This window comes from Candidatus Lokiarchaeum ossiferum, assembly GCA_025839675.1.
Taxonomy (GTDB): domain Archaea; phylum Asgardarchaeota; class Lokiarchaeia; order Sigyniarchaeales; family Promethearchaeaceae; genus Lokiarchaeum; species Lokiarchaeum ossiferum.
The window spans coordinates 2249190-2479875 of the sequence record CP104013.1; the positions used below are offsets into that span (position 1 = coordinate 2249190).

Below are 230686 nucleotides of genomic sequence, written 5' to 3' on the forward strand. Positions count from 1 at the left end.
TCGTAGTACTACATACACCAGTAACTTCTGCCCCAAAGTATTTCGCAAGCTGAACCGCAAAAGTACCTACAGATCCTGAAGCACCATAGATTAGCATTTTTTGTCCTTTTTGGATGTTAACTTTTCTTAGATAAAATAATGCAGTCAACCCACCAATTGGAAGTGCGGCTGCTTCTTCATACGATAGATTATCGGGTTTGAGTACCATTATATTAGGCCCTAGAAGAAAATGGGAAGTTGGTTCTTCTGTTAAGCAGATATATTCACCATAGGCACCAAAACTAGGAGAGGCAATAACTTTATCGCCTATTTTGAATCTGGTAACATTTTTACCTATTGCCTCAATTTCCCCCGCCAACTCGCGCCCTTGAATAGTTTTCCTTGGCTTGCGGATACCAAATATTAATCGAGCGATGAATCGTACCATTGGGGGGAATTTCGACATTCCACTTCGAAGTACAACATCGGCTTGGGTGACTGTTGTAGCATGAATTCTAATCATGACTTCTTTGTTCTTTGGGAGTTGTTGCTTAACATCTTCTACCTTCAAAACTTCAGGATGACCATATTGTTTACAAACTGCTGCCTTCATTTCAATCCTCTTTATTTTAATCCTCGTAAAAAAATCTCCAATCCTGTTCGAACATCTTTTAGCACATTCTCATATTCTTTGGAAGAAATAGATTTGTTTTTATCCATGCCCATATAATTTTCTTTTATTCCATCGGCTAAAACAAACATGAAATCGCTCATTTTCTCCACATCACATTCTTGTATCTGATTTTTTTGAATGCAACCTTTTAATAGGTTGGCTACGAATAATCTCTCATCCTGTTCAATTTTGTAAAATGTTGCTAATCCCGAGCTCATTAAGTGCTGCAATTTCTCAGGTTCAATTTCGGTAATTTGGGGAAGAAGAATTGCCTTTTTCATCCAAAAATTGAGTTTTTCTTCAAAATACACAAGGATTTTCTTTTCACAAACCATATCCTCTTCTATTTTCTCATGTAATTTAGTAATAAATTCTTGAAATTCATTGAGTACCAATGTTGTGAAAATTTCTTCTTTACTTTTGAAGTAATGATAAATGGAGGTCTTGTCAAACCCCACTATTTTACCAATATCGCCAAGTGTTGTTTTCTTGTATCCGAATTTTGCGAAACATTCACCTGCAGCGATCAAAATTTGTTCTTTTTTATTTTGAGGCATAACTATCATTTTCCAAATATTCAAACGATATAATGGAACATTGGATTGATAGGTTATTAAATTTTTCATTTTTTTGGATTATAAAATTCTGAGATATTATTTACCCTGAATAAAATTTGTAGCTCAGAAACATCTTGAGAAGCTGTATAATAGTAAAGGATTACTTCAATCCTCATTTCAATAGATAATAGTAAAATCGAGTATTTTAAAAATTGATTCAGATGCAATATAAAAAAAAAGGAATATTCGCTACTACAAAAGTTTTTTGGGAAAACAAAACCAGATATCACAATCGATACAAACACTTGAAATTATTAGATACTTGTTTAACAACAGAATCTAACTTCTTTCCTGTTTTTTCACAATATAAGTGATAATTTGAAATAACATCCTCTGGAGAGCTCTTTCCTTTTTCATTTTGAACAGAATAAGCATAAGGAGAATCAGTCTCAAATAACAAGCGGTCAAAGGGAATACTATCAATCCAAAATACCATTTCGGGTTCATCAAAATGATGATAATAGGAAAGTGAGAAATAACACCCTAAATCAATAAAATCTTGCATGAAAGTCTGAGTTATTTGGGTGCCATGGATATGGACACGCATTTCTTCAGCATGATGCTTCCTTAAAATAGCGAGTAAATCAGCATCAGAATATAATGAATGAATTACAAGCGGTAAATCAAATTCTTTGGCCAGAAGAATTTCTTGTTCAAGGATGTACTGTTGTGCTTTGGGTGCATAATTGGGAGTTATTTCTGCATAATAATCAAGACCCACCTCCCCAATAGCTTCTGGGTTATTTTTTTCCACATTGGTTCGCAATAATTTTAGATATTCTTGGTGCTTAGATCTATCCTTGGCAAGGTTGCGATTAATAGCGATTGCACTCAAAATTTTAGGATATTTTTTTTCATGTTCAATTAAATGAAAATAGTCCGGTGTGCTTGTATTACTCACAATATAATCCAAATTATTTTCTTGCATCAATTTGTTAATTGCAGCAAGATGTTCTGGAATATTTTGGGAAGATTCCTTGTATATTAAATGACAATGGGCGTCAATAAACATCTTAATCTAATTATATAATGAGTGAGACGAATATATATTTTTAACAAAGTTATCACGTCAGTTTGATTAAATCTTTTCAATAAGCCATTGCTTGCTTTTAGGAAAGATTCATTCAATCAATAATTTGAACATTATCAACACTTTCTATTCTCTTAAATGATAGGCGGAGTTTTATTAAGGGATTTTAAATTTGATTAGATATGCCTCCCTTAACCAACAACAAATTAAAAAAAATTCTTAAAAGAATTAATGCCAATACTAATCTTTCGAAAAAATACAAATCACAATGGAAAACCCTCGTGAACTTCTTGGGAAACACTTTTGGGATCAAAATCGAGGCTGTAATTAAGGTAGGCACAATATCTAAAGAATCCAATAATGAAATGTGTGATTATGAAATCATTTTTACTCCTGATCCATATAAGGAATGTCAGGAACTCTACCCCTTGATTATAACCCGATTTCAAGAAATGAATCCGGATGATAATATCTCCTCGATTGAAAATAAGTTAAAATTGCGGTATAAAAATGGAACTAAGATTGATTTACTTTCTGTTCCAAAAGATGAGTTTGAAACAGAATATTCCCAATATCTCAACACTCGAGATATCTCACAAATTAATTTAAATGCTGTGAAATTGGTTAAAAATGCAGTTGAATCAGCAGGATTTGGAAGCAAAATACGTGGATCCCATGTAGAAGCTATTGCAGTAAATGTGGCTTCCCAGGAATTATCTATTTGTGTTGAAACGATTCTCAATCAACTCCGAAAGAAAAAATTAGCCACCCTCAAAACATTCAAACACATACGAGGACTTTTGGAGTAAATTTGTAAATCTATTTCTTATTAAATTATCATTATGGTGCAGATTTCATGACAAAAAAAAAAATTTATCAAAAATCATTCAGTGACAACCCATATGGGTTCCAATTCGAAATTAATTCCCGAAAACAACTGATAATTTTGCACGAAATTTGGAAAAATTATCTTATAATTAAAAAAAAAGTTCCTAAAGAAGAACAGCAGCAGAAATTTGAAGAATTAAATAAATTAACCTTTTTAATTTTAGATCCTCGATCATCGGTGATATTACCCTACCTTAACCCACGGAACTCTGTTCAATCACCTATGGAGGGAATTGAACTCTCGGTGATGAAATTTCCGAAGATGGGAAATTTTCGATTAAAGAATTATTTCAAAGAATTTGAAGCGCTGATCATACAAACATCTGCAAAGAATAAAGAAAAAACCTCGCAATTAACCCAAATCTTTATTCAAAAACTATGGGATTCAGTACTTTTTTCCTCAAAAAACGATCCATATTTCATCATAAATTCTTTTGGACATTATTTTAAAACTCATGATTTTGAACACAAAATGAAGGCCTTGGATACACAAGAAAAATTTGACTGCTTTATCACTTCACAAGAAGAGTCGATAAACGAAATTCAAGAGTTTATCATCGCTCAAATTCATTCATTTTCTCCAAACTCTGAAAAACCCCGTAAATCTTTTCGAATGATTCATAAAGAAGTTAAACTGTTATTTGAGTTATATGGATATTTGATTGGGTTTATTCGGGGATTATTCGATATTATTGGAGAAAATTTTGATTCTAAGCTTGAAAACTATATGGATCGCAAATATAACATTGTTTATGGAATGCCCAATAAGAATTCACGCAAATCGGAACAACGAGCGACCGCTTTTACCAGAGAGTTACGAAAAAGTGTGTCAAATCCTACAATCCGATATCTTATTGATAAAATGGTATTTGGGAAATTACGTCCTTTGCAGAATTCAGTATCTCCACCACCACCTCGGGAAGAAATGAGCTCAGAACATATTTATACTGTGGAAAACAAAAAACAGGAATATGTACAAAATTTTACTTTGAGTGAGTTTTGGGTGTTAAAAAGTAACCTCGCCATTTTTCTTCACCTTTGTTTTAATTATTTCTTCTATTACTGTCCCGATAACCAGACAGGAAAATTGATTAAGACCCATTTAGTATCTCATGATGCTCTAGAGTAGTAATAACTCAATCAGAAAATTCAGTCGTTTTTTTAACAACCTTTTTTATATAGCAAACATTTCGTTGTTTGTGAATACATCAGCGAGTAATGCGTTTATCAATGGGGATTTAATCGATTTACTTCCAATTAACTTAAATCACGTGGACCTATATGATAAATGGGGAAATGATCAAGAAGTTCGCCATTTGCGCCATTACGAGTTTCCACGCTCAATGGATGAGATCAAAGAGAGATACTTGAACTCAATCAAGGCAACAGACAAGTATTCATTTGAAGTAGTGCTTAAGGAAGATGATGTACCGATTGGGACATGTAACTTGCATGAAATCAATTGGGTGAGCCGCACAGCAGAAATTGGTTTTTTTATCGGGGAAAAAAAATACTGGGGGAAGGGATTGGGAACTGAAATTGCATCATTGATTACTAAGTATGCTTTCCAAGAATTAAATCTCCGTAAACTGAAAGCTGTCATTTATAGTCCGAATCTTGGGTCACAAAAAGTTTTTACTAAACTCGATTTCCATCTTGAAGCCACTTTAAAAGGAGAAGAGTATATTGATGGTAAATATATTGACATCTTATTCTATGTAAAATATCGAAATGAGAACGAGAAATGAGATGAAAATTAATTCATTCTTTCTGGTTGAAGATGAGTTTTTTCTTTCTTCCATCTTGGACAAAATAAATGATCTCTTTTGCAATAAGCTTATCAACATGATATTTCACAGTATTTCTCCCCAATTTTAGCATTTTAGCAATTTGGCTTGCAGTTATTTCAGAATTATCTTGAATAAGATGTAAAATGTTGATGGTAGTTCTGGATTTTAAGAGATGTAGGTCTGAATCTGAAACAAAATTCTCCATGATGGTGGGGAAATATGCAACAAATTGCCCAATCTTCCGGAAATGGATTACTCCATAAGATTCTAACATGTTAATATGCCAGGCTAATTGTCCCCCCTGTAACCCACATTTACGTTTAAGATCATTAAAATGAATACCTGGTTCCATGAGAATAAAATCGATTATTTTTTTGCGATTTTCATTCTCAAATAAATCCTCCATGTTTAATCTATGCATTCCATAGTTAGGATTTAAGTTCCGGAGTACTAAATGACGATATTCGGAAGAACTCATCGCAAAAATTCCGGCCCCAACGACGATTATAACCCCTAAAACTAGAAGAATTGACATTAAGTTGAAAATTGAAAAACCACTATCATTAGAATCGATTGAAGATACAGGATGTTTGTTCAAAATAGTAAAATATTGGCAATTTGAGTCTTCTTGATTGGCAAGAGAAGCACTTTCACCAGATAAAGGGATGGCAATTTGATTGTTAATAATTCCGAAGTCCAATTGAGTCCATTTTAAATCAATTGGATCCCATACTATGAGAATAAAGTCTGAAGGAATCAAAGATCGATCTAATTTGAAGAGACTCTCAAAAGGAATAAATAACATCGAATGATCATCACTTACAGCGTGTAAATCGGGAATTTCTACTTGAATAATCGTTTGAAATAACCACTGAACTGGATAATCGATCTCTGTGGGGGAATTAATTTGAGAAAAATCAATAGTATTGTCTTCAAAAGCCAAATCTATGGAAATGTTCGTAATTTCATCTAATTCAATTGATAAATTTGAGTTGATCACCCCATAATTGAAATGATATTTTATATCCGCCTCTAATGTGGAGTTGATTTTAAGTGAATTATTTTGAGGAAAATAGAATTGGTTTACAGAATGTTCTTCAACAGATGTTAAAAAACCATTAGAAGAAATGTAGTCCCCATTTTCATAAATTTCAGGAATTGGTTGAGACGCATGGAAATTGGGAAGAAATTGAGAAGATGTAGGACCAGAAAAATAATCCTTCTCAGTTATCGTGTTCTGAAAAAATAAATCCGGATTATTCACCGGAATCTGAATATCACTAAAAAAAAGGGCAACTTGCCCACAAATCATGAAAAAGACACATAGCAATATGATTTTTTTTCGTATTTTCCAGTTACGAATCATTTAATCACTTCTTTAGTTGGAAAAAAAGGATTTCGATGTTTTTCCCGCAAATAAAGCACAATTCCAATTGAAACCATTACGAATAAAAGATTAAATCCTGGAATTGCATCACCTCCTGAAAAATTGTCCACTTCCCAATATGGAGTATCATCTATTTCCCCATACTGAATATTTAATTGAAAATCAATAGAATTAATTCGTTCATCAATCAAAGCGATCAGTATATAATAGACCCCAGATTCTTTCGGAGTCACAGAAATTTTATCAAAGACATGAGATTTGAGGATTTCACTTTGATTAAAAACCATGAGTTGGAGAAACTCGAATTCATTATCTGAAGTCAATTCGACAAAGAATCCCGGATCAACTGATAAATCTACGTCAACTTGAAATATCACAACAGGACTTGTCTTTTGTATAGACACCGGAGTAATATTGGCTTTGTCTTTACCTATTGTTGCATTTTGGGAAGAACATAAAGCAATTTTAATCGTTACCTCGCTAAATTCGTCTAGATTTGTCAAGCTCAGAAAAATGGTATTGTCTGATGGATGAAAAAGAAACGAAGCAAAGGGATTCTGTCGATCTAAACTAATATTCGCAGATAAGCTTATATTGTTGCTAATAATTTCTCCAATAACTTCCGAATCACTGACAACAAGAAGATGAGTATCTGCTTCAAGCAGCGAAAGATCAAGTTCATATTGTATTCCCTCATGGGAATTCAAAACTATCTCTACATAAGCTGGTGACTCCAATTCTGAGAGTTCATATTTCGCTTCAAATTCAACAATATCTGTTTCAACAAAATTCCCCAATATATCACTCGCAGAAAAATAATATTTTACTATGGAGTTTTCAGGAATCGCAGGCAAAAGATAAGAAAAGATCCCCCATGATGAATTCTCCATGGAGACTGCGATGTAGGAGGAAGAATTAAATTTGTAGTGGAGAATCACTTCATTTACGCCTGAAGCATCAAATACTTTACAGATAACTTTGAATCTATGTTGAGGGGGGGACTGTAAAGTGTCAAAAATGGTAATTATGCTACCTTTAAGCCCTGGTGGTTGATTATCTACAATTATCCATTTTTCTTGTTCATTAAAAATGTATTCCCCATCAAGTTTGGCTCCAAAAGAAACTATAAGTTTTTGTCCAGATTCACTTAACGCTTGATAACACATGGAAAGAGCAGTATCCATTAGAGAACAGGAAGATGAATTTAACTTCACGTAAATCCCACTAGTTACTTCTGCGATTTTGTCTAATTGGTTTTGAAGATCTTCCCCTCCCCCGTAACACTGCATTGTGCTAACGATGATATTAATTTCACTTAATTCTTCTGCAAGAGCATATAGCTCAGGTCCATCATAATATTCCATAGAAGATTCGCTATCACCGATATAAATTCCACTATTGCACGGTTCATCTGTAATTAATATGGCTAAACGTGCTGAAGACTGCCAATCGAGTTGCTTTAAGTATCGCAAAGCATCACCCCACGGTTCCCAACCCCCTCCGGCGGCCCAAGGATCTATAAAACTTTGGATCGAGTCAACATCAGATGTTAAATCAAGCACATTGCGATCATCATTATAGGGATTTTCATCATATCGAGTATTCCCAAAGAAAATAATCCCAATACGAACACTGGATACATTGAAATAAAGAGTATTAACCATATCTTTTACTTTGGATTTAACTTCATTGATTTCATCCGTCATTGATCCACTCCCATCAATTAGGAAGACAACATCCAAAGATTCAGCATTAGCAGGAAGCTGACAGATGATATCTTGTGAAAATGTTTCATTAACACCCAAAATTCCTAACTCATGATTCATCGATCCAGTAGTCAAACTCAGATCTGAGAGCGAAGAGATATTCATGGATAAAGATTGAAGGGAAGAAGAGAAACCGTTGTGAATTTTTAACGTGATTCGGGCATATGAATCTGGTAGATATGCAGATTGATTCAAATCAATTGATGTATTTAAGAGGGGACTTTGAGCACTCCTTGGAAGCTCGGGAGAAGAAATAATTGAAGGAAGTGAATTTGTAGAAACATATATCCCTACTTCATTAAACTTGGGAATTGTCTCAGCTTTAAATAACGATGGAATTAAAAATAATAACCCTACCACTAGAATCCAAAGGGGAGACACTTTGTTGACCGTTTTTTTTTTTATTTTTTGGGTGGTTTTTGTCATTCAAATCATCCTGGTGCTTTAGTATCTAATCGTAAATTTGCTATTTAAGGCATAAGGGATGGATTTCGAACATAATAAGTTACCTTTTTATTTTTGGGGGTAAATAAAAATCATATCGCTTCCGAAGGATCTTAGTTTTCAAAAACCGATCAAATTTTCGGAGCTGTTGAAACAGAACCCAAATGAATTTATCATGTTTATAATATTTTTTAACTTCATCCAGAGAGAGAGGAGCGATGTTATGGGAAGCAGCATCATTAGCAAAAAAATGATTCACTTCTGTAAGAATCGCGGGAATTCGATCAGCTAATTGTTCTTTATAGAAATTCGCCACCATATCAATAACCACATCCCGCCAATTGTAATATCTATCCAAAACCTCTTGTAAAAGAGGTTTTAAAACCCACCGTAAGAAAGAAGGGGCACTTTTTAGAAATAATTTGCCTTCCATGGCATCTTCTCCATTAATCCGATACATGGGAGTGCTTGTGTCAATGTATAGCAATTGAGTCTCAAGCGTTATGGTAGGATTGGTGGAATCATAACCTATGACAGACCAATTAGAAATTTGCCCATCCAACCCTATTTGTAATTTCTCCATCGGAGAAGATTGATTATAGTCCCAAACTTTCTTCATTTGAGTTAGCACAATCCGAATGAATTGGATTAAATCTGTTTCAGGCAAATTATGAATGACTTTACTTCCAATTGAAGAAGGATCTACCTTATCTTGAATGCAATAAAGAGAAATTTTAGTTTTCTTCTCATCAGAAAAAACCCATGTGGTATCGCTTGAAGGGACTTGAATACCGAGAGATTCTTGCAAGATACGATTATATTCATTATATGCATTAATGTGTTGAGTTATTTGGTCTTTCGATTCAAAAATGGGTAATCGTTTAAAAGCCAAATTACTTAGATTACCATGAAGCACTTCAAAAACTAAACTGATTTCTCCAAATCCCAAAATTTTAATTGGAACTTCTCCTTGTTCGGGATGCGAAACATCCAAAGTTTTTTCCAGCAATTGTAATATTTCAAATTCTCCACTTTCATTTTGAATTTTGCTTAAATATATTCCCAGTTTTCCTTTCAATTCACCCATTTTTTTCTTCTCCTTTCGTAGTAAATCATGTATTTTTTGGTAAGGGCAAACCCAATAGTGCTTCATTTAATCGTCGAATGATTTCCTTCATCTCCTCTGTATTTGTGATCAAAGGAGGCATTAATTTGATAGTTTGTTCATTATTCCCACAATAATCCGCAAAAATGCCATTTTTTATCATCTGTAGAGTATATCCCACACCATATCGTTCATTTATGAACTCCATACCCCACATTAGGCCGCGTCCTCGTACTTCAGTTATTAAAGAAGGATATTGTGTCTTGAATACTTGCAAACTTTCCCCGAGTTGAGTACCCATTTTTTGCACATTTTGAAGAAAAGTAGGTTTGGAGATTATTTCCAACATTTTCCGGGTCACATAGCATCCCAATTCAGATCCTCCCGTTGTGCTGATGTGTATAAAGGGATCTTGTTCAAACACCTCTCCAATAAAAGGTTTATAACTACATGTTGCCAGTGGGTAATATCCAGCACTCATTCCTTTAGCCAAGACCATTATATCCGGAACTATTTTTTCTTCGGGATAGATCCCCCCATAGATCCCCCACATTTCACCTGTACGACCAAGTCCACTTTGTACTTCGTCAGCAATTAAAAGAACACCATGCTTATCGCAGAGCTCCCGAACTTGTGTAAAATAGCTCGGGGGAGCAATCAATATCCCTCCAGTGGCGGGGATTGTTTCTAGAATCAGACAGGCAAAAGTATCATTTATAATGGATATTAATGATTCAATATTACCAAATTCCACTTGAACAAAATCCGGTGAATTGGCTAAGAAAGGTGCGCTAAATTTTGAATCCCCTGCAGCAACGGCCAATCCCGTTACCCCATGATAACCCAATTTTGCTGACAACACCTTTTTACGTTTTGTGGTACTTCGAGCCAACTTAATCGCTAAATCGATAGCTTCCCCTCCTCCAACACAGAATTGAGTTTGTGATATGTCACCTGGAAGAAGATCAGCCAATTCTTTTGCTAAAAGCGCCCGTTGTTCGCTAATTAAATGGTGATCTCCAATATCAAGTCCTGCATTGATGCCATCCACCATTGCTTTGATTATAGCAGGATGTCGATGGCCGAGATTAAATACTCCCCCGCTGGTTCGACAATCTAATAATTGGATGGGAGGTTTATTTGGCTTTTTTCCTTCCAACATTGAAATGGTTAATCTCTCCCGTTTTCCTTGAATTACTCCAAGCCCTATACTTTTAAAGAAATCTGCTTTGGGCTTTGAGACGTATTTGGAATAAAGCTTATATAGCTCTTTTTGAGGAAGCCTCCCCATTACTTTGTCTTTGGATGGTATATTATCAGATTCTTTCAATGTAGAATTATTTTCTTTTGCAGTCATTTTTTCACCAGAAACAATCAGAATTGATATTAAATCTGTTAATGATTCTTATAAAAATTATAAAATTCTTTGACATTTGATTTTATTACATCGATTGAAAATACTCAAATTGGCTCACAAAAATTAAAGAATGCTGCAAAAAATAAGAAAATGAGTCGAATAAAAAAAAACACCATTTACTTCTTAAGATTGTGAATCCCTTACATTTTGACATAGAATGATATTTCATCATTAGAATAGTGGATATTACACATCTGGTACCAATATATCAATATTGGGAGATATAATCACTCGTAATTGGTTGGAAAGTGACAAATAATTTTTAAATGACAAAATAAAAGTCATTATATGCAAACAACTAGGATAAATAAAGCAAGGTCAGTGCTTTTAATCGGTTTGTGCTTATTTCTTGCATCATCGATAATTGATTCAATAAAATTTGTATCCGATCTCACAGATACAACTATTGATGGGTCAAACCCACCGGTTTCTGCAACACCTGTTTCTCTTCTTTCTTTTGAGATTTATGACTTGAATTCTTTTGACCCTTCGCCCCACTATCAGGCCCCTTTTATTAGTAATATGAATGAATCTATGTGGGAAAATGATTTTCATTCATTATACTATAATTATTATGGGGATGATGACAATGTAACAATTGATTGTGATTCCCCTTTCTATTTGCGATGGGTTTTCTTGACTAATAATTATCTATCACACGGTACTTATACTGTTTACATCGCGTATGACTATCTTGTAGGTGGATCAGATGATTGTCATTTTGTGCCTGTTGAAACAAAACCGTGGAATGCGGATGATTCAACCGTGTATTATTATAATCATTTGAATTTGAATCAGGGGTATTATCGCATCAAGGTGGTCACGTCTAGTCATGATTTTCTCTATGATATGACTTTTGAATTCGGACTTTGGGCGATAAATCCTGATGCAATTGACTTTTCCATCATAGATGAATCCATTGGTGATGGGGAAAAAAAAACCGTCCCCAATGGATCAGATCAATCATGTGAATCCCTAACTCCGGTCCATCCAAATCGAACTTCGGGTGATTATGTTTACCAATGTCCTCAAATAGGTTTTTATTCAGAGGGAACGTGGACAAATAATACAGCCTTGATGCTAGATATCATACCACAAAATGGAGGCACGTATTATTATGAGGTAATATTTAGTGATAGTTTTGGAAATGAAGTAAATCATGAATTTTCGTATCAGTTTGAAGATTATTCACCAACCATAGATGTATGCTACTATACAACCGTAACAATCAATCCCGGTGATATTCTCACAGTGCGACCGGGTGAAACGATTGATATTATGTTTGCAATTTTTGGAGAAGAATCATCTTTAAACTCATATCAAACCCGTATAGATGGGGAATTTGAGACTCAATCATCATGGATAAATAATTATTACTATGATTGGACCCAATCCTTTTCTGAACCGGGGCTTCATGAGATGGAGGTACAAGCAGCATGGTATAATGTAACATTGGATGGTGTTTTTGCCTTTTATAGTGATCCTTACACGTTTTATGTTGAAGTTGATAGTTCTCCCGTCTTAGATTCCGCTGATTGGAATAAAGACGAAGGAGGCACCCAAGATCTTCTTTCGGATGATACAATTACCCGAAATCTCTTTCGTAAAGAAAAAATTGATTTCGTTGTGAAGGATCCATTATACATGACAGGAAGCTATCGCTTATTTGAAAACGGTCTTTCTATAAAAGAAAAATCCGGAAAATGGGATAATGACACGCAATTTTCCATTTATTTAGGATCTAACGAGGAATGTGTTACGGAATATATTCTAGAGGTGTCCAACCAAGATGGGAAATCACAATTATCGTGGGAAGTAACATATACGCATAGTGGACCGAATATTGTAGATTGTAATGTTCCCCATAATCAGACTTTTTATGTTCATACAGCAACAGATTTAGTCGTTACGTACAGTGCTTATGGATTGAGAGGGATTCCTACCCCTACAGGATATCAATTTTATATGCAACTTCCCGTCTCAGGCCCACCAACTGTAGAAGCCATTACTTCGGGATCTAATAGTTTTACCATAGAATATCCCGGAGAAGGTTCTTATGAATATTTATTTGGAATTAAAGATAGTGATGATTCCCATGAAAGCATGCCATATTACTTAAATATCACTTGGGATTTGGATTGGCATCCGGTTTTTCAATCACCAAGTGAAGAAAATGATACCACAATTTATTTAGAGAAAGATAGTGAAAACTATCAAGGCAGCATGATAATATATGATCATGATGGGACAACATTGAATGTTACTGAATACATTGATGGAGTTCTAATTAAAAAAACTAATAGAACACGTGGATGGACTCTTTCTTGGGGTTTTTCTCCCGATACGTATGGAATTTTCACTCGAGCATTTGTACTTACCGATGAGGATGGCATCAATTCAACTACTCATTTCGTCACCTTTTATGTCACCGAATTTGGTCCTCAATGGGGTCAATCAGGAGCTTTCCTTATCCCTAATGGCGAAGTTCATAACAATACCGATATTGATGTCATGCCCTATGAACCATTCGACATCTATTGTGAATTGGACCACCCTTTTGTCACCAATCCTAATGGACAGATTGGTTGGATTGAATGGTGGATCGAGGGAGACCGAAGGGGAAATACAATATTATTAGATAGTGGTCCCGCTCCAAAATTACTTGCGCCAGCTTTAGAACCCGGAAATTACAATGTACTCCTTCACCCGTATGATATGGAATCGGGTTATTATGGAGATTGGTGGAATTTTACCATTCACGTTTATGATATTCCTGAAATTCGCTGTGCGATCGGCAATGAAACGGTCCGAAATGGTGAATTGGGTAAAAGTGTATCCTTTTCTTTGGGCATCATGGATGACGATGAAACACAAGATCACAAAGCTATGATTGTATTGAATCACTCCCAACCTGGAGAAGAAGTGTTATTTTACGATTCAATTACAAATAATCAATGGTTTTATCAGACTTATTACCCAACGGCACCAGGAACATATAATTTTTCCATCTTCGCATGGGATAATAAGCATAATGCATCCCTTCACACTTTTAACTATGTAATTACTGAAAACATAGCTCCAGAAATATCGATTAATGGTTCCATAATAGAAGGATCAATAGTTAATGTCTCTGTTGGAGAAAATTTTCAAATCGATGCGAGTTTCACAGATGCAGATGATGCTTCCTTGGAAATGTGGATTAGGCAAGGAGAACTAAACTTGAAGTATGCAAAAGAAATGCTTCCTCAAACACTTTCAGCATCTCTAAATACCAGTGTACCAGGAAGTTATGTTATTTTTGTGGGAGGTTCAGATCATACCGATATGGAAGTATTAACCTTCACCCTTCAAGTAAAAGCACCCCTTGTAGCATCATTTACAACAAATGCCACTACCATCAAGGTAGGGGAATCTCTTAATTTAACAGATACCTCGATAGGGGGTTGGGGTGTCCGGACCTATGATTGGAATTTTGGGGATGGAACCGCTCATGGAAATGATCCGCAAGAAATTCATTCCTATGCAACTTCGGGCAATTATGTGGTTAATTTATCGATAACTGATGGGGATGGGGCAACCAGTCACCATTCCATTAATATTCAAGTCGAACAAGATTCAACATCGAATACTACAACCGACACATCCACAAGCAGTTCCACAGAAACGAATTCAAGCAGTACAAATACAAATTCAGACGATGAAGACGATACAAGTAAGGGTATTGGAATTAATTCGATACCCATTATAATTATGAGTTCAATTTTTGGAATTGGGTTCATATTATTCTCGAAAAAACATCGCATAAAATTTTGGTGATGGACCTTTTTTTTTAGTAAACTTTACAAAATTTGATTTTTTTTCCATTCCTTTTACTTTTACTCCAACTTTTATCCTCCATCCCAACTTAAGTAAAAATAGCGAAACAGCGCATGGTGTCTTAGATGAACCATTAAAAATGCATACGATCTAAAGGATTTGATACTCAAATTGAATTTCTTAAATTCAGAAATACTGAAAAAAAACGAATATTTATCGAATAAAAAAAAAATGAGTTAGGCTCTGATCTTACTGTTCTTCTTTAATAACAAAATCGTCATAAATAAAGCACCCACCATTATGGAAATTAAAGGAAAACTTGACACAGATGAACTTCCAATTTTTTCTATCGCTCCTCCTATTAAAGCATCAATTGAGAAAATGCACACAAATCCATCAATTTCCTGGCCTTCTTCCAAACTGGATACTTCATTCAATCTTGGAAAATCAAGTGAATTTGATGACCCTGGAAGGATTATTTCATTTGATTCTGAACAGATACACAAATTCCAAAAGTTATCTTGATTTATTCCCCCAAAAAATGTTGAAAATTCAATCATCCCATTTAAATTGACAATAGCAATAAACCCATCGTTTTCTCCATTAAGAGTTGATTGAATTGCCGATTCAGTAGTAGGAAAATCTTCGGAAGCTGTAGATCCATATATAATTACTAAGTTATCTTTGGTAATCTTCAAACCAGATATTTGATCTTCCCCGTTCCCTCCATAATAGGATGAATATTTTAACCCATAGAGATTTGCGGAGAAAATGCTTAAAAATACGTCGAATTCTCCATTATTTGTTGAATCCTGAGCATTCATTGTTGGAAAATTACTTGAATAGGTATTTCCACTAACTACCAACTCATTATCCTTAGAAAATGCAATCCCATAGCCAAAATCTCCCCCATTCCCTCCGAAATAAGTACAAAATTCAACCTTTCTTGCTGAGACATTTAGAACACTTATCAGCACATCATTTCCTCCCCCCAGGTGTGTTTGATAAGCGTTTGATGTTAAATTCACATCGGTTGATCGAGTATACCCAATGATTCCAATCAACCCATCCGCATTTACAGCAATTGCAGGTTCAGCTTCCGTGTCAGAGCCACCAAAGTAAGTTATATATTCAAATGAATGGCTTAATCGAGAATAGTTGCAGATAAATAAATCATTTTCCCCCTTCAATTCTTGTTGAATTGAATCCTTGGATGTTGGAAGATCTTTTGAATCTGTATCCCCAATTAAAATGATATTCCCATTACTATCCATTGTAGATCTATGCACATTGTCAAAGCCACTTCCTCCAAAAAATGAAATGTTACTGATTTGCATTGTTTCAAAATCCATCACTAACACAAAATTATTTTCATTGGCTGTTTTCTCAGGAAAACTGGAATCTAGGTAAGGTATGTCGGAAGATGTTGAACTACCCACAATCAACAATTCATTATAAGAATTGAAATAAACATCCCCCAAATTGTCTAATCTATTTCCCCCAAAATAGGAAGAATACAATAGCTGGTTCTGAGAAGATATTTTCATAACAAAACCATCCCAATCACCACCACCATAATTCACCTGGGATGCATTAGCAGTTACAGTAAAATTAACAGAAGTTGTTAACCCACAGATATAAGTGTTATTGAAGATATCTTTTGTGGCTCCATATGCTCGATCTGTTCCATCACCTCCAAATTTAATAATCATGGAATTCAGATCCGTGGCAGATTTTGGAACATTTTTTATGGGCACGAGTGAAGAAAACTCATCATTTTGTCCCATATCTGCAGAAATTGGAATTATCTCGAGAATATTTAAAGGAAAAACGAGAAAAATAAATGCACACATCGCTGCATTGGTTTTCTTTTTTAATAGAAGTGTTAGAAATCTCATCAATTATCAAAATCCATTCCAATTTAAAAGAAAATAATTTTATCGGGACAAAAATTCATATTTTTTAGCTCCAAAGGCATAAAGGGTAAAAAAGAGCAATATATAATGTTTGAAAAAAAAGATGTTTAACATAGTTCAAAACTAAATTTGAGCACAATTGACAACAGTATGATTTCTTTTCATTATCTTCATTATATTCCATCTTGAAATAGCGGAAAAAACCCCCACAACAGCAACAAAAGTAATTATAGGCACGATTAATGAGGGAAGAATTCCCGCTTCGAGTAAGAAGAACATTATAATTACTAACATCGCGATAAAACTTAATAATAGCCCAACTAAGAGCAAGAATAATTGTTCAATCATAATGATATTCTGAAGTAATGAACGTTTGCCTCCTAGCGTTTTTATGATGATTAAATCTTTTTGCTCTTCTAAAATTCGACCCCGTTGATATTGATAGAGCAAATAAAGGATAACAACACTGATAACAAGACTGATGACTAGAAAAATATTTTGAAATATTCCTACAATTTGCAAATTTTGTTTGAAGGTGGGAGTTAAATCCAGCAATCGAAAGTTCTCCCCCAATTCATTCGAGATCAAATTTTCCACATCCTTCAAAAATAGGGAAATATTATTTGAAGTCTGAAGAAGGGAATTGAAGTCAATAAGGAGGAGATTAACAAAATTAGGCCGATCAAATATGTTCTGCAAAATTTTTAAAGATAAATACGCCGAATTTCCATTATTTAAAGAATCTGCGACAATCGAATTTATCGGATAGTTCATATCAATCCCCAATTTAGATGAGTTTAAACGAATTTTTTGAGATAAAGGATAATCAAAAATCGCATTAGCCAAGGTATCTCCAATGGCAACCCCTGATCCGTTGAATTGATCCCCAGCAATCGATTTCCAATTTTGAGATGTACAGGTTGAATCTATCCCTTGCAGAGGAATTAGTTTTTCATATTTCTTGGAAGAACAATCTTTAAAACTATTTTCTAGAAAAGGATTAGTTGCAATTAAACTACTTTTAATTGCACTATCCATAATTGGATTTACCGTTAATTGGGAATACAATCGATGATCAATATTATCAATAGAATAATTACTCAGTAAATTCAACAGTTGTGGTTCAAAATCGGTTAAATTATATAATAGATTTTCACATTCAATATCAACGGTAATATCTGTGGTGGGATCATTGAATTTGTTGTAATAAGCTTCCATAGAAGAAATAATTGGATCTGCAGCAATTATCAGGATATTCTTACTTTGAGCATCCCGTATATTTTGCTTATTATTCAATCCAATAGTCAGCGCTCCAATGATGCTAACGAATAAAACGAGCCCAGCAATGGAAATAATAATTAAAAATTGCTGCACGTGGTATTTCTTGCGTTTTAAATTTTTAATGGCAATAATCATACTAACAGGTTTATTTGCCAACCACTTTTTCCAAAATTTGCCCAATTTTGCTCGCATTTGATCTTGAATATGACCCGTTTTCGTCTGATTATAGGTTTTATTTCCAATTTTTCGAATTTCTGCCCCATTTAAGAAGAAAGTAACTAAAATCAAGATTACTAATAATAAAGCCCCATATTTCAAGTCTAAGACCCACTTGAAACTTGGAATTCCAGAAGATATGATATAATAACTTATGATGTAGAAGAAAACGCTTCCCAACGCACCTACGGCAAAATTTATGATAACGAGAAATAATAATTCAAAGAGATAATAACTATATAGGAGGTTTGGCAGACAACCCGTGGATTTCATTGATGCTATATCTTTTTTTCGAGATAAAATTATCGCATGATTATTGCCAATCACGAGAACCACGGTTAAAATGTAAATTAATTTAATTAAAAGGGATGAATATTGATAAAAAAAGGATATAACAGAAAAAGAGGCAATGGTCATTTTAATTACATCTGCATCTGCACCAAACCCCGCATTTAAACATTGAAAATAAATCAACATCCCAATTAGGGTAGAGTTTGTCCAAAAAGTCGATTTAGTTTGATGAGAATGAAAATATAAATCTTTCACTGCAAAATTCACTGACATAATCAATTTATCCCTTAAGGTCAATTTGTTTTATTTCTTTTTAAATTAAATTGGATCGTATCTATAAGTACGATTTAGAATTCCTCCTGCTATAATATTTAGCCAACAACTTTTAGTAGGATGACAAATTATCAAGGATAACCCTCAAAATGGTGTGCCTGTCCTTCTCAACTGTTCGTGTTTGTGATAGACGTTGAAATAAGGGCAAGTCAGAAATTTCCCGGTGGCTAAATATCCACAGGTAGGTTAGATTATTATGAATTATTTTATTATTATATTCTGGATCTTGTCGCTCGTGATTTCGACAAGCTTTATCGCCTTTTACGTTCGGAAATATCAAAAATCGGAAGTAATTATTGCTATTTATGTATTATATATTGCCCTTTCTCAAATCCTCGCTGCAAAACTCGCAGATTTCTGGGGTTTTACGGCACCTGCAGCAGTCATCATCTTCCCATTCACATTCCAATTGACTGATACCATGAATGAACACTTCGGTCAAAAAGAAACGCATAGAATGATTTTCATCGCTTTCATTACTCAAATATTGTTTATCATTTTCATTTGGTTTGGTAATTCTTTGGAACCCGCAGGAATTTGGGGGATAGATAATGCTCAATGGTTAATGATTTTTCAACAATCGATTGGAATTACGGTTGCCAGCTGGATTTCCTACCTTCTAACCGAAAACATGGATGCTTGGTTATATCAAAAAATTATGAAGTGGACGAAGGGAAAAATGCTGTGGGTACGCAGTTGTTTAAGTGATATACCCATGTTGGCATTAGATTCCGTGATCTTCGTGACTTTAGCCTTTGGAGTCTTTGGCGGAAATTGGGCCATTGTTCCCGCAACGATGTTAGGGCAAATGGTTACTAAATGGATCTTTGGAGTGATTGATACACCGTTTATGTACTTGGATCGTTTCATAGTCAATTATAAAAAGAATTCTCCACTCGCTGAAACCGTAGAATAAGCAATATCATGAATTGCACTTAATGGAATGGTTTTAGTAATTTTTTCTCTTTTTAGATCATATTTTTGGTTCTGATCTCTTAATGGATTTCATTTAATTATCACTCGAGAATAGCATTCCCCTTTTTCCCATTTGCTCGAGAAAAAAGTAACATTTCATTTTTATATCCCTAAATCCCTATTAAGGCAAACGTTAGGATTTGTATCTAAATACAAAGTGAGCGCTTTCCCTTCAAGAAAAATTGCTAATTAAATCTTCAAAAACCCTTGGTGCATTTTCAAGCTTTTCAGAATTTTGCAAATCAAACTTTGAAGTGATTATTTCTTAAACGTGAAACTTAATATCCTGAGCCGAGTAATTCCAACAACTTCTCATGTTCCAACATTTCTTTTTCATAGCGCGGTAAAAACACAGTAATAATTTTATCTACGATTGTATAAATAGGATAATAGCCATCTTGTAAGAGATATTCATTTGAAAAAGCATTCATCTCATTCTTGATTTCTCGAAACTCCGGAAGATATCGTAACATTTCCTTATATACCGATAAATGGTGAGAGAATAGAGTCAATGAAATGGAGTGCATCGAATAAAATTTTTCACTGGTACTACGGTCTTTACTTTTCACTAAATCAATCTTTTTCGTATCCAAAAACCGTTTTAAGCTTTGTGAAATGGTTCCAGCTGAAAAATCAGTAAGATCTTGTAACTTTTTTTGAGTAAGCTTCCCTCGTGAAATAAAAAAGGCAAGAATATGTTCTAAAGAAGGTTTTTCTTTCTTAAAAACACCCCTTTCCAGAAATTTATGGAAATTTTCTTCAATTTCCCGTACTTGGGGTGAAAATTCTAAAATCACTGATCCTACGGATACATCATTGGTCAAATAAGCTTCCATTTTTTGACGAAATTCAACCGTAAAAATACTCGGATCTTCCTCGAACGCCGGAACTTGAAAATCTTCAATACCACTCTCATCTTTATTTTCTTCGATAATGGCCGAACAAACTTGGGCATACTTGGAGAAATCATTAATTCTCCATAAAAGTAAATCCCTACCTGGATGCTCATCAGCATTCAATTCACGAAGATCTTCAATGAGAGAATTAAAAAAGGAGATCATAGTCTGAAAACCGCTGAGAATAATACTGGCAGGAATTTCATTTAGATCATTGGGATGATCAATCAAAAAGTATTCGTTAGTATGGGTTCCAGGGATGGTTTTCTTTGTGAAAATTTTATTTTTAACCAAGAGGGAAGTTATTTTGGATATTTTACTTTTCGGAAACCCTGTGAGTTCAGAGAGCTGTTGTTGAGTCAATTTACGATGCAACAAAATATAAGTATACACTTGCGTAGTATTGGGGTTTCCACCATTTATCACAGTATCTTCCACCATAAAATCCACGATTTTTAATTCAAAGTCGCGCATTTTGCCCTCAAAGAAAAAGTCCCTCGTTTCCATTGTCGCTAAGTATAAGTAGTACTTTCAACCATAAAAAATTTAGTAAAAATTTAAAAATATGAAACTGCTGAAAACTCAAAAAGGGAGGAAAAAAATTCAAAAAGGGAAAAAATGAATCCTCAAAAATTCTGGGACGGGCAATTATAAGAGAAGGGTAGGATCTTCCCGTGAATCACCATCACTATGTGAATGAGGGGATGTTGTGATAAATCCAAGAATTTCTTCGTCTTTTTATCATTCTCTCCTAAGGAATTGCATTTTCGGATATGAAGAGTGACACCTCCACCTATTATAATGGAGCGAGGTATACAACAATGGATTTACACGCGGACTATTATTTGTCCACATTTAATACAAATTGGTATGTTCAAGGTAATATATGGTGTAAATTGTAGAGTTTCTTTTTCACATTTAGATGATTTGATTCGGATGTTTCCTAATCTCGGTGAAAAATGTTGTTGTTTGGATTTGAAGAGGAAAAATGGAAGAATTTGAATTTCTCTTTAAGATGCTTTTCTCCATGTTATTCCAATAGATGTGAATTCCCAAAAAATAAATATCAAGTTCATGTATAAACTTATCAGAGGGGACAAACTGTGGAACTTTCTTTAAGAAAAACTACTAATTTTAGAAAAATAAGACTCTTTTATTATGGCTTAATCTTGATTCTAATGCCGAATTTCGCCTTTAGTAATACAGAACCAATAGATTTTGAGAAACGCCCATTAATTTATGCAACTTGTTCTTCCGCTCCTTATATAGATCCGCATTTAGCCCTTGATCAAAATTCTATTAATTTAATCAGCCAAATTTGCGAAGGATTGATTTCCTATGATCTTAATAGACAAGATATGAAAATGCAACCTCAATTAGCTGCAGATTTTGGTCAGTGGAATGAAAATTTAACAGAATATACAATTAAATTGAAAGAGGATATATTATTCCACGATGGGACATTTTTATCATCTAAGCAAGTCATTTTCTCATTCGATCGTTTGTATTCCTTATCCTATGATAATAATTTGCACAAAAATTTGGTCCAATCGGATCATATATTAGGTTATCAGAATCAGATCCACCTACAATCAATTTATAATCCTCTAGCAAATTTGTATCCTGAAGTTGACTGGTTAATAAATCAGACAATTGCAATTGATGATACCACTGTTAAATTTTGTCTAAATTATCCCTATTCTCCATTTGAATCTTTGCTGTGTTTTACTGGATCATTTATTCTGTCCAATAATCCAAAATACACGCCTTCCCACGAATTTTTAAACATTTCTCGAGATTCTCTAATTGGAACGGGCCCCTATACCTTGGATTCATATACGAATGACATAAATGGTGTAGATTCGGGTTCTGAGATTCATTTAAAGTATTTCACCGATTACTACGAAGTTTCTATTCCAGATATTCAAGAAATTCTGTGGAAAACAAGATATGGCTCAACTGAATTAAACGACGATTTTTTACAAGGGAAAATCGATTTCCTTACCTCCATTAACCCTGATTTTATTGAAGAATATGAAGATTCTGAATATTTTGAAATAAAAGCTCCACTTCCTGATGTATCTATGTCATATTTAGGAATGAACTGCCAAACACTCAAAGAAAACACCAGAAAAGCAATTATTAATGCCTTTAACTATTCCATCATTTCTTCCAATGAAGATACAAGCAGAAATATTCATCAATTAACTTCAATAATTCCCTTTGGTGTGAAGTATCATACTACTAACCTGACAATACCTAAAATGGATTTAATCATGGCACGTAAATATATTTTTGATGCGATCGATCACGGAGAATTTGGGAATATCTCTTCTTTTGCACTTAATGAACTATCATCGGACGAAGAATGGCTTTTTTTGACCGAAACATCTCCATTGCAAAACTTGGTATATCCATGGGTTGGAGGTATTTATCATGACTTTTTTTTTGAAGATCTCCAGACCAATCTGGCATTAATCGGATTGAATCTCAGTATTAAGTATGGGACCATGGTAGGAGCTTATGAAATAGCAATGTACGAAGAAACGGACATTTTTTATATTCGCCAACGGGCTGAATATAATCATCCATCAAGCATTTTAGCATCTTTTTTTAGTAAGAGCTGTATTCAATCTTTCCTGAACATAAATGATTCCAATTTTACGGAAATGACAAAAAACGCCTTACAAGATACATCCAATGCAATTCCTATCCATTTGTTTTTTGAACTCCAACGGTATTTCGTTGAAGATTTGGCCGTCGTGTTGTTATTAACTACAGAAACTTTTGAAGTTGTGCAGTATTCCGGAATATCTGAGTGCATGATGAATTCCTTTCGATTATTGAGGTTTTACAATTATTCTTTCGACTATAGTAGCCATACAAAAACCATCAGTGGAGGAAATATAATGGTTACTTTAGGAATAGCAATAATTTCAATAATCATTAGGAAAAAAAAACTAGATAAAGACAATATCGAATGGAATAATAAATAATTGGCATAAATATCTTTTTATCATCTGAATTTTACTGTTTTTTGCTGATTTAAAATAACTTTAGGGGCTATTGGGGCCCTTTTGCCCTATTTTAGGCAAAGTTCATGTTAAATCTTCTGGTAGCACATTAATTAGTAGAAATGTACCCCTTTAAGCCCATTAACATACAATATAATCTTTAAGCCCATTAACATACAATATAATCTTCTGGGACGGGCAATTATAAGAGAAGGGTAGGATCTTCCCGCGAATCACTATCACTATGTGAATGAGGGGATGTTGTGATAAATCCAAGAGTTTTTTCGACAGCCTTTATCATTATCACCGAAGTAATCGCATTTTGGGATGATAAATTTGACACAACAGCCTGTTATAGTAGAGTGATGCATGCAACAATGGATTTATAGCAAAGCAATGGGGTGAAGTTCAAGAAAAATATTTAAAGAGAATCTTTTTAATAACACGTAATCTGCACAAAATAATCTCTCCAATCTAATTTGGAATCAAAAAATTTGATAGGCAAGGAGTAACATTTGTCTCGAGGGACAATTGAACGTGTGTATAATGATGAAATTAGAAACGCAAATCTAAGTTCAATCATCTATTGGCAGGACAGGAATAAATATGCGAATTCAAGCGATATGGAAACTACTCAAGGGAAAACATGAGTTATGGGCAATTGTAATACTCATCACATTTAGTTTAACCCTCCTCAACACGGTTTCTTACATGACCAGACTCACCCAAGCAACAGCAATCAATGAAGGGATTGCCGACATTGGGACAGACATTCATGTATTTTTAAAATCTGGCTAAGATCCAACCGACAGTTTTCATCAACATCTTGATAAATATCCAACCAAACTTAAATTTGAAGCAAAATATTATTCATCAATTATTGAAATCGAAAATGTTATAGCAAATTTGCAATATGCTAATGAATCAGTGGATATTAGTAAGGAATGGAGATATCCCAATACTAACACAGACTTTTTAATAATTGGAATAGATGAGGCAACTTACAACATCTTTCAAAATCAAAGTTATGGAAAAATTCTCAACTTAACAGCTTCTTATGAAGAGTTGGCCCAGAATTTTGTCATAACTAATTTTGGGGGAGATCTAAAATCAATTTTGTCGGAACTTCGTTTAGAAATCTATACGGACGCCGAAAGCAGTACAGATCAAAGTGCATCGGTTTATTTGGACTTTTTTAATTCTGAAACAAACCGAACTTCACCTTCTCCTAATACTTGGATTGCCAAGGAAGACGCTAATTTGACCATATTCTCTCAATTTAATATTCTTAATATTCCTTTATTTTATTCTATGATAGGCATGAACAATCCCCGAGATAGTTCACCGATCTTATTATGTGGCACATCATTGTTGGAAAGATTTGAAGCGGTGCCTGATGAAGAGATTTATCCCTATAAAAAGCGAATCAGCTTGAATCTTCGCATTGATCGGACATTGCTTCTATCACAGACTCCTTCGAAAACGATGTCCCAGCTCCAGGACACCTTTAAACCCCAAGCGTTGTTATATCGAAATGATTTAGATATAAATTTTACTCGATTCGAAATGACAAGCTTGGAAATAATTTTAACTACTCTTGAAAATGATATTTTTAATGCAAGATTTTATAATTTTTTAATCTTCATCCCAATTTTTATCTTTGGGGGGCTTTTTGTTAACTTAACTTTTTCTCTTTTCATAGAACGTCGACGGGAAGAATTTCGTTTATATCTAATCAATGGACTGGACCAGCAGACGTTAAAAAAGATCCTCTGGGGGACAAGCACAGGATTGGGGATCATTGGTGGGATACTTAGCTCACAGTGCGGCTTATTACTGAGCAAGATCCTTGGGACATATTTCTTCCCAGAAGTGACCTTTATTTTACTGACTTTAAAAACGAGTTTTTGGAGTTTTTTTGTCCAAAATATTTTCTTTTACGCTCTGCTCGGAGGATGCTTTGGGTTCGTGGCTATAGGAAATTCGATTAAACATCTAAAATTAGAGAATTTAACAAGTTTTCTTGGTAATTCAGCATCTCAAAACACAAAATGGGTCCAAAGGTGGAATAAGGGAAAAATAATCATACTCTGGACAATATTCAGTCTGATTCTCTTCGCTTGGGTACTCCAAATTACAGGATTCCCAATTAATGTGGATCTCATTCAAGAAACAAACTTCCAATTTGTTTCGTATATACTCCTTTGGCTTGGACCCGTACTGGGAATAGCACCCTTTTGTTTCCCGTTATTACTTACGAACTCTGTATTAGATAAAATGTCTCAATGGATTATAAAGCAAAAAACCAAAATTTCATCCCAAAACCATTCAGATATTGCAAAAACCCAAGAAGAAGGTCCCAAAAAACACCTCAAATCTCCAACCAACTTCCATCCTAAAAGGATCCAAACTAAGAAAAATCCGATGAAAAAGCTCTTGATTTGGAATATGGACCACAATTGGTCAAAAAACACAAAGATAATTAAGATCTACACATTTGCACTAGTTTTAATCACCCTTTCATCCAACTTAGTAACTTCCTACCAATATTCGAAGAATATTCACTTCAGTTTATATACTGCTCAAAGTGAAGTGATAGAAATGGAACTTTTTGAAGATGTATCCCTCTCGACCCTCCCAAACATCTCTCAAGCATTAACTTATGAAACTAATTTTGGAAGTGTTGATCATATCAACATGGTTTACCATTCACAAATAAATGATGAGCGATATTCAACAGAAAATTACGAGGGATGGGAAGTTAAGATCCACAGCTTGGATACATCTGATTTAGAACCCTATCGGTTTTCATTTTTAAATTATGCTCAACTGATGCATGATACCACGATTTTAGACGAATGGTTTATTGGAGGGACTTTCGCAGAAATATGTTCTCAGATGGAACAACCAGATTCAGTTCTTGTACCCACCTACATGTTTGATCAAGGATTAAATATAAATGATATATTTAGCTTTTCAATTAAACTAGAAAATGGAACCATGATAAGGAAAAATGGAAGAATTATTGGAGCTTATGATAAATTTCCAGCATCATTTTTAGATCGAGATTTCATGGGCGTGAAGAATGTGGAGATCTTTATGAGTTATGATCTTCTAAAAGATGGATGTGTTAAATCAGTTCAGATGTTTCTATATGGTGAAAAACCATTAGAAAATCAAGAAAAACAAAATTTTATTGAATTCTTAGCCAATGTTGTTAAAATAGATTGTAATATTGAAGAAAAAGAACCACCCTACGATATTTTTGAATTCCAGACCTTTCGGTTATTTCAATTAGAAAGTTACTTTTTTATCGGATTCGCACTCATTGGATTTTTATTATTCTACAAGGTTGAGAAAATTCAAACAGGAAAGAATATGGCCATTCTTCGATCAAAGGGTATTCTGGAACGAGAAATGTGGAAAATTCACCTTCAGGAGTCAGGATTAGTATTTTGTACAATCATCTTCCTCTCATTAATTGGATTAGCCAGTTCACCGACATTATTAGTTTTCTTAAATTATTATCGAAGCGAAACTGCGAGTTATCGACATTTTGAATTACTCTTTCAAACAAATTGGGCACTCTATCCCTTAATTTTATTTTTAGGAGGATTCTTCTTCTTTCTGTTGAATTCAGGATTTTTTTATAAGCAAATAAAATCCACCCGGCAAAATTCTCGCCTTGATCAATATCTTCGCGCATCGTGAGATACAATACATCCCCCCTTTTTTCATTGTGGTTATTTTTTCCTCTTTTCATCCAATTCAGTAATCAATTTTCGTTTGATGAACATATATCATCATAAAAGTTATGCAAAAAAGATGATCGTAAAGATAATTCCACTGAGAATAATTACCCCAAGTAACCCAATTAAAATACCAATGGCCATTTTTTCGAATTTCTGCAAGGGAGGGCGCTTTTTCTTAGTCTTAGAAGCATTATATTTGCGTTCAACCGCCTTAGCTTTTTTAATATAAACTACGGAGAAAATACCCACGGATCCGAAGGTCCCGACTAATAGAATAGATAACCCCACAAAGGTTCCCACAGTGCTCATTAAAACGGAACCCAAAATCGCGAAAAACACAATGGGAAAAATGATTAAAATCGGTTTTAAATTACCGCGCACAACACGCCAATATCGTTGTTTTTGGGCGCGTTGTTCCGCAGAAGGTTGAGATTCCCAACAAGGTGCACAGGTACCACATTTGCCACTACAACAAGAACTATAAGATAGATGACAATAATAGCAAATACGACCGGACCGTATCGACTGTACATACTCACGATTGCATTTGGTACAGGTAAAATCCGTTCTGATGATAGCCCCCAATTTCAATTGTTGGACATCGTTATTGGTTCGCACTGCCAGTCATGATAATAATTTTCAAAGTCCAAACTATTATTTCATGCAGTGCGTTTTTAACTGTTGCACTTCTTATCCCAATCAAAATAAGTTTCATTATTTACTTCTTTGAAAATATTTCAGTCGAACAGACAGTTAAAAAAAGAAAACTTCTCGATTATAGATCCCGTCCACATTTGGGGCAAAATAAGGCACCGAAATCGGCTCGAGCATTACACTTAGAGCAAACAGGTTGGGATGTTTCGTTTATAGAATTAACAGGGGAGAAAAGGGAGATTTGATTTGCTGTTGAAGAAACCTTATGTTGGTTGCTGTCAAGTGTAGGAGATTTTAAAAGATCGACTTTTTGTTTGATTGAGTTAGAAGTATGAATAATTTTTGGGTTTCCGAATTGATACTGTGCAGCTTGTATACTAACTTGAAGATAATTCAAATCTTGATGTTTCACACCAAAAATGCTTCGCTGCTTGGAATTATCTAAAGGAAGATGGCAGGTCATAATCGCACCATAACCGATAAAAATCATGCTAAGCGCGAAAATGAAAGGAGTAAAACGTTTTAGAAAGAAAAAAAGTTCTATTTCGCTATAATATCGACCTGCAAAGATGTAATATAGGGGTTTCCCTTCAAAACGAAAATTAAGAAATTGAAATCCAATGTTTGCTAACGCATATAATAATAAGCCAAAGCTGAGAGATCTGGAATAAATTCGTATTTTTGGACTTAATTTCCGACAGCGACGCAATTTGAACAAGATAATGATGATGGTTATTGAAGAGAGTATCCCTAGATTTGGAATTAAAGAAATTTTACCAAAGGAGTAAATTGCCAGAGCAATCCAGATCCATAGAGCAAGTTTTCCGCTTGTTTGACTATAAAGAAGAGTATTTTCCAATTTGGTAAAGAAAAATGAGGAGGCAAACATGCTAAAAAGACTCAAAATGAGATTTATTTCTTCAAAAGATTCATGTAATGAAAAATCAATGGATTCATAACTTTGATCAATAATATATGTGGAGATAACGAACCAATTTATGACTTTGGCTAAATACCAAATGAATTCCATGACAAAAAAAATTAAGTAGTATTTCAAAAAGGTTTTTTCACAATTCCATCCAAGTTTGAAGATCTGATAACCCTTAAGCAGATAAATTAAAAATAATAATAATCCAATGAGAACGAAAATATCAATTAAGATGGTTGGATACATAATTTCACCTTTTTGCAATTTTTTGACAACAGCTCTGTCTCTATAACCTTATTCCAATTCATATATAAAAAGATTCTGATCAACATGCTTCAATAAATAGTCTAAAAAATGTGAACACCCTTCCCCTTCATTAAAATGGACTGTGATAGTAAGCATGACCATTATGGGAAGAACATTACCCTCTTTTCGCCCCGCCTTAGATATGGAAATCCAGTCATGGATCAATTTCAAACGAGAACTCAGCTCAGAAGATCGTCCCCTATTTGATCAAATTATGCGCTATGCTAAAATGCATGGAGATGCAGGATCATTAGCGGCGCGATTTTTGATTTCAGAAAACGTTTGGCTATCAGCCTTAATTGAACAACAGAAACTTATTGACAAATTAAGTGAAAAAATTGAACAGCTTAGAGCTCCAACAAAAGTAGGGTTTCTGGTTTAACAAGTTGTTTTAACATTGAGAATCAATAGCAGAAAATCAAAATTATTTATTTCTAAATAAAACAGCAAATAGCAAAGCAGAAAACAAGAAAAATTTGTTTGTATTTTTTGGCATAAGAATTATCTATGAAGTAACTAATTTTTGAATTTGTGGTGTTGAAATAACAATAACAACAAAAATTTTTTGCCTCTCATGGAATCAAATCATTTTTAGGAAATAAGTACCACCATTATATTGAACTTAGATATACCAATAAAACAAATTCATATATAACGAGAAAAAAAAAGATGGATTAACCATGGATGAATTGGATGAACTCTGGATACTAAATGAATCAGGTGCCTGTATGTTTAATTATGCAGTAGATAGTAAAATGGATCCATTGTTATTTGGGAGTTTTTTTACTGCGATCAATCAATTTGGAAAACAATGTTCCGATACAGCCATTGATGATATCACCATGGGTAAGAATTTTTTAATGAGCATGTTTTTGCCGGACTATCATACCACCATTGTTGCTCGGAGTACCCACACGAAAAAGCGCAAGAATATGAAAAAAATGTTAAAGGAAATCTCAATCCAATTTATTCAACATTTTCAGCCATATCAAATAATCGACTGGGATGGAAATCTGGACCTTTTTGAAGATTTTGAACAATTCATTGTATCCTATTTCAACCGCTCAGAAAAGATAATCCAAAATATGAAAATGATATTCTAATTGAAGAGAAAATTTTCACCTCTTTCAAAGAAAAATCATCATTTTACCTGATTTCTACAAAATATCTGGTATATTGAAGAATACCGATTTTATAAAATCGACTGAAAATCAATGTACCGGAAATTCTCACTAATCATAACTTCCTTTTCAAAATCACAATTGGTGCAATATTCAATTACTACAATGTGATCTTGGACTTCTTTATCGATGCGATAAATATTTCCTGTAGAACATGTGGGACAAGATTGAAACGAATAATAACAAACAGGACAGTGTTTCAGATAACCCAATAATTGAGTTTGCGGGTGAGTAATCTCCAATTCAGCCTTTTTACAAACAGGACACTTTTCCGAAGGAAAAGGATAATCAACAGGATACTTCATCGCTTTACGGTATGGATTATTTAAGTTAATGGCTTCTAAAGTGAAGGCTGATAGGGCATCTGGTAAGGACCTATACTCCCCTTGATCAACCAAAGATTGCATATATTCAATTGTTTGATCTGGTAAAGAAAATTTAAGTTCAGTCCCATCTTTAGGAAAGGAAATGTTAACTATTTTTGGCAAATTATTGATCCCCAGAATTCATCGATATCTTTCATCGAGATGATATTATGGGTAATACCCAACAGACTAAAAATGGTCATTTTAAGAAATATTCTAAAACTATTGAATAAAAAAAAACTGTATTTGACTTATTATTTTTTTGAAATGCGCACGGAATCAGCTTTCAATTGAAGATTTGTAAATTCAACATCATAAGTGCTTCCATCTGAAGAAGTTAAAGTAATCGTTGCATTTTTGAAATGGAGAGGGGTTTTTTTTTGTAGGAGAAGATCTTGGATCATTTGTATATCCAATGTATCAATATTTTCAACATTATTTTTTTCAGAACCCGTGTAATTTGAATCTAATTCAACCAATGGTTTTAAACCAGGAAGTTCATTAATGGACTTGGTCTGAATTTCGGTTAAAATAGGAGATAAATCTACTTGTTCTAATTCAGCTTTGAGAACATCCAAAAGTGTAGAGTTCATCCAAACAATCTTCGATAGAAGCAAATCAGGAGATTGGCTGAGACGAGTCTGTAATTCTACTTGTGATAAGACTTGAAATTGTGGATATTGATGACCTTCGGCATATTGTTCTTTCAATTTAGGATAAGAGAGCTTTTGGAAAATTTTGTTAATATAAGACGAATTGAGAACCCCCAACCCATGATGTTCTGGAATAGGGAAGATTATTACATCCGAATTAATACTCCCCGGTAATGGATATTCAAGACCAAACAATTCTACTCGCAGTATGGATTGAAAAGATAATTGGGCAAAATAAGAATTAATCCCTCTAAATTCACCAGTAACCGAATTAAGCAATTCTCCTAATGGATGAAATATGATTCCGTACTTGGTAAGCAAATCTTTAGGAAAATGTGTGGGTGAAAAATCAGAATAAAAGAGATAGCCGGCAGGATCACAAGTCCAAGGAGTAAGAATTATGGCTGCATAGGGTGCAATAGATTGATCAAATGTGAATGCAAGAAAGTGAGAGCCTTTATCAGTACTTGGAGAATAGGGTATAACTTTTTGGGTAGCACTCTTTCGTTTTTCCACTATAACGGATTCTGCCTCTTGTCTCGTTTTTTGTACAGAAAATGACCCAACTTTTAATACAATATCAATGTGATCTATCTCTGAGAATTTGGATTTCATTGAAATTATTAAATGTTGAAAAAGGTGAGTTAATTTGGACGAGAGAGAGTCCATAGATAATTGACTATGAAGACGAAGAGTGGGAAGATAATTGTAAGATTGAAATTCCACTCCTTCAATTTGATTTAAAATTGAAATTACATGCCGATATAGCCACCCTTCTTGAAAAGAGCTGAATCGGGTGGAACTAATCTTGCATTGGAATCCAAATTCAATACTTTTTTTTTTGGATTGTAGGATAGAAATTTGTTCTTGATCCGTTAGGGATGGATCAAGAGTGATACTAATATTATCTTCTGGGATTGAATCTTTAGGAGTAATTTCAAGGAAAGAATAGCTAAGGTGGGTACTAATGTATGCATCTGGTGATTCATCTTTGGATTTTGGCCCATTTAGCAGAAATGAATCTATTTTGTAAATATCACTTCTTACACCCCCCAGTTCAACCCAAAGGTCTTTGGATTCTATTTTTTGAGCAGAATATTGATGGCCACTTCTGACTGAAGTATGATTTAGCATCGTTCTTATATTGGAAAATGTATAATCATTATTTATGTTTCGGAAAAATACAACGAAAGGCTTTGGAGTTGGCCATCGACTAGATATTATCCATTCAATATATAGGACGATCGGAGATCTTAAAATGTTACGCCACATTGGATTGAGAGATATGATAACATCAATGGTTCTCCCCTTAAATCCATCTAGTGCGAAATCTTATCGAGATTTTTTTGAATGGAATATTCAAGATGTGAAACGATGTGCTAAATTCAATATTAATTTACACGTTGTCATTGGAATTCCAGCTGTTGCGAAAATTAATCCAAAAGTCTTAGATGAGGCTTTGATGTTTATGGAAGACTATATTCGAGAGAAGAAGGTAGTTGGAATTGGTGAAATTGGAATGGGAAAAGGAACAAAGGATGAATATACAACGATGAAACGTCAGTTGGCACTTGCGAGCAAATATAACTTACCAGTGATTATTGCAGCGCCAAAACGAGATAAGGTCGCGAATACATCCATAATTTTAAAAGAACTGAAAAAAGCGAATATTTCAAGGGCTATAATTGATCATTGTGATGAGGAAACTTTGCAACTCGTTTTACGGTCGCATGATGATGATATTAAAGCAGGAATTACAGTAGGACAACAAGCTGTAGCACCTGAAAAAGCACTACGAATATATAAGAACTATTCATACGCTGATCGAATCATCTTCGACAGCGGGTTGGGATTACAAGAAAGTTCCTTATTCGGATTAAGTAATACTTTTGAATTATTCGAAGAAGAAATGAACGAAGATGTCCTCCGAAAAATGTTTTATAGTAATTTTGTTGATGTATTTCCAACGATCTCATCAGAAATTAAATTAACATTATAATTTACAACTGCAGCTTCAAAAGAGAAAGAACCGCTGCAAAAACGGAGAGATTGGCTTTTTGAGGGGTATTTCCACCTCCAATGAGTACCAAATCATTTTTTTTTATGCCTTTAATATTTAGTCCTTGAATATTGGGAGAAAAATGATCTTTTCCAGGAAATATAAGTTTTTTACCGTCAAAAGTTAAACATGTGGCACCAGTGCCACCAATCTTAATAGCTTCATCTCTTTGTTGAATTCCTATAGAATAGTCTTCTTTTAAATAGGCACATTTAATAATTGTATAACTTGCACACTTCCCAACAACATAATTATTATCACGATTTTCAAGTGGTTCGGGAAAATGAAACATTGAATTTAGTCGATTAGAAAGAATGCGACCAGAATCAGTCAAAACATGCCCTTTTTGGCGTTGAACTTCAACCTTAATGACCGTTTCATCCCTTAATCGATTAAGCAGAGTTTTCATTGCCCCTTCACCCAACCCTACTTCATCTTTTATACGATAACGCCCAATACCCTTTTCTTGATTTCCCAGAAACATGATTGTATATATTATATGTGAGGTTTTGTATGATGGAGCAATCGTTTTACTTTCATACAGTTTTTTTATCACTTTGGTTAAATTAATTTCATTTTCCTCTGCCATTATAGCAATATAAATCATTTATCAATAAAACATTGTTTATTTAAGGGAATTGATGATATATATAGATTAGAGAAAATAATTACGTTTTTGTCGAGCTTAAGAGAGGGAAAATATGGACAATTTTGGAGATTTATCCATTGCAGCGTATATCGCAAAATATATGTTGAGTCACAAACGATTGAGTTTGGAAATTTTGAAGGACGAATTTAAACTTGATGATCAACAAGTTAGACAAGCAATAATCCGGTTATATTATCAAGGAAAAATCTTCGGGTTTCTAAAAGCGAGTGAAACCGGCTCAATTTTTCTGAACTTTAGTAGTTCTGATAATGAAATAAATCTTCAAGATTGTTCAATTCAAGAAATTATGGATTGGGATGTTTCCAAATTTAACTTAGACGAATTACGGAAAAGTGCTGAATCCGCTCTGGAAAATGATAATGATTTTCAAGATACTGATAGTAATCCCGCCTATTCACGAGTTAAAGAAACAAATCAAAAAGATTTGATTTCAGTGGAAATGTATTTTGATATTGCTTGTGAAAAAGTAGCACTTCACGTCCATATTAACAATATTTCCCCTGAATTAATAGAAGCAGTTATATTACGTATCAATTTCGAGAATTATTTTCATATCTCCGGAATTCAACCAGATATTCCATTAAAAATTGAAGAAAATTATTGTGAAGTGGAATTAGGGACAATTAAAAAAGCACTTCAAAAAAAAATCATTATCTTTTTTGATTTTGGTAAGAGGATGAATGAATTGAGTGTTAATGGTTATATGCGTTATAAGAATTTTGAAGGATATGCTCGATTTATTCGCCTGGAGAACATCAATGTAGATCAAACATTACCAGTTTTCACTCCCGAGAAATGTGATCCAAAAATGGTAAAGACATTTATGAAATCCAAACATGTGAATCGACGAATTCAATCGTTTGGAATCACCAATTTTGCTGATACTAATCTTGCTTTCCAAAATATGATCGAGGTGTCTAAAGAAATGGGATTCGAGCTCATTTCAAAAGTGGAGAAGGACCAGTCTCAAATGGTATTTTTCTTTGCTAAATTTCACAATCCATCCCAAGAAGCATATAGAATTTTGTTAGTTCCGCAGTGTAAAAATAATGTCTTGGCATTCTATTGTTGTGCCATATATGAAACCATTGTTGCCAATTTAATTCGAAAATTATGTTTTAATTTGGTCGGCAAATTGCGCTCTAAACGTTTAATCACGGATCAGGACCAACTCATCGACATGAATTGTATACGCTGTAAAAAAATGATGAATATTTTTCCTCCAAAGGGAGATGTTATTGCTTGTAGTTCATGTCAATTATTACAAACTCCTTGGAAATGATGAAAATGATCATATTTCAAAAAACGGTTGGAAGGATTTTTATTACAGATCCAACTAACTAATGTATATTATTTTTACTATTGATACAAGGTAAAGGATAAGTTTCAAATGACTCCACCCGTAGCAGCACATGATCCAATTTCCACTTTGGGAAAATCGCTTGGAAAAACAATTTTAATTAAGTGTAAACGCCAAAAGGTATTCAAAGGACAATTAAAATCCTATGATTCCCATCTCAACGTTCTTCTTGAAAAAGTTCACTATACATATAACGTTAGATTAGATGATGAAGAAAAAACTTTAGAGGAAAAAAGTGAAGATTTAGACCGGATTATCCTTCGGGGAGACTCCATTGTTTTTATCGGCTTATCTGCTTAAAACACTAAACTTAAGCCTTTTTTTGATGTATTTTTACACCTTATGAAGAAAAGGAAAAAACAACTGTTATTTTACTTTTCGTATGAATTTTTGCATTTCACGCAACCGGTTGCGTAAAGTAACTTCAGTTATTCCCACTGTGCGCGAAATCTTTGTTTGGCTGACTTTAATTTTATTGTGTTGAGCAGCGACGTATAATGCGGCTGCCACTAACCCCTTTGGATCTTTCCCACTTAATGAATAGACTTTTTCATATTTGATCAAAATTTTTTGGGCAAGTACTTCCACTTGATGATTCAATTCTAATTCAGCGATGTATTTGCTAACCAATAAACCCGGTTTAATTGTTGGACTCTGTAAATTAAGTTCTTTGATTAAAGATTGATAACACTTTGTAATTTGATGGAAAGTCGAATCACTGCAATTCACAATATTTTGCAAAGTGCGAGGGACTTGTTCAGCTCCACAAGCGTAATAAATCGATGCAGCAACCATGGCACGAATACTTCGCCCTTTTAGCAATCCAAGTTGAAAAGCTTTCCGATAAAGTTGAATAGCATATACCTTCACATGATTTGGTAAATTTAATAACTCTCCAATTCGTTTGATTTCACTGGTTGCTTGTATCATATTTCTTTGTTTCCAAGAATAACGACTATCCCACTTAACCGCTTTTCGGAGTACTTCCGGCATCGGAGCTTTTTTGTCAATCATTGTCGCCATTTGTAGATCAGGAATCAAAGGATTCACGGGCGAACCATGTGTTTGACGTTTATCTTGTTCAGATTTGGAAAACGCACGAGAACCACTATAGGCCATGGAAATAATTCTCTCTTGAACAATTAGTCCACACTTCGAACATAAGCGTTCACTTCGTTCTTGATCAAAAATTATTTCGTGGAGAGTTCCATCAACACAATAATCTTCAGCATTATTAACCAAAGTACCAGCTTCATTTAATATGATATCATCTGGTCGAGTTGTTATAGGTACGGTAATTCGAATGATAGTAGATTTTATATAATTTTGTTCTTCAAAAGGAAAGGGATGTTCAATATTATTTCGCAAAACGTAGAATGATATTCCTGAATGCTCCACCCAAAAATATTGGGAACCATCAGCAGTCAACCAATTTTCTCGCCCATAGATTTTAAAAACATCATCCATGGTGCTTCTATTTAATATTATTCCATCTTCTGTTTTTCCTTGAAAAGGATGAACAAAACCAAGAGTTATTATTGGAGGATCATCAACTTCGGCATTTTCTTGATAGTAGAAACATTTCCCTAAAGAAGTATACTTCATTTGAGTGGAGTAATTTTTGTGAAGGATTAATTCATCGGGTTCTCCATATCTTTGTATTACTATGTTTTTGGTGAGTTTACTTTCACGAAATTCACCTAAGCCGTATGCTGGAAAGATTGTTTTCATATTTGATTATTCCTAGTTTGAAGTTTTACAAGTTCAAGAAATGCTTTATCCTTTATCTATTTAAAAGAAATTGAAATCATAAGAACTGATTTAGCTTTCGATAAACAAATTAGGCAATATTATTGTTTTTAAGGTTTTTTCTTATAAGGTTATTGTTTTGGAAAAAATAGATTCGATTAAGTTTCTTGATTCTTTTTATCTGATCCATTTTCTTGGGGATCTGCCCAAGTACCTTTTAAATAATCTCCAGCACGGTTTTGAGCGATTTTAAAGAATTCTGTATCACTAATTCCCGCCCGTATTTTTTCAACCAATACTTTTGTTTGGTGAAATAGCTCCCGTTTTTCTTCCTTGGAAGAATCTTCTTGCAGATTTTTGACATCTCTTAGGATTGCACTAATAATTTCCTTAGGAAGGTGGATATCACTCATTTTAAGCTTTGTTTCAAGCGCATTCACAATAGAACTGGAACCAGAAAATTTCCCAAGATAAATACGTCGTTGTTGACCAACCCATTTTGGATTAATTGGTTCGTAAGAAGCAGGATGGGCTAACATAGCATTGATATGTAACCCACTTTCATGACTAAAAGCATTGCTTCCTACTATGGCCTTATGAGCACTTAAAGGCAACACAAACTTTTCTTCGACTAATTTTGATAATTCAGTGAGTTTTTCAATTTTTATACCAGTATCTATCCCCATTCCCTCGAGATTCATAACAACTTCTTCGAAAGCAGCATTTCCAGCCCGTTCACCATATCCATTCACACAAACATGAGGTAATGTGGCTCCATGATAAACAGCAGTTAAAGTGTTGGAAACGGCTTGTCCAAAATCATTGTGAGTGTGAATACCAAGTTCAGTTGTATCAAAGGGCCACCCTAAATCTTTTTTCAACCATTCAATTAAATATCTTGTAGTGTCGGGTTGTAAAATACCTACTGTATCTCCAATAATTATGGATTCTGCATTATTTAATAATGCTAACTGTCCTATTTTAAGTAAGTGATGAGGTTGGGCCCGTGTCCCATCTTCTGAAACCCAATTGAATTTCAACCCATGATCTCTAGCATAATCGAAAGCCTCTTGGATAAGATAAATTTGCTCCTTCTGGGTCAACTTGAAAATTTTTAGATGTAAATCACTGATGGGCATGAAAATAACAATTTCTTCTAAATCACACCGCATACATGCATCAATATCAGAATTTTTTGGACGGGCAATTCCTAAAACGGTTGAAGTTGAAAACCCTTGAGCATTTATATTCTTTACAATATTTTCTTCGGATTTTGAAACTGCAGGAAAACCCACAGCCATTTTGGCCGTCCCAATCTCATCTAATGCTTGCGCAATAGCTATTTTTTCATCCAGGGTTAGAAATACCCCTGGAGTTTGTTCCCCATCCCGTAAAGTCTCATCCCAAATGGAAACTTTTTTTGGACAACTATCAGGAAGAGCTCCCGGTTGTTTATTATAATCGAAAAGAAGCTCATCGAGTTCTTCTTTTGAAAATTGATATTTATTGCTTTTTAAAGTCATGATCGGGATCGCTCAACATTCTAGTGGTGTTCAAATATATCTTTTCATCTCATTTCATTTATACCTTTTTTTCGATTTCACTCGAAAAGATGGAAAAGACATATTGAGATATCTATTATGGAAAAGAAATGTTAAATATTTGTGAGGAAAGAAAAATTCAAAATTTATCACTTGAAAATTTTAAAAATCGTGATATGGGTGAAATTCAAGAAGCAAGAGTGAATTTGGATATGGTTCTTTAAATTTCAATCATATAAAGGGTCTCCTACAAATTGCTAAATTTCTTTTAAATTATCGAGGCTTCAAAACTTGAAGAATTAAAACAAAAAATTATTTGGAAATGTATCACATGATTATGTATGCTGATACAATATATCATTGGTCCAGCAGGATCTGGTAAAACCACCCTTACTAAAGGTTTAATTGACTATTTGCAGAATTACAATAAAGAAATCTCTGTTATTTCCATGAATCTTGATCCAGCGGTTCAAAAGTTACCCTACACCCCAGATATTGACATTCAAGACTATATCACCGTCGATGAAGTGGTTCAAGAAACAGGTTTAGGTCCAAATGGAGCCATGATTGAAGCAACAGATCGAATGACCAAATATATCGCGGACTTAAAATATGAAATCAACCAGTACAATGACCCTGAAATCATTCTGATTGATACTCCAGGACAAATGGAATTATTCTCATTTCGAAATACTGGCCCTATGATCGCAAATGCTTTGGGTTTTGGAGAAGCAAAGCGTAATATATTATTTTGTTATGATAGTAACCTCTGTCAACGACCAAATGGGTTTATTTCAACCGTTTTACTAGCTGCTTCAGTCCAATATCGGTTTTCCAATTTAAGTCAAATTAATTTACTCACTAAAAAAGATCTCCTCAGCCAAGAACGCTTAGATATGATTTTAGATTGGACTCAAGACGATTACTCCTTAGCAATGGCAACAGAACAAATGGAGAAAGGGATGCTTCGTGAATTTTCGTTGGCCATCAACCGAGTATTTCAAGAATTTGAAGTGATTTCCAACATGATCCCAGTCTCCGCTAAATATAATGAGGGAGTCGATGATGTTTGGGGAGCCATTCAAAAAGCATCCAATGATGATACTTCTCCCTATTATTAATTGGATATTTCAAAGGACAAATTGAAATCCTTAGAAAAGATATTTAAGATTTTTTTTCTAAGATCTCCGAGCCATTTTTCATCAATCAAATTAATATCACCGACATTTTCTATCTCTTCTTGAAAAATGGATTCAAGTTTCTGACGATCTTGGAAAAATGGTTTTAATTTCTCCGAAAAAATTAATGTAAAGAGAAAATATGCTTTTTTATGCTGTCTTTCTTGTTTTTGGGAAGAATCATTTAATGTTATCGCAAAAATTAAGGATCGAAGGTTTCGTTGACCAAAGGGCAAAATCCCAAATAATCCTTGATGGTACGTTTGTCCTTGACCCAATGCAGATGTATAAAGACTCCCACATAAGATTAAATCTTTAAACCAAAGGGGATCTTCTGGATCAAGATTATTTGCTTTCAATACCATCGGTCCCATCACTTCATCAACCTTAAACAAAACCATAAAGGTATCTTGTAAATCTTTGAGCGTTATGCTAGATGAATAATGGGAATCAGTAGTTTTCTTGATCTCATCAACAGCTAATGCTAAAAAAAGTTGATCAGATTCATCTTTCAGACTATTTTCTTGAGTATATTGTCCTGAAGTTAATGCTAAAAATTCTTCACTAATTCGTTTTAAATTTTCAAGTGAACTCTCCGAAGAGATTTTTATTGCTTCAGTGAAATTTTGAATCGCTTGTTCCGTTTGCATATTTATATTGTAGAGTGCACCTTGAATAATTAATAATGTAACATATTTTGGAACTAATCCTTTTGATTTCGAGAAAAATAACGATTCCTCAATATTTTTAGATGCTTTTTGGAGCAATAATTTTTCCTTTGTCTTCTTATATTGGATTAAATAATTCTGAGCCAGTAATATTTTGGCATTTAATTGGAGACCGTTATGGTGAGTTTTCTCAGATATCCAAAAGGCTCTATTTAGAGCTAATTCAGCCTCATAATATTGATGCTTTTCAATATTTATTTTTCCTTTCTCTATCAACACCTGAGCAGCACCAACTTCGGAATTACGCCCCCACGCATATTTATCTGCTTCAATCAAATATTCAAATGATTTCTTAGAATCCATTAGACCCTGATATACTTGAGCCAAAGAAATTAGAATATTTATACGCTGCTCCGTCAATTCTGATTTATCAATAGTATCTAAAGCGAGCTTAAGTTGTTTTTTAGCTTCCTCAAAATTTCCACGTAAGATCCAGAAATTTGCAAATTGAGAATATAGATCAATTTTTTGTATTTGATATTTAGTCATAGAAAATGTTTTTTCTAACTTCTCAAAAATTTCATGAGCTTCTGCAAATTTACCTTGCTCCGTCAAATATCCAGCATAGGTTATTTCAATTGAAACATCATGAATATCATTATCATGAGCAACTTGGATACCTTCTAAGAAATAATCTTTAGCTTGATTATGTTTTCCGAGTAAAATAAGTGATTCGGCAAGATTATTGGAAACAACAACAATTCCCTTATTGAATTTTAATTTTTTGCAAATATCATAGGCAATTTTAAAATATTTTGCAGCTTCTTCTATTTTCCCAAGTGAAACGTAGGACATCGAGATATTATTTGAAATCCGTGCTTTTTCATAATCATATTTATCATAACCTTCGAGAATTTTTTGATTATCTAAATAATAAGTTAACGATTTTTCAATAGAACCTTTGTTATAGAAAGCATGCGCCAAAGAATTGTTTGCACGAACTTTTAATAAAATTTCGTCTTTATTTGTTAATTTTTCGAGAGCGTCATTGCATAAGTTGATACCCGCATCGTTTTCTCCTTGAAAAATCAATATTATTGCTTTCCCAATTAAGGCTTCAACTAATTCAAGACGATAATTATGATCTTGACAAATCTGAATACTTTTCTCATATTTTTCAGAAGCGAGTTCACTCAAACCTTTATCCCAATCAATTTTTGCTAATCCATTCAAACATCTTGATTTGACCAATTGTGATCCAGTTTTACTTAAAATTTCTTCAAATATTAGTTTAGAATTGTCTGGATCTTCCAAAATTTTACTTTGAGCGAGTTCGATCTTTGTTTGAGTTTCGAAATCTGTCACATCAGAAACATGTAGTTTTATTCCTAAATAGTTTATCCTTATAAAGAAATTAGTATTTGGATAGACATATAATTAAATATAACTTATTCTTTGATCAGATTAGAAAGATCCGAATTTATCTGGAATTTTTCTTCTGAATGCATGTATTGGTGTTTGATGCTACAAGTGATGGGTTTTTACATAACAACGGTGAAAAGATGAATGGGTGAAGAACATAGAGATACTCGACAACACGATCGAGATAGAATAGCGCACAGACGGGAGGATAATGATTGTAGTGTGTATATAGGAAAGCGTCCGACCATGAACTACGTTATGGCGGCGATGGTAATCTTAAACAAGAACGAAGATTGTACAATTAAAGCACGCGGCAGAGCAATTTCCCATGCAGTCGATGTGGCAGAAATTCTCATCAATAAATTTTATCCGAGTGCTTTTTATAAAGACATAAAGATTTCAACGGAACACTTACAGAATGATGACCATAAAGTTTCTAATGTCAGTTCAATGGAAATTGTTTTAGGACCACGCAAACCACAAGAACCAGAACAAAATTAGACAATCCTTTTTGAATACCAAAAAAAACTCTTTTTTAAATTCTCTTCTTAAATAACTTTAAAATCCTTCAGTTTAAAAAAAACCTCCTTCTTTTCTTATGATCACTTTTATTACCACCTTTGAAAATAAAAGATACATGGGCGATTTAGATGAAAAACTCGATCAATATTCCCAATATGAAAATTATGCAATCATTTCCTCAAAGAATAATCGCTTAATTACTGATCAAAATAAGGTTTTTATCCCATTCCGAGCAGTCTATGAAATTGAAATGTTAGTTTCACTCTATTTAATCAATTATTCCTATGATTCAATTGAAAAAGGAGCGTTTTCAATGATGGATGTCAACGAATTAAGCAATCTTTTAGGAATCGCTGAAAAAAGCCTTTATCGAAATATTGTTGAAAGATTTTTTGTATCCTTTGAAAAAATTAAGCCCATAAGATTAAATGCACGAGATAACAGCGATCGAAAACGAATGGGAAATGTAAATGCCTATTCTGAATCTCGAATACCTGCTTTTTTTGCTGTAGATCGGCTGAAGGTCAAATTCCTGATCTTAAAGAAAATTCTCACAAAACTGAAAGAAAATGATTTTATTCTTCAAAAAATGACTTTATTGCAAATAGAACCAGATACAACCTTGGAAACTGTGGTATTCGAAGAATATTATAAATACCTAACGGAATATTTTAATATTATAACCCCAAAAAAGGAGTTTTCTCATTCCAAACATAACGTTCTATATAGTATTGGCACTGAAAAGCTAGAAGAAATCCGCGGATATCTGAGTCTTGCCAAAAATTCACCATTAAATTATATTATGAGAAGTTTAAAATCTTCTCTTTTTGTGTGTAATTTAATCTTTACTCAAATGGATGTTCCAGATCCATTTTACCACACTGATGAAACAATCATCGATATTCGCGAAACCATTGCGGATCCCCAATTAATTCCGAGTTTGGTTCAGGAATTAGATGTCGCCTTAAGAAATAAAAATATCACAATGGCAGAAGAATTGCATGATAAGTTCGAATTATTAGTTAAACGTATTTTGAAAGCCCTTAGCAATGCAATCACAACTGCATCCAACGGACAGATTCATTTACGAGTAGAAGAGACTCTATATTCCACAGGAAGTATCTTTGAAAATGAAAAAAAGAGGGAAAAATTGGACAAGAAGTAATTATTGCAACTTTTTTCGGTAATTCTTGATAAACCTTTCAGATTCATCAGTTTTTACATTTAATATAAAATATTCTTTCCCCCCTGGAGGATGATATTCAACTTGACTAAGATCCAATTGATAGAGCACAAAATTAGGATCAGTTGATACCGACCAATAATCTTGGAAAAAAGGAATCTCAATCGAGAGATCTTCTCTTATTGCGGGGTCGTGAATTTCAAGTGCTTTACCAATAGCACGAATATTGTGAAAACCATCTTCATTTTCGGCAACCAAACTAAATTCTACTTTGTTATTTTTCCGGAGTTGTTCACATTTTGGCCGACCATTGACACTACAAAACCACAACTGTTCTTGATAAGAAATTAATGAAACCATACGTACATGGGGTTGATCGCCCTCACAATTTGCAAGATAAATCAAGGGGAAAGATGTAAAAAAGGGTCTAATATTTGAATAGTTCATAGTCGAATTATAGTGATATTAACTTAAGAAAATTTATATAAAAAAGGGACATTTTCAAAATACATATACTTAAAACCAAAATTTCACACTCAATTTAGAGTGTCAGTAGCAAGATCATGCAAAGACTTATGAAAAGATTTAACATTCAAAAGAAACTCGTCAACACTCCCTTCAAGATTAATTTTTTCTAAAAAGATTTGCTTAAATAAAAGAATTCCTTGCGACAAGAAGTTTTCTCTCTTAGCTTGAGTCAAGTCATAAAATTCTTGATAATTTTTATAACCCAACTCTTTAAAATATCCCGGATCCCCATTCATTGTTCTAGCCCATTCAAATTGATAGCGTCTTCCATCTTTCCAACAAATTGAAAGTAGAGGAGTAGATTCCAAGGAACTATCTTGATATAAATTTAAGTGATCAAAAATACGTTGAAGAATTTTTAGGTGATAAAGAACCTCATATTGGGTTGAATAGATAGATTGCCATAAATTGAAAGTTTCTTCGATGGTAGGAAAGGTTGAAATATTTCTCGCATGTAGTAAAGTTTCCAAGGTCATTAAAATTTCACTTCAAATCTATGTAAGAATTCCTATCTATATAAGAAAATTGTCATATTATATGCCCCAAAGGCATTTTTTGGAATTAATAGGAATAATTGCCCACAGATTATATTCATAATAGGAATAATTTTTTAAAGCTTTTTTCTTTTAGTAAATTATGGAAGTTCCGAAGTTAAGCAATGTAAGAATCATACGAGAAAAGCTTAAATGGACCCAAAAGCAACTTGCCGATGCAGTTGGGATTGGACAATCCTATATCGCCAAAATTGAATCAAATAAACAGATACCCTCCTATGAAATCGCCTCCTTAATCTTTCATGTTTTAAATGAAGAATTGTTGAAACAAGACAAAAATCCACCTATTATTCGAAATATTGCCACTAAAAAAAGTAAGTTACGTTCCTTGCATCCTTTAGATACATTGAGCACAGCGTTTAGACAAATAGGAGATGTAGATCAGCTTCCTGTCATTGAAGACGACCGTTGTGTAGGAGTAATCACTTCACAAATATTGCTCCGGATGGAAAATACTAAAAAATCAAAAGACACAATGGTAAAAGAAATCATGGAAGGGCCATTACCTGCCTTTTCTGAAACCACCCCCATAAGTCAGATGCGAGATCTCATGCGTCATTTTTCTGCCGCAATGGTTTTAGATATGAATGGAAAAGTTTCAGGTATTATTACACGGTCAGATTTCTTCTAAACAACCCTTTTTTTCTCATTACAAAAAGACCGATAGAAAGACAAGCAAATCCTCCAAGAATAATATAGAGAATTGGAGATTTCCTTTCAGGTTCTGGATTATCATAATTCGCTAAGAAAAATAATCCCCGATAAATCAATGCAGAATTATCAATAACCTTATCAGCTGCAGGATTAAAGAAATCCCAAATACCTGTATCGCTATAAATTCCAGTGCTTTCATTGAAGGAAGAACGGTATGCTGATTCATTTCCATAAGTTTCTAAACAATATGCTAAACGATTTTCGGAATGTTTCCAATACATCCACGGAGCAAATAAACCTGCAGGATTTCTCATAGCTCCAGAATGAAAACCTAGTTTAATCTCCAAAGATCGAGTTACATTAAAGTAATTGGATAGATCAAATTTTTCTTTTCCCTTTTGATTTTTAATGTATGGGTAGTATATCGCTTGAATGCCAGAATGCAGTGAAACAGCAGTTTTGAAAGAGTGTTTAGAAATGAAATTCTTTAAATTTTTTGTGCAATCTTCGGAAAAGGCATATTCGCCAGAATAGATAAATGAATTTTGATCTTTTGAGGAAAAAGAAAGATCTCCAAAACCGTAATTATAATTTCGATTTGGATCCGTTCCTTTCATCACAATATCACCGACAATGGAGTCATTATTCATATCTATACCTTCATAACCAGTAATTGATCCTTCAATTTGATCAGTCTTTGTATAATAGGCTTCAATATACCCATTATTGTTCAAATCTGTTAATTCAAGGTTGGAAAATTCGTACACATCTTTTGGTAAATTCATCCCACTGGTTGTTTTCCGTTGCCAAGGATTGATACTTATGAGCATCGCTCCATCAATATTTAATGACGGGATTATATAAATCTCTCGGGAACTTAAGGTGTGCAACGCATCAAAATCTTGTTGTTGTGCATCAAAAATCAATCTATCCATGAAATACAGGGCGTTTTCAACAGTGATTTGTTCCCGAGCATGATGTTGAGCCACGATAAGAATTTCTTCTTTGGAATTTACAGACATCTTATCTGTGAGTTTAATCCCATAGATTTCATGATTTAGATGAGTTTTACCTATAGTAAATACCTCACAATAGTTTGGAAATGAAGATTCAAGATCCGTTAATTTTTCAATAATTTCTGTATAATTGTGAAATTTCCCGAAGGAAGGTCCAAATTGGAGAATATCATCCCCAGCAATATCACCCGGAGCATCACTAAATTCATCCCAAATATATTCATAGTCCGCAGCTTGATGAAGATGAGCCGTTAGAGGAATAGTTGAAAAAGTAGAACTAGATAAGTTTAAAGAAAGAAAACTGGGAGATGATAATGAAATTATCAAAAATGTCATGAAGAAGTGATATTTAATGATATGTTGATTCACACTAAATAAATAATCTGGTAATATTAAAGGAACACACCTATATTTGGAAAATTGTTCATGAAAAAATGTATAGACATTGGATATATAGCTTCGATTCGAATTGCACATTGTAATTTTTTCATTATTTTGATATAAATATTCCAAACCAATTGCATTAATGATCCCCAATATTTTTAGAAATAAGAACATCCTTTCAGAGATAGCAAATTAAAAATTCATGCGATTTTTTTTTTATTTATCATTAAATGAATTAGAACCTATCAATCCGTTGAAATTATATAGATTATACCATTTAATTTATCTAAGCAATTCAATGTATAATTGATGTGACAGTTATGGGTTTTAAAGATAAGTTAAAAAATTCCTTTGAATCGGTTTCCGATAAACTTCAAACTATGAGTTCAAGTTTGACAAAAGTTATAAAAAGTGCTAAAGATTCAAGTAAATCTCACGAAAAATTAAGTGAAGATAAAAAAGAAGAAGCAACAGCACTGAAAATCCTGATGGAAGAATCCTCAGAGAAATTTAAGGAAATTTCCAAACCATTTAATGAGATTTTTGCGAACATAGAGGCAAAACGGTTAGAAATGACTCAAGAATTGAATGCTCAATTCATTCAACCATTAGAAGGATTAGTACAAGATTGGTTAGCTTTACAAGATGTTATTAAAGAGGAAGAAAAGGCTCAAAAAAACCATCTGAAGGCAAAAAACTCTCTCGAGAAAAAACATCAAAAATTTGAAAAAACACCTGAGAAAATGAAACCAGGTGAGATTGATAATGCAGCAACAGAAGTAGCAAATTGTTTTGATCAATTAAAAATAAAACAAGAAGAAAAAGAAAAAGTGGCTGCAGAATACGAAAAGAAGAAAAGTACGATTTTATCGCAAGCTCTATCAGATTCCATAAAAATTCAAGGCAAATTCCATCAAAATGTTGTAGATAACCTTGTTGATGCAAATGAAATTTTGGAAACCTTAAATTCTTAGAAAATAATTTTTAAAATCTTTTTTTGTCGTTATTTTTTCCCCGCTTTTTCAAGTAATCTAAAAAATAACAAAAGTCCTTGGTGTTTTTAGTGATTTCTCGTTGTTTATATCTATAGATTACAAAATATGGTTTATCATAAAAGTGAAAAAAATGTTCCTAAAACACGCACCCTATTATTCCATGCAATTTCCTCGCCGAAATACAACCATCATCCCTCAAAATGAAGAAGAAATGCAAAAAATTGTCCAAATTCTTTCAAGATCAAACATTTCATACGATTCATCGACCAAAGGTCGGATTATTATCAAAATGAAACCAATTGATACTTTATTAAAAATTGATCATTATTTAAAAGAAAATAAAGCAAATGAACTTTTTAATAGTAAATTAGCTAATATTATCAAAAATGATTTCAAAACCATCTCGTTACTAAAAGCTTTGTAATATTTTTTAGTTATAAGCCACCTCCGCCTTTTTTATCTTTTTTTTTTAACAAATAAAATTCATAAGGATCATCGTTCTAGTTAATTTGCAGTTTATGAAATTCCCTACCAAAAAAATGTTTCATAATTTTTCCTACAAAACGAATCTAATAGTCGCATTTATTTTAGTTCTTATGCCCGTTTTTGTAGCTACTTCAATTTTTGTATATTCCAATAGCAAAAATAGGGCGGAGGCAGATTTTGAACAGTCGAAAATAAGATGTGAGTATGAAATCACTAGTACAATAAAATTGGTAGATGAAGGTTGGAAAATTTTTGAAAAATCTTTAGAACAAAACATGATTGATGCATTTGAAGTGTTTGAAGCTGCATATAATGCATCGGGTTCAAATCCAGCCGAAATGAATTTAACAGCACTCCGGTCGGAAATTGGATTTAAATACGATTTATATATTATTAATGCTTCGGGAGTTATTATAGCTACAACCTATAAAACAGATCTATATTTGGATTTCTCCAATTTAACCACATTTTTTGCGATATTAACAGAAATTCGACAAGGTGATCAGTTTGTGTCTGATCGAATCACCACAGAAACACTAACTGGGATATTACGAAAATTTGCTTATATGCCTACACCGGATCATCAGTATTTATTGGAATTAGGGTTAGTTTCGGATGAATTCTCTTCTACAATTGATGAATTGAATTATTTAAACATTGCAGATAAATTAATTCCCTTAGATCCCTACTTAGAAAATATCCGGATCTTCGACCGTTTGGCGTATCAAGAAGGACTTTCGGATTTTCAACCATCTCCAGAATTATTTGATATCGTAAGATCTGTCTATGAAACTGGAAACAAATATGAATTTAAAAATGAGACCACAGGTCAATTGATCAAATATATTTTTGTTGACTTGAGTGATCCGAATTATCCGAGTAATATATCAAAAATCGTAGAAATTACATATAATAACAATTTGATTGAAGAAGAATTATTAGAATTACGGATTCAATTTATTTTCGCCAATTTGCTTATAGTAAGTGTGATTTTAATCATAGTAATAGTCATCACAAAAATTTTCACAGCTCCCATTAATGAAATTGTTCAAGGTGTGAATGAAATAGCCAAGGGAGATCTAAATTATGTTATTGCCACCAAAACTCAAACAGATCTTCAGTCCATAGTAGAAAGTATCAATCTTATGGTTCGAGAACGGAAACGGATTGATGACGAGTTATTGCAGGAAGGAATAAATTTAAAAAAATCGTTAGAAGACAAGGAAATACTCCTAAAAGAAATTCATCATCGTGTTAAAAATAATTTACAAATAATTTCAAGCTTAGCAAGATTGCAAAAAAATAGCGATATATCGACAGATATTATTCAGGCAAACAAAGATTTCCAAAATAGAATTCAAATAATGGCAATGATCCACGAAATATTATATGGTTCAAACGATATGGAATTTATTAATCTGGATCAGTATGTTACTCAATTAGTTGATTTTCTCTTTCGATCTTTCCAAATTTCTAAATCAGAAATTCTTGTTGAAATTGAAATTGATGAAATACGATTAAATTTAGATCAAGGGGTATTATGTGGAATAATTATCAATGAAATTATCACAAATGCCTTGAAGTATGCTTTTCCCAAGAAGTCTCTCTCCAATACTATTCATATCAATATCGAAGAACAAAATAACGGAACGATCACAATGGTTTTTAGCGATAATGGTGTGGGATTACCTTTAGACTTTGATCATGTCACAAGTAAGACTTTGGGAATGCAACTTATATATGGCTTGTCAAAACAGTTAGGAGGATCAATATCAGTATACCGAGATAGTGGTCTAAGATATGAAATTAGCTTCAAAAAAATATAATTTATCGTGATTGATCGAATAGATTATATACGATATTCGCCCATCATTTGTTATGCATAATATTCCTTCCCCGAAACTACCACCATCCCCTCCAACGACAAAAGCGATAAAGAAAGAAAATTTTTGTATGATTCATAAAGGACCTATCCAAGGGGAAACTTATACATGTAAATGCGGTGCACAAATGTGTAGAAATTGTGCAACAGAACGGAAGAATAATTCTCAAAACCGATTATGCCCTGTCTGTTCCTCAGTCATTTTTCTGAAGTCTTGAATGAAAAGCTTAAATTCCTAATTTCTTCTTAAGAGCGTTTGCTTTGGTGATCATTTCTAGGATTTGAGATTTATTGAGTGTTTCAGTCTCCATGAGGACCTCATGGCAATTAAACTGATCGTAATCTGTATTGATCACGGTAATGCCATATTTTTCAGGATGTAATACTAGATCAGACCCTGGATAAGGTGTAGTTACGAAGAAATTGACATGATCAATCCCTTTTTCAAATGGTAGCTTCTCGGCAAATTCTAATGTTTGTTGAAATCGTTCTGGAGTATCCCCGGGCAACCCTATCACAAAATAAGCTTGAATTGCAATTCCAGCGTTTTTCATGATATGAATACCCTCGGCGACTTTATCGGGGTTTTGAAACTTAAAATTGGTTCGAAGCACTTCAGGAGAAGCAGATTCAATACCCGTAGCAATCAATTTACCATTAGATTGTCTCACTTTATGAGCCTCTTCAGTAGTAATCACATCCGCTCGGAGTTCAGCCCCCCATGGAAGCATTTTTTCTCGAGTAATTAGCTCATCCAAAAAATAATTAAAGTATTTGTGGTTAATATTGATGTTGTCGTAAAAATTAATGAAACGATAGGTGGATCCCGAGAGAATATAATCTACTTCTTGCATAACTTGTTCTACTGATCGAATTCGCATTTTAGGAAAAAGTTTGGTGCGGGAACAGAAAGAACACTGGTTTGGACATCCACGATTAACGATAATATCGGCAACGGAATATACTCGTGAGATTAGATGTCGAGCGGGAAGAGGCAATTGATCTAAATTTGTCGGTTCAGGAAACCCAGAATAGATCACTTGCCTTACTCCGTCATCTGTTGGGGATTGATCTAAGAAAGTAATCCCTTTTGGTTTGGATGGAGTTTGGTTAATCCTTTGAAAAAGCAGTTCTTTTGAATTTAATGATTGTGAGAGCAAATGTGTTTCATTATCATAAACAAAATCAATATAAGGTTTAATTAAAAGCTGATCTACAACCCAAGGTAAAGAATTTTCAGCTTCTCCCACAAAAATCATATCTACAAATGGATACTTAATAAGAATTCGCTGATATTCAAAAGATACATGTGGTCCCCCTAAGGTCAAAAATAAATTAGGGTTAGTATTTTTCATTATAGAGGCTAATTCCATAACTGCAGAGAAAGTATTTGTAAGAGCAGTCAACCCTACAAATCGATATTTCAGTGCTTGATACTTTAAATAGCCAATTGGATCTTCCAAAATAGTACAATCAATTATTTCGACCGAATATCCTTTTTTTTCGAGTATTTGAGCTAAGAGCATTAATCCAGTAGGGGGTTCTCGAAGAAATTGATCTACATATTCTAAAATTCCACCCCTATATCGAGCGGACTGTTCAAAATTTCTTTGAGCTGAATCTTCTGAAAATTCTGTTTTCCAATTAATCAAAGCAATATCGATCATAGAACTTAAGTAAAAAAAACAAACCAAAAAATAAGGATTTTACTTAAGTTAAAAAACAAATCAAAAATAAGAATTTCGCGATATTTTTTTTGCAAAATTTTTGATTTCTATTAAAAGAGACATTTTTGGAAAATTTCTATTTTGGTTCATCTCAAATCGGATAACCTAAAAGCAAAATTAGAACACACATTTCTGACACTCGAATCCCATTTATGAAATGATCTTGGAAGAATTCCAATAGAGGACCATATATTGCGATTTATGTTTATTTGATACGATACTTAAAGTGAACAATTATGAAATTAAAAATCAATATTAATAGCTTTCGAGTTAAAATGCTGCTGATAGCAATAGTAATGCCCGCAATTTTTATGTTAGGTATGAATATTATCAGCGGTTTAACCGTAAGGAATAATATTACAGCTTTTGTTGAGAATGAAATTCAATTAAACTCAGAACAGGTGGCTTTATTAGTCGAAGAAGGAGATAAAAATCTGGAGAGAGCGTATTTTAATGCAAACGAAAGTTTCGATACTCAAATTCGAGATCAAGTCTATTCACTCTACTCAGACATTGAATTCTATTACAATGAGGTCCAAGAAGGAAGACTGAACACATCAGAAGCACAAATATTGGCTAAAAATTTAACTAATAATAAGCGATATGGGGAAGATCTGTCTCAATATTTTTGGATTTATAACAGCACTCACCATTCAATTGCCCATGGAACACATCCAGAACGATATGGATTATCCTATTCGACAAGCCAAACTGCTATCGATTTTGTGGACATGGCTTTAAATTCTAATGATAATGAGGGATATGTATTTTATGCCCAAGTAGGAACCGATATCTTGAAAAAAGCATTTGTGAAAGGTTTTGAACCTTGGGGATGGGCAGTTTGTACAGGTACAACATTAGCGAATATTGAAAATGAATTTGCTGCTTTAAAAAATGAAACTGTTTCAGATCTTAAAACAAATCTAGCTTCCATGGAAGTACTGGACGGAGGATATATTGCAATTTTAGATAGTAATGAATCCGTAATATATCATCCAGATAAATCGGTTGAGGGAACAACATTTACCGCTTTGGATGAAATCTCAGGGGATCGACTTTCCAGTAAAATGTTTACAACCGACACCGGTTTTTTGGAATACGGATATCAAGGAGATGTGAAATTGATGTATGTCGCCCACGTAGAAGGAGACTATTTAGATTACTATGTATTTTCTGCTGTAACTAAAGATGCAATTACTTCCTCCGTTCGAGCGACCACAAATATTCAATATATTGTTATGGGTGCAGGAATTGCAATTATGATTGTCATCGGATTGTTTTTTGCCCAGAGTATGAGTAATCCAATCATTGATTTAACTTCAAAATCAAAAATGATAGCCAACCAAGAATATGTCGAAAATGTCCAAAACGATCGGAAAGATGAAATAGGCGAACTTTCTGTAGCTTTAGGAGAAATGGTAAAGAATATACAAAATCAAATAGAATATAACCGAGCAATCATCGATACATCTCCTAATCCACAAATATTATTGGATGAAGCTTATAATATTGTTGATGTAAATGTAGAAACAACAAAAATTTTAGGTATTTCAAAAGATCAGATCATTGGAGAACCAATTAGAATTGTATTTGGAAATTCAGCGGAATATGAAGAAGCAATTGATAAAATTCGAAAAGAAAATAAGCTAAAAGATTATCAAATGACTCCAAAATCAAAACAAGGCACGCAATATCGCATGCTATCAGATCTTGATATCATGAATGATAAAAAGGGAAATTTTCTAGGTTATTTAATGACTTTTTCAGACATAACAAGCATAATCACCTTGATTGATAATGTGAAAGGAGTTGCAAATGAAGTTTCTGCCATGGCTCAACAATTAAGTGAATCCTCCAATCAAATAAATATTTCAATTCAAGAGATCACATCTGGGTCCCAAGATGTAGCCCGAGGGGCCCAACATCAAACACAGTCAGTGAATCAAATTTCTAACGCAGTCTCCGATGTGCAAAATGAAAGTCAAGTTTTAGTTTCCCGAACATTGAAAATTGCAACAGAATCTAAAGAAGGACAGGAAATGGCCCAAGAAGGAAAAACTTTGACAAATTCATTAGCAAATCAAATTGAAGAAATTAACAAAGGTGCGGGTTATGTGGCAGAAGTAATGGGATCTTTATCAAAGAAGAGCAGTGCAATAAATAAAATCGTTGATGTCATTTCAGGTATTGCAACCGAAACGAATTTGTTAGCTTTGAACGCAGCCATTGAAGCTGCACGAGCAGGAGATGCGGGGAAAGGATTTGCCGTAGTTGCAGAACAAGTCCGAAAACTGGCTGAAGATTCCAAGCAAGCAGCAGATCAGATCAACGAATTGATAAGTGCCATCCAAACTGAAGTCTCACTTGCGGTTAGTGCAACTGATGAAACAGTTTTACAGGTCAAAAATGGAAAAAATGCCTTAGAGGGAACTTCCACAAAATTGGATGCCCTTTTTGAAATAATAAATAAAACCGATTTAGGTATTCAAGATGCGATTCAGTCTATTAAAGCAAGTGATGAAAACATTAATGAAATTGCATCCAATGTCCAAAATATTAACGCTGTAATTGAGCAATCATCAGGCACAGCCCAAGAACTGTCATCCTCAACAGAAGAAATGGCATCAACGCTCGAAGAAATGAGTGCTGCAGCAGAAGAATTAAATGCCGCCGCTGAACGACTATTTATTGAAGTTGATAAAATTTAACCTACCTTTTTTTTTTTAATCAATTTTGCACTGTTGACACTTCATCTTCAACAACCGTTACAGAAACGTATGATTGGTAATAATGCTTTTATAGGTTATTATTTATAGTAATGTTATGAATTTCTTTGTCGTTATTACAGGAAAAATTTTGTTAATCAAGACAACTTATCCTTTCTGGACAAAGATTTGCCCCTTTTTTACCCATTACTAATTCAAATTGAAGTTATTATTGACATTTTCACCCAAGTAACCATAAGCGAAGGAACAATTGAATGAAAGTTACATTATATTACTTTTCAGGCACAGGAAATACGCAATTAATCTGTAATTCTATGAAGGAAGAATTTAAAAAAGCAAATTACTCCGTCAACTTGATCCCGATTGAGAATGCTAAACCCAATCTATTACCTCAAGCAGATATATACGGAATAGCCTTCCCGATCGCAATTCATACAACTTATCCCTTTGTACGGAGATTTATTGAAGCGCTTCCATTGAATGAAGCACACAGCATTTTTGCACTATCAACAATGGCAGGTACTCGTACAGGGTTATTTAATTATTTTCTAAATCTCCAGAAAAAGAGAAATTTTCAGATTTTAGGGTTGAAAAATATTAGGATGCCAAACAATTATTTTCCAAAACAGATAATTGTTGAAGAAAATGAGAAAAGAATTGAGCGAGGAATAGAATCGGCTGAAAAATTTGCTCAAGATATCATTACCAGAGAAATTTTTAAATACAAAAAAGATTTTCTTTCAAGACTTTTTAATCCCGTTGGAAATTCGAAATGGTTATGGACATTAATTAAAAAAATGTATAACTTCAAAATTATTGAAGATAAGTGTCAAATCTGTCAAATCTGTATAAAGGAATGCCCCACCAAGAATTTCGAGTTAATCGAAAACCAGGTTTTGCGAAAAAACAATTGCGAATTGTGTCTCCGGTGTCTCGCCTTGTGTCCAAATAATGCAATCCAAGTTAATAAAAAATCATATGTAATCTACAAACGAAATCGTGAACAATTGATGGCAAATTTTAAAGAGAAGGTAATCCTTACATCTTCTGTTATAGATTATGAACATAGATGAAGCAGTCTTTCAAAAGATAGGTACCCTTTTTTCTTCCTACCAATCTCTACAAGTTCCCGGATTTGCAATAGGAATATTGAATGACGTTGGAGAATTAATTCATCATGCAGGTTTTGGTCAAGCAAATTTGGAACTTTTATCCCCAATCACAAAAAACACAGTATTTGATATCGGCTCCATGGCCAAGCAATTTGTAGGATTTCTTATCGCCATACTAATTGATGAAGGAAAGTTGTCCCCGACTCAGAAACTCTCATCCGTTTTTCCTTCTTGGCCAAAATTTTATGACAATATTGAAATCCAACATTTACTTTACCATACCAGCGGATTATGGAATTACACTACTTTATGTTATTATATAATAGGTTATCATGAAACAGATGCTCCAACCAAAGAGGAAATAATTCAAATTCTACAACGCCAGCCTAAATATAAGTTTCATCCAGGTTCTCAATTTGAATATAACGATTCAAACTATTTCTTATTAGCCCTATTGCTGGAAAGAATTCTCCACAAACCTATTGATTTAATTGCCAAGGAACGGATTTTTGACCCCCTTCAAATGCACCAAACTCTATTTCGGACAACCCATGCTCAAGTAATTCCTAATCGAGCGGCAAGTTATGTATCTTATCCGATAAAATTCACAAGCCCATATACATACGATCGTACTCTAGTTAAGGAAAAAAAATTCTTTACAAAAATCTCTAATTATGAACATGTAGGTGCAGAAGGAGTCTTTAGTTCAGTCAATGATCTAGCAATTTGGCAAAGAAATCTTCTTAATAACATATTAGGTAAAAATCCAAGCCATGTTTTAGAATTATTTATCTCTCCGGGAGAACTCAATTCTAGGGAATTAATATCCTATGGATATGGAATAGAAATACACGAATCCCAAGGAAAATCATTTATTGGACATTGTGGAGCGTTTCAAGGCTATACTTCATGCCTTTTAAATTATTCAACCGAATTTTTTTCAATAATTGTCTTAGGTAATCATCTCATTGAAAATGCATGGAATGTTCGAGATAAAATCGCTTCAATTCTACGTAGTAATGAGAATTCAACACAAAAAGAACCTAAATTAAATAATCACGAAAAAATTATCCCAAATTCTCTATCAAGAGGATTTATTGGACGATATCAAAATCCAGACACTTCCTCAATTATTTCAATTGAAGAAATTTGCAATAAATTGTGTATGAAAATAAATAGTGAAGTAAGTAAACCATTCCAATATCAAAAAGATGGAAATTTATATTTCAATTCAGAAAACTGGGTACAATTTTCTAAATTCGTCAAGAAAATCCCAAAAATTTTGAAATATCATTTGGGATCGAAAATATTATGTTTTGAAAGATTTGTGAATGAATCATTGTTGCCAGAAAAATTAACAGAATATTTAGGGGAATACCATTGTGAAATTCTGAATACTAGTTTCCAAGTTAGAAATTATGAAGGAAAATTACTTCTGAAAAACAAAAATCCACATTTTTGTTCTCTTGATTTGCTTTATACCCCTACGATACCAGATTCTTTTGAAAGCTATGATCCCCATCCTTATGCTATGTTCATAACTTTTCAAAGAGAAAAATCTATTGAAAAATCCGATAGAAGAAAAATCATAAGTTTTACATATCGAGATTATGATGGAGATAAAAGAGAAGAATTTGAATTCAAAAAATTATAGTTGTTTGGTTTTTATTCCACCAGAATTATTAACATTGCTTTGTTCTTTCCATTTGATAGCCAGTTTTTTTATTTCTCCAAAGACATCAATACAATCCTTTTCATGTTTTGCTGAAATAGTCATGTGTCCTATAATATTAGCAGATTTGGGTAAAGTTTCTTTTAGAACTTCCCATTCACTGATATTGGTTCGAAGCATGTCATCATTAACCAAATCTTTTTTAGAACCCACAATTAAAATAGGAATGGATGGATATTCTGTTTGTAATAGAGAAATCCAACTGGGTATATGATATAAAGTACTAATACGGGTCAAATCATACAAAATTATTGCAGCTTTAGCGCCCAATATGAATGCCTTATGGATAAATTGAAAACGTTCTTGTCCTCCCAAATCATAAACAAGAATAGAAACATCTTTAGGCTCTGATACGATGTTATAACAATCAAAATCAATACCAATGGTTAACTTTTCTTCGGGAGTAAATTTGCCCGCCAATTTGGATTTCAGTAACGACGTTTTTCCAACACCACCATCACCAGCCAAAATTGTCTTATAAATGGGTTTTAAGGATTTGATCATCATCTTCACTCTACTATTATTAGTAAATCTATAAGAAAAAAGCTTTTTATTTCCTTGTTATGGAATGTTTCCAATGAACTCTATAATATCTTTGGATATTTCTCATTTATAAAAGAAATAGGAAAACGGTATCTTTTTTTTGAAATTTGCTTTCATTGTGAAATATGGAATCATCTATTAGTAAATTACGGTTGGATTATCTGAATACCTTCAATTTTCTGGTCAAATACAAGAGTTTTTCAGAAACGGCTCGAATTTTGAATAAAACCCAAGGCACTATCTCAATGCACATAAAAGAATTGGAACATGCCTTTGGAGGGACAAACCACAAACAATTACTGATAGATAGAAATTCCAAAAACTTCCAATTAACACCTGAAGGATTTCTGCTGTACTCTGCAACACAAAAAGTTGAAGAAATAATTAATAATGTGTCCAAAAAAATTGATGAATCCATTGGTAAAAAGCAAAAAATAATCGAAATACAATCTTCTTCAATCCCGGGGGAATATATCCTTCCCGCCTACATTTTGAAATATAACAGTAAACATACTAACGTTATGATTGAAGCGCTTATTTCAAACTCACAAGAAGCATTGAGAAGAATGCGAGAATCTAAATCGACTTTTTGCGCGATTGGAGGATGGTTTGGAGAATTCGAGGCAGATTATGACGTAAAAGTGATTGGGAAGGATACAATTGTCATAATTGGGAGAGAAAAACACCCGATTTTTGATAAGTTGAAAAAAAGGGGAATAAATTACTCACGAGATGATATGATTAATGATTTGAAAGAATATAATTGGATATTCAGAGAATCGGGTTCAGCAACTCTTGATTGGTTTATGAAACATTTTCCAAGATCCCAAGAAATTCAAATCGGATTGAAATTTCATAATAATTCTTCAATTTTGCACGCATTGGAAAATAGCGACGCTCTAACAGCTCTAAGTTCGTTTGTTGTTCCATCTACTGTGAAAAATTGGGCTTTGAAAGTCATTAAACATAAAACACTACCCATAATAGAGCGAAACTTGTATTTAATTAAAAGAAAAGGAATTAAACTTCAAGATTTCGAACAGAAATTCTGGGATCTTTTTAACCATTAACTATTAGAATTTCAAATAATTAACTTAATAATTATAGATGCTATTGGAAAAGGCGATAACTTCAACTAATTCTTCATAATTTTTATAAAGATTGAGAAAGTTATCAAATTATGGTGTCAGAGGATTCTACATCTAAGTTAAAAAAAATTATCCGAAACCCCATCTTTTTGGGATGTATAATTGGATTTTTAGCTGCGGTGACTCAAGCATTGCTAATTGGTGCAGGAGGGCCCGAAGCTTATGGATTTTGTGTTGCGTGTCACACACGAGATTTGGTGAATGACATAATAAACCTAATTGTTGGAGAACCTGTATTAGGAGTAGCCCCTATTTCACAAAATGCAATTTTTGCAGTATTAACCATTATTGGAGTGATGATCGGAGCGTTTATTTCTGCCAAGGTGAATAAAGAATTTAAAATCAAAAAATCTTCCCTAGGATCTTATCTGATCTATCTACTTGGAGGAATATTAGTATTGATTTTTGCTTTACTTTTAGGAGCATGTCCATATCGAGCAGCACTTCGTTTTGGTTATGGAGATATGGTTGCATTAATAGGAATATTGGCAATGGCATTGGGTGTTTTTGTAGGAGTAAAAATAATTTTGAAACGAATGGAAAACCAAATGGAGGAAGAGGCATAAAATGGCAGGATGGTTATCAGCTGAAGCAGCATATATCGCGGTACCAATTGTAACTTTATTCTTAGGAATACTCATTGGATATTTAGCACAACAATCTGGATTTTGTTCTATTGGAGGAATACGAGATCTATTCTTATTTAAACATACACGACTTTTCTTTGGATATCTTGCACTTATTGTATCTTCTTTTGTGAGTTATTTGATATTTTCTTTAATATGGTCCGGAGAATTTCCAAATTTCTTCTGGGCAATTAAGAATGGAATTACAACACCTATTCCAGGAGCACCGGGCGGTTTAGCAAATTGGGCATATATAATCCTTGCAATAATTGGAGGATTGGGACTGGGAATACTAGGAGTTTTCTTAGGAGGATGTCCGTTACGTCAAACAGTCATGGGTTTTGAAGGAAATATCAAATCAATATTCTTCATAGTTGGGATGTTGATAGGAGCAGTCGTTTTTCACTTGTGGATAGCAAGTTGGGTAGTAAGCTTATTTGGGGGTTAATTCTTTTTTTATTTGAAAGGTGAGACTAATGACAGAACACAAGATTGATATCACTGGGAAAATTTGTCCGTTTTGCTTATTGTTAATTAAGAAAAAATTGGCTAAAATAGATGAAGGAGATAATTTGATTGTTACATGTGACCACCCTCCTGCTGCAATCGATACTATCCCTTATGCAATGAAAAAAATTGGGTATCCCGTCGAATCAAAGAAGATTGAATCGGGAGTATGGGAACTGAAAATCACTAAATCATAGAGATTATTATGTCGAATTCTCTCTTTTTTTTATTTTCGGAAAAAATATCTCCAGAACGATTGGAGTGGATCTCTTTAATTCAAAATTTCTCCAAAAATACACTGACTATTGGAATTACGGGGGATGCCCTATATTCTTTTACAGATCAAAGCTTATTTCCAGAATGGGAATCTATAATACGTAACCAAAGATGCAATATTCATCTGGATCAATGGGAGGCAGAAATCCGGGGAATCACGATAAAATCGCTAACAAAAAACTACAAAATTTCTTCCCTTACAAATATTAAATTATCAAAGAATATCAAAATAGGATTTTGGGATGCCATTCTCCAACTTGAAGAATTTAGAAATTTTAAAGATAATTATATGGGATTTCTCCAAATGAAAGGTCCCTATATGAGCCGTAATTCAGTTTATGCAGTTAATTTCTTAGAATCCTCATTAAAGAATAAAAAAAAAGCTCAATTGTTGTGCTATTTAGATGGAGTTCACACAGGACATATAAATCAAGCACCTTCAGAATTTGAGAATATTGGTAGACTAATTTCCATGTATACAGATCCTCAAACGCATAACAATCAGATAATGGAAACTCTGGCATGTTCTCGTTGTTGTATCGCTCGAGGTTATGGAGAAATAAACCAGAATAATGAGGAATACAAAGCAAAATCAGTAATTGATGGGTTTCGAATTTGCAATTTAAATGAAATTGTGGATCAATTCGAGCGAAGTTCTCCCATTTTTGCACCGAATGTGGGGATGTGGATCAATTCCACTGAAAAAAAATTTATTTCTTCCCCCGAAATCTTGTTGATGATGACCCACACCCCATATCAAGAAGAATTTACCTTTGGAGGGTTGTCATTTGCGATGGCTTGTGCAAATCATGGCATTCATGTCTCTATTTTATTTGTTGAAGATGGAATTTATAATCTTGTTGGAGAACACAAAATCCATTCTCAAGATCACGTATTCAACATTCAAGAAATCGTAGATGTCACATGGGAAATGGACAAAATCGACTATTACATATACACACCTTCAATATTGAGGAGAAATGTATCAATTAATGGATATTTGAATTTTGTAAACCCACTCTCAACTGAGGAATTACAGTTGTTGATTTCGAAACATACAAACCAAGAAAATTCAAATATGGGGAGAATAATATTTTTTTAAAGGCATTTTCATAAAGGGAAAGAAAAATGGATAAACCTAAAGAAGTTCAAGATTTCACACACTTCACTTGCACAAATCTAATGCTGAAACTGAAAATCTTATTAAAAAAATTAAGATCAGGGGAGAATCTACATTTCTTTTCAACTCGAGAACAATATGCTAACATTGAAAAACCGTTCTCCAAAGCTCCTTATTCCTTTGATGCACAAAAAGTGGAAGATAATACATATCTGATCAAAATTTTTAAGGATTGAAAGAAAAATTACAATTAACAATACTGATAAAATAAAAATCCACAAGATTCACTCGGTTTTTTTCCATCACAATCAAGAATACATCTTGTTTTCTTTGAAAAACTCCATTAAAGACTTTTTATACTTTCAAAATATGGACAAAACTATTCAAGCGCTCTTTTTTGGAGACAATTTCCAGGAAAAAATTCCCCAAATCATGAAAACACCCGATGAAAATTGCATTGAATGTAATCTCGGACGCAATATAATTGGAGGAATCTCAAAGGATGGTAATGATCAAGTCGATTTTGGTCTACAACCAGAAGATGCAAATCAAATTCTTCATCTTTTAAAGAAGCATCCTGCCTTAATTAATTTCAAACCAGACAATTTTGATTTAATATCTGAGGATCAATAAAGATTAAAAAAACCTCCTGCTGATAGACAAATGTGAACAATCAAGAAGATTCAACTCAATTTCTTCAAGGTTTTTTAAAAGTTAGTGGTATTCTCGAGATATTCTTTGGGATTGTTATCATTTTTATTGGTCGAATTATGCACCAGCTCAATCTTCCTTTCCTTCCTTTCTGGCACTTGTCTTTTGGGTTATCACTGGCAACCATGGGAATCTTACTATACATTTCGGGAAGAGATTTACAAAGATATCAGATTATTCCTTACATCTCTTGTGGATACCGATTAATTCTTGCAGGTTTCCAAACTTATACCGCAATCACAGTTGTTGAGATTAGAATTTTCATGATTTTGGGGGCCATTTTTGACATTGTGTCACCGTTATTTATTTTATATCTACTGGGCAAAAACAATTTCTTGCAAAATGAACAGGAAAAAAGAAAGAAAAAGTAAAAAGAAAAATGTATTTACACGTACTTTTGACCACATGTGGAACAAAAGGTCGCATTTTTATCAATTTTGGGGGCACCACAGAAAGAACAATGGTCTTCTGACCCACCTAACCCAGAAATTCGGGAAGGATCTACGGCATTTGTTGAAGGTCTAAGCGTCGGAGAATTATTCATACCAGGTTGTTCTTGCCCATATCTTTGGTGAGAAGGAGAAGAAGTCGTAGCATAGGATGAGAATTGGGGTTGTCCATAAGCCATCGAAGGTTGAGAAAATACTGTTTCTAAAGGATATGAGGCTTTTATCAACTTGCCTAATTTCCAAAAACCAAATATGAAAAGAACCTCTCCGAGATTTAATAAAATTAGTCCCCAAATACCAGAAATAGTAAAAATATAACTCATAATTTCGAGAACCAATGAATAAATTAAACCAATTTTCATTATCAAGAATACTGATTTAGTCGCATCCCCAAGAAAAGGTTTTTCCGCTTGATTAGGTAAAATCCGAACCCATTTTTCAAGAAATATTATAGAAATAATGGCTAGAGAATTTAAAACCATTGAAAGAATAATTAATACGACATAATTGGTCACAAATAGAAAAACAATAATATTCAAGAAGATTGTAGAAAGTTCCAACCGGAAGACATTTCGGAGATTAATATCACCAGTTACTTTGGACACATCGTTCAATTTGACCAAATATCTAACATAAAACACAAACGATATCAAAAGCCCAATAAATGACAGAAAGCCATACAGGAGAATTTTACCCGCTATAGGTCCTAAGGCTTCCGCAACTGCTTCTTGATCGTTAATATTAGTGGGAATTTCTTCCATTAAAGGAAGCAATTCATTAATGACAATTATACCAAGAACAAGCATAATGATACGTGCAATCGCCAACCTTGTTATTGCTATTGCATATTTCGCAATGTTTCTTGGAACTACATCGAGTTGATTTGAAAATGACATTTTATTTTTCCTTACGAGATTAGAAGAAGAGGACTTATAATATTTTTTGGATTGATTTTTTTTTGAATCGAAAGCGGTTGGTTATTATTAAGGAAAAGCATTTTTAGAACGAAGAACAGCATTTCATATCAAAAAATAGTAAAAATGTAAGAAATATAGGGTATCCAAGAAAAAAGAGATTAAATTTCTTCAATTTTCTTCCCATTGTTCCAAAAATAATCCCACAACTGGCAAATAAACAGAAAAGCAGGATTTTGAGAAGAAGACACATAAAAGCAAGACTCAAAATCAGGATTAGTTTCATTTTTTGGCAAAAATAATAATGCTTCACCATTATCAGTGATACAGATAGAATATCGAACAAAATCATAGAGACGGGCATCAATAGTTAAACTACTTTTTTCAATCTTATCCCGCATCGCTACCAAGCTAGGAGGAACAATAAATTCAACAGATATCCCAGCTTTTCCAAAAGGAAAAGGCTGATCAACCATCATCTTTAGCGATTTTTGGGCTCTTTCAGTAATTTCTTGCATTTTGAACATAACTGGTCCAGTGCCCTTGATGAATACTGCATTTTTTAAAAGAGGGAGATCTGCAAGAAGAAATTCTGGTAAATCAAGTATGTCATGGAGGGTAAAAATATGCTTAAACTCACAGAAGAAATGTAAAGGTTGAAGGGAATGATGAATAAGTGCCCCATATTTGGTTAAAGAAATTTGTCGCGATTTAGCATCCTTTTCCAACACGCCTTGATCAAATAACCGGTTAAGATGGCGAGATACTTCAGAATTTGACAGAGCAACTTGAGTTGCAATATTTGAAAAGTTCGAAGGAGATTTTTGGACGATTGACAATATTTGTAATCGGGTAGGATGACAAATATCTGCCAATACTTGCTTCCATGTGTCTTGCATCATTTTCTCATGTATGGAAGGATTTACCAAAATTAATGGTTTTTGATCTTTCTTACTTAGTAGGAATATTCATACTTTGTTGGGAATTGCCATGAGTGAAAGGTTTTTTCTTCAATTGTATTTATATTTGAAGTTTAAACTTAATTAAATTAGAATTACTATGAATCAAACTCAAATTCCTCGCTCCACCCAATCTTCGGAATCCGTTCTGGATCGTCTGTTCATTGGACTTTTAGCCATTCTCTGTGGGATCATTTTAGCATATCTCTCCATCATGGGACCACTTGGATTCTCCATAATGGAACATCATACATCTCCTTCCGCAATTTATCAAACCATTGGCCAAGATCTTGCCAATTTAATCGTTTTAGTTCCACTTCTCATTATAGGTGGAATAACTCATATCATGCACAAACCATGTTCCAAGTATTTGCTAATATTGACGCCAATTTACTTGCTCTATATGGCAATTTCTTATACTATTGGGCAAGAATGGAATCGAGTAGAGTATACTGGAAACATCGAACAATATTTCTATCAATTCCTAATTTTGATCATCGGAGGATTAATACTCTTAATATATACCTTGTCAAATTTTGATTTCAATGAATCACCCGATTTCAATCCCAAATCATTGCGAATTTATGTTCTCATATTTTGCTTAGCGCTAACATTTTTTGCTATAATGTGGATTGGAGAAGTTAATGAAGTATTACTTACAGGCGATACGGTTTCAAATTCTTATAGTTCAGCACCCACAGTATTTTGGGTAATCAGAATTTTTGATCTGGGAATCTCAATTCCATTAGGGTTCATTAGTGTATTTTTGCTGTTAAGAAATGTAAAGAAATTTTATCCATTGATTTTACTATCCTACGGATTTTTTATTACTATGATCACCGCAGTCAACTGTATGGGTTTTGTGATGTTAGCGAACAATGATCCCGAATTACAACCTGGAGGTTTAGTTATCTTCCTTGTTATGGCAATTTTAGCCTACTCCGGATTTTTCTATTTGATCAAAGATAAAATATATAAAAAAAAACGGATTAGTCAATTGCTGATAGCAATTGACGGCTAATAGGCATTCAATAACTACAATGATGATCGAAAAAGCTAGTGATACTATTGGGTAACGAATTATTTTTTTTTTTTGGGCGATAACATTGATACTATGCTATTAGTAAATTTTCGGAGTTATTGATATCTATTCAGTATAGAATGTCGGCTAGACTGATTGACATCCACATGTGCCACACACCCATTGAATTAACAGAAGTTTAAACTTAAACTCAGAAAAATGAGTCATATAATGAAAGATGGACAGAAAAGATCTATATTGGCAATTGTACTGAGAAACGGAATAATTGTTAAAATTTTTTAAATTTCAACAATGCTTTGCTCATCTGATTATCCATATTTCGATAAAGCGGAAGAAATAGTCGAAAGTCGAATCTACATGATTAAAAAGAAAAGAAGTGCCAATTCATCAAGTAATTTTACTTATAGGGGTAATTAGGACGTTTGCCAGACCATAGGGATAACTTAAACTGATAATAGAGAATACTTATTAGTTAATAAAGTAAAAAATGATATGATACTATCATGCAAAAACAATTTTTAGAAGATATGATTCAAGCGATGAGCGGGGTATGCACTCATATTTCACCAGATGATGCTCTCGTTAATCTTTCCCCTCAAGAATCTAAGATAAAACCAGAAAATAAGCTCCATTCTTGCTGGGATCTATTACACCATCTCATTGCTTGGCAAAATATCATAATTCAAAATTTAGAAGGAAAATTTAGAGATTGGTCGAATATCCCCGTAGAGGAGAATTGGCCCACTGAAGAAGATCTCAGCGATGAACAAAATTTCATCAAATTAAAAAACAAATTAAAAACTAATGTTGAAAAAATTAAGCAATTATTAGATACAATGGATTTAATGGAATTTGTGAAAATAATAAGTGGAGAGAAAAAAAAACCAGTCACAAAATTCAGGTTAATATTAGTTTTTCTTCAACATACATCTTATCATATTGGCCAAATTATAACTACACGCAAACTATTAGGAATTTGGGATGAAGACTGACTTGATTGACGCATTGATTTCTCTTTCATCATAAAGAAAAATTGGGTTAAGGAAATAAATTAAAACTGTTTGTGGAATTGCAATAAAAAAAAGAATTTAAAATTTTTTCTGAAGGAGAAACGTACTATTCATTTTTAAGAGAATATCTTCAATTTTTTCACAAAGATGCGTTCTATCATCTAATAAATGGTTTTTATAAAAAGATGTTGAATAAAATCCTTCATTGTTAATTCCAAATTTAACCAATAGATGAAAACTATGGAAAAATATTCGACTGTTGAGAAATCCATTCCGGGATGCAATTTTTCCACTATAACTAATCCATCTGTTCGGATATACGTCCCTCACACTTTGAATCCAAGAACTCATTTCATCCATGGCGAGAATCTTTCGCATAAAAATGATATAAACAGTCACAGCGATCCGAAAATCTTCATTACAAGTATAGATCTCCTCAATAGGTTCGGTAATTTTGAATTTTATCAACTCTAAGATCTGATTTAATTCTTGTTTGTCCATGAACCGATGGCGAGCGAAACCTCCAAATAGATCAGCACCATGAGCAATAGAATGAGCCCATCCCTTATCTACAACGGATCCACGAGTGTCTTTTTCATCGTGATAATATTGAATGCTGGTTTTTAAATAAGCTAGCAATTGATCTTTTGATAAAAAGGGGATTCGACCTTCAATTTCTTTTAATGCGCATTTACTATCAAAATCAATAATAGATTCTAAGATTAATGCTGAAAATGCGCGTAAAAATACAGTATCAGTATTTTGTTCTCCAATTCCGACCAATAAATTTTTGGCTAAGCGATCCCCCATAATTAGTAATTCTTCATTAGAATAATTCCCTTTCATAATCCATTCATACAGAATCTCTAATGCACCTTCTCGAAGGTCAGAAACGGGAGAACCCAAGTAATCCATTAAAATTTCAGTTTGCTCTGTAAGCGTTGAATTAGGAAAAACTGCAAATGAGTTTTCCATAATCCATTTTATATCTTCAAGTTTCATTGGACAATCTTGTATGTTAATTCTCAAAAATATTTAAGTTTTTTAAATTTAGAAGAAAAATATTGTAGATGACAATCGAAGGGTCATTTTTTCATGAACTTTTGTTAATAAGGAAAAAGAAATGATAACTATTGAGATGGAATGACATAATAGAAAAAAATTTGATCAATTCTCTGATCATTTCCTCCTTCTATAATTTCAGGGATTAACCCAAATTGACGAAATCTGATTTTACTGAAAAATCTTTGGGCTCTCAAATTATCCGCAGATGTATCAACCGTAATCAATTTTTTTCCTTGCTGAGAAACCCACTTGCAAACATATTGAAAAAGCTACTGACTTATTCCAGATCCCCGATTTTGAGGTGCAGTGACTACCGCATACATATGGTAACCTTTTTTATTCCAATATTCAGTATTTAGAGTCAATGAAGCAATCAACTCTTGTTTGAACTCAGCTACAAAACGAACTTCTAAATTCCCTCGGGATTTAAAACGAGCATCAGAACTCTGGAGAGCTTTTATTCCTTCTTCATTGTTCATTTTGTCAAAGATGTATTTAACTATCTTTTCAGGATCCGAATTGCAATCATACGGTCTTAAAATAACTTTATCATCTTGAAATGGTTGCATATCGGATTTTTGGAATTTCATTCTAAGTTGTGGAAATACATAACTGTTTATAAAGTGAGCAGTTCAGTTTGGATTTTAATTAGAAAGAAATTAAAAAATTTGTTTTCAGTAATTTCTTGGAACTTCATTATAAGATTCTTCTTGTTCACGAATGATGTTTTTTTCCGGTAAGATTTCTCTTTTGGATCTATTTGCCAATTGAAGCAAAATTAAATATGAAAAAGCGCCGATTAATGCAATTACACCGCCAAAATACCACACCAACTTAGAATCCATATTATCCATTATCAAGCCTGCTAATAGAACACCAAATATTGTAGGAAAAATATGAGCATAGCCAAAAATGGCCATATATCGCCCCCTTTTATCTTCAGGTGCAAAACTCGCTGCCAAAGTTTGAGAGAATGCAGCAATAATAATTTCACCCGAAGTAATTACAAACATCGCAATAAAGAACATAGGAACGGTAGAAACAAATCCATACATTGCAAAACCAATTGCATAGAGCACAGTCCCTAACGCGATCATTTTTAGGGGTTCAAATTTAGAAATCAAACGAGTAACAGGAAATTGTAAAATTACTACCATTAATGCATTCATACTGATTAATAACCCAAAACTGCTTATCGGAAATGCGTATTCTTGTAAAAGAAAGACGGACAACGAACTATTCATTTGCATGTAAACAAAACTTACCAAAGTGGTTATTGCAACATAAAACATGAATATCCAATCTTTAAACACTTCCTTATACCCTCCAACAGTTTCCATTACAGTTTTAACGGGCTCATCTTCAGATAATTGTGGTTTTGTTTCGGGTATTACCAAAAATACTATAATAGCAGTAATCGAACTTGCCACAGCATCAGCTATAAATAATAACAAATACGATCTTGATGCAAGCAACCCTCCTATGGCGGGACCGATAGTCACAGCTAAATTGGCCATAACTCTCAGAATCCCAAAACCTTCCGGTTGATTCTTCGGAGGTAAGAGATCGGCCACCATTGCTTGTTGAGCAGGTCCACCAGCATTTCCAACCAAACCCATAAATCCAGCCACAATATAAAACCAATTTATATCATTAATTACCCCCATTAAGATACTACTTAATCCGCTTACAACCAAACCAAAAAGGAGCATTTTTTTTCTTCCAAACTTGTCAGTTAATGCTCCCCCAATAAAATTGCCAAAAAATGAACCAATACCAAAAAGCGAGAATAAAAATCCTACTTCAGTCATCCCAACCTTGAATTTATCAGTTATATAAATGGCAAAGAAAGGAAATAAAAGGGCACCTCCCACTTGATCAATAAAAGTGGCGAATATTAGCACCCAAAATGTTTTGGGAAATTTCTGATAGGTATTTTCTAAATTTTTGAACATGTTACTTATTACTTCCAAATTTTGATTGTTTATTAAGTGCTCTTAAGATTTACTCTTGAAATTTTTCTGGTTTTTCATAAAATTATTCTAAGAGAAAAAAAAACTTAGTTACCAGCTTTGACTGGAACTGGATGGAGATTTGTGTCAGAATCGTCCGCTGGTATAGATAAGTCACACGATGCGCGTGATGTTTTCCATCGATATAATGCTGTATACCCGAACACAGCAACCATTGATGTAATTCCACAAATATACCAAACCCAATTTGAATTATATTTTTCCATGATCGTCCCAGTAATCACTACCCCCATGAGGTTTGGAATAAACCACGAAAATCCAAAAACGGCCATATACCTGCCACGTTTATCTTCTGGAGCCAATCGAGCAACAATTGCTTCACTCACAGGAGCATTAATCATTTCTCCGACCGTAATTATCACCATTGCAACGAAGAACATGAAAGTTGAACTCACAAACCCATACATCCCAAATCCAATCGCATAGAGCAAGGTGCCCTCAGCAATAACTTTCAGAGGAGGATATTTAGAGACTTTGCGAGTTAGCCAGAATTGTGTACAAACCACAATTAGGGCATTCATACTAATTAAATATCCATACATTTGATAGGAGAATCCATGCTCATTTAGGAGAAATATTGACAAAGTGCTACTCATTTGCATGTATACGAAACCCACGAGACAGGATATAAGCAAAAATATCATATATGGACTATCTTTAAAAACATATTTATAGCCTTTCAAAGTCTCTATTAAGGATTCAGTTTGTTTTTCTTCCTTTACAGGAGGTTTTGTTTCAGGAATGACCATCAACACCAATATAGCAGTTAGAATACTCGAAATTGCATCCCCTCCGAATAAATACATGTAAGATGAGGAAGCTAATAGGCCACCTAAAGCAGGTCCAATTGTTGCAGAAATGTTCATGGAAATCCTAAGAATTCCAAAACCTTCCATCTGTTGCTTTTCTGGCAGAAGATCAGCAACCATCGCTTGTTGTGCAGGCATTCCAATATCTCCAAGAGCACCGAGAAGTAATGAAATGATATAAAATATGGTAAGATCGTTGATGAAACCCATCAATAAACTTCCTAAACCACTTATTACTAAGCCAAACAACATAATTGAACGTCGACCATATTTATCTGTTAGCATCCCTCCAAGAAATCCTCCAAAGAGAGCTCCGATAGCGTACATTGAAAACAGTAGCCCTACTTCAATCATAGTAACTTCAAAATGCTCCATAACGTAGATAGAATAAAAGGGGAAGAGCATAAATCCCCCTAATTGATCGATGAATGTCCCTAAAACCAATACCCAGAATGGTTTCGGAAATTCTCGATAGGTTTGCTTCACTTTATTAAACATAGTAATCACTTTATTTTTTTTATGAACTTACATCAATTGATGGACATTTTTGTGAGAAAAATAAGGATTAATATCTCCATTACTCAGAAAATTACCCACTCAAGATCTATAGATTCACGAATTGAGTGGTGTAGAAGAAGTCAGAAAATTAAATGGAAATTTCACATTTATTCGAATTCTAATAACATTCACAATTCAGATCTAGCTTGAAATGCAAATTCGATTCATACTGTTTCTAACGAACGTTTTTTTTTAAATGTTTTGTTTTTTTGATGTCCCCATTTCCTCAATTGCCAATCTTTGGTCTCTATAAAATTCATTTATTTTTTCACGTAGGTTTAATTCAATGTTAGATATTGGTATTGAAACAGTGAATCTTACGAAGACGTATGGGGAACGTTGTGTTGTCGATGAGATCAACTTGAATATAAATAAAGGGCAATTATTTGGTTTTTTAGGACCTAATGGGGCAGGAAAGAGCACAACCATCAAAATGCTATCGACAATTCTACCTTCTACCAATGGCACTGCAAAGATTTTAGGCTATGATCTAAACAAAGAACGGAAGAAAATTCGTCAAGTGATTGGGGTATGCCCTCAAGAATTGGTTCTTTATGAATTACTTTCAGCCCGAGAAAATATTGAATTAATCGCTAAAATGTATGGCATTCCTCGTAGTGTGTATAAAGAGCGAATAGACGATTATCTGGGAAAAATGAATCTTCTCGATAGAGCAGATGATTTGGTCCGCAAATTTTCAGGAGGAATGAAGCGTCGTGTCAATGTCCTTATGGCCGTAGTCCATGATCCCGAAGTTGTTTTTTTTGATGAACCAAGTGCTGGTTTAGACCCTCAAAGTCGCCGAGTTGTTTGGGATTTCATTAAGGATTTTGAAAAGCAAAATAAAACGATTATATTAACAACTCATAATATGGAAGAGGCCGATGACCTTTCTGAAGAATTAGCTATAATTGATCATGGAAAAATAATTGCTTCAGGTACCCCTCAAAATTTGAAGGGTAAAGCAGGAAATGGGGATATTATTGAATTTCGGTTGAATAGTGATGATTTTCATATTAAAGATGAGATAGTTTCAACATTAAATGAGATGGAGGATGTGCTTTGGGCAAAATCCTTGGGAAAAGAACGCATCGCATTTTGCTCTTTAGATGGATTAAAGAAGATTTCGACTTATTATGGATCTCTTCAACTCAAATATAATATAAAAATGAATGACTTAGTTATTCGCCAAAATTCCCTTGAGGATGTATTCTTAGATTTAACAGGGAGAGATTTACGAAATTAGAAAGGAGAATGCAAAAGATGATAAATACAATTAAATTAAAAACAAAATTAATCCAATTTGGAACTTTAATAGCAAAAAACTTGAAAATCACCCTACGAGATAAACAATCACTTATTTGGCTATTTGGCTATCCCCTTTTATGTATGGCAATTTACTCCGTTGCTTTTGGAGCATCCGGAAGTCGGGCAAGTTATAATATCATTATTATCAACTATGATGTGAGTGATTCAGCCAATCCAAGTACCGATTTTGGAGCGAACGTTTCACTTATAATTACGGATGAATTTCGGGATAACGCAAATCTTTCCCAATCGTTCACTCTTCACGAATCTTGGAAAAATGGCTCTTTGATCACTGAAGAACAAGCCCGAATTATGGTGTTAGAAGAATCTATGGATGGTGTTATAATTATTCCCGCGAATTTTTCAGAAGTGATTATAGGAAGTACTTCTTGGTATTCAATGGCCCAACAAGGTTATTTGGGTGATGGATATGAAAGTTTAGTCAACACCACATTTCCATCAGGCTCTCCAAAATTGGAAATTATCACAACTGCAGATCCCATTACCTCTCAAATCATCCCCAGTTTATTTGATGGGATGGTAAATAATATTCTGTTGGGGATGAATAATATTTCAGCATTGGAAACGACTCTGGAAATAGGCCCAAAAGGGCAATCAGTCTCCTTTTTCGATTATTCAGCCCCAGGTTTTGCAATTCTTGGAGTATTGGTGTCTATTTCAAGTTTAACTGCAATAATTTGTACGGAAAAATTTGAAGGTATGTTGGATCGTTTGGATACAACACCAGTTAGTCGTTCTATTCTTTTAGGAAGCGCTGGTGCAGCCCAATTCCTATTCTCAGCAATCCAGATTGTTGTATTATTTGGAAGTATGTTCATCTTTGGGGTGAATATGTCACCCAAGGTAAATTGGTTACTAGCATTCTTGCTGGCTTTACTCTTTGCTTTTGTTTGTATAGGTTTGGGATTGATCATTTCAAGTTTCGCCAAAAATGCTCAAGCAGCAGGAAATTTGGCCTGGTTTGTTATCCTACCCATGCAATTTTTAGGCGGAACGTTCTTTGTGGTAGATGCTGAATTCACTAAAATTATTCCTTCCAAATATGTAAACCAAGCTCTTCGCCAAGTAATTACCTATGGAGCATCTTGGGTGACGGTTTGGCAAGATCTAGTTATATTACTCGGATTTGGAGTAGTTTTCAACTTACTTGGAATCGTCATCTTCATGAAAAAGAAGAAAATTTAATTTTTTTTTTTTTTTAAAGGTTTCTCAAGAATTCTTGTGGGTTTTGATACCATGACGGGATATGATTTTGGAAACCATCATAGAATTTTACGATGTCTTTAATATTCTTCAACATGACTTTTACTTCTTGTTCACCAAAGGGTAAAGCCCACGAGAGAGAGCCAATCGCATTGGTGGCAATGTACACAGCCATTAACTGAAAAAATAACTCCGGAACACAGTTGTTGAAATACCCGTGAATTTGACCTATAGCAAAGGGAACACTGATTCGCCAAGAAAAAATAATGCGATTAAACTCTTCCCACGGATCCCCATAATCCATCCGATTAAAATCAATCAATCCCAATTGGTTTGCTTGAGAAATAACCATATTACCTGCATGAAAATCTCCGTGTTGAAGGACTTGGGCACGATTAGATAATAAAGAAATATTTTTTTGCAAAAAAGTGATGATTTCGGTATCATGTTCAATTTTTATCCCACATTGTTGATATTCATCAATTTTTAGTTGAATTTTCTGAGAATAATATTGCTCCCAACTTGGATGAGATTCGGGAGCTGTGTGAGAATGGATTTTACGAAGGATTTTCCCCGCTTCAATCCCAAATTCATATTGTTGCGATTTGCTAAGAAGGGGAAGAATTTTTTCAGCATCTTCACCTTCAATCCAAGAAAATAAAGAGTAAACATGAGTATTATCATTGGATTTCCCAAAATCCAATGGATTAGGAAATGGTAAGTTTAGTTTACTGAGAATGTTCATATTTTCGTATTCCTCACGCTTAGATTGATACTGACACGCGTCAGCGATACGTAATAGCATCGGTGATCCAGTCTCATTTTCGATGTAAAATTTCTTATCCAGCGACCATCCTTTTGAAATGGGTTGGATGTTCATCCATTTAATTTTTCGAGGGATAGTTTCAAGTAAATCTGAATGAAGCATAATATGAACCTTAAAATAATAATAACATGCGCTAAATTGAACTTTTTGCTTTAATCACAAAATTTATATCACCAGGAGAATACCCATTATGATTTTTTTTATGATTGTTGATATGACAAAAGAACTATTGCAGTTTTACATCTCCAATTTACTACCACTAAAAATCATTTTTACTACATTATTCACATTTTTTAGCACATCATCCAGCTAAACTCAAATTAACTTATTAACTTTCAAAAAGATTTTACACCCAATGAAGATAACTTTGAATAAATGCCAATCCATGAATTCATCCATGAATTTAGGTTCGAAATTTCAATTTATCTTGCATGAAATCTGAGTGAAAATTTATGGAATTAAAACATAAAAAAATTCTAATTGGGATATTAATTGGTGCCCTGATTGGCAGTGCGAGCATTTTAACAATATCATTATTGAATTCACAAGGAAAAATAGGGTCTTTCACTGAAATTGGGCAAATTGATACCAATGGAGAAACAATGAACGTCCAAATTCGAGATAATATCGCTTATGTGATTGATACACAAGATGATAATCCAGGAGGACTAATGCTGATTGATATTAGTGATCCAGAATCACCAGAATTACTTGGCTCATATATTGACGGAGGAATGATTTGGGATTTTGAGCTTCAAGGTGACCTCGCATACTTAGCAAATCGTTATGATGGTCTTGAAATTGTGAACATCAGCAATCCGAGTTCAATTCATCGCATCGGTCATTACCGTCCAGGACATGAAATTTATGATGTTGCAGTTCAAGGAGATTTAGCATACGTTGCAGCATGGGAATTAGGTTTTGAGATATTAAATATAAGTAATCCTACAACACCTACAAGAATAAGTAGGCAATCCCTAACCGGAACGTGCATCAATGTTTTCCTGGAAGGGGATGTACTCTATGTGACAGATCATTTGAATACTTATACCAATATAGAGGCATATAACGTAAGTATTTCCACCACTCCAGCTAAATTAGGAGAATTTATGTTAGAAGCGCATGATTTCTTCTTCCCAATTGTCCATGGAGATTATTTATATGTGGCCGATCATGGTTCAACAGGAGATTTGGTAATCCTAAATATTAGCGATCCGACAAGTATTGCTGAAATTGGGAGGTTTAAAGCAAGATCAGAGAGCTATCCCAACCGAATGTGTTTCAAAGACAACATTTTATATATGAGCGAGTATGAAAAGGGCTTAGTGCTAATCGATGTAACTGATCCGACAGAGCCTACGATATTGAACACATACTTCAATGGTGGAGCCGGATATGGTGTAGCTGTGGCAGGTGATTATATTTATTTTGCAGCTCGACATGGAGGATTACAAATTTTGCAATACACACCATAATTATAATCACCTTTTTGCTTTTTTTCTTTGGTTTCAAGGTTTCCCTCTTATTGCTCAATTATCTAGGCATTTTATACAGCTATAATTCATTTTTATCGCAAAGTTTTAGAGAAATAAATATAGAAATTTAAGAAATCTACGAAAAATGAGGTTAAGAAGTTTATGAAAATATTACCAAACCCCTTGAAAGATAAAAACCAGATTGTATTTTTGAATGATCAGTTTTATTGAACAATTCTGTTATTTTGAACACATTCTTAGAAAATTCTCATAAAAAATCAATAAATATCTTTGTCACTCACACAAATTTAGGGGAGAATCCCAGAAAAAATGTCTGTACAAGTAAATATTCAATGCCCAAGTTGTGGTTTTCAAAAAAAAATTCCTGTCTCTGAAGATTATGTTAAAAATAAGGATTCAGGAACCGCAATTATAAAAATACCTATGAATGTGGTCTGTCAACATAAATTCTTTGCCTACATTGATAAAAATTTTGTTGTTCGAGATTATTTGCTCCCACAATTTGAATTTAATAATTATATGGTCCGGGTAAAAGAAATCCATGACAATAATCTACTGGATATTACCAAAACAAACCTCGATTTTGAATATTTACTTAGTATTATATCTGGAACAGATCTCCGATCATTAATATATGCATGCTTTATTGAATCACCCATTATTTTGATTGAAAATGACTTCAATCATCAACGGTTTAAACTCCTCGCTTCTATATTAACTTGGGTTTTTCCAAAAATTATTGAAACTTGTTTATTCTTAACTCCTGAGGAATTTCTAACTTACTCTCAGGAACATCCAGAGAAACTTACCCATTGTACCACCTACAATCTTCCATATAAACTCAGTGTACAAAAACCGTTCTTAGATCATCAATCGGAAATGTTGCAAGATCGTCTCGAAGAAATCTGTGTGATAAAATCAAAATCACATTTAATTAAATGCAAGAATAAATTCGACTATCTTTCCAAATATGCAGAATTTGTTGTTGATTATCCTGAATTTAATGTGGCAAAGCTTGTAAAAATGATGAAGAAAAAATTTCCCGAGCAAAAAGATCTGTTTATTCCAGAAAATATTCAGCTAATGAGAGATAAAATAAATTTCACTCACATTGTGTCCTTTCCAGATCTTGATCCTTCTGCAAGTATTGGACCGATCTTTATTTGGAATGATGATATTGGGATTGATCAAATAGAAAATGTCTCCAATATTATTGAAAAATTATGTTTAACTGCGATTTATGAAGCTCACAAAATTTCCTTACATAACTTATTGGAAGGATTACAAAAATTCGCCGTAGTGAAGATTGCAAAATTAACCTCAAACTCCTTAATAAAAATTATGGAAAAGTATATAAAAAAGGAGAAGTGGCTTTTAAAACAGTAATAGAGTTGTTATAAAAATTCTATGGAGAAAATATCAAAATGGATCCAATTCCTCTCTTATCTCTAGTTTGTTCATCAATTGGAGCAGTTTTATTTGCTATAGCGGTCGTATTTGAATTCAAAATTATTAAGAAATTGAAACAAATTAAAAAGCCTATTTCATGGGCCTTCCTAACCTTCTTTACTCTCTTCTTTATTTTAGGATATATAGTCAATATTATCAGCATTATTTGGGAACTTGAGATATTGCAACAAGTATTTGGCGCACTCGTCTTCATCTTTGGCGCCATCTTCCTTTTAATAGTAATTATTGTTAGTTTTCATACATATGGGATGATTTTTGAAGCTGCAGAATCTACTTAACTTCTGAGAGTGTATTGTTTTTTTAAAATGGGCTGAAAGTTGTTTCAATAGCATAAATGGGTGGAAATCAAAAATAAAAAAAAAAAGACCTTCTAAGATTATTTCTTAATTGGTGCTGTACAAGGATCAATATCTAAGACCACACCGATAGATACAGTTCGGACCACATCATGAACTGTGACAGCTAAATTAGTAGAATTTATTTTAGAAGCTTATGATTTCATTTTCCCAATTGTCCATGGAGATTATTTATTAGTGGTCGATCATGGTTCAACAGGAGATTTAACAATCCCAGATATTAGTGATTTGACCAATATTGTTGAAATTGGAAGATTTAAAGTAAGATTAGATAGCCATCCCAACCGAATGTGCATCAAAGACATCACCTTAAATATGGGCTAGTATGAAAAGGGCTTAGTGCTAATCGAGAAAACCAATCCGACAGATCCAACGTTATTGAACTTGTACTTCAATGGTTGAACCGGATATAGTGTAGCTGTGGGAGGAGATTATTTTAATTCTGCATCTCGAAACAGAGGATTACAGATTTTAAATGCACTCCAAATAAAATTCCATTTTGCGTTTTTTTCTTTGGTTTCAAGGATTTCAAACTTATTTCCGATAAAGTCTATTTTTTCTTTTCCTTATCTTTTTAGGATATTTTTGACTTACTGAACTAATGGAATCTTCGACTTTCTTTGAAATTAAAGCAATTTCAGATAAAGAAGATCCTATACTTTTAAAACAAGTTGAAGAAAACCATCCACGTTTTTCATCCCTCTCTGAACCTTTAAAACAATTTATTATTATAAAACAACTTCATATCGATAGCAGATATAAAGAAGCCATTAAACATCTTGAAGGGTATTTTTCTTCAACAATTCCAGTTGATTTTGAAGAGTACGCATTATTTTTATGTTGGATAGATGAACTAATAAGTGCAAATCAAATAAACGTGCTTAAAATTAAATTAAAAGAATTTGAACAATATTTCCATGATTTTAAAGGTTCAGAAAAAGAACAAGATTATTTACGCTGTACATTACTTATTTTCAAAGCATATCTTCAAGTTTTCCAAGGTAATCTTATCGATGCTAAGAATATCTTGCTATCCATTAAAAAAGACCTTAAAAAACAAAATTTTTTAGTTGAACAAGCCCAAATTTATAATATATTAGCCAGAATAAACTTTTCCCAAGACAAGGTGCCTGAAGCAATTTCGATGTTAGAGAAAACTCGAAAAATATATTCAGAATTATCAATTGATAAAGGAATAGCACGCACATTGAATAATATGGCAGTTATTCAACAGAAAAATGAAGAATATGATCTTGCAATAACAAGTTTGGAAGAATCTACTCGAATTGCAAGAAAAAGCGCCAATTACAGTTTGATTGCGAGCAATAAAATAAATTTGGGCAATATTTATTCGAATATCGGCCGGTATCACATAGCGAAGAAAAATTATGAAGACGCATTGAAATTTTTTGATAAGAAAGATGATTTACTCCGCATTGCAGCAATTTGCACAAATTTAGGCCAGTTATTTATGCGCACAAAGAAGTTTAAAGAAGCAAAACTCTATCTACAAAAGGCGATTTTACTTTTCAATCAATTAGAGGTTGATTTCCTACAGATAGAACCTTTATACATTTCTTTTTTAATTTCATTAGACTGTAGTAATGAACCGAAAGCGATGGAAATATATTCAAAAATGATGGATTTGTGGAATAAATATCCACAAAAAGTTGATCAAACCTATTTAAAGTTAGGTAATTTACTTATGGTGGTACAATTCCAAGAAAAAGCATCAGTCACAGAATTATTAGAACTTGTTCTTGAAATGTTTGTAAAAAACAGAATGAAAATCGAATTTCAAATAAATATTTCATCCAGTTTAATCAAAATTATCCGAATGAGGATAAATAATAATTTAAATTCACCTCGGATTCTAGAATTAAAACCCTATGTTTCACGCTTAACTCATTTAGCTAATAAAACACCGTCATGTTTCATATCTATCAATAAATGCCTCTTAGATTGTTATGTCACATATTTTGAGAGAGATCATAAAGGATTAGAAGAAAAAATTCACGAATTGAAAAAATTAAATGCTAAACTCCATCTCGATTTTGTGACAAGTGAAATTGAGATACTTGAAAAATCTCTCAATCTTATTTGACGCTATGAATATACTTGAAGCAAATCTTTAATAAATTACTCATCTCAATAAGTTTCAAAAGGTTGAGTACCACCAAAATACTCGTTTTATCCCTATTAATGAAATTGAAATTCATTTTGGTATAAAGTACGTTTTCTTATTTATAATGCCATGTTAGAAGAGTTTTCTTCCTTTTCTTATCTACTTTCAAAATCTCTCTTTGACTTTTTTAAAATGGTCCAAAAAGCATTCGGCTACATTAAATTATTGGAAATAATAAAGAAAAATAAAAAAAAGAAGGGCAGTTTATGCCTTTTTCTTAGTTGGAGCACTACCAGGATCGATATCTAAGACCACACCGACAGATACGGTTCGGCCCATATCACGGACTGCAACACGACCTAATTCTGGATATTCTTTGAATTTTTCTAATGGAAATTTCTTAATAGGTTGTAATCGAACCATAGCAACATCTCCTTTCTTCAAGAATTGAGGATTGTCTTCTATGACTTGACCAGTTCGTGGGTCGATTTTCTTAATAAGTTCAACGAACTTGCATGCAATTTGTGCGGTGTGAGAGTGCACAACTGGACAGTATCCAATAGCTAATGCGGTTGGGTGCCAAATAACAATGACTTGAGCCATAATGGATCCATTTGGTCGAACGGTACAACATGGTCGAGCGGCATCTGCAACAACAGCACCTCGGAAAATGTCTCGCATGGTCACACCACGGATGTTAAATCCAACATTATCACCAGGACCTGCTTCTTGCATGGCTTCGTGGTGCATTTCAATGGATCGTAATTCTCCTACGAATTCACTTGGGGCAACTTGGACTTTCATTCCAACTTTCATCATACCAGTTTCGATACGGCCGACTGGGACAACTCCTGCACCCTTGATTTTGTAAACATCTTGGATTGGGATTCGAAGACCTTTGTCGGTTGGTTTAGATGGGATAGGCAAGTCGTCTAAAATACCTAAGAGAGTCTTTCCTTTCCACCATTTCATGTTTGGGGATGGTTCAACTAAGTTATCTCCAACGTATGCAGAGACAGGAACGAAGTGGACATCTGCTTCAGTGTTGTAACCAACAATTTTAAGGAGTCGGGTAACTTCATCCTTAACTTCATTGAAACGTTCTTCAGAATAGTTGACGGAAGCGTCATCCATTTTGTTAATAGCCAAAATGATTTTCTTAACACCTAAGGTTTTAGCAAGGAAAGCGTGTTCTCGACCTTGTCCGTTGTCAGCAATAGCTGCACCAAATTCGGATGTTTTGGCAGAGAATACGAGGATAGCTGCATCAGCTTGACTAGCACCGGTAATCATGTTTTTGACGAAATCGGCGTGGCCAGGAGCGTCAATGATGGTGAAGTATTTGCTTTTAGTTTCGAATTTTCGGAATGCCAAATCGATGGTAATACCACGTTTTCGTTCTTCTGCGAGTCGATCCATGAAATAAGCGAATTTCCAGGATTCTCGATCTAAATCTTGAGCCATTTTTTCCATTTCACGGGCTTCTCGATCAGAGACAGCACCAGATGCAATGAGAACGTGGCCCATAAGGGTAGATTTACCGTTATCAATGTGTCCGATAACGACTAAGTTCATATGTTCTTTATCTTTTGCCATAATATAACACCTATAGCGTATCTTATTAGTGAACCCAACAATACCAAAACCGCTAAATTCAGAATAAGAATTAAAGTCAAAAGTTTTTTATGAAATATATATTCTTGTATTACTTGTGATACACGATTGGATGGCCTAATTAATTTCTAAAAGTGATAAACAGCCTTAATTACATCTTAAATTCAATTTAACATCCCAATTATGGTTGTTCCGAAAATTTAAAACCAATATTCTAAAGAAGCCTTGGAGATAGTAAGTAATCTTTATTTACATATAAAAAAATTTATAAAGGAAAATGACGATTCTATCTCATGGTAAGCCCAAAAAAAACCACTGTGGTAGGTATCAAGTTAATGGAACAGGAATTTTTTCTTTGGGATTTACTTCGTAATGAATATCAAAAATCATTTTCAGAAATAATTACTTCTACGGTTGCCCGATATTTAGAATTAAAAATGGCTACACCAATCACAGATTCAGGACTAATTTTTAAATTAAAGCAGCTTTTTGAAAAAGTAAAATTTAAGAAAGAAAGCCGAACATTGACTTTTCGAATTAAATCTACCGTCCTAAAAGAATGGGATCGCTTTTGTGAACAAAGATTCATCAGTCGAACAGCATTAGTAAAACAAGCTATGAACGGGCGGATTGATCCTGTAATCGGAAGATTTTTAAAATATTCAGACCCCTACATTATTCGTCTTCAGAAAATTCTGAATAACATGATTTCGCGGATAGGATTGATGGAATATGAAGACATTGCAGCCATTTTTGAGGGTATAGATAGGACCGTACTAAACCACATGTTAAATACACTGGAAGAAAAAGGAATCATAGGGAGAAAGGGATGGAACACTTATGTTCCAGCCAACTCTACAGCAGGTATGACGGATGCATTACTTATAGCGGGGAATTTAGGTCGATTTGTGGAAAGTATGAATGAAGTTTCAGATGATTTCGAGATGTCTGATCATGATAGTTTACTAAATGTAGTGTTTCAATATTTTGAGGCCATTTTTGCGCGAAAAGGAACAACCCAATTTAATTTTGATGTGCAAAATTTAAGAGAGACTAAAGAACGAATGATTGAATTACTAAAATAAGTCATTTTTCTGGAGTATATTTTAAAGGACAAACTGACTATTGAAAGCATATGTCGGATGTATCACCCATTACCGAAAAAATAAGAAACATTTTGAAAATCAAGAAAACTAATCCAAATCAAGCACTTAGTCAATTTGAGCAATTATTATCTTCGTCAGTGAATGAAATGGACGAGATTACTATCAAAGTTGAAATGGGACATATTTATTTTGAAAATGAGCAAGAAAATACAGCCAAAAAACAATTTTTAGAAATATATAATTCACCAAATATAAATAATTATGGAAGAATCCGAGCGGATGTCGCCACTACCTTGGGGAAAATCTTTTTCAATCAAGGCAAAATTATTCAAGCAGAAAATTTTCATAAAGAAGCTTTAGCAATTTGTGAATCAATACAAGATGAAATTAAAAAAAATGAAATTTTATCGAATTATGCGACAATGCAGATGTTTAGTGGAAAAATGGTTGAGGCGTTTGAAAAAAGTAAACAAATTTTAAATGATTATAGCATTAATTCACAAATTGATCCGATTGAAGCGTTCAATATCTCAGGAATATATTATAAATATCATGATGATATCCAAAAATCACTCACTTGCTTTAAACGAGCTGCAAAGTATGCTTTAGGAGTCAATAAAGTAAGTAAATATTGTTTGATGCAAAATAATTATGCTTATACTTTGATGCATTTAGGAAAATTGCAAGAATCGAAAAAAATTTTAGAGGAATCCATAAAAATTGCAGTTGACAATAAGGTGATTACCCGTTATCTACTAATGATTTCCTATTGTGAAGTTTTAATACATTTAGGTGAATTATCATCTGCAAACAAAATATTTGAAGAAATTTTGGAGAAAATCAATATAATTCCAATATCAACTCGCATTGATTTTTTCTTAACCTATGCAAAATTACTTGCAATGAAAGGAAATTATGTCGCAGCTATCAAAGAATTGAAAAAAGGGCTGGATTTCATAAATACTAATAAAGTTGAGTTGGATAAATCAGATCTTGAAATATTATTAGCAGAAATGTATTTTTATTTGGATGATATGGAAAATGCATACGAATATTTAAAAATGGCGGATTCATATGCTTGGAAAAAGAATTACCACGCAAATCAAGCCAAAATTGCACTTCTTCGAGCACGAATAACTCAATCTCAGCTTAATTTCAACGAAGGAGAAATGCATCTAATCCATGCTAAAAGATTAGCAGAGAAATCTAAGGAATTAGAACCCCAATTTACAGCCTTATTACTTTTAGCTCAAAACAATTTACTAAAATCACTAAATTCAAATAAGGAAAAAACAGAAAAATATCATTCAACGGCCATTGAACTTATCAATATCGCATCAAATTTAGCCAAAAATAACCAAATGATGCCCAACTATATTAAAACACTCATGGTAAAAGGAATTATTATTTCAAATACTAACCCTGAAGCAGCAAAAGAAGCATTACAAAAATCTATTGAACTTGCGAAAGAATGTGGGATTCTTCGGCAAGCTCGATACGCTCAAGATAAACTAACATACCTTACTTCTCAATATAAGCAATTTAGTTCTGAGGAAAAAACGAAAAACAAAGAAGTGTCATTAAATTTAGTTTTAGAGGAGATTGATCGGGTAGTTTCATTAAAAGCAGGAAAATCAATCTCCGAAGATGACATAAACAATAGTTTTATGTTAGTTTATAAAATTGATGAAATTATGGGACCTACTCTTCATAAGTCGTTCAATATAGATCAAGATGACCCCCAATACATGAAAGAAATTTATATGAGTGGGATGCTGTATTCTTCGACCTTAGGACAAGGTCAGCATTACCATGAGGGATTATTTGGTCCATTTCCTTTTGGTGAAGGAAATTTACGTTCAATTGTATTTAGTAAAACTATATTTGATCCAAGTCAAAAGCAGAAACGAAATGCAGAATCAACATATGTACTACTTTGTTTGGTATTTCGTCAAAATATGAGCCCAATTTTTTATGATCGGGATAAAGTAGAAGGAATATTTCAGAAAAACATTAAGAATGTAGCATATATTGATGATATCAATGCAAAATTTTTAACATCTCTCTCCAATGATATTATGCACGATCTAACAACAGATTGGATTAAAAATCAAGAATTTTTCTAAGTTTTTTATTTGTAAATCACATAATTTCTACAATCAACCCTAATAGCGTTAATCGTAGTTTAATTCTAAACGATAAGGAATTATTTGTTTCAAAATCATAACCTCAAAGTTAAGGAAAGGTGATAATTTAGACATAATTTTCCAGAAATAGAACGGAATAGATTTTAATTTTCTCCCCATTAGTTCAACTAACAATCTTTATCTGTCGTGATTATTCTCTTTGCTTTTATCTTTTCATAAATAATACAAAGCAATCCGATACCAACAAGAGAATACTCTATAACCACCACAACCCACTTCATTTTTTCTGTTATATTGAGTAAGGGAATAAGAAAAGTAGAGTATGTCCCAGGATTACTGTATATCAATATTGCCCATAGATCTTCAAGAGAATCTAATAAACGAGAAATAATAGTCGCCAGAAATCCTATCAACGGAACATATCGAATTTTGGGGATTTCATGAAGAGATATGAGAATGAGGCAATTAATTGAAATGAATAAAATAAAACCTGATACGATAAAAAGATAATCAAGAAAAGACAAGCGAATCACAGCACTCATAACGGGTTCCCATGCGGTAAGGATTTTATCCACATCAACCCGAGTTTTGGCAGCTTGTAAGTCAGAGGTAGAATAGAAACTCGTTTCAATAATCTTGGTGGTAGGAACAAATCCAAAAATAATGATGCCCGAATAAACAAAAAAACTTAAAAAGATAAGAATAACAAATATTTTCTTAGGTTTTGATTTAAGAAAGAGTATGAGTTGATTGCTGAGATTTTTCACATCTAATATAAGATCAAGTGAGAATATAGTCTTTTGTGGAATTCAATATTTCATCAATGCATTTCTCTTAATTTTTTTTAATAAGGACCATGTATTCTAAATGGGAACATAAAGGAGAAGGGATTTTATGTCCACCTACAAATTACATGAGAATTTTCTTTTTGTCGAAATTATTGCTCATAAGAAATCAGAATGGAGATTATTAAGGACCTAATATTGTGGGAAAAACTTCAAGAAGAAAATTTATCGAAATTAATTTAAGGATTCTGGAAATCCTTTTTGTTAACCTAAGATTTTTTTTTTGACAAGCTTTTTTCAGATTTTGTGGGAACAAAATTTGTTGATCAGCCTCATACCATGCATATTTTTGTCGCTTTCGATGTAAAGATTTAAATATGGAGGAGGTGATTAGGAAAATAAGGGTAACTTAACAAAGATTGAGATCGAGTTTTGTTATCTTTGCGGAGAACTACCAATTTAGAAAGTAAGTGATTATTATGGCTAAAAAGAAAGCACCAGCAAAAAAAAAAAAAGCAGCTCCTAAAAAAGCTGCAAGTGGAGCCCGAAGCACATATATTGCTAAAGCCCCCATAAGACGATTAATGAAAGAAGAAGGCGCCGGATTAGTTGCGGAAGAGGCAGTCGTTCTATTAATTGAAGAATTGACAAAAGTTGCCAAAAATTTAACAAAAAAAGCAGTGAAAGTTGTCAAGGACGACAAACGCAAACGTGTTACTGCTGCTGATGTAATTGCAGCAGAATAAACCTGAAACGCACTTTTTCGGAATTATTCCTTTTTTCATTTCTTGTATTTTTTTCTTTGATCAATTTCAGTTTTTATTCAAGAAAATGGTTTTCTTATTATTGAATCCTTAGAAAATAGTGTAAATCTTGCAATATATAGAATGGACTAAGTGAATTATCAAGAACTTTAAAAAAATACCAGGATACCCATGGAGGGTGAGATGGGGGTTCACCATCCCACCCAGGGGGAAAAGGGATTATAGGTAGAACGGGTCGTGATATTATGGCTGGAATAATCTGAATTGCGAAAAATTTCTATTTTTCTAAATGATCTAGCTCTTCCACAAAAGTCTCGAGAAATAGATCAAAGATTTCTTGGTTAGTTTCTAAATTTTCTATGAAATTATGCGATTTTAAGAGTTCGAAGTATGCCAAATAAACGGATGGAGCCGGTAAGTAGTTCTTGTAATCAATGTCAATAGTTACCATAGGAAAATCGTCTTCGATTGTATTGTTGATTATTATAAATGGGAGTAATTTTTATTATATAATATATAATATCTCAATTCATCCTTATAAATGTTTATTAAAATTTGCCTTTTTTTTTAATAAAACCGCTTTTTTTGAGGAAAATTCAGATTCAATGAAAAGCAAGGGGGGGTTGGTGGGATCTTTTTTCCGCCAATCCCACCGAGGGGCTAAGGGGCGGCACCTTAGATATGAAGGGTTTTGTTCGGGTTTTAATGATAAGGATTAAATGAGAATTTCTGATTCATCAGCTATCACATCTAAAAACAAGTCCAACACTTCCTGAGATACTTCCGGATCATCAACAAATTGGTGAGATTTGAGTACTTCAAAGTAGCTAAGGTATGTGGAGGGTGTCGGTAAATAGATATTGTAGTCAATAGTTATCTCAGGCATAGTTGATCATGTTTTTAGAGTGAATTGGGTGTGTGTGTGATTAAAATTTCTTTTAACTAAGTATTATATAGTTTTCAACTATATAAATACTTTCATTTTTTTATTATTTTCTTCAATGCATATTAGTACTAGTTTTTTAGTACTAAATATGTTTAACGACCATCTAACGTGTTTTAATCAGTTTTAATCACTAAAAAAAGAAATTTGCAAATTTATGAATTTATGAAAATCATTTGTATTACTTTTATTATTTACAATTCAAAAAGCTGAAAATTCAAAAATGAACTATTACTTGTGAGAATGTAAAATAATTATTTATCAATAGAATGCAACAATAGGAGATTGATGACCCAATTTTTCTCTCCCTTTGCTTCTAATGTTATTTTTCCTAAAGATGACTAACTTCCACATGCCAAACCAGAATGATTCCACATAAAAACCTACCAAAGAATTCAATCATATTATGCCTCCTTAGTTTCACAGTAACATGTTATGAAGCTTCCCCCGTAGCCCAAAAAAAATTGAAACAGGTATGGATGCAGTCACCCTTCTTTTCCCATCTCATGGAATCAGATCATTACCCAAAGCCAAGAAAATGATGACTCGTATGAATATCCATGAACTACTGCGAGCAATCCGTTCAAAAATACAAAAGCCCGTACAATATACAAACACGTTTATATTTATGAACAATCAATGAAAGGTGTAGTTCCCATTCGGATGGCCGAAGAAGAGTTGGTTGATGGATGTACAACGACTGTTCCTACGATAAAATTCCCTTTTAAAGAGATTTTTGCAGCTAAATTTTTAGGATGGTGGGATATCAATCAAAAAAGAATGAGAAACTCTCTTTCTTTAATTAATCTTATTCCTTTGTTATACAAAATCAGTTCGTCAACTCTACCGCTTGGCAAAATTAGTTGCAAGAGATCTCGATAAAATTCAATTTCCGATCTTAGAATCTCATTCTCAAAAGGACCATGATATCGATCCCATAATTACACAATGGATTTCAGATGCAACAAGAGGAACAGTTGAAATTTGGTGGTTCAATGAATCAGGTCACACCATGCCTTTAGATGTACAAGGTGCCGAAATTTGTGAAGCAATTGCTCCATTTCTGAAGAAATTTGCAATGGGTTAAATCTTCGTTTTTAAAACAGAATATAGTGGATACGAATTAGAAAACTTCCATCTCTTCTATTGCTATAATTATTAACAAAATCTTTTTTAATTTACAAGATCTATGATTTATAATGCTCTTTCAATTGGAATTTAATCCCTTATTCTACGTAATTCTTGAATTAGGGATTTTTCTATTAAGTTTTGGGTTCGCTATTGTTGGGGCATTGAAAGTCAAAAAACAAAAGCAAATTTTTAAACTAATTGCGCTGTTATTTTTACTAACTTATAGTGCTTCGATATTTGTTAGCACCATGATGCGCTACATCCGATACTCAATTGCGATTAATCCATCTTCTATCTATGCCACTAATACTAATTATATTTATTTATTGTTAAAAGAAGCCCGATTAAAATATATACTTATTCTATCAGCCAATTTACTCTATTTCATATTTTTCCATTACTATTTATCCCGCCCTCAATCGTTTGTCTTTCATTTTGGAATAAATATTAGTTCCATTACAATAGTCCTCCATTTTATTCCTTTATTCAGCGAATATTACAAACTATTCCTCAGAATACTTATGTTCATACAAACTGCTTCCTTAATTCTTCCCATTCTAATAACATCGGTGAAGCTGAAATCAAAAATGCATAACAAACCAAAAAAAGTAGTTCAATCGATTTTTCTAATTTCTTTATCTTTAATTTCACTTTTAGGGGTAGGTTTACTTGATGCCATCGTGAGTATCATTTTTTCTTGGGAATTTTCCGTATTTTATTATATTGCTTGGTTACTCGTGTTATTTGCGGAGTTTTTCTTTTTATTCCAGTTTATATTAACCGATTGGAACGAAACTTACACAAACATCTCAAAACAAAATTTATATTTGAATTTTTCGACCAATAAAAATGATCAAATCTTGATGGATTCAAGTTCTCCAATTTCAAAGTATATTTGGATAACGTGTCCAAAATGCAAGGAAATGACATTATACCCAATATCAATGTCAACTCGAAAGATAATTAAAACAAATCCATCCGGAATTTCTTCGCTAATGATTCCTCGAGAATATACTTGCGAGCACGAATATTTAATTTATATCGATCGGGAGTTCCAAGTCCGATCATATCACGTTCCAAATATCACATTTGACAAAAAGAAGGAGTGAAAAAAATTTAGGGGACTATTTTTTCAACCCCATATTGGGATAGCCAAGATCTTAACTCCTGTAATTTCAATCTTTTAATATACCGATCCACAGGATCTACAACGGCGCTAAATTTTTGGAGTAAAGTATCAAATTCACGATTTTTTTCATCAATTTGTGATGTAAATTTGGTTTTTTTTTCATTTTCCATATTTAAAATACCCTCCGAAATGTATCTTAGTTGATAAAAATGGAGTGTAATTATGATAGAAAACTCTAGCTATATAAATTCGAATGGAAGTCTTAGTCAGAAAAAACCAAATGAAGTCGTAAAAATCATGGCAAGGAAAAGAGGATGCTTAATTGAAAAAACAATTAAAAGGTATAAATTGAAATTAAATTATGGAAGAATCTACCTCAATTAATATAAAACGCATTAAATATTTGATTTACGCTATCAACATCACGTTTTCACTAACCATTATTTTAGCTTGGATCTTTTATCCGGATACTTATCGCTTTTTTTTTCACTACATTAGTGAACTTGGGTCCACTACCACAAAATTGGGGACTCCGAATCGCACATCGCAAATCATTTTCACTATAGGAACGATTGTGTCTGGTACAATGGCAATATTGATGGCAGAAGAATACTTGAAACTAAAAAATCGAAATCCTTTAAACATTCTTAAGGGTATTTCGCTAATTATTGTCTATTTGGGTGCATTAACAACCATTTTTTCCTATGATGTCCCCGCTTTCGAATATGTTCACCGCTTTGGGGCAGGCTTTTTTGTCCTAATGTTATTTATTTATAATGCCCTTTGTCAATTTCTGAGGTATCAAAATGGAACAAATAAAATTAGTGTAGATACTCAAGAGAGTCGAAATATGACAGGGGATAAAATCTTTCTATTATTTATTCTCTTGTGTTTCGTGGCCTATTTCCTTGTGGCAATCATCGGATTGGAAGATTACCAACCAATGATTCAAAAAATTGTTTTGATCGTGATTCTCATCAGTAATTTCATTCTCGATGATGAGGATTATTAAAACAAATACATCATTTTTTATTTTTAAATATTATCTGGTTCTTAAAATGGAAAAAAAATTTAGATGTAGAGACTTTTTGATGGAGTATCCAATTCTTTGATTAGTTCCTCTAAGTATTGTGCTTCTTCTTCGGTTAAAGCGAGGTCGTCTGTTTCATTTCTAAATTCTTTTTCTTCATTTAAGTTCAATTCGCCATGCATGAGATCGATGTAAGTTTCGATAGTATGCATTGAAGGAACAAATTTATCGAAATCAACAACAATTGTGGGTTTAGGATTAACCATTGGTTTTCAAAATAATAGAGTAAATGCAACTATGTAAAAAAAATCGAGCCCATTATTTGTCATTAATTTCTCCGCAGATGATCATTTATATAGACCACCTTTAAATTTGAAGTTCCAAATACCGAACAAATAAGATGAAAAGGCTAAAAACAGAAAATCCTAAGAGGAAATAAAATGGTTTACCTTTTTCTTTTTCGGGAATAACTTCTCTGACAATTGTATATAAAATAACCCCTGAGATAAAGGAAAAAAGGATGTATAGAAATTCTAAATTTAGTGAAAAAGCCAGATCAATGACAATACCTGAGACTACACCCGTTATTGCTGAGGAAGCTAAAATATATTTACGTTTTCCACTTTGTCCCACAATAATTTCGATATCCAAATCTGAAAAAATGACTTGTTTTCCCTCCCGTTTAGAAACTACGGCCATAAAAAAGGCAAACAGGAAAAATAGTATTCCAGATAGAAGATCTACCAACAATAATCCGATTATAATGAGCCCTATTAAGAAATGATAAAAATATCCTGTAAAAAACTGCAACTCATCCCAATCTTTGTTAATATGATCATGAATTTTTATTTTAGTTGTTTGAATTTCTGAGCGGATTTGATTTTCTTGAATTTTCAAAGCTTTAGTTGTTTTAGCTAACTCACGCAAAGCATCTGTATGTAGTTCTTCTTCATTTAGTTCATTATTAATGATGTCATGAATATTATCTTCAACTAATTCCAAAGATTTTTCCTTTTGTACTAATTCCCGAACACGATGTTGGGACTTATATTCAACCCGTTGAAGAATTAACTTTTCAGAGATATGAATGAAGGTGAACCCAAGTAACACGAAGAAGTATTCAAACGCGGTTAAATGCAATGGATATACTGGAAGACCTGCCGAAATTTCTGGAAGAACGACTTGGAAGAAATATGCAATGGAAATACCTGCAATAAGAGATTTATGAATCCGAACATGATGATGATAAAAATCAACTAAATAAAACAACACTCCAAATACTACCGCTAATATCGTAGGAACAATCCATTCTGTAGCCATGTTTCTCAAAGCTAATAGACCTTTTTAGGCTAAAAAATCAATGGTTACTCGAAGGTGTTTTCCTTGGAATTCAACATTGAAACGTTTTTGAATGATTCACATAATTCGTCTTTTATTTTCTATCCACAAAAAATCAAAAAACCAACGGAATTAGACCCAGATTGTTCCATTTTAGAGATAACAATGAAGGATGGAATTTCTATTGGTGGATTATTTTATTTAGGAGAGTCTTCACAACCCACACTCTTGATGTTCCATGGAAATGGAGAAATTGCAATGGAATATGAGGATATTATAGATCGGTATTTAAAATGTGGAGTTAACTGCGCCATCATGGATTTTCGAGGTTATGGATTTAGCGATGGAAGGCCAACTTATCTGAAATTAATCCAAGATTCATTACCAATTTATAAAAATATTTCTCAATGGCTTCAGAACCATAAATATTCTCAAAGAATAATCCTCTTTGGAAGATCCTTGGGAAGCGTGTGTGCTGTAGAAATAGCCTCACATAATCCCCCACACTTAGAAGGAATTGTATTAGAAAGTGGGTTTTGTGATACATATACCCTTATGCGAAATTTATTTATGTTTAATGTACCAGAATTAACCCCAGAAGTAATAAAACCATGGTCAAATAAGATTCGAATTCAAAAAATTCAAGTTCCAGCACTCATCCTTCATGGTGCTCAAGATTGGATCATTCCTGTCACCCAAGCCAATGATATTAAAGTAAATTTAGTGAAATCTTCGAAAATCAGCATCAAATTAATTGAACATGCGGGGCATAATGATATTCAAGGATTTCGAGATCAATATTTCTCAACACTTAAACAGTTTATTATCTCGGTATCGAAATAGCCAGATAAAGTTAAAATTGATTGAATCTGAGAACAAATTTCAGAGATCGAGTAAACTCTGGAAAAAATATTCTTCTTTAGGACCCTTGTTTTTTATGAATTGACGAAGGGCAGGAACGAAATCACTAATTAAAAGATTGATGACTTGATCACAAACGCCGGAACATTGTTCATAGATGGTATCACATCCATGTATATTGCAGAAATCCATCAATGAAAAGGAGATTTTAGATTTAACCAGGGGATGAAATTCATCAAAAATTTCTTTCACACCAAACAGGTGTTTAGGAGGAATATCCCTCAATTCAGATATGAATGAAATATTGAATTTTTGAGATATTTTATCTTCTGATTCTAAAAATAGTGCTTCTTCCCGAGCTAAATCAATATATCTGTCTGTTGTTTCTTTAAGTTCCATTTTATCTGCAGTTTCAATAAAAAATTCTTTCTGCATGCGGCATTGATGCTTAGTTTTATCAAATTGAATAGGAAATACACAACATTGAGCGGGACGAAGATTGGAATGAAAAATTTTACATCCATTTAGATTGGGATCAAAAAAAATGCATCGTTTTGTCTCTGGAGATAAACGAATTCGGAATGCCAATGTATCACTACGAATAAAATCGGATTTCTGAGCAAGATTTGCTTCAATTAGTGCTTTAGCACCAGCAAAGGAGATCTCTTGGCTGGAATAACAACAGGCACCTTGACATACCTCGGAATCTAAACAATTCGTCCCCGAAATAGAACTAGTACATTTTTTATTGATGTTCAAAATAAGGGAGAGTAGAGGTTCCGAAAAACGTTCCATATATGAAATAATCAAGATTTCCTTAAATTACTTGCTTAGAAATACATTTGAAAAACTGATGTGAATTCTTTTGGTTATTCATATTTGTAAACACTTTTATATCAATCGAGATTTTTATAAATAACCATGAACAAGAAATTAAAAATCGTTTCCATTTTTTCAATTATCACGCTGATTTTTTGCAATTTTTGCATGAGCACCCAAGAATCTGTTTCTATAAGTGAAAAAGATGCAAATTATCAAATAGATTATTTAATTGTTACCCCTCAAGATTTTATAGAATCAGTGATTCCATTGGCTTTATGGAAAACTCAAAGAGGTATTACATCAGCCATCATTTCAACAGAATCACTATTAAAAAATTTTAAGGGATCAGATGATGCTGAAAAAATTCGAAATGGCATTGCTTATTACCAAGAGTTACACAATATTTCTTGGATCTTATTGGCGGGAAACAATGAATTTATCCCAGTAAACATAATAAAAATTTCATCTTATCAAGATCCGGTTTTTAATTTCATCGCATCGGATCAGTACTATTCTAATTTGGATCAAGCAATTTGGAAAACAATAGAAAATGAATTAGGAGAAGATTATTTCACGCGTCAAAGTATATACAATAGTTACAAAGGATGGGAATCAGAAGTATTTTTAGGTCGTTTTCCCGCCGAAAACAGAAGTGAAGTAGCAAATTGGGTTCAACAACAGATCAAATACGAGCAAGCACCTCCGATTGGACCATGGATGAATCATGCAATATTAGCGGGAGGATTTATTACCTTCGAGGAAGATCGAAATAATGATGGCCTGTGCTTATACTCAAATCGTGAACGTCCGGAATGTGATAGTAATGCATATCATAATTGGCTAAATTCAACAGTGATTCCAGAAAATTGGACGCGATTATTATTAGCAGAGGCCAGTGGTGTCCATCCAACACAAAATAATTATGACGTCGCTCTAAATTCAATCAACTTGGTTAAAGAATTGAATAAAGGCGCCACACTTATAAATATTGGAGCCCATGGATGGGAAGCTAAAACCCTCCATCGAACCATATTTCAAAAGGATATTGATCAAGATTCGATGCAAGATATTGGAGTTGATGCAGTTACCACTCGAGAAACGTTATCAGCAACATCAGATTTAAATAGTGAGGAACGAGAGGGTTTCTATTTTATAGAAAGTTGTACGATTGGAGAATTCTATCATAAAGGTGATCTCTTGATTGATAAACTATTAAATCAAAATGCCATTGGAATTATTGCCTCCGCTGGAGTTAGTAATGCAGATTTAGATTGGGATAACAATAGTAGAACTAGACCTGGAGGCTGGAATCAAGGGCTTTCTTCCAGATTCTGGGAACAAATTTTAATTCATGGAATTAATCAACCGGGAAAGGCATTAGAAGTTGCCAAACGAGATTACATGGCATCATTTCAAGGAACGCTTTCTAAAATTACTAGTGCTGATTACCGCACTATCCATCAATTCAACTTATTCGGAGATCCGGAGGTCCCCTTATGGATGGGGATCCCAAATCGGATGAATGTTACTTTTTCAAATAATTCTGGAAAACTCCAATGCCAAGTTCTTAGTAATTCTTTTCCGCTCGATTCGGCCACAATCACGTTGATAAATTCTACTTTTTATTGGAAAGGGCAAATAGATAATAATGGAATGGCAACTCTCCCAATTTCAAGTGAAAATCTTCAAGATGTCACAATCACAATTTCAAAAAACAAGTACATACCGTATCAAAAAACAATGCAAGAAACGATAACAACGTATCCTTGTATGTTGCTTGATTCAAGAGACGACGTAAATATCAATTCAATAGCTACACCAATTTTAACAATATTAATATTTGGCTTTTTTGGAGTGGTGTTTGTACTGAATAAAGGCTTTAAAAACAAATCGACCATTACTACAAAATAAAATATTTCATCATTACGAATTAATTCATTTTTTTTTAAATTTGACAAATTGGTGCATTAATTTTATAAAGATGAATAAACCGTGATTTGACGCCCTAATTCTTCTTAACAGTGTTTAAACCATTCTTAATAAAAAAATCCAAAATTCTTACTAACTTTTAAATACGTGCATTTTCTAATAATAGTTAGGTTTAGCTCCACAATCAAGATTGATTGTCGGCGTAAACCTCTCTCCAAAAAGCGCATTATGAACAACTTAACGAGAGAACTTGAAAAAAGACAAGGACGATGAAAATGGAAGCCCTAAAAGAAATTATGAAAAATGCAAATCTAATCATGGATGAAATTTATTGGAAGAACATTGATTCAGAGGCAATGCTCCATCTAAAAAATGCTGCAGGGGAATCTCTAACATCTATTAACCTTCATCTTCTCACATTATTAAAAGTGGTTCAAAATGTTGTTGGAAAGGTCCCGAGTGAAGATGATATTTTAGATGACTTGGATCTTATCTTAGATCACAATCTTCATTTACGCAAGAAAAAAAAAGGACGGTTGTGGAAGTCCAAAACTTAACATCAAGATGATTCCATATTTTCCCTTGTTAAAATTGAAAGAAATACCAGAATTGTGTGATTAATCTTGTGGGTAGGGAGGGTGGGTAGAGAACAATAGATTTTCGTAAATATTGATCGAATTACACAAGAGATTATCCCTTTCTTTTTTTAAAAAAGATTCTTTTTTTACTTTTCTATCATATTCGGCAATATTTCAAGTACAACCACCCATTTAGTCTCAGAATATTTTTCTAAACACACGATGCCCGCATTTTGGAAATCAATAGAGGTTTTTTCACCTTCTTGCCCCAATAAAAGCTGTGCAAATCGATTTAAGTGGGGTAGATGCCCAACAATCATAATATTGTCGTCCACACCAATTAGTTTTTGAAACCAAATTTGGGGATCATCGGACGGGTTTAATCCAGTTGTACTCCGAACCTCAGTTGCAGGATGCAAGATCTTTGCAATAATCTCTGCTGTTTGTTGAGCCCGTTTTTTTCCACTATGGAATATACAAGATATCTGAGGGTTTAATTGTTTTTTAGTAAAATGAACGATTTTTTCCAACGATTCTATCCCTATTGGGGTGAGAGAACGTTCGGGATCATCTTGTTTACTATAAGCTAAAGCATGTTGTACAAGAAATAGTTTCATAGATAATGTTTTAATAAGTCAGCAATAAAAAACTATGGTTTCTAATTCTCGAAGCAAAGACGCATTTCTACAAACGGATAAACACCTGCATTGGTTTTTTGGCTAAAATTTCGATATTTCTTAAACCCTAATTTTTCATAGGTTTTAATAGCTCGATGATTTTCTGTCCAAACGCTCAATGTAAATTGAGAGATACCAAATTTTTGTCGAGCAAAGGTTAATCCCGCTTTGATAAATGGAAAACCTAAACCAAGTCCGGTTAATGAAGGTTTTAAGCCTAATCCGATTGAAATCCAGCCTTCTTTTTTCTCGAAATAGAAATATCCTATGCCTTGTTCTTCGGTACTATGTACAATAAAAAAGTGATTAGGCCAGCTGAGAGGATCTAAAATTTCCTTCAAATCTTCTGGATCAGCACGGAAATCATAAAAGGCATATTTTCCTGAATAATGCCACTTCGCTATTTCATGCGCATATTGTATTTTCATCGGTTCAATGAGAAATTCCATGGGTGTATAGTCAATCAAGAAAAACTTGCACTTGAAGTTTTCCCTCAAATAAATTAGATTACTTAAAGAAGTATCAAAAACTTTTATGATCAATAAAAATTATTCGAGAGATTACCTATGTTTGACGATGAAAAAGCCGAATGGGACAAATTCTTCGATTTCTTCAAAGAAAAATTCAATGAAGAAGTTGGATTGATGCCGGGAGTGTTTGAAAACGATGATTATGAGATTGATTTAATAGTCGGGGAAGAAACGGGAGATATCCTAGGAGTAAGAGTCATGCAATCGATAGCCTATGAAGATGATGAAGAAGACGAAGAAGGCGACGCAGAAATTGATGAAATTGCAACTGACGAAGAAGATGAAGAAGAAGATGAATCTGACATGGTGGAAATGATCCAATATGATTTCGTAAAAATGCCCATTGCAGAAACTGAAATTGAAGGAAAACCATATTTCCAACTCCAATTTGGAAGTCCAGAAGAAGAAAGCGAGGAAGAAGAAAAACAAGATAAAGAAACTTCAACTGAAGACAAAGAAGAAAAGGAAGACAATGAATGGTTCAAATTAGTAATTTATTCAAAGAAGAACGAAAATGAAGAAGAAGAAATAACGGGAGCGGTCATGGTTAATGAGAAAAATCCCGAAGAAATTACCGTCTTTGTTGAACATCCAGAATTGGAAGTTTTATAAAGAAAAAAATTTTCAACCATTTTTTTAACTTTTACCCACAGTTCCGTCTTTCATAAATGAAAAGAATCAAAAATGGCTTCATCCCGATCGCGCGGGAAGATTTTTACTTCTATTTCATCAGTAATTTTAAAGAGAGTCGTATTCATGGTCATGTGAACGACATTATGAGGCTCTAACTTACCCTTAATAAAAACGTGATCGTCCCATAAGAGTTTCAACATATCTGAATGAGTAGGTGATACTTGAGAAAGCAACTCACATCCTCGTTCATACCGGATGCGAGTGGTTGAAATTTCATCCGAAGGAATGGCAATAAATGAGAGTTTTTCAGAGATATAATGATTAGTTCGATAATAAACATCGTGAATTTCCGTGAGAGCATGATCGTTACCAGTTATTTCCAAATTAACTGCCCGATGTTCTTTCAGTGATATTATATTGTAACTAACACCACCTGATCTGGGAGAAAACTTAACCGCCCGATCGATAGCATCTTGGATAGATGTAGATTCTAACATCCATCTTCCTAAAATAGTCCGAGGAATCCCAATCGCTTTCACAGGATCAGGAACATAGTTACATGTGATTACAATTCCATGGGAGTTAAATCCGTGAGAAAATCCAGGAACACATCCAGGATACGCATGAGTAAAAATCTGGCATCCATCTTGTAAATTTATAGTCACATAATAAGAATTATCCACTAAAATTTTGTGTAAGTCTTCATTGTGGCCAATTAAAATGCGATCTGGGGTTTTTATCACCAAGGTAGAACAATTTTCATCGTCATAAAGATGCATCAAATTCATTAAAAGAATGGAACGAAAATTTTGGGAAGCACCATCGGCGATCCCCTTGATTTCTTGCAGATATTGGGGGAAATGTTCTTCAATTAATCTTAACGCTTGATCAGCGATAGCAGGATTTTTTTGATCCTGAGACCAAAGGTGTTGAAATCGTGCACTTTGAAGTAAGGTTTGGGTAATGTTATTCAAAAAATGTTCTCCGATTGCAAATCCAATGTCATAATTCGATCCTTCTGCTATGAAATGAGGAAAATGGGTAAAAGTCATTATTTCTTGTTAAGCAATAATGATATTTCAAAGATCACTCACCATGGAGAAAAAATGAAAAATTTTCTAAAGAAAAATGCAAACATTAACCATAAAAAAACTCTCCATTTTAAATTATTAAGAAGCTAAAAACATATTTTTGGATAGTGATTTTCAGCACATGGCCAAATTCAAGAAAAAAACAATTAATTTAAATGGAAACATCTATGTCGCTGAGAAAATAATTGGAAAAGGCCAATTTGGAGTAATATACTTAGCCCGTTCTAAACAAAAAGAAATTCGAGGAAAAAAAATTGGTAAATATGTGGCGATCAAGGAATATTTTGTATCCCGTTTCTATGATCCAGCCTTAAAGGCCAACAAATGTGATCATTATTGGAAACGGGAAATAAATAATACAAAAATTCAGGGAAAATATGGCCCGACTTTGCTGAAATATTTAGATTCTGGTGTGATCCCATATGAAAATCGAGCAGAATACTATATAGTTCTATCCTACATTGAAGGGATGCCACTATCGAAATGGTTTTCTCAATTCCAAGCACACCATCCACTATTTAGAAAAGAAGAAATATCTTACCTTACTTACTCAATTTTAATTCCTTTAGCAAAACATCTAGAATTTTGTCATAGGAGACAATTAATTCACCGAGATCTGTCCGTGGAAAATATCTTCATTGATACTTCACAAAAAGATCTTGTTCGACCTGTAATTATGGATTGGGGAGCATCGAAATTATTAAAAAATGCAGCTAAAGATCCCCAATCAAAAAAATATACAGCCTTCATGAATAAAGGAACACCTCCTGAAATAGTAGTAGGGGCTAGACCAATAGCCGGGTCAGATGTCTACATGTTTGGTCATCTAATGTACTTTTTATTAACAGGGGGTAAAACCGCTCGAACCCCAGCTACCAAAGAAGATTATGTGTTAAAACCTTATATTGATAATCCCCAAATTCCAAAAGAATATGATTTCTTAGTGCAAAAATGTACCCAATATGATCTAAAAGATCGCTTCCAAGATATCAGCATGGTAATTCATGCGTTGGAACAATTAGATAAAGATATTTCTGTTTCAAAAATAACTCATTTTGGAAAATCAAGTCCTAATCAAAAAATTCAATCCCCTCAACAGATGAAAAAAGTTACGGCTACATCTACATCCAGTAATCCATTTATTGCCTCATCCCCTATATTAAAACAAACAGATTCTCCAATTAAATCCTTAAAAGAAACTCTCCCCATTCCAGCCGTCGAAGGTATTCGACCCAAGCCGATATCAACAAATAATGTAAAAATTCAACCAGATTTACAATATTTGAAAAATTTTGAATTGCAAATTAGTCAAAAAGGATTTCAATTTGCCCAAGCATTCATGACATATTTTAAAAATCCTAGTTGGATGTATTTACGCCAAGATACTTTTCAGATTTATCAAGAATTTCTCATGGAGATAAGTGCAGCTCTTTCGAATAAAGAAAATCTAATCCGATACGAAAAAATTGACAAAATTGCATATTTTGTTGGACAAATCACAGGGTCACTACATGATCTGCAAGAAATTATTAAATATTTTGAATTGGTCTTTCAAAAGGCCCCATCCACAAAAGTAATATTCTTAGGGAACTACATTAATAATAATTCTCACGATATTGAATCATTTACCCTTCTTCTTAGTTTTTACTGTCTCTATCCTAACAATGTCATTCTTCTACGAGGAAAAAATGAAGTATTACATGCAATGGAAACCAAGGGATTTGGAAAACATCTCAAATTGAAATTTGGGGCCTTTAGTTCACAAATAAAACACTTATTTCTACAGATTGTACAATCCTTAGATTTGCTTTGCATTACAGACTTCAACCCGAACATGAAATGTTTAGCAAGTTCAGGAGGTATTCCCTTTGATCCCAGTTTACCAGAGGAAATCTGCATTTTGAAGGCTCATTTAAAAGAATTGAATTTAATAACGCCATCTCGAAAAGAAATGTATGTTTATATGCAATCAATTTTGTGGGGAGAACCGAATGAATTTGAAGATATAGTTCGTTCTACTGAGAAAGGAGTCTTTCAATTTAGTTGGAGTTATCTATCAAATTTTTTTAGGCAAAATCATATTCATTATATGTTCCGAAGTGCAACTGAACCATTAGGAAATCGGGTGATCTGGAATTTAGTGAATTCACTAAATTCTTGCGCATATTCGCGAAATAAACAAAAAAGGATCTCTAAAATCATCCGAGTGACGGAAAAGGGCCTTTCTACCCTAGTGATCAAAGATCTCCAAACGTACTATGCGCGAGATTACGCATGAAGGTATTTTTAATTATAAAAAAAAAATTTTGAATTAAACTTAGGATAATACCCATCAATTTAAAACCATAAGAAATAGGACACTTTTCACTGCAGAATCCAAATAATACAGCAATTTTTAGAAAAAATAAGAATTTTTTTCCACTTTAATAGAAATCCAACTTCATGTAGATAGATTAATAAATAAACAAAACAGTCTATAATATACAAATAAGGTGAGGAACAACTAATGTTAGTAAAAAAAAGAATGGTTAGGTTAAGTATCTTCTTTTTAATGGTTTCATCTTTTTATATTGGTACGGACTTATTGCTCGGGGGAAAAACAAGTTCAACTGCCCCTTTAAGTTCAAATGATGATAGCTTTGAAGAGAATGATAGTTATGATCAAGCGTATCCAATAGAAAAAGCCCAAGATTTAGAAGGAGAAGATGGGTGGTATGAAGCAATTTTGCAAGATGAAGATTGGTATATATTTGATCTTGTGGAAGGGGAAAACGTAAGTATATTAATCCTTTTTTATGAAGAAGAAATCCAAGATTATTCAGAAAATGTTGAAGCTGCATGCTATTCTGCCGATCATGTAACTCAAGTTGGAAACATAGACATTGGTCCAGGAATCATTCAGATAAGTATGGAAAGCGCTCCTTCAACAGGAGAATATTTTATTTACTTGAATCCAAATGAATTACAATCTGTTGAATATCAAATAATAATCTGGCCTTATATGGAAGATGAGTATGAGGAAAATGATGAAATATCTTCAGCAAGTGAAATTTATGAAAATTATCGAGGATATGAACTTTATCTTTATGCATTGGATGATGATTGGTATAAAGTCTATCTTGAACCTGGATGGGAATTGTCGGGATATATGTGGTATTTATCATGTGCTGATATTAGCATTGAATTTTATGCTCCCGATGAAACGACTCTATTAAATGCAGGAATTGAAAATGAAGAATATCTCTTCCAAGTGGAAGTTCAATTTGATATTCCGGTGGAATTAATTGATTCAGCAGGATTTTATTACATCCATATTGATTTACTTCAAGGTGTCTCCCTCTATGATCTTGAAATTGATATTGTAGGAAATCCATTACAAGCCCCACAACTCTACCCCATCACACCTAATCCAAGTGATAGCGGATATGTGCAATTGCATTGGAGTTATGATAATGAAGCTAGTTTTTATACAATATATCGGGAGAGTTTTGAAATTGTCGATGTTACTTCCTTGACACCTATTGCGGATTTTATTCAAAACAACTACTATAATGATTTGATAACGGAAAATGGGACGTACTTTTATGCAATAACATCGAATGCTGGAGGAGAATCAACCACCCCTTCCAATAGTGAAAGTGTAGATATTACAATCTTACCATTTACTGAGAGACGTCCCATTTTAAGGAATATATATAACGACGGTTATGGGAGGGTAGAAATATATTGGGATGCAATATACGGTGCAGACTACTATTTAGTGTATCAAGATACCATTGAAATTATTGACTATTCTCATTTGACATCCATCGCTTTGGTTCAACCACATGATGAAGACCAAACAAATTTTTACTGGTCTGGTACAATTGAAGAAAATGGGACCTATTATTATGCCATTGTTGGAGTACAAGGTGAAGATTTCAGCATTGTTTCTAATTCTGAGAGTGTTGACATAGCCATACCCCCATTTAGCGAGCGATCTACAAGATATTTCAATGTATATACATCCTATACGGAGGATGGATTTGTAGAGATGGCATGGGGCAATGTTGAGGGTGCTCAAAGTTACTATCTTTATCGAGATACTACCACAAATTTTGATATTTCTGGATTAGTTCCTATTTCTATACTATCGGGAACTTGGTTTGATGAAGAACTAACCGAAAATGGAACATATTATTACTGCGTGGTACCATTCAATGGAGTGGACTTCGGAATACAATCCGCATGGGAGAGCGTCGAAGTCAATTTGGTTCCTTTCACAGAACGAATTCCGCAGTTGAATCCCATTTCCTGGCATGAATCCTATTATGAAGAAGTCCATTTAAATTGGAACTCATTCCGAGATGCAAATCAATATCTCATCTATCGAGATACGAGTGAAATCACATCTATTGCAGGGATGGAACCAGTGGGACTTTCAGAGTATTCGAGCTTTTCCGACTATGTGTCCACCAATGGAACATATTATTATACCATTTTAGCAACAAATGGATTTGAAACCAGCAAAATATCGAACTGTGAATCGGTAACCGTTAATATCACCCCATTTTCCGAACGGATTATTCCTTATATCTATGTTTATCCAAGAATTTCCGATACTGGGCAGATTGAAATAGAGTGGGAGTCTCTTCATGGAGCAACATCTTATGCGATTTATCGGGAGTCTAGCGAAATCGTTGACATTTCATCTTTAACTCCAGTTTATACAACGTACGAGGAAACCAATTGGCGCGATCAAATTTCCGTGAACGGTACTTATTGGTACACTGTAATAGCAAACAATGGTACGGTTAATTGTACTCTTTCAGCAGCAAAAAGTGTGGAAGTGGCGATTATTCCCTTTTCAGAACGAGAAATGGCTTACATCCACGGATATACCGAACAAAATCGTGAATGGGTATATTTAAACTGGAATGAAGTCTATAGTGCAACTATTTATGAAATCTATCGAAGTAATTCTACAATTACTGATATTTCTGGGTTAAATATTTACGATACTACGACCAGTACTGATTGGCAAGACAATATCCCATATAATGGTACTTTCTACTATGTTGTAAGAGCTTATAATGGGAGTATTTATACACCGATATCTGCATGTATAATGATAGAGCAAATTTTCTTGCCCTTTTATGAATTAGAAACTTACTTCTACGACGTGCAAAGTTACGACGACGGAAGGGTTCATCTTCGTTGGAATGAGATGGTAGACACAGACATCTATGAAATCTATCGAGATACATCAGAAATTACCGATATCTCGGAAATGTTACCTGTCCACATATCTTATGATCGTTGGGATACATCATATGATGATTATGTGGAAGAAAATGGTTTATATTACTATGCTGTGGTAGGTAATAATGGAACATCATATAGCAAGTTATCACCAATTAGATCAGTATATGTAAACATTATTCCCTTCAATGAAAGAATGCCTTCTCTTCAGTGCGATTATGAAACCTCTACTGGTGAAGTTGAACTGGGATGGGATGTATTTAAGGAAGCAGATGTCTATTATATTTATCGGCTTGATTTCCAACCAGACGGAATAGATGGGTTATCACCCATCGCTATGACACCTAATAATTATTATGAAGAAACCTTGACGGTTAATGATACATATTATTATGTAGTAGTTGGTTATGATGGGAATCAATTAAGCCATGTTTCAAATTGTCAGAGAGTTTCCTTACAGATTCTTCCTTTCTCGCAGAGAAAGCCATATTTGAACTCTATTTATTTTGAACCTTCAGATGGAAGGGTGGAAATGTATTGGAAGCAAATGTCGGGTGCAGTAGGTTACTATATTTATCGGGAACAAAACCCTATTACTTCTATTGAAGGATTGGAACCCGTTGGATTTCAAATTGGTAACGGGCTGGATACGCACATATGGTATAGTGATTATCCAGAAGTAAGCAATCATTACTATTATGCTGTAGTAGCGTATGATGGTACCCAAATGAGTTTACCTTCCAATTCTCGGGAAGTATATATGTTTGAATATGAATTTGGTGATAGAAAACCTTATTTCTATTTTGAAAATGTCTGGAACAGCCAAGGGAAAGTATCCTTGGAAATTGAAGATGTAGATGGTGCAATATCCTTCTTCATATTCAGAGACACTTCTTCGATAAGTAGTACTGATGGCTTGGAACCCATTGCAAGGATAGATGCAAACCCAAATAATTGGATAACATATCTTGATATTGTTCCGAACAACGGTGAATATTACTATGCGATAATTGCAAACAATGGAACGACCAATTCATCCCTATCCAATTATCGAGATACTTTTATAGATGGGATTCAAGATGTTGAGACACCTGAAATCAATAATTATAATAAATATGATTCAGGAGAAGTATATATTGAATGGGATTATCAAACTTCTGCAGCAGAATACCTTATTTACCGAGAGATGAGTAATATTACAGACCTAGATGGATTGACCCCATTTGCAAGATGCCATAGTTCTTCATTTCATGATTATTCCATTGCCACAAATGATTCCTACTACTACGTTGTAGTGGCAAGAAATGGCATATATACAAGTGAAATGTCGAATTGTGTCAATATAACAGTCAATATGTATGTAGTTGAAGAAGCACCATTTTTATCGGCAGTATATAGATCCAGTGATTACCAGATATATTTAGATTGGGATTATGTTTCCAACGCTAATGTCTATTATATATATCGAGATTTAACTGAAATCACCGATATTTCTGGTAAGGTCCCCATATCTATTAGAACGGACTCAACTTATTACTATGATAACAAGATTTTCGAGGAAGGCATCTATCATTACGTTGTAGTGGCAGGAAATGGGGCAGGTAATTCTTCTTGGTCAAATTGTTTAAATGCTACGATTGAATTTCTTCCCCCAACCACGCCAATTTTAGCGAGTATAAACCCTTCAATTGATCTTGATGGAGAAATTTACCTCGATTGGGACAATATACCATATGCAGACGGATACTATATCTATCGATGTGATACGGAGGTTTATAATGCAGCGAACTTGATTTTAATTGGAAATACTGGAAGTAGCTCGTATTCTGATTGGGTTTCAGAGAATCAGATCTATCATTATGCCATTGTTGCGAGTAACGAACTTGGAGTTAGTGAATTGTCTAACATAGAATCAGTCGAAAATCAACGTCCAGCGATCCCGAATCATGCATATGTTCCTTCAGGTTATGAATGGATTGATACGACAAGTAATGTTATAATGGATCAATACGAAAGCGAATCTTACTTAGAAATTGATCTACCCTTCAGTTTTGATTTCTACGGGATTTCCTATTCGACTGTATATGTATGTAAAAATGGATATTTGACCTTTGCTGATTCCGCATACAAATATTGTGGAGGAATTTATAACGATTTTCCAAACTCTGTTGATAATTTGAAATATGTTATTTCACCATTCATGGAATATCTGTACCTAGGTACCATGAGTACCATAAGTGTAACCAATGGATCAGGATATTGTGCCATTTCATGGGAGAATATGGAGTATAATGAAGGATACTCGACAAGCTTCCAAGTTATCTTGTATGACGACGGTTCAATCAAATTTCAATATGATTATGTCGAAGATGTTGATTCATATACTACGGTAGGGCTGAATTTGGGTGATGGTATCCACGGTGAGTTTTATCTTGGATTAACTACCCAAACCGATGATTTTGCCTTTATGTATGTCCCCTATTTAGAAAATACTAATCCATCGATGACCCTTCCCAATGATCTAAGTTATTATAGTAACGATGTAAAAACATATTCATTGAGTTGGACCATCACGGATCCAGATGTTTATCAACCAATTTATCGAATAATGGTTGATGGGGAAATGATTGTAGATGATACCGTATGGACATCTGGGACTATGATTAACTTCGATGTGACAGGATGGGAGGTAGGCCAACATTTAGTCATGATTTTCATTGAAGATGGGTTTGGAGGAATCGTTGTGGATTATGTTTGGATTTTCGTAGAAGAAATACCCATAATTTTGACTGCAGGAGATCTCTTCTACGAAGAAGGGGAAAGCCAACCTCAAATTCTAACATGGACGATTATCGACAATACCTACAAAGCACCAACTTATAATATAACGATGGATGGAGTAGTGATGGTTGAAAATGAACCATGGCCGGGAAATAAATCCATTAGTTATGATGTGTCAGCACTTGCTGCAGGAAATTATGTCATTGAATTGATAGTGAGTGATGGGATGGGAAACACAGCTCGTGATGCTGTAATTGTTTCCGTTTACGCTCTATCAGATAACTCCCCCCACATAACATCTCCTGAAGATCTAACCTACTATGCAGGGTCGACCGAATCCTACATTCTCAGTTGGACGATTACAGATGCAACAGTAAACAATCCCACATACTCCATTGAAGTCGATGGAACAATGGTTATTGAGAATGAATCTTGGGTAAGTGGGGATACAATTGAATTTGATGTGTCAAATTGGGAAGAAGGAATCTACACCGTCAAAATCACCGTGAAGGATGGATACAATGGCGAAGCTATCGATGTAGTTGTAGTCACAGTTACCGGAACACCTGATGGAAGTCCATTTAATTTGGAATCAATTCCAGGCTTCAACATAATATACCTATTAGGTATTTCAGCGATCGCAATTAATATACTCAAGAAACGGAAAAAGTATCACTTATAAGCGGATCTAGAACTTTTTTTTCATTTTCATTTTTTTCTCTTTCTCTTCCCTTTCTATGCAAGATTTTGTTTTTCCCTTCACTTCACTTTTTGGTAATTCTAAGGGAGAATAGTACCCACATATTCTACTAATGATAAGCTTGTATTATTCCATTTCATATTGACAAATTGGTTCTTCTTCCTCAAGTGTAAGCTCTAGCAAAAGAGAGAGTGAAAATTATGAGTGCATTCAAAACGTGTTTAATAGGAGAATCAGGTGTAGGAAAATCTACCCTTTCGAAAATGTTGCGGCAACAATCCGTAACAGATCCACGAAAACCGACAATTGGAGTAAATATTGAAAAAATACCTACAAAGGAAGGCAATATGTGCCTATGGGATCTGGCGGGACAAAGACGTTTCCGTTTAATGTGGAATGAATTTATGCGAGGATCGGAATTGACCATCGTCGTGACTGATTCCTCCACCAAAAATGTGATGTTAACCAAAGATTTAATCGAACGCCATTTGAATAACTCCGCGGCCAAGATCATTGCAATTGCAAACAAGCAAGATCTCGAAAATCGGATGAATCCAGGTGAAATAGAAGCAGCCTTAGGTATACCCACTTTTGGGATGGTTGGAATTCAGAGTGAAAACAGTGAAAAATTACAACAAATAATTGAACGTAATATTCGAAAATAACATTTTTTAACTTACTAGCAATATCTGACGCCCCCTTTTTTAAACAAGAAAGAAAAATGAGAAAAATGAGCACAAGAACAGAAGTTAAAGCAATATTTTATACTTGTTCCCGATGCCATAAAAAGCATTTTGGACACCAACGTAAGTTTGACCGCCATATTGAACATGCGGATTTGTCACGAGTATTAATCCACTTCGACATCCAAAAATTTGAGCCCTAAATCATTTTTTCCTCCTTTATTTTGAATCTGAAACACCTTCATAATAGGTTGACTTCATTCACCAAACTCAATTCTCGATTCAGAAGCGATAATATGAGCCAAACGTAAAGGTTCAGGAATAGCTGAAAACTCTGAAAGATGATGGAATAAGGGAATAAGTTGATGTTTCTCAATACCTATCGCATGAAAATATATAATGCGCGAGATCCCGGGATTATGGTTTATTTCGACTTTTAAACTCTCTAAGCCAGGAAGCTGTTCTAAATATGCAATTTGGTCAGCTTTGCTTGGAAAAACTTCTTGAAAAACCTCACCAATTTTGCTTTTAGGACGCCTATCGGGCAACAATATGACAGGTATATGAGTTTGCTCATAAATAGTAAATGCATTGGGCAGATTAAACCCTCCCATTGTAGGAGAATCAATGAAGATTAATTGAATCTCGTTTAAATAGGGGTTTTGCTGGATCACTTCAAGAATTTTCTCCGTGGCATCTGTCCCATCCACAGTGATTTGGGATCGAGTAGTATGCAATAATTGTAAACCGCGACACGTCACCCCAACTAACGGAACTTTCGTTGGATTGACTGTTAAATTAGGATTCAGAATGCGATTATGTGCCAAATCCATTTTAGAATGCGGAGCATCATCAAAAGCTATCGTGACGATGTTTTTTTTCATAAATGACCTTAAGCAAATTTGGGTAATAAATGGTCTTTAATTTTGAGTAATAAATGTAAAAAGGCTTGAGTTGCTCCTTGTGATTCAGTTTTAAAATCATTGAGATCATAGAGTGACAATTTTTCCATCAAGATTAGCGAAATTTGTTCAATACTCCATCCTTCAGAACAGTAAATATAGCCAATAAAGGCTTCTGTTGTATCAGCTAAAGCATGAGCATCCGATCGGACTTTTGCAAAGGGTTTCATCCCTGCTTCCTTTAAAGCATGGGATAATATTGTACGGTTAACTTTTCGAGCATCTAATCTCCCAATAACTAAAGATTTCGCTAACGAATATGAGGTATTTGTAATACTATCCCCAAATTTAGCTAACCCTTTATTGATTCCAATTTCTTTCATGGAATGGATTCGAGGTAGAATTTTTTGTAATTCTGGATGAAGATCTTTCATTGAAATCAGCCCACAACGCTCTATGTAAGTAAGGAAAAAAGATAGTTAAGAAAATTGTTATTAAATGGTTTATGTGAATATTCTAAATTTTCATGGCTGCAACTGCATTACCCATCCCTTTCCATTCAGTACGCATGAGTTTCACAGCTTCTTTCAAAATTAATCTTATATCTCGGGTTCCATCGGTACGAATGTAGATATTGGCTGGAGATAAACTAGTATTTTTGTATGCGGCAAATGAAACCCCGTTACATTTCAAGACTTTGGAGACGAGATAATTCATAAATCCATGGGATTGATGATTGACATGTAAATAATAATTATTAGTATTTTCTTGTTCTAGACTTAATTTGAGATATTTCCAATCTTTAACCATTTCTTCATCTTCAAGTTGATCAGCCAATGTGTCTGCCAAATCAAGCTCAGAAGAAGGTTCTTCTGATTTTTTTTTAATATCTTCGGACTTATCAGCCATCAGCTCATCGTCCAACTCATCTTCAAGATTATTTTTAGCCATTAATTATCGCCACTATGTGTTTATATATACCATTAAAAAAAAAATTTGTGATTTACCAATTTATTCTTCATCTTCACTCGGGATTTTTTCAATAAATTCTCGAATTTGATGTTCAAAAAGATTAAGTTTATCTTTTGGTCCAGCGATGTTTAACTTTAACCCGGTATCATGCGCATAATCCACACTCATACGAATCCCACTAGAATTTGCTTTATGCTCCGCAAAGTTGATTGTGTCTTCCAAATCATATGCATTAGTGATATTGAGTAGGATTGTTTTTCTTCCTGATTTTGCCATAAAAATCTCCTGATTTTTGCAATAATTGCAGCCGTTTTCATTAATTAAGAAAAAAGTTAAATTATTTGTGATTTATTAAAAAAAAGTGTTAAAACTTTAACACTTCGACAGGATCTCCAAAATCATTAGCCATGATTTTCCGATCATAATGATTGCAAAATGGACAAATTGATTGACCCTTCCCTTTTCTTTGCATTTCTTTTCCACAGTATTTACAAGTTGAGGTGATTACGCCCAAATTTGGAGCATTAGTAGCGATGCTATATTCTTTTCCTCTTTGAGCGATAATTTTTGCTCGTATCATATCGGTTTTCTGAAAAACATTGTCCAGCTTATCAACATAACTTCGCGATACATTGGCCACATGAATATTTCCAATTAGACCTAGATCCATAACGAGTTTTTGATTCAAAGTTTGAATTCGCACCCCCACGGAACTTTTCCGGATCATATACACTTCCCCAGTAATAATATCTCCATGTTTTGGGACAATTTCATTTGTACTCGTAGTGTTTTCAATAGTAATTGTTCGTTCACTTTCATTCACTTTTAATATACCAGAGATCGCGGCACAAACCTTTCCGTCTTCTACATAGGTGGAGTCATTTTTCCCTAAATATTGTTCCTCCATTCTGAGAGGATCACCAATATTTACAAAGGTTCCCGATTGAATTTCGTTCATCATTATCGTTCTCACGTTTTTTTTCCGTTGCATATTTAATAAAGTACCATCACTTTAAAAATATTGGAGCAGATCGAAAATTGGGAATGAAGAAATCAGAGTTGATCAATATTATTCAAGGTTTGAAAGTGTTCTCAAATCCGAAGTTGAAATATGAACAATACATCACCGACGCCATATCCACGGCGGATCTTATGTTCCATTTAACCTTTACTAAAGGTGATTTACAGAATAATATCATTGTAGATCTTGGATGTGGATCGGGAAATTTAACGGTTGCTGCAGCAATATTGGGAGCAAAAAAAATTATTTCAGTGGATATTGATTCCGACGCAATTAAAATATTGAAGGAAAATCTTACAACATACGATTTACAATCAAAAGTAGAAATTATCCAAGCAGATTTGCAAAAAGAATCTATTCTCCCCCAAATTCAAAATATCACAAAGAAAGATTTTTTGGAAAACTCCAAAGCTAAAATAGTGGTTATTTCAAATCCACCTTTTGGAGTAAGAAATAAAGGCGTGGATGTCGCCTTTCTCAAGCAAGCTCTTCAATTTGCTGATGTTATTTATAGTATTCATCTTGCTAATACGAAAACCCAAGTGTACCTTGAAGAAAAAATCCCCAAGCTTGGAGGTTTTATACTAGAACGGTCGACGTTATATTTAACATTGAAACATACCTACAAACATCATAATAAAGCGCAAAAATCGGTTCAAACAGATATCTATCGTATTATACCCAGAAAATAAGATCTTTGAAAAAAAAATAAAAAAGTAGATTACTGATAAAGTTTGTAATCTTCATATTTATCTGGGAAGAATGCTTTTTCACCTAATTCTTCTTCAATACGCAAAATTTGATTGTATTTAGCATTCCGATCTGATCGACAAGGAGCACCAGATTTAATTTGCCCCGTGCATAAACCAACTACAATATCTGCAATGGTATTATCAGAGGTTTCACCAGAGCGATGGGACACCATCACAGTAAAATCATTAGCATACGCTAATTTACAAGCAGCAATGGATTCACTGATGGAGCCAATTTGATTAATTTTTAATAATAAAGAGTTGCCTGCACCAGTATCAATAGCTTTTTGCAATCTTTTCACATTTGTTACTGTAAGATCATCGGTAACTACTTGACATTTACCTTTAACGCGAGTGGTTAAATCGGCAAATTCTTTCCAACCTTCTTCGTCAAATGGATCTTCCATAGAAGTAATTGGATATTCGTCAATTAATGTGGCCCAATAATCAACCAACTCACTGGGAGTCAAATGCTTACCATCAATGAAATATGTATTCTTTTCCTTATCGAAAAATTCAGAAGCAGCAGGATCCATAGCTAAAACAAAATCTTCACCAGGTTTGTACCCACGATTCTTGATCGCTTCCATGATAATATTCAAAGCATCGCGAGTCATTTCCAAGGCAGGAGCAAATCCACCTTCATCTCCCACATTACAGCTACTCGCACCATATTTCTTCTTAATCACCTTTTTCATTTCATGATAGACTTCAGTGGTCATTCGAAGTCCTTCCGAAAATGATTTGGCTCCAATTGCTTGAATCATAAATTCTTGAGGTGATAAACTCCCTCCTGCATGTTTTCCACCATTTAACACATTTGAAGAGGGAATTGGTAATAAATATTTATCAGTTTTCTTTCCATGGGCCAATTCATAAACATGCTCATATAATGGAATCCCCTTGATAATAGCAGCAGCCTTTAAGGCACACATTGAAACAGATAAAATCGCATTGGCACCAAACTTACCTTTATTGGGAGTACCATCCGCAACAATCATAGCTTGGTCAATTTTTTCTATATCATCGCAATTCATTCCAATAACAATTTTACTAATTTCTTCATTGACATTTCGCACGGCTTTTGAAACACCCTTTCCTCCAAACGCATCTCCACCATCACGTAGTTCAACAGCTTCTGCTTCCCCGGTGGATGCACCGGATGGAACAGCAGAACGTACAAAGGTATTATCCCCCACCCACATATCACATTCGACTGTAGGGTTACCGCGAGAATCCAAGATCCATCGGGCTTTAATCTTCTTGATTTCAAAATTCATTTTATTTTCACCAAAAAATAGGTTCAAATTAAAGAAAACGTTCTCCCCTAAGAATTTTGGGAAAAAAATATGAAGGATGAATAGAGAATAAAGGATTCACGTTTTATAGTTAGAACTTCGCCAAATAAATCAGAACAAATAATCACTTTTACTCTTTTTCCACAATTTTGAATATAAATTTCATGAAACTGCTAGAAAACATAATGAAATTTTAGTTTCTTGAAGATGAAAGATCAAAATCTAAAATAGATAGTTACTCATCAAATCTAAAATTATTGAAAGTTCTTTTATTATTGTTGTAAACTCCGCAAAAAATCGATAGGGATTTCATAAATTAAAAATTAAGACGATGTCAAACAATAAATCTTGCTATCTTCTTATTGCATTAAAGATACGGAAGATAATAGCTATTTAACATTTAATAAATCAAATATGATTTGTAAGCATTCGATTTCGATTTGAAATATTGGATATATTCCAACGAAGATTCTTAGAACTTGTTCAGCGATGATTTTTTGAGAGAATGAATAAGAATTCATATAATCAATTCAAATATATAATCACGAATATGAATAGTTGCACATCAATATTGAATGGATAAATTGGATATTTTCCAAAGAATCTTGCTAAAATCCGTTCATCGATATAAAAACATATTATTGTACGAAGATAGCAAAGAAAAATGAGTTTTATTTTCAAAATTAAATATAAAATAGTCTTCTCTACTCCAAAAAAATAGAACTACAAATTATTAAGGGGAGTTTTATTATGAAAAAAAATCGAATAAAAAACAATGCTACACGAAAATTTGGACTAAAACAAAAACTAATTGTTTACATGCTCATTATGGGAATTGTTCCAGTTCTCGTTGCAAGTATTACAGGATATATCCAAACATCCAGGGGAGATAATGAAGTTTGGGAGGATAACCTTAAATCCATTGGAAAGACTAAAGCAGAAGAAATTACCACTTGGTTTGAAGCTCGGGAATCAGATTCCCGTTTTTTGGCAAAAACTCCCACTGTGCATACATATACAGGAGCATTAACTGATGGAGTTGTTGCAGCAGAAGATAGCACAGCTTTGACCGAAATTATGGAGGTTTTTGAATACGTTCTTGAGGAATATAAAGTTTATAACGAAATTTTCCTATTAGATTTAGACGGAGAAATACAAGCTCAAAAATCAAATGCAGGGTGGGAAGATGGACATTCCATTGGGGATGATCAAGCAGGAAAAGAATATTTAACAACTTGCATAACGAATAAGGATGTTGAAAATTATTGTTATCTTTCTGACTTTCGACTTTCAGGAAATGGAGAATATATCCAAATCACTACATCCGCCCCAATCCATGATCCGGATGGCAATTTCGTTGGCGTACTTGTTTTTTTTATTGACACACATTTTCTTACAGATTTAATGGCAGAAACTACCGGATTAAAGACAACAGGAGAAACCTACTTAGTAAATTATGAAGGATATTGGGTCACGGCGAGCAAATTTGACAGTACGGTGGAAGGAGAAGGATGGTATTGCACATCCGATGGAGGAAGTTATTCCGATATTCATGATATTGTTCTGGTGGAACAAATTACCACAGTAGGATTTCAAGCCGCGATAGATGGGGAAACAGATATTTTCGAGAAATCAAACTTGGATTATCGGGGAATTCCTGTAATGGGTAGCTATACATATTTGGATCTTAACGGAGCGAATCAACCATGGGTCTTAGTGACCGAAATAGATGCTTCTGAAGCTTTAGAGGTTAGTAGGTCCATGTTGGTTATTACAATCATTGTGATATCTGTTTCAGTCGCACTTATCGGCGTGTTAGCATGGTTTATCGGAGGACGAACAGCCGAGCCAATCAAGCAATTAGCTGCCACCAGTCAGATTATAGCGAAGGGAAACTATGATGCAGAGGTTGATGTCAAAGCAAATGATGAAGTTAAGGAATTAGTTGAAAATTTTACCGTAATGGTGGATAATATCAAGGCTTCTATGCAATATACAGAAAATATCTTAGAAGGACTCCCCGTAGGGGTCATGGCAGTGGATAATGATTTTAATGTGGAGAAAGTCAATGATGCTTTACTTAATATCACGGGATTTAAGCGTGACATTGTGGGCAAAAAATGCTATGATTACTTCAAAACTGAAGTCTGTAATACGAAAAATTGCCCTATTGCAATGGCCAAAAGCAAAAAAGGAACAACTGAAATGATTGATATTCCTTCGGGGAATAAAATTATGGAAGTGGGAGGTGCGCCGATCTTTAGAGAGGGCAATGAAGTCATTGGAGGAATAGAAGTTATCACCGATGTAACAGCTATACGAGGTTTGGTAAAAAGTGTTCAACAAATTGCTGGGGAAGTATCCTCGATGTCCTCACAGATCGCAGAATCAAGTAATCAAATTAACTTATCGGTTCAAGAAGTAACTGGGGGAACTCAAGAAGTTGCCAAAGGAGCGCAGCATCAAACTCAATCGGTGAATCAAATTTCAAATGCAGTGTTGAAGGTTCAAGATGTAAGTAGTAAGATTGTGGAAAATTCCGCCGAACTGGCCCAACAAGGCGCGGAAGGACAAAATATGGCTCAAAAAGGCAAAGATTTAACCGATGATTTAGTGATTCAGATCAATGAGATTACCACCGGAGCCGACAAAGTCGCTACAACTATGGGTTCTTTGGAAGTCAAGAGTAAAGAAATCAATAAAATTGTGGAAGTAATTGCAGGAATTGCCACAGAAACAAATCTTCTAGCATTAAATGCAGCCATTGAAGCAGCACGAGCGGGTGATGCGGGCAAAGGGTTTGCGGTGGTGGCTGAACAAGTCCGCAAATTAGCCGAAGATTCGAAACAAGCGGCCGATCAAATCAATGATTTAATCAAAGCCATTCAAATAGAAGTAAGTGATGCGGTGTCTGCCACGAATGATACGGTGAAATCCATTGAAAAAGGGGACACCGCGTTGAACGGTACGAAAGTCCAGCTTGATAAGCTCTTTCAAGTTATTAATCAGACCAACGTGGGTATCAAAAAGACGATCGATCAAGTTTCGGGACAAGATCAAGATATCGCAGATATTGTAAATAATGTTGAAAAGATCAATGTAGTGATAGAACAAAGTTCGGGAACCGCTCAAGAATTATCTTCATCTACAGAAGAAATGGCTTCAACTTTAGAAGAGATGAGTGCGGCAGCCGAAGAACTCAATGCCGCAGCAGATAAATTGTTTGATGAAATTAAACGAATATAATTTTTTTTTTCTGTTATGAAAATTATTTATTCTTATTTACAACATCATAAATTTCAATTGGATTAAAGAAAAAATGCACAGATTCAGGAAAAAGAAGCTTAAAAGACAAATTGATCGCTAGTAGAGAGAAAAGAACATATATGAATAATTTACGTTTGTCAATTTTATTTTTGCACCAGTTAGAACGGCAAATCTTACAGAAATATTGTTATTTACCATATACCAGCATTCTACAGTAGATATGCCGCGAGAATCAAAGTAGTAATACACCTTAATTTTTTTTTAAAATTTTTGTGAACTGAAGCACATTTTGAAGTAGAATAATAGACTAAGTAATCAACGCGCAAATCGAAAAAAAAGAATAAAATATATATTTCTCGATTCAAACCTTAAATGTTTATTGAATTACTATAATATCTATTGAAAAATTTCCAATTCTATTTATAGATGCATTTCTGTAGCTTTCATCACAATTAGTCTCAAAATCGATCATAAGTATCCAATATGAATTCATAAACTTAAGTTCATTTTGAAAAGAATGAATATCAATAAAAAAGTAAAATAATTAAGGGAATAACATGGGAAAAAAACTTAATATTAATTTTGGCTTCAAACAGAAGTTAATTCTTTATATGATCATATTGGGTGTTCTTCCAATCATTGTGGGAAGTATGATCAATTATACCCAATTTTCACAGGAAGTTGAAAGTAATTGGGAAAATAATTTAGAAGCAATTGGACAGCAGAAAGCAAGTGTATTCAAGGATTGGACTATGGCTCGGAAAAGTGATGCAGAATTTTTAGCTTCAACATACGTGTTTGAAAAATTTGCACCCATATTAACTGGAGATGAGGCAGGTAACATTACTCTAGCAAAAGCAGAGTTGATGCATGCCATGAATAATATGATAGAAACTTCTGGATTCTATGAATCAATTTATATTTGTGATACAGATGGAATTGTTGATGCAATATCACTGGCAGAAGGAAATGTTGCTATCTCAGAAGAAGGTTCAGATGAATCAGCAGAAACTGAAGTATCGTATGTTATTGATAATGCAGCAGTTCCAGGATATGTATTTTTATCCGATTTCCATTCTCAAGATGGGGACATTCAACTTGCCGTATCTGCACCGTTACATTGTGAAATGGGGGAATTTGTAGGAATTGTAGTATTTCAAGTGGATTTAACGAGTTTCTCTGACTTAATGGCCGATTCTCACGGATTGGGTCTTTCAGGAGAGACCTATCTGGTAAATCAACAATTAGAATGGGTATCCCAATCTAAATTTAGTACTGTTGCCTTATTGGAAGATAAAATTACTCAACCAGGCGCAACCCAAGCTTTAGCTGATAATACAGATGTTATTATTGAAAACGAAGATTATCGTGGAGTTCAAGTCTTCGGAGCCTATATATACATTGATGCCGTTGCCGATGCCGGATGCTCAATCGCAGGAACGGAGTGGATATTAGTTGCAGAAATTGATAGTACAGGAGAAGCATTAGTACCTGTCAAGCAACAATTACTATATACAGTCATTATTATTGCTGTTTCAATTGTTGCCATCGCAGTGATCGCTTGGTTTGTGGGATCGAGTACTGCAAACCCAATTAAAAATTTAGCAGTAGTGAGCCAAAAAATCGCAAAGGGAGAATATAGTACGGAAATCGATATTAAAGCGAATGATGAAGTCGGTGAATTGGTGGAAAATTTCTCGGTCATGGTCCAAAATGTGATGTATCAAATGGAATACAATCGGAACATTATTGATTCAACCACCAATCCCTTGCTATTGATAAATGAAGACCGAGTGGTCCAAGATGTGAATCAAGCCTATTGTGACTTAACGGGATTTTCGATAGAAGATGTAAAAGGAAAATCGGTTCGAAATATATATGCCCGGGAAGAGGATTTTATCGGAGTCGGAAACGAACTGAAAAATACGGGGAAAGTAAGTAAATATGAAATGCACCTGCAAAATAAGAAAGCCGAAGAACAAATCATGCTGTTAGATGATTCAGAGATGAAAGATAAAACGGGAACTTTCATGGGGTATTTGGTTACCTTAAATGATATCACCAATATCAAGATTTTAATACAAGCAGTCTCTCAAATAGCGGAAGAGGTCTCTTCGATGTCATCACAAATTGCCGAATCGAGTAGTCAAATCAACATGTCGGTGCAAGAAGTCACAGGAGGAACGCAAGAAGTCGCCCGAGGTGCTCAACATCAGACTCAAAGCGTAAACATAATTTCCGATGCAGTAATGCGCGTACAAGAAGTGAGTAAAAACATAGTGGCGAATTCCGATGAACTTGCTCAAGATGGTGCCGCGGGTCAAGATATGGCTCAGAAAGGAAAGGATTTGACCGATGACTTAGTCATCCGGATCAACGAAATTACCCAGGGTGCGAATAAAGTATCCATTGTAATGGGATCTTTAGAAGATAAAAGCAAGGCAATTAATAAAATTGTAGAAGTGATTTCTGGAATAGCTACGGAAACTAACTTACTTGCCTTAAATGCAGCCATAGAAGCCGCACGAGCCGGTGATGCAGGAAAAGGGTTTGCAGTGGTTGCAGAACAAGTTCGCAAATTGGCCGAAGATTCCAAACAAGCAGCGGATCAAATCAATGATCTGATTAAAGCCATTCAAGTGGAAGTCGTGGATGCTGTTAAAGCCACCGATACCACGGTTGTGGCAATCAATGAAGGACAAACGGCATTGGATGGCACAAAAGTCCAGCTAGATGCGCTATTCGGAGTAATCAACAAAACAAACGTCGGAATCAAGGAAACCATAGACAAAGTCACTACCCAAGATGGCCATATTGCCGATATCGTGGATAATGTCGAGAAAATTAACGTTGTGATTGAGCAAAGTTCTGGTACAGCCCAAGAACTGTCATCTTCCACCGAAGAAATGGCTTCCACATTAGAAGAAATGAGCGCTGCTGCGGAAGAACTCAATGCCGCAGCCACGAAACTCTTTGATGAAATTAAACGATTATAAATTACTGATTAAAAACCTTTTTTTCTTATTCATTTTTTCTTTCCTTATTAAATCCAACATCGGTTATTAAGCGCCAATAAATATCCACACACCACAGTTTCAACAGACTATACTGCCCTAATTGGCAGTTGAAGTAATAGAAAAGTCGATGAGAGAATGATTTTCTAAGATTTTTATTAATCCAAATTAGAATTTTGATTGCTAAAACCAAAAATAATATTCCAAAAATAATATTCCAAAAAAAAGGAACAGAAATACTACACACGTCACAAATTTGTCAAAAAGATCATTGAATTAAGAATAGGCGATACAAAAGTAAAAGGGAATAATTAGACGATTCATTGAAATTTTTCCATTTGTATTTATAGTTCCATTTTAAAATAATTTCATACTAAAATTCTCGAAATATGAATAGAAATGGTAGTTTTGTAACCACTAATTTGAATCTATTTTGAAATTATTTAACATATAATTCAAAATGGTGTTAATTGAATAGAAGTGATGAAAGCATGATTAAAAAACTCAAAGTTGGCAAAAATTTTGGTTTTAAACAGAAATTGATTCTCTATATGATTGTACTAGGGATTCTTCCAATCATCATAGGAAGTGTAATCAATTATACCCAGTTTTCGCAAGAAGTTGAATCTTCTTGGCTGAATAATTTGGAAGCCATAGGAAAACAAAAATCTGGAGTGTTCACAACGTGGGCAACAGAAAGAAAAGGGGATGTGGAATTTATTTCCCATACTAATGCATTCCAAACCAATACACCTATAATCACTGGAGTTGCAAGCAGCGGAGATCAAGTAGCAGCCAAAGCAGAACTCATAAGAATAATGGATGAAATGATAGAAATCTACGGATGTTACAAATCTATGTACATCTTAGATACAGAGGGACTTATTGTAGCCTTGACTACTGCTGATGGCGTCGAATCGGTGTCGGAAGAAGGGGATGATGAATCTTCTGAGTTTGAAGTATCTTATATCATTGACAATAAAGATGTTACAGGATACGTATTTATGTCCGATTTTCATTTACAAGAGGGAGATGTTCAACTCGCAGTTTCTTCTCCAATTTATGATGTATCCGGTACTTTTAGTGGAATAATTGTTTTTCAAGTAGATTTGGTGTCATTCAATGCATTAATGCAAGATACAGAAGGATTGGGTGAATCGGGCGAAACCTATGTAGTAAATAAAGATTTAGAATGGATATCACAATCTAAATTTTCCACCATGAAACTCCTTGAAGACAGTATCACTCAACCAGGAGCCATTTCTGCATTGGAAGATAATCTGGATGTCATCATTGAAAATGATGATTATCGTGGTATTCCTGTTTTTGGAGCTTATATCTATATTAATGCTGTTGAAGATGCAGGATGTTCGATTGCAGGAACCGAATGGATTTTGGTAGCGGAAATTGATAGTAAGGGGGAGGCATTGGTCCCGGTTCAAACTCAACTAATTTCGACATTGATCATAATTGGAGTATCCATTATTGCAATTGGAATAATTGCTTGGTTTATTGGATCGAGTACAGCAAACCCAATAAAGGAATTAGCCGGTGTGAGTCAAATCATCGCAAAGGGAAATTATAATACCGAAATCGAGGTAAAAGCCAATGATGAAGTTGGTGAATTGGTGGAAAATTTCTCCGTTATGGTTGGAAATATTCGCCAAAATCAAGAATTTGTTCGATTATTGGTTGATTCTTCAGCATCACCTTTAGTCCATTTGGATAAAGATTTAGTAATTCAAGATGTTGGCGAATCTTTCACCGATCTCACGGGATTTCCACGAACACATTATATCGGAAAACCGGTTTCCGTTTATTTTGAGGATGCAAATGAACTCGATCAAGCCGTTGCACTGTTCAATAAAAATGGAGGATTAACCCAATTTGAATTCAAACTAGCAAATAATAAAAACAAATCCATAATTGCCCAAATAACAGCGAAGAAACTAATATCTAAAGCGGGGGAAAATTTAGGAAATCTTACTACATTAGTTGATGTTACAATTATCAAAGAGTTAATCAAAAATGTGTCACAAATTGCTGAGGAAGTTTCTTCCATGTCATCTCAAATTGCCGAATCGAGCAGTCAAATCAATATGTCTGTGCAAGAAGTCACAGGAGGAACTCAAGAAGTTGCCCGAGGTGCACAACATCAAACTCAAAGCGTGAATATTATTTCCGATGCTGTAATGCGCGTACAAGAAGTAAGTAAAAACATAGTGTCGAATTCAGATGAACTTGCCCAAGATGGTGCCGCAGGTCAAGATATGGCCCAGAAGGGAAAGGATTTAACCGATGACTTAGTCATCCGGATCAACGAAATTACAACCGGAGCAAATAAAGTATCCATTGTAATGGGATCTCTAGAAGATAAAAGCAAAGCAATTAATAAAATTGTGGATGTAATTTCTGGAATTGCCACGGAAACCAATTTACTCGCGTTGAATGCAGCCATTGAGGCCGCTCGAGCAGGAGATGCAGGTAAAGGGTTTGCAGTTGTAGCAGAACAGGTCCGGAAATTAGCTGAAGATTCCAAACAAGCGGCGGATCAAATCAATGATTTGATTAAAGCCATTCAAGTGGAAGTGGTAGATGCAGTTAAAGCCACTGATACAACTGTAGTCGCGATCAATGAAGGTCAAACGGCTTTAGATGGCACGAAAGTCCAGTTAGATGCGCTGTTTGGAGTAATCAACAAAACAAATATCGGAATCAAGGAAACTATCGATAAAGTCACCACACAAGATGGCCATATTGCTAATATTGTGGATAATGTCGAGAAAATTAATGTAGTCATTGAGCAAAGTTCAGGGACCGCTCAAGAACTTTCCTCATCCACAGAAGAAATGGCTTCGACCTTGGAAGAAATGAGTGCCGCTGCAGAAGAACTCAATGCAGCAGCAACCAAGTTATTCGATGAGATCAAACAATTATAATTTATTTCTCACTTTTTTTTCTTCCTTTTAGTTAAGGGTGACATAATTTTATATAATATAATCTGATATTTTTCCATCAAATAAAAAGGTCGAATTTCATATACATTGAGTTGCTTCAACTATATATATAAAGAAAGGAGATGAATGGAAATGGAAATTAAGGAAAATGCCCAGAAATATATTTCTTCGTTGGGATCTAAGTTGAAAACACCTTCCGTCATGATCTATGAAAAAACATATAAAAGTTGATGTGGAACATCCAGTTATCTTAAAATCCGTGTTATGAACAGTGAAGAAATCTTCGATCCAGAATCATATGTTATTCATAAATTGGATAAGGTTCCATTTCCAATCTATGTTGAAGCAAAACTTCAGGATCTATGGAATTCTTTGGTTATTTACGTGGATGGAAAATATAGCTACAAACAATTAATGATCATGAAAGATTGAAAATCCGTTGGAATGAAATAAGTCGACAAACTTCGCGATCTATGGACCCCGTGCCCTCGGATGATGGATAGTTATGGAATTAAAAAAAAAGAGACTGATTTTTTGCAATTTACTTCTTTTTGTTTTTCACGGCACTTGGAACCATTTTTGGGCCCAATTTACCCGCTTTTAGCATATCAGTAAGAGTATCACGTAATTTATACTTTTGAATCTTTCCTCTACCACTCAAGGGTAATTCAACATCAAAATTTACAAATCTTGGCACACTAGGGCTGTTAATTTTCCCATAGCAATAATCGACTACATCTTGCTCAGTTAATTTCGATTCTGGAGGACGATGAACAACAGCAGCAACTAATTCACCATATTCTTTATCGGGAACGCCCACAACAGCCACCTCCATAATATCTGGATGTTGGATCAGGAAATTTTCAACCACTTTTGGATAGACATTGAATCCGCCATAGATGACCATATCTTTCTTTCTTCCGACGATTTTGAAATAGCCATTCTCATCCACTGTAGCTAAATCCCCAGTGTGAAGATAACCTTTATCATCGATTGGTTGAAATTCAGATTTTAAATATCCTTTCATAACGTTGTATCCTTTAACTACGAGTTCTCCTTTTTCACCAATCGCAACTTCTTCATTATCATCATCAAAAATGCGCACATCAATATCAGGTATGGCTTGTCCCACAGATTCAACTCTGTTTTCAAAAGAATCATCAGGTTTGGTCAAAGTAATGATAGGACTTGCTTCAGTTAATCCATAACCAATAATGATATCTTGCATTTGCATTTCATTAATAATCCCTTTCAATGTATCAGGAGGACAAGGGGCACCTGCGATAATCCCAGTTCGAAGATGAGAAACATCGATTTCAGGATGATCTTTTAAATATCTTAAGTATCGCATGAAATGAGTTGGAGTTCCATGAGCCACAGTCACACCTTCATCCATAACCTTTTTCATTGCAATTGAAGGTGTTTGATCCAACAGTGGGATCATGGTTGATCCGGTCAAACAAGCCGTTGTAATTCCCAAAGTATTCCCAAAACAATGAGAAAAGGGCACAGGAATTAAATATTTATCAGAGGGGCCACATTCCATTACATTGGCAGTATCAACCGTATTCCGAATAATGTTATAATGAGTTAATTGTGCACCTTTTGGTGTTCCAGTGGTCCCTGAGGTATATAGAATGAAGGTGACATCATCTTTATTGATGGAATCTTGCACTTCATGTAAGGCTTTTAAATTTGCTTCATCCAATGGAACATTCATCACGTCTTTCATGTTCACGATGCCTTCCATCTCAGATTCAACTTTCTCAGGATTATCCATCAACACAATGTTGCGAAGATCAGGCACCTCAGAGCGAAATGATTCCACCATTGGAATGTAGTCAGAGGTACAAATGATGGCAACAGACTCAGAATGGTGCATAATGAATTTTGCTTCGTGAGGTTTATACCACGAATCCATTGGAATTAAGGTAACTCCAATTTTAGGTAAAGCAAACCAAGCAACAATCCACTCATAAATATTGAGGGCCCACACTCCGGCTCGCTCTCCTTTTTTCAAACCTAATTTTTGTAATCCAATTGCAAGTTTTTCGATATCTTCATGGAGTTCTTTCCAAGTTTTTCGTAAATTGTCAAAGACTGCCGCTTCAATAGTAGGATAAAGACCAGCTACAATATCGATCAATCCACCAATTGTGAGGTTTTTTTCCATTTCAGTAAGAATTTTATTATCAATAGCCATGTTTACTAACCCATTTTATTCCCATTTTCATAAATAGGATAAATTGTGATTAATTTATTCTCATTCAAATTTAAAAGCTGTTCTACCCTCACTGAAATGAATTCCAAAATTGTTACAATATTTGAATTATTGGGAAATTTCATATGGTATTTTTTACATTATGCAAATTTTCATCAGTTTGATGAATGAAAATCGAAGGGACTAGATTAGATCACGTATGAAATCATGCTTTTTCATTGTACATGTTAAGTTTATTTTTCAAAATAGCATACTATTTTTTATAGATAAACCATGCAAAATAATACTGAAAAAAATGATAGTAAGTACCATCAATTCTTTGAAACAATTGAAGATCCGATTGTAGTTTTCCAGATTGATAATGATGGTTTACCATCCTTTTTTTCCGAGGTAAATGAAGCCGCTTGTAACTTGCTGGAATATTCTCGAGACGAATTACTCTGCAAAAAACCCCAAGAATTAGATGAAAAATTCAAAATCAATACTGAATGGTTTGTGAAAGAATTACTTGAGACCAAATATTTACGGTATGAAGGGAATCTAATACCAAAGGGGAATAAAAGCATTCCTGTAGAAATTCATGCCAAATTAATTAATAATTATGACCCTCCATTGATACTTTCTGTTATTCGAGATATTTCGGATAAAATTCAATTTGAAACAGCCCAAATGGAATTATTTGGAGCTTTTTCATCAAAATTGAAGGGAATCTTTCAAGCCTTTCCAGATCTATATTTAAAAGTGGATTATGAGGGCAAAATTTGCGATTCTTATGCAGAAGATTATTCAAAATATCAATTAGAAAATGCAGACAATTTAAACAAACGAATTTCAGAGATTTTACCCAAAGAATCAATTTTCCAGATATTACAGGGTTTGAAAGAAGTTAAAAGAACAAACCACCTAGTAACAGTCGAATTTCAGTTAAATAAAACAAAGGAAGACCAATTTTTTGAAGCACGAATGGTTCCTTATGATCAACATCATGCAATAGTATTATTACGTGATATCTCAAAAAGAATTCAAGCTGTGCGTGCACTTGAGTTGGAACATGAAAAAAAAAGAAGGCTGGAATCCCAACTTCTCCAGCGTCAGAAGATGGAAGCCATTGGACAACTCACGGGAGGCATTGCCCATGATTTTAATAATATTCTGATGTCTATAGAAATGAACGCAGATCTCGCGACATCCATCTTAGAACAACAAAATCAAAAAATAGATGCGATTAATGACCTAAATGAGGCAGTAAAGCGAGGGAAAGATTTAACTAATCGGTTACTTACTTTTAGTCGAAAAAAGCCTATTAAAGCAGAATTAATGAACTTGAATAGAGGTATAGAAGATATACAAAAAATGCTAAAGTGGCTCATTCCTAATGAAATAAAACTTGTTTTGGATTTAGATCCAAGAATAGGACTTATCAGGACGGATCGGATCCAATTCGATCAGATAATTATGAATCTTGCTGTCAATGCACGAGATGCAATAGTGGAGGCAAATTCACATCGAGAAAAGCGACAAATCCTTATATCTACTACCATAATTACTCTCGATCACGCAATTGAAACCAAAATATCTTTCATCCCTCCAGGAAAATATTATGTAATGAATGTCCAAGATACAGGCATAGGTATGACTACAGCTACCCTTGACCGAATTTTCGAACCCTTTTTCACGACTAAAGAGGAGGGAAAAGGAACCGGAATTGGATTAGCAACAGTATATGGAATTGTAAAGCAAAATAATGCTTTTATTCATGTAGAAAGCAAATTCGGCCAAGGAACAAATTTTCAAATATATTGGCAAGTTGAACAAGACCCGAAAACAAGAAAAAATGGAAAGGATAATGAATCTGTTGTTTTTTAATTGTTATAATTTAAAATCAGAAAAAATTTGCCGCATTGTTTTCATCAGTTGATTGAGACTAACATCATTAAAGAAATAACCCCAATATTTCGAAATTTGCAATAGAAGATGGATATATTGATCAGCATATTGTGGTTGCTGGAAATCAGCTAATAAAAGATATCCAATACATTCATAATTCAATTTGATCTGTAGGATTACCATTGTTTGTGTTGTATCCCAAAGAAAAAGTTGTTTGGAAGAAGGTAAATTGCGAGGAAGAACTGATTTAGAATGTGAAAACTCGAAATCTTCAAACATATAGCAGGTGATTTGACTTTTATCTATTATATCGTAGTATTTGATTTTTTTAGGAGAAGTTAGGGTAAAAAAGAATTCTAAACTTTTTTGAATCATAATATTCCGATTAGTTAGAGTTGATATCTGCCTCATGAAATCTAAAATGATTTCCTTATCAGCATTTTTTTTTAGATTCTGAACCTCATTACTGATTATATTATTTTCCTTCTCAGAGGTTTGAATAGTCATTTGTTTTATTTCTCCTAGATAAATTAGGAATTGTAAACTAAATAAAACTTTCAATGATCAAAATAAGCATTTCTACTAACTGAACATTTATGATTAAATTCAAAAATGCTATTTTTTTATTTGTTTAAACCATAGTTTATTTCATGGGTGTTCAAGAAACAAGTAATTTATTGCTTATTGATGATAAGGTGTCCATTAAAACAAAGATTGCCTTTGGTCTATCTGGAGCTTCATCTTCGGTCATGGAAGGAATGGTTTTCGGCTCTATTACATATTTCTACAATGTTAAATTGCTCCTTGATGGCGGTCTTATTGGAATTGCATGGATCATTTTTGGATTTTGGAATGCTTTAAATGATCCTATACTAGGGATCATGCAAGAAAAAACACAAAGCAAGTTGGGAAGAAGAATTCCCTATATTCGATACGGATCATTGTTTTTTGGAGCATTATTTATTCTTAGCTGGATCCCTCTCTTTGGAAGAAGTGAGACAGCATTGTTTATTAATTTTATTTTAGTTCTATTTTTATTTGACACGATATTCACGTTAGTTGGACTTGTTAATTATTCGTTGCCTGCCGAAATGGCGATGACTGCCAAGTCACGTGCGAGTATAAGCGCATATACCACAATTTTAGGCGCCATAGGCGTTTTAATCTCAATGGTAGTCCCAATGATACTATTCACAGAAGGGCGAGACTTACCACCATCATTCTATCCAACTATTATCATTATTGGACTAGCAAGTACCTTAATAATGTTTGTTTCCAGTTTCTTTTTGAAAGAAAATCAATATGCCCAACAAGAAGAAACTCTCGGGTTCTTTGAATCTATAAAATGGTGTTTGAAAAACAAGCCTTTTTTAATTAATGAAGTGAATTTTTTCTTTTTCCAGATAGCTTACACAATCTTAACGAGCGCAATTTTTTACTATGTGGATTTCGTTTTAGAATTGGGAGGAGATCAATCATTTTATCCGGTAATCGCGGTTTTTATCACCATTTTTATAGCTGCGGGATTCATTAGCACGAAAGTTGAAAAATGGGGGTTAAAAAAAATATATATCGGTTGTCTCCTATTTTCTGGAGTGATGTTTTTCATTGCATATTTTGTAGGATCCTATTTCATACCCGGAGTAATTATGATGGCACTGATTGGGTTTGGGATCGGTGGACGAATGGTGACTGAAGGAGTTATCATGGCCGATATTATTGATTTTGATGAAACTCAAACCGGCAAAAGAAGAGAGACCACCTATGCGGGAGTAAATGCATTATTTATTAAACCAGCCATATCGATTGGGAACTGGTTATATTTAAAAATATTCGGAATCTATGGATTTAATCCTGAATCCGCAGTGCAAGGTCCAGATGTAAAAGACGGAATTTTACTCGGATTTTTCTTGATTCCAGGGATAATTATGCTCATTAGTGCGTTAGCAATGAAATTTTATCCATTAGATGGACCAGAATGGAAGAAAAAGAAAATTGAAATGCAATTGATCCATCAACAAAAAGAAAAAGATTTTTTGAGCATTTTAAAAAAAAAGTAAATTCTACCTATAGATTTATAGGTGTTTTTTTCACTCTTTATATAGATTAATCCATACGAGGAAATTATTCTAAATCAGTAGATATAAATAGAAGAAATGATATGTAGAATAATATATAGATTTGTTAAATCTACCTACCCTACAAAAATGGTGACTCATATGAAAATTTTACTTACAGGTGCGTTTGGAAATGTTGGTTTAAGTACTTTGGACGAACTCCTTTCTCGGGGATATTATGTGTCTGTATTTGAATTGGATACACCCAAAAATCGAAAATTGGCTCATCACTATGGAGATCAAATTGATATGATATGGGGAGATCTAAGAGAATTTACCCAAGTTGAAAAAGCGGTGCGTGATGTAGATATAATTCTTCATGTAGGTGCAATAATTCCTCCATTAGCCGATAAATTTCCCGAATTAGCCGAAGCAGTAAATGTAGGGGGAACTAAAAACATTTTACAAGCGATGGCTCAACAACCAATCCCCCCCAAAATAGTTTACACTTCTTCAATTTCAGTGTATGGCGATAGAAGACAAAATCCCTTAATAAAAACCGAAGATCCACTAAAACCAAGCAAACATGATCTCTATGGACAGCAAAAATTGAAAGCCGAACGGCTTGTACGCCATTCAGGCTTAAGCTGGTGCATCTTTCGATTAACTTATATTACTTCTATGGATAAATTGGACTTAGATCCCTTGATGTTCGAAATGCCTCTTGAAACGTGTATTGAGATAGCCGATACCAAAGATGTAGGGCTTGCTTTAGCCAATGCTGTTGAATCGGAAGATATTTGGGGTGAGATATTAAATATTGCAGGAGGACAAGCATGTCGTACAACATTTGGAGAATATTTAATAAAAATGCTGGATCTGTTTGGTTTAGGATATGATCGATTCCCTGCAAATGCCTTCTCCAATGAAGAATTTCATTGTGGATTTATGGATACTCAGAAATCACAAGAATTATTACATTTTCAACGTCAAACTCTTAATGACTATTACAAGGAAGTGGCTAAAAAAGCTAAACCCACCAGATGGTTAGCTAAATTATTCCAACCCATTGTCAGAGCAGTTATCGTAGGTAGGAGCCCATATTACAAAATAAAACGAAGAAAATCTCCAGCTCGAATGACCATTGGCCAGTATTTGAAACAAATCAAACGCACCTATTTGATTATGAAGCGTTCAATTGAAATTGAAGATACAATTACAGTTTAGATTCCTTTTTTTTCGGTTTTTTCCATATTTCAAACGTGAATCTTCAAAATATGTTTAAACGCGGGATGCGTAAGACACAAATCCTTATCAATTATTTTTTGCTTCAATTCATGAAATTGCTCTGTTAAATCTGCCGCAATAAGATCCAATTCACAATGATCACATACATTAAATTGTTCTCCTAAGAGATTTGTATATATTGTTGTTCCATTTCGGTTACAAAATTCACACGTCATTTTTATATTTCCCCAAAGTAGTACTATGAACAATTTTTCCATCAAACTAATCAAAGATAGACAGTCTTATGATTTATTGAATTTGTAAAACAGATCTCGAGCACTCAAAAAATACATGATCATTTAAAATCCAATGATAATCCAGCGATTACATCATTAAAAGCAATAGGATAAGTTGCTTGGAATTAAATACGGATCATAGATATCAAAACTCACAAAAAATTTCCAGATTCTATACAAGTTATCTTAGTTTAAATGACATTTCTTTATACAAAAATCAAGATCTTTTGACAATAGTAATTTTTAATAATCAAATCATTTAAAATTGTAATTTCAGATATATTTATAACAGCAAGCAAAGGTCATTTCTAATGAATTTGGGATTAATTTATTATAAATTTGGATTTAGAGGGCAAAAATTTATAAAAATGAGTGTTTTGATAATAATCTGCAGTCTTTTTCTATCGAAATACACAAATTTACCTTTGATTTCGCAGCATGACGACTCAGACGATTCACCGCAAATACATATAGTCAATGAATTACCCAACCAAGATACAATCGAACCCTCTGCATCGTTATTGTCATACACATCCAATAATGTTTCCCTTTTTAACGTCAGCGAGTCAATTTTTAGTATAGCGCCGCAAACGTCCTTAGATATTGATTCCGAAAATCTCACCCTCGAAATTCCTTCTGGCTGGGACTTTGAAAATGCGAGAATGAATATTTCGGATCTATACAAATCATGGGAAGTAATACAAAATCAGAATATTACCGGTTCGGGAGAATTTTGGGATTTTGATACTAATATACCCTTCGTAGATCCTAATACTTTATATTTTATTGGAGACTCCACAACGGGAAATCTTAAACTTAATGGAAGAAGTAATAAATACTCTTCATATTTTGATGGAGATTATGCTTCTTGGTCCCAGACAGTTACCAATCCAGAAAATGATCTTCAAATCTATGAAAGTGAGTTGATTAGAGAGAATTCTAATCAGACACTGCTTCAAAATGATTTTTCAGTCAATCCTTTCTGGCAACCCTTACTTAATTTTCCTTATGGGGGAACTAATGGAACATCTATTTATGAAGCAGAATATGACCCATCGTCAGAATATTTATCTACTTATATTAAGGCAGGAAGTAATGAACTTTCCCTAGGAAATCCATCCGTAGGGTGGCAAACTAATTTTACTAATCCTAATTCACTGTCTTTTAAAGCAAATCGTTTTGAATTAACTGTTTCTTGGAACTTAGAAAGTATAGACCTTGAAGCCGAGGATAACTTATCAATAATCATTCGTATTGATGATCAATATGTGGATGGTAGGATTGATGTGGACGGGAATACCTATTTAGATAATGCAACTGAAATCACCATTGAAAATTCCGTAGTAAGTGGTGTACTTGATCATGATACTATCACCCGGACTTTTGATATTACAGAGATGATTGATTCATCAAAAGAGTTTCACACTATTGATTTTGGAATTTGGTTAGAAAATATTGATGAAACTAATGATGAAGTTCGAGTCAATTTTGCTGCGCTTGAGATCAAGGCAATTGAAGAAGACCAATATAAAACAGGGGAATTATCTTTTACTTGTGAAATTGATATGGATAAATATATTAATTTTGTAGATGACTGGCAATTATTCTACTCTTTTTCTAATTCAACATCTGTTGATTTTCATCGAATAGGTTATGTATCAGACTATTTTTCTTCATTAATAGGGACTCAGCGGATAAATGTGAATTTGTCATCCCATTCACGATCTTTTCTAAATCAGCAAGAGTATCGCTTTTCACTTGGTTTAGTAGGGGCAAATAATAATACAACTCTAGAAAAAGATACCCTTTTTGTATATTTTGATGATATTTCACTATGTCCTATTTATAGATCCACCAATTTTTCAAAAGCTCAACTTCAAATATTCAACGGTACAGGATATGAACAAGTTGTAGAATCTTCCTTTGATTTTTTAGAATCTGTCCATAACAATTACATAAATGCAAGCTTTCTTATTAACAATCCCGACTATGCAAATTCACAATTAAATTTTATTAGTTCCTTGTCAGTGAATAATTTTCAAGAAAATTTAGCACAGGCAGATTTTTTTATTGATGTTAATGATTTAACCAATGGAAATGAAATCAAATGGAATGTATCTTATAATAATTCAGATACCTTCACGCATTTTTCCTTGAATAATTATGAAAATTTTAAGATATCTTATTACAACTTCACGATTATTGATCTCCCAGCCTTAGATTCCTTAGGAAAAGATTCTATTGATTGGGACTTTCGAGACTATTATGACCCTTCCAATACAACCCCAAATTATGCAACGGCAGTTCATACGAATGGTACCCTAAGTAGTGGTACACATCAGAATGTAACAATTGTTAATGCAACGAAATTGGAGGATTTTTATATTAATGGAACATGGATATTGAAATTTCTATCGCAGAATTATATTGAGGATTTAAAATTGAAATCTTCAACGGGTTCAATTATACTGCCAAAAGTGTATTTCGGAAATGAAACCAAAATTAAAATCAATCAAATTTTTCCATCAGATTTGACGGGAAATTATAGAACTGAAATCAGGAATGCAAGCGATATAATAATCTCTTCTTTTCCAAAATTTAATTCAAGCATTGTAGGCAATCTTTCGTTGGATTGGAGTGTTCCGAATTTGTTACCAGGCGAATATAAAATAGTTGCATACTGGAATGATTCAACGACGGAAAATCAACAATTTTCAAGAGTGGGATTTCTTACCTATGATTTTGAAATATGGGGTCAAACCAAGGCAAATTTACTTAGAAGCCCAGATGTTCTGAGCCCATCAGACAAGGGAACGTTCTACTTTAATTTTACTAATTATTTTGGGAATACCTTATCCGGTATCGAGCCGTATGTTACTCTTTATTGTTTGAATACGAGTAATAATTGGGGATTGGAATGGTCACCTTACCAATACTTGGTGACTGGGGTTATAGAGAATCAAACAGATGGATCTTACGGAAATTATTCACTCGAGTTTCAAACTCGCTATGTGCCAGATGGAGCCTACAATGTATCAATTATTATCGAAAAACCATTTTATGATAGCCAATCTCTTCTTTCATTAATCAATATTACAGGATCCGAGATGTTAATTGATGTTATTTCAGGAGGTTTTAATTTAAACGCCACCCATGCTCTATTGGATTCCAATAATATTCCATATTTGAATGATACAAGTCATACTTCAATAGTCCTATATTTATATGACACTTGGAATTATCCTTTGGAAAATGGGTTAATTTCAGGAACATATAATGGATCTGACAGGTCATTTTATGCAATCGATTTGTATAAAAATTCTCAAAATGATCAAGATCTTGGAAAATATGAATTAACTTTTGATACAACGGGATTAAACGCAACAAATCCTGCCATCGGAAATTATAATTATTCCTTAACCCTATCTATCTCAGCTGAAGGATATAGTTCAATAAATCTTGAGATTTCCAGCAATATACTACCAATTCCAACAGAATTAGCATTATCAACAATTAATTCGGTATATGAAGGAGAGTTACTGGAATTGTTTGCAACTTATTCTAACATACTCAACCCGAGTTCCCCAATTTTATTGAACAATGCAATTTTAACATGGATTTTACAAAATTCGACTCATTCAAATTTAATGAGTGGATTTTTTGAGAATGTTTTCTCGGGAATGTATGAAATAGAACAGAATCTCTCCCCAACTTTACAACCTGGAACATATGAACTAATTATTAATGGTAGTCAAGAAAATTGTGCTTTTGCTTCAAAGACAATTTCTAATTTCAAAATTTTATCTAAAAACAAGACCTATCTTAATATTGGTGGATATGAAGGGTTGCAAATTGGGACTACGATGACTATCACTGCAGTATTAGGAATAATAAATGGAACAGTTTTACCAAGTCAAGAAGTGACTTTTAATTTAAAAAATGGTGAAGATTATTTAATTAATATCATCGAATATACGAATGAATTTGGGATTGCGTCAGTATCACAACCACTTTACCCCTATTACGCAGATTTAAATTTGACATTAGAAGCCGTTTATGAAGGAGGTCCTACTATGAGAGGTATTTCAGATTCAATAGAGAATATTCATATTAAAGGAAAAAATGAAGTAAATCTGACAATTTCTTCAATATCCCCAATACGAGTGGGATATTCCCCCATTATATCACTATCACTGTCAATTGAGAATGTAGAAGATTACTCTGAATATTTTATTACTCTTTCAGGATGGTATGAAAATAATTCTCAAACTTATATTGTCAATCAACAATTACTCGTGAATTCTCACGGGTTAACGTCTTATGAAATCCCTCAAATAGACGCAGGTTATGATAATTTGACTTTCTTTGTCTATTTTACAGAAACTGAGATTATCTCGTATGCATCCAAATTTGAAACATTCGGAATTATTGCAAAATGGGAAACAAATCTGACGATATCACATTATCCCGAGCAAATTCGACCCGGATATTATTTTGAATACGATATCGAAGCAAAATTTTTAGATCAATCATGTCCTGAATCATTTTTCCAACTCCCTGTTGAAATAAACTATTATTATTCACAAACACATATCACCCAAATACTATATTTTGATGAAAATGGGAATATTTCAGTTCAAATTTTAGTTCTTGATGAATTTCAAGGTGGTTTCAATATTTCACTTTCGTTTTCGGGTTCAGAAAAAATTGATCTCGCAGAATTTCAATTCAACTATTCAAGGGTTCTTCCAAAGTGGCAATTAGAGTTTGAATTTGAAATAGTTTCTGATTATTTTCAAATAGGGTATGAAGCTGAAATTCTCATTTCTGCAGCCTTTGAAAATGCATCTTGTACAGAAAATATCTATGGAAAATCCATTTTCGTTCAAATATCCTACCACAATCACTCAGATCTCCAAGAAATTTATTTTAACCTTCAAAATCAAACATATCTTAACTTTCTAATACCCCAAGTTGAAAAAAACACGCTCAACTTATCGGTAAGCTTCTTGGGTACAAGTAAAATTAATCCAAGCCAAAAAAATGAATCATTTGAAATTAATGAAAAGTGGAAACCATTACTGAGAATTTCTCCAGAAAAACCAAATTTGCGTATGGGAGAAACAATAAATATCTTGATTTCTGCCTCAATATTTGATTCTCAGTTTTCTGGAGATTTTGAATTAAATTTCCCAATAATATTTTCCATGGTGTACGATCAAAATACGATCACTTCTGAAATAACCCTTGATTCAGACGGGCAATATTCGGTAGATATTCAAGTTCCAATAATGAACAGTCCAATATTAAATATCACAGCAATTTTTTTGGGATCAGCTAAACTGCAACAAGCAATCATTTTTACATCATTTGATATTCTTCCTCAGTTATTAACAAAATTAACATTACTATCTCCTCCAACGATTTCTGAGCTCCAAGGAAGATTTTTGAACTTTAAAATTCAACTATTTTCATTGCCCAATAATGAAACACTGGAAGATCAGCAAGTTGTTTTTATCTTAAAACAAAATTCAATTATTTTAGACAATTTTACACGAGTTACTGATGAGGAGGGAATTGTGGAATTGAGTTTAACAATTGAAGAAGCGGGAAGTTATACTTTAGAGTATTCCTATTTAGGTCATTCCATTTTTATCCCATTAATGGATCAAATTCCAATTGAGATCAAAATTGAAGACCCCTTTGAGTATTATATTTTAGATAATCTAATCCCCATTTTAATTAGCCTTTCCTTGACATCAATAATCATTGTAAGTTCATATAAATTTGTTTATATCCCAAGAAAACGTAAAAGAGTTAAAGATCTAGTTGATATTAGAACAAAATTTAATGATTTAGAGAATTTGCAACATCTTTTTATTATTAGCAAGGAAAATGGATTAACTTTATTTTCCCATTCCTTTTCTGATAAACGCATTGAAGAAAATTTAATAAGTGGATTTATTTCCGCAATATCTTCCTTTGGCGTTGAGTTAGGAGGGCGAGTTAAACAAAATGCAACTGAATCAGATGAAGTATCAAAGTTGAAAGAACTTTCTTACAACCAATTTAAAATAATAATTGTAGAGGGGAGTCTTATGCGGATTGCATTATTATTATTAAAATCTCCAAGTCCCTCGTTGCAAACTAACGTTAAGACTTTTCTTACATCCTTTGAAACTACGCATACAGAATTTCTTTCAAAATGGCATGGAGCAATACCGGATAAAGAACCAATTCAGAGAGCTTTGGAAAAGTATCTCTTTGTCCATTTCATTTATAATTACAAATTGATACTTACTCGCTTGCCAGACTACGAGAGAAAATTAAAAAGTAACTCAAATACTATAAAAATTCTCTCAGTTTGCAGAACATATTTTGGAAACTTATTCACAATGAAAGACGTTATTGAACATATGTTGACCTACGAGATAGGAGAAGTTGAAACGTTTAACATTCTATTGAAATTGATGAAAGATAATCTATTTATACCTCTAAATACCCAAAACCAAGAGCTGGTTTTAGAATATTTACCATCCATAGAGGATTTGACTTTAGAGGAGCAAATAGTATTAAAATATATCTATGATGGACACACAGACATTTTAAAACTTTCGGATTTAACCCACATCCCCGTGATTATTGAACCGATACATCAACTTCAAAAAAAAGGGTTGGTAACAGAGTTAAATGAATTAACTGAACTCGGAAAGAAAATTGCGATTGTTCTAAATTTAGTCAACAAGTGAATTATTTGAAGTATTATTGGAACTATATTCAAACTTCACTTTCTTCACGAATAGTACCGCGATAATAAACATCAAACTCGCGAGAGGAAGGAACACTACTATAATTTGAGGATTTTCTGTATTTCCTTCAAAAATCAGCCCCGTGAAGAAATCACCGACAGCATACGCAATACTTAAGGCAAAAAGAAAACTTCCAAAATATGCCCCCGATTGATTTTCATTTTCATTTTGTTTCAAATATAATTGTTGCTTATCAACAAAATTACTAATGATTGGATTTGGTAAAATAAAACCGGGTACGATGCTAGCAATTATTCCACCAAGAACGAAAACAGCAATGGCAGAACGAATAATTTTAACCATAGGTATCAAAAATAACAAGCCAAGTATTAAAAATATAGCTGCGGCAGTAGAGGAAATTAAATAAGTCTTTTTTAATCCTTGCTTCTTAATGGTTTTTGACCAAAGGATAAAACCGATTCCAGCAAAAGGGGTTAAATATAAAGCAGCAAGAAAGAAATCTTCAGATTCTAACTCCAAAACATAGGTGAAAATGAAAAACATGATCTTTAAGATAATTTGTAACGAAACATTCCAAAAGAAAGAACTTAACAAATATCTTCGGTAGCCTAAATCTTTAAAAGGTGAAAGAAGTTGTAAGACAGTTTCTTGAATAGTCAAATATTCTGTTGAAGCAATTTGCGTATTACTTTCAAGTTCAAAGTGAAATTTTTCATCGACGGAATAAAATGTAACAATCGTTAATACTCCAGATAGGAAGGCAAAGCCTATGGCCATCCAAGGAACGATTTTTAAAATGCGTTGACCATCAGGAGTAGTATGAAATATCGCAGTAGGATCTTCTAAAGTTCCTAAAAGAACAATAGGAAGGAGAAAAGCAACGACCGAAGCAATAATGCTAAAAATTCCCTGAATTTTTGAGATTTGTACACGATTATGCACGGTTTGACTTTGTTCTGGAAGCATGCTCAAATAGGTGCTCCGAATAAGAGCATAAGAAAAATAAAAGATCAATAAAAACATCCACATTTGAATAGCAATATTGAAATCTTTAGATCCAGGAGCGTCAGCTTTGGGAGAATACCAAAGAAGAATGAAGGAAAAAACATATGCAGGTAGCCCTAACAGAAGTAATGAACGACGTTTGCCCAGACGATCAACCTTTTTTCGGTCAGCAATTAATCCAGTAAGAGGGCAAGCGATCGCATTGATAATGAAACCTGAAGATGTTCCGATAGACACTAATATAGGGCTTAACCCAATTGTATATACAAAATAAATCATAATCAAAGCCCCACAAAACGAAAAAGGCAAAATTTGACCTAAAATTCCTGCAGAATAGCCATATAATCGCGCTCCGTGCAATTCTCGCAAAGGTTTTTCTTTCGTATTTTTTGAAACTTCAACTTGATCTAACACAAAATAGGTAAAGTCAAAACTCATTTAATCTCTAGGATTGCCAATTTTTAGCGTCGCTAGAACAAATAATCTCACAGTAAAAATTAGGCATCATTTCAGAATTACTATGCGGAACAATAGTTTTTTGCCTAAGAAATCGCTTGATTATTTGATTAATTAGTAAAAAGTTAGAATATTGCAGCCTTTTGACTTTTTTGAGATTGGGAACAAATGAAAATCTATCGATTATTCTTAATAGGAATATTCTATGACAGTGAATTTATATCCAAGGGAATAATGATCTTACTATTGAGGAAAACTATGTTGAGTAATTCATCCACCACCGTAAATTTAGATATTCAAGCAAAAAAGATCGCAGTTATGAAATTTGGAGGCTCGTGTTTCAAAAATGCAGAAGCATTCCAACAAATAGTTAAAATCACAAATCTTTATGATCAAGAAAAAAAAATATATGTTGCTTCAGCCCTTCATGGAGTTACAGATCAACTCATTCAAGTTACTGAATATGCAAGCAGTAAAAATACAAGAAAATTGGAAGAAATACTTGAGTCAATAAAACAAAGGCATCTTTCAACAATCCAAATGATTTTTAAATCTAACTTAGAACACCAGTTAGAAGCTTATAACGGTATAAAGAATTATTTGGCAGAATTAAGTAAAGTTTTAAATGAAGTAAATGAATTTGGAATAATCCCCTATTTTATCGATTATATTGTTGCATTTGGGGAAAAAATGAGTACTTTTCTACTGCATTTATATCTGAAAATGAATGGCTTTCCTACCTCGCTGTTTATGGGAGAAGATCTTATAATTACTAATGATGAATTCAATAATGCATTCCCAGATTTACGATTTACCATTCACAGAGTGAATCAAAACTTACTTCCAATCTTAAACGATGCAAATACAAATCGGATTGCATGTATCACAGGATTTATTGGACGAAATAAAATTGGATATACGACCACTTTAGGAAGAGGAGGAAGTGATTTTACAGCAACTATTATTGCAAGGGCTATTTATGCATGCAACCAGGAACACAAAATCAAGGTAATTTTGTGGAAAGATGTGGATGGCATGTTGTCAGCCAACCCAGAATTTGTTGATAATCCTACACTGGTCAAAAAATTAAATTATGCAGAAGCTAAGGAATTAGCATTTTTTGGGGCTAAAGTACTGCACCCAAAGTGCTTAGCTGTTATAGAAAATCAAAATATTCCTGTAGAAATCCGCCGATTTTCTTCTCCATCAAAAAAAGAAGATTTCTCGACAATATCAGAACTTTCGGATAATACAGATATGAAAGGTATTGGTTCTATTAAGATTGCTTCCATGATTACACTCTCCTCCGCGGTAATGGTTAAAGAATCAGGATTTGTTGGGAAAATATTCTCAATTTTAGGGAAAAATAACATTAACATCAATTTTATAGCTCAAAGTAGTAGTGAAATAGCAATAACCTTTGTTGTTGATAAAAATGATGGAGAAAGAGCGCTAAATCTCTTAACCACGAGTAAAGATCTTCCAATTAAATGGATGGATGTAAAAAAAGACGACATCGGAATTATTGCGGTAGTTGGGGAACATATTCACAAATCTTCCAATAAATGTCGTATTTTCCGTGCTTTAAGTGAAATTGATTTAGATGCAATTTCAATCTCCCAATGTAGCAATGGATTGAATATTTCTATCATAGTGCCAATAAAAAGAGTTCAAGAAGCGGCTAATGCAATTAATAATGAATTTTCTACCCCAAATTAGGTTTTTTTCTCTAACAGGTGATTCATATGACTAACAAAAAAACAGATAAAAAGTATAATTTTGAAACTACGGCGATTCATGGAGGTTATTTTGAAGTAGAACCAACTTCCCGATCTCGGACGGTTCCTTTATATCAAACTTCTTCCTTCACATTTCGTGACGACGAACATGCTGCAAACCTCTTTGCCTTAAATGAACCTGGAAATATTTATACACGTATTGGTAACCCCACAAACGAAGTTTTGGAACAACGAATTGCGCAATTGGAAGGAGGAATTGGAGCACTCGTTACAAGTTCTGGACAAGCAGCAGAGACTCTCGCACTACTAACTTTATTGAAACAGGGAGATGAAATTGTTTCCAGTTCAGAAATTTATGGAGGTACATATACACTTCTTAACTACACATTGGCTAATTTTGGAATAAAAACAATTTTTGTGGATCCGAATTCACCAGAAAATTTCTTGAAGGCTATTACAAGCAAAACCAAAGCAGTTTATTTAGAATCCTTAAGCAATCCCAAACTAAATGTCCCTGATTTGGAACAAATTGCAAATATTGCACATAATCATGAAATACCTTTAATTGTTGATAATACAATTCCATCACCTTATTTGTGTAATCCAATAAAATGGGGAGCGGATATTGTTTTGCATTCAACTACTAAATATATTTCAGGCCACGGCTATGCCATTGGGGGTGTTATTGTCGACTCGGGTAATTTTGATTGGAGTCAATCTAATCACTATTCCTATTTTAATGACCCCGATCCATCATACCATGGATTAAATTTCCATAAACATTTTGGTAATTCAGCATTCATCGCAAAGTGTCGTGTGCAATCACTTCGAGATCTGGGCAGTGCACCAAGCCCATTTAATTCGTGGTTAACCTTGGTTGGATTAGAAACCCTTGCACTACGAATGGAGCGAACTTGTGAAAATGCAGAGAAAATAGCAAAATTTCTATTATCCCATCCAAAAGTCTCATGGGTTAATTATCCTTCGCTATATTCAGCGGAAAAACTCACTCACTTTAATAAATATCTTCCCAGAGGATATAGTGGATTGATGGGATTCGGTGTTAAGGGAGGATATGAAAGTGGCAAGAAATTAATCAATAACGTCTCATTAATCTCCCATTTAGCAAATATTGGAGATGCTAAAACACTAATCATACATCCAGCGAGTACTACCCATCAACAATTGACACCTGAAGAACAATTGAATGCAGGAGTTAGTCCAGATTTTTTACGTTTATCCGTTGGAATTGAAAATATTGATGATCTCATCCAAGATCTCAACGAAGCATTAAATTCGATATAATAATTTTTACCAACTTAAGGAAGAGGAAAACTAATGCTCGGAACGAGATCAAAACATATCCAATATGCAACTATTGCTACTCCAATGAATCCTTTAAAACTGGATTGCGGAAAGGAGCTAACAGAAGTAAGGTTAGCCTATGAAACCTTTGGAACATTGAATCCAGTAAAAGATAATTGCATTCTTATAACACATGCACTTACTGGGGATTCTCATGTAGGAACACATGCAGATGAGGAAGAATTGAAAGGCTGGTGGCATGATTTTTTAGGGCCGGATTTAATATTTGACACAAATAAATATTTTATTATTTGTTCCAATATTCTTGGAGGATGCATGGGTAGTACAGGTCCAACATCCATCAATAAAGAAACAAATAGGCGATATGGAACAGAATTTCCTTTGGTTTCAATTCGAGATATGGTAAATGCTCAAAAAAGATTAGTCGATTCACTTAACATTTCTTGTTTGCATGCAGTATGTGGGGGATCATTAGGAGGAATGCAGGTAATGCAATGGGCAATAAGTTACCCAGATATGGTTAGAGCAGCAATTCCAATTGCAACCACACCTCGATTATCACCTCAAGGAATTGCTTTTAATGAGGTAGGAAGAAGAGCCATAATTAATGATCCTGCTTGGAATCGTGGAAATTATTCAACAGATTCATTTCCGAGTCAGGGATTAGCCTTAGCCCGCATGATAGCTCACATTACCTATCTTTCTGATGAATCCATGAGAAATAAATTTGGACGAATGCTTCGTAATACTGATGAATACCAATACTCCTTTGCACCAGAGTTTGAGGTTGAATCCTATTTGAACTATCAAGGAAATAAATTTATCAAGCGTTTTGATGCGAATAGTTATCTTTACATAACAAAAGCCGTGGATTATTTTGACTTAGAAAAAACCTATGGAAGTCTTACTAAAGCATTCAGTGAAACCAACGCAAAATTTTTAGTGATGGGATTTTCAACGGACTGGTTATACCCAATTTATCAAAGTAAAACCATTGTTTCAGCATTACAAAAAGCAGGAAAGGATGTTTCCTACTGTGAAATTGACACAAAATTTGGACATGATGCATTTCTCTTAGAATATGAGAAAATGGCCCCCTTTCTGATTAATTTTTTGCAGAATATTTGATTTCACTAAAAGGAAGAAAAGCAACATGAATAGCGAATACAGAAGTATTGCAGATATTATACCAGAGAGCTCAAAAGTGTTAGATTTAGGATGTGGGGATGGAACCTTATTAGAGTGTCTCCGTAGAGAAAAGAAAATTGTAGGCACTGGAATTGAGATATCTCCAAAAGGTGTTCAAAACTCCATTTCTAAAGGATTATCAGTTATCCAGGGCGATCTTGAAGAAATCATCCCAAATTATTCAAATAATTTGTTTGATTTTTGCATTTTGGCTCAAACATTGCAAGAACTCAGAAATTCAGATCGTGTTATCCAGGAAATGTTGCGTATCAGTAAATTTACGATTATTGCTTTTAATAATATTGTTCACTTTCGTAACCGATTAAAAATTCTATTTCAAGGAAAGCTCCCTCAAACGAAAGAGTTACAGTATGATTGGATGAATACTAATATCATGTTTCTTAGTGTAAAAGATTTTGAAGAGTATTGTTTTAAAAAAAAAATAATAATAGCATCTAAGAAATTCTTTTCAAAGGATAAAATTATCAAAAAATGGCCTAATTTGCGAGCTAAATCATGTATTTTTGTCATTAACAATATCGTAGATTAAAATTTCTTAAAGTTCAAAAAACCTATTAAACCAGCCATAAATAGTTTTTTAATTCCTCTCAAGTAATTTTACTTGTGTCTTTAGATCAGCAACCTTGGGTGGAAAAATATCGCCCACGTCATTTATCAGATGTTGTGGGACAAACGGAAATAGTAAAACGCTTGAAAGCCTTTGTTAATGATAAAGCCATGCCTCATCTAATGTTTGCAGGTCCAGCGGGAACTGGAAAAACCACGTGCGCATTGGCTTTAATCCGTGATATGTTCCAAAAAAATATGAAACGAAATCAATCTTATTTGGAACTTAATGCCAGTGATGCTCGAGGAATAGATGTGATTCGAACAGATGTCAAAGATTTTGCCAAAACTCAGCCTCCCACAGGAGTTCCTTTCAAAATTTTAGTTCTTGATGAAGCAGATAGTACAACAGCGGCAGCACAACAAGCCTTAAGGCGAACCATGGAAAAATTTACCCATAATTGTCGATTCATATTAATCTGTAACTATTCAAATAAAATTATCCTTCCCATTCAAAGTCGAACGAGCATGTTCCGTTTTTCTCCTTTAAGCAAAGAAGAATTAATTGATCGGATTAATCATGTGGCCAAGAATGAAAAATTAAAAATTCGACCAGATGGAGTAGACGCATTAATTTATGTGTGTGGAGGAGATATGCGTCGAGCGGTAAATTATTTACAAGCATGTTCCACTATTGGCGATGAAATTACAGAAGATGTTGTATATCGCATTACGGGTAAAATTAACCCTCTCGAAATTCAGAGTTTACTTAAAGCGGCCATAGCCCGAGAATTCATGGTAGCAAAGCGAAAATTAGATGAGCTTTTCAATTCATATGGTCTTTCTGGCCGGAACATTGTCAAACAATGCCATTCCGAAGTCTTTAATCTTGATGTTTCGGAGAAAGTCAAAATGGATATTATTAAAATGTTGGCTGAAATTGAGTTTCGATTGTCCCAAGGTGCCACCGAAGAAATTCAGTTAAATGCAATGTTAGCAAAAATAGCAATAATGGACCTTTAGCTTCATTGCCACCCCAGTTGTAATAAACTGAATGCTTTTTGCTGTAATTTTTGTATATTTTTTTCACAATATTCTTTCTGTCGCTTATTACCTTTCAAATTTGTGTGAAATTGCAGTTCCTTTGAAAAATTCAAGGAAATTAGGGTTAAACCTTCCGGATTGCATGCCTTCTCTCTTTTTTCCATAGGATCTTGGATCCTTACAGGATCAAATTTATGAAGAAGATCTTCTTTTGATAAATCGTCCCGACCTATCTTGATCAGGAAAGCGACAGTTCGTCGTATTTGTTCCCATAAAAAAGCGCGGCAGCGAAATTCAAACACAAAATATTCCGGATATTCTATGACTTGAGATTTTTCCATAGTAAGAATTGTATTTTGCTCGGGTTTCGAAGCATCTGTTTTTGAAAATAATCGAAAATCATGAGTTCCTTCCAAGAGATGAATCGCTTCTTCCATCAAGGAAAAATTTAGAGGAGTATGAGGATTTTTAGGATAAATATACCGATATTCTTTGCTAGATGCTTCAAAACGAGGATGAAAATCCAAAGGAACCTCAGCCCATTGAGTAATACCCATATCGCGGGGCAAATAGGTTTCAAGACGATTAACATAAAAAATTTCAGCAGTATTAAAACAGAATGCTGCATCTTGAGCATGCACACCCGCGTCAGTTCTTGCTGCGGTTCGAAAAATCGCATCTTGTCGATTAGTGATATATTTGGATTTGATCAAACCTCGAAGTAGTTCTCCTTCTACTGTTCGTTTTTCTCTTTGTTCCTGAGATCCAGAAAAAAAAGTTCCATAATACCATACTTTGAGTAAAATTCGTTTCATAAATTGCGAACGCCTAGTTTTTCACTTGATATTCTATCTTGACTGGGCTATGAGGAAAAGACTCCAGCAATCCATTTAAACTCGATATGAATCCAAGAAGGGTTTTCATAATTAAATCTTGAACAAATGGTTTTATCTCGACAAGGAATTCTCCACATTTCATAATAACTTGTTTACCTTGGGGTTCTTTGGAAAATATTTCAAGTAAAATAACACGATCTTCAGTCACTTCATTTAATTCTGTAAAAAATCCATGACAGACATTTCCAAGGGTATTTAAAATAAAAGGTTTGGTAGCAATGCGCTTTCCATCGATATAGAGCTTTAATCCATATTTAAGGGCTTTTTTTTCCATATTTAGAATAAATATAGAAAACTTATTAATTATTTGGGCAACAAACCTAAAGCGAAGTATAAAGATCCTTCAACTTCAAATTCTGGGGCAACTCGGGAACAATCAATGATGATTTTTTCATATTTATTATATTGAGATAAATATAAAGCACCATAAGAACGACCGTTTCCCAAATGTACGAGGGTCCGATAAATTAAATTTCCAGCAATCCCTTCTGGAGCAATAAGTAAATTTACTTGCTCCATCATTGCTTGTTCAATCAATACTTGGTAATGTTTTATGGAGTAAAGAGGATACATCTGTTGAAGTTGAGAGCATAATTTCTCAGCATCTGCTATTGTCTGATCAATCCATGAATCTCTGCCAATGTCACCTAATCTTCCTCCACTTAATATACCAATTTTTGGTTTAATTCCTAGAGACTTAAACAAAAGAATTGCTTGTTGAATCATATGAAACTTGTCCAAATAGGAATTCACTTCATCAATACCAACTCCACCATAAAAAAATTGGTGTCCCTTGGATGTTTCAAGTAGAGCAAGGCGATAGGTTCTTCCATTTGTTATTTGGGTAGATGAAGATTCACCTTCGAAAGTGGATCTTTCTTCATCCAGCAAACAAGCTCGCAATTTTGTAAGAAAAGGTGTAGAACTTAATCCTCCCCGAACAATTGCATTAAATTGGACAAAATCTGGATCAGATGAAGGTAAAGTTTGATCAATGAATAAGTGATCAATTAAAAAAGAACACGGATCATGTATCGCAACACATTTAACACGATTATTTTCAATAAATCCATTATTACGATAACTTTGAATGGTGTTTGAAGTTCCCACCACCACAACTTTGCTTGAAGTTTTTTTAACAATTTTTTCTATAGCAGAATGAATATTTTGCTGAGCAAATCGATCATCATTTATTCCAATACCAATAGTCTTATTTGTATGTAGCGAATTTGCAATAAATTTTTGTAGGATATTCATAGAAGTCCAATCCAATTATTGAAAAAAATTTAGAGAAAAATGAAATAGATAATTATTGTTTGTATACAATTGTAGATAATATGGGCTGAACCTGCTGCAATGAGATCTTTCCGCCAATTTCGCACCAGACCCAAAAAAATCGAAATCCCAAGATAAACTATTAAAAAGAAGAGAAATATCGGAGGCATTACAATATATACATAAATATGAAATAATCCAAAAAATACTGCCGTAAGTAATAACGAGGCGGGTTTATTCATTTTACTTTCAAAGCTCCGTTGCACAAATCCTCGAAACATAACTTCTTCGGAGTAACCGACAAAAAGAGCCATTTGAAGAACAAAAAGCAGTAATTCCCAGAATTGACCCGGACTTGTTAGATCAAAATCATCGAACTCAATCCCTTCCATAAAAGTGATCACGTCTACCCCATAGAACGCTTTAACAATAATAGAACCGATAATTTGGAATCCTAATGCAAGAAATACCATTATGAGCCCCAGAAAGATACCAAGTAATATTTCTCGAACTAATTCAGGCTTGGTATATTTATCAAAAGGTAATCCTAACACATCTAGACGTTGCCGGAGAGTTAATTTTCCTGGATAATAGCGATTAACCCACCAAATTGGAACGATCAAGAAAAATAATGAAAAACTCCCAACAATAAACACGAAAACTGAGTTCATTCCATTGCCAGAAAATACTGTTAAAGCAGCGGGAATAATGGTAAGGATGATAATACCAATATAAGTGATCAAAGGAACCAGAAATCCTGCGAGTACATTCCACTTTCGTTGTTTGTGAATCGGAGAATATCCCATTTGGGGATACATTTGAGGATAACTAGCAGGATATCTTAGTGTGGGTGAAATGGAAGATTGAGACTGCCCAATCGCATTATTATTTAAGGGAGCAATAGAAGTGGAAGACATTGGGGGTGTATCAGAAGTGAAGACAGCATAATTTTGATGATCAATTAAAATTTCTTTATTACGACCCACTGGAAAAGCGTATCCACAGACGTGACAAAACAACGGATTATTTGATAGTAGACTCGTCGAATGGCAACGAGGACAATAAAATTCATCAGGATTTGGAGAAAGATCGGCGGGTTTGGGATCAGAATTTCGAGTATCTTTATTGGGATTTTCTTCCATTAACTTACCTCTTCTATGTAATATGAAAAGAAACAATTAAATAAATTTTCCACTCTTGAAATAAAATCAATTCAACAAAAATGCTACTAAAGAGCAAGTGAAAAAGAAAAAAGAAATTCAAAAATGAAAAATGTGCCTATTGTAATCGGCGTTTTTCATGGACGTCAGTGTCTTCAATTAAAAAGCTTAAAATTCCACCAATTAAGAACAATCCTGCGACAACATACATCAAGAAGTCAACTGGAACAATTAGTAGTAATAATCCGCCAATCTGACCTAATACCATCAATAATCCATTCGAAGTTTCTTCTGGTGCAGGATAAGTAATTTCTGCAGCATAAGTTAAACCAACAGGTAAACAAGAAACTAAAAGGAACCCAAAGATAAATCCTATGGCACAAACAATCCAAAATGTATTAATTATTGCCAACAAAATACATAAAGGAACCGCAGACATCATCGCAATATTTATGAAAATTTTTCTTTTGTGTTTTGCATCTGAAATGCCAGATAAAATAATGGCACCAAATATTCCTCCAATTATCATAAACCCACCAATCAATCCTGAATCCCACGTTGGATCAAAAATAAGATCAATCTTTGTGGTAATTGCATTAAATGCACCTAACCCGAAGAATAACATCAATAAAAGCAGATTAAAATCCTTAATTTTGAATAAATCTTTTGTGCCCTTAGTGGCTAATGCTTTTGTTTTATCGGCGTATGGATTTGGGGCGAATTCTGGTTTTTCTTTTGCAAAAATTAAAAATAAACCCATGCTTACAAACGAAATAATCCCGTACCACAGTAATAACTTTCCAATGTCAAACCCTTCACCGAGCATCCCAGGCACCAACATCGCAACAATAGCACCGATTAAGGTAGCAATCGTTCCTAATCCCGATGCTGTGGCCTTCTCTTTTTCAGGAAACCATGTGGATGCAAGTTTTGTGAAAGAATTCAACAAAAATGGCTGACCAATAGCACACATAATTTGTGAAATAACAACAATTACAAAATTTGCTGCAAAAATTCCACGGATTAGTCCAAATAAGCCGGTTAAAATAACACCAACTCCAACACCCCATTTCAACCCATATTTATCAATCATCCAACATGCTGGAAAATTTACAGGAATATAGGCAACCATATAACTTGCAGCCAGAAAAACAATCCAAAACTCTGAAACACCATAAAATGCTTTAGATTCTACAACAATTGGTGAAAATGATACCCAAATAACTTGATTCATCAAACCAATGAACATAAATAAAATTAATTCCACAAACCGAAACTTCGTTGTTTTGTATTCAGTAGGTGAACTGGAAACGATTTTTTCTCCCATAGCAATAGTTCAACTTCAAGCTAAATATAGTTATAGAAGTAATTTCTGCACAATTTTGGTCAAATTTCTACTGACTATTTTTTCTACGTATCATTGAAAACTTTGAGATTTCCATTTTTTGTAATAAGAAAATTTTTTTCAATTGTTGCATTTGAATGTTTATAAAGGTTCGGAGATCTCATAGATGAATGAAGTAGAAAAAATAATCTGGCTCGAAGGGTTAAAAAATGCCGTCAAATTTAAAGGAAAGGCTAACGCAAAAGCAGTCATGGGTAAATTGATGCGAGATATGCCTGAATTACGTACACAGGGAAAAGAAGTTAAGATAAAAATTTTTACAATTATTAAAGAAATAAATCAATTGGATCAGGAAACCCAAGCGAAAAAAGCGTTGGAAATGGATCCTCATGCATTGGATGAGAAAGAAAAGGCAGGTCCTGAAGAAAAAGTATTACCCGAATTACCTGGGGCAGAAAATGGAAAAGTGATAATGCGTTTAGCACCTTACCCATCTGGAGCATTACATGTCGGAAATGCCCGAATGTGTGTATTAAATGATGAATATGTGAAGCGGTATAATGGTAAATTATTATTAGTTTTTGATGATACCATTGGCACCACGCTGGAAAAAATTAATGAACCTAATGCAAAATATGTAATCCCTGAAGCCTATGATCTTATTCCTGAGGGGTTAGATTGGTTAGGGGTTAAATATCACGAGACTCATTACAAAAGCGATCGCGTTGAACATCACCAAAAAGAAGCAGGAAATTTGATTGATAGGGGAGAAGCGTATGTGTGTACCTGTGAAGCCCAAGTTTTTCGAGATGAATTTAAACGTCCTGGCAAAAATTGTCCATGTCGCTCCAAAGATCTTGAACATCATCAAGAATTATATGATCAAATGAAAAGTGGAAAAATTGGGGAAGGCGATGCGGTTGTTCGTTTAAAAACAGGCATGGATCAAAAAGATCCGGCCATGCGTGATCACATTATTATGCGAATTTCCGATGCGCCCCATCCACGAATTGGAACGAAAGTCCGTTTGTGGCCTGTCTTAGAATGGTCATGGGGTTTAGATGATCATTTCTTAGGAATCACTCACATCATTCGCGGAATTGACTTGAAAAAAGAAGGTGAGGTAGAGAAGTATATTTGGGACTTATATGGGTGGAAACATAGTCATATTTCTCTCTATGGTCGTTTAAAATTTGGCGATGAATTTAAATTTAGTAAAACTCAAGCTCGCCAAAATGTTAGAGCAGGAATATATGATGGCTTTGGCGATCCGCGTACTTGGAGCCTTCAATCGTTAGAAGCTCGAGGTATCCATCCTGATTCAGTTCGACAATCCTTAATTGATTTAGGAATGTCGAATCGAGGGATAGAATTTGATAAAAACTGGATTTATTCTTACAATACGAAAATAATTGATGCTAACTCCAATCGTTATTGGTTTGTTGAAAATCCAAAAGCCGTGAAAATTTTGGATATTCCTATGGATAAATATGTTGCAAATCCTCTATTAAACCCTCAATTCCCCGAGAAAGGTACGCGCAACGTTCCAATGGGAATTAACAATCACCAATGTGATGTATTCATGGCTAGTGCAGATTTAGATGCAGTTATAAACCACAAAGGGAAGGTGTTATATCCAGCCATCACAGAAGGACAAGATATTCGATTTAAAGATATGTTTAATGTTAAAATTGAGTCCATCGATGAAAATATTACTGCACGGTATCTTTCTTCCGATAAAATCCAAGGAATTCGAAAAATCCAAGTCGTTCCAGAGTTGAATAACATCCCGATCAAAATTTTACAACCGGATGGGATTGTGACTGAAGGCTTTGGGGAGTCAAATCTCCGCACATTAAAACCAGGAACCAGTGTTCAATTCGAACGGTATGGGTACGTAAAGTTACGGGACATCTCACCAAATAGTATTTATGGATATTTCACAAACTAATATTTTTTTTTCTTATGAATATTTTATTTTTTGTGTTATGCATCATATCAGCATTTAAATGGATTTTTTTACTCATTTACTTGGTATTAAAGATGGCAACAGCTCAAGAAATTAGCTATGATGATTTAGAATTATCTGGATATAATGAATTACTTCCCGTCATTCCTCCCGAAATTGAGCACAATTGTATTGCTTGTTCTCCCACCAATCCTTATGGAATAAAAATGCGATTTTTTGGAAATAAAGCCAAAGGAGAAATTATTTCGCGCCTCATATTAAAGAAGAATTATTGTGGATTTCCCAACTTTACCCATGGGGGGATTATCACATTGATTCTTGACGAATTGATGGCTCATTTACTATATTTATTATATGGTCGTTATGGAGTTACAAAATCAATAAAAGTTGAATTTTTACGACCTGTATTGATAGGAAAACCCTTTTATGTACGGGCAGTCCTTGCAAAACCTATGGAAACGGAATTAACTCCCGATGGTCTTTCTGAAGTGGAAGTAAAATCATCCATTCATGCAGGTTTAAATGAAATGGGTAAAATTTGTGCATCAGCCCAAGCATCCATGGTGATTCTTCCCGATGAACGGTTTGAATTGCTTTGGAAATCACAACAATAACACTTAAAGAACTCGAATGAAGAATCGAACATCATATTGCGCAGCAATTTTTTCATTATTGCTCTGGGGAACAACATTTGCTCTTGCAAAAATGGTCACTCCTGATCCTTTAAACCCCTTTACCTTCATTGCTCTTCGCTCGTTCTTTGGGTTAATAGTATTGTTTTCCTTCCTAATTCTTGCGAAACAAGTAGGTGAATGGTTTCGGGTATTTAAACGACATATCAAATCATTTCTCTTAATCGGCACATTGTTTTTTGCTGTAGCCTATCTATTACAATTTTGGGCGTTGTCTATGACAACTGCATCCAATCAATCAATAATTTCAAATACTCAAGCCTTTTGGGTTGTTATATTCAATATCCTTTTCTTCAAACAAAAGCCTTCGAAACGATTTATAATGGGACTGATGTTGGCGATGAGTGGCGTATTACTTATAATCATGAATACGGATATAAATATCTCTGGAAATACGATCATTGGAGATTTACTCTCACTTCTTTCTTTCATATTCTGGGGTGGATATACGGCTTTCATAAAACCTATCACCACAGAAGAAAAACCGATTTATGTAACCACCTCGATAATTTTTGTCGGAGCACTCATTATCATTCCCGCGTCATTATTTTATGGCGCTCCCGCAGAAATGGCACAATTATCCTTGTCTCAATGGGGAATTGTGAGCTTTTTAGGGATATTTTGTGTGGGAGTCACTTATCTTTTATGGAATTATGCATTATCCAACAAAGAAATACGTTCTGAAAATATAGCCATCCTAACAGCTTTAAATCCCGTAATTGGAATCATAACCAGTGTTTTATGGTTGGGAGAAGTATTTTCCCTTCGGATGTTTATCGGATTCGTGTTAATCGTGATTGCACTCTTTGTATCAGAATATAATCCAAAAAAAGAAATCAAAAAAGGAAATGAAATTTAACTCACACCCAGTACATGTGTTATTTTTTTGCTTTATTCTTTCGTTTAATGTCGGATCTATTCGATTTAATTAACCAATGTAACTTTATATCCGCTTGCTCATCAAACATTACTTGATCTCCCAATACAGTATAACGTAGTGACACATTATCAATTTCTTGGGCTTTAGCAGGATATTTTTTCCGATAATTTGAAAAGTAATCATTTGTCAAAATCAACCCCTTTGTTCGCAAAGCAAAATCGATGATAAACCAATCATCATCAGTGCGTTTTGGAGCTTGTTGGAAATTTTTTCGTCTTAAAACCTGTTCATATTTTTCAGGAGAGCAATCTATTAAATTATGACGTAAACTCGCACTAAAAATCACGAAAATTTTATTTTCTGGAACTCCACTTTGAACTAAGGCATCAAATACGTTTAATACATCAGAAATTTTTGCTTTCTTTGATTGAGTGGTGGTACGCGCAATATTGCTTCCATCTAATACGATCGACTCATATTTCGCATATTTCATTGATTTGAAATCACTGGTAGATTTAATTGCATTCAATTTTCGTTTTGTTTTACGCTTCTTTTTTCCATCAATCGGAGATGGAAAATCACCCTTCTGATGATGATGTTTATGATTATTTGAAGATACTTGATTTTGAGAAGAGTTAAGACCAACTTTATCACTTTCTGAGATAAATTTTGGTTGAGATAATTCTTCCAATCTCTCCAGTTCCGATGAATCCAATAGCAATATATTGTCGGAGAAGATCGAGAAAACCAAATTCTGAACCACCATTGAGTTTTGAATTAAAATTGGAATGCTAATGATATCTCCAGATTTTATACGTTTTCCTTGAGCTGAAACTTCATGATTGTTCACAAAAGTAAGACAATGTTCATTTCGATCATAAATATAATATTTAACACTCTCATCGAGCAAAACTTTTCGCTCTATGATGAAATGCTCACGTAAACTGTGATTCTCATCTTGCATCTCAACTTCAGTTATGCAGCTGTAGTAGGATTCATTGGTTGTACCGTAGGCGTCTTCGCACAAATGTTTGATCTGTTCTCGACCTATGAAAATATAATGGTTTTGCGGTAAAGGGATAAAAGAAAGTCGTTCATATTTTTCATTAACTAAAAAGAGAAACACATTCATCCGATCACTCACCTATACCCCCAGTGAGAATAATTTTATTTTTACTCCATATAGAACTTTTTGTTTTTTTTTACCTTAGCAAGGGTACAATACTTGATCTTTTTTTTGTAAATCAAAAGGTTTGCTTGAGTTATTCAATTTCACGGGAAAAAATTTAAGGGAAAGTTTATTTCCAAATAATAAGTGATATTGAACATGAATGCTAATCCCCAAATGCCACAGATGAATCAACTGACAGATACGCAAAAAATTGAGATGCTGAAGACTGGAACAACCACTATCGGAATTGTTTGTGATGGTGCTGTGATCCTCGCCACTGAAAGTCAAGCCACCGCCGGGTTTTTTGTTGCTACTAAGGAAGCTCAAAAATTATATCCAATAAACGAGTATGTAGGAGCAACTATGGCCGGAGGAGTTGCAGATTGTCAATATGTTATCGGTCAAGTCCAAGCGATCAGCCGTTTGGAACATATTCAGACCGGAAAGATCCCCAAAGTAAAGAAAATTGCGAATATAATGCGAAACATCCTCTTCAATGGTAGAAGTTTCTTTTATGCATGGCACATTGTTGGGGGAGTAGAGGAAGAAGAAGGAAAATGGGTTGGTAAAATCTATCCGATCGATTTTATTGGTTATATGTCGGAAGGTGAACAATTTGCAAGCTTAGGATCAGGAAGTTCTTTTGCTTTAGGTGTGTTAGAAAATGGATATGAAGAAGGAATGTCAGAAGAAGAAGCCATTGCATTAGCGCGTAAAGCTTTAGATGCGTCACGTGCCCGTGATGCTGGATCGGGATATGCAGTTCAAATTGTGGTCATTAACAAAGATGGATTAAAAGCCATTGCTGGACCTTTAGCTGAGAAATAACTCGTTTTTCCATGTTTTTTCCACTTTTTCTGTAATTTTTACTTTTTATCATATTCTCGGAAACAAATTCTAAAGCCCAACTTTGCATATTTACGGGATATTGATTCTTCAAAGGAATTCAAAGGAATCATATTATGAATTCAATGAAGATGGAGACTATCTGGATCCTGTAGCAATCATTAGATGTATTTGTGATGAGGGAACGACACCCTACAATTCTGTAATTACAAATTCCAAGGGAATTTCCTATTGGTCTGGAGAAACGGCTCATTTAGGGGGAAGTAATTTAGTGGGAATTATTTCAAAATTTGCTAATGTATTCATTGCGCTTGATGAAGTAGAACCTTCTGAAACGGATGAAGCATCCGCAGGAGATCTTTTTCAAAGGCTATTGAACCAAATTTGGACTGTTTCTGGCATTATGGCATTAATTGGATTTCTTCTCGGAAGTCTGGTAGTGCTTATTGCAAAATCCAAAAAAAAGTAAAATCTCTTGACACCAGATTCATTTTTTGATTTTGGTTAGTTTTTTCCATTTTCTTTTTTCCAAGTTATAAACACTCTTTCGTTAATGGAAATTGTACAAAAAGATTAGAGAAAAAAGAACTTTTTACTCCTTGATTGAAGTATCGTGATAAATTTTCCTAACAGTTACTTTCTTTTGTCGGAAATCTTTTGCAAAATCACTAAGAGCTTGCCACCAAATTTCACCGTAACGATCAACTATAACGTATTTCATCGATTCAATGATTTGAGGCATACCTAGTTCTTTTTTATGCTTTTCATCCGAACTAATGCAATCAACGTCAGCAAAAGTAAAAGTATCAAATTCATCCATGAAAGCCAGGGTTTTATCTTGAGGACGAATATCGATGGGAAAAGTAGTGCAAATGTTGAATTTCTTTTTGACCCAATCCATCCCATGTTCTACATAATACTTGTGGGTAGCACATAAACCATCTTTTGTAAGGAAAATGCAATGATTACTCGGAGGAAATTCAATTTCATTTTCTTCTTCGTAATCCTCACCATTTTCTTCTTCGTCATCCTCATCCTCACCATCCTCGTCATCCTCCTCCTCACCATCCTCGTCATCATCATCCCCACCATTTTCTTCCTCGTCATCTTCATCATCATAAATCCATTCTTCGGGGGAACATCGAGTTTTATACAAATCTTCTTCCTTGTCATAATCATCAGGAACAAAAATTTGATCTTTGGTCTTTTTCAAGAGATTAATGGCATCTTTTTGTAAAAATGATTTTATTTCAGGTAAGATTTTTTGCACTTCTTTGATTTCCTTGGGAGTAACATAACAGCCGGTATAGCAGCAAAATTGAGAACAATAGGCTTCTTTACCATCTTGGGAAATTATTTTTGGGATACAATCATAATGATAATCCATTAAACGTAGTTCAACATCAATTGTTTGTCCATCGGACGATTCAATGATGACCCAATCTTGACTATCTGAGGGTTTCGCAGTATACTTATCAGTACTTATTATTGCCATTACTTAGATGTAAAAAATTTTTCATCGTTATTAAGATGGATCTTTGTTGGAACTTTGGTATCATTTTTTTGTTATCCGTTCCTTTTCTAAACAGCATTATGAATTTTAAGATGAAAGCGGGATTCTTTGTATTAATTCATTTCATTGGGTTTTCTATCTTACTTCTTTTGTTTAACCTCTACTATCCAAATGTTGTATTTTTAAATGCAGATCTAACTTCATTGGATAAAGTTATTATCCGAACACTCGCAAGCTATTGCAATAATGAACTCAGAAAAGGGTTTTGGATTCAAATCATTAGTTGTTCCCTCTTTTTAGCTTGTCTCCTTTTGATTATTATTCTAAAATATCCAAACCAGCTTAAAAAATGTCTTTTTCAATGGGTTGGTGTTTATAGTATTCTTTTCTATTTATTCTGGGTTTTTTCTGTAAATCGCAGAGGAGAAACACATATCACCAATTTTCAAATCTCAAATCAATATCTCTTGCATGCATTAATATTTTTTGGGATTAATCTCGGAATATTTCTCCTATTTTTTGGGTTGCATATCATTCGAAGAAAATCGAAACAATTACCTGTCGAGAATACACATCTTCCCTCCACAGTCTTTAAATGTCCCTATTGCCATACGGAATATCTCTCAAATATCCAATTCTGTTCTGTATGTAATAAACTAATCCAACAGGAAAAGTAACTTAAAATTTCACTTGGATTTACAAATTGAAACCCAAAAGTTTTTAAGTCGTCAATCCGAAATATCATTGCTAAAGCGAAGTAAGTAAACAACTCAATTGAAATTTGAGAAGTTTCTCGGCTCAATTTCCGAGAATATTACGCAGATATATATAAAATATATGTTTGAACTGAACCTTTACAAAAGGTATTGAATTGGGACAATTTCAGTCCCAATTTTTTTCTTTATTTTTTACTAAATTTCCGCTCTATCTGCTTTATAATGGACATTATTTTTAACTTAATTAATGCAAAATTCCAGTAAATCCTATTCTAGCCACAAAAAACTGCTGGATTCTACAAGAAAATCTCTAAAATTGAATAAAATATCAAAAACTTCTTCATCACTGAACAGACCAGAAATAAACCAAGAAAAAAACAAGCCAGATTTTCAGATTCCGCAATTTTTTTCTAAAGAATCTCTTCTTACCTTGAATATGGCGGTCCATGTCGAATCCATTTTTCAATATGCCCAAAATCAGGAAGAATTCCTCGAAATTTTATCCTCCGAATTTTGCCGAAATTCAAAATTGGATCTTTCAACTTTCTCGAGTGCTGGATCTCAGCCATTTTTAGAAAACAGGTGTATTCTCCCAATCACACCTTATACCCTTCCAAGTCTTAATGGAATTCGAATAGCTGCAGTTGATGGAGGCTTAGGGTTCCGTCAATTCATGGGATTACAAATCACTTTAATCAAAGTAGCTGTAGTAATGTATGAATTCAAATCTTCCCAAAAAACAACAATTTATAACTTTCCCCCCCTTCACCGTGAAGAAAACTATTGTTTTTATTCTGATCAAGGAGCTTTTGAAGAAAATTCGGGTAAAATATTAGCCGGTTTAAGACGAACTATTTCAGAAAACTCGATGCTTTTGTCTTTTCTTAAAACCAACCCAGAAAAACCAGATATTGTTATTTTAGATGGAAGTTTAAATTTTCCTCCCTTACCTATCTCGGCTCATAATAAAAAAACTATTTCCGAACACTATCAAACATGTGTCGAAAGTTTTATCCGATTATATCAATATTGCAATCAAAAGCGCATTAATCTTATCGGATCTATTAAAGATACTCATTCCATAGCATTTCGTGATCTAATAAAGCGTTCCTTACCATTTTTTCTTTCAAAAATGAATTCAGCCCAACAATTAAAAAAAATTAGCTATCGAAAATATCTTGACCAATTTTTCGATTCAACCCTCTTCTTCAAAATTCTCCAGCCTTTTGAACGGACAAGCATAATTGCAGCAGAGAGTACAACAATTCCAAAAAGTATTTCTAAAGCAACACCACTGAAATTTCCCTTGATGGCTTCCTATGTCCAATTATCATCTTTTGATATCCCATTACGCTTAGAATTTTTAGGATCTGAAGATCCTGCATCTTCCATTCAGAAATTTTCTAACCTTATACGAATTCTATATCCCCTCTCAAATATTAATCCTCAATGTACCTTACCCATTCCTCAATTAGAAGCCCATTTGCGAGCTCATTTACGCGAAGAAGAAATGGAAGTCATAGTACGACAGCTTAAAACACAATATCAGGTCAAAAAAAGCCAGTCGCTTTCAAAACAGTGGATCAATGAGAAATTTAGTCAAAAAAAGGCACATTTTTCAACCTTTTTAGATTCTCGTCATGATAGAATGGACAATTTGTTTTAATTAGAGATTAAAATAATAAGTTTTCCTAAAAAAATGCAGAAACAAAGAATTTTATAGGCAATTTTGTTTTTTTGTACTTGCCAAGAGGTTGTTATAGTTTTGTTTGAAGCGTATGGTTTTCATGGGATTCTCCCTAGCAATGACAAACAAGCTCTCTCTCTTGGTTCATAAACATTTAAGAATCAATGAACTTCATATTTTTTCATGTATAAACGTATGTCTAGCTATAGAAATTTTTTAAAGGTTTAATAGCTAACTAAGATCAAATACAAAGATGTAATTACTTTGTGTTCATAAAAAAATAGACGTATAAAACCATGAGTTCTGCTCCAGATTTTACCTATAAACTGCTAATGCTTGGTGATGCTTCCGTCGGCAAAACTTCGTTAACTCATCGCTACATTACAGGTGTTTTTGTCGATTCCCCCCGTTTGACAATAGGAGTGGATTTCTTTTCTAAAAAAATCAAATTAGCCAATGATAAAAAAGTGAAGTTGCAAATTTGGGATTTTGGGGGAGAAGAACGTTTCAGATTCTTATTACCAACCTATAGCAAAGGGAGCAATGCAGCCTTGTTTTTATATGATATAACATCGCAAAAAACATTAGAAAGCCTGCCTCTTTGGATAGATATTGTTAGGAAAAATGCAGGAAATATTCCAATATTTCTTATCGGGAGTAAAAGCGATTTAGAGGATCACCGCGTAGTTACCAAGGAAGCGGCTTTAGAATATTCCAACAAACATTTATGCACCAAGCACTTAGAATTGTCAGCTAAAACAGGTGCAAATGTAGAAGAATCGTTCGAGTATATCACAGAATTACTTATGGACGAATCAAAAAAATTGGCAGACACCCAATAATCTTCTTCTTTTTCATTGTTTTTTCCAAAAATTGTTTCAATTCCTCAAACTACGGATTATGAATATTTTAATTCAATTATTAGAATTCAAGAGAGTGAGTTTAATATTTCATAAAATGGAAGAAAATAATTATAAAAGAAGAAATAAGGGAGTTTCTCAGTTTGAGGTTTCGCAATATTCGAGATATCACTACTATCCACAACGCATCCGGCCTTAACTTCAGTGTTCGGAATGGGTACTGGTGTTATTCCGGACCTATGACCGAGAAACAATTATAATAGTTGTGAGTCCTTAATAAAGATATTGATTTCCTCTTCCCGATATTTAAATTTTACGCCCCATTTAGAATTCCTCGCAAATTGGTAATATTTAGTTAGGAATTCTTTACGCAAAATTTTTTTTTATATAAAGCAAAACTCTTTACATAAAGTTATTTAAGTTACTTATAAAATATAAGAATTGAAGAAGTATTGTAAGATCGTGCTTGGTGAAGACTCTTTATGAAAATAACAAAACTTGATGAAATAGACAAACAATTAATACAAATGTTGCAAGCTGATTCAAATATAACCCATAGCGAAATAGCGAAGAAATTGGACAGAAGTCAGCCAGCAATTGGTGCACGAATCAAAAAATTAACAGAACAAGGCATTCTCGCAACTCAAATAGGCGTAGATTTCTCAAAAACGGAAATCAGTTCAATGTTAAATTTAGTAAAAGTTGAAATGACCACTTCCAAACCAGAAGTCGTTTTTGACATAGCTCAACACTGTCCTTATATTATAAATGCATTGAAAATGAGTGGTGAATATAATGTATTGCTTTTCATGGCTTGCAGTCGTTTAAAGCGGTTAGATATAATTTTAGATCGCCATTTTCGCAATCAACCCTATGTAAAAAAAATTCGGATGGACATTATTACCAGTTATGCAAAAGAATTTGTTTTACCGGTAGATTTTGAGTCAGAAAATTTTGATTCTCCTGATGATCAATGTCATGTCTCTAACTGTCCGTACTGTACCAATTTGGAAGATGAAAAGCAATAAAAACATCCCATTTGTTTTTGTCTCAGAAAATTTTCCATTTATATCCAATTAAGTCCAACTTTTTCTTACTTTTTGAAATTGATTTGTTGAAAAACCCTTTCTTTTATGAAAAATAAAGCTTATGCTCAAAAATATTCCCCAAAATAAGAAATAGAGTTAAATGAAAAAAAATTATAAATTAGTTAAGGGCGATTAAAAATGAAATACAATGAAATGCTTGATATTGATGAAACGGATAAAAAAATAATTTCAATATTACAGGAAGATCCCGAAACTACCCATTCTGCAATAGCTGAAAAAGTTCATAAATCACAACCCGCAGTTGGTGCTCGAATAATTAAATTACGACGCAAACACTTAATTACAGAAGCCGTCGGGGCCGAATTCAACCAACTAGACTTAAAATTTGCTCGAATCGAATTATCTACTAAAAATGTTTCTAAAATTTGGGAACGCTTTAGAAGTTGTCCGCATGTGGTGAACTGTTTTAAAATGACAGGCGAGTTTAATTTAATGTTGGAAATTATTGCCCCCAACGTGAAAACAATTGAGCATTTTGTAGATTCATGTTTACGAAAAGATCCCCTTATACTTGATATTAGAACAAACTTTGTAATTGATAGTTTACGGAAATATGTAGTACCCTTGTATTTTGAAATAGAAAAATATGAAGAATCCGGATGTTCTTATGAATGTGGGGGACCCATCACAAAAGCAGATTTGAAAGTACTCATGGATTCTTAACCAAAAACGATTAAATGTCGATTTCTTCTTCTTTTTTATATAATTCTACAGCCAATTGTTTAAAAGCTTCATTCACTCCACGTCCTGTTTTTGCGGAACACTCCACATAAAGAAAACCATTTTGCTTAGCATATCTACGAGCTTCCTCTAGAGGAACCTTTCGCTCGAGGTCCGTTTTATTACCTATCAATAGCGTGGGAACTCTTAACCCTAGATGTTCTTCTAATTCATCAACCCACACTTGCAAATTTTTAAAAGAAATTGGATTGTTCACATCGTAACAAAGCAGAGCACCTTTAGCATCCCGATAATAAATCCCTCGAATTTTTTCATAGTGAGCTTGTCCAGCAGCATCCCAGACATTGAGAGTCGCTTTAAAAGTCCGTGAACCATTAATGAATACATCGTCATCACTTAAATACTCACACGTAATTTCTTTAGATCCGAAATCAACCCCTAAAGTGGTTTTTAAGTCCTTTTTAAAATAATTATCGGTGAATCTTACTTTAATGGCCGTTTTTCCAACAGCAGAATCACCAATTTCCACTATTTTAAAAGAATAATGGTTATGAAGTAAGGATTGCACTTCTTTTTTAGCCCACGGCCCGATGGTATCCCCAGAAATTAAATCTTCACGAATTTCAGTTATTTCTTCAAATTCAAGGAGAAAGCCTTTAGTATAAGTATCAACTTCCATGTATTCCAAGGCTTTTGTATTAATTGTTTTAATTTTTCCAGAACAAGGCGAATTTAGAGTAGTAATTCCTTTTTCAGTGACGATACTGGCAAACGGTTCATTTATTTTGATTTCATTTTCTACCAAAATTGTCACAATTTGTGGAGACGCTAAAAATGCAAACCCAATTTGGTCCAAACCGATAAGTTTCTTATTTAAATCTAAATATACATGATGATTTTTAGAATAACTCAGATTTTCGGGAATATAATATCGACCATTAGCTAGATAGACCATATACAAAATCAATATACACAACATAGTTTAATAAAACATCTTATTGATGAAAAAATTCCATAAATATAAGAATTGGCGAGTATTTCTTTATTGAGAACAGTGAAACCCTTAGCGTTAAAAAAATGTCTTGATATTCTCCAGAATTATTTAGAATATCCCGCTTATTCCTTGGAATCCAGACTTCATCATCGGGATGAAAAACAATTCATTGATCAGAATACATACTCGGAGATTCTAAACGACCTACGAGAGATTATGCGATGGTTAAATAAAATTCATTTCATCACTCAAAAAACCTTACGTGCTTTGAATTTGGATGCAATTACTTATCTACAGAGAGCAGAACTATACTATTCAGTATACTGCGTACATTGGAAGCAAATCAAGGGTTTCACTCTGCAAAAAGAATTTGATGAATTTCATAAAACTATCCCAGACTATACGCATCCTAAATGGATTCCCCTTTTAACTCAGTTTTTAGAGAAAATTAGTCATTTTTCTTGGGAAATTGCCTTGAAAAATAAACCCTTGCCAGAAAAAATCAGCATATTGCAAGCAGTTCCTTCCTTTTTTGTAGAGCATTTGTTGCCAGTAATGTCAGAAAAGAAAATTCAAGCCAATGCCAAAGCGATGAATCCTTTTAAAGATCAAAACTATATCGCACTTAGAATAGTACTTGATAAGGGAAAGGATGAAACAGCGCTGAATGTGATCAGGGATGAATGTCTTCAATTTTTGCATCGAAGTAGGATTAAGACCAAACTTGATCCCGATATACCTTTTCTAATCCATATTCCACTGATTCAACGAAAACTTGTGTCAAAATCAAAATTCTATGAATCAAAAAAAGTAATTTTTCAAGATAAATCCGCGATAATCGCATGCATACTTGTTGATCCGCAACCCTTGGAATTAATATTAGATGTTTCGGCATCTCCAGGGATGAAAACAAGATTAATCCAAGAATTGACCCAGTTTCAAAGTGTAATCATTGGCGGAGATATCCGTCGAGATCGGCTTAAAGCAACGGAAAAATTGTTAAATCAGATGGAAACACCAAATACCCATCTCATCCAATGGGATGGAGCAAATTTACCTTTACGCATAGGTGACAATTTTCAACAACCAATATTTGATAAAATCTTGTTTGATGCACCATGCTCGGGTTCAGGTACATTTTTAAACGACCCTGAAATGAAGTGGCATCAAAATAAACATATTTTATTAAAAAATGTCATTATTCAAGAAAAAATTTTGAAACAACTGAAAAAATATATACAATCGGGAACGACTTTGATCTATACAACTTGCAGTTTATATCCCGAAGAAGGAGAATATCAAATAAATAAATTAATAAATAAGCCATGGTTCAAAGAAATGAAACCTCAACCCTTAATGAAAGGCATTTCTCCTTCGTATTCGATTAATGATTCGCTAACAGCCATTTTATCATCTCCAGAAAAACAAATTATTGGATTAGGTCGAATTTTTCCAGCTAAACAACGTTCCCAAGGGTTTTTTTATGCTAAATTTAAGAAATAAGATTAAAAAAGAAAAAAGATCAAATGGAACCTCAAATTTTATTTCACACATTCGAAAAAGAGTTCCCAACCTTCATCATCATCTAAAATTTCAGTACCCAAAAATTTATGTTTAGTTTTGGCCAAATCTCGGGGAACGGATTGACTAGCAGGTTTGTAATCGGTGATTACTTTTAAAATTTGTCCCGGTTGCATACTTCGCAATCGTTTTTTCGTCTTTAAAGCGGGGACTGGGCAAACCAATCCACATGTGTCTAATTCTGCATCGAATTTCATAGGTTATCACTTATTTATTTGTTTTTGAGAAATAAAAAAAAACCGATTATTCATCGGCTAAGGAAAAGATAGGCTCATCATCTTCAACAGCCATGACCAACTGACCTTTTTGTACTAAACGCAATGCGTTAAAGCGGACATCTTTCACTTTCATATCCAATTTCTCTCCTAAAGTACTTATTGATCCCGAGCCGTTGAGTTTTAGCCAATTATAGATTTTTTCACGGGGAGTATGAGAATGTTCAAGGATTCGACGTTTCATTTTCTTATCAATCGCCAGATCAACGGCTTCTTTGGATACAACGCCAGTCACTAATAGATCTGCTTTGAGCATTTCTTGAACAATTCTTTGAGCTCGCTTGGTCCAAATCACAACGGTTGTGAAATCTTTCTCAGAACCAATCTCACCAGCTGTAATATCAGCATGAATAGCAGCAAAATCTTGACAATGAGAACAAAATCGGTTACAATTAAAACAGCGGTTTGCTTCTTTAATTGCCATCGATTCATCAAAGATTCCATCAATTTCTTCAAAATTTCGCCAGATTGTTTGGATTTCTTCAGTAGGAGGTTTTTTCGATTTGTCCTTTGGTGGTAAAATTGGGTGGAAGAACATTTTCGATCGATTAATTCTCCCTTCTTTAAGATCTTGACCTCTCAAATATCGATCAATCGATGTTGCAGCTTCTCTTCCATGAGCAATTGCTGCAACCGCCACATTTTTCCCACGCACAATAATATCTCCTCCGGCAAAGATTCCGGGAAGATTCGTTTCAAAGGTTATCTCATCCACTTTGATTTTACTTCGATCTTTCTCTAATTTTGACCCGCTTGCTTGGTCAATTAAATCTAGATCTCCAGTTTGTCCAATCGCGATGACAATTGCATCGACATCAAAACTATATTCTGAACCTTCAATTTTTTCAAAATTAGTGCGCCCATTTTCCCCAGGTTGTTGGGAAACTTTATGACAATTAAATACTAAGCGACCATCGTCGGTTTGTGAGAATTTTTTAGTTGATGTATCATACTTATATTCAATAAATGGCATTTCTGCAGCAGGAATCTCTTCACGAGCCATTTTTAATTGCTCTTCACTTCGGATTTCGACCATGATGGCCTTTTTAGCACCTAAACGAATTGCAGTTTGAGCAACATCAATGGCAACAGGACCCCCACCCAGAATTCCAACGGTTTTATCCTTGAATTCTTCGAGATTTTCCCAATAGCGATATTTTCTATCCACCAAAAATTCAACAGCAGTATGAACATTGGGAAGATCTTCACCTTCCAATTTTAAGGTTAGAGGTTGATATTGACCTACAGCCAAGAAAATTGCTTCATAACCTTGATTTTTTAAATCTTCGAAGGTCAGGTCAGGTCCAATCGGACTGTTGAGTTTTACATCAACACCTGCTTGTTTTACGAACTCTACATCATAATCTAAGACCTCATCTGGCAAACGGAATTTAGGAACCCCAAAGCGAAGCATTCCTCCAGTTTTATCAGATTTTTCAAAAATTGTAGGTTTATATCCCAATTGTGCTAAATAATAACTGGCTGTGAGTCCTGCTGGGCCTGAACCAATGATGGCCACTTTTTTATTGCCAGATTTTCCAGACTCAATAGGTATTTTACGCCCATGTTCCATTTCCCAATCAGTAATATACTTCTTTAATTCCCGAATGGCAATCGGATGATTAGTTCCAATTAAAGTACAATTGTATTCACATTCATGAGTGCATACCCGTCCGCAAATTGATGGTAGAGGATTCATTTCACGAATCAAGTCAACAGCTTCTTGGAAATTGCCTTGGCGAATTTCGTTAATATATCCAGAAGCATCCACTCCAGCGGGGCAACTTCGTCGGCACGGTGAATAAATTTCGCCTTCTTCCGATTCACCTCCCCGAATATTTGCATTGCAAAATAGTCCAATTTTGAAAATTTCGGTGTTCATTTCGTCTTCAATACCTTTTGCACCTCGAATTTCGCATGGAACTCCAACAATACCAACGGGTCCATGATCAGCATCGCCCAATACTTCGACCATTTTTTCTAAAACACCGGAGCGTCCATAGGAGACTCCAGAATATTTTCGAACATCATTTGGATCAGAGGTTATTACTGAAACAGGGCGACCATTCATACTTTGAACTTCCACCAATTTCTTCACTTTTCCTGATTCCAAAAGATATTTATTTAAAGTAGTGACAAATCCACCACTTACGGCATTTCTATGAATATCTTCATCCGTAGATTTAAGCGCTAAAATATCTAGAGGTGTTTCCTTAGAGACTTTAGTCAAGCGTATTTGAGGACATTTACTATAGCATTTACCGCAAGCTTCCCCATCTCGTTCCATAATACAGAAATCATCAAGAGTTGGTTTGAGATCTTCCATGATCAAATGTTTACATGATCCAGTGCACAATCCACAACCTTGACAAAGTCCTGGATTGATAATTTCTTGTTTTAATAATCGAAAACTCATTTTTTTAAGCCTCCATTTTAAATTCTGTAATAATTCCTTTCTGATCTAAAGAATATTGGATCTTTCCATGCTGAAAAGTTCCCGCTTGGGGTTCAAACACTTGATATTTATATGAATCAAAGTCATCTTCTCCCTTTATTGGAGTTTTAAATCCTCCAAAGAAGATATTTGAAAGATTCATATTTCCAGCAATTGATCGAATGGAATCACAAACACTTGAATAAGCGCTTCCATCTTGAGATTCAATAGCTTTGATCAAATCTTGTTCCAAAGATCGAAGTTTAATTCTGACTTCAGTAGTTTTGGGTTGGATTTCCATTTCAATTCCCTTTTCTAATGCTTCAATTGAATCAAGTGTAAGTGAAATTGCAGATTTTCCTCCACAACATCCCATAATTAAAGGTAATTCTTCAATTGGTCTTCCAAGATATATGTCCGTATTTAAATTACCCGAAGACTTTAAACGTCCAATCGGCATTTGAGAATCGGCCAGTGTGAAACGGAAGTAATTTCCGGTGACATCAGGATTTGCTTCGGTGATATCATCATCAGCATCGGCTAACTTATCAGTTCCGCCTTTACCTGTTGCTTCGGTTGCAACTTCAATATTGCCCATCAGAGTTGCAAATAATGCCATCTGTCGCCAACCAGATCTTTCAACGGATGGCTTACAGGCACGACAAGGGGCACCAAAATCAATACATCGTTCTTTACATTCCTTTGCAACATATCCAGCACACATAAATCCTAAATCATTGAAACATTGTTCTTCACCGTCTCCGAATTCTATTTGGCGATGGACTTCTTCTAAATAATCACAAGTTGATTTACGATTACAGGTTTCACAGAGATTTTTTACTCGAGTGGATAACTTATTTTCTATTGTTTCTTCCAATGTATCGATCTCGCCCAAACATCCTGCGACCTCAGTTATTGAAGAATGAAGTAGTTTGAGAGGCATTACTTTAACCCCGCGCTGATAATTCAATCCAAAAATACCTCCTGTGGTTGTGCACGATCCAAAAGCAATTACCCTATCTGAATTTGCACTAATCTTTTCAATTATGTTTTTATCATCTTCGAGAAGATACCCTGTTATAATTGCAACATTGAATTTTTCTTCTTTCCAAGTAGCGGGTTCTGGTATGCGAACGATTTCATATTTGTTGAGAAGTAAAGTCTCATCGAAGCATTTTGAACATCCTCGAAATTGAAAGATACCGAGTTTAAGGCTCATTAGAAAGTTCCTCCAATTTCTTCTGCTTTTCCTAAGCGTTCCATTATATCTTCAAAATCTCCAGTAGCCGTGTCTCCTTCTGCGGCTCGAGCGGTGTAATGATTAATCATTTGATCACTATATCCCATTTCTTTGAAGAATTTTTTCATCAGCTTGATACGATGCATGGAGAGAAAATTGCCATTAAAAAAATGACAAGCGCCAAAACAACAACCAATCACCCCAACAGCATCTGCCCCATTGTTTAAGGCATCCATGATTTGAATAGGCCCCACTTGTCCGCTACATTTCACTCGAACAATTCGAATTGCGGGATCATAGGCAAGACGAGCCACACCAGCAGTATTCGCAGCACCTTGGCCACATTCATCACACATGAAACATACAACATTTTTATTCTTAGTATCCATTTTAATTTCCTCCAGTTAAAGCGATGATTTCATCATATAATTCATCTTCACGAGAATTTTTTACTTGAATAGCTCCCGTTGGGCACACTGGCTGACACATTCCGCAACCTTTACAAGCCACATCTTTGATAACAACCTTTCCATCTTCGCGAGCAATTGCAACAGGACTACACACAGTAATACAAAGTCCGCAATTGACACATTTTGAATAATCAATGGTTGGAATAATCATTTCTTTCTCAACATAACCGCGCACGAGTGGTTGAGCTGCCAATGCAGCAGCACTTCCTGCTTGAGCTACAGTGGTAGTAATATCTTTTGGTCCTTGGATAGCTCCAGCCACAAAAATACCATCCTTCGATGACATGGTTGGATTCATTTTAATGTGCTTTTCTTTGAAGAAACCTTCCTTCGTTCGTAGTACATGCAATTTTGAACTCAATATTCCAACACCTTTTGGAGGCACCATAGCTGCAGATAACACAACCATATCAGTAGGTATCTGCATAGGAGTTCGAGAGAGAGTATCTTCCACGAAAACTGATAACTTACCCGTTTTTGGATCTTTTGCAATTTCAGAAGGTCTTCCACGGATAAATTTCACGCCCATTTTTTGAGAATCTTTATAAAATTCTTCATAATTTAATCCAGGAGTTCGCATGTCAATGTAACAGATAATCACATCCGTATCGGGGAGCATATCTTTAATGATTTGTGCATTTTTATTGGCAAACATACAACATACCCCAGTACAATATTCAAAACCGACTTGCTCATTTCGACTGCCAACACATTGAATCATAACTACACGTTTTGGAACCTTACCATCTGAAGGACGGAGGATTTCACTTCCAGTTAAAGATACGGGATTCATCATCCGTTCCAATTGGAGTTGAGTGATAACATCATCATACCCTTCTTGCTTGTAATGATATGGTGCGATTTCGGAAGGATCATACTCATCATAACCAGTTGCTACAACGATTGAACCAACTTTCACCTTTGTGATCTTTTTCTTCATGGAGAAATCGACAGCACCAACTGGACATATATTCACACAAGTTTGGCATTGAATACAATTTTTTTCATCACGCACGTAAGTGGAAGGAATTGCTTGTGGATAGAGTTTATATATTGCATTTCTTACAGCCATACCAGCATCCCATTCTGCAGGAACTTCAACAGGACAATTAGCAGCACATTCCCCACAAGAAGTACAATTATCATGCACATATCGTGGATTCGTTTTAATTTTGGCAGTAAAATTTCCTAAGGATCCTTCAACTTCACCAACTAAAACACTATTTGTGTAAAGAGTTACAAGGGGATGATTCGCAACACCATTAGTAAGGGGTGAAATACTACATTGAGGACATTCATTTGTTGGAAAAGTTTTATTCAATTGAGTCATATGACCCCCAATACTAGATTGCCGTTCTACTAAATGAACAGGAACACCCAACTCAGCCAAATCACTAGCTGCACGCAATCCTGCAATTCCCGCACCAAGTACTAAAGCAGCTTTTGTCGTAGGAATTTGTTTGGTTTCAATACCCTCCAATTTTCGTGATCGGTTGATACCAGCTTTCATTATCTTGATAGCTTTATCGGTTGCTTTCTTCTTTTCCTTTTTATGAACCCAGCTGCAAAATTCACGAACATTGACTTGAAAATGAACATGTTTATTCAATCCTTCTTCTTCAATAGCTTTTGCAAAAGTTCGCCCATGTTGCATTTTTGAACAAGATGCTACTACCGTCCTATCGCATCCCATCTCATTCACAGCGTCCTTCACCATTTGAACTCCAGCTTTGGAGCACATAAACATATAATCTTGAGCGACTACCACATTGGGTAAATCTTTAACTTCTTCAATTACTTTTTTCACATCTACTGTGCCAGCAATATTGTGGCCGCAATGGCAAATGAAGACTCCGATCTTTGGATCTTTTTTAGTATCCATGGTTTGGGCAATATTTGAAATAGTTGTATCATCACTCACTGGATTCGACCTCCACTGAATTTAATTTGTACTCTTTCCCCATTTGTTGATATTGTAATCCAACAAATTTTTCATCCATACCCATACAATAGGCGGTGATTTGGGAGAGATGTAATACAGGATAATCATAGTTTGTCTCATGATTTTTATTTAAATAATCTTGTCCAGTTTCAAATTGAAGATGACAGAAGGGACAAATATCTAAGATAAAATCAGGTTTGACTTCATCAATATTCTCCATTTTGGCACCAAAGACAGTCATACTAGTTTCAGCATAGGCGGCTTTAATACCTCCACCAGCACCACAACAGGTAAGTTTATCCCTAAAATCTAAAGATTTTAAGCCGAGAGCTTCGATGAAATCTTCCAAAATAACAGGATTTTCAGGATCATCGATTTCTCGCACCTCTGGAGGTTTAAGAAAATGACACCCATAATGAATGGCAACATTTCCATGAATTTTCCGAACTAAATAATCCTCAATTTCATAAGGTCCAATTTCCACAGCTAAAAATTCAGCGATATGGCGTACATTAATCGTGCCTTGGAATTCATAATCCCCGAGTAGCTTTAATTTTTCATTCACTTCTGCCCGTGCGGCTTCATCCTTTTTTAAATGTTTATTAATATCAATTAAAGTGCCAAAACATCCATTACAGACAGTAATTAGGTCTACTCCTTGTTTTTCTGCAATACAGATGTTGCGAGCTCCTGCCACCATCCAATCAAATTTATTGAAAGAACGTAAAACGCCTGGTGCAGGACAACAAGCAGCACGTTCCATTTCAGCAATACGATATCCCATTTTTTCGAGTAAGAATCTCGTAGCCTTTTCAATTTGAGGATAACGATGGGGTGCTAAACATCCTAAATATAGCGCAAATGCTTTTTGTTCTGCCATTCTATTTTACCTCTGTTAATTTCTTTGCTTTTTTTTCATCTACGGGAACTAAATTAAATAAATTATCCGCATATTTCTTGAGTTCACTGTCTTCTTCGTTTTTATATTTAAATAGGGTAGGAGGAAGTTCATCTAATCCTAACTCAATCCGTTGAGCACGTATTTGATCATTAATTGGGACTGCATGTCCGGTTCCTTTTAAATAACCTACCACGGCCCGATGAACGGGATGCAAGTTTCCAGCTTTCGCTGCATAATTTCGTAATTCCATAATCACATCGGTGGGACGCACATCTCGAGGACATCGTATATAACACTGATAACATGTGGTACATAACCAGATATCTGGATCTTCGAGGACTGTAAGATCACCAAAGGCGGCTTTTCTAACGATTTCTCGAGTTTTCATTGCGGTCCATCGTCCACTTTCGCAGCTAGACGAACAAGTCCCACATTGAATACATGAAAAGATATTTGCTTTTCGAGCAATATCCTCAAATCGTTTGGGATCAAATTCGTCATAGTTGACCAATTTTGTTTTCTTTGCGAGTTCTTTACTGAATACCATTAAAACACCATTATTTTTCAATTTATTAAAGGAATGTATTATTATTTTGTTTGATTTGTTGTTGATTTGTTGAAAGCAAAAAACTAGTGAGGTGTCGGGATCGAAACCCGCATGTCTTCTTTAACTTTCTGGAGTACAACTTGGGTGGTTATCTCTTCAATCCCCTCAATTTTCTTCACTTTTTCGAGCAGATCGATTTGATTTTCTTTCTCGACACACTTGGCCATGCAAAAAATCGGTTGGTTACCCGACACTTGATAAATCGCATTGATTGCATCGATTGTTTGCAATTGACAGAGTGTATCTTTAATGCTCACGGAAGAGTTCACTTTGATAAAAAGTAAGAGCATTTCCCGATATCCAATTTTGCAACAATCCAATACAGCAATATAATCTTTGATAACGCCTTGATTCGTTAGGCGTTCAATATGATTTTTTATAGCGGAAATACTCGATTTAATCCCATATTTTTGTTCCAAGTGTTTCTCGATTTTCCGAAGAGAAGCTTTTCCATCTTCTTGTAAATAGGATAAAATCTTTCGATCTAATTCATCTAAATCAATTTTTTCATGGGAAATTGCTTTTCCCGATTGAGCCGAAGTCTTTGACATCATAGCACCTTTTTATGCGGTTATTAAAAAAAGAAGTGAAAATAGATCGCACGAGCCTATTTCACTGATAACAAGATTTATTCTTACAAGCTGATGATACCATCTGCACCGTCGCACATTTCCATAAAGGCTGCGGCACCGACTGCAGGTTCAACAAAATCGAAAAGTTGTTCTTTCTTGATTGGGGGTATCATAAGATCCATAGTCATTGAACATGGGTAGAGTTTAATTTTTCCATCTTCAACCCCGTCTTTGACCATGTCCCACATATCATCATATCCAAAAGATTTCAATTTCTTTTTGAACATAGCTGCCGCCATTGATTTCATTGGAAAGGGCATTCCAGCTACTTTTGGATTGAAACTTTTCTTTAACAAATGAAGACCCCAAAAGGTAAAGAAAAAGTTCATTTCTGTTTCCATTGCTGCTCCTGTTGTACCGAGGATAACCATCATTCCGAATTTTTCAAAAGAATTTTCGGAGACAATAAAATTTAATTTTTTAGGCATTTTTTTTACTCAACCACGTTTTTTTTTTTTTGGATTGGAATCGAGTCCTTTATCCGGTAATGCATTTTATTATATTTAAAAAAAATATTGATTATAACCAAGAGATAACTCGTTCGGCTGCATCGATTTTATCGATCAATTCGGAATAAGTAATACTTTGAATACTAGCAATAACATTTTCAGAAATACCACCACGAGCTTCAACATCTTCCAACAAGTAAAATATCGGAATGTTTTGTTGAATTAAACTATGATAAGGAGCATTTTCTTTGGTCATTTCGGCCCCCGTTGGTTTCATTAATCCATTTACACCATCTTCCATCAGAATTACTGCACACTCTTCTAAACCAATAACAAATTCAGCAAGATTTAGAGTAGGGCCTGATTCGAAACCACTTTGTCCATATAATATTAGATTTTTAACCATTTTCGACACATCCTATATATGAAAAACCGAGGCAAATTCCATCATAATTTTTGAAATTTCGCTCCGGCTGATTACTTGAATTGGAATTTCTTCAAATTCAAATAACTCTTCTTTATTCATTCCTCGACGATTCATGTCTTCTTGGGTTACAATGATAGGTAATTCACTCAAATCAGCCATTTCCAACCCTTCTTCCATCGAATCCATACCAATTTTTTCAACCATAAGATTATTTTTGACAGTTAACACAGCATCTCCATAAAGAAGAACCTTGCAATCAATATCTTCTCCTAATCCTAGATATCCTGCACCTAATCGAATTGCTTCATAAGCAGAATTGCTTCCAAAAGGACTTTTATTACATAATATCAAAACTGAATCCATTCCATTGCACCTCTATGCATGAGCTCCGAATGTAATGAGCTTATCTGCTTCTTTAGTCATATTTGACAGTTCCCCCAATCCAGCAATTTCTGCACCATCGATGATATTATCTGGATATACAGCATAATTATCCGCCCATGTTTGACAAGCCCACATCGGAACATCTTTTAAGGCTTCCAATGCTAAAGGAATGTTGCGTGTCGTTTTTCCAAGGATAATATTTTTTTGAATGTTCAAAACACCAGTGCCGAAAAAGAAAATTCCAACTACAGTATGACCTTTTGCTTTAGCAGTCTCGATTAGCTTCAGCAAAGTATAGATTTGTTCATACTTTAGGAATTCAGTCATCACGGTAAATCCGATTTTCATTTTTTTTTCCCTTCGAGTAGAATAGTAAAAAAAATTAGTCTTTCTTTATCAGAAAAGTAAATACACCGTTATCTTCTTTGATATCCCCAACTAAACTACAACCCGTCTTGTTCAATAATGGTGGGACATCAGCCTTGGCTCCGCCATCATCGGCGATTAACTCAAACGTTTGTCCGGGTTCCATTTTCTTGATTACTTTTTTCGCTTTCAAGATTGGCATTGGACATTTTAACCCTTTTGCATCTAATGTAAAATCTGCCATATTTTTCACTTTTTTTTTTTTACCGAAAGTTTGATTTGCCCATGCGAAAAAAGACAAAACCATTTTTCGATCAGATAATATGAAACACTTTTGATCTTATATATTTAAAGATCAAAACATTTGATCTTACTTATACAATTTAACTATATAAAATTTTGTTTCGAAATGCATAAGTAAAAAGAAAATTTGTTTGGAAAAATGCCATTAAACTGAACTTTTGTGAGTAAAATCGTCAAAAAATGAGACACAAAAAAGTGTACATTTGTATGGAATCATGATCACTTTCACAAAAAAAACTGACCGAGATTTCCGAATATGATCAATCGGATAAAAAAAGTGATCAACAACTATCACTATTGAAAGTGAAATTAGATTTAATAACTGAAAATATTTGATTATCAAGAAAAGAGAAGAATCATTAAATCAAATTTGGGCACTATTCATTTCATCTACTAAAAATATATCCTAAAAATGCAAACCACATTTTGAGCAGAATTTACTATCTGGAAAATTATCCCCTCCACAAATGGGACAGAACTTAGACATCGGAGAAATATTTGTAGGATTCTTATGTGAATAAACAATTTTACGATTGGGATCGACCTGAACAGAATTATTAGGGTAAATATGATTTGGAACATAATACCGAGGTACTTGGGGAGTTTGTTGGGGTTGAGGCTGTATGTAAGCTTTGTTGTTCGGTGGAGAAGAATAATTAGGACGAAGAGGAAAACTTGTGATAGGAGCAGGATATGACACTGGTGGAGAAATTGAACTATCAAAACCATATTCCAATGTTTTAGCAGTTTGAAAAAACCCAATTAAGATAACTATGAATCCAGCTAAAACTATCAAAGGTTGGAAACCAAAAAACGGAATGACCACTAAAAAGATAGATCCATATTGACAAATACTCCCGATGAATATAAGATTAGTCGTCTTGTTAGGATCTTTCAAATATCTCTGATAGGAATATTTAGAAGTCACCATACCAATCCAAGTATGGAACTTAAAATACCCTATGACTTCAAAAATCGGAGGAAATATAGAAAAAATATTAGATCCAGATCCTATGGAAGAAATTTGTGAGAGCAATGCAGAAAGTTCTGCAAAGGTAGCATTTACAAAATCAAAATTTTGGATAATAACAACTAAACGTATATAATTTATGACCCCAATTATTAAAACTATGATGGACAAGATGATTTTTATCACAAATAGCTTATAAATGTTCTTCAATATTTCTGATCCTACGGGACTAATCATGGACAGATTTTTGAATTCAGAAACAAATTTATAGAAAAAGGCAAAGGAAATAAGACTAACAAGAGTATTGACTATAATTAAAGTAGTGGCAAGGTTAGTTGCCATAGAAATGAAATTGAGATGAGAATAACTTAGTAAGGTTGATAGATTTGATAACCCAATGAGAAATGTGACAATATATACTATTATCGGAAGAAATAAACTAACTAGAGCATAGGATCGAAGCCTATTTGCGAGTGCTGATGTGTCTATTGAATTTTCAGAAGTGGAAATCGGACTAGATTGCAATTAAATTCACCTAATTGTTAATAAAATATAATTTTCAAGACTTTTCAATGTATCTTCTATGCGATTTCATTAAGTTTATTTGATTTTTTTTTAAATGGATCACAAATTTGGCTGGAAATCAAGGTTTTCAATCCCATGTAAATACATTGTTTTTTTTTGATAACAAATGGGATACTAAATAATATTAAGCAGTAAAAGAAATTTGTATTTACTGAATAGAAGAGAATACTATGAATATTTTACTACTAAATGGAAGTGCTTCGACTACTCAAACGGAGTTTGATCTATTTCTTCAGAGCTTTGAAGGGAAACTTGAAGAACTTGGACATCAAATTTCGCTTTTGACAATCAAAGACATGCAAATCAATTTTTGTATAGGATGTTTCGGATGTTGGGTGAAGCATCCAGGGAAATGTGTATTTAACGATGAACAGGAAAAAATATACCGAGCTGTCCTCAAGTCAGATCTTGTTATATTAGGGTCACCCTTAATAATGGGATTTATCAATTCCAATATTAAAAAGGTATGTGATCGCTTAATTCCATTATTAAGGCCGTATGTTGAGGTATTTAAAGGAGAAATTCGACATGTCCGAAGATATAAAAAATTTCCCAAGTTTGCACTCTTAGTTGAGAAGGAACTTGATACTGATGAAGAGGATTTAATACTATTGAAAGAAATTTTTGAGAGAACAACCCGAAATTTTCATACTCAATTGATTTATTTAAAAACAACACAAAATTCGATGGAGGAGATTGTTTATGCAACTATTGGCCATTAATGGATCACCAAGAGGGAAAAAATCCAACTCCCGTATAATATTGAAATCAATTACAAGTGGAGCAGAGAGTGTAGAAAATTGGAGGACGGACACGATTTATTTAAATCAAGTGAGTTCCTATGAAGAGAGAATAGCTTCGATTACAATAGCTGATGTGATTTTACTGATTTTTCCCCTTTATACAGATTCAATGCCAGGTATTGTGATGAAATTTATCGAAGTATTACAAAATAATCGTGAATGTATTGCACAAAAAAAAATTGGATTCATTATTCAATCAGGATTTCCTGAAAGGCACCACAGTGTCTTCATTCAGAAATATTTCATAAAACTGGCCCAGAAGTTAGATTGTTGTTATATAGGATCTGCTATTCTAGGAGGCATCGAAGGCATTCAGAACAGTTCTAAGGAAGAATTCGAAGAATATGATATTTTATTCACAGAAATAGGTAGAATGATCGTATCTGAAGGGAAAATTGAAGAAGAAATGTTTGATTCTATCAAAGGACCATATAAATTTCCACGATGGGTCGCATTTCTTTTCAAATACATCATGAAACTGAAAAAAGGACAATCTTTTTGGGATAATCAGCTGAAAACGAATAATGCCTATGAGCAACGATTTGAGCGCCCTTATGAATAATGTATGGGAAACAGAGAAAAAGTAACTCTGGATTTTTAGAACAATTTAAATAAAAATTTACCCAAGTTAGCCATCAATGGAGGGATTGCATTCAAAGGTACCCAATACAATTGCAGTCGAATTCCACCATATTTTTTTATTTCTATAATATCATCAGGTAATAACCCAGAAGGATGGGGATCTTTTTCCAACCAATTCCAAGATGTTTTTGGTTGTTCTTCTACACAAATATGAAAGAAAAAGAAATTCAATTTAACGGGCTCTTCGATTTTTGGATATGAAATAAGCATTTCATCCTTTCCTAAATATTCCTTGATGAAAATTTTCGTTAATCCAGTTTCTTCTTGAACCTCTCTTAAAACTGCATCTTTCAAATCTTCTTTCGGTCCCACTGTTCCTTTTGGAACTTGAATCCCAGCTTCTGGAAAATTAACATGAGAAAACACTAAAAGTTGCGAATTATATGTGATATAAGCAACTACTTTTTGTTGAATTCGCACAAGATCAACTAATCCCCTATAGATAAAAAAAATTTTGAAATAACTTTGTTCAAAATCGATAAAATTTAATTCAAAAATAGGAAGGGTCGAATTAAATGTGAAATTGATGAAAATTAGCCCAATAATACCTAATAAGAGACATAAGATTGATGTTACCATTTTATTATCAAAGAAAGTTGAAATTTTTCCGAATATTCATATGAACTTTGCATCAAATTGTTCGTTATATCTCAAATGTGAATAGAATTAAATTTTCTTGCCTTAATAAGAAAAAAAGAACTATTCGCAATTTTCACCCATAGAATGGAATATAAACAAGAAGACCATGAAACACTTACAATACTGTAATACCAGAAACATGTTTAGGATGCAAAAAATTGATGTAATACATAAAGGTTTTCTATGGGGAGTCAAGTTAGGATGCAAAATAATTCGATCGTAGAAGAAATTGATAAACTTCGAAAAGAGAATAAAAATTTGAGGAACCAACTCAACTCACTTCCAATATTAAATCTAAGCTTTTTGGATTTAGTAGATAACATCATAATTGCTTTAGATGCGCAAGCTGAGGTCAAGTTCATCAATAAAGCTGGTGTAGAGTTGCTAGGTTATCCAAAAAATGAAATTTTAGGAGAAAATTGGTTTGAAAAATTTCTTCCCCCAGCGATGAAAAAGGCAGTAATAGAAGTTTTTAATAAAATAATGAATAAAGAAATGGAATTTGTTGAATATTTTGAAAATTCAGTACTTGATAGGAATGGAAATGAACATTTGATCGGCTGGCACAATTCGTTCAATGTTGATCAGAATGGAAAAATTATACGTATTATTAGTGCAGGCGTGGATATTACCAAACGAACAAAAGCAGAAAAAGAGCTTAAGAAAGAAGGTGATTTTTTAACCACAGTATTAAATGCACAGCGCGATACCTTTTTTTTATTTGATCCAATAACAAGAAGAGCCATTCGATGGAACAAAGCATTCCAAGAAATTAGCGGTTATTCTGACAAGGAAATCGCAATATTAAAAGCCCCAGATTCATATTATGATGAGGAAACATTACAGAAAATAGCAAAATATCTGGATATAATAATTAATACAGGAAGTGGGCAAATCGAAGCAGATTTAATAGTCAAAGACGGCAACATAATTCCATTTGAATACCAAGTCTCCACAATCAAAGATGAAAATGGAAATGTAAAATATTTTGTTTCAATTGGACGGGACATTGCAGAGTGGAAGATTGCACAACAGCAATTAGCCTCAGAAAAAGAGAACTTGGCGGTCACTCTTCGAAATATAGGAGAAGGAGTCATCACGATCAATCGCTATGGAAAAATATTAATATTTAATGAGATGGCTGAAGAAATCACAAATCATTCCTATGAAGAAGCAATTGGAAAAAATATTTTGGATATATTACCTTTGAATTTGGCAACTCAAAAGGGTACAGCAATGAATTTATTAACAAAAGCTTTATCACTCCATTCCAGAGAGAAATATCAAGGAACTTCCATTTTAAAAATGTCTGGCGGGAGTCAAAAAATAATCGATTATAGCATCGCCCCTATAAATAATGGAGAGCAAGGAAATATTGGTTATGTCATCGCATTTAGAGATATTTCGATTCAACGACGATTAGAAGAAGAACTTAATCGAAATCAAAGTATCGAATCCATTGGATTGTTAGCCGGGGGAATTGCCCATGATTTCAACAATATCTTGACTGCAATTCTTGGGAATATTACTTTAGCTAAAATGGAAGCAGAAGAGAATACAGATCTTCTAGAAAGCTTACAAGATGCAGAAAAGGGAGCCAACCAAGCCCAACGTTTAACAAATCAGTTACTCACTTTTTCAAAGGGAGGGGCTCCAATCAAAGAAGTTGCATCAACAGAGAATTTAATCAAAGAAGCAGCACGATTTTCCCTCCATGGATCAAGTATTGGGGTCGAGTTTGATATAGAAAATGAAATATGGAACATCAATGTAGATAAAGGACAATTTGGACAGGTTATGCAAAATATAGTTCTAAATGCTGTTCAAGCCATGGATGGAAAAGGCATTATCAAAATATCTGCGACTAATTATGAAATTATACAGGACCAAAAGTTTTTGCATGAAGGGAAATATGTTAATATTCGAATACAAGATACGGGTATAGGTATTTCCGCAGAAAATTTACCAAAAATATTTGATCTCTATTTTTCAACAAAGAAGGGACAAAATTTTCATGCTGGAAATGGGCTGGGATTACCAGTCTCTCGCTCAATAATCAAAAAGCATGGAGGTACTATTGATGTAGAATCGGAGGAAGGAATGGGGACCACTTTTTCTTTCTTCTTTCCTGCCATCGAGCCGAATGGGAAATCAATTAAAAAGCAAAAGCAAGATTTAACTGTTAAAAATCAGAATTCAAACCAAAGAAAAATCCTTGTTTTAGAAGATGAACCCTTGGTGACGAAAGTTCTTGCAACAATGCTCCGGAAATTGAACTATGTGAGTGATTTTACAACCGAAGGAGATATTACCATTAAAAAATATTTTCAAAAACTCAAAGAAAATGATCCCTATGATGTTTTGATCCTTGATTTAACAATTCCAGGTGCTTTGGGAGGATTAGACACATTTAATGCGTTGAAGAAAATCGATCCTAATTTGAAAGCCATCGTCTCTAGTGGATACGCCACAGGTAATATTATGAGTCATTATGAAGAGTTTGGATTCAAAGGGATGTTAGTCAAACCTTACACCATTGGTGAGCTGAAAGAAGTCTTGTTAAATGTGCTATAAAATAAAAAAAATTTTGATGAAAGTTATTTTCGCATTTCGTCTTTGTGATACACGTTTGGTTCATATCCCCACGGCCATTGTGGGGAGTTGTTCAAGACATTCTCAATTAAAAGTAAAATTTCGGAAGTCAACTCAATAGAAGAAGCTTCAACATTCTCAATCACCTGTTCTGGTCTGGTTGCCCCAATTATTGCGGCCGAAATTTCAGGACGGCGGAGAATCCATGCTAATGCTAGTTGACTTGTTTTTATATTTAATGATTTTGCAATTTCACCAAGCTTTCGAACTTGTGCAAGTTTTTCTTCGGTGATTTGAGATTTCATATTTTCAGAGCTGGAGGCTCGACTACCTTCTGGAATACCATTATTGTACTTCCCCGTTAATAATCCTTGCGCTAACGGGCTCCAGACTGTAAATCCCATACCATGAGTTTTTGCAACTTTCATGATTTCAAGTTCTATATGACGAGTAAACATATTATAGGCTGGTTGTTCCACAATGGGTTTATATTGTTTATTTTCTTTAGCAATGGCATTCACCCGTTCTAATTGGGCTGCAGTCCACATGGAGGTTCCCCAATATCGAATTTTTCCTTCATGAATTAGATCATTAATTACATCCACGGTTTCATGCAATGGAGTGGTATAATCATACCGATGCATATAGTATAAGTCCACATAATCAGTATTCAAGCGATCCAAGCTTTCTTCTATAGCAGTTAGGATATTCTTCCGACCCAAGCCCCATCGATTGATATCCTCATTCATTGGCCAAAACACTTTACTCGAAATTACAAGATGTTTCCGATCCACAGTTTCACGAGCTAAAAATTCTCCAATGAGTTGTTCAGCTTTTCCTTTAGCATAGATCTCTGCACTGTCAATAAAATTAATGCCATGATCTAAAGCGGTTTCCATGCATTTGAAAGTTTGCTCTTTATCAACATTGTGGCCATAGGTCAGCCACGAACCCAAAGCAATTTCGCTAATTCGTAACCCAGATTTTCCTACTCTTCGATATTTCATTTTTCCTCATCTTTTGAAGACAATTACAATAATTTGGGGTTATTCCTATAAAAGGAAATCTCTTACAATTTGTAATTTGTCGAGATAAATTACTTTCAATTTAGAAATTTTCTTCTCAGAAATCAACCAAATAGGAAGTATAACCTTCAAAATCCCATGGTATATAATTTAATCAGAAAACATATGACAAATTCACCAGAAATAACATTTGATATGGTCACAACAAAAGGCGGAGATAAGGGAAATACTTCCCTCTATGATGGGACTCGTGTTCCTAAAAATGATAATTTAATCCACTTTCTTGGGACCATGGATACCTTCACATCCTTTCTTGGATTAGCGAAAGCAAAAACCAACCAAATCCAGTTTTTAAGATCTGAGGAAGTGGCACTTTTCATAGAGAATGTGCAGCAACGAATTATTTATTTAAATGGAATGGCAGCATCCCCTCATGATAAGAAACCAGGAAATCCGATTGTGGAAGAGGATATCCATTTCTTAGAAGAATTTGAAAAATCTTTAATGGAAAAGCTCCAATTGAATCCCCAGTTTATAATTCAAGGTATGTCCGAATTATCTGCCACTTATGATGTCGCACGGACTTTTTGCCGAGAGGCAGAACGACGAATAGTTGAATTAATTTTTGACCAGAATCGGAGGGATTTACAAACACCTCAGAAATTTCTGAATCGATTGGCCGATGTGATTTATATTATCGCCCGATTTATTGACCAAAATTATCTAGAAAAATAAGATATATGAAAAAGGAGGTTTTAATTTGGAGCGAATGGAACTATACAGTTCAAAAAGTGAAAAAAATTAAAGACGACGCTTTATCCACCAACCAATGGCAGACAACCCAAGAATAGCACCACCTGTACCACCAAAGATGATCCATCGACGTATATTTCGGGAAGTTATCCAAGGATCTTCTCGTGTTGGGATGATTTCAATAACTTGCTTAGGTGGATCATTAGATCCATCTTCAAAATATAATTCTGTATCACCAAAAGATTCAATTATGACATTTAAATCAATGGGATAAAATTCAGTGCCCCCTTTCACCCACAATGAATATCTATGACCTCCGAGACAATTAAACCAAAATCCGGTAGAATCATTTACAATTGTGAAGAAAGTTTGATCGGTCGTTTCTCCCTCATCATAATTTTCCCAGTCTTGAAGATATCCCGTAATTTGAGGTGTCGAATCCAAATAACTACCTTCTCCCACAAAACCTAAAAAAACTAAGGAATCTTCACCAGTGTTTTCAATCAGAAAATAATGTTCATATAATGGAACATATTGATATTGTGCATAAGGAATATCAACAACTATACGGGAAGTGCCATCTCCAAGTAAGGCATAGAGTGAAGGGTCAGCATCCCCAAAGTATGTAATGGTTGTCAGATCTTCCTCATCCAGATCACCACCGGATATATCATATTTATCCGTATAAACAAAGTTTATTGGAGCTGGGGTCCAAAAAGTGAGGTTATAGGTGCAATCATCTACTGGATCCAAATTCGTTACGGCCAACACATACCGACTCTCCGCTTCACAGGTGAATTGGCACCGCACATAATAATCGAAATTTGTTTCATTTTTGTTAATGCTTGCCATCCCCCCTTTAAAGTCATCCCAATTCCACAATTCGAGTTTTAATTCTGGCCACCCCGTTGAACCTACAAATTCGAGTACTGTCGCATTGATTTGTAATGGATAAGAATTCGAACCTTGGTTCCAAATTGTAAAATATTCCGTATAATCGGCAGGTATTCCATCTGCATAGTAATCTAAAATATTTAGTTGAGAATTACTAGAGCCAATAAAAATATTTCCAAAAACTGAAGAGAGAACAAGAAAAAAACCTATATAAATTCGATTTCGTTGTTTGTTTTGATGTGAAAAATCACTCATAAAAAAAATATGGGAAAAACTCCTAACAATGTTTCGAGTTCAAATCAAAATTGTTCATGATTTGCTTTCATCCAATCCCGCTTAAATATGGAATATATGTGAGTATCCACATATTCTCCATCAATATACCAATCTTCTTTCCGAGTTGCCTCTAAATGCATTCCTGCTTTAACAGCTGATCTCTCAGAGCCGATATTCCAAGCAGAGATCCCTGCAAATATCTTATGAAGATTGACTTCTTCAAAGGCATATTTTAAAATTAATTTAATTGCTTCGGTAGCATACCCTTGTCCCCAATATTCTTTCTCTCCAATAAGTAAACCATATTCAGCGTTTCGATCATGATATTCAATATCACTCAGACCAATATCCCCGATTGGCTTTTGATCAACCTTATGCCAGATTTCAAATTTAATTCGGGAATCTGAGGCATTTACATTTTCAATTGCCTTTTGCATTCTTCCAATTGTGGTGGGTTTGATCATCCGAGATAGACGCCGAATCTCTAGATCATTATACCAATCTACATATATTTCAGCATGTGCAACTTTCAAGGGATGCAATTCTATTCTATCCCCATTTATGAACGCAGGATGTGTTTTGCTTGTCATATGTATTCTTCAATTAAGGGAACAATAAATTATTTTTGGCTTATTTCACGCAATATGGGTATTTCAAGCGTGCAGTTAACACATTCTAATATCCCGATTCGAACGAGGTAATTCTGGATCATTAAGCACATTTCTCTATCAAACGATTCATAAAGCACCCGATTGGTCTTATTTTGATCAAGATTATCTTTAAACAAAGCATAGAAGCGATCTAAACCTTTTTCAGCTTCTTCATCCAAATAATCTTGTACCATATGAGGTTTAAACAAGACTACAAAAAGAAGATCATTTTTTGTGGTGATACTCATCTCGATTTCCAACCCTTTCAAAGTAATGCGTTCAATTTTTCCCAAGTTTTCTTCTCCAAACATGGACAGAGCTGCAATGAATTGTGCAATTAGTTCGAGATTTATAGATTTATCAATTTGAACATAGTACAACAGATCTCCTCCAGATCGGCATATCCCCAAAGCTAAAATATATTCTTTCAACAATTTTTCTACCAGTTCATTTCGACAAAGACGAGGTAAGCTAATTTCCTTTTCAGATTTTGAGGATTTAGTCTCAATTTCTAAGACTTGATTAAGAAAATGACCTCTGATCCCATCTATACCAAAAAGATGCTTGTGAAAATATTGATGGGTCTTAGTAATATAAAGGAATGGCAAGTAAAACTTACAATCATCTTCAATGCAGAATTCTGCAAGAAAATTTGGATCTTCCAATAAATTTTGATAAACAGCGGAATTTTCAATGGATTTTTCAGTATAGGAAATGTGATTTTGATTAAACCAATCTTTCAGCTGAAAACAGCGATTACAATCGGATTTAGTTATAATGTAGAAATCTTTCACCTTTTTTCCCCCAAAGACTCAAATACGAAGTAAATAGATAATATCAACCTTAAAAACTAAATTATATTGTTTGTGCATAATATATACACAACCTTTAAATATTTGATTCGCTCTATTAATTCGTAGTATTCATTTTTTGAAAAACAAAAATGAGATGAGTTATGATGTTACAAAACTGCACTTCTTGTACGCACTTCCATAATTGTTCTATGGATGGAATTGACGCCCATTCCTACTGCGCCACAGATCCAGAGGCTGTCGGAGTATGTGATCTATGGGATGGAATACGAAAAACAATAAAAGCATGTTCAGGTTGGGAAAACCCATCAATTTCAATTTCTTGAATTCCTACACATTTTTTTATCAAAAATTTTTTGCATTGTTTCTTAAACTCAATCTATAAACCAAATTTTTCATGAGATAACTTAGATTACCATGAAAGATCGGATGCTCCAAATTTTTTTAAACTCCGTAATGAAGACGCTAGACTCCCAACTCAATGCGATACTGATCATGAATCGTGACGATAAGGTAGTTCTTCGAGTATTCAACAGTAATCTTCCTAAAAAAAAACAAGAAGAAATTGAATCCCTACTCTCATCCAACTTGACAAAAATTTCTTCTGAATTTGATGGGGATAAGGTTGGTACTTTTGCATTTGCAACGGAAAGTTATCGACTTGTATTTTGTGAAGCCGGATCAGAAGCAATTCTTGTCTTTATTTCTCCTAAAATTACGACTCTGGAATATCTATTTTCCTATATTTACCTATGCGCCGAAAAAGTGGTTCGGATTAACTTGGGTAATACTACGAGTTTCGTTCTTCCTCATCTCGAAGATTCTGAAGGTGAACATTCAAGTTCAAGTGAAATACAGAAAATTTCTCTTGATTCTGGAACGTTTATTATGAAAGTTATTTTGGGGGGAGATTCGAGGGTAGGAAAAACAACTTTGGTTGAAAAATTCGTTAGTGACACATTTAAAGAAGATTTTAAAAGTACCATAGGAGTTAATCTAATGAAAAAAACCATATCCTATCGGAATTGGAACATCGATGTCACTTTCTCGGTATTTGACATGGGTGGTCAAGATCAATTTGCTCAAGTGAGACAATCATATTATCAAGGAGCACGTGCAGGATTCATTGTATTTGATGTTACAAGATACGATACATTCCAAAATATCGAAAAATGGTATAAAGAAATACGAGAAAACGAGCCCAATATCATGTTGTTGCTAGTTGGTAATAAAGTTGACTTGGTAAAGGAACGGAAGGTTTCGAAGACAGAAGGAAAAATTCTATCGAAAAAATTAGGTATGAAATACCTCGAAACATCCGCTCTAAACAAAGATTTTGTAGAAGAGGCATTTCGAACCTTAGGATTTTTCTATATTTTAAAAAATCGAGTGGTAAAAATCATCAATAAATAATGTTTCTTTCATTATTTTTTTACGTAATTACTTATCTGCTATTATTTTATTACTTTTACTATTGAAATTTCGAGTTAGGGGTACATACATTTTATCTTTCCAAATAAGAACTATAGCAATTATAACGTAAAATGAAAGCCTAACAAACTCGAAATTTAGGCCGAAGTTAAATACTTCACCACTCACATTGATCATCCAATGAAATAGAATAGCAGATAAGATACTTTGATCCGTTTTTTTATTCAGCCAAGTCATTATAATGGTGGGAAAAATTATATACCCATTAAAAATCCAAAATAAGGGAGATCCAAATATTACTTCTGTATTTTGATAAGAATCGGGGATGAAATATAAAGGGAAATGCCAAATTGCCCAAAATGTTCCCAATATTAGACTGGATAGAAGGGAATTATATTTTATCTGGATTATCGGCAATGCACATCCTCGCCAACCGGGTTCTTCCATGCTCGCAGCAAGAAAATTAAAAAGGAGGATAAATAAAACTTGGACAGGCAGAATAATGATTGAACCGAAATTAGAAAAACCTATGGGATTGGTGGAAAATAATAGTTCTATAATGCCTACACAAATAGAAATCAAAAAATTGAAGAAGATACTGAAAAATAACCATTGCCATTTCTTTCCCTTGCATTGATAGCACCTTTTCCAGAAAGAGAGTCTCGTTTCTTTTGATTCTAATTTGAACAAACAAAATATTGCCCCAAATAATGGCCCTAAACCACCAATGCTATGAAAAATGATACCAAAGGGAGTAGAATAGCTTACTTGAAAGATTATTAAGATACCCCAGAACAACCATGAAAACCCAAACGTAAAAGCAAAAAAAATGAGATTTGGATGGGATTTTTGGATGAAAGCCATATAATTAGTACATACTATAACTTTGTTCTTATTTTAAAATTGCGTCTAAAAAGTAGAATAATTAGAGATGTTAAAGTAAAAAAATGGAAAAAAAAAATAAGCCACTAACAATCTGTTTTCTAGACCAATTGACCACTCACAGCCATAATCCACGCAGAAAGCAGAGTTGCTGTAAATGCCCCTAAATAAATTTTTCCCGTTTTCCGATAAAAAGCGGTGGTCACAAAGAATATGACTGCGAACTGGGGTAATGTTTGCATGAGGAAAATTCCGAACAATCCAAAGAAAAAGAGAAGAATTCCCGCGCTTAGACCTGGACCGGTGCCAAACACAAACATTGGAACATATTGAATTAAAAAGACCAAGAATAATCCCGCTTCCATGGCAAAAAGATATTTTAACCACCAAACAATCTGGGTTTTGATCTCCGAATCATATTTCTGGAGCTTTAATTGTCCATACATGAATTTTCCACCATTAATCTTGAAGAATAAATATACCGGTAATAAATAAACCAAGAAGATTAGAAATCGTGTAGGAGTGAAGGTCTTTAAAATAGGCCACATATACCGCATTTCCACATTCAAGTATTTTTGAATTATCAAAACAATCGAATACAGATAACCAAAGAAAATGAGCACCATCATAAGGGTTTTAACTAAATATTGCTCTTTTTCTTGAATGGCTTCCACTTTGAAAATGCCAATATCTTCTTCAGTAAGCCCTTTTTCTTCCTTCGCCTTCAGGAACCATTTTTTAAACAAAAGACTGCAAATCAAGGCATTAATTAACAACCAAAAGAGTGAACCATTTCCAGTAAGCAATCTGAAGAAAGGCAATATAACAGTGGTTGCACTTAGTGCAATCATCCCAATGGCAGGTAGGAAAATGAAACTGAATCCACCAATCAGAGTATTAATCGTGGCGGATTTCCACCATTCTTTTTTAGTAGTTGGAATTATCTCAGTTGGAGTAGTTTTTAGTCCCACAAATCGTTCTTTAGTCATTAAAATTGAGGATAAAGGTAAAAGTGAGAGTACAAGAAGTATTACTGCAAACAACATCAAACCTTCTTTAATAAAATAAGTTTGGCGTCCCGCTTCCAATAAGGCAGCATCTCCATCAGTTTCACCTTGAAGGGCTTGTGTCATCCAAGCAACAGATTCCTGGATACTTTTTTGATTCCAGGTTACTCCTGGATGGGTGCATTTACATAATGCATATCGTTGTGCTGTCCCATTGGCAAAAACACCATAGGTTTCATCTACACATTCTCCCCGCGGGGTTTCACCTATCAGATCTAAATTACTTTCAATCATCGATTTTCCCCGAGCGAGAAAATCAGCGCGGGATTCCATAGGGTTAATAAATAATTCTTCATAAAGTGGCCAGATATCAAGATAATTATTCATTCCTAAGACTTCGGTAAGGTCATCAGGCCCACCAGCTTGAATAATCACAGCGCGATGATCTGGATTCAACAATGCCAGTTTTCGAGCAGTACTTCCCCCCATTGAATGTCCAACAATCCCCATCTGAGTCCCATCAACAAATTCAGCCGATTTTAAATATTGATACATTGCATTGGCACCGATAGTATCATCCTCACGTGTGTCAGAAGTTCCAAGAAAATCACCCAGAACATCCGAGCCAATGTCAGAATCCCCATGATTTTGCTGATCCACTGCAATGACAACAAATCCCCGTTTCGCTAATTCCATTGCAAGGGGACCTTCCGTGTCTTTATCATTATTCATCCCATGACATAATATTATACCCGGTGCTGGATTATTATAGGTTGCAGTCGTAGGACGGTATAATTTCCCTGTGATGGCATTTCCGTATTCATCTGCAACCTGAATATATTCAATATGAGTATTGCCAAAATTGGATTGGAGGAGCGAGGAAAAGATAGAACTCACAAAAATCACAGTGATCATCACCATTAAAGTGATTTCATCTTTACTCGGTTTCCATTGCTTGATTTTTACAAGCCAATATTTAAATAAATTGCCCTTATTGCGAGCTAGTTTCCTTTTCTTCTGTTTTTCAATCTGAGGTTCATCATCAACCATTTAAATCACCACTTATCCTTTACTAAAGTCTAGTTCAAGTAAATAAAAATTCTAAAAGTTGATTATATTTTATCGAAGATCTATTTGATTGTTTCTTTGTAGTTGGATGAAAATAAAAAAAAAAACGAACACTAACAATTACAAGGGTTCTTCAAAGTGCTTCTTTAACTTATTCATTATTTGAGGGGTAGTTTTTCTTGTTTTAATTGCCCATATTAAAATTGAACATTCAATTCCAAGAATAAGAATAGATATGGGATAAATAATCCAAGGTGTTTGAGGATCCAACATAGTGATTATGAGTATTGTGGAAGAAATAATCATGGTGAATAAGATGGTCCCAATGATTATATTCATCCCTTGTACTGCAAGCGATGTTTTATAGGTCTTTTGGCCTTGGTAAGCTTCTTTCAACAAAGGTTGGTCTTCGGGAGATAAATCTTTTTTGATGGAATCTAAAACATTTAAAGCCCGTTTTCCTAAAGCCGTGATAATATAAAATTGATTCACATCTTTTTCGATGAAACCCTGAATATGTTTGAGATGATAGGTGAGTTTGCTGGAACTAATATCAAAAAAGTTTAAAAGATCAGTAAAAGATTTCGGAGATTCCAACAAAATTCGAAGGATGTTGCGGCGGATTTCATGAGATATAGCTTGAATAAAGATTTCTTCTGTAGGGAGCGACATTTTTCTTCAAGATCCTAAAGCCAACTCATGATTATAAGGTTTTTTGACAAAAAAAGTTGTTTCAAGGGGTCAATTTGATTTGACATAGGAGATATCCTAAATGACCAATTAGTAAAATGATGTTTACTATCAATTTATGAGGCAATTTTTTGTTTTTTAAGTCGAAAATACAGAAAATTGGGCTTAGAAGTTAATTTTTCATAGGTTTTTAGATCGATCTTCTTTACTTCAGGGAGTGGAAATGGTTCTTTCAGTTCATCAACATAGAATCCATTTTTTTTGAAAATTTCAAACATTTCCATCAAAGTACGGTGATAATATTGGACCAGATAAGGATGCCCAGCAACAGTCCAAGTTTCTTCATATATTTCCTTGGTAAAATAATTCTCTTTTTCACACCATATCCAATCTGCATGGGGATGATGAGTTGAAAACACAATCGAACCAGATGAACGTAAAACTCGTTTAAGTTCCTTAAAAAGGGGATCCCAATCCTCAATGTAATGAAACACTAAGGATGAAACAATTAAATCAACACTGTTAGATGAGATCATTGTCAAGGGTTTGGTAGCATCAGCAACGAATAATTTTGCTTTAGCCCCTACTTTACCTTGCGCAATTTTTAAAAGATTGGGACTGATATCAAAGGCAGATACGTGATATTCTTGGTTCACGAGCCATTTGGTTAATCCACCAGAACCACAACCCACTTCCAAAACATCTAAAACATTGGCTTCAGGAATTAGAGCGATTACATTTGGTCGATCATACATCTCATTCCATACACCTGTGGAGGTTTTTTCATCGTAAGCTTTTGACATCGCATCATAGAATGCTTTTGGATCATAACTTGCCATCAAGATTAATTTTTTTTAGCATCCAATAAGTTTTGAGTAAGAAAAAAGTAAATTGAAAAAGAATGAAGTTTAGATATTATTTCTTTGTTTGAATTCGGAGAAGAATTGAATTCCAAAATGCATTCGTGAATTCAGGATCACTCAATTCTACTTTCCCAATTTTAACACGTGCTATTTTAGGGAGAATTCCTTTTTGTGACAATTGAAGCTGCCTAATTGGTATTTCTTGACTATCCAATTTCATAGAGAGAGCCTCAAAGGGACATAATGCCATACATACCCCACAAAAGACACATTTTGATTGATCTGGCATGATGGGCATCCGCGCAACTAAAGGCACTTTCATTCCTTTGGCAATCACGGGCATCTCCAAGGCATTTTTAGGACAAGCTTTCACACATTGTTTACAGGTTTTGCATTTATCCAGATGGAGAATTAAATCGGTTTTTCGGGTGAGATATTCCGAAGAAAAGGTCCGTGTCTTTATTTTTTCAGTAGTAGTAAGGATCGGCCATTTCATGCTTGAATTTCCTCCATGTGATTTAATCGGGCGACTTCTTTTAAGGGATTCGGCCCGAGTGCTTTTAATTCATGGACATATTCTTTGATCCGTTCAGTAAATTCAGCTCCTTCACTAGCACTAATATGCCAGAGTTGTACTCGTTTCGGATTAATACCATATTGTTCAATGAATTTTTGGATCAAGGCGAATCGCCTAACGGTTTTAAAATTTCCTTCAACGTAATGACAATCGCCTAAATGACATGCGCCAATAATAACACCATCGGCTCCTTGTTTCAAAGCTTTAAGGGCGTAATCAGGATCCATTCTACCGGAACACATTAGTCGAATGATACGGACGTTTGCGGGACGTTGCATACGACTTCGTCCAGCTTGATCGCTTCCTGTATATGTGCACCAATTACAGAAGAATCCCACAATGTATGGTTCAAAGTTATCGTTTTCCATGATGACCAACTCCTAATTCGCCCCTCCTTCTCCGTGCACTTCCCACGGTTTAAGGGATTCCAATTCACTAAGGACTTGAGTTTTAGTAAAATGATTTTGGTCAATGGCACTACTAGGACAGGTGATCATACAGACACCGCACCCTTTACAGCGGAGGGTATCTATCACCGATACATTTTTCTCTTCGTCAAATGAAATTGCATCAAAAGAACACACCGATAAACATGAACGACACCCGGAACATATTTCAGACCGCACTTCAGCATAGTAGGGTTCAATTTCCACCTCTCCCGCAGCCATGAAATTGTCTGCACTGCTCGCAGCAGCTTTTGCTTGAGCGACAGCATCCGGAATATCACGAGGAGCTTGACAAGTACCACCTATGAAAACACCTTGGGAAAGCGAATCAACGGGGAATAATTTAGGATGGGCTTCCATAAACATCCCATCATCGGTTAATTGGACTCCAAACTTACGGCCCACATCACTGGCATCTTTCCGGGCTTCAATGGCTGTGGATAAAATAAGCATATCGACTTCGATTTCAAATTTTTCTCCCAAGAGAGTTTCACTACCCTCCAAGATCAAACTTCCATCTACTTTTTCAAACACGGATCCGATTCTTCCTCGAACAAAGTTAATGCCGTATTCACGAGCAGCAATTTCATAAAACTCTTCATATCCTTTCCCAAAAGCTCGGATATCCATATAAAAAATGTAAACTTGGGAATCAGGATATTTTTCTTTATATTGACGGGCTTGTTTCATAGCATACATACAACATACTCGACTGCAATATTTGTGACACCCCTCATGAAAATCACGCGAACCAACACATTGTAAGAATCCCACACTTTTTGGGGTCTGGTGATCTGAAGGTTTGATAACTTTCCCGAGAGTAGGCCCAGTGCTACTAAGGATCCGTTCAAATTCGATGGCAGTCAGAACATTTTTATATTTCTTGTAACCTAACCGCGCAATTCCACTGGGATCAAAAATATCATTCCCGGTAGTTAAAATAATGGAACCAACTGTGAGATCGATTAATTCATCTTTTCGACTTAAATCAATAGCCCCAACTTCACAAGCTTGAACACAAAGCCCGCATTCAATACAGTTTTGGGAATCAATCGTGTATTGTTCTGGGACTGCCTGAGGAAATGGAATATACGCCGCGGCCCTATGACCCAAATTGAGATCAAATTCATTAGGAATTGTGAGAGGACATGCTTGAGCACAAGCTCCGCAGCCCGTACAAATATTGCCATCAATTTTCGACGCTTTTCTTCTCACAGTTACTTTAAAATTGCCCACATTTAGATCCACGTCTTCAACTTCAGAATACGTTAGTAAATTGATATTTGGATGGCGACCAACTTCGACCATTTTTGGAGTAATAATACACGCAGAACAATCCATGGTTGGAAATGTTTTATCCAGTTGGGCCATATGTCCTCCAATAGTGGGACTCCGCTCAACGAGATGTACTTTGTATTTATTGGTTAAATCTAAAGCTGCAAACATGCCCGAAATGCCTCCTCCCACAACCAAAGCTTCTTGAACCACAGGAAATTTTTGGCGTTCAAGGGGTTTGTTATGGGAGACTTTTGCAATCGCCATTTTTAAATGATCCTTGGCGATGTCTAAAGCACCTGGATGATCATGCATATTTACCCAAGAAGCATGTTCACGAATATTCGCTTGTTCAAAGAAAAACTCATTGAATCCGTTTTTTTTCATCACGGTTCGATAAGTATCTTCATGCATTAAAGGACTACAAGCAGCCACAACCACCCTATTTACTTTTCCAGAGTTTAAATCATCGGCAATCATTTCTTGGCCGGCTGTACTGCACATAAATTTGTATTCTTTCACGAGAGATACATTTGCAAGTTGCGAAGCATATTCACATAGCGCATCAATATCCACGACATCGGAAATATTTTTTCCACAATGACACACATAAACTCCCACTTTGACATCATCTGAGTTGGACAAATTTAATTACCTCCTTCAGTCAAGGGCATATTCTTGACTTTTTCTAATATTGGGTCTTGTGATGTGAAGGGTGAAATACCTTTCATGTCCGCAGGTTTTATCATCCCTAAACGTTCTGGTTCAATTCCCATGGCTAAACCAAGAAGTTGAGTAATATAGATTACAGGAATTTGGAATGGTACTTCTCCTTCATCCATTAAATTCGCTACTTCCAATTGTCCTAAATCATACTGCAATTGGCAAAATGGACAACATACCACAATGCAATCTGCCCCTGCCTTTCGAATTTCCCGTAATTTTTCCAAAGTTAAGTGGGAACTCACGGATTTATTGGCTGTCCGCACAGCTCCACCTGCCCCACAACACATCATCTTCTTACGATAAATGATGGAAGTAGCTCCAGTTGCTTCAACAATTTCATCAAAGAATGTGGGATCATCAGGATCTTGCCCAAAAACTTGAATTGCGGCGGGTTTTAAAATGTGACAGCCATAATGGACCGCAACATTCAGATTAAGCTTACGTTTTACCAAGGATTTGATTTTTTCAACACCGATATCATAATATAGGACATCCATGATGTGGCGAACTTTTGAAGTTCCGGTATAAGTGCGACCCACAGATGATAGCACTTCATTAACGCGTCCTTTAAGTTCTTCATTATGCTTAAGTTGATGATCTACCTCATTTAAAGTTCCATTGCATCCATTACAAAGGGTGAGGAGATCATTATGATTTTGTTCAGCAATGTTAATATTCCGAGCCCCCACGGTGAGCCACATAGCTTTATCCACAGACCGAAAAACGCCTGGAGCAGGGCAACAACTCGCACCTTCCATTTCATCTACTTTAATATTCAACTCATCAAACAAGGTGCGTGATGCGCGTTCAATCATAGGATACCTATTAGGAATCACACAGCCCAAAAAGAGGGAATAATTCAATTCCTTTGAAGATTTATCTGATATTTTTTCACTTTCCATTTTTAGGTCACCTTAAAGTTGATAGGGAATCCTGCCGTTAAACTTGATTTTGTTGATTAGAGTATAGAGCTCATCCATTGCTTCTGGATAACTATGGACTGTTGGAGGTAGGGGGGGAAGATCCATTTTGATACGTAATTTGGCCCAAGTAGACAGTTCACCACCCAATGGTACAGCGTGACCATGCTGCACCAAATTTTTAATCACACCTTTCAATGGATCGGGAATATGACCTTCACGAACAGCCATATTGCGCAATTTTAGAATGATTTCGGTCACTGGAATCGTTCGTGGACAGCGTTCATAGCAATTAAAGCAGGTTGAACAAAGCCAAATATCATTACTTGACAGAACTGATTCTAAGCCAACGAGCGCTTGCCGCATAATTTTTCGTGTTTTCATAGCGGTCCAGTTACCTGAAGGGCAACCTGCAGAACACTCCCCACACTGGATGCATGCCCGAATTTTACTATGGGATTCTTCAATGGATAATTCTGTGAGAATATCAGGATTAAATTGTATTAAATTTTTATTTCGGCTCATTTCCTTCCCTTCATTATTAAACACCTTCGACGTAGGAAAGTTAGGGAAAACTTCAAATTCAAGTCACCCATTTTCACACGTGAAAACTGATAATTTGCTTTGGATGAACACCTTCTTAAATAAGTCACCCAACTGACAATATTATCACTAAACTTAGTATTTACAACTTAAGTTTATTGTTATTAGATCATTAAATAAGAATTGATTAATAAAATTTGTTCTGCACATTAATAAATACTCCAAACAATAGTAGGATTTGTAGGTAAAAAAAAAGACAAATTGATCCAAAATTCCACTAATTCAGAACATTTATCAATTCTTTTTGAATTAATTAGATATATAAAAAAATACTTTAGGTTGAGTTATCGTAGATGATACCTAAAGTATAATTTTTGAGATGCGAAATTATGGTCACAATTGCAGATGGACGGTTTAGTCTACCGGATAATCTTCTATATACGAAAAATCAACATGTATATTTGAATAATGATAAAAAAACACTCGGATTAGATGAGATTGGTTATGCCTTCTTGCACAATCCAAATGAATTGAAAATTTTAGTTGAGGATGAAGTGAAAATAGGGATTCCTTTCGCAGCAATTACCACAGATTCAGGAATGACAACATTGAATTCTCCATGCTCAGGAAAAATTAAGCAATTAAATCCTAACGCACTTGCCTCAATGAAAGATCATACCTATGAAACAGGATTTATCATTGAATTGGAAGAGATCACCGAAGTCCAACCAAATTTGGTAACGGGGTCTGAATTGCAAGAATGGGGAAATAATGAAGTCAAAACTTTAGTCCGAAACAATTATTCCTTCAAGATCATTGAAATTGGCGATTCGGCAGTAGGAAAAACCGCAATAAAAGTGCGTTTTACTGATAACTATTTTAAAAAGGATCTAAAAACAACCTTAGGAGTGGATTTTGGTTCCAAAGAAATCAAGGGAGAGTATATTAGCAGCGATATTTTGTTCTCGGGCACTTATCGTTTCACGGCCAAAATGAATGTTTGGGATGCAGCCGGACAGGCCATGTATGACAAAATTCGAGGTATGTACTATCGAGATGCAAAGGGTGCACTTATGTGTTATGATGTACACAATCATTTATCCTTTGAACATTTAGAGAAGTGGCGAGAAGAGCTAGAAGAGAGTTTGGGAAAAGTACCTGTCCTTCTCGTTGGAAATAAGATTGATCTGGAACGAAAGGTCACCCGTCAAGAAGGTTTAGCTTATGCGATGAAGCATAATTACCTTTTTGTTGAGTGTTCTGCCAAAACAGGTGAAGGTGTTGATGACATGTTTAAACAGCTCGCCGTAGAGATATTCAAGCGGGAAGAAAAATTAGAGTAATCGGAGAAATAGGTGAAAAATTGTGGTGAACGAGCTAATTTTTGAGCGATTTAAATCGAATAATTTAACCGACAGTCAGTGCCAGCTTGTTCAAAAAATTTTAAAGCACTATATTTTAGGAATTTTCATTTCTCGTTCTGGGGGGGATATTCTATATGATTTTCAGCTTGATGAAAGCATCAAGATTGATCTTATCTCCCACTTTATCGCAGCTCTTTCTATGTTCGGGGAAGAAAATGTAGGAAAAATCAAACGAATTTTCATTGAAGGACTAGATATTGAGATGAGTATTGTTCAGAAACACGATCTGGTAAGTGTTACTTTTTTCCGTCCCAATATGGTCAAGGATTACCTAGAAGCGGAATCAAGTAAAGGATTAGATCTGTTTTACAATATGTTCGAAGAATCTATCAAAGCAGGCAAAAATAATAAAGCCATTTATGAAGGATTTGACGATCCTATGTGCCATTTGATTCAAGAATATTTGCAAAGATTAGGTATTTTAAAGGATAAAGAAAAATAATATATTTTTTTGCTAACCATTAGAACCATTGCTCTTTTATAATTGGTTTCAGGGGGAAGCTGAATATATTTGGAAAAATTTAGCGTGTTTGCATGTATGAAATAAATTTGAATTGATCAGCTTTTTGCTCAAATTTGTGGTGTTTAACATGTTCGTCTTGATCATGACACAACAGACCAAAACACTTATTAATTGAAGATCTGTAATTGGATTACATGATTAAAACAACCTATCGATTTAGTAATAGAACAAAAAAACGTAAATTTTCAGTATGGAGAAGTATATGTGCTCTTGGAATTTTGATAGGTTTAGGATTGGTTCTATTGTATGTGTCTAAATGGACTAATTTTAGTATCACTCTTGATGAGGAAAAATATGAACCTTATCGCACCGAAGGAGTGAATAATGAAACGATTGAAGAATTGAAAGAAAATTATGAAAACTATTGGAGACCAATCATCAATATTACTTTACCAGTAGGTATCGTCTTATTTTTCGGGTGTTTCTTTGTTGGTAATTATGTTCTTGTTAAAATTTTTGTTTCTGACAAATCAAAATCTTTTGCCTAAGATATTTTTTCAATTAAAATTTTGAATTTTCATGTAAAAATTTGTAATTTTTTTCAAAATCTTTGTAAAAACATAATATGAAGGTCTCGAAATTCCAAATTTGGTTCATGGATCATCTCGAACGTTTGCAGAATCAACATGTAGAAATTCGACAATTAATAGTGGAGTTACTTTCCTTAACAAAAAAAGCAAATACAAATAAAAATGCAGAGGAAATTGCACTTATTTTAGGAAGAATTTCGGGACGATTCAAATTGAACCATACTATGGAAAGCAAGAGTGTTTACCAATACCTAATGGATTCTCATGACACGCAAAAAATGAAAATTGCGAAGACATTTTTAAGTGAAATGGAGAATTTAATGACCGAATTTGCCCAATATCGAAAAAATTATCGATTAAGTTATGATATTAAAGCCAATATGCCACAATTTAAGAAAATCAGCGAAATTATTTTTCGGAAGATTGAAATCCGATTAAATCAAGAAGATAATACTTTATATCCCTTGGTTGATGAAGAGAAACTTGATATGAAAATACATAATGCAATCCAATCAACAAAAAGGATTGGACAACATGGAACACCTAAACGGGAGATTTTTCCCGAAAATGAAGAAGACTATCAAAAGATAGAACTCACTCAAGAACAACTAAAACTCGAGCAACCCATTCGTATTTCATTAGTAAATTCAAAGATTTCGTCAAATCCAATAAAAAAAAACGCAGTGAATGAATTTATGGAAGAATTGAAAGAAATTGACAGAAAAGATTCCGAAAAAACAAAAACAAATAAGTAAATATAAATTTGAAATAAAATTGATGTTTTCTCGAATTTTTCCAAACTATCGGTAAAATAGAATTAGTTGAGCCTTTTTTAGACAACTATTGAGAATATTAGATTTGATTCTGAGAGAATTTAAAGAATTATTAATCGTTAGTAGCAGAAAAATTTTCTTTAAATGATCATTTATATAAATAATCAAACACCTATTTATATGTATGATGTTTAGAAATTTCATTAAGGCTGCTCCCGATTATCTATCCCTTAAATTGAGTGATTTTATAGGCCATTTCATAAATTTAAAAACAACAGATACTTTTAAAAATTGGATTCAATATGCTGATTATTCAAAATTGATGGGGTATTCATGTAGATCCCTTTTTGAAACATGCATGAGGTTTTTAGAGAAAAAAGACCTCGTAGTCGCAACCACACCCCTTCATCATACCTCATTTCGAAATATTATAGAATTACATGTTCAACCCGAAAATCTTCACATCATACCGTTTAATGATACTTATAATGGATTAGGAACTCTTCCCAAATTGGACCGGTGCGATATAATCGTAGTAACACATCTCTTTGGACAAGACTTAAATCTCACTTCCTTATTGGAATTCAAGAAAAAACATAATTGCATCATCATAGAAGACCGAGTACAAGGGGGAACCTTGGATTTAAAATTCAGTCATGATGTAGTAGATATTGCGCTCTATTCCATGGCAATGGATAAACGACCTATTGCTTTGGGAGGAGGAATCATGCACATTAGAAATAATTTTCGGGAAATCATCAAATATGTGCGGGAATCAGTCATGGATCTCCCCCTCGAACAGGTTGCAAGTAGAAAGAAAGAATTACTAAAAAAAATCCCCACATATCTTCTCTATAACAGCAGACCTTTTCTTTATTTATTTATTAATATCGTAAACTTACTCAATCGGTTCAATAATGACATTAACTTGTTAAATATCACTCAATCTTATCGCAAATCAAATCCAGGATTCAGCCATAACGATTTTATGTTGCAACCATCCAATTCTCTTTTGAAATCGATGCATGAAAATCTTGGTAATTACTCCTTTATGGAAGAAAATTACGCAAAAAAATCGTTATACTTTATGAACTGTCTACCCGCAGAAGTCCGAAAGTTCTTTTTCCCTTGGTTCAAAGGTAATGCCAGTTTAACACCCTATAATACCATCCAAGTTCCAGAATCTTCAATTAAACATTTTCTTCAATACTTTAATGATCACAATATGTCTGTAATTACCAATCCTACATACAAACTTTTTAACTTTCCAAATAAGTTTAGCCAAAAGGATGAACAATTCAATAATGGAATTATATATCTCCCTTCAGTAGCGAATATGAAGAAATTTGAAATTCGATATTTAGCGAGTTATATCGTTAATTTTTATATGACATATATTTCCGCCCCTTCAAAAAGTAAAACCGAAAAAATAACTCCAATTCAAGTGATTTCGTGAATTTTACTTAACCCTTCACACTTTTAAAATACCGATAAAACAGTAAATGATAACTATGGATCACCTTGAACGACTTGAAAATAAAAGTATACACATAATGCGAGAAGCCTATAATCAATTTAAAAATCTGGGAATGCTCTGGTCAATTGGTAAAGATTCGACAGTTCTTCTCTGGTTAGCCCGAAAGGCCTTCTTTGGACATGTCCCTTTCCCGCTTGTACACATTGATACAGGTTATAAAATTCCTGAAATGATCGAGCATCGGGATCGATTAGCAAAAGAGTGGAATCTCGATATGGTCTATGGACAAAACCGAACAGCATTAAATGAAAAGCAAACCTTTCCAGATGGGACAACAACCCATTTAGATTGTTGTAAACTCCTAAAAACCCAAGCATTAGAAAATACTTTGAATGGAAAATGGCCCAGATACCGCATGAACCATAAGAAATCTCAATATGAAATCGATTCAAACAATGAAGCCTTCGAGGGAATCATTGTAGGAGTGAGAGCCGATGAAGAAGGCAGCCGCTCCAAAGAACGGTATTTCTCCCCACGGAATACACACAATGACTGGATCATTGAAGATCAACCTCCAGAATTTTGGAACCAATATAAAACAGACTTCCACCCGGGAACTCATATCAGAGTCCATCCTCTTTTAGATTGGACCGAGTTAGACATATGGGAATATATAGAACGAGAGAATATACCAATGGTTTCCCTTTATTTTGACAAGGGGGAAGGGAAAAGATATCGATCCTTGGGTTGTTGGCCATGTACTAAGCCTGTAGATTCCCACGCAGCCAACGTTCATCAAATTATTGCTGAATTGAAAACAGGTAAGTTTGTAAATATTGCTGAAAGGGACGGTCGGGCCCAAGATAAAGAAGATGGCGGCGGTTTGGAAGTTTTACGCCGCGATGGGTATATGTAACTGAGGAATAGAAATGACACAACCATATATTGACACTAATTACACCGAAAATACAAAGGATCTAGAAGAAGAAATAAGTGATCGCATGAATATTGCGATTGTAGGTCATGTAGATCATGGAAAAAGTACAATCATTGGTAGATTGCTCGCAGATACCAAATCATTACCTCAAGGAAAGCTAGAACAAATAAAGGAGCGATGTAAAAGGAATTCTAAGCCGTTTGAATATTCATTCTTACTGGATGCTTTAAAGGACGAACAAGCGCAAGGTATCACAATAGATACAGCACGGGTTTTTTTCAATAGTGAAAAAAGAAAATACATCATTTTAGACACCCCTGGACATATAGAATTCCTTCGAAATGTCGTAACGGGTGCATCTCGCGCCGAAGCAGCATTGCTAATTATAGATGCCCATGAAGGAATTCAAGAAAACTCCAAACGTTATTGCTACATGATTTCTCTCTTAGGAATTAAAAAGATTTCCATAGTTGTTAACAAAATGGATCTGATTGATTACTCTGAAACAAAGTTCCTTAATATTGTTCACGAATATCAACAATTCTTAGATAAAATTCAAGTCACTCCTTTAAGTTTCATACCAGTAAGTGGAAAATTGGGTGACAATGTTGCATCTAATTCTGAGAATATTCCATGGTACAAAGGACCTTCCATCCTATCCCAATTAGATATGTTTATAGGGGAAAAAATTCCTGAAGATCAAAATTTCCGAATGTCTGTGCAAGATGTGTACAAATTTACAGAAAATAATGATAAACGAAGAATTGTTGCAGGAACTATCGAATCAGGAGCTATTTCAGTAGGTGAGGAGGTAGTGTTTCTTCCCTCAGGAAAAACGAGTAAAATTCAAAGTATTGAGGGATTCAACACTTCTACAAAAAAAACTATAACAGCCGGTTATGCTACAGGTTTTACGATTGCCGATCATCTTTATATTAAAAGAGGTCAAATTATGGCTCGATCGGATCAAAATCAACCCCATGTAGCAAATAATATTGTTGTTGATCTATTTTGGTTAGGAAAATTACCGCTCCAGTATGAAAAAGAATACTTTATAAAGATAGGTGCTCAAAAAGTGCCTTTTACCCTCCAAAAAATTCGTAGAGTTATAGATGCAACCAATTTGAATTTTGAAGAAAAGCCAGAAATTCATAGAAATGAAGTTGCAGAGTGTGAATTTTTGTTAAAAGAACCGATCGCATTTGATTTAACTCATGAATTGTTATTAACCAGTCGTTTCGTTATCGTGGATGATTTCGAAATAGCAGGTGGAGGGATAATCTCCGACATCATTAACAATTCAACAGAAAAAACCAAAAAAACGAATGAAAATCTAAGTTTTGCATGGGAACGAAGTAGGATTGGTATGGATGATCGTGCAGAGCGATATAATCAAAAATCAAGCTTGATATTAATAACTGGAGGCAAAGAAAGCCGAAAGAAGGAGATAGCCAAAGCACTTGAAAAAGAACTGTTTTCTCAAGGCAAATTTGTTTATCATATGGGAATAGGACATTTGCTTTATGGATTAGATGAAAGTGTTAGATTGAATACAATTAATAATACTGACAACCACATCAGCAGACTTGCGGAAATTGCCAATATTATGTTAGATTCTGGCTGTATTTTAATTGTTACTGCAAGATCATTGAACCAATCAGACCTAGAACTCTTAAGAAAAACACTAATTGTGCCCGAAAAATTGATTAGTGTGTGGATAGGTAATGTGGTTTTTACTGATATCAAGGTAGATTACCATCTATTTAACTTCCAGCGGATTAAACGGGGAGTAAAAAGGTTAAAACAAATCTTGCAAGACAAAGGAATTATTTTCAAAATATAAGTCTTTTTTTTTTGATAAAATAGGATGCAACCAAATATGTCAACAGAAAAAACTCAATACGCTCTAAATTTATTAGAATCAGCATTTATTAATACAAAACCACGAGGTGTAGGATGTTCTTTTGGGAAAGATAGTGTTACCGCTGTTCATTTAGCACGACGAATCGATCCAAATATTCCTGTATTTTCGATTATGACAATTTTCAAACCTAAAGAGACTTTTGAATATTTAGTGGAAATCAACCGTCTTCTGAATTTAGATGTCTTGGTATATATGGTAGCCGAACGGGTTCCACAAATATTAATTGATAATGGAATAAAAGTGGAATTATTATCTCCAGATAATTTTCGAGAAGCTCAAGGAACTCATGAGAATTTCTTACATACTGAAGATGTTGACCGATGTTGTCATCTCCTCAAAGTGGTTCCGATTCAAAAAGCAGTGGCGAATTATGACGTATTGATCGATGGACTTCGAAGTTCAGAAGGAATCACTCGTCAAAATTTGCAAGAAATTGAAATAACTGGAGACCTAACAAAAATTCATCCAATTCTCCACTTTACAGAAGAAGATATATTTGAATATCTCAAAAAAAATGACATCCCTATTCATCCATGGTATTTGAAAACGTTTCCAGATGGGAAACGTTATCGATCTTTAGGTTGTGCCCCTTGTACACGACCAATTTTTGATCATGAATCAGAACGCGATGGGCGGTGGCAAGGAAGTAAAAAAGAAGGCGGTGAATGCGGAATACACACAAATCAAATTAAACCTTCAAAACAGAATATCCCCCTTCAAAAAACTTTTGTGATGGAAAAACAGGATTATAATTGCTAGTTTCTTTATAACCCCTTTATGTCATCATGATTGATCAATTTTTCCAAATGTTGAATTTAATGAGAAAAGCTAAGTAAAATGATGCTATCGCTTGCAGAATTGTCAACCATGACATTTATGGGTATTCTATTAATGATTTTTTTAGGATTTTTCATAGGTATTATTACTTCAATAAGTGGAATTGGCGGAGGGGCCATAATTATGCCGTTTCTTCTTTTAATTTTAAATATGGATCATAATTATGCAAAAGGAACAAGTTTATTTTTAATCCTACTTAGTTCCGGAATCGCGACATTATATAACATAAAACAAAAAAAGATATCAATTTCCATTATCCTATTCACATCATTCTTTGGAATTTTAGGCAGTATTTCTTGTTTTATCTTCCAAAAATACTTGATTATTGAAGAACGGATTTTTTTTATTTTATTTGGACTTTTTGAAGTAATTATGGCATTCCGAATGATTTTCAAAGCCAAATTAGAGTTAAAAAACATTTCCAAAAGTAGTATTACTCTAGATCCATCAATTGACAAGTCCATTTCACCATCCAATTCCATCTTAAAGATTGAACATAACTCATTCTGGACAAATAAGAGAGTTTTTCGCGCATCGCCATTCTTTTTTGTAACGGGATTTCTCACCACGTTTTTTGGAATAGGAGGAGGTCCAATAACAACCCCTGTATTTCATGAAATACTACATATGCCAATTACAAGTGCGATTGCTTCTTCAAGTGCAATGATTTTCGTCAATTCGATAATTAATGTCATCTATTATGGAATTCAGGGAGAAATTCAATGGGTATTTGGAGTAATAATTGGGATAGGAATGATGGTAGGCTCTTATACAGGGGTTTTCCTATCAAATCATATTTCAAAATCTATGGTCTATTTTCTAATTGGGATCTTGCTAGGAATTCTGGGCACGGTTATGATCATTGGTTTCTTTGTTTAAAATTTTGGAAAGGATTTCTCGTAATTTCTGAAGGCTATAGGGTTTAGGTAATATGTCAAGAAAGTGGTGTTCCTTATAATTCGCCAGTGTAACATCCTCAGAAAATCCGCTGGATACGATTGCTTTAACTGTTGGATCCAACCGATATATTTCTTCCATTGCTTCTCTACCCCCCATGCTTCCTGGAACAGTTAGATCCATGATGAGAAGATCATACTTTCCATTTTCGCTCATTTTCTCTTGAAATTTGGCGATTGCTTCGTATCCATTGTCTACGATATCAAAGTTCATATCAAGTTTGGTTAACATTCTATTCAAGACTCTTTGAATATCTTTATTATCATCCATAATGAGAATATTCGCTTTTGGGATGAAAGAGTGAAGATCATTTTTATCATTATTGTCCATCTTAGCATCGATTATAGGAAGATAAAGAAAAAAAGTTGTTCCTTGATGGATTTTGGAAGTGAAAGTAATCAGACCTCCATGTTTTTTCAAAATAGAATAACAAGTGGCTAATCCTAACCCACTACCCTTTTCTTTAGTTGTAAAATAGGGTTCAAATAGGCGATTCTGTAATTCAAGAGGAATGCCCATACCGGTATCAGATATAGACAACACCAAATATTCCCCACAAGCCAATTCAAGACCTTCATTTTTCTGTACTAACTTTTCTATAGAAAGATTAATAGTTCCCCCATCTGGCATTGCTTGCACAGCATTAATAAAAATATTGTTTAAGACACGGCTTATTTGGTTAGTATCGATATTAACTTGAGGAATTGGTTCGTACGTTGATGTAAATTTCCAATTACAATTTGATCCACTTAAAACAAATGAAGCTGAATCTTGAATGACATCGTAAATAGAGGTTGGACTTAAAATTGGGGTACCACCTTTGGAAAATGTTAACAATTGATTAGTCAGGCTACTTGCATGCATAGTGGCACTTTCCAAATCATGCAGAAGAACTTCAGCATCGGCTGTTAAATTAGATTGCAATTGTAGCAGATTAATATTCCCCAAAATAGAAGCTAAAATATTATTATAATCATGAGCTATCCCTCCAGCAAGGAGAGCAATTGATTCCAATTTCTGGGTGTTCATTCGTTGTTTTTCGATTTCCTTACGCCCCGTTATATCTCGAGTAATCGAATTTACAAAGGTCAGATTTCCATTAACATAATTAAAAGTAAAATTGTTTTCAACTGTAATTTTCATTCCATTTTTTTTTATTAAATCCAATTCATCGATTAGTTCAATTCTTTCTTGTTCTATAGCAATGTTCCACTGTTCGATTAAACGTTTCCGGTCACTTGGTGCAATAATTTCCGCAATGTCATGCCCAATCAATTCATATTTGGCATAACCAAGTATATCAAGAACAGCAGGATTTGTTTCAACAATTAGACCATTACAATCGAGTTGAACGATCATATCATTCGTATTAAGAAATAATTTCTGAAATTTTTTCTCACTTTCTTCAATAAGTAGAGCTAATTGCTTTTGTTCGGTGATATCTATGATAACTGATTGTATAATTTGAACATTTTTTAAATTAAATACATTTACTGCTTGTTGCACCCACTTTGATTTATTTTGATTAGTATTGATCTGGTATGTGATGAAATTTTTAAGCATGTGATCTGGTTGTAGATTAGAAAAGAATTCTTTAACACGATTTTTATCATTTATGTGGATCTGATCAAAAAATTCAGACATTTTCCAATTCTCAATGGTTTCTTTTGAATAGCCAAACAATTCAGACAATTTCGGATTTGCATAAATGATATTTAAGTCTTTAAAAATTAAAAATCCAAGAAAAGAATTGTCAATAAACTCGCGTAACTTATGCATTCCAATCCGCTTGAAATCATCATCTTCTGGATTCAATTCTTCTATAGGAAAGCGAATTCCGATAATAATAAAGATTGGTGAGGCTATCCAAAAAGAATGGCCTATTAAATGGATCAAAAAACGGATGATATCTGATTCAAAAAAACTAGGAAAAGCAAGTTTAAACATCCCCATAATAAAAAGAAAAAGAAATCCAAAACCTATGCAAAAAATACCTAACTGAAGAAATTTAATTTGATGTTTATACGAACCCGTTATAAAATTAGAAGATGAAGAGTTTAGAATCACAGCAAACCGAATAGAGCTAATCATGTAAAGTATTATAAAAAGAAATATAGACGCACCACTAATTTCTCCCCATGTTGCATCAAGAACAATGCCTTTTTCTGATATTATAGCGGATAAATTCTCTCCTAAAATTAAAATAATGGAGAAGAATAAAAATAATATTAGCATTCCTTTATTTTGGGTGATTTTTTCAGTAGTCCATTTTTCCCCATAGCTTAAATTAAAGGGTATGATAAAATAACAGATTAATAAAACCAACAAACCAAAACCACACACATCTCTTAATATATTTGCAATAAATAGGGAAGGATAATCAAAATCATATCCTGTATACACACCAAAGGGAGTATATGCATTAAATGAAATTCCAGCAAAAAGAAAAATGAAGAGATCCAGAGAAATGAAAACGACCCATCCGATAAGCCCATAGACAAGTAATTTATGCGTTAATGGCCTTTCCACCCATTTTGTATCTTGGAATTGATGAGAAACAGTCGAAATTGCAATGAGAAACAAAATTAGTTCAATTAATTTTGGAATAATTAAATAAATGTGTACAAGTTCTATCATTGCCATTAGATTCCAATAACAAATATGAGGCGTATCCTTAAAACAAGTTCATAAAAAAAAAAAGAGAAAATGGTTTAGCAAATTTCTGCTTTTAAAAGATCAATTCCAGTCCATGCCCCAAAACTATGTCCAGAATCAATGTAGACATAATCTAAATATTTAGAAGATTGTAGGGATAAAGAATTTGGATTTCCCGAAGGAATTAAAATAAACTTACTCGAATATGTTCCATCGGTGTAATAGGCTTTAACAGTAACAGAATTGATACTCGAAATTTCAAAATATAAAGTATCACATTTTTGATTGGTAAACTCAAATTTCACTTTTATATCATCCCATAATGTCAAATATTCAAGTAAAAATTGACCATCTCCTGCATAAAAAGTCGAAGAAATACTGCCTAAAGTTAACTGCCCCGAATCAATTCGATAACTATGAGCATAAGCAAAACCATCTCCGGGGTCAGGGTATATGACTTTCAAAACGTGATCAGCATTGACAATTGGCAAGCAAGCGAAAAGCACCAACCAAATGAAAAGAGTCTGCAATGATTTTTTTGTAATTTTCATTTTAAGCACCAACTATCAGAAGATAAAAATCAATCAAAAGATAGTTAATGTGAATTTTCGATTAAAGCATAAAAAGTAGTATAAAAAAAACAAGATAATAAACTCTTACTTTCCAAGAGCTTTCTTATTAACGCAATCAATATATTTGCCGTCATTTAACAATTGTCCTATTTGATCAGCAGCTAGCGCGGCTACATTAACTTGGGCTTCAGCACTACTAGCACCAAGATGAGGGCAAACGACAACATTATCTAAAGTTACAAATGGAAAATCTTCTTTATTGGCTGGCTCCTTAGAATAGACATCAATGCATGCACCGGCAATTTTTTTATCAACCAGTGCATTATAAAGTTCTGCTTCATTTATAACAGCACCACGCGCACAGTTTACAATTACAGCGGTTTCCTTCATAATTTCAAATTGCTCTTTCCCGATCATACCACGGGTTGAATCAGTCACTGGAACATGTAAAGAAAGATAATCCACTTTTCCTAAAAATTCATTGAGATCTTCATAAAGTGTGACACCTAAATCTGCAGCGTATTCTTTGGTAACGAATTTATCGTATGCAATCGTTTCCATACCAAATGCTTGACATACCTTAGCTACACCTCCACCAATGCGTCCAATTCCCAGAACTCCAAGTGTTTTACCTTTAAGTTCTGATCCTTTCAATTGTTTTTTATTCCATTGACCTGCTTTCATTGAGGAATCAGCCTGAGGAATATGTCGAGCCCATGCAAGCATTAATCCCAAGGAAAGTTCTATAACTGCATTCGTGTTTCCAGTTGGAGTTATTAATACAGCCACCCCTTTTTTGTTTGCTGCTTCGACATCGATGTTATTATATCCAGCACCAGCACGAGCAATAACTTTAAGTTTGGTCCCAGCAGCAATTACATCAGCATCTGCTTTTGTAGCACTTCTTACAATCATTGCATCATATTCTGGCATCATTGCAATGAGTTCATCTTTAGTATGTTTTGTTTTGACATCAAATGAAATGTTAGAATATTTGTCAAAAGTTTTCAATCCTTCAGCAGAACAATTATCTGCCACTAAACACTTATACTGTTCAACCATGAGTATCACTTCTAAATATTAGATGGAAATTAGTAGAAATAAAAAAAGGATATATAACAATTTATTTTAAAGCATCTTGGACTGCCAAGGTGGCGGCATCCAACATTTGTTGAGTTTCTTCAGTTGTAACCCATCCCATTGGAGCAATGCGAAAATTACGACCTTTTAATTGTTTTCCATATCCATTGACAATTTTAAATCCACGTTCAAACATAGCATCGACAAATTTTGCCACTAAAGCAGGATCTCCTTTGAAGGGCCCATTTTCATTATTTTTTATTGCAACCACAGTTTGAGAATGATATCCTTCTGGACTATAAATTTCAAATCCTTCTTTCACAGCCCAATCTCGAATTAATTGGGTCCGTTCAGAATGATCTTTGGCGTATTGTTCGACTCCTCTCTCAATAATGTGCTCTAAATCAACTTTCAAAGCACGGATTTGAGGAATTGGAGGAGTTATCGGATGTTCATCATTTTTACCTTTTTTTTGAAGGGAGAGAAAATCTAAATAGAAACCCCGATTCTCGACAGTTTTAGCTTTCTCAAAAGCACGGTCTGAAATTGCAGAAACAGCGATTCCTGGAGGAAGGGCAAAACATTTTTGGACAGAAGCAAGAGCGACATCAATACCCCAATCATCCATTTTTATTAAAGTTCCAGCCATCCCAGACACAGTATCAACGCATAACAAAGCACCATAGTCCCTCACAATCGGACCTATTTTATCTAAAGGATTTAGCACACCAGTACTGGTTTCATTGAAAGTTATGAAAACCACAGAATATTTTTTGTCTGCTTTATCCAAAGTTTCCTTTACTAATTCAGGGGATACACCTAATCCCCATTCCACCTTAATTACATCTGCTTTTTTACCATTCGATTTTGCCATGCTGGCCCAACGATCTCCAAAAGCACCACAGGTAAAGAAAAGAGCATATTCGTCATCTTTAACTAAATTTCGTACACAAGCTTCCATGATTCCCGAACCAGAATTAGCCCAAATGAGAATTTCATTTTTAGTTGAGAGTAATTTTTGCATGTTGGTTCGAATGCTTTGATGCATTTCTCGGTATGCAAGAGAGCGGTGAGTATCATTAGCTTTACCCATTTCGTTTAAAATCCACTCTGGGACTTCAACAGGACCAGGAGTAAAGAGTTTATAATCAATCCCTTCCGGATTAAGATGTTTATTTGGCATGTTTTTTGCACCATTGAAAAGGCGATCAAAAATGTGATCATGGTCAATTAAACTCGAAATCCTAATAAATCTCTAGGTAAACAAGAAAAAAGGGCTAAAAGTGGGAAGAAAAATGACCAAAATTTCAGTGAATGTGCAAAAAAAATTTTGTCGAAAAATACCTAAAAATTGGCATCCCCAACTTTAAAATGCCAATACGACTAATCACAACATATGAGTAGTCAAGAAATATATAGTCAGTTCCTTCTCCCCACACCAGTCTCGATCTCAAAGGGTTCAGTAGATCAATCCGTTTCACTCTCAGGGAATTGGACTATTTCAACAAATTGTCCATCTGATAGGTTAAAAAATCATGTCTATACATTACCCAAAAAAGTATCCACTTCCAACCCCAATGATCAATTCGATTTTGCTTGGAATTCAACATTTGAAGGTCAAATAGATGAATTCTATAACAGAAAAAATATTGGTGTATTTCAGCCTCGAGATCCCCTTTTTCTATTAATCTTACCTGATGGACTTGAGATCAAACCAGAATTAATAATAAAAAATATTCAATGGCAAACGGACTGGAATATAAACGATTATTGCTCTACCGATGAATATCATCTTTTAATAGGCAAATTTATCCAAATTAGCTCTAGAACAGAGCGAGGATTATTTTATGGCCTTCAATCCTTAAAATCACTGATTAAATTTTCCAAAAATAACATCCCTTTACAAACAATCCAGGATTCCCCAAAAACGAGTCAACGAACCATTTTATTAAGTATTCAAACGGATCCGATTAATGATGAATTTTTTGAGGATGTAATGCATAAAATGGCCAGTTATAAGATTAATTCAATTATTCTTCAAGGTGGAAAGCTCACAGAAAATCACTTTAGCTTGTTGAACAATCTTTATATTGAACAAATTCAACGACCAGAAAAACCATTGTTATCCTCGAGGTTCTCCCAGTGGGCCATAAAAAATAAAGCTTGGCCAATTCTCATCCATAATTTCGCATCTCAAGCGGAAACAACATGGACAGGCAAATCACCATCTGATGATTTTTCTATGAAATTTTGGCAAAATTTCTTTTTTGCAACTTCAATAAAAGAAAATATCGATGAAATTCAAAATTTAAAACCATTTTTTGATATAGTTGGTTATTTGAAGGCAAATTTTGAAGAATTGCAGCAAAAATTCCAAGAAAATCAAAATATCAGGAGTAATATCACGATTGAAGGGATGCATGTGGAAGATCTTCAAACGAAGCTACTGCTTTTAGAACGATCTTTGTATAATTTAGAATCCAAAGTGAGATGGAATAAAGATTATTTTGAATCTTTCCAGATGCTCCTTTCTTATCAAATTATTTTACTGAAAACTATTAGTGTTATTCCAACAATAGAACAAATCGGTAGTAGCCTTACAGAAGACACTGAAATCCACCTTCCTTCCATTAATTCTCTTTCAAAAGAACAAGAAAGCTTGCAATACTTGAAACAAAGTCTAGATCTCTTACAACTCCGGATTTTTAAGTATAATGAATGGGCTTCTGGAACTCCGAATTTCCAGAGCATTTTTCAAACTGAACTAAATCATGTTAAAAATCAAGCTGAAACTTCCATAACAAAGTTTTCTACCCTAATTCAAGCTTTACGCGATTTTATCTCAGGTGTAAAATAGACGCATTTTGCTTTTTTTTTACTTTTAGGACATGGAATTATTTCTTCTCCAACTAAAGTTTACAGACAGATAACTTCTGCCTATAATGGACTAGAACACTATGATTTATTTTCTTTAATGATATATTATAAAAAAACAAGAATTATAAGGACAAAAAATACAAGAATTATAATACACTATTTGTAGATTAAAAGGAATAGAAAAACATCATAATCAAACTAAAAAAAATGATGATTTCATAAAATGAATCAACCCAAGGCTTTAGTCCAAGATCTCTCTGAGAATGAAAAATTCTATCATTCAAACAAAGAGAAATTTGAATATTTATTTAAAAACATGTCAACTGGAGTAGTATATCATGCTGCAAATGGAAAAATTGTTTCTGCAAATCGATCCGCAGCAAGAATATTGGGATTGACAATGGATCAATTGCTTGGAAAAACAACTATGGATCCACGTTGGAAAATGATTCATGAAGATGGAACTCTAGTGGATGGGACTATGCATCCATCAATGATAGCTTTAAAAACAGGAAAAAAGATAGGTCCTGTAGTTAGAGGTGTTTTCCATCCAGAGAAAGATACGTACTTATGGTTACAAATCTCAGCAACTCCATTATTTAAAACTGGTACCACTTCTCCCTATCAAGTATTTGTCACTTTTGATGATATATCGGATCGTGTTAAAGCTGAAAAAAGATACCAATCCTTATTTACAAACGCGCAGGTTGCTCTTTTTCGAACTGGAATCACTGATGGAAAGTTATATGAAATTAATAAACAATATGCTGAGATGGCAGGGTATTCAAGTATTGAGGAATGCATGGCAAATTTCAATGCCAGTGAAGCATGGGTCGTTCCAGACGAACGACTAAAACTAATTCAAGAATTGCGAGAAAAAGGGCATGTATCTGACTTTGAGACCCAAATTGTTCGTAAAGATGGTTCTGTGATCTATATTTTATTTTCAGCAACAATATACCCGAATAAAGGGTTCATAGAAGGATCAATTGTAGATATTACTAAGCGAAAAGCTGCTGAAGATGAGATTACAGTGGCCCATCAAAGATTAAGAACTATTCTTGATAAAATGGATGCTTTAGTGTATGTTGCAGATATGGAAACATACGAAATACTGTTTGCCAATCATCCTTTAAAAAATCAAGTTGGAGAAGTGGAAGGAAAAATATGTTGGAAAGCCTTACATCCAGAGCAAGATGGACCATGCGATTTTTGTACAAATCAGAAGTTATTTGATGAAAATGGGAACCTTAGTGGAGTATACCGTTGGGAACACTTTAATTCATCAGTCGGAAAATGGTATGCTTGTCAGGATATGGGGATTACATGGACAGACGATAGGATTGTCAAGTTAGAAATTGCGACAGATATCAATGAACGCAAAAATTCGGAAGCTGCAATTCTAAAAAATCAAGTGTTAAGTGCAATGGGCGAGATCGCTTATGGAGTTGCACATGACTTCAATAACTCATTACAAGGAATATTTGGAAATTTGGAACTTGCTTCAATGGAAAATTTATCCGATGATGCGTTAAAATATATTAAAACTGCGAAATCTTTGGCAAGTGATGCTGCATCAAGGGTTAAACAACTACAATTTTATGGCAAGAAGTCGAATGATCCTACTAATTATATTTCAATCAATATTTGTGATGTGGTCAATGAATCTATAGAACAAACCAGACATCTATGGAAAGATGAATCTGAGAAATTAGGAATAACTATAAAAGTTACCGCAAGTTTAATTGAAGATCGATTTATTTTGGGAAATCAAGCAGAATTAAGAAGTGTATTTTATAACATAATTAAAAATAGTATTCAAGCGATGCCTGATGGAGGAATTATAGATATTAAAGCAAAAGATGATGGTAATTTCATATCTCTTACTTTTTCAGATACGGGTATAGGAATGAAGGAATACGTAAAACAACATGTTTTCCGACCCTTTTTTTCAACAAAAGGGTTTGAACAAGGAAAGGGGTTAGGATTGAGTATTGCCTACTCTATAATTCGAGATCATAAAGGAGAATTAAATATAATTAGTACTGCAGTTGGGAAAGGCTCTACGTTTGAAATTCGACTACCTTTATCAACACACCAGAAACCTCCTTTAAATAAAGTGACAACAAAATTAAATGCTAATCTCAATATATTGTGGGTTGACGACGAAAAATCGATTCTCAATTATGGTAAAGTTATGCTTTCTCAGCTAGGTAATCGAGTAGAAGTGGCACTTTCTGCCGAAAGGGCTTTGAAATTGTTAGAAGATCATTCGTATGATCTGCTAATTACTGATATTGGAATGCCGGGTATGAATGGATGGCAACTTGCAGATCAAGTAAAAGGAAAATATCCCAAAATGAAAATTGCGGTAGTTACGGGATGGGGAGATTATATTTCAAATGAACAGAAAATTAAAAGTGGGGTTAGTTATTTGCTTGGAAAACCAATTTCAAAGGATGAGATTCAGGATATAATCAATTCAGTTATAACAATGAAAGGTAATACACTAAATATATAGAAATCTTCTTGATCCGTAAAGATTCAAGATAAAATGAAGAGAAAACTATTCAGATAATTGTAAAGAAAATACAATTTTTTTAGAATAATTATTCATACTTAAGGTTCTTAATATGAAATTTCCTATTTTGAGTAGGAATTTAGGGATAGAAGAATATCTTATAACGATGCATTTTCGATTATCAAAAGTTGGGTTAAAATCTAAAATTTTAGTTTATATTGTTTTTGTGTCAATCATTCCTATGGTAGCTGTCTCCATTGAATCGAGTCAAAATCTTCAAAATATAATTTTTGAAGAAAAAAGAACAGCTCTGAAAGCACATGCAGATATTTGTTTGTCCCAATTAAACTACACCTATTCCCAATTTTTAAATGGTGCATTTGATAATGAATCAGAAGCCCAAAAAAGTGCCTTAAGCGCTATACGTGAATTTCGATATGGAAAAGACTTCCAAGATTATTTCTGGATCCAAGGTGAACGGAATGAAACAGCATTTATGATAATGCATCCCTATTTTCCAGGACTTGCTGATGACCTCGAAACTGAAATGAGCGAGGAAGCAAACTTAGTTATGAGTATTGCGTTGAATGAAGTTAACGAGGTTGATGAAGATCCTAATGAAGGATTCATTGAATATGACTGGCCTCTATATAATGATTCCACTGTTCTTGTCCCTAAACTAAGCTTCATAAAACATTTTCTTCCTTGGAATTGGGTGGTAGGAACTGGCGTTTATATTGATGATGTGGATATAATAGTTCGTTCAAATTTAATTGATAGGTTAATTTTTATTTTTTCAATCTATGTGGTAATAGGAACTGTCATAGTCGTGTTAATTTGGCGTGATTTGCATGAACGAGATCTTGCTCAAAAATCGAAATTGCGACTTACCAAAATATTGGAAACAACCAGCGATCTTGTTGCAATGGCGACGACGGATTTAAAAATATCTTTTATTAATAAAGCAGGGCGAAATTTGATTGGATTAGCTGAAGATGAAGATATATCCTCACTAGTAATCCCTAATTTTCATCCTCCTGAAGTATCCAATTATATCAAAGAAACACTTATTCCTATAGCAATTCAAAAAGGCATGTCAGTGGGAGAAACACGATTATTAACCAAAAAAATGCAAGAAATCCCAGTTTCACAAGTTATCATGGCCCATAAAAATCCAAAAGGAAAATTAGAATATCTGTCGACGATTATTCGGGATATTTCCGACCTAAAAAATTCAGAAACAACTTTAAAACAAGCACTTCATGACAAGGATGTTCTTTTACGTGAAATCCACCATCGGGTAAAAAATAATCTCCAAATTATTTCCAGTTTGATCCGATTACAAAAACCTGCAGTAGACCTTACCAATGTGAAGCAATTCAATCAAGATTTTCAAAATCGAATTCGCACTATGTCCCTACTTCACGAAATACTTTATAACTCGTCAGATTTTGAAATTATTTATTTGGATGAATACGTAAACTTGCTAGTTAAATATTTGCAGGACTCCTATCCCGAAAATTCACAAAATGTCACTTTTCAAACTATAATTGATCCAATTGAAATTGATTTAAGCCAGGCAATCAGCTGCGGACTTATTATCAATGAAATCATTTCAAATTCTATAAAATACGCTTTTCCTAATGGAGAAAAGGGCGTAATTGAAATTAAAATTTGGCTGGAAAATAAAAATGAAATTTATATGGAGATACGAGATTATGGGAAAGGAATAAACCCAAAAATAAATTTCCCAAATGATTCTACACTTGGATTACAATTAATTGCAGGATTAACAAATCAATTAAATGGAACGGTAAGTTTAGATAGAGAAAATGGAACTTGCTATAAGATTGAGTTTAAAAAAAGTATTTAACATACAACTCTACACTTAACATGATGACTGATAAATCAGAAAATCTTGGTGATTGGTACGAACAAAATAAAAAACGAGAAATTCAATTAGACCAACTTCATAAAATAATTCAACCGGGCTCCCGAATTTTTATTGGATCGGGATGCTCTGAGCCCCAAATTCTCACAACTCAGTTAGTCAAAAAGAAATGGCGATATGCAGATTGTGAAATCATCCATTTTCTAACTTTATCAGACAATAAATTTTTCGATGATCGGGACCCAAGTTTATTCCGTCACCATGCTCTTTTTATCGGACCCAGTATTCGAGATGCGGTTAATCAAGGTAAAGCGGATTATATTCCAATTTCCTTATCAGATATCCCCCGTCTTTTTAAATTAGGTCGGATGCATGTTGATGTTGCACTCATTCAAGTAAGCCCCCCCGATAGGTTCGGCTTTTGTTCTCTAGGTGTTAATGTAGATATCAATCGTACGGTGACTGATGTAGCCCACACTGTTATTGCTCAAATAAATCCCCAGATGCCGAGAACCATGGGTGATTCTTTTATTTTTATCCGAGATATAGATTATTTTATTTATCATGAAGCCCCCCTTATTGAATTCAAATATCCACCTATGGACGCGCGATCTGATCGCATTGGTCAACACATTGCTCAGATTATTGAAAATGGATCCACGATCCAATTTGGCATTGGAAGCATTCCAAACGCGGTGTTAAGTCACTTAAAATCGAAAAAAAATCTCGCAATTTATTCTGAAGTACTATCCGATTCTGCGATGGATCTTATTCAATCGGATGTGGTTAACTGCTCTAAAAATCAGTATCCCCATGTAATGACATCTTTTGTCATGGGGTCCCGCAAGTTGTATGATTTTGTGGATCAAAATCCCTTTATCGAATTTCATTCGACAGAATACATAAATAATCTGTTCAATATCTCCCGCAATACGAAACAAGTTTCAATAAATGCCGCTTTATCGGTATCGTTGACAGGACAAGTTAATTCAGACAGTATCGGGTATGAGTTTTATAGTGGAATTGGAGGGCAAGCAGATTTCACAAAAGGCGCATCATTATCTTTAGGGGGAAAACCGATAATTTGCCTCCCAAGTACTTCACGGGATGGAAAAACTTCCCGTATCGTAGCAACCTTGGATCCAGGAGCAGGAGTTGTTATCACCAGAGGAGATGTCCATTATGTCGTCACAGAATATGGAGTAGCCTATCTTCATGGCAAATCAATTCGTGATCGTGTTTTACAGATGATTGGAATCGCCCATCCCAAATTTCGGCAAGAATTACTTCAGAAGGCAAAAGAAGTTCACTATGTTTACGAAGACCAGTTATTACCTACAACTCAAGACGGAGTTGTTATTATCTATCCAGACCAATATGAATCCACCTATCAAACAAAATCTAAAGGGGATGTCTTTTTCCGGCCCATCAAACCAACCGATGAACGGATGATGCAGGATCTTTATTATAAATTAAGCGATTCAGACCGAGTGCTTCGCTTCTTTGCCCCACGTACGGCTTTTCCCCATAAAGAAACTCAACCTAAAGTAGTGGTTGATTATGAAACCACTTTTGTTTTAGTAGGGATCATCGGTGATGAAGAAAATAAAGAAATGATTGGAGCAGGCAGTTATTTCTTAGATCGGAGCACGAACTTAGCCGAAATCGCTTTTACTGTTACAAAAGAATACAGAGGACAAGGTCTTACGCGCTTCATGGTAAATAAATTGATCATAGTAGCACAAGAAAAAGGAGTCAAAGGGTTTGTGGGTGAAATTCTTTCCAATAACCAACCGATGCTGCACATTATTAAAACCCTCCCATATAAGGTTGAATTTCATAATTATGGCGATTCGTTAGAATTTTCCTTCAAATTTCAGAATATCCGAAATATGTCTGATGAAAAAAAAGACAAGACAGACTCACAGTAATTCTTTTTTCTGTAAATTAAATGTAAAACTCATCCCCTCCAGGAAGAGATTCCTGTTGAAGCTTCACAATTAATCCTGCAAAATTTTCAAGGGAAGGATCGAGTTTAACTTCACTATCAATTAATGTTGCAAGGGAAATGAGCATTTTCTGGGTGTTAGTTGCGGTAAATCGATTCTTCTTATGATAATCAGGCCCATAAAGTACAGTAAAAAAGTCCTTTATAGTTTGTTGGGTGTGTGTCAAGGTCACCTTTTGAGAAATTAATTCATCATAAATTACAATTATTTTTTCAAGTAACCCTTTTTGCTTGTTGGGTTTGATATAGATGTCGTTTGCAAATAAAGCTTGGATCTGGTCTTCAAGCCATTTCTTAATTATTTGATGAGTGTCTTCAACTGGAATTTGTAAATAATTTTTGATGAGTTTTGATCGCTTCTGCAAGGAACGTTTACAATATTCCAGAATATCGTGCCAATTGTTCTTATTATTTGCTAGACAGATAAGGAAACTCAAAATAAGATTTTCAATAATATCTATCGAATAGGACAACTTAAAGTTTAATCTGAGATTTTCAAAGAACAATAAAAATTCATTATATTTCTTAGTGGCAAAGAGAAATTCACGAAACATTTCAAGTAAATTGACGCGCATTTCATATATTTGGGCAAAAGAAAGATGTTCCGATGAAAGAAGAATTTTAAATGTTCCAGCAAGAATAAAATGATCAAAATAGTTTACTAAAACATATTCTTCTATGAGATGTTCTAAATATTGCATGTACCTTTGATTTAATATAACCTCAGAATCTTTAAACTGAACAATATTCGCAAGTTCCGCACTCATATTAGAAATTGAATTGATCACCATTTCTTGCAAAAAAAAAGGCAGCTTTAGAGATGCGGATAAGAATTCGCTAATCATTTGTTGGATATTTTGAATCATTTTGGGATTTTGAAGATCTTGGGTTTTTCCCTCCAACATTTCTCTCCAAAAATGTAGGTATACCGTACGAACTTCAGTTAAGGTTGTAATTACATCAAAATCTAAAGCAGTTTCTCCGAATATTCCCTTTAAATAATCCCCAATAATAAAATCAAAAAAATCTTGAAATAGAAGATTTATTTTAGACCAAAGAGAAGTTTTGATCATCGAGATTTTAGAGGTTTGCTTACTTTCAGCAGTTTTAGGGGACATAGAATTCACCAACAACATTTTTTTTGCTTGTTATTAGTTGAATAGAGAAATATATAAAGATGATATCATAATAATTCGATAATTATCCAAAATCATTTAAGGAAAACAGAGAAAAAAAATTGCACCAGTTATTGCAAGAAAGATTATCGGCGGAAATCTGTGTCTTTAAAAAAGGATAATAAAGAGGAAACAACAGAATCCACATTTTCCCCACCTTTTGCATTGGTAAGGATTACTTCATCCCGGTTCATTTTCAATTCTGCCAATAAGGAGGAAATCTCTTCTTCAGTTGCAAAATCGATTTTGTTGATGACAATTTTAATCGGAATATCTAATCCTGCAGCAAAATTTGCTTCAATTTCCCTCAATAAGGCAATTTGACTCGATACATCATATCCTGATGCTACAGTAGGATCAAAAACGAACAAAACAATGGTAGCAATGGTATTCAGAGCAAGAATGGCTTGTTTTTCAATATTGTTGCGTTTTATCATAGGTCGATCTAAAATGCCTGGTGTATCGATAACTTGAAAATATTTTGAGCCGTATTGATCCACAAAGGTGCCTAAATAAATCTGTTTAGTTGTGAAGGGATAATCAGAAACTTGAGGTTGAGCAGTAGATAATTGGCCCACAATTGTAGATTTCCCCACGTTTGGATACCCTGCGACAACTACGCTCGGTAAAGTAAGATTTACGGTAGGAACTTCTCGCAACTTTATACGACATTCTTCTAAAAAGGTTAAAATACTATTTTGCTTGCGCACAATGGAGGAACATCGCCCAAAAAACTGGGTTCGGGAATAGGCACATTGTTTTGCAGTTTCTTGTGATCCTATTTTTCGACGGTATTCTTTTTCTAATCGTTTGATTACCGGAATAATTCCATTAATTCGTCCGAGACTTTTCCGTAAATCATCATTATTGACGAGTAAATGACTTAAGCGCCGATAAAAATCGGGAAGTTCATCTAAATTTGGGACAGATTTTACAATTTTTTCTAATTTTTCATTTAAAATTTTGACGGAATTTTCAATACGTTTGATTTCTTTCCGCTTTACCTTCTCAAGATTAGGCAAGAGTTTGGGTAAGGAGGCGGTTTTAGAGGAAGCTTTGGAAAAGGCAAAATCAAGTAACTCTTGGGCACTCCAGACACGGTAAAATTCTTCGAAGGGGTTTGAATTCTGCATCGGTTAGGACGATAAATATTGCATCCCAAAAATCTTTTTCGATTTAAAAATAAAAATGGTAAAAAAAAGGACAAAAAAAATTAATTCATAAATGAGCCTAAATTGATACTAGCGCCACCACTTCCACCACTACTGGATGATGGAGACATACGAAACAGCCATTGTGCAAATTCTTTAGGGTTACGACTTTGTAATATCACCTTCCCAGGCCCAGTTAATTGACAAATTACCCCTTCACCACTCATCATGGTAGATTTCCAGCCACCAACTCGTTTAATATCCATATGCACTGAAGCCTCCATTGCCACTAAATGACCATTATCGCAATTCAATATTTGGCCCGCTTCTAAGGTCCATTCAATGAATGCCCCGTTAGCACCTACAAATAAATCCCCTGGACCTTCATTTGCTGTTATAGTTAGCACAAAAGCATTTTCACCACTAAAAAAACTCTTTTTGATGCCTTGAAACCCAGTGGCTTGCAATAAGTTAGTAGAACTTGCAATATACCCTCCAGAAAATACTATCCAAGATTGTCCTTGATTCATTGGAACATGCATTAGATCTCCCGCAAATGGTGGAGCAAGCAATAACCAACCGTTATGATTAGCATGAAAATAATTCATCAAAAAAGTCTCACCAGCAAATGTACGCTTGAGAGATTTAAAGAAGCCTTTCTCTGCTTTTTTTGTTTGGATTTCCAAGGTAGGTTCAAAAGCAAGCATATTTCCTCGCTCAGTTTTAATTTGTTGCCCCTGTTTTAGCAAAACTTTTAGATAAGAAAAAGTTGGAGAAGCCTTTATTTCAAATTCGAATTCGTTTCCTTGTACAGTCATAATTACACCGTGTTAAAAATTATAGCTTTATTCCTTAAAAAATATGATCTAGGTGAAATTGCTGGAATCTTTTAGAAAAATCAGTAATGTAGAGAAAAAAAAGCAGAGTGATTTCTAGAAATTACAATAGACTAAATTTTTCTCAGAATTCAGTAGGGAAACGATTTTTAAAATCGATCTTCAACAGATTTCTCTTTTTCAACTTTAACTTCATCCGATTTCTCATTTTCATCTTTAACTTCATCAGATGTTGTGTTAGTTGTTTCATTATTTACTGTATTTACAGCACTTTGAGCTTTCATGATGCTGGCTTTTAGTAAATCTTCTTTTTCTTTTCGCTGTTCTTGAAGTTTTTGACGTTTAACAGGATCTTCTTCTACCTTTCGCCTTTGAGCTTCTTGTATTTCAGCGATTAAATTAGATTTATCGATTTCATTTACATTATCATCATTTTCTTTTTTAGCTCCCCCCCTCCCATCTGAGGGAGATTGAATTGATGAGGTTCTCGCGGAACTAGAGGTACTAAAAGCACCATATTCTATACCAGTAATCGTTAAATTCTTTTCTACTTTTGCTATTTTCTCTTCAAGAGCATCAATACGCTTCATTATTTTAACCAGAACTTCTCCAAGTTTAACCATTTTTATTATTCTCCAATAATTAGAACATTTCTTATATATCTGAAGTTTAATAATTTTGATTTTTTTTACCCTATATATGTTTGGTTTAACACGATTTTTGAAGCATCAATTCATATACTATATTAAAAATTAGAACGTATCCTCTTTTTAGTTATGGAAAACCCACATTTCAGCGAAATTACATCATTATTTTTTGTCCAATATTGCAAAAAGCACTAATTCTTTCAAATTCTTTTTTATCTAGGCACTATCCCAATGATAAAACATTTATTCCCAACTTGAAAAATTTTACATTTTCAAGGCAAACCTTTTACATTTTCAAGATATGATATTAGATTGTGATTACTCGTCAATTAATGGAAAACCTTAAGGATGCAAAAGCGGTCTCAAAAATAGTTATTCGGTGCTTAAAAGAAATTAATAGCCAATATTATCCCCCTAATGTAATCAATAGCATGATAGAAAATTACACACCGGAGAATATTATTAAGAGCGCAAAGGAGCAACTAGTTTTAGTTGCGGAAAATATTGCAGAGGAAATCGTTGGAATGGCCACATTTAGTAATGACATTTTTGGATCAGTTTTTGTAAATCCCGACTACCATGGACAAAAAATTGGTGCCAAATTGATGAAAGCTTTAGAAAAATTGGCAAAGAAACAAGGTTCTTCCACTGTCACCCTCAATAGTAGTATTAATGCGGTGAATTTTTATATTAAACAAGGGTATACTAAAGGCAAAGAAGTTCAAGATGGAAAATTTGGCAAATCAATTCAAATGACGAAAACTCTGTAAATAATAAATTCTCTGCATTTTTACAGACGTTTTTGTAAATTGAGTTGTATTTTTGCCGTTTATTTCCCTCAAAATGGAATAATTCTATTTTTTTTTCTACTCTTTATGGAATTTTTCCAAGTTTTCATTTGGAGTTTGGAAATATTTGATTCGGTTCATTTTTCATGTATAAAGAGCATAATATTCACCAATTTCTTACTTAGGGGGAAAAATTAATTAAAAATCGATTAGCTTTATTTCAACGATTGGTTCTATAATGAATAAGGATATTTATCATCCCTTTTTTTGGGAGGGATAGATCAAATATGCAGGGATCCATATGTGCTACTATGAAAAAATCGTTCAGGAATTTCAATCGCAGTGTTTAGAACAAATGACTGGGGATTATGTGAAATTTGTTTCTGAGCAAATTATTACCTTGATGAAAGAATTGAAAGAGGCAGAGCAAAACAATCTTCCTAATCTAACGATGATTCGAGAAGATATTACCCATAATTTGGTTTTGCTAAATATTATGCTCAAATCAACAGAAGATCCCGATTATTACAAACAATCAAACCAATTATCCAATTGTGAACGTGATTTTCTCCGAAATGAGTTTATTCCCCTTATTTTTAATAGTTGAACATTTTTTAGATGAAATCTTTTTTAGCTTGAAGTAGAAGGAAATTTCAGATGGTTCAGTATTAATTCGAAGAATTTTCTTGATCTATTTCAGAATATGCTTTGTCATGTCATTTATACATTATTAGATGAGAATACGCAAATGTGTTTGACTTTCTATGTCATTTCAACCCAACACTTCCAATATCCCACAAATATTTCTTAATTCTAAAACATTGAGAAAAAGACACAAACGAAAGGAAAAAAATATCCTCTTCTTGTATCTATGACATAATATGATTAGATATGATGAATATACCTTTTTTTTGGAAATAGAAAGATTTATTCATATTTTTAGTCAAAAAAGATTACTTAGTGTTAGAAAGCTAAAAAAGTGTAATTCACTGATTTTCCAGAATTTTCCAGAATTTATGGGAAATCCGAATAGAGAACATTTGGAGGAGAAAAAAAGAAAATAAATTTTTGAAATGACCGGATATTGTGTTTGCCATCCCAATTTATGGAAAAAGGATATACTTGAAAGGATAATTAATAATTAAGCGTTTTCAGAATGATTACATTGTACACAATTGATCGTCTTTTTGGAATATTCTTGTTTTTTTTTCGAATTATTTCTAGAAAAATTCCAATAGTTTTCAATATTTGAAAAAAAAAAGAAAAGAACTGAGATAAAAATTTCAATTTTGTATGAAACTAAAATTTTATTGCGTGATTTTAAAGAACTCGTGAGATTTTGTTTAGAAAAAATGTAATATTTCAATTTCTATACCAGATAAAAATAAATTATGCCTATCTAATTTCAAAATCAATGTAAATACTTAAGTTGAAACGATTCAAGAGAAAGGGGGAAAAAAGATGCTTTTTACAGATTAGAAAAGAGAAATTTCAAGTTTGCCAACTGCTAAACTGCATACTTTTCGAACACCATGACCACCTGGCTGATAATTGCAAGTAACCAAACCAGCCTTATGAAGTATCGCAATTTGTGCAGAGATGTTTGCTTCTGTTTGTTCTAAATGAGCTGCAATTCGTGATACATCCATAGATTCTTGATTTAAAATTTTTAAAATCTTCTGCCGTGTTGCACTAGATAATGCCTTGGCAATTTTCGTTAATTCAGGCGTGAGTAAGTTGAGGATCGCCCCATCGTTACTAACTGTTCCAATATCTTGAACTATTTCCATTTTTTTTCCCTCTTTTCTTTGCTTTGCAATTATGAAAAATATTATTTTTATTTAATATGTTAAAGGTTACTTGCCTATATAAGTCTGTGGATGTTTATCGTGAATATTCATTGACATTCTTTGACGATCAATGAACACTTTTAGAAAAATTGATTTTATGTTCAATGATCGTATGAATTCAATTTCTTAATTTTTTATTAAAAATTTTATAAAATCTTAATAATTTGCTTAATTGAGTGTTTGATCAAACAACAATATACTTGATTATAAAGTATCACATAGAATATTTATTTATACTTTGTGGACATTGTATTACATCTTTTTATCTCCATTTCAGCACAGTTTTGCGCATTTAATACTAGGAAAAATTTACTTCTAAAAGCGGTCATAATTTTTAGCAAAACTGTCCTTAAGATACAGTTTTCAGAATTTCACAAAATTTATAAGCATAATCCTTTGAAAAAAGTATGAATTAGGTGAAAAGTTAAGTAGTTATATGGAAATGCAAAATAGTTATATATAAAAAAAATCAGTTTGAAAAACAGTTCAGTAAAGGGTGGTCTTACAACTAAGGTGATCTAAAAAAAACTCCGATGAATTGGATATAAAACATATTTTAATGAAGATTATTGAAGATTACAAAAGCTTTGCAAAAAATAAAGACATTAAATTTTTTAATCAGCATTTAACAAGCTATATGAAGTGATAGAACCCCAATTGGGAACTTTACTTGGAAACATTTCGCATGGAAAATGGAAGGAAAAGTAAAAAAAACTAGCAAACATTTCTTGTGATCTTGAAAATCACCCACAACGGATCAATTTATCTTTGTAAAAATCGATTTGTGGTGGTCTGAATAGTTTTTACTAATGGATTACTGCCCAATAGATAAGAAGACCATATGGAAAGCAAAGAAAGCTTTAAATTTTGAGAAAATCATTGTATCGTCAGAATCACTAGTGATTCATCGTAGTTGAAAAGGTATTTCATTATGGTATATACAGCAAAATATGTAAGAATTTCAAAAATTAAGGAACTTCTCATTCATAACGACCAAAAAATCAGAGTTTCTGGTGATGCAAAAGAGAAGCTGGCAGAATTTTTAGATAAGGCAATTGAAAAAGCAGCTGAGGAAATGATTAATAAACTCCCAAGAAAAACTAAAGGGGAAGGAAAAGGACAATTAAAGAGAATCACATTTCAGCTTGAAGATTTTAAGTAGTTAAAATGTGGACCCAAGTATTTTCCGGATAACAAAATTTTTTTTCTTATTAAACTAGCTTCACAGGCTTGGAACATAGACTTTTGCTCAAATTGTATGGATTCTATAGGAAAGAAAATAAATGATTACTCTATATCTATCAAAAATTGAGAGGTTAATTTCTTTTTTTTTTGATTGAAAGCGCCTTTTCAATTTTCATTGGAAAGTATTAAATATCCAAATTCATTAAAAAATGAAGAGAAAACGAAAACTTTCTTTTGCTCCATAAAGCCTTCACGCTAATATTCTGAACGAATAAACGGGTTTGAAGAATATTTTAATTTGTATCAGTCAGAACAATACTATAGCATTTAATTATATTTAAGTTCGCGAAGGAATGATGTATTTTATGCAAAAATCTATTTTGCAAGATCGTGAGGAAATATTAAAAAATTCCAAGAAACACTACTTTTCTTTAGGTGTTGATGATGGGGCAGCCAGTTTGTGTAAGAACAATTTTCAATATGGCTTGGCTAAGATGCATTATGTCCAAAATCAACTTGGTGGTGTTTCTGATGCAACATTTATTTCTACTCCTGATGAAACGATATCCCGAAATCGAAAGCGTTGGGAATCAGGCTATGGATATGGTGGAAAATTGACATATGGGGATAAAAAAGATCCCTTTATTTTCATCGATACCAAACCTAATGCATGCGGAATGCTTGTAGGCGGTTTAGACAAACTTCCAAAACCAGATGAAATAATAAAACAAATCAATACAATCATCACACAAGACAGTTATATTGATGATATCAAACTACAATGGGATTTCAAGAAGGGAAATCATTTTATTGATGTATTCCAGACAGATCAAGAATTCGGAGATCCCAGTAAATTCCCAAAATATATGTTTGTTATCCATGGTTCGGTTCCCGAGTTACGAAATGAAACCAGTAAAGGTCCTGGACTATATTATGATAGCTCGAAAACTCTTTACGATATGTGCAATAAAATAGAAACACCTTTTGGTCCAAGTTATTATTTGGATGGTACAAATGCAAGAGAATATTTTGAGTTTTTCAAATATGCTAAAAAATTTGCAGCCGAGAAACGAGAAAAGGTAGCAGAACTACTTTTTGGTAAATTCGATGTTATTTCCAACCCAATGCATCAAGGTTTACTATCTTATGGGGAGATATTGCTTGGAGCTCAACATATTACCGATGATTCAAGGAAACTTTTTCCTGTGGCATTACGATCAGATTTACCACTATATATTGTGTCTGCACTTCCTAATTTATCAGATGAACAGATAGATGATCTTGGGTTTGAAAATCGAGCGAAAAAATTGGGAGTCCTGCCACATTTACAAAATCTTAATGTTCTCCCACATGGGGGAGGTTATGCTTTGCCCCACATAAATTGTGTGAAGAAGGTTTTGGAAATTGATGGAGAACGATTCTTTGTTTGTGAGCAAGAAATGGAAGATGGAATAACAATCTTCTCCGATGTAGCAGAAACACAATTCTTGTATCGCGGAAAGAAAATCATTAATAAAATTGAATCCCTTTCACTAGGTACTATAGAAGCGAAGTTACACCCAAAATTTGTTTTAAAAATATAATTTTTTTTTACTAACAGGAGATTGAATAAATGATACCAAAATTTTTGTTTTTCACTAGAGGAGTTGGACGAAATAAAAAAGAACTCCAATCGTTTGAATCAGCATTGAGAGATGCAGGAATATCATTTTTGAATTTGGTTACAGTATCTTCGATATTTCCACCAAATTGCAAAGAAATTTCACGGGAAGAAGGGATGAAAAGGATAAAGCCAGGACAAATAACATTTTGTGTAATGGCTCGACATTCTTCAAATGAAAAAAATCGGCTCGTGTCTGCTTCGATTGGAGTCGCAAAACCAAGAGACGAAAATCACTATGGATACCTAAGTGAACATCATTCTTTCGGGCAAGATGAAGATACAGCAGGTAATTTTGCGGAAGACTTAGCAGCATCCATGTTAGCAAGCACTTTGGGAATTCCTTTTGATATTGATGCGAATTATGATGATAAACGGGAGATTTTTCACTTGAGTGACAAAATCATCGAAACCAAAAGCACAACCGCAACAGCAATTGTTGAAAAAGATGGTGAATACACCACCGTTATTGCTGCAGCAGTTTTTATCCTAGAATAATCAATAAAGATTAATAAATTGGAGAAAAAAATGACGAAACACCTGTTACGGTCAAAAGTAGAACCATTCGATCCTAAAAAAGTTAAAACTGTACAAGACGCGTTCGAAGCTTTATCACATACGTCTTTCCAAGGGCGAAATCTCGGAAAAGCATTGGATGTGATGTTCCAAATGGTGCAAGAAGAGTCATGTCTAAAAGTTCTGACTCTTTCGGGAGCAATGGTTCCAGCTGGAATGGAAGAAATTGTCTGCCAATTGATTGAACATCACATTATTGATGCTGTTGTCACAACAGGTGCAAACATTATTCATTCAATAGTAAATTCCTTTGATCCAACACCCGAACATCAAGCCCATTATATCGGAGCTGAAGGTGTTGATGATGCTGAATTGTATAAACACCGGATAAATCGAATTTATGATATTTTTTTACCCGAAGAGGGATATGGATATGCTGAAGATGGATTACTGCAAATAATTTCAGAAAAATTTAGTCCATCGATAAAACATGTTCTTACTCCTTCTGAACTCTTCGAATTTTTAGGGGAAAAACTACCCGGAAGAGGATTATTACAAGTAGCTTATCAAAATAAGACGCCAATATTTTGTGGAGCAACTTCCGATTCGGAGCTAGGTTTAAACTTGATGAAATACCGAAAACGCAACGATATTAATATCACCCTGGATGAGCTTAAGGATATCGAATATTTTGCAAACTTGATCAGGAAGCACGAACACTATGGCACAATAATTATAGGCGGAGGAGTTCCCCGCAATTGGGCACAACAAGTTTTCCCATATTTGGATCAAATGGATCAAGGTACGGGGGGAAAACAATACAATGGCTATCATTATAGTATAAGATTTCATACAGCAACACAATACGATGGTGGCCTCTCCGGATGTACGATTTCGGAAAGTATTTCATGGGGTAAATATGCAAAGAACGCGACACATCAAAGTGTTTGGGTTGATGCCACAATTGGATTTCCCTTAATTGTGACAGCACTTTTTCAGAAATTGGGATTGATTTGAAAAACGTGATGTGAGGTGAGAAGTTGCCAAAAAAATCAAGAAAAAATTGGGACTATGAAGCAAAAAAAAGAAGAATTAACCCCAAACATGTTCAAAAAAGAAAGGTTGATGACGATTTTGAAGATGGGGACGATCTATTTATAGATTATGATCATGATTGAATTTTTTGGAGTTTTTTTATATAATTTTTAAATGGAAGAACCCATTTACGGATTCAGAAGATAATGCATACCTTAGGATGATGTATTGAAATATTTTCAACTCAAAAAGACAATTCAGCAGAACAATTCGAGAATTGATTCAAGCATTCAAATAATCCCTACATTTTCAAAGAAATTTTTTGATGACAAAATATTTAAGGTCATTCTTTGTATATATCATAGCAACATTGAAAGCAAAAAAGGGGAAGGAAACATGGTAGCCGATAAATCAAAAAAAAATAGGGATGGTTCCAAGAATGATAAGGTGGATTTAAAAAAAGCCTTCACTATTCGTATCGAACAAAGCATTCTAGATAATTTGAAAAAAGCAAGCGATAATACTCGGTTACGTCAAGCGACTCAAGCACGGACTTATTTGCAGATGAGTCAATTTGTGGTCACCCAATCGAATTTAGGAATAGAAGCGTATGATAGATCTCCAATGGGATTATACCCCAAAAAAATCTGGGGAAACTTATTAGAAAGTCTGCCAGAGAATAAACAATTTGAAGTGGGAGATTCTTTGGGCATGATGATTTTGACCAACTGTGGAATTATGCAAATTGAAAGTTTAGAATCAAAAATGGATTTTCTAGCGGGATTGGGATGGTTTGATATTCGGATGTTTCCAGAGAGAGAAGAGACAAATCTCGTAAATTATTATGGAATTTTAGCCCACGATTGGCCAATTAATGTAGTTCATGCCCTTTTATTTCGGATTCTCACGCAACATGAGTTTCCTTCGAAACTAACAGTAAAAACAATCAAAAATTATTATGGAAAAACTGTTGAACAAATTCGATCCTTAAGCCGTCAAAAAAAAAATGCGGATATCTACAATACTCCAGAACCATTAATCCAGTATATCGAAACTTTAGATGGACGGGAGCAAAATTATTCACCCGATTGCAGTTTTTACATTTTTA

The 230686-nt window shown here is 34.1% G+C and carries 204 protein-coding genes and 1 rRNA gene (2 of these 205 only partly in view); 108 read left to right on the plus strand and 97 right to left on the minus strand.

The features are described 5' to 3' along the window. The 3 genes from NEF87_RS09265 to NEF87_RS09275 all read right to left on the minus strand — a co-directional run. Positions 1–592, minus strand: partial view of an NAD(P)-dependent alcohol dehydrogenase gene (locus NEF87_RS09265; protein ID WP_457919570.1) — the 5' portion only. 362 nt of this gene lie to the left of the window's left edge; 592 of the gene's 954 nt are visible here — the first part of the coding sequence; the start codon lies at positions 590–592; its stop codon lies beyond the left edge, outside the window. Positions 593–603: 11 nt separating this feature from the next. Next, positions 604–1278, minus strand: a complete 675-nt coding sequence (locus tag NEF87_RS09270) for a TetR/AcrR family transcriptional regulator (RefSeq protein ID WP_457919571.1) — start codon at positions 1276–1278, stop codon at positions 604–606. Between the two features lie 217 nt (positions 1279–1495). After that, positions 1496–2281, minus strand: coding sequence for a TatD family hydrolase (locus NEF87_RS09275; RefSeq protein WP_457919572.1), 786 nt, complete (start codon positions 2279–2281; stop codon positions 1496–1498). 200 nt (positions 2282–2481) lie between these two features. Here NEF87_RS09275 and NEF87_RS09280 point away from each other — a divergent pair, with 200 nt between their 5' ends. The 3 genes from NEF87_RS09280 (at position 2482) to NEF87_RS09290 (ending at position 4935) form a co-directional block, all read left to right on the plus strand. Next, the gene (locus NEF87_RS09280) at positions 2482–3108 is read left to right on the plus strand and encodes a hypothetical protein (RefSeq protein ID WP_457919573.1); all 627 of its coding nucleotides are present in this window, start codon (positions 2482–2484) and stop codon (positions 3106–3108) included. A gap of 47 nt (positions 3109–3155) precedes the next feature. Further along, positions 3156–4316, plus strand: coding sequence for a hypothetical protein (locus NEF87_RS09285; RefSeq protein WP_457919574.1), 1161 nt, complete (start codon positions 3156–3158; stop codon positions 4314–4316). A 70-nt stretch (positions 4317–4386) separates the two neighbouring features. Continuing rightward, complete coding sequence (locus tag NEF87_RS09290; protein WP_457919575.1) at positions 4387–4935, plus strand: GNAT family N-acetyltransferase; 549 nt, start codon at positions 4387–4389, stop codon at positions 4933–4935. A gap of 13 nt (positions 4936–4948) precedes the next feature. Here NEF87_RS09290 and NEF87_RS09295 read toward each other — a convergent pair whose 3' ends face one another. The 4 genes from NEF87_RS09295 to NEF87_RS09310 all read right to left on the minus strand — a co-directional run bounded on the left by NEF87_RS09295 (position 4949) and on the right by NEF87_RS09310 (position 11036). Then, entirely contained in the window at positions 4949–6343 is a 1395-nt protein-coding gene (locus tag NEF87_RS09295) for a winged helix-turn-helix transcriptional regulator (RefSeq protein WP_457919576.1), read from the minus strand. Continuing rightward, a complete protein-coding gene (locus NEF87_RS09300) occupies positions 6340–8556 on the minus strand; it encodes a vWA domain-containing protein (protein WP_457919577.1) in 2217 nt (738 codons plus the stop codon). The genes NEF87_RS09295 and NEF87_RS09300 overlap by 4 nt, the downstream gene beginning before the upstream one ends. Positions 8557–8635: 79 nt before the next feature. After that, positions 8636–9661, minus strand: coding sequence for a DUF6206 family protein (locus tag NEF87_RS09305; protein WP_457919578.1), 1026 nt, complete (start codon positions 9659–9661; stop codon positions 8636–8638). 25 nt (positions 9662–9686) lie between these two features. Then, complete coding sequence (locus tag NEF87_RS09310) at positions 9687–11036, minus strand: class-III pyridoxal-phosphate-dependent aminotransferase (RefSeq protein ID WP_457919579.1); 1350 nt, start codon at positions 11034–11036, stop codon at positions 9687–9689. A 348-nt stretch (positions 11037–11384) separates the two neighbouring features. Here NEF87_RS09310 and NEF87_RS09315 point away from each other — a divergent pair, with 348 nt between their 5' ends. Next, on the plus strand, positions 11385–14912 hold the full coding sequence (locus NEF87_RS09315; RefSeq protein ID WP_457919580.1) for a PKD domain-containing protein: 3528 nt from the start codon (positions 11385–11387) through the stop codon (positions 14910–14912). A gap of 236 nt (positions 14913–15148) precedes the next feature. Here NEF87_RS09315 and NEF87_RS09320 read toward each other — a convergent pair whose 3' ends face one another. Both NEF87_RS09320 and NEF87_RS09325 read right to left on the minus strand, forming a co-directional pair. Continuing rightward, entirely contained in the window at positions 15149–16810 is a 1662-nt protein-coding gene (locus NEF87_RS09320) for a hypothetical protein (RefSeq protein ID WP_457919581.1), read from the minus strand. Positions 16811–16951: 141 nt separating this feature from the next. Continuing rightward, positions 16952–18889, minus strand: a complete 1938-nt coding sequence (locus tag NEF87_RS09325) for a hypothetical protein (RefSeq protein WP_457919582.1) — start codon at positions 18887–18889, stop codon at positions 16952–16954. A gap of 295 nt (positions 18890–19184) precedes the next feature. On the opposite strand from NEF87_RS09325, the gene NEF87_RS09330 reads away from it, so the two are divergent. Then, the gene (locus tag NEF87_RS09330) at positions 19185–19865 is read left to right on the plus strand and encodes a queuosine precursor transporter (protein ID WP_457919583.1); all 681 of its coding nucleotides are present in this window, start codon (positions 19185–19187) and stop codon (positions 19863–19865) included. Between the two features lie 337 nt (positions 19866–20202). Here NEF87_RS09330 and NEF87_RS09335 read toward each other — a convergent pair whose 3' ends face one another. After that, on the minus strand, positions 20203–21327 hold the full coding sequence (locus NEF87_RS09335; protein ID WP_371806190.1) for a hypothetical protein: 1125 nt from the start codon (positions 21325–21327) through the stop codon (positions 20203–20205). Positions 21328–21998: 671 nt separating this feature from the next. On the opposite strand from NEF87_RS09335, the gene NEF87_RS09340 reads away from it, so the two are divergent. The 4 genes from NEF87_RS09340 to NEF87_RS09355 all read left to right on the plus strand — a co-directional run bounded on the left by NEF87_RS09340 (position 21999) and on the right by NEF87_RS09355 (position 27545). Further along, the gene (locus tag NEF87_RS09340) at positions 21999–23816 is read left to right on the plus strand and encodes an ABC transporter substrate-binding protein (protein ID WP_457919584.1); all 1818 of its coding nucleotides are present in this window, start codon (positions 21999–22001) and stop codon (positions 23814–23816) included. 281 nt (positions 23817–24097) lie between these two features. Further along, on the plus strand, positions 24098–24223 hold the full coding sequence (locus NEF87_RS09345) for a hypothetical protein (protein WP_371806191.1): 126 nt from the start codon (positions 24098–24100) through the stop codon (positions 24221–24223). Positions 24224–24440: 217 nt separating this feature from the next. Next, positions 24441–24632, plus strand: a complete 192-nt coding sequence (locus NEF87_RS09350) for a hypothetical protein (RefSeq protein ID WP_457919585.1) — start codon at positions 24441–24443, stop codon at positions 24630–24632. Positions 24633–24740: 108 nt separating this feature from the next. Next, positions 24741–27545 (plus strand): hypothetical protein, encoded by a 2805-nt coding sequence (locus tag NEF87_RS09355; RefSeq protein ID WP_457919586.1) that lies wholly within the window; start codon positions 24741–24743, stop codon positions 27543–27545. Between the two features lie 101 nt (positions 27546–27646). On the opposite strand, the gene NEF87_RS09360 is transcribed toward NEF87_RS09355, so the two are convergent. Both NEF87_RS09360 and NEF87_RS09365 read right to left on the minus strand, forming a co-directional pair. Beyond that, positions 27647–28204, minus strand: coding sequence for a hypothetical protein (locus NEF87_RS09360; protein ID WP_457919587.1), 558 nt, complete (start codon positions 28202–28204; stop codon positions 27647–27649). Between the two features lie 157 nt (positions 28205–28361). Further along, positions 28362–29414, minus strand: coding sequence for a hypothetical protein (locus tag NEF87_RS09365; RefSeq protein WP_457919588.1), 1053 nt, complete (start codon positions 29412–29414; stop codon positions 28362–28364). Between the two features lie 154 nt (positions 29415–29568). Between NEF87_RS09365 and NEF87_RS09370 the strand changes: the two genes are divergently transcribed. Continuing rightward, complete coding sequence (locus tag NEF87_RS09370; RefSeq protein ID WP_457919589.1) at positions 29569–29856, plus strand: hypothetical protein; 288 nt, start codon at positions 29569–29571, stop codon at positions 29854–29856. Positions 29857–30154: 298 nt separating this feature from the next. After that, positions 30155–30577 carry a hypothetical protein gene (locus NEF87_RS09375; RefSeq protein ID WP_457919590.1) on the plus strand — a complete coding sequence of 141 codons (423 nt, stop codon included), beginning with the start codon at positions 30155–30157 and terminating at the stop codon, positions 30575–30577. 89 nt (positions 30578–30666) lie between these two features. Here NEF87_RS09375 and NEF87_RS09380 read toward each other — a convergent pair whose 3' ends face one another. Next, the gene (locus NEF87_RS09380) at positions 30667–31143 is read right to left on the minus strand and encodes a hypothetical protein (RefSeq protein ID WP_457919591.1); all 477 of its coding nucleotides are present in this window, start codon (positions 31141–31143) and stop codon (positions 30667–30669) included. A 131-nt stretch (positions 31144–31274) separates the two neighbouring features. Further along, complete coding sequence (locus NEF87_RS09385; RefSeq protein WP_457919592.1) at positions 31275–32807, minus strand: hypothetical protein; 1533 nt, start codon at positions 32805–32807, stop codon at positions 31275–31277. 34 nt (positions 32808–32841) lie between these two features. Between NEF87_RS09385 and NEF87_RS09390 the strand changes: the two genes are divergently transcribed. Then, entirely contained in the window at positions 32842–33672 is an 831-nt protein-coding gene (locus NEF87_RS09390; RefSeq protein WP_371806197.1) for a TatD family hydrolase, read from the plus strand. 1 nt (position 33673) lies between these two features. Here NEF87_RS09390 and NEF87_RS09395 read toward each other — a convergent pair whose 3' ends face one another. Further along, positions 33674–34321, minus strand: coding sequence for a DUF4443 domain-containing protein (locus tag NEF87_RS09395; protein WP_457919593.1), 648 nt, complete (start codon positions 34319–34321; stop codon positions 33674–33676). Positions 34322–34433: 112 nt separating this feature from the next. Between NEF87_RS09395 and NEF87_RS09400 the strand changes: the two genes are divergently transcribed. Both NEF87_RS09400 and NEF87_RS09405 read left to right on the plus strand, forming a co-directional pair. Continuing rightward, a complete protein-coding gene (locus tag NEF87_RS09400; protein ID WP_371806199.1) occupies positions 34434–35684 on the plus strand; it encodes a hypothetical protein in 1251 nt (416 codons plus the stop codon). A 108-nt stretch (positions 35685–35792) separates the two neighbouring features. Next, on the plus strand, positions 35793–36062 hold the full coding sequence (locus NEF87_RS09405; RefSeq protein WP_371806200.1) for an LSM domain-containing protein: 270 nt from the start codon (positions 35793–35795) through the stop codon (positions 36060–36062). A gap of 66 nt (positions 36063–36128) precedes the next feature. Here the strand turns inward: NEF87_RS09405 and NEF87_RS09410 are convergent, their stop codons facing one another. Both NEF87_RS09410 and NEF87_RS09415 read right to left on the minus strand, forming a co-directional pair. Then, positions 36129–37493 carry a transcription initiation factor IIB gene (locus tag NEF87_RS09410; protein ID WP_457919594.1) on the minus strand — a complete coding sequence of 455 codons (1365 nt, stop codon included), beginning with the start codon at positions 37491–37493 and terminating at the stop codon, positions 36129–36131. Between the two features lie 176 nt (positions 37494–37669). Then, on the minus strand, positions 37670–39034 hold the full coding sequence (locus NEF87_RS09415) for a homocitrate synthase/isopropylmalate synthase family protein (protein WP_371806203.1): 1365 nt from the start codon (positions 39032–39034) through the stop codon (positions 37670–37672). Positions 39035–39393: 359 nt separating this feature from the next. Here NEF87_RS09415 and NEF87_RS09420 point away from each other — a divergent pair, with 359 nt between their 5' ends. Next, the gene (locus tag NEF87_RS09420; RefSeq protein WP_371806204.1) at positions 39394–40173 is read left to right on the plus strand and encodes an ATP/GTP-binding protein; all 780 of its coding nucleotides are present in this window, start codon (positions 39394–39396) and stop codon (positions 40171–40173) included. Here the strand turns inward: NEF87_RS09420 and NEF87_RS09425 are convergent. After that, entirely contained in the window at positions 40170–42263 is a 2094-nt protein-coding gene (locus NEF87_RS09425) for a tetratricopeptide repeat protein (RefSeq protein WP_457919595.1), read from the minus strand. The two genes, NEF87_RS09420 and NEF87_RS09425, sit on opposite strands and share 4 nt — an antisense overlap. Positions 42264–42542: 279 nt before the next feature. Between NEF87_RS09425 and albA the strand changes: the two genes are divergently transcribed. Then, positions 42543–42821, plus strand: a complete 279-nt coding sequence (albA, locus tag NEF87_RS09430; protein WP_371806845.1) for a DNA-binding protein Alba — start codon at positions 42543–42545, stop codon at positions 42819–42821. A gap of 136 nt (positions 42822–42957) precedes the next feature. After that, a complete protein-coding gene (locus NEF87_RS09435) occupies positions 42958–44007 on the plus strand; it encodes a hypothetical protein (RefSeq protein ID WP_457919596.1) in 1050 nt (349 codons plus the stop codon). Here the strand turns inward: NEF87_RS09435 and NEF87_RS09440 are convergent, their stop codons facing one another. Together NEF87_RS09440 and NEF87_RS09445 are read right to left on the minus strand one after the other, a co-directional pair. Next, a complete protein-coding gene (locus NEF87_RS09440; RefSeq protein ID WP_457919597.1) occupies positions 44008–44472 on the minus strand; it encodes a pyridoxamine 5'-phosphate oxidase family protein in 465 nt (154 codons plus the stop codon). An 89-nt stretch (positions 44473–44561) separates the two neighbouring features. After that, the gene (locus tag NEF87_RS09445; RefSeq protein WP_457919598.1) at positions 44562–45029 is read right to left on the minus strand and encodes a hypothetical protein; all 468 of its coding nucleotides are present in this window, start codon (positions 45027–45029) and stop codon (positions 44562–44564) included. 160 nt (positions 45030–45189) lie between these two features. Between NEF87_RS09445 and NEF87_RS09450 the strand changes: the two genes are divergently transcribed. After that, positions 45190–45738, plus strand: coding sequence for a CBS domain-containing protein (locus tag NEF87_RS09450; protein WP_457919599.1), 549 nt, complete (start codon positions 45190–45192; stop codon positions 45736–45738). On the opposite strand, the gene NEF87_RS09455 is transcribed toward NEF87_RS09450, so the two are convergent. Further along, positions 45716–47254: a M14 family zinc carboxypeptidase gene (locus tag NEF87_RS09455; protein ID WP_457919600.1), complete on the minus strand. Its 1539-nt coding sequence runs from the start codon at positions 47252–47254 to the stop codon at positions 45716–45718. The two genes, NEF87_RS09450 and NEF87_RS09455, sit on opposite strands and share 23 nt — an antisense overlap. Positions 47255–47481: 227 nt before the next feature. Here NEF87_RS09455 and NEF87_RS09460 point away from each other — a divergent pair, with 227 nt between their 5' ends. The 4 genes from NEF87_RS09460 to NEF87_RS09475 all read left to right on the plus strand — a co-directional run bounded on the left by NEF87_RS09460 (position 47482) and on the right by NEF87_RS09475 (position 50742). After that, positions 47482–48135, plus strand: coding sequence for a hypothetical protein (locus NEF87_RS09460; protein ID WP_457919601.1), 654 nt, complete (start codon positions 47482–47484; stop codon positions 48133–48135). A gap of 151 nt (positions 48136–48286) precedes the next feature. Further along, positions 48287–48580, plus strand: a complete 294-nt coding sequence (locus tag NEF87_RS09465) for a hypothetical protein (protein WP_457919602.1) — start codon at positions 48287–48289, stop codon at positions 48578–48580. A 94-nt stretch (positions 48581–48674) separates the two neighbouring features. Beyond that, the gene (locus tag NEF87_RS09470; protein WP_457919603.1) at positions 48675–50468 is read left to right on the plus strand and encodes a histidine kinase dimerization/phosphoacceptor domain -containing protein; all 1794 of its coding nucleotides are present in this window, start codon (positions 48675–48677) and stop codon (positions 50466–50468) included. Between the two features lie 52 nt (positions 50469–50520). Beyond that, positions 50521–50742, plus strand: a complete 222-nt coding sequence (locus NEF87_RS09475) for a hypothetical protein (protein WP_457919604.1) — start codon at positions 50521–50523, stop codon at positions 50740–50742. A gap of 9 nt (positions 50743–50751) precedes the next feature. On the opposite strand, the gene NEF87_RS09480 is transcribed toward NEF87_RS09475, so the two are convergent. Further along, a complete protein-coding gene (locus NEF87_RS09480) occupies positions 50752–52191 on the minus strand; it encodes a B12-binding domain-containing radical SAM protein (RefSeq protein WP_457919605.1) in 1440 nt (479 codons plus the stop codon). Positions 52192–52487: 296 nt separating this feature from the next. Here NEF87_RS09480 and NEF87_RS09485 point away from each other — a divergent pair, with 296 nt between their 5' ends. The 3 genes from NEF87_RS09485 to NEF87_RS09495 all read left to right on the plus strand — a co-directional run bounded on the left by NEF87_RS09485 (position 52488) and on the right by NEF87_RS09495 (position 57743). After that, a complete protein-coding gene (locus NEF87_RS09485) occupies positions 52488–54959 on the plus strand; it encodes a methyl-accepting chemotaxis protein (RefSeq protein WP_457919606.1) in 2472 nt (823 codons plus the stop codon). A gap of 272 nt (positions 54960–55231) precedes the next feature. After that, the gene (locus NEF87_RS09490; RefSeq protein ID WP_457919607.1) at positions 55232–56050 is read left to right on the plus strand and encodes an EFR1 family ferrodoxin; all 819 of its coding nucleotides are present in this window, start codon (positions 55232–55234) and stop codon (positions 56048–56050) included. Beyond that, positions 56037–57743 (plus strand): serine hydrolase domain-containing protein, encoded by a 1707-nt coding sequence (locus NEF87_RS09495; RefSeq protein ID WP_457919608.1) that lies wholly within the window; start codon positions 56037–56039, stop codon positions 57741–57743. Before NEF87_RS09490 ends, NEF87_RS09495 begins: the two co-directional genes overlap by 14 nt. Here NEF87_RS09495 and NEF87_RS09500 read toward each other — a convergent pair. Then, positions 57738–58325: a Rab family GTPase gene (locus tag NEF87_RS09500; RefSeq protein ID WP_457919609.1), complete on the minus strand. Its 588-nt coding sequence runs from the start codon at positions 58323–58325 to the stop codon at positions 57738–57740. The two genes, NEF87_RS09495 and NEF87_RS09500, sit on opposite strands and share 6 nt — an antisense overlap. Positions 58326–58489: 164 nt before the next feature. On the opposite strand from NEF87_RS09500, the gene NEF87_RS09505 reads away from it, so the two are divergent. The 8 genes from NEF87_RS09505 (at position 58490) to NEF87_RS09540 (ending at position 63123) form a co-directional block, all read left to right on the plus strand. Next, positions 58490–59434 (plus strand): LysR substrate-binding domain-containing protein, encoded by a 945-nt coding sequence (locus NEF87_RS09505; RefSeq protein ID WP_457919610.1) that lies wholly within the window; start codon positions 58490–58492, stop codon positions 59432–59434. Positions 59435–59544: 110 nt separating this feature from the next. Next, positions 59545–60078 (plus strand): YeeE/YedE thiosulfate transporter family protein, encoded by a 534-nt coding sequence (locus NEF87_RS09510; RefSeq protein WP_457919611.1) that lies wholly within the window; start codon positions 59545–59547, stop codon positions 60076–60078. Between the two features lies 1 nt (position 60079). Further along, positions 60080–60586: a YeeE/YedE family protein gene (locus NEF87_RS09515; RefSeq protein WP_371806220.1), complete on the plus strand. Its 507-nt coding sequence runs from the start codon at positions 60080–60082 to the stop codon at positions 60584–60586. Between the two features lie 28 nt (positions 60587–60614). Next, positions 60615–60842, plus strand: coding sequence for a sulfurtransferase TusA family protein (locus NEF87_RS09520; protein WP_457919612.1), 228 nt, complete (start codon positions 60615–60617; stop codon positions 60840–60842). 8 nt (positions 60843–60850) lie between these two features. Next, entirely contained in the window at positions 60851–62023 is a 1173-nt protein-coding gene (locus NEF87_RS09525; RefSeq protein WP_457919613.1) for a DsrE family protein, read from the plus strand. 26 nt (positions 62024–62049) lie between these two features. Beyond that, positions 62050–62277 carry a hypothetical protein gene (locus NEF87_RS09530; RefSeq protein ID WP_371806223.1) on the plus strand — a complete coding sequence of 76 codons (228 nt, stop codon included), beginning with the start codon at positions 62050–62052 and terminating at the stop codon, positions 62275–62277. 133 nt (positions 62278–62410) lie between these two features. Next, positions 62411–62674 carry a hypothetical protein gene (locus tag NEF87_RS09535; protein ID WP_457919614.1) on the plus strand — a complete coding sequence of 88 codons (264 nt, stop codon included), beginning with the start codon at positions 62411–62413 and terminating at the stop codon, positions 62672–62674. 32 nt (positions 62675–62706) lie between these two features. After that, positions 62707–63123, plus strand: a complete 417-nt coding sequence (locus NEF87_RS09540; RefSeq protein WP_457919615.1) for a hypothetical protein — start codon at positions 62707–62709, stop codon at positions 63121–63123. A gap of 14 nt (positions 63124–63137) precedes the next feature. Here NEF87_RS09540 and NEF87_RS09545 read toward each other — a convergent pair whose 3' ends face one another. Further along, positions 63138–64097 (minus strand): zinc ribbon domain-containing protein, encoded by a 960-nt coding sequence (locus tag NEF87_RS09545; protein WP_457919616.1) that lies wholly within the window; start codon positions 64095–64097, stop codon positions 63138–63140. Between the two features lie 179 nt (positions 64098–64276). Continuing rightward, a complete protein-coding gene (locus NEF87_RS09550) occupies positions 64277–65017 on the minus strand; it encodes an ArsR family transcriptional regulator (protein WP_457919617.1) in 741 nt (246 codons plus the stop codon). A 157-nt stretch (positions 65018–65174) separates the two neighbouring features. On the opposite strand from NEF87_RS09550, the gene NEF87_RS09555 reads away from it, so the two are divergent. After that, complete coding sequence (locus tag NEF87_RS09555; protein ID WP_457919618.1) at positions 65175–66095, plus strand: hypothetical protein; 921 nt, start codon at positions 65175–65177, stop codon at positions 66093–66095. Positions 66096–66619: 524 nt separating this feature from the next. After that, positions 66620–67108, plus strand: a complete 489-nt coding sequence (locus tag NEF87_RS09560; RefSeq protein WP_457919619.1) for a DinB family protein — start codon at positions 66620–66622, stop codon at positions 67106–67108. 96 nt (positions 67109–67204) lie between these two features. Here the strand turns inward: NEF87_RS09560 and NEF87_RS09565 are convergent, their stop codons facing one another. From NEF87_RS09565 to NEF87_RS09580, 4 genes are all read right to left on the minus strand, one after another. Further along, complete coding sequence (locus NEF87_RS09565) at positions 67205–68128, minus strand: DUF2785 domain-containing protein (RefSeq protein ID WP_457919620.1); 924 nt, start codon at positions 68126–68128, stop codon at positions 67205–67207. Positions 68129–68460: 332 nt separating this feature from the next. Further along, the gene (locus NEF87_RS09570; protein WP_457919621.1) at positions 68461–68781 is read right to left on the minus strand and encodes a hypothetical protein; all 321 of its coding nucleotides are present in this window, start codon (positions 68779–68781) and stop codon (positions 68461–68463) included. An 84-nt stretch (positions 68782–68865) separates the two neighbouring features. Next, entirely contained in the window at positions 68866–70146 is a 1281-nt protein-coding gene (locus NEF87_RS09575) for an MDR family MFS transporter (protein WP_457919622.1), read from the minus strand. Between the two features lie 104 nt (positions 70147–70250). Further along, entirely contained in the window at positions 70251–71531 is a 1281-nt protein-coding gene (locus NEF87_RS09580; RefSeq protein ID WP_457919623.1) for an MDR family MFS transporter, read from the minus strand. 346 nt (positions 71532–71877) lie between these two features. On the opposite strand from NEF87_RS09580, the gene NEF87_RS09585 reads away from it, so the two are divergent. After that, the gene (locus tag NEF87_RS09585; protein ID WP_457919624.1) at positions 71878–72837 is read left to right on the plus strand and encodes an ABC transporter ATP-binding protein; all 960 of its coding nucleotides are present in this window, start codon (positions 71878–71880) and stop codon (positions 72835–72837) included. Positions 72838–72854: 17 nt separating this feature from the next. Then, entirely contained in the window at positions 72855–74105 is a 1251-nt protein-coding gene (locus NEF87_RS09590) for an ABC transporter permease (protein WP_457919625.1), read from the plus strand. Positions 74106–74118: 13 nt separating this feature from the next. Here NEF87_RS09590 and NEF87_RS09595 read toward each other — a convergent pair whose 3' ends face one another. Further along, entirely contained in the window at positions 74119–75051 is a 933-nt protein-coding gene (locus NEF87_RS09595) for an aminoglycoside phosphotransferase family protein (protein ID WP_457919626.1), read from the minus strand. Positions 75052–75401: 350 nt separating this feature from the next. On the opposite strand from NEF87_RS09595, the gene NEF87_RS09600 reads away from it, so the two are divergent. The 5 genes from NEF87_RS09600 (at position 75402) to NEF87_RS09620 (ending at position 80375) form a co-directional block, all read left to right on the plus strand. Continuing rightward, on the plus strand, positions 75402–76424 hold the full coding sequence (locus NEF87_RS09600) for an LVIVD repeat-containing protein (RefSeq protein ID WP_457919627.1): 1023 nt from the start codon (positions 75402–75404) through the stop codon (positions 76422–76424). A 330-nt stretch (positions 76425–76754) separates the two neighbouring features. Beyond that, entirely contained in the window at positions 76755–77831 is a 1077-nt protein-coding gene (locus NEF87_RS09605; protein WP_457919628.1) for a hypothetical protein, read from the plus strand. 38 nt (positions 77832–77869) lie between these two features. Beyond that, positions 77870–78193: a hypothetical protein gene (locus NEF87_RS09610; RefSeq protein WP_457919629.1), complete on the plus strand. Its 324-nt coding sequence runs from the start codon at positions 77870–77872 to the stop codon at positions 78191–78193. Between the two features lie 177 nt (positions 78194–78370). Further along, on the plus strand, positions 78371–78595 hold the full coding sequence (locus NEF87_RS09615) for a hypothetical protein (RefSeq protein WP_457919630.1): 225 nt from the start codon (positions 78371–78373) through the stop codon (positions 78593–78595). 277 nt (positions 78596–78872) lie between these two features. Beyond that, positions 78873–80375, plus strand: coding sequence for a tetratricopeptide repeat protein (locus NEF87_RS09620; RefSeq protein ID WP_457919631.1), 1503 nt, complete (start codon positions 78873–78875; stop codon positions 80373–80375). Between the two features lie 285 nt (positions 80376–80660). Here the strand turns inward: NEF87_RS09620 and tuf are convergent, their stop codons facing one another. Continuing rightward, a complete protein-coding gene (gene tuf, locus NEF87_RS09625) occupies positions 80661–81992 on the minus strand; it encodes a translation elongation factor EF-1 subunit alpha (RefSeq protein WP_457919632.1) in 1332 nt (443 codons plus the stop codon). 311 nt (positions 81993–82303) lie between these two features. Between tuf and NEF87_RS09630 the strand changes: the two genes are divergently transcribed. Both NEF87_RS09630 and NEF87_RS09635 read left to right on the plus strand, forming a co-directional pair. Beyond that, complete coding sequence (locus NEF87_RS09630) at positions 82304–83095, plus strand: hypothetical protein (RefSeq protein ID WP_457919633.1); 792 nt, start codon at positions 82304–82306, stop codon at positions 83093–83095. Positions 83096–83145: 50 nt separating this feature from the next. Further along, positions 83146–85242, plus strand: coding sequence for a tetratricopeptide repeat protein (locus NEF87_RS09635; RefSeq protein ID WP_457919634.1), 2097 nt, complete (start codon positions 83146–83148; stop codon positions 85240–85242). Positions 85243–85430: 188 nt separating this feature from the next. On the opposite strand, the gene NEF87_RS09640 is transcribed toward NEF87_RS09635, so the two are convergent. Next, positions 85431–86030, minus strand: coding sequence for a hypothetical protein (locus tag NEF87_RS09640; RefSeq protein WP_457919635.1), 600 nt, complete (start codon positions 86028–86030; stop codon positions 85431–85433). Between the two features lie 497 nt (positions 86031–86527). On the opposite strand from NEF87_RS09640, the gene NEF87_RS09645 reads away from it, so the two are divergent. After that, the gene (locus NEF87_RS09645) at positions 86528–86794 is read left to right on the plus strand and encodes a histone-like protein (protein ID WP_371806846.1); all 267 of its coding nucleotides are present in this window, start codon (positions 86528–86530) and stop codon (positions 86792–86794) included. Between the two features lie 295 nt (positions 86795–87089). Here NEF87_RS09645 and NEF87_RS09650 read toward each other — a convergent pair whose 3' ends face one another. Together NEF87_RS09650 and NEF87_RS09655 are read right to left on the minus strand one after the other, a co-directional pair. Further along, complete coding sequence (locus NEF87_RS09650) at positions 87090–87263, minus strand: hypothetical protein (RefSeq protein ID WP_457919636.1); 174 nt, start codon at positions 87261–87263, stop codon at positions 87090–87092. A 264-nt stretch (positions 87264–87527) separates the two neighbouring features. Continuing rightward, a complete protein-coding gene (locus NEF87_RS09655; RefSeq protein WP_371806257.1) occupies positions 87528–87698 on the minus strand; it encodes a hypothetical protein in 171 nt (56 codons plus the stop codon). 907 nt (positions 87699–88605) lie between these two features. Between NEF87_RS09655 and NEF87_RS09660 the strand changes: the two genes are divergently transcribed. Both NEF87_RS09660 and NEF87_RS09665 read left to right on the plus strand, forming a co-directional pair. Further along, complete coding sequence (locus NEF87_RS09660) at positions 88606–88842, plus strand: hypothetical protein (RefSeq protein ID WP_457919637.1); 237 nt, start codon at positions 88606–88608, stop codon at positions 88840–88842. 112 nt (positions 88843–88954) lie between these two features. Further along, complete coding sequence (locus NEF87_RS09665; protein ID WP_457919638.1) at positions 88955–89995, plus strand: hypothetical protein; 1041 nt, start codon at positions 88955–88957, stop codon at positions 89993–89995. 7 nt (positions 89996–90002) lie between these two features. Here NEF87_RS09665 and NEF87_RS09670 read toward each other — a convergent pair whose 3' ends face one another. After that, entirely contained in the window at positions 90003–90185 is a 183-nt protein-coding gene (locus NEF87_RS09670) for a hypothetical protein (protein WP_371806261.1), read from the minus strand. A 191-nt stretch (positions 90186–90376) separates the two neighbouring features. On the opposite strand from NEF87_RS09670, the gene NEF87_RS09675 reads away from it, so the two are divergent. Next, the gene (locus NEF87_RS09675; protein WP_457919639.1) at positions 90377–91027 is read left to right on the plus strand and encodes a hypothetical protein; all 651 of its coding nucleotides are present in this window, start codon (positions 90377–90379) and stop codon (positions 91025–91027) included. 59 nt (positions 91028–91086) lie between these two features. On the opposite strand, the gene NEF87_RS09680 is transcribed toward NEF87_RS09675, so the two are convergent. Both NEF87_RS09680 and NEF87_RS09685 read right to left on the minus strand, forming a co-directional pair. Then, positions 91087–91311: a hypothetical protein gene (locus NEF87_RS09680; RefSeq protein ID WP_457919640.1), complete on the minus strand. Its 225-nt coding sequence runs from the start codon at positions 91309–91311 to the stop codon at positions 91087–91089. Between the two features lie 100 nt (positions 91312–91411). Further along, complete coding sequence (locus tag NEF87_RS09685) at positions 91412–92365, minus strand: hypothetical protein (protein WP_457919641.1); 954 nt, start codon at positions 92363–92365, stop codon at positions 91412–91414. Between the two features lie 183 nt (positions 92366–92548). On the opposite strand from NEF87_RS09685, the gene NEF87_RS09690 reads away from it, so the two are divergent. Then, the gene (locus NEF87_RS09690) at positions 92549–93226 is read left to right on the plus strand and encodes an alpha/beta hydrolase (RefSeq protein WP_457919642.1); all 678 of its coding nucleotides are present in this window, start codon (positions 92549–92551) and stop codon (positions 93224–93226) included. Between the two features lie 39 nt (positions 93227–93265). On the opposite strand, the gene NEF87_RS09695 is transcribed toward NEF87_RS09690, so the two are convergent. Beyond that, positions 93266–94039 (minus strand): YkgJ family cysteine cluster protein, encoded by a 774-nt coding sequence (locus tag NEF87_RS09695; protein WP_457919643.1) that lies wholly within the window; start codon positions 94037–94039, stop codon positions 93266–93268. Positions 94040–94231: 192 nt separating this feature from the next. Here NEF87_RS09695 and NEF87_RS09700 point away from each other — a divergent pair, with 192 nt between their 5' ends. Together NEF87_RS09700 and NEF87_RS09705 are read left to right on the plus strand one after the other, a co-directional pair. Next, positions 94232–95977 carry a C25 family cysteine peptidase gene (locus NEF87_RS09700; protein WP_457919644.1) on the plus strand — a complete coding sequence of 582 codons (1746 nt, stop codon included), beginning with the start codon at positions 94232–94234 and terminating at the stop codon, positions 95975–95977. A 293-nt stretch (positions 95978–96270) separates the two neighbouring features. Further along, positions 96271–96552: a hypothetical protein gene (locus NEF87_RS09705; protein ID WP_457919645.1), complete on the plus strand. Its 282-nt coding sequence runs from the start codon at positions 96271–96273 to the stop codon at positions 96550–96552. 167 nt (positions 96553–96719) lie between these two features. Here NEF87_RS09705 and sixA read toward each other — a convergent pair whose 3' ends face one another. Further along, on the minus strand, positions 96720–97190 hold the full coding sequence (gene sixA / locus NEF87_RS09710) for a phosphohistidine phosphatase SixA (protein ID WP_457919646.1): 471 nt from the start codon (positions 97188–97190) through the stop codon (positions 96720–96722). A 41-nt stretch (positions 97191–97231) separates the two neighbouring features. Then, positions 97232–97717 (minus strand): GNAT family N-acetyltransferase, encoded by a 486-nt coding sequence (locus NEF87_RS09715; protein WP_457919647.1) that lies wholly within the window; start codon positions 97715–97717, stop codon positions 97232–97234. Between the two features lie 99 nt (positions 97718–97816). Between NEF87_RS09715 and NEF87_RS09720 the strand changes: the two genes are divergently transcribed. Next, positions 97817–98392, plus strand: coding sequence for a hypothetical protein (locus NEF87_RS09720; RefSeq protein WP_371806273.1), 576 nt, complete (start codon positions 97817–97819; stop codon positions 98390–98392). Positions 98393–98442: 50 nt separating this feature from the next. Here the strand turns inward: NEF87_RS09720 and NEF87_RS09725 are convergent, their stop codons facing one another. Then, on the minus strand, positions 98443–99465 hold the full coding sequence (locus NEF87_RS09725) for a C45 family autoproteolytic acyltransferase/hydolase (RefSeq protein ID WP_457919648.1): 1023 nt from the start codon (positions 99463–99465) through the stop codon (positions 98443–98445). 160 nt (positions 99466–99625) lie between these two features. On the opposite strand from NEF87_RS09725, the gene NEF87_RS09730 reads away from it, so the two are divergent. The 4 genes from NEF87_RS09730 to NEF87_RS09745 all read left to right on the plus strand — a co-directional run bounded on the left by NEF87_RS09730 (position 99626) and on the right by NEF87_RS09745 (position 109112). Continuing rightward, the gene (locus NEF87_RS09730) at positions 99626–101782 is read left to right on the plus strand and encodes a protein kinase domain-containing protein (protein WP_457919649.1); all 2157 of its coding nucleotides are present in this window, start codon (positions 99626–99628) and stop codon (positions 101780–101782) included. A 228-nt stretch (positions 101783–102010) separates the two neighbouring features. Beyond that, positions 102011–108208: a Loki-CTERM sorting domain-containing protein gene (locus NEF87_RS09735; RefSeq protein WP_457919650.1), complete on the plus strand. Its 6198-nt coding sequence runs from the start codon at positions 102011–102013 to the stop codon at positions 108206–108208. 218 nt (positions 108209–108426) lie between these two features. Next, positions 108427–108891 carry an ADP-ribosylation factor-like protein gene (locus NEF87_RS09740; protein ID WP_457919651.1) on the plus strand — a complete coding sequence of 155 codons (465 nt, stop codon included), beginning with the start codon at positions 108427–108429 and terminating at the stop codon, positions 108889–108891. A 65-nt stretch (positions 108892–108956) separates the two neighbouring features. Next, positions 108957–109112 (plus strand): hypothetical protein, encoded by a 156-nt coding sequence (locus NEF87_RS09745; protein ID WP_457919652.1) that lies wholly within the window; start codon positions 108957–108959, stop codon positions 109110–109112. Positions 109113–109166: 54 nt separating this feature from the next. Here NEF87_RS09745 and NEF87_RS09750 read toward each other — a convergent pair whose 3' ends face one another. The 5 genes from NEF87_RS09750 to NEF87_RS09770 all read right to left on the minus strand — a co-directional run bounded on the left by NEF87_RS09750 (position 109167) and on the right by NEF87_RS09770 (position 111744). Beyond that, a complete protein-coding gene (locus NEF87_RS09750) occupies positions 109167–109793 on the minus strand; it encodes an endonuclease dU (RefSeq protein ID WP_457919653.1) in 627 nt (208 codons plus the stop codon). A gap of 8 nt (positions 109794–109801) precedes the next feature. Further along, positions 109802–110245, minus strand: a complete 444-nt coding sequence (locus NEF87_RS09755; RefSeq protein ID WP_371806280.1) for a ribonuclease III family protein — start codon at positions 110243–110245, stop codon at positions 109802–109804. A gap of 82 nt (positions 110246–110327) precedes the next feature. Next, positions 110328–110762 (minus strand): RpoL/Rpb11 RNA polymerase subunit family protein, encoded by a 435-nt coding sequence (locus NEF87_RS09760; protein ID WP_457919654.1) that lies wholly within the window; start codon positions 110760–110762, stop codon positions 110328–110330. Between the two features lie 60 nt (positions 110763–110822). Then, a complete protein-coding gene (locus NEF87_RS09765) occupies positions 110823–111059 on the minus strand; it encodes a hypothetical protein (protein WP_371806282.1) in 237 nt (78 codons plus the stop codon). A gap of 88 nt (positions 111060–111147) precedes the next feature. Next, complete coding sequence (locus NEF87_RS09770; RefSeq protein WP_457919655.1) at positions 111148–111744, minus strand: exosome complex RNA-binding protein Csl4; 597 nt, start codon at positions 111742–111744, stop codon at positions 111148–111150. 83 nt (positions 111745–111827) lie between these two features. On the opposite strand from NEF87_RS09770, the gene NEF87_RS09775 reads away from it, so the two are divergent. Further along, a complete protein-coding gene (locus tag NEF87_RS09775) occupies positions 111828–112496 on the plus strand; it encodes an METTL5 family protein (protein ID WP_457919656.1) in 669 nt (222 codons plus the stop codon). Positions 112497–112525: 29 nt separating this feature from the next. Here NEF87_RS09775 and eno read toward each other — a convergent pair whose 3' ends face one another. Beyond that, positions 112526–113836 carry a phosphopyruvate hydratase gene (gene eno / locus NEF87_RS09780; RefSeq protein WP_457919657.1) on the minus strand — a complete coding sequence of 437 codons (1311 nt, stop codon included), beginning with the start codon at positions 113834–113836 and terminating at the stop codon, positions 112526–112528. A gap of 768 nt (positions 113837–114604) precedes the next feature. On the opposite strand from eno, the gene NEF87_RS09785 reads away from it, so the two are divergent. The 4 genes from NEF87_RS09785 (at position 114605) to NEF87_RS09800 (ending at position 123524) form a co-directional block, all read left to right on the plus strand. Then, positions 114605–117100: a methyl-accepting chemotaxis protein gene (locus NEF87_RS09785; protein ID WP_457919658.1), complete on the plus strand. Its 2496-nt coding sequence runs from the start codon at positions 114605–114607 to the stop codon at positions 117098–117100. A 578-nt stretch (positions 117101–117678) separates the two neighbouring features. After that, entirely contained in the window at positions 117679–120117 is a 2439-nt protein-coding gene (locus NEF87_RS09790; protein WP_371806288.1) for a methyl-accepting chemotaxis protein, read from the plus strand. A gap of 509 nt (positions 120118–120626) precedes the next feature. Continuing rightward, a complete protein-coding gene (locus tag NEF87_RS09795; RefSeq protein WP_371806289.1) occupies positions 120627–123074 on the plus strand; it encodes a methyl-accepting chemotaxis protein in 2448 nt (815 codons plus the stop codon). 282 nt (positions 123075–123356) lie between these two features. Beyond that, positions 123357–123524 (plus strand): hypothetical protein, encoded by a 168-nt coding sequence (locus NEF87_RS09800; RefSeq protein WP_371806290.1) that lies wholly within the window; start codon positions 123357–123359, stop codon positions 123522–123524. A gap of 109 nt (positions 123525–123633) precedes the next feature. On the opposite strand, the gene NEF87_RS09805 is transcribed toward NEF87_RS09800, so the two are convergent. Further along, complete coding sequence (locus NEF87_RS09805) at positions 123634–125295, minus strand: AMP-binding protein (RefSeq protein WP_457919659.1); 1662 nt, start codon at positions 125293–125295, stop codon at positions 123634–123636. A gap of 291 nt (positions 125296–125586) precedes the next feature. On the opposite strand from NEF87_RS09805, the gene NEF87_RS09810 reads away from it, so the two are divergent. Continuing rightward, positions 125587–127179: an ATP-binding protein gene (locus tag NEF87_RS09810; protein WP_457919660.1), complete on the plus strand. Its 1593-nt coding sequence runs from the start codon at positions 125587–125589 to the stop codon at positions 127177–127179. Between the two features lie 3 nt (positions 127180–127182). On the opposite strand, the gene NEF87_RS09815 is transcribed toward NEF87_RS09810, so the two are convergent. Then, a complete protein-coding gene (locus NEF87_RS09815) occupies positions 127183–127707 on the minus strand; it encodes a hypothetical protein (RefSeq protein WP_457919661.1) in 525 nt (174 codons plus the stop codon). A 143-nt stretch (positions 127708–127850) separates the two neighbouring features. Between NEF87_RS09815 and NEF87_RS09820 the strand changes: the two genes are divergently transcribed. Both NEF87_RS09820 and NEF87_RS09825 read left to right on the plus strand, forming a co-directional pair. Continuing rightward, on the plus strand, positions 127851–129260 hold the full coding sequence (locus NEF87_RS09820) for an MFS transporter (protein ID WP_457919662.1): 1410 nt from the start codon (positions 127851–127853) through the stop codon (positions 129258–129260). Between the two features lie 159 nt (positions 129261–129419). Beyond that, a complete protein-coding gene (locus tag NEF87_RS09825; RefSeq protein ID WP_457919663.1) occupies positions 129420–130484 on the plus strand; it encodes an NAD-dependent epimerase/dehydratase family protein in 1065 nt (354 codons plus the stop codon). A 29-nt stretch (positions 130485–130513) separates the two neighbouring features. Here NEF87_RS09825 and NEF87_RS09830 read toward each other — a convergent pair whose 3' ends face one another. Beyond that, entirely contained in the window at positions 130514–130720 is a 207-nt protein-coding gene (locus tag NEF87_RS09830) for a hypothetical protein (protein WP_371806296.1), read from the minus strand. Positions 130721–131148: 428 nt separating this feature from the next. Here NEF87_RS09830 and NEF87_RS09835 point away from each other — a divergent pair, with 428 nt between their 5' ends. Further along, positions 131149–137529 carry a hypothetical protein gene (locus tag NEF87_RS09835; protein WP_457919664.1) on the plus strand — a complete coding sequence of 2127 codons (6381 nt, stop codon included), beginning with the start codon at positions 131149–131151 and terminating at the stop codon, positions 137527–137529. Here NEF87_RS09835 and NEF87_RS09840 read toward each other — a convergent pair. After that, positions 137515–138993, minus strand: a complete 1479-nt coding sequence (locus NEF87_RS09840; protein ID WP_457919665.1) for an MFS transporter — start codon at positions 138991–138993, stop codon at positions 137515–137517. The two genes, NEF87_RS09835 and NEF87_RS09840, sit on opposite strands and share 15 nt — an antisense overlap. Positions 138994–139179: 186 nt before the next feature. On the opposite strand from NEF87_RS09840, the gene NEF87_RS09845 reads away from it, so the two are divergent. The 5 genes from NEF87_RS09845 (at position 139180) to NEF87_RS09865 (ending at position 144854) form a co-directional block, all read left to right on the plus strand. After that, the gene (locus tag NEF87_RS09845; RefSeq protein ID WP_457919666.1) at positions 139180–140730 is read left to right on the plus strand and encodes an aspartate kinase; all 1551 of its coding nucleotides are present in this window, start codon (positions 139180–139182) and stop codon (positions 140728–140730) included. A 26-nt stretch (positions 140731–140756) separates the two neighbouring features. After that, positions 140757–142055 (plus strand): O-acetylhomoserine aminocarboxypropyltransferase/cysteine synthase family protein, encoded by a 1299-nt coding sequence (locus tag NEF87_RS09850; RefSeq protein WP_457919667.1) that lies wholly within the window; start codon positions 140757–140759, stop codon positions 142053–142055. Positions 142056–142088: 33 nt separating this feature from the next. Continuing rightward, positions 142089–143204 (plus strand): homoserine O-acetyltransferase MetX, encoded by a 1116-nt coding sequence (gene metX / locus NEF87_RS09855; RefSeq protein ID WP_457919668.1) that lies wholly within the window; start codon positions 142089–142091, stop codon positions 143202–143204. A gap of 25 nt (positions 143205–143229) precedes the next feature. Beyond that, a complete protein-coding gene (gene metW, locus NEF87_RS09860) occupies positions 143230–143814 on the plus strand; it encodes a methionine biosynthesis protein MetW (RefSeq protein WP_457919669.1) in 585 nt (194 codons plus the stop codon). A 74-nt stretch (positions 143815–143888) separates the two neighbouring features. Then, positions 143889–144854 (plus strand): replication factor C small subunit, encoded by a 966-nt coding sequence (locus tag NEF87_RS09865; RefSeq protein WP_371806303.1) that lies wholly within the window; start codon positions 143889–143891, stop codon positions 144852–144854. A gap of 2 nt (positions 144855–144856) precedes the next feature. Here the strand turns inward: NEF87_RS09865 and truA are convergent, their stop codons facing one another. The 5 genes from truA to NEF87_RS09890 all read right to left on the minus strand — a co-directional run bounded on the left by truA (position 144857) and on the right by NEF87_RS09890 (position 149533). Then, positions 144857–145690, minus strand: coding sequence for a tRNA pseudouridine(38-40) synthase TruA (gene truA, locus NEF87_RS09870; RefSeq protein ID WP_371806304.1), 834 nt, complete (start codon positions 145688–145690; stop codon positions 144857–144859). Between the two features lie 13 nt (positions 145691–145703). Then, positions 145704–146045, minus strand: coding sequence for a hypothetical protein (locus tag NEF87_RS09875; protein WP_457919670.1), 342 nt, complete (start codon positions 146043–146045; stop codon positions 145704–145706). Positions 146046–146074: 29 nt separating this feature from the next. Further along, on the minus strand, positions 146075–147028 hold the full coding sequence (locus NEF87_RS09880; RefSeq protein ID WP_457919671.1) for a hypothetical protein: 954 nt from the start codon (positions 147026–147028) through the stop codon (positions 146075–146077). Between the two features lie 29 nt (positions 147029–147057). Beyond that, positions 147058–148188 (minus strand): CPBP family glutamic-type intramembrane protease, encoded by a 1131-nt coding sequence (locus NEF87_RS09885; RefSeq protein ID WP_457919672.1) that lies wholly within the window; start codon positions 148186–148188, stop codon positions 147058–147060. 136 nt (positions 148189–148324) lie between these two features. Beyond that, positions 148325–149533 carry an MFS transporter gene (locus NEF87_RS09890; RefSeq protein WP_371806308.1) on the minus strand — a complete coding sequence of 403 codons (1209 nt, stop codon included), beginning with the start codon at positions 149531–149533 and terminating at the stop codon, positions 148325–148327. Between the two features lie 184 nt (positions 149534–149717). Between NEF87_RS09890 and NEF87_RS09895 the strand changes: the two genes are divergently transcribed. The 3 genes from NEF87_RS09895 to NEF87_RS09905 all read left to right on the plus strand — a co-directional run bounded on the left by NEF87_RS09895 (position 149718) and on the right by NEF87_RS09905 (position 153071). Then, positions 149718–151502, plus strand: a complete 1785-nt coding sequence (locus tag NEF87_RS09895; protein ID WP_457919673.1) for a glutamate--tRNA ligase — start codon at positions 149718–149720, stop codon at positions 151500–151502. Positions 151503–151594: 92 nt separating this feature from the next. Further along, positions 151595–152134: a PaaI family thioesterase gene (locus tag NEF87_RS09900; protein WP_457919674.1), complete on the plus strand. Its 540-nt coding sequence runs from the start codon at positions 151595–151597 to the stop codon at positions 152132–152134. A 16-nt stretch (positions 152135–152150) separates the two neighbouring features. Next, positions 152151–153071 carry a DMT family transporter gene (locus NEF87_RS09905; RefSeq protein WP_457919675.1) on the plus strand — a complete coding sequence of 307 codons (921 nt, stop codon included), beginning with the start codon at positions 152151–152153 and terminating at the stop codon, positions 153069–153071. A gap of 19 nt (positions 153072–153090) precedes the next feature. Here NEF87_RS09905 and NEF87_RS09910 read toward each other — a convergent pair whose 3' ends face one another. Further along, entirely contained in the window at positions 153091–154236 is a 1146-nt protein-coding gene (locus NEF87_RS09910; protein WP_457919676.1) for an NYN domain-containing protein, read from the minus strand. Between the two features lie 183 nt (positions 154237–154419). On the opposite strand from NEF87_RS09910, the gene NEF87_RS09915 reads away from it, so the two are divergent. Beyond that, a complete protein-coding gene (locus NEF87_RS09915) occupies positions 154420–155091 on the plus strand; it encodes an Ntn hydrolase family protein (RefSeq protein WP_371806313.1) in 672 nt (223 codons plus the stop codon). A gap of 100 nt (positions 155092–155191) precedes the next feature. Further along, on the plus strand, positions 155192–155578 hold the full coding sequence (locus tag NEF87_RS09920) for a hypothetical protein (protein WP_457919677.1): 387 nt from the start codon (positions 155192–155194) through the stop codon (positions 155576–155578). A gap of 123 nt (positions 155579–155701) precedes the next feature. Here NEF87_RS09920 and NEF87_RS09925 read toward each other — a convergent pair whose 3' ends face one another. Then, on the minus strand, positions 155702–156604 hold the full coding sequence (locus tag NEF87_RS09925) for a hypothetical protein (RefSeq protein WP_457919678.1): 903 nt from the start codon (positions 156602–156604) through the stop codon (positions 155702–155704). Positions 156605–156702: 98 nt separating this feature from the next. Here NEF87_RS09925 and NEF87_RS09930 point away from each other — a divergent pair, with 98 nt between their 5' ends. The 3 genes from NEF87_RS09930 to NEF87_RS09940 all read left to right on the plus strand — a co-directional run bounded on the left by NEF87_RS09930 (position 156703) and on the right by NEF87_RS09940 (position 159867). Next, positions 156703–157299 (plus strand): hypothetical protein, encoded by a 597-nt coding sequence (locus NEF87_RS09930; protein WP_457919679.1) that lies wholly within the window; start codon positions 156703–156705, stop codon positions 157297–157299. Between the two features lie 286 nt (positions 157300–157585). Then, on the plus strand, positions 157586–159004 hold the full coding sequence (locus NEF87_RS09935; RefSeq protein WP_457919680.1) for a DNA double-strand break repair nuclease NurA: 1419 nt from the start codon (positions 157586–157588) through the stop codon (positions 159002–159004). A 317-nt stretch (positions 159005–159321) separates the two neighbouring features. Continuing rightward, positions 159322–159867 (plus strand): Rab family GTPase, encoded by a 546-nt coding sequence (locus NEF87_RS09940; RefSeq protein WP_371806318.1) that lies wholly within the window; start codon positions 159322–159324, stop codon positions 159865–159867. Positions 159868–160018: 151 nt separating this feature from the next. Here NEF87_RS09940 and rrf read toward each other — a convergent pair. After that, positions 160019–160136, minus strand: a 5S ribosomal RNA gene (gene rrf / locus NEF87_RS09945). A gap of 231 nt (positions 160137–160367) precedes the next feature. Here rrf and NEF87_RS09950 point away from each other — a divergent pair. Both NEF87_RS09950 and NEF87_RS09955 read left to right on the plus strand, forming a co-directional pair. Further along, the gene (locus NEF87_RS09950) at positions 160368–160913 is read left to right on the plus strand and encodes an Lrp/AsnC family transcriptional regulator (protein ID WP_371806319.1); all 546 of its coding nucleotides are present in this window, start codon (positions 160368–160370) and stop codon (positions 160911–160913) included. A gap of 198 nt (positions 160914–161111) precedes the next feature. Then, the gene (locus tag NEF87_RS09955) at positions 161112–161657 is read left to right on the plus strand and encodes an Lrp/AsnC family transcriptional regulator (RefSeq protein WP_371806320.1); all 546 of its coding nucleotides are present in this window, start codon (positions 161112–161114) and stop codon (positions 161655–161657) included. 10 nt (positions 161658–161667) lie between these two features. Here the strand turns inward: NEF87_RS09955 and NEF87_RS09960 are convergent, their stop codons facing one another. Continuing rightward, entirely contained in the window at positions 161668–162630 is a 963-nt protein-coding gene (locus NEF87_RS09960) for a GTP-binding protein (protein WP_371806321.1), read from the minus strand. A gap of 99 nt (positions 162631–162729) precedes the next feature. Here NEF87_RS09960 and NEF87_RS09965 point away from each other — a divergent pair, with 99 nt between their 5' ends. Then, positions 162730–164172 (plus strand): hypothetical protein, encoded by a 1443-nt coding sequence (locus NEF87_RS09965; protein WP_457919681.1) that lies wholly within the window; start codon positions 162730–162732, stop codon positions 164170–164172. A 38-nt stretch (positions 164173–164210) separates the two neighbouring features. Here the strand turns inward: NEF87_RS09965 and NEF87_RS09970 are convergent, their stop codons facing one another. The 14 genes from NEF87_RS09970 to NEF87_RS10035 form a co-directional block, all read right to left on the minus strand. Continuing rightward, positions 164211–164447 (minus strand): sulfurtransferase TusA family protein, encoded by a 237-nt coding sequence (locus NEF87_RS09970; RefSeq protein WP_371806323.1) that lies wholly within the window; start codon positions 164445–164447, stop codon positions 164211–164213. A 46-nt stretch (positions 164448–164493) separates the two neighbouring features. After that, positions 164494–166941 (minus strand): FAD-dependent oxidoreductase, encoded by a 2448-nt coding sequence (locus NEF87_RS09975; RefSeq protein WP_457919682.1) that lies wholly within the window; start codon positions 166939–166941, stop codon positions 164494–164496. Positions 166942–166945: 4 nt separating this feature from the next. Beyond that, positions 166946–168178, minus strand: a complete 1233-nt coding sequence (locus NEF87_RS09980; RefSeq protein WP_457919683.1) for an NADH-quinone oxidoreductase subunit B family protein — start codon at positions 168176–168178, stop codon at positions 166946–166948. After that, a complete protein-coding gene (locus NEF87_RS09985) occupies positions 168178–168588 on the minus strand; it encodes a hydrogenase iron-sulfur subunit (RefSeq protein WP_371806326.1) in 411 nt (136 codons plus the stop codon). The genes NEF87_RS09980 and NEF87_RS09985 overlap by 1 nt, the downstream gene beginning before the upstream one ends. 1 nt (position 168589) lies before the next feature. Then, on the minus strand, positions 168590–170590 hold the full coding sequence (locus NEF87_RS09990; RefSeq protein ID WP_457919684.1) for a 4Fe-4S binding protein: 2001 nt from the start codon (positions 170588–170590) through the stop codon (positions 168590–168592). Then, positions 170583–171491, minus strand: a complete 909-nt coding sequence (gene hdrB, locus NEF87_RS09995) for a CoB--CoM heterodisulfide reductase subunit B (protein WP_371806328.1) — start codon at positions 171489–171491, stop codon at positions 170583–170585. The genes NEF87_RS09990 and hdrB (NEF87_RS09995) overlap by 8 nt, the downstream gene beginning before the upstream one ends. A 1-nt stretch (position 171492) precedes the next feature. Continuing rightward, positions 171493–172059 carry a CoB--CoM heterodisulfide reductase subunit C gene (hdrC, locus tag NEF87_RS10000; RefSeq protein ID WP_371806329.1) on the minus strand — a complete coding sequence of 189 codons (567 nt, stop codon included), beginning with the start codon at positions 172057–172059 and terminating at the stop codon, positions 171493–171495. Positions 172060–172142: 83 nt separating this feature from the next. Next, a complete protein-coding gene (locus NEF87_RS10005) occupies positions 172143–172673 on the minus strand; it encodes an Lrp/AsnC family transcriptional regulator (protein WP_371806330.1) in 531 nt (176 codons plus the stop codon). An 80-nt stretch (positions 172674–172753) separates the two neighbouring features. Continuing rightward, on the minus strand, positions 172754–173179 hold the full coding sequence (locus tag NEF87_RS10010; protein ID WP_371806331.1) for a DsrE/DsrF/DrsH-like family protein: 426 nt from the start codon (positions 173177–173179) through the stop codon (positions 172754–172756). 91 nt (positions 173180–173270) lie between these two features. After that, positions 173271–173606 carry a DsrH/TusB family sulfur metabolism protein gene (locus NEF87_RS10015; protein WP_457919685.1) on the minus strand — a complete coding sequence of 112 codons (336 nt, stop codon included), beginning with the start codon at positions 173604–173606 and terminating at the stop codon, positions 173271–173273. Positions 173607–173618: 12 nt separating this feature from the next. After that, positions 173619–173990 (minus strand): DsrE family protein, encoded by a 372-nt coding sequence (locus NEF87_RS10020; protein WP_457919686.1) that lies wholly within the window; start codon positions 173988–173990, stop codon positions 173619–173621. A gap of 12 nt (positions 173991–174002) precedes the next feature. After that, on the minus strand, positions 174003–174359 hold the full coding sequence (locus tag NEF87_RS10025; protein WP_371806334.1) for a DsrE/DsrF/TusD sulfur relay family protein: 357 nt from the start codon (positions 174357–174359) through the stop codon (positions 174003–174005). Positions 174360–174393: 34 nt separating this feature from the next. Further along, on the minus strand, positions 174394–174621 hold the full coding sequence (locus tag NEF87_RS10030) for a sulfurtransferase TusA family protein (protein ID WP_371806335.1): 228 nt from the start codon (positions 174619–174621) through the stop codon (positions 174394–174396). Positions 174622–175086: 465 nt separating this feature from the next. Then, the gene (locus NEF87_RS10035; protein ID WP_457919687.1) at positions 175087–176175 is read right to left on the minus strand and encodes a zinc ribbon domain-containing protein; all 1089 of its coding nucleotides are present in this window, start codon (positions 176173–176175) and stop codon (positions 175087–175089) included. Between the two features lie 230 nt (positions 176176–176405). Between NEF87_RS10035 and NEF87_RS10040 the strand changes: the two genes are divergently transcribed. Beyond that, on the plus strand, positions 176406–176957 hold the full coding sequence (locus NEF87_RS10040) for a flavodoxin family protein (protein WP_457919688.1): 552 nt from the start codon (positions 176406–176408) through the stop codon (positions 176955–176957). After that, positions 176938–177600, plus strand: coding sequence for an NAD(P)H-dependent oxidoreductase (locus tag NEF87_RS10045; protein WP_457919689.1), 663 nt, complete (start codon positions 176938–176940; stop codon positions 177598–177600). The genes NEF87_RS10040 and NEF87_RS10045 overlap by 20 nt, the downstream gene beginning before the upstream one ends. Before the next feature lie 35 nt (positions 177601–177635). On the opposite strand, the gene NEF87_RS10050 is transcribed toward NEF87_RS10045, so the two are convergent. Next, complete coding sequence (locus tag NEF87_RS10050; RefSeq protein ID WP_457919690.1) at positions 177636–178259, minus strand: NUDIX hydrolase; 624 nt, start codon at positions 178257–178259, stop codon at positions 177636–177638. Positions 178260–178520: 261 nt separating this feature from the next. Here NEF87_RS10050 and NEF87_RS10055 point away from each other — a divergent pair, with 261 nt between their 5' ends. Continuing rightward, positions 178521–180893 carry a PAS domain S-box protein gene (locus NEF87_RS10055; protein ID WP_457919691.1) on the plus strand — a complete coding sequence of 791 codons (2373 nt, stop codon included), beginning with the start codon at positions 178521–178523 and terminating at the stop codon, positions 180891–180893. Positions 180894–180916: 23 nt separating this feature from the next. On the opposite strand, the gene NEF87_RS10060 is transcribed toward NEF87_RS10055, so the two are convergent. Beyond that, complete coding sequence (locus tag NEF87_RS10060) at positions 180917–181918, minus strand: aldo/keto reductase family protein (protein ID WP_457919692.1); 1002 nt, start codon at positions 181916–181918, stop codon at positions 180917–180919. A gap of 183 nt (positions 181919–182101) precedes the next feature. Here NEF87_RS10060 and NEF87_RS10065 point away from each other — a divergent pair, with 183 nt between their 5' ends. Next, positions 182102–182671 carry a cob(I)yrinic acid a,c-diamide adenosyltransferase gene (locus NEF87_RS10065; protein WP_457919693.1) on the plus strand — a complete coding sequence of 190 codons (570 nt, stop codon included), beginning with the start codon at positions 182102–182104 and terminating at the stop codon, positions 182669–182671. Positions 182672–182737: 66 nt separating this feature from the next. On the opposite strand, the gene NEF87_RS10070 is transcribed toward NEF87_RS10065, so the two are convergent. Genes NEF87_RS10070 through NEF87_RS10080 form a run of 3 tightly spaced genes read right to left on the minus strand, consistent with a single transcriptional unit; the run spans position 182738 to position 185303 of the window. Next, the gene (locus NEF87_RS10070) at positions 182738–183838 is read right to left on the minus strand and encodes a hypothetical protein (protein WP_457919694.1); all 1101 of its coding nucleotides are present in this window, start codon (positions 183836–183838) and stop codon (positions 182738–182740) included. Between the two features lie 44 nt (positions 183839–183882). Continuing rightward, the gene (locus NEF87_RS10075) at positions 183883–184449 is read right to left on the minus strand and encodes a GNAT family N-acetyltransferase (protein ID WP_457919695.1); all 567 of its coding nucleotides are present in this window, start codon (positions 184447–184449) and stop codon (positions 183883–183885) included. 29 nt (positions 184450–184478) lie between these two features. Then, on the minus strand, positions 184479–185303 hold the full coding sequence (locus NEF87_RS10080; RefSeq protein ID WP_457919696.1) for a hypothetical protein: 825 nt from the start codon (positions 185301–185303) through the stop codon (positions 184479–184481). Between the two features lie 161 nt (positions 185304–185464). Between NEF87_RS10080 and NEF87_RS10085 the strand changes: the two genes are divergently transcribed. Then, positions 185465–185647 (plus strand): hypothetical protein, encoded by a 183-nt coding sequence (locus NEF87_RS10085; RefSeq protein WP_457919697.1) that lies wholly within the window; start codon positions 185465–185467, stop codon positions 185645–185647. 130 nt (positions 185648–185777) lie between these two features. Continuing rightward, on the plus strand, positions 185778–186734 hold the full coding sequence (locus NEF87_RS10090) for a Rab family GTPase (protein ID WP_457919698.1): 957 nt from the start codon (positions 185778–185780) through the stop codon (positions 186732–186734). Positions 186735–186761: 27 nt separating this feature from the next. On the opposite strand, the gene NEF87_RS10095 is transcribed toward NEF87_RS10090, so the two are convergent. The 9 genes from NEF87_RS10095 to hdrC (NEF87_RS10135) all read right to left on the minus strand — a co-directional run bounded on the left by NEF87_RS10095 (position 186762) and on the right by hdrC (NEF87_RS10135) (position 195731). Further along, the gene (locus NEF87_RS10095; RefSeq protein ID WP_457919699.1) at positions 186762–187616 is read right to left on the minus strand and encodes a CPBP family glutamic-type intramembrane protease; all 855 of its coding nucleotides are present in this window, start codon (positions 187614–187616) and stop codon (positions 186762–186764) included. 119 nt (positions 187617–187735) lie between these two features. Beyond that, a complete protein-coding gene (locus NEF87_RS10100) occupies positions 187736–189691 on the minus strand; it encodes an alpha/beta hydrolase (RefSeq protein ID WP_457919700.1) in 1956 nt (651 codons plus the stop codon). Between the two features lie 138 nt (positions 189692–189829). After that, on the minus strand, positions 189830–190381 hold the full coding sequence (locus NEF87_RS10105; protein ID WP_457919701.1) for a winged helix-turn-helix domain-containing protein: 552 nt from the start codon (positions 190379–190381) through the stop codon (positions 189830–189832). A 134-nt stretch (positions 190382–190515) separates the two neighbouring features. Next, the gene (locus NEF87_RS10110; RefSeq protein ID WP_457919702.1) at positions 190516–191238 is read right to left on the minus strand and encodes a class I SAM-dependent methyltransferase; all 723 of its coding nucleotides are present in this window, start codon (positions 191236–191238) and stop codon (positions 190516–190518) included. A 76-nt stretch (positions 191239–191314) separates the two neighbouring features. Further along, complete coding sequence (locus NEF87_RS10115) at positions 191315–191758, minus strand: 4Fe-4S binding protein (RefSeq protein ID WP_457919703.1); 444 nt, start codon at positions 191756–191758, stop codon at positions 191315–191317. Then, entirely contained in the window at positions 191755–192207 is a 453-nt protein-coding gene (locus tag NEF87_RS10120; RefSeq protein WP_371806349.1) for a hydrogenase iron-sulfur subunit, read from the minus strand. Before NEF87_RS10120 ends, NEF87_RS10115 begins: the two co-directional genes overlap by 4 nt. A 12-nt stretch (positions 192208–192219) precedes the next feature. Beyond that, positions 192220–194205 (minus strand): 4Fe-4S binding protein, encoded by a 1986-nt coding sequence (locus tag NEF87_RS10125; protein ID WP_457919704.1) that lies wholly within the window; start codon positions 194203–194205, stop codon positions 192220–192222. Positions 194206–194207: 2 nt separating this feature from the next. Beyond that, on the minus strand, positions 194208–195188 hold the full coding sequence (gene hdrB, locus NEF87_RS10130) for a CoB--CoM heterodisulfide reductase subunit B (RefSeq protein WP_371806351.1): 981 nt from the start codon (positions 195186–195188) through the stop codon (positions 194208–194210). 12 nt (positions 195189–195200) lie between these two features. Next, positions 195201–195731, minus strand: a complete 531-nt coding sequence (gene hdrC / locus NEF87_RS10135; RefSeq protein ID WP_371806352.1) for a CoB--CoM heterodisulfide reductase subunit C — start codon at positions 195729–195731, stop codon at positions 195201–195203. A 407-nt stretch (positions 195732–196138) separates the two neighbouring features. Here hdrC (NEF87_RS10135) and NEF87_RS10140 point away from each other — a divergent pair, with 407 nt between their 5' ends. The 9 genes from NEF87_RS10140 (at position 196139) to NEF87_RS10180 (ending at position 205053) form a co-directional block, all read left to right on the plus strand. Continuing rightward, entirely contained in the window at positions 196139–197092 is a 954-nt protein-coding gene (locus NEF87_RS10140; RefSeq protein WP_457919705.1) for a Rab family GTPase, read from the plus strand. 22 nt (positions 197093–197114) lie between these two features. Further along, a complete protein-coding gene (locus tag NEF87_RS10145) occupies positions 197115–197615 on the plus strand; it encodes a hypothetical protein (RefSeq protein ID WP_371806354.1) in 501 nt (166 codons plus the stop codon). Positions 197616–197830: 215 nt separating this feature from the next. Further along, positions 197831–198184 (plus strand): hypothetical protein, encoded by a 354-nt coding sequence (locus NEF87_RS10150; RefSeq protein ID WP_457919706.1) that lies wholly within the window; start codon positions 197831–197833, stop codon positions 198182–198184. Positions 198185–198261: 77 nt separating this feature from the next. Continuing rightward, on the plus strand, positions 198262–198981 hold the full coding sequence (locus tag NEF87_RS10155; RefSeq protein ID WP_457919707.1) for a hemerythrin domain-containing protein: 720 nt from the start codon (positions 198262–198264) through the stop codon (positions 198979–198981). 202 nt (positions 198982–199183) lie between these two features. Beyond that, on the plus strand, positions 199184–200455 hold the full coding sequence (locus tag NEF87_RS10160) for a hypothetical protein (RefSeq protein ID WP_457919708.1): 1272 nt from the start codon (positions 199184–199186) through the stop codon (positions 200453–200455). Positions 200456–200510: 55 nt separating this feature from the next. Next, positions 200511–201392: a sulfate adenylyltransferase subunit CysD gene (gene cysD / locus NEF87_RS10165; RefSeq protein ID WP_457919709.1), complete on the plus strand. Its 882-nt coding sequence runs from the start codon at positions 200511–200513 to the stop codon at positions 201390–201392. A gap of 13 nt (positions 201393–201405) precedes the next feature. Then, complete coding sequence (locus tag NEF87_RS10170) at positions 201406–203256, plus strand: GTP-binding protein (RefSeq protein WP_457919710.1); 1851 nt, start codon at positions 201406–201408, stop codon at positions 203254–203256. Positions 203257–203292: 36 nt separating this feature from the next. Next, entirely contained in the window at positions 203293–204096 is an 804-nt protein-coding gene (locus NEF87_RS10175) for a phosphoadenosine phosphosulfate reductase family protein (protein WP_457919711.1), read from the plus strand. Positions 204097–204174: 78 nt separating this feature from the next. After that, on the plus strand, positions 204175–205053 hold the full coding sequence (locus NEF87_RS10180) for a sulfite exporter TauE/SafE family protein (protein ID WP_457919712.1): 879 nt from the start codon (positions 204175–204177) through the stop codon (positions 205051–205053). On the opposite strand, the gene NEF87_RS10185 is transcribed toward NEF87_RS10180, so the two are convergent. From NEF87_RS10185 to NEF87_RS10200, 4 genes are all read right to left on the minus strand, one after another. After that, positions 205009–207774 (minus strand): hybrid sensor histidine kinase/response regulator, encoded by a 2766-nt coding sequence (locus NEF87_RS10185; RefSeq protein ID WP_457919713.1) that lies wholly within the window; start codon positions 207772–207774, stop codon positions 205009–205011. The genes NEF87_RS10180 and NEF87_RS10185 overlap by 45 nt on opposite strands. A 68-nt stretch (positions 207775–207842) precedes the next feature. After that, the gene (locus tag NEF87_RS10190; RefSeq protein ID WP_457919714.1) at positions 207843–208337 is read right to left on the minus strand and encodes a hypothetical protein; all 495 of its coding nucleotides are present in this window, start codon (positions 208335–208337) and stop codon (positions 207843–207845) included. Between the two features lie 105 nt (positions 208338–208442). Further along, positions 208443–209420, minus strand: coding sequence for a hydroxyacid dehydrogenase (locus NEF87_RS10195; RefSeq protein ID WP_457919715.1), 978 nt, complete (start codon positions 209418–209420; stop codon positions 208443–208445). 61 nt (positions 209421–209481) lie between these two features. Then, a complete protein-coding gene (locus tag NEF87_RS10200) occupies positions 209482–210621 on the minus strand; it encodes a pyridoxal-phosphate-dependent aminotransferase family protein (protein ID WP_371806365.1) in 1140 nt (379 codons plus the stop codon). 213 nt (positions 210622–210834) lie between these two features. On the opposite strand from NEF87_RS10200, the gene NEF87_RS10205 reads away from it, so the two are divergent. From NEF87_RS10205 to NEF87_RS10220, 4 genes are all read left to right on the plus strand, one after another. Continuing rightward, positions 210835–212295 carry a glycoside hydrolase family 20 zincin-like fold domain-containing protein gene (locus NEF87_RS10205; RefSeq protein WP_457919716.1) on the plus strand — a complete coding sequence of 487 codons (1461 nt, stop codon included), beginning with the start codon at positions 210835–210837 and terminating at the stop codon, positions 212293–212295. A gap of 243 nt (positions 212296–212538) precedes the next feature. Beyond that, complete coding sequence (locus NEF87_RS10210; protein ID WP_457919717.1) at positions 212539–214836, plus strand: PAS domain-containing hybrid sensor histidine kinase/response regulator; 2298 nt, start codon at positions 212539–212541, stop codon at positions 214834–214836. 112 nt (positions 214837–214948) lie between these two features. Further along, positions 214949–216709, plus strand: coding sequence for a histidine kinase dimerization/phosphoacceptor domain -containing protein (locus NEF87_RS10215; RefSeq protein ID WP_457919718.1), 1761 nt, complete (start codon positions 214949–214951; stop codon positions 216707–216709). A 23-nt stretch (positions 216710–216732) separates the two neighbouring features. Next, positions 216733–218658 (plus strand): GNAT family N-acetyltransferase, encoded by a 1926-nt coding sequence (locus NEF87_RS10220; protein ID WP_371806369.1) that lies wholly within the window; start codon positions 216733–216735, stop codon positions 218656–218658. Positions 218659–218674: 16 nt separating this feature from the next. On the opposite strand, the gene NEF87_RS10225 is transcribed toward NEF87_RS10220, so the two are convergent. From NEF87_RS10225 to NEF87_RS10240, 4 genes are all read right to left on the minus strand, one after another. Next, complete coding sequence (locus tag NEF87_RS10225) at positions 218675–219853, minus strand: hypothetical protein (protein ID WP_457919719.1); 1179 nt, start codon at positions 219851–219853, stop codon at positions 218675–218677. A gap of 143 nt (positions 219854–219996) precedes the next feature. Continuing rightward, positions 219997–221043 carry an NOG1 family protein gene (locus NEF87_RS10230; protein ID WP_371806371.1) on the minus strand — a complete coding sequence of 349 codons (1047 nt, stop codon included), beginning with the start codon at positions 221041–221043 and terminating at the stop codon, positions 219997–219999. 80 nt (positions 221044–221123) lie between these two features. Beyond that, positions 221124–221879: a TIGR00266 family protein gene (locus tag NEF87_RS10235; protein WP_457919720.1), complete on the minus strand. Its 756-nt coding sequence runs from the start codon at positions 221877–221879 to the stop codon at positions 221124–221126. A 167-nt stretch (positions 221880–222046) separates the two neighbouring features. Continuing rightward, on the minus strand, positions 222047–222520 hold the full coding sequence (locus tag NEF87_RS10240; RefSeq protein ID WP_457919721.1) for a hypothetical protein: 474 nt from the start codon (positions 222518–222520) through the stop codon (positions 222047–222049). Between the two features lie 356 nt (positions 222521–222876). Here NEF87_RS10240 and NEF87_RS10245 point away from each other — a divergent pair, with 356 nt between their 5' ends. Both NEF87_RS10245 and NEF87_RS10250 read left to right on the plus strand, forming a co-directional pair. Further along, complete coding sequence (locus tag NEF87_RS10245; protein ID WP_457919722.1) at positions 222877–223314, plus strand: GNAT family N-acetyltransferase; 438 nt, start codon at positions 222877–222879, stop codon at positions 223312–223314. Positions 223315–223633: 319 nt separating this feature from the next. Further along, entirely contained in the window at positions 223634–223939 is a 306-nt protein-coding gene (locus NEF87_RS10250; RefSeq protein WP_457919723.1) for a hypothetical protein, read from the plus strand. Between the two features lie 868 nt (positions 223940–224807). On the opposite strand, the gene NEF87_RS10255 is transcribed toward NEF87_RS10250, so the two are convergent. After that, complete coding sequence (locus NEF87_RS10255) at positions 224808–225122, minus strand: ArsR/SmtB family transcription factor (RefSeq protein WP_371806376.1); 315 nt, start codon at positions 225120–225122, stop codon at positions 224808–224810. Between the two features lie 991 nt (positions 225123–226113). Between NEF87_RS10255 and NEF87_RS10260 the strand changes: the two genes are divergently transcribed. The 6 genes from NEF87_RS10260 to NEF87_RS10285 form a co-directional block, all read left to right on the plus strand. Next, positions 226114–226344 (plus strand): hypothetical protein, encoded by a 231-nt coding sequence (locus NEF87_RS10260; protein WP_371806450.1) that lies wholly within the window; start codon positions 226114–226116, stop codon positions 226342–226344. A 388-nt stretch (positions 226345–226732) separates the two neighbouring features. Continuing rightward, entirely contained in the window at positions 226733–227950 is a 1218-nt protein-coding gene (locus tag NEF87_RS10265; RefSeq protein WP_457919724.1) for a hypothetical protein, read from the plus strand. A gap of 29 nt (positions 227951–227979) precedes the next feature. Further along, a complete protein-coding gene (locus NEF87_RS10270; RefSeq protein WP_457919725.1) occupies positions 227980–228525 on the plus strand; it encodes a pyruvoyl-dependent arginine decarboxylase in 546 nt (181 codons plus the stop codon). 30 nt (positions 228526–228555) lie between these two features. Continuing rightward, on the plus strand, positions 228556–229560 hold the full coding sequence (locus tag NEF87_RS10275; protein ID WP_457919726.1) for a deoxyhypusine synthase family protein: 1005 nt from the start codon (positions 228556–228558) through the stop codon (positions 229558–229560). A 23-nt stretch (positions 229561–229583) separates the two neighbouring features. Further along, positions 229584–229721, plus strand: coding sequence for a hypothetical protein (locus NEF87_RS10280; RefSeq protein ID WP_457919727.1), 138 nt, complete (start codon positions 229584–229586; stop codon positions 229719–229721). A gap of 253 nt (positions 229722–229974) precedes the next feature. Then, positions 229975–230686, plus strand: partial view of a hypothetical protein gene (locus tag NEF87_RS10285; protein WP_457919728.1) — the 5' portion only. 23 nt of this gene lie beyond the right edge of the window; the window shows 712 of its 735 coding nt (coding positions 1–712); the start codon lies at positions 229975–229977; the stop codon falls past the right edge of the window.

What these genes read in the sequence shown, in the direction of transcription:
- NEF87_RS09270 (WP_457919571.1), bottom strand. Translation starts at nt 1,278, where the DNA reads ATGAAAAATTTAATAACCTATCAATCCAATGTTCCATTATATCGTTTG.
- NEF87_RS10210 (WP_457919717.1), top strand. Translation starts at nt 212,539, where the DNA reads ATGAATCAACCCAAGGCTTTAGTCCAAGATCTCTCTGAGAATGAAAAA.
- NEF87_RS09735 (WP_457919650.1), top strand. Translation starts at nt 102,011, where the DNA reads ATGTTAGTAAAAAAAAGAATGGTTAGGTTAAGTATCTTCTTTTTAATG.
- NEF87_RS09545 (WP_457919616.1), bottom strand. Translation starts at nt 64,097, where the DNA reads ATGTCATTTTCAAATCAACTCGATGTAGTTCCAAGAAACATTGCGAAA.
- NEF87_RS10015 (WP_457919685.1), bottom strand. Translation starts at nt 173,606, where the DNA reads ATGGTTAAAAATCTAATATTATATGGACAAAGTGGTTTCGAATCAGGC.
- NEF87_RS09505 (WP_457919610.1), top strand. Translation starts at nt 58,490, where the DNA reads ATGGAATCATCTATTAGTAAATTACGGTTGGATTATCTGAATACCTTC.
- NEF87_RS10090 (WP_457919698.1), top strand. Translation starts at nt 185,778, where the DNA reads ATGAAGACGCTAGACTCCCAACTCAATGCGATACTGATCATGAATCGT.
- NEF87_RS10220 (WP_371806369.1), top strand. Translation starts at nt 216,733, where the DNA reads ATGACTGATAAATCAGAAAATCTTGGTGATTGGTACGAACAAAATAAA.
- NEF87_RS09350 (WP_457919585.1), top strand. Translation starts at nt 24,441, where the DNA reads ATGCGAATTCAAGCGATATGGAAACTACTCAAGGGAAAACATGAGTTA.
- NEF87_RS09550 (WP_457919617.1), bottom strand. Translation starts at nt 65,017, where the DNA reads ATGATGCAAGACACATGGAAGCAAGTATTGGCAGATATTTGTCATCCT.
- NEF87_RS09305 (WP_457919578.1), bottom strand. Translation starts at nt 9,661, where the DNA reads ATGGGTGAATTGAAAGGAAAACTGGGAATATATTTAAGCAAAATTCAA.
- NEF87_RS09390 (WP_371806197.1), top strand. Translation starts at nt 32,842, where the DNA reads ATGTTTCGGAAAAATACAACGAAAGGCTTTGGAGTTGGCCATCGACTA.
- NEF87_RS09310 (WP_457919579.1), bottom strand. Translation starts at nt 11,036, where the DNA reads ATGACTGCAAAAGAAAATAATTCTACATTGAAAGAATCTGATAATATA.
- NEF87_RS10120 (WP_371806349.1), bottom strand. Translation starts at nt 192,207, where the DNA reads ATGGAAAACGATAACTTTGAACCATACATTGTGGGATTCTTCTGTAAT.
- NEF87_RS09400 (WP_371806199.1), top strand. Translation starts at nt 34,434, where the DNA reads ATGGACAATTTTGGAGATTTATCCATTGCAGCGTATATCGCAAAATAT.
- NEF87_RS09705 (WP_457919645.1), top strand. Translation starts at nt 96,271, where the DNA reads ATGGAAGCCCTAAAAGAAATTATGAAAAATGCAAATCTAATCATGGAT.
- NEF87_RS09880 (WP_457919671.1), bottom strand. Translation starts at nt 147,028, where the DNA reads ATGAATATCCTACAAAAATTTATTGCAAATTCGCTACATACAAATAAG.
- NEF87_RS09815 (WP_457919661.1), bottom strand. Translation starts at nt 127,707, where the DNA reads ATGACTATTCAAACCTCTGAGAAGGAAAATAATATAATCAGTAATGAG.
- NEF87_RS09585 (WP_457919624.1), top strand. Translation starts at nt 71,878, where the DNA reads ATGTTAGATATTGGTATTGAAACAGTGAATCTTACGAAGACGTATGGG.
- NEF87_RS09805 (WP_457919659.1), bottom strand. Translation starts at nt 125,295, where the DNA reads ATGGCTATTGATAATAAAATTCTTACTGAAATGGAAAAAAACCTCACA.
- NEF87_RS10115 (WP_457919703.1), bottom strand. Translation starts at nt 191,758, where the DNA reads ATGAAATGGCCGATCCTTACTACTACTGAAAAAATAAAGACACGGACC.
- NEF87_RS10250 (WP_457919723.1), top strand. Translation starts at nt 223,634, where the DNA reads ATGTGCTACTATGAAAAAATCGTTCAGGAATTTCAATCGCAGTGTTTA.
- NEF87_RS09490 (WP_457919607.1), top strand. Translation starts at nt 55,232, where the DNA reads ATGAAAGTTACATTATATTACTTTTCAGGCACAGGAAATACGCAATTA.
- NEF87_RS09420 (WP_371806204.1), top strand. Translation starts at nt 39,394, where the DNA reads ATGCTGATACAATATATCATTGGTCCAGCAGGATCTGGTAAAACCACC.
- NEF87_RS09765 (WP_371806282.1), bottom strand. Translation starts at nt 111,059, where the DNA reads ATGGCAAAATCAGGAAGAAAAACAATCCTACTCAATATCACTAATGCA.
- NEF87_RS09655 (WP_371806257.1), bottom strand. Translation starts at nt 87,698, where the DNA reads ATGCCTGAGATAACTATTGACTACAATATCTATTTACCGACACCCTCC.
- NEF87_RS09320 (WP_457919581.1), bottom strand. Translation starts at nt 16,810, where the DNA reads ATGAGATTTCTAACACTTCTATTAAAAAAGAAAACCAATGCAGCGATG.
- NEF87_RS10010 (WP_371806331.1), bottom strand. Translation starts at nt 173,179, where the DNA reads ATGCCTAAAAAATTAAATTTTATTGTCTCCGAAAATTCTTTTGAAAAA.
- NEF87_RS09700 (WP_457919644.1), top strand. Translation starts at nt 94,232, where the DNA reads ATGAGCACCCAAGAATCTGTTTCTATAAGTGAAAAAGATGCAAATTAT.
- hdrC (WP_371806329.1), bottom strand. Translation starts at nt 172,059, where the DNA reads ATGGTATTCAGTAAAGAACTCGCAAAGAAAACAAAATTGGTCAACTAT.
- NEF87_RS09495 (WP_457919608.1), top strand. Translation starts at nt 56,037, where the DNA reads ATGAACATAGATGAAGCAGTCTTTCAAAAGATAGGTACCCTTTTTTCT.
- NEF87_RS10245 (WP_457919722.1), top strand. Translation starts at nt 222,877, where the DNA reads ATGGAAAACCTTAAGGATGCAAAAGCGGTCTCAAAAATAGTTATTCGG.
- NEF87_RS10110 (WP_457919702.1), bottom strand. Translation starts at nt 191,238, where the DNA reads ATGGCAAGTTATGATCCAAAAGCATTCTATGATGCGATGTCAAAAGCT.
- NEF87_RS10175 (WP_457919711.1), top strand. Translation starts at nt 203,293, where the DNA reads ATGTCAACAGAAAAAACTCAATACGCTCTAAATTTATTAGAATCAGCA.
- NEF87_RS09935 (WP_457919680.1), top strand. Translation starts at nt 157,586, where the DNA reads ATGCAAAATTCCAGTAAATCCTATTCTAGCCACAAAAAACTGCTGGAT.
- NEF87_RS10265 (WP_457919724.1), top strand. Translation starts at nt 226,733, where the DNA reads ATGCAAAAATCTATTTTGCAAGATCGTGAGGAAATATTAAAAAATTCC.
- NEF87_RS09980 (WP_457919683.1), bottom strand. Translation starts at nt 168,178, where the DNA reads ATGAGCCTTAAACTCGGTATCTTTCAATTTCGAGGATGTTCAAAATGC.
- NEF87_RS09940 (WP_371806318.1), top strand. Translation starts at nt 159,322, where the DNA reads ATGAGTTCTGCTCCAGATTTTACCTATAAACTGCTAATGCTTGGTGAT.
- NEF87_RS09985 (WP_371806326.1), bottom strand. Translation starts at nt 168,588, where the DNA reads ATGGATACTAAGAATAAAAATGTTGTATGTTTCATGTGTGATGAATGT.
- NEF87_RS10200 (WP_371806365.1), bottom strand. Translation starts at nt 210,621, where the DNA reads ATGCCAAATAAACATCTTAATCCGGAAGGGATTGATTATAAACTCTTT.
- NEF87_RS09325 (WP_457919582.1), bottom strand. Translation starts at nt 18,889, where the DNA reads ATGTCAGTGAATTTTGCAGTGAAAGATTTATATTTTCATTCTCATCAA.
- NEF87_RS09405 (WP_371806200.1), top strand. Translation starts at nt 35,793, where the DNA reads ATGACTCCACCCGTAGCAGCACATGATCCAATTTCCACTTTGGGAAAA.
- NEF87_RS09525 (WP_457919613.1), top strand. Translation starts at nt 60,851, where the DNA reads ATGTCGAATTCTCTCTTTTTTTTATTTTCGGAAAAAATATCTCCAGAA.
- NEF87_RS09895 (WP_457919673.1), top strand. Translation starts at nt 149,718, where the DNA reads ATGAATGAAGTAGAAAAAATAATCTGGCTCGAAGGGTTAAAAAATGCC.
- NEF87_RS09460 (WP_457919601.1), top strand. Translation starts at nt 47,482, where the DNA reads ATGGGTTTTAAAGATAAGTTAAAAAATTCCTTTGAATCGGTTTCCGAT.
- NEF87_RS10065 (WP_457919693.1), top strand. Translation starts at nt 182,102, where the DNA reads ATGACAAATTCACCAGAAATAACATTTGATATGGTCACAACAAAAGGC.
- NEF87_RS09440 (WP_457919597.1), bottom strand. Translation starts at nt 44,472, where the DNA reads ATGAACTATTCAAATATTAGACCCTTTTTTACATCTTTCCCCTTGATT.
- NEF87_RS09435 (WP_457919596.1), top strand. Translation starts at nt 42,958, where the DNA reads ATGGGCGATTTAGATGAAAAACTCGATCAATATTCCCAATATGAAAAT.
- NEF87_RS10055 (WP_457919691.1), top strand. Translation starts at nt 178,521, where the DNA reads ATGCAAAATAATTCGATCGTAGAAGAAATTGATAAACTTCGAAAAGAG.
- NEF87_RS10040 (WP_457919688.1), top strand. Translation starts at nt 176,406, where the DNA reads ATGAATATTTTACTACTAAATGGAAGTGCTTCGACTACTCAAACGGAG.
- NEF87_RS09275 (WP_457919572.1), bottom strand. Translation starts at nt 2,281, where the DNA reads ATGTTTATTGACGCCCATTGTCATTTAATATACAAGGAATCTTCCCAA.
- NEF87_RS10260 (WP_371806450.1), top strand. Translation starts at nt 226,114, where the DNA reads ATGGTATATACAGCAAAATATGTAAGAATTTCAAAAATTAAGGAACTT.
- NEF87_RS09850 (WP_457919667.1), top strand. Translation starts at nt 140,757, where the DNA reads ATGACTAACAAAAAAACAGATAAAAAGTATAATTTTGAAACTACGGCG.
- NEF87_RS10255 (WP_371806376.1), bottom strand. Translation starts at nt 225,122, where the DNA reads ATGGAAATAGTTCAAGATATTGGAACAGTTAGTAACGATGGGGCGATC.
- NEF87_RS09760 (WP_457919654.1), bottom strand. Translation starts at nt 110,762, where the DNA reads ATGGCTAAAAATAATCTTGAAGATGAGTTGGACGATGAGCTGATGGCT.
- NEF87_RS10025 (WP_371806334.1), bottom strand. Translation starts at nt 174,359, where the DNA reads ATGAAAATCGGATTTACCGTGATGACTGAATTCCTAAAGTATGAACAA.
- NEF87_RS09395 (WP_457919593.1), bottom strand. Translation starts at nt 34,321, where the DNA reads ATGGCAGAGGAAAATGAAATTAATTTAACCAAAGTGATAAAAAAACTG.
- NEF87_RS10270 (WP_457919725.1), top strand. Translation starts at nt 227,980, where the DNA reads ATGATACCAAAATTTTTGTTTTTCACTAGAGGAGTTGGACGAAATAAA.
- NEF87_RS09335 (WP_371806190.1), bottom strand. Translation starts at nt 21,327, where the DNA reads ATGGAAACGAGGGACTTTTTCTTTGAGGGCAAAATGCGCGACTTTGAA.
- NEF87_RS09675 (WP_457919639.1), top strand. Translation starts at nt 90,377, where the DNA reads ATGGAAGAATCTACCTCAATTAATATAAAACGCATTAAATATTTGATT.
- NEF87_RS09955 (WP_371806320.1), top strand. Translation starts at nt 161,112, where the DNA reads ATGAAATACAATGAAATGCTTGATATTGATGAAACGGATAAAAAAATA.
- NEF87_RS09370 (WP_457919589.1), top strand. Translation starts at nt 29,569, where the DNA reads ATGACCATTATGGGAAGAACATTACCCTCTTTTCGCCCCGCCTTAGAT.
- NEF87_RS10085 (WP_457919697.1), top strand. Translation starts at nt 185,465, where the DNA reads ATGATGTTACAAAACTGCACTTCTTGTACGCACTTCCATAATTGTTCT.
- hdrC (WP_371806352.1), bottom strand. Translation starts at nt 195,731, where the DNA reads ATGAGCCGAAATAAAAATTTAATACAATTTAATCCTGATATTCTCACA.
- NEF87_RS09480 (WP_457919605.1), bottom strand. Translation starts at nt 52,191, where the DNA reads ATGATCGATATTGCTTTGATTAATTGGAAAACAGAATTTTCAGAAGAT.
- NEF87_RS10075 (WP_457919695.1), bottom strand. Translation starts at nt 184,449, where the DNA reads ATGACAAGCAAAACACATCCTGCGTTCATAAATGGGGATAGAATAGAA.
- NEF87_RS09970 (WP_371806323.1), bottom strand. Translation starts at nt 164,447, where the DNA reads ATGAAATTCGATGCAGAATTAGACACATGTGGATTGGTTTGCCCAGTC.
- metX (WP_457919668.1), top strand. Translation starts at nt 142,089, where the DNA reads ATGCTCGGAACGAGATCAAAACATATCCAATATGCAACTATTGCTACT.
- NEF87_RS10140 (WP_457919705.1), top strand. Translation starts at nt 196,139, where the DNA reads ATGGTCACAATTGCAGATGGACGGTTTAGTCTACCGGATAATCTTCTA.
- NEF87_RS09465 (WP_457919602.1), top strand. Translation starts at nt 48,287, where the DNA reads ATGTTCCTAAAACACGCACCCTATTATTCCATGCAATTTCCTCGCCGA.
- metW (WP_457919669.1), top strand. Translation starts at nt 143,230, where the DNA reads ATGAATAGCGAATACAGAAGTATTGCAGATATTATACCAGAGAGCTCA.
- NEF87_RS10095 (WP_457919699.1), bottom strand. Translation starts at nt 187,616, where the DNA reads ATGGCTTTCATCCAAAAATCCCATCCAAATCTCATTTTTTTTGCTTTT.
- NEF87_RS09560 (WP_457919619.1), top strand. Translation starts at nt 66,620, where the DNA reads ATGCAAAAACAATTTTTAGAAGATATGATTCAAGCGATGAGCGGGGTA.
- eno (WP_457919657.1), bottom strand. Translation starts at nt 113,836, where the DNA reads ATGAATTTTGAAATCAAGAAGATTAAAGCCCGATGGATCTTGGATTCT.
- NEF87_RS09580 (WP_457919623.1), bottom strand. Translation starts at nt 71,531, where the DNA reads ATGTTTAATAAAGTGAAGCAAACCTATCGAGAATTTCCGAAACCATTC.
- NEF87_RS10215 (WP_457919718.1), top strand. Translation starts at nt 214,949, where the DNA reads ATGAAATTTCCTATTTTGAGTAGGAATTTAGGGATAGAAGAATATCTT.
- NEF87_RS09485 (WP_457919606.1), top strand. Translation starts at nt 52,488, where the DNA reads ATGAAATTAAAAATCAATATTAATAGCTTTCGAGTTAAAATGCTGCTG.
- cysD (WP_457919709.1), top strand. Translation starts at nt 200,511, where the DNA reads ATGGATCACCTTGAACGACTTGAAAATAAAAGTATACACATAATGCGA.
- NEF87_RS09740 (WP_457919651.1), top strand. Translation starts at nt 108,427, where the DNA reads ATGAGTGCATTCAAAACGTGTTTAATAGGAGAATCAGGTGTAGGAAAA.
- NEF87_RS09730 (WP_457919649.1), top strand. Translation starts at nt 99,626, where the DNA reads ATGGCCAAATTCAAGAAAAAAACAATTAATTTAAATGGAAACATCTAT.
- NEF87_RS10100 (WP_457919700.1), bottom strand. Translation starts at nt 189,691, where the DNA reads ATGGTTGATGATGAACCTCAGATTGAAAAACAGAAGAAAAGGAAACTA.
- NEF87_RS10060 (WP_457919692.1), bottom strand. Translation starts at nt 181,918, where the DNA reads ATGAAATATCGAAGAGTAGGAAAATCTGGGTTACGAATTAGCGAAATT.
- NEF87_RS10195 (WP_457919715.1), bottom strand. Translation starts at nt 209,420, where the DNA reads ATGGTTGAACAGTATAAGTGTTTAGTGGCAGATAATTGTTCTGCTGAA.
- NEF87_RS09500 (WP_457919609.1), bottom strand. Translation starts at nt 58,325, where the DNA reads ATGATCAAATCCTTAAAACCCATTTATAAGACAATTTTGGCTGGTGAT.
- NEF87_RS09475 (WP_457919604.1), top strand. Translation starts at nt 50,521, where the DNA reads ATGCATAATATTCCTTCCCCGAAACTACCACCATCCCCTCCAACGACA.
- NEF87_RS10230 (WP_371806371.1), bottom strand. Translation starts at nt 221,043, where the DNA reads ATGCAGAATTCAAACCCCTTCGAAGAATTTTACCGTGTCTGGAGTGCC.
- NEF87_RS09725 (WP_457919648.1), bottom strand. Translation starts at nt 99,465, where the DNA reads ATGACTTTTACCCATTTTCCTCATTTCATAGCAGAAGGATCGAATTAT.
- NEF87_RS09520 (WP_457919612.1), top strand. Translation starts at nt 60,615, where the DNA reads ATGACAGAACACAAGATTGATATCACTGGGAAAATTTGTCCGTTTTGC.
- NEF87_RS10105 (WP_457919701.1), bottom strand. Translation starts at nt 190,381, where the DNA reads ATGTCGCTCCCTACAGAAGAAATCTTTATTCAAGCTATATCTCATGAA.
- NEF87_RS10020 (WP_457919686.1), bottom strand. Translation starts at nt 173,990, where the DNA reads ATGGATTCAGTTTTGATATTATGTAATAAAAGTCCTTTTGGAAGCAAT.
- NEF87_RS10205 (WP_457919716.1), top strand. Translation starts at nt 210,835, where the DNA reads ATGAGTAGTCAAGAAATATATAGTCAGTTCCTTCTCCCCACACCAGTC.
- tuf (WP_457919632.1), bottom strand. Translation starts at nt 81,992, where the DNA reads ATGGCAAAAGATAAAGAACATATGAACTTAGTCGTTATCGGACACATT.
- NEF87_RS09445 (WP_457919598.1), bottom strand. Translation starts at nt 45,029, where the DNA reads ATGACCTTGGAAACTTTACTACATGCGAGAAATATTTCAACCTTTCCT.
- NEF87_RS09385 (WP_457919592.1), bottom strand. Translation starts at nt 32,807, where the DNA reads ATGCTAAATCATACTTCAGTCAGAAGTGGCCATCAATATTCTGCTCAA.
- NEF87_RS09600 (WP_457919627.1), top strand. Translation starts at nt 75,402, where the DNA reads ATGGAATTAAAACATAAAAAAATTCTAATTGGGATATTAATTGGTGCC.
- NEF87_RS09555 (WP_457919618.1), top strand. Translation starts at nt 65,175, where the DNA reads ATGAATCAAACTCAAATTCCTCGCTCCACCCAATCTTCGGAATCCGTT.
- NEF87_RS09795 (WP_371806289.1), top strand. Translation starts at nt 120,627, where the DNA reads ATGATTAAAAAACTCAAAGTTGGCAAAAATTTTGGTTTTAAACAGAAA.
- NEF87_RS09415 (WP_371806203.1), bottom strand. Translation starts at nt 39,034, where the DNA reads ATGACTTTAAAAAGCAATAAATATCAATTTTCAAAAGAAGAACTCGAT.
- NEF87_RS09825 (WP_457919663.1), top strand. Translation starts at nt 129,420, where the DNA reads ATGAAAATTTTACTTACAGGTGCGTTTGGAAATGTTGGTTTAAGTACT.
- NEF87_RS09770 (WP_457919655.1), bottom strand. Translation starts at nt 111,744, where the DNA reads ATGATGAACGAAATTCAATCGGGAACCTTTGTAAATATTGGTGATCCT.
- NEF87_RS09960 (WP_371806321.1), bottom strand. Translation starts at nt 162,630, where the DNA reads ATGGTCTATCTAGCTAATGGTCGATATTATATTCCCGAAAATCTGAGT.
- hdrB (WP_371806351.1), bottom strand. Translation starts at nt 195,188, where the DNA reads ATGGAAAGTGAAAAAATATCAGATAAATCTTCAAAGGAATTGAATTAT.
- NEF87_RS09900 (WP_457919674.1), top strand. Translation starts at nt 151,595, where the DNA reads ATGGCAACAGCTCAAGAAATTAGCTATGATGATTTAGAATTATCTGGA.
- NEF87_RS10005 (WP_371806330.1), bottom strand. Translation starts at nt 172,673, where the DNA reads ATGATGTCAAAGACTTCGGCTCAATCGGGAAAAGCAATTTCCCATGAA.
- NEF87_RS09680 (WP_457919640.1), bottom strand. Translation starts at nt 91,311, where the DNA reads ATGGTTAATCCTAAACCCACAATTGTTGTTGATTTCGATAAATTTGTT.
- NEF87_RS09535 (WP_457919614.1), top strand. Translation starts at nt 62,411, where the DNA reads ATGGACAAAACTATTCAAGCGCTCTTTTTTGGAGACAATTTCCAGGAA.
- NEF87_RS09610 (WP_457919629.1), top strand. Translation starts at nt 77,870, where the DNA reads ATGGATCCAATTCCTCTCTTATCTCTAGTTTGTTCATCAATTGGAGCA.
- NEF87_RS10225 (WP_457919719.1), bottom strand. Translation starts at nt 219,853, where the DNA reads ATGTCCCCTAAAACTGCTGAAAGTAAGCAAACCTCTAAAATCTCGATG.
- NEF87_RS09875 (WP_457919670.1), bottom strand. Translation starts at nt 146,045, where the DNA reads ATGGAAAAAAAAGCCCTTAAATATGGATTAAAGCTCTATATCGATGGA.
- NEF87_RS09570 (WP_457919621.1), bottom strand. Translation starts at nt 68,781, where the DNA reads ATGAAATTCCAAAAATCCGATATGCAACCATTTCAAGATGATAAAGTT.
- NEF87_RS10030 (WP_371806335.1), bottom strand. Translation starts at nt 174,621, where the DNA reads ATGGCAGATTTTACATTAGATGCAAAAGGGTTAAAATGTCCAATGCCA.
- NEF87_RS09515 (WP_371806220.1), top strand. Translation starts at nt 60,080, where the DNA reads ATGGCAGGATGGTTATCAGCTGAAGCAGCATATATCGCGGTACCAATT.
- NEF87_RS10240 (WP_457919721.1), bottom strand. Translation starts at nt 222,520, where the DNA reads ATGGTTAAACTTGGAGAAGTTCTGGTTAAAATAATGAAGCGTATTGAT.
- NEF87_RS10150 (WP_457919706.1), top strand. Translation starts at nt 197,831, where the DNA reads ATGATTAAAACAACCTATCGATTTAGTAATAGAACAAAAAAACGTAAA.
- NEF87_RS09565 (WP_457919620.1), bottom strand. Translation starts at nt 68,128, where the DNA reads ATGAAACTTGAAGATATAAAATGGATTATGGAAAACTCATTTGCAGTT.
- sixA (WP_457919646.1), bottom strand. Translation starts at nt 97,190, where the DNA reads ATGAAACTATTTCTTGTACAACATGCTTTAGCTTATAGTAAACAAGAT.
- NEF87_RS10160 (WP_457919708.1), top strand. Translation starts at nt 199,184, where the DNA reads ATGATGTTTAGAAATTTCATTAAGGCTGCTCCCGATTATCTATCCCTT.
- NEF87_RS09800 (WP_371806290.1), top strand. Translation starts at nt 123,357, where the DNA reads ATGAACAGTGAAGAAATCTTCGATCCAGAATCATATGTTATTCATAAA.
- NEF87_RS09950 (WP_371806319.1), top strand. Translation starts at nt 160,368, where the DNA reads ATGAAAATAACAAAACTTGATGAAATAGACAAACAATTAATACAAATG.
- NEF87_RS09750 (WP_457919653.1), bottom strand. Translation starts at nt 109,793, where the DNA reads ATGAAAAAAAACATCGTCACGATAGCTTTTGATGATGCTCCGCATTCT.
- NEF87_RS09410 (WP_457919594.1), bottom strand. Translation starts at nt 37,493, where the DNA reads ATGAAAACAATCTTTCCAGCATACGGCTTAGGTGAATTTCGTGAAAGT.
- NEF87_RS09635 (WP_457919634.1), top strand. Translation starts at nt 83,146, where the DNA reads ATGTCGGATGTATCACCCATTACCGAAAAAATAAGAAACATTTTGAAA.
- NEF87_RS09745 (WP_457919652.1), top strand. Translation starts at nt 108,957, where the DNA reads ATGAGCACAAGAACAGAAGTTAAAGCAATATTTTATACTTGTTCCCGA.
- NEF87_RS09510 (WP_457919611.1), top strand. Translation starts at nt 59,545, where the DNA reads ATGGTGTCAGAGGATTCTACATCTAAGTTAAAAAAAATTATCCGAAAC.
- NEF87_RS09470 (WP_457919603.1), top strand. Translation starts at nt 48,675, where the DNA reads ATGAAATTCCCTACCAAAAAAATGTTTCATAATTTTTCCTACAAAACG.
- NEF87_RS09840 (WP_457919665.1), bottom strand. Translation starts at nt 138,993, where the DNA reads ATGAGTTTTGACTTTACCTATTTTGTGTTAGATCAAGTTGAAGTTTCA.
- NEF87_RS09590 (WP_457919625.1), top strand. Translation starts at nt 72,855, where the DNA reads ATGATAAATACAATTAAATTAAAAACAAAATTAATCCAATTTGGAACT.
- NEF87_RS09670 (WP_371806261.1), bottom strand. Translation starts at nt 90,185, where the DNA reads ATGGAAAATGAAAAAAAAACCAAATTTACATCACAAATTGATGAAAAA.
- NEF87_RS09685 (WP_457919641.1), bottom strand. Translation starts at nt 92,365, where the DNA reads ATGGCTACAGAATGGATTGTTCCTACGATATTAGCGGTAGTATTTGGA.
- NEF87_RS10190 (WP_457919714.1), bottom strand. Translation starts at nt 208,337, where the DNA reads ATGAAAATTACAAAAAAATCATTGCAGACTCTTTTCATTTGGTTGGTG.
- NEF87_RS09575 (WP_457919622.1), bottom strand. Translation starts at nt 70,146, where the DNA reads ATGTTCAAAAATTTAGAAAATACCTATCAGAAATTTCCCAAAACATTT.
- NEF87_RS09845 (WP_457919666.1), top strand. Translation starts at nt 139,180, where the DNA reads ATGAAAATCTATCGATTATTCTTAATAGGAATATTCTATGACAGTGAA.
- NEF87_RS09630 (WP_457919633.1), top strand. Translation starts at nt 82,304, where the DNA reads ATGGTAAGCCCAAAAAAAACCACTGTGGTAGGTATCAAGTTAATGGAA.
- NEF87_RS09645 (WP_371806846.1), top strand. Translation starts at nt 86,528, where the DNA reads ATGGCTAAAAAGAAAGCACCAGCAAAAAAAAAAAAAGCAGCTCCTAAA.
- NEF87_RS10170 (WP_457919710.1), top strand. Translation starts at nt 201,406, where the DNA reads ATGACACAACCATATATTGACACTAATTACACCGAAAATACAAAGGAT.
- NEF87_RS09340 (WP_457919584.1), top strand. Translation starts at nt 21,999, where the DNA reads ATGCCGAATTTCGCCTTTAGTAATACAGAACCAATAGATTTTGAGAAA.
- NEF87_RS09280 (WP_457919573.1), top strand. Translation starts at nt 2,482, where the DNA reads ATGCCTCCCTTAACCAACAACAAATTAAAAAAAATTCTTAAAAGAATT.
- NEF87_RS09820 (WP_457919662.1), top strand. Translation starts at nt 127,851, where the DNA reads ATGGGTGTTCAAGAAACAAGTAATTTATTGCTTATTGATGATAAGGTG.
- NEF87_RS09775 (WP_457919656.1), top strand. Translation starts at nt 111,828, where the DNA reads ATGAAGAAATCAGAGTTGATCAATATTATTCAAGGTTTGAAAGTGTTC.
- NEF87_RS10235 (WP_457919720.1), bottom strand. Translation starts at nt 221,879, where the DNA reads ATGACTGTACAAGGAAACGAATTCGAATTTGAAATAAAGGCTTCTCCA.
- NEF87_RS09890 (WP_371806308.1), bottom strand. Translation starts at nt 149,533, where the DNA reads ATGGGAGAAAAAATCGTTTCCAGTTCACCTACTGAATACAAAACAACG.
- NEF87_RS09650 (WP_457919636.1), bottom strand. Translation starts at nt 87,263, where the DNA reads ATGGTAACTATTGACATTGATTACAAGAACTACTTACCGGCTCCATCC.
- NEF87_RS09315 (WP_457919580.1), top strand. Translation starts at nt 11,385, where the DNA reads ATGCAAACAACTAGGATAAATAAAGCAAGGTCAGTGCTTTTAATCGGT.
- NEF87_RS09375 (WP_457919590.1), top strand. Translation starts at nt 30,155, where the DNA reads ATGGATGAATTGGATGAACTCTGGATACTAAATGAATCAGGTGCCTGT.
- NEF87_RS09285 (WP_457919574.1), top strand. Translation starts at nt 3,156, where the DNA reads ATGACAAAAAAAAAAATTTATCAAAAATCATTCAGTGACAACCCATAT.
- NEF87_RS10050 (WP_457919690.1), bottom strand. Translation starts at nt 178,259, where the DNA reads ATGGTAACATCAATCTTATGTCTCTTATTAGGTATTATTGGGCTAATT.
- NEF87_RS09665 (WP_457919638.1), top strand. Translation starts at nt 88,955, where the DNA reads ATGCTCTTTCAATTGGAATTTAATCCCTTATTCTACGTAATTCTTGAA.
- NEF87_RS09905 (WP_457919675.1), top strand. Translation starts at nt 152,151, where the DNA reads ATGAAGAATCGAACATCATATTGCGCAGCAATTTTTTCATTATTGCTC.
- NEF87_RS10155 (WP_457919707.1), top strand. Translation starts at nt 198,262, where the DNA reads ATGAAGGTCTCGAAATTCCAAATTTGGTTCATGGATCATCTCGAACGT.
- NEF87_RS09295 (WP_457919576.1), bottom strand. Translation starts at nt 6,343, where the DNA reads ATGATTCGTAACTGGAAAATACGAAAAAAAATCATATTGCTATGTGTC.
- truA (WP_371806304.1), bottom strand. Translation starts at nt 145,690, where the DNA reads ATGAAACGAATTTTACTCAAAGTATGGTATTATGGAACTTTTTTTTCT.
- NEF87_RS09695 (WP_457919643.1), bottom strand. Translation starts at nt 94,039, where the DNA reads ATGGAACGTTTTTCGGAACCTCTACTCTCCCTTATTTTGAACATCAAT.
- NEF87_RS09455 (WP_457919600.1), bottom strand. Translation starts at nt 47,254, where the DNA reads ATGTGCAATTCGAATCGAAGCTATATATCCAATGTCTATACATTTTTT.
- NEF87_RS09915 (WP_371806313.1), top strand. Translation starts at nt 154,420, where the DNA reads ATGAATGCTAATCCCCAAATGCCACAGATGAATCAACTGACAGATACG.
- NEF87_RS10180 (WP_457919712.1), top strand. Translation starts at nt 204,175, where the DNA reads ATGATGCTATCGCTTGCAGAATTGTCAACCATGACATTTATGGGTATT.
- NEF87_RS09830 (WP_371806296.1), bottom strand. Translation starts at nt 130,720, where the DNA reads ATGACGTGTGAATTTTGTAACCGAAATGGAACAACAATATATACAAAT.
- NEF87_RS09720 (WP_371806273.1), top strand. Translation starts at nt 97,817, where the DNA reads ATGTTTGACGATGAAAAAGCCGAATGGGACAAATTCTTCGATTTCTTC.
- NEF87_RS09605 (WP_457919628.1), top strand. Translation starts at nt 76,755, where the DNA reads ATGTCTGTACAAGTAAATATTCAATGCCCAAGTTGTGGTTTTCAAAAA.
- NEF87_RS09365 (WP_457919588.1), bottom strand. Translation starts at nt 29,414, where the DNA reads ATGTATCCAACCATCTTAATTGATATTTTCGTTCTCATTGGATTATTA.
- NEF87_RS09975 (WP_457919682.1), bottom strand. Translation starts at nt 166,941, where the DNA reads ATGAGTTTTCGATTATTAAAACAAGAAATTATCAATCCAGGACTTTGT.
- NEF87_RS09925 (WP_457919678.1), bottom strand. Translation starts at nt 156,604, where the DNA reads ATGGCAATAATAAGTACTGATAAGTATACTGCGAAACCCTCAGATAGT.
- NEF87_RS10070 (WP_457919694.1), bottom strand. Translation starts at nt 183,838, where the DNA reads ATGAGTGATTTTTCACATCAAAACAAACAACGAAATCGAATTTATATA.
- NEF87_RS09755 (WP_371806280.1), bottom strand. Translation starts at nt 110,245, where the DNA reads ATGAAAGATCTTCATCCAGAATTACAAAAAATTCTACCTCGAATCCAT.
- NEF87_RS09530 (WP_371806223.1), top strand. Translation starts at nt 62,050, where the DNA reads ATGGATAAACCTAAAGAAGTTCAAGATTTCACACACTTCACTTGCACA.
- NEF87_RS09930 (WP_457919679.1), top strand. Translation starts at nt 156,703, where the DNA reads ATGAATTTTAAGATGAAAGCGGGATTCTTTGTATTAATTCATTTCATT.
- NEF87_RS09620 (WP_457919631.1), top strand. Translation starts at nt 78,873, where the DNA reads ATGGAATCTTCGACTTTCTTTGAAATTAAAGCAATTTCAGATAAAGAA.
- NEF87_RS09790 (WP_371806288.1), top strand. Translation starts at nt 117,679, where the DNA reads ATGGGAAAAAAACTTAATATTAATTTTGGCTTCAAACAGAAGTTAATT.
- NEF87_RS09835 (WP_457919664.1), top strand. Translation starts at nt 131,149, where the DNA reads ATGAGTGTTTTGATAATAATCTGCAGTCTTTTTCTATCGAAATACACA.
- NEF87_RS10275 (WP_457919726.1), top strand. Translation starts at nt 228,556, where the DNA reads ATGACGAAACACCTGTTACGGTCAAAAGTAGAACCATTCGATCCTAAA.
- NEF87_RS09595 (WP_457919626.1), bottom strand. Translation starts at nt 75,051, where the DNA reads ATGCTTCATTCAGATTTACTTGAAACTATCCCTCGAAAAATTAAATGG.
- NEF87_RS09885 (WP_457919672.1), bottom strand. Translation starts at nt 148,188, where the DNA reads ATGGAAGAAAATCCCAATAAAGATACTCGAAATTCTGATCCCAAACCC.
- NEF87_RS10045 (WP_457919689.1), top strand. Translation starts at nt 176,938, where the DNA reads ATGCAACTATTGGCCATTAATGGATCACCAAGAGGGAAAAAATCCAAC.
- hdrB (WP_371806328.1), bottom strand. Translation starts at nt 171,491, where the DNA reads ATGGCAGAACAAAAAGCATTTGCGCTATATTTAGGATGTTTAGCACCC.
- NEF87_RS09450 (WP_457919599.1), top strand. Translation starts at nt 45,190, where the DNA reads ATGGAAGTTCCGAAGTTAAGCAATGTAAGAATCATACGAGAAAAGCTT.
- NEF87_RS09690 (WP_457919642.1), top strand. Translation starts at nt 92,549, where the DNA reads ATGAAGGATGGAATTTCTATTGGTGGATTATTTTATTTAGGAGAGTCT.
- NEF87_RS09300 (WP_457919577.1), bottom strand. Translation starts at nt 8,556, where the DNA reads ATGACAAAAACCACCCAAAAAATAAAAAAAAAAACGGTCAACAAAGTG.
- NEF87_RS09785 (WP_457919658.1), top strand. Translation starts at nt 114,605, where the DNA reads ATGAAAAAAAATCGAATAAAAAACAATGCTACACGAAAATTTGGACTA.
- NEF87_RS09810 (WP_457919660.1), top strand. Translation starts at nt 125,587, where the DNA reads ATGCAAAATAATACTGAAAAAAATGATAGTAAGTACCATCAATTCTTT.
- NEF87_RS10185 (WP_457919713.1), bottom strand. Translation starts at nt 207,774, where the DNA reads ATGGCAATGATAGAACTTGTACACATTTATTTAATTATTCCAAAATTA.